This window comes from Labrenzia sp. ATLA3 (assembly GCF_057180185.1).
This window is the reverse complement of record NZ_JBXUKV010000008.1, coordinates 52991-279832: the sequence shown is the minus strand read 5'-3', so window position 1 is coordinate 279832 and position 226842 is coordinate 52991. Positions and strand designations below refer to the sequence as shown.

Annotated in this window: 213 protein-coding genes, 1 tRNA gene, 1 other RNA gene and 1 pseudogene (1 of these 216 running past the window's edge); 134 read left to right on the top strand and 82 right to left on the bottom strand. The window is 60.0% G+C overall.

From position 1 onward, the window contains the following. The 21 genes from tsaB to pnp all read left to right on the top strand — a co-directional run. Window positions 1–284: the 3' portion of a tRNA (adenosine(37)-N6)-threonylcarbamoyltransferase complex dimerization subunit type 1 TsaB gene (gene tsaB, locus AC2A6O_RS22900; protein WP_498930553.1), read on the top strand. Its footprint begins 427 nt before the window's first position; only the last 284 of its 711 coding nucleotides appear in the window; the start codon falls outside the window, past its left edge; its stop codon occupies window positions 282–284. After that, window positions 281–769, top strand: a complete 489-nt coding sequence (rimI, locus tag AC2A6O_RS22895; RefSeq protein ID WP_148582130.1) for a ribosomal protein S18-alanine N-acetyltransferase — start codon at window positions 281–283, stop codon at window positions 767–769. Before tsaB ends, rimI begins: the two co-directional genes overlap by 4 nt. Window positions 770–817: 48 nt before the next feature. Then, the gene (locus AC2A6O_RS22890; protein WP_498930551.1) at window positions 818–1267 is read left to right on the top strand and encodes a Fur family transcriptional regulator; all 450 of its coding nucleotides are present in this window, start codon (window positions 818–820) and stop codon (window positions 1265–1267) included. Further along, window positions 1260–2126, top strand: coding sequence for a lyso-ornithine lipid O-acyltransferase (gene olsA / locus AC2A6O_RS22885; protein WP_498930549.1), 867 nt, complete (start codon window positions 1260–1262; stop codon window positions 2124–2126). The genes AC2A6O_RS22890 and olsA overlap by 8 nt, the downstream gene beginning before the upstream one ends. 188 nt (window positions 2127–2314) lie before the next feature. After that, window positions 2315–3778: a tRNA (N6-isopentenyl adenosine(37)-C2)-methylthiotransferase MiaB gene (gene miaB, locus AC2A6O_RS22880; RefSeq protein WP_498930547.1), complete on the top strand. Its 1464-nt coding sequence runs from the start codon at window positions 2315–2317 to the stop codon at window positions 3776–3778. 84 nt (window positions 3779–3862) lie between these two features. Beyond that, entirely contained in the window at window positions 3863–4924 is a 1062-nt protein-coding gene (locus tag AC2A6O_RS22875) for a PhoH family protein (RefSeq protein WP_148582387.1), read from the top strand. Window positions 4925–4940: 16 nt separating this feature from the next. Further along, window positions 4941–5456 (top strand): rRNA maturation RNase YbeY, encoded by a 516-nt coding sequence (gene ybeY, locus AC2A6O_RS22870; RefSeq protein WP_148582133.1) that lies wholly within the window; start codon window positions 4941–4943, stop codon window positions 5454–5456. Window positions 5457–5491: 35 nt separating this feature from the next. Next, entirely contained in the window at window positions 5492–6688 is a 1197-nt protein-coding gene (locus tag AC2A6O_RS22865; protein WP_498930545.1) for a hemolysin family protein, read from the top strand. Window positions 6689–6844: 156 nt separating this feature from the next. Beyond that, window positions 6845–8461, top strand: coding sequence for an apolipoprotein N-acyltransferase (gene lnt / locus AC2A6O_RS22860; RefSeq protein ID WP_498930543.1), 1617 nt, complete (start codon window positions 6845–6847; stop codon window positions 8459–8461). Between the two features lie 191 nt (window positions 8462–8652). After that, window positions 8653–9057, top strand: coding sequence for a helix-turn-helix domain-containing protein (locus AC2A6O_RS22855; RefSeq protein ID WP_023014432.1), 405 nt, complete (start codon window positions 8653–8655; stop codon window positions 9055–9057). A gap of 112 nt (window positions 9058–9169) precedes the next feature. Further along, the gene (metK, locus tag AC2A6O_RS22850) at window positions 9170–10342 is read left to right on the top strand and encodes a methionine adenosyltransferase (protein ID WP_498930541.1); all 1173 of its coding nucleotides are present in this window, start codon (window positions 9170–9172) and stop codon (window positions 10340–10342) included. A gap of 82 nt (window positions 10343–10424) precedes the next feature. Beyond that, window positions 10425–11111, top strand: coding sequence for a tRNA (guanine(46)-N(7))-methyltransferase TrmB (trmB, locus tag AC2A6O_RS22845; RefSeq protein ID WP_148582136.1), 687 nt, complete (start codon window positions 10425–10427; stop codon window positions 11109–11111). 301 nt (window positions 11112–11412) lie between these two features. Next, a complete protein-coding gene (rimP, locus tag AC2A6O_RS22840; protein WP_498930539.1) occupies window positions 11413–12006 on the top strand; it encodes a ribosome maturation factor RimP in 594 nt (197 codons plus the stop codon). A gap of 67 nt (window positions 12007–12073) precedes the next feature. After that, a complete protein-coding gene (nusA, locus tag AC2A6O_RS22835) occupies window positions 12074–13735 on the top strand; it encodes a transcription termination factor NusA (protein ID WP_148582138.1) in 1662 nt (553 codons plus the stop codon). A gap of 140 nt (window positions 13736–13875) precedes the next feature. Beyond that, window positions 13876–14511 (top strand): RNA-binding protein, encoded by a 636-nt coding sequence (locus tag AC2A6O_RS22830; protein WP_148582139.1) that lies wholly within the window; start codon window positions 13876–13878, stop codon window positions 14509–14511. Window positions 14512–14540: 29 nt separating this feature from the next. Beyond that, complete coding sequence (gene infB, locus AC2A6O_RS22825; protein ID WP_498930536.1) at window positions 14541–17270, top strand: translation initiation factor IF-2; 2730 nt, start codon at window positions 14541–14543, stop codon at window positions 17268–17270. 244 nt (window positions 17271–17514) lie between these two features. Beyond that, on the top strand, window positions 17515–17931 hold the full coding sequence (gene rbfA, locus AC2A6O_RS22820; RefSeq protein ID WP_148582141.1) for a 30S ribosome-binding factor RbfA: 417 nt from the start codon (window positions 17515–17517) through the stop codon (window positions 17929–17931). Window positions 17932–18134: 203 nt separating this feature from the next. Further along, a complete protein-coding gene (locus AC2A6O_RS22815) occupies window positions 18135–18620 on the top strand; it encodes a hypothetical protein (protein ID WP_498930533.1) in 486 nt (161 codons plus the stop codon). A 98-nt stretch (window positions 18621–18718) separates the two neighbouring features. Further along, complete coding sequence (gene truB, locus AC2A6O_RS22810) at window positions 18719–19663, top strand: tRNA pseudouridine(55) synthase TruB (protein ID WP_498930531.1); 945 nt, start codon at window positions 18719–18721, stop codon at window positions 19661–19663. A gap of 209 nt (window positions 19664–19872) precedes the next feature. Continuing rightward, window positions 19873–20142, top strand: coding sequence for a 30S ribosomal protein S15 (gene rpsO, locus AC2A6O_RS22805; protein WP_148582144.1), 270 nt, complete (start codon window positions 19873–19875; stop codon window positions 20140–20142). Window positions 20143–20493: 351 nt separating this feature from the next. After that, window positions 20494–22623, top strand: coding sequence for a polyribonucleotide nucleotidyltransferase (gene pnp, locus AC2A6O_RS22800; protein WP_148582145.1), 2130 nt, complete (start codon window positions 20494–20496; stop codon window positions 22621–22623). A gap of 79 nt (window positions 22624–22702) precedes the next feature. Here pnp and AC2A6O_RS22795 read toward each other — a convergent pair whose 3' ends face one another. Beyond that, entirely contained in the window at window positions 22703–25459 is a 2757-nt protein-coding gene (locus AC2A6O_RS22795; RefSeq protein WP_498930529.1) for a putative bifunctional diguanylate cyclase/phosphodiesterase, read from the bottom strand. A gap of 500 nt (window positions 25460–25959) precedes the next feature. Here AC2A6O_RS22795 and dapB point away from each other — a divergent pair, with 500 nt between their 5' ends. Both dapB and AC2A6O_RS22785 read left to right on the top strand, forming a co-directional pair. After that, window positions 25960–26772: a 4-hydroxy-tetrahydrodipicolinate reductase gene (gene dapB / locus AC2A6O_RS22790; protein WP_498930527.1), complete on the top strand. Its 813-nt coding sequence runs from the start codon at window positions 25960–25962 to the stop codon at window positions 26770–26772. Window positions 26773–26801: 29 nt separating this feature from the next. Then, window positions 26802–27422: a 2,3-bisphosphoglycerate-dependent phosphoglycerate mutase gene (locus tag AC2A6O_RS22785; protein WP_498930525.1), complete on the top strand. Its 621-nt coding sequence runs from the start codon at window positions 26802–26804 to the stop codon at window positions 27420–27422. A gap of 209 nt (window positions 27423–27631) precedes the next feature. Here AC2A6O_RS22785 and AC2A6O_RS22780 read toward each other — a convergent pair whose 3' ends face one another. The 3 genes from AC2A6O_RS22780 to AC2A6O_RS22770 are packed head-to-tail and all read right to left on the bottom strand — an operon-like array spanning window position 27632 to window position 30331. After that, window positions 27632–28633, bottom strand: coding sequence for an adenosine kinase (locus AC2A6O_RS22780; protein ID WP_498930523.1), 1002 nt, complete (start codon window positions 28631–28633; stop codon window positions 27632–27634). Window positions 28634–28664: 31 nt separating this feature from the next. Then, window positions 28665–29555, bottom strand: coding sequence for a prephenate dehydratase (locus AC2A6O_RS22775; protein ID WP_148582149.1), 891 nt, complete (start codon window positions 29553–29555; stop codon window positions 28665–28667). Window positions 29556–29584: 29 nt separating this feature from the next. After that, window positions 29585–30331, bottom strand: coding sequence for a 3-deoxy-manno-octulosonate cytidylyltransferase (locus AC2A6O_RS22770; RefSeq protein ID WP_498930521.1), 747 nt, complete (start codon window positions 30329–30331; stop codon window positions 29585–29587). A gap of 185 nt (window positions 30332–30516) precedes the next feature. Here AC2A6O_RS22770 and AC2A6O_RS22765 point away from each other — a divergent pair, with 185 nt between their 5' ends. From AC2A6O_RS22765 to AC2A6O_RS22735, 7 genes are all read left to right on the top strand, one after another. Beyond that, a complete protein-coding gene (locus AC2A6O_RS22765; protein WP_148582151.1) occupies window positions 30517–31068 on the top strand; it encodes a c-type cytochrome in 552 nt (183 codons plus the stop codon). A 166-nt stretch (window positions 31069–31234) separates the two neighbouring features. Further along, entirely contained in the window at window positions 31235–32644 is a 1410-nt protein-coding gene (locus AC2A6O_RS22760) for a diguanylate cyclase domain-containing protein (RefSeq protein ID WP_209000873.1), read from the top strand. A gap of 108 nt (window positions 32645–32752) precedes the next feature. After that, entirely contained in the window at window positions 32753–34633 is a 1881-nt protein-coding gene (locus AC2A6O_RS22755; protein ID WP_498930518.1) for an extracellular solute-binding protein, read from the top strand. Next, window positions 34630–36525, top strand: a complete 1896-nt coding sequence (locus AC2A6O_RS22750; protein ID WP_498930516.1) for an extracellular solute-binding protein — start codon at window positions 34630–34632, stop codon at window positions 36523–36525. The genes AC2A6O_RS22755 and AC2A6O_RS22750 overlap by 4 nt, the downstream gene beginning before the upstream one ends. Window positions 36526–36588: 63 nt before the next feature. Beyond that, window positions 36589–37713 carry a microcin C ABC transporter permease YejB gene (locus tag AC2A6O_RS22745; RefSeq protein WP_148582155.1) on the top strand — a complete coding sequence of 375 codons (1125 nt, stop codon included), beginning with the start codon at window positions 36589–36591 and terminating at the stop codon, window positions 37711–37713. A gap of 60 nt (window positions 37714–37773) precedes the next feature. Continuing rightward, window positions 37774–38937 (top strand): ABC transporter permease, encoded by a 1164-nt coding sequence (locus AC2A6O_RS22740; protein WP_498930850.1) that lies wholly within the window; start codon window positions 37774–37776, stop codon window positions 38935–38937. A gap of 10 nt (window positions 38938–38947) precedes the next feature. Continuing rightward, window positions 38948–40579, top strand: a complete 1632-nt coding sequence (locus AC2A6O_RS22735) for an ABC transporter ATP-binding protein (RefSeq protein WP_498930514.1) — start codon at window positions 38948–38950, stop codon at window positions 40577–40579. Between the two features lie 208 nt (window positions 40580–40787). Here AC2A6O_RS22735 and AC2A6O_RS22730 read toward each other — a convergent pair whose 3' ends face one another. The 5 genes from AC2A6O_RS22730 to AC2A6O_RS22710 all read right to left on the bottom strand — a co-directional run bounded on the left by AC2A6O_RS22730 (window position 40788) and on the right by AC2A6O_RS22710 (window position 45638). Continuing rightward, entirely contained in the window at window positions 40788–42053 is a 1266-nt protein-coding gene (locus AC2A6O_RS22730; protein ID WP_498930512.1) for a SulP family inorganic anion transporter, read from the bottom strand. Between the two features lie 180 nt (window positions 42054–42233). Next, window positions 42234–43448, bottom strand: a complete 1215-nt coding sequence (locus AC2A6O_RS22725) for a lytic murein transglycosylase (RefSeq protein ID WP_498930510.1) — start codon at window positions 43446–43448, stop codon at window positions 42234–42236. A gap of 66 nt (window positions 43449–43514) precedes the next feature. Then, window positions 43515–44093, bottom strand: coding sequence for a histidine phosphatase family protein (locus AC2A6O_RS22720; protein WP_498930508.1), 579 nt, complete (start codon window positions 44091–44093; stop codon window positions 43515–43517). Then, entirely contained in the window at window positions 44093–45043 is a 951-nt protein-coding gene (gene nudC, locus AC2A6O_RS22715) for an NAD(+) diphosphatase (RefSeq protein WP_498930506.1), read from the bottom strand. Before nudC ends, AC2A6O_RS22720 begins: the two co-directional genes overlap by 1 nt. Before the next feature lie 175 nt (window positions 45044–45218). Then, window positions 45219–45638, bottom strand: coding sequence for an HIT domain-containing protein (locus tag AC2A6O_RS22710; RefSeq protein ID WP_498930504.1), 420 nt, complete (start codon window positions 45636–45638; stop codon window positions 45219–45221). A gap of 132 nt (window positions 45639–45770) precedes the next feature. On the opposite strand from AC2A6O_RS22710, the gene ffs reads away from it, so the two are divergent. From ffs to AC2A6O_RS22695, 3 genes are all read left to right on the top strand, one after another. Beyond that, window positions 45771–45868: signal recognition particle sRNA small type (ffs, locus tag AC2A6O_RS22705), an RNA gene on the top strand. A 135-nt stretch (window positions 45869–46003) separates the two neighbouring features. Next, window positions 46004–46264 (top strand): hypothetical protein, encoded by a 261-nt coding sequence (locus AC2A6O_RS22700; protein ID WP_498930502.1) that lies wholly within the window; start codon window positions 46004–46006, stop codon window positions 46262–46264. After that, the gene (locus tag AC2A6O_RS22695) at window positions 46251–46649 is read left to right on the top strand and encodes a hypothetical protein (protein WP_498930500.1); all 399 of its coding nucleotides are present in this window, start codon (window positions 46251–46253) and stop codon (window positions 46647–46649) included. Before AC2A6O_RS22700 ends, AC2A6O_RS22695 begins: the two co-directional genes overlap by 14 nt. Window positions 46650–46653: 4 nt before the next feature. Here the strand turns inward: AC2A6O_RS22695 and AC2A6O_RS22690 are convergent, their stop codons facing one another. After that, a complete protein-coding gene (locus AC2A6O_RS22690; RefSeq protein ID WP_148582163.1) occupies window positions 46654–47016 on the bottom strand; it encodes a hypothetical protein in 363 nt (120 codons plus the stop codon). A gap of 164 nt (window positions 47017–47180) precedes the next feature. Here AC2A6O_RS22690 and AC2A6O_RS22685 point away from each other — a divergent pair, with 164 nt between their 5' ends. From AC2A6O_RS22685 to recR, 3 genes are all read left to right on the top strand, one after another. Further along, complete coding sequence (locus AC2A6O_RS22685; protein ID WP_498930497.1) at window positions 47181–49091, top strand: DNA polymerase III subunit gamma/tau; 1911 nt, start codon at window positions 47181–47183, stop codon at window positions 49089–49091. Between the two features lie 87 nt (window positions 49092–49178). Continuing rightward, window positions 49179–49499 carry a YbaB/EbfC family nucleoid-associated protein gene (locus tag AC2A6O_RS22680; protein ID WP_148582165.1) on the top strand — a complete coding sequence of 107 codons (321 nt, stop codon included), beginning with the start codon at window positions 49179–49181 and terminating at the stop codon, window positions 49497–49499. 150 nt (window positions 49500–49649) lie between these two features. Next, on the top strand, window positions 49650–50258 hold the full coding sequence (gene recR / locus AC2A6O_RS22675) for a recombination mediator RecR (protein WP_148582166.1): 609 nt from the start codon (window positions 49650–49652) through the stop codon (window positions 50256–50258). Between the two features lie 48 nt (window positions 50259–50306). Here recR and AC2A6O_RS22670 read toward each other — a convergent pair whose 3' ends face one another. After that, window positions 50307–51053: a class I SAM-dependent methyltransferase gene (locus tag AC2A6O_RS22670; RefSeq protein ID WP_498930495.1), complete on the bottom strand. Its 747-nt coding sequence runs from the start codon at window positions 51051–51053 to the stop codon at window positions 50307–50309. A 182-nt stretch (window positions 51054–51235) separates the two neighbouring features. Here AC2A6O_RS22670 and AC2A6O_RS22665 point away from each other — a divergent pair, with 182 nt between their 5' ends. The 8 genes from AC2A6O_RS22665 to AC2A6O_RS22630 all read left to right on the top strand — a co-directional run bounded on the left by AC2A6O_RS22665 (window position 51236) and on the right by AC2A6O_RS22630 (window position 58441). Beyond that, window positions 51236–51934 (top strand): sulfate transporter family protein, encoded by a 699-nt coding sequence (locus tag AC2A6O_RS22665; protein ID WP_148582168.1) that lies wholly within the window; start codon window positions 51236–51238, stop codon window positions 51932–51934. 108 nt (window positions 51935–52042) lie between these two features. Continuing rightward, the gene (locus AC2A6O_RS22660; RefSeq protein ID WP_148582169.1) at window positions 52043–52978 is read left to right on the top strand and encodes a glutaminase; all 936 of its coding nucleotides are present in this window, start codon (window positions 52043–52045) and stop codon (window positions 52976–52978) included. 277 nt (window positions 52979–53255) lie between these two features. Beyond that, window positions 53256–53654 (top strand): succinate dehydrogenase, cytochrome b556 subunit, encoded by a 399-nt coding sequence (gene sdhC / locus AC2A6O_RS22655; protein ID WP_148582170.1) that lies wholly within the window; start codon window positions 53256–53258, stop codon window positions 53652–53654. Window positions 53655–53664: 10 nt separating this feature from the next. Then, window positions 53665–54048, top strand: coding sequence for a succinate dehydrogenase, hydrophobic membrane anchor protein (gene sdhD, locus AC2A6O_RS22650; RefSeq protein ID WP_148582171.1), 384 nt, complete (start codon window positions 53665–53667; stop codon window positions 54046–54048). 5 nt (window positions 54049–54053) lie between these two features. Next, complete coding sequence (sdhA, locus tag AC2A6O_RS22645) at window positions 54054–55880, top strand: succinate dehydrogenase flavoprotein subunit (RefSeq protein ID WP_148582172.1); 1827 nt, start codon at window positions 54054–54056, stop codon at window positions 55878–55880. Window positions 55881–55892: 12 nt separating this feature from the next. After that, window positions 55893–56738: an FkbM family methyltransferase gene (locus tag AC2A6O_RS22640; protein ID WP_209000875.1), complete on the top strand. Its 846-nt coding sequence runs from the start codon at window positions 55893–55895 to the stop codon at window positions 56736–56738. A 59-nt stretch (window positions 56739–56797) separates the two neighbouring features. Continuing rightward, window positions 56798–57580, top strand: coding sequence for a succinate dehydrogenase iron-sulfur subunit (locus tag AC2A6O_RS22635; RefSeq protein WP_148582173.1), 783 nt, complete (start codon window positions 56798–56800; stop codon window positions 57578–57580). A 69-nt stretch (window positions 57581–57649) separates the two neighbouring features. Further along, window positions 57650–58441: a nucleotidyltransferase domain-containing protein gene (locus AC2A6O_RS22630; RefSeq protein WP_498930491.1), complete on the top strand. Its 792-nt coding sequence runs from the start codon at window positions 57650–57652 to the stop codon at window positions 58439–58441. A gap of 27 nt (window positions 58442–58468) precedes the next feature. Here the strand turns inward: AC2A6O_RS22630 and AC2A6O_RS22625 are convergent, their stop codons facing one another. Continuing rightward, window positions 58469–59293 carry a class I SAM-dependent methyltransferase gene (locus tag AC2A6O_RS22625; protein WP_498930489.1) on the bottom strand — a complete coding sequence of 275 codons (825 nt, stop codon included), beginning with the start codon at window positions 59291–59293 and terminating at the stop codon, window positions 58469–58471. Further along, the gene (locus tag AC2A6O_RS22620; RefSeq protein WP_498930487.1) at window positions 59254–60444 is read right to left on the bottom strand and encodes a Rossmann-fold NAD(P)-binding domain-containing protein; all 1191 of its coding nucleotides are present in this window, start codon (window positions 60442–60444) and stop codon (window positions 59254–59256) included. Before AC2A6O_RS22620 ends, AC2A6O_RS22625 begins: the two co-directional genes overlap by 40 nt. A gap of 246 nt (window positions 60445–60690) precedes the next feature. On the opposite strand from AC2A6O_RS22620, the gene creD reads away from it, so the two are divergent. The 4 genes from creD (at window position 60691) to AC2A6O_RS22600 (ending at window position 64183) form a co-directional block, all read left to right on the top strand. Continuing rightward, window positions 60691–62157: a cell envelope integrity protein CreD gene (gene creD / locus AC2A6O_RS22615; RefSeq protein WP_498930485.1), complete on the top strand. Its 1467-nt coding sequence runs from the start codon at window positions 60691–60693 to the stop codon at window positions 62155–62157. A 115-nt stretch (window positions 62158–62272) separates the two neighbouring features. Further along, a complete protein-coding gene (locus tag AC2A6O_RS22610; RefSeq protein WP_498930484.1) occupies window positions 62273–62650 on the top strand; it encodes a VOC family protein in 378 nt (125 codons plus the stop codon). 229 nt (window positions 62651–62879) lie between these two features. Beyond that, window positions 62880–63524, top strand: coding sequence for a peptide-methionine (S)-S-oxide reductase MsrA (msrA, locus tag AC2A6O_RS22605; protein ID WP_498930482.1), 645 nt, complete (start codon window positions 62880–62882; stop codon window positions 63522–63524). Between the two features lie 137 nt (window positions 63525–63661). Next, on the top strand, window positions 63662–64183 hold the full coding sequence (locus AC2A6O_RS22600) for a hypothetical protein (protein WP_498930480.1): 522 nt from the start codon (window positions 63662–63664) through the stop codon (window positions 64181–64183). Between the two features lie 29 nt (window positions 64184–64212). Here AC2A6O_RS22600 and recQ read toward each other — a convergent pair whose 3' ends face one another. The 3 genes from recQ to AC2A6O_RS22585 all read right to left on the bottom strand — a co-directional run bounded on the left by recQ (window position 64213) and on the right by AC2A6O_RS22585 (window position 67641). After that, a complete protein-coding gene (gene recQ, locus AC2A6O_RS22595) occupies window positions 64213–66102 on the bottom strand; it encodes a DNA helicase RecQ (protein ID WP_148582179.1) in 1890 nt (629 codons plus the stop codon). A gap of 150 nt (window positions 66103–66252) precedes the next feature. Further along, the gene (locus AC2A6O_RS22590; RefSeq protein ID WP_148582180.1) at window positions 66253–67146 is read right to left on the bottom strand and encodes a GNAT family N-acetyltransferase; all 894 of its coding nucleotides are present in this window, start codon (window positions 67144–67146) and stop codon (window positions 66253–66255) included. Window positions 67147–67263: 117 nt separating this feature from the next. Beyond that, window positions 67264–67641, bottom strand: coding sequence for an MAPEG family protein (locus tag AC2A6O_RS22585; protein WP_498930477.1), 378 nt, complete (start codon window positions 67639–67641; stop codon window positions 67264–67266). Between the two features lie 248 nt (window positions 67642–67889). On the opposite strand from AC2A6O_RS22585, the gene AC2A6O_RS22580 reads away from it, so the two are divergent. The 15 genes from AC2A6O_RS22580 (at window position 67890) to AC2A6O_RS22510 (ending at window position 85933) form a co-directional block, all read left to right on the top strand. Further along, window positions 67890–68327: an arsenate-mycothiol transferase ArsC gene (locus AC2A6O_RS22580; protein WP_498930848.1), complete on the top strand. Its 438-nt coding sequence runs from the start codon at window positions 67890–67892 to the stop codon at window positions 68325–68327. 124 nt (window positions 68328–68451) lie between these two features. Further along, window positions 68452–68949 carry a protease inhibitor Inh/omp19 family protein gene (locus tag AC2A6O_RS22575; protein ID WP_498930475.1) on the top strand — a complete coding sequence of 166 codons (498 nt, stop codon included), beginning with the start codon at window positions 68452–68454 and terminating at the stop codon, window positions 68947–68949. A 74-nt stretch (window positions 68950–69023) separates the two neighbouring features. Beyond that, window positions 69024–69806, top strand: a complete 783-nt coding sequence (locus AC2A6O_RS22570) for a DUF7662 domain-containing protein (RefSeq protein ID WP_148582184.1) — start codon at window positions 69024–69026, stop codon at window positions 69804–69806. 296 nt (window positions 69807–70102) lie between these two features. Continuing rightward, window positions 70103–70279, top strand: a complete 177-nt coding sequence (locus AC2A6O_RS22565) for a hypothetical protein (protein ID WP_498930473.1) — start codon at window positions 70103–70105, stop codon at window positions 70277–70279. A 163-nt stretch (window positions 70280–70442) separates the two neighbouring features. Further along, window positions 70443–71600 carry a cell division protein ZapE gene (zapE, locus tag AC2A6O_RS22560; RefSeq protein WP_498930846.1) on the top strand — a complete coding sequence of 386 codons (1158 nt, stop codon included), beginning with the start codon at window positions 70443–70445 and terminating at the stop codon, window positions 71598–71600. 173 nt (window positions 71601–71773) lie between these two features. Further along, entirely contained in the window at window positions 71774–72736 is a 963-nt protein-coding gene (gene mdh, locus AC2A6O_RS22555) for a malate dehydrogenase (RefSeq protein ID WP_148582185.1), read from the top strand. Between the two features lie 75 nt (window positions 72737–72811). Beyond that, entirely contained in the window at window positions 72812–74011 is a 1200-nt protein-coding gene (gene sucC / locus AC2A6O_RS22550; protein WP_148582186.1) for an ADP-forming succinate--CoA ligase subunit beta, read from the top strand. Next, window positions 74012–74920: a succinate--CoA ligase subunit alpha gene (gene sucD / locus AC2A6O_RS22545; protein WP_148582187.1), complete on the top strand. Its 909-nt coding sequence runs from the start codon at window positions 74012–74014 to the stop codon at window positions 74918–74920. It begins immediately after the preceding gene. A gap of 206 nt (window positions 74921–75126) precedes the next feature. Next, entirely contained in the window at window positions 75127–78114 is a 2988-nt protein-coding gene (locus AC2A6O_RS22540) for a 2-oxoglutarate dehydrogenase E1 component (RefSeq protein WP_148582188.1), read from the top strand. A 64-nt stretch (window positions 78115–78178) separates the two neighbouring features. Then, complete coding sequence (gene odhB, locus AC2A6O_RS22535) at window positions 78179–79729, top strand: 2-oxoglutarate dehydrogenase complex dihydrolipoyllysine-residue succinyltransferase (RefSeq protein ID WP_498930470.1); 1551 nt, start codon at window positions 78179–78181, stop codon at window positions 79727–79729. A 133-nt stretch (window positions 79730–79862) separates the two neighbouring features. Beyond that, window positions 79863–80477 carry a LysE family translocator gene (locus AC2A6O_RS22530; protein WP_498930468.1) on the top strand — a complete coding sequence of 205 codons (615 nt, stop codon included), beginning with the start codon at window positions 79863–79865 and terminating at the stop codon, window positions 80475–80477. A 44-nt stretch (window positions 80478–80521) separates the two neighbouring features. Then, window positions 80522–81931, top strand: a complete 1410-nt coding sequence (gene lfb1, locus AC2A6O_RS22525; protein ID WP_498930466.1) for an LIC10280 family protein — start codon at window positions 80522–80524, stop codon at window positions 81929–81931. A gap of 31 nt (window positions 81932–81962) precedes the next feature. Further along, the gene (locus AC2A6O_RS22520; RefSeq protein ID WP_498930464.1) at window positions 81963–82721 is read left to right on the top strand and encodes an SDR family oxidoreductase; all 759 of its coding nucleotides are present in this window, start codon (window positions 81963–81965) and stop codon (window positions 82719–82721) included. Window positions 82722–82763: 42 nt separating this feature from the next. Next, window positions 82764–84167 carry a dihydrolipoyl dehydrogenase gene (lpdA, locus tag AC2A6O_RS22515; protein WP_498930462.1) on the top strand — a complete coding sequence of 468 codons (1404 nt, stop codon included), beginning with the start codon at window positions 82764–82766 and terminating at the stop codon, window positions 84165–84167. A gap of 227 nt (window positions 84168–84394) precedes the next feature. Beyond that, window positions 84395–85933 carry a hypothetical protein gene (locus tag AC2A6O_RS22510; RefSeq protein ID WP_498930460.1) on the top strand — a complete coding sequence of 513 codons (1539 nt, stop codon included), beginning with the start codon at window positions 84395–84397 and terminating at the stop codon, window positions 85931–85933. Window positions 85934–86032: 99 nt separating this feature from the next. On the opposite strand, the gene AC2A6O_RS22505 is transcribed toward AC2A6O_RS22510, so the two are convergent. Next, window positions 86033–86452 (bottom strand): MerR family transcriptional regulator, encoded by a 420-nt coding sequence (locus AC2A6O_RS22505; protein ID WP_148582195.1) that lies wholly within the window; start codon window positions 86450–86452, stop codon window positions 86033–86035. Window positions 86453–86578: 126 nt separating this feature from the next. Between AC2A6O_RS22505 and AC2A6O_RS22500 the strand changes: the two genes are divergently transcribed. Further along, entirely contained in the window at window positions 86579–87175 is a 597-nt protein-coding gene (locus AC2A6O_RS22500; RefSeq protein WP_286192513.1) for a cation efflux transmembrane domain-containing protein, read from the top strand. A 22-nt stretch (window positions 87176–87197) separates the two neighbouring features. Here AC2A6O_RS22500 and AC2A6O_RS22495 read toward each other — a convergent pair whose 3' ends face one another. From AC2A6O_RS22495 to AC2A6O_RS22485, 3 genes are all read right to left on the bottom strand, one after another. Further along, window positions 87198–88151, bottom strand: a complete 954-nt coding sequence (locus AC2A6O_RS22495) for a metallophosphoesterase (RefSeq protein ID WP_498930458.1) — start codon at window positions 88149–88151, stop codon at window positions 87198–87200. A gap of 173 nt (window positions 88152–88324) precedes the next feature. After that, on the bottom strand, window positions 88325–88558 hold the full coding sequence (locus tag AC2A6O_RS22490) for a hypothetical protein (RefSeq protein ID WP_148582198.1): 234 nt from the start codon (window positions 88556–88558) through the stop codon (window positions 88325–88327). A 119-nt stretch (window positions 88559–88677) separates the two neighbouring features. Continuing rightward, complete coding sequence (locus AC2A6O_RS22485; protein ID WP_148582199.1) at window positions 88678–89082, bottom strand: serine/threonine protein kinase; 405 nt, start codon at window positions 89080–89082, stop codon at window positions 88678–88680. Window positions 89083–89331: 249 nt separating this feature from the next. Here AC2A6O_RS22485 and AC2A6O_RS22480 point away from each other — a divergent pair, with 249 nt between their 5' ends. Next, a complete protein-coding gene (locus tag AC2A6O_RS22480; protein WP_498930455.1) occupies window positions 89332–89709 on the top strand; it encodes a GNAT family N-acetyltransferase in 378 nt (125 codons plus the stop codon). A gap of 3 nt (window positions 89710–89712) precedes the next feature. On the opposite strand, the gene AC2A6O_RS22475 is transcribed toward AC2A6O_RS22480, so the two are convergent. Beyond that, entirely contained in the window at window positions 89713–90672 is a 960-nt protein-coding gene (locus AC2A6O_RS22475; protein WP_148582201.1) for a tyrosine recombinase XerC, read from the bottom strand. A 293-nt stretch (window positions 90673–90965) separates the two neighbouring features. After that, window positions 90966–91619, bottom strand: coding sequence for a fructose-6-phosphate aldolase (fsa, locus tag AC2A6O_RS22470; protein WP_148582202.1), 654 nt, complete (start codon window positions 91617–91619; stop codon window positions 90966–90968). 277 nt (window positions 91620–91896) lie between these two features. On the opposite strand from fsa, the gene AC2A6O_RS22465 reads away from it, so the two are divergent. From AC2A6O_RS22465 to AC2A6O_RS22440, 6 genes are all read left to right on the top strand, one after another. After that, the gene (locus AC2A6O_RS22465) at window positions 91897–94092 is read left to right on the top strand and encodes a primosomal protein N' (RefSeq protein WP_498930453.1); all 2196 of its coding nucleotides are present in this window, start codon (window positions 91897–91899) and stop codon (window positions 94090–94092) included. A 465-nt stretch (window positions 94093–94557) separates the two neighbouring features. Then, entirely contained in the window at window positions 94558–95118 is a 561-nt protein-coding gene (locus AC2A6O_RS22460) for a F0F1 ATP synthase subunit delta (RefSeq protein WP_498930451.1), read from the top strand. After that, window positions 95118–96647 (top strand): F0F1 ATP synthase subunit alpha, encoded by a 1530-nt coding sequence (atpA, locus tag AC2A6O_RS22455; RefSeq protein WP_148582205.1) that lies wholly within the window; start codon window positions 95118–95120, stop codon window positions 96645–96647. Before AC2A6O_RS22460 ends, atpA begins: the two co-directional genes overlap by 1 nt. A 31-nt stretch (window positions 96648–96678) precedes the next feature. Beyond that, a complete protein-coding gene (locus AC2A6O_RS22450) occupies window positions 96679–97563 on the top strand; it encodes a F0F1 ATP synthase subunit gamma (protein WP_498930449.1) in 885 nt (294 codons plus the stop codon). Window positions 97564–97588: 25 nt separating this feature from the next. Further along, window positions 97589–99013, top strand: a complete 1425-nt coding sequence (gene atpD / locus AC2A6O_RS22445) for a F0F1 ATP synthase subunit beta (RefSeq protein WP_498930447.1) — start codon at window positions 97589–97591, stop codon at window positions 99011–99013. 92 nt (window positions 99014–99105) lie between these two features. Next, complete coding sequence (locus AC2A6O_RS22440) at window positions 99106–99513, top strand: F0F1 ATP synthase subunit epsilon (RefSeq protein WP_148582208.1); 408 nt, start codon at window positions 99106–99108, stop codon at window positions 99511–99513. A 147-nt stretch (window positions 99514–99660) separates the two neighbouring features. Here the strand turns inward: AC2A6O_RS22440 and AC2A6O_RS22435 are convergent, their stop codons facing one another. The 7 genes from AC2A6O_RS22435 to AC2A6O_RS22405 all read right to left on the bottom strand — a co-directional run bounded on the left by AC2A6O_RS22435 (window position 99661) and on the right by AC2A6O_RS22405 (window position 109047). Beyond that, window positions 99661–103080 (bottom strand): PAS-domain containing protein, encoded by a 3420-nt coding sequence (locus AC2A6O_RS22435; protein ID WP_498930445.1) that lies wholly within the window; start codon window positions 103078–103080, stop codon window positions 99661–99663. A gap of 324 nt (window positions 103081–103404) precedes the next feature. Then, window positions 103405–103611, bottom strand: a complete 207-nt coding sequence (locus tag AC2A6O_RS22430; RefSeq protein ID WP_148582210.1) for a hypothetical protein — start codon at window positions 103609–103611, stop codon at window positions 103405–103407. A 291-nt stretch (window positions 103612–103902) separates the two neighbouring features. Further along, window positions 103903–105519, bottom strand: a complete 1617-nt coding sequence (locus AC2A6O_RS22425; protein ID WP_498930442.1) for an NTP transferase domain-containing protein — start codon at window positions 105517–105519, stop codon at window positions 103903–103905. After that, window positions 105516–106211, bottom strand: a complete 696-nt coding sequence (locus AC2A6O_RS22420; RefSeq protein WP_498930440.1) for an XdhC family protein — start codon at window positions 106209–106211, stop codon at window positions 105516–105518. The genes AC2A6O_RS22425 and AC2A6O_RS22420 overlap by 4 nt, the downstream gene beginning before the upstream one ends. Before the next feature lie 3 nt (window positions 106212–106214). Continuing rightward, window positions 106215–106841, bottom strand: a complete 627-nt coding sequence (locus AC2A6O_RS22415; protein WP_498930438.1) for a LysE family translocator — start codon at window positions 106839–106841, stop codon at window positions 106215–106217. Between the two features lie 16 nt (window positions 106842–106857). After that, entirely contained in the window at window positions 106858–107193 is a 336-nt protein-coding gene (locus AC2A6O_RS22410; RefSeq protein WP_162529958.1) for an XdhC family protein, read from the bottom strand. A 243-nt stretch (window positions 107194–107436) separates the two neighbouring features. Then, a complete protein-coding gene (locus tag AC2A6O_RS22405) occupies window positions 107437–109047 on the bottom strand; it encodes a phosphoenolpyruvate carboxykinase (RefSeq protein ID WP_498930436.1) in 1611 nt (536 codons plus the stop codon). Between the two features lie 503 nt (window positions 109048–109550). On the opposite strand from AC2A6O_RS22405, the gene AC2A6O_RS22400 reads away from it, so the two are divergent. The 15 genes from AC2A6O_RS22400 to AC2A6O_RS22330 all read left to right on the top strand — a co-directional run bounded on the left by AC2A6O_RS22400 (window position 109551) and on the right by AC2A6O_RS22330 (window position 130230). Further along, a complete protein-coding gene (locus tag AC2A6O_RS22400; protein WP_148582215.1) occupies window positions 109551–110249 on the top strand; it encodes a response regulator transcription factor in 699 nt (232 codons plus the stop codon). A 102-nt stretch (window positions 110250–110351) separates the two neighbouring features. After that, entirely contained in the window at window positions 110352–112169 is a 1818-nt protein-coding gene (locus AC2A6O_RS22395; protein WP_148582216.1) for a sensor histidine kinase, read from the top strand. Further along, window positions 112166–112633 (top strand): HPr kinase/phosphorylase, encoded by a 468-nt coding sequence (locus tag AC2A6O_RS22390; RefSeq protein ID WP_498930434.1) that lies wholly within the window; start codon window positions 112166–112168, stop codon window positions 112631–112633. Before AC2A6O_RS22395 ends, AC2A6O_RS22390 begins: the two co-directional genes overlap by 4 nt. 136 nt (window positions 112634–112769) lie before the next feature. Beyond that, window positions 112770–113174, top strand: a complete 405-nt coding sequence (locus AC2A6O_RS22385) for a PTS sugar transporter subunit IIA (protein ID WP_148582218.1) — start codon at window positions 112770–112772, stop codon at window positions 113172–113174. 7 nt (window positions 113175–113181) lie between these two features. Continuing rightward, the gene (locus AC2A6O_RS22380; protein ID WP_498930432.1) at window positions 113182–113466 is read left to right on the top strand and encodes an HPr family phosphocarrier protein; all 285 of its coding nucleotides are present in this window, start codon (window positions 113182–113184) and stop codon (window positions 113464–113466) included. A 105-nt stretch (window positions 113467–113571) separates the two neighbouring features. After that, entirely contained in the window at window positions 113572–114882 is a 1311-nt protein-coding gene (locus tag AC2A6O_RS22375) for a class I SAM-dependent methyltransferase (RefSeq protein WP_498930430.1), read from the top strand. Window positions 114883–115088: 206 nt separating this feature from the next. Continuing rightward, entirely contained in the window at window positions 115089–116477 is a 1389-nt protein-coding gene (gene ahcY, locus AC2A6O_RS22370) for an adenosylhomocysteinase (RefSeq protein WP_148582221.1), read from the top strand. Between the two features lie 312 nt (window positions 116478–116789). Further along, the gene (locus tag AC2A6O_RS22365) at window positions 116790–119234 is read left to right on the top strand and encodes a PAS domain-containing sensor histidine kinase (protein WP_148582222.1); all 2445 of its coding nucleotides are present in this window, start codon (window positions 116790–116792) and stop codon (window positions 119232–119234) included. A gap of 8 nt (window positions 119235–119242) precedes the next feature. Continuing rightward, window positions 119243–120769 (top strand): tRNA (adenosine(37)-N6)-threonylcarbamoyltransferase complex ATPase subunit type 1 TsaE, encoded by a 1527-nt coding sequence (tsaE, locus tag AC2A6O_RS22360; protein ID WP_498930427.1) that lies wholly within the window; start codon window positions 119243–119245, stop codon window positions 120767–120769. A gap of 39 nt (window positions 120770–120808) precedes the next feature. Then, window positions 120809–121543, top strand: coding sequence for a nucleotidyltransferase family protein (locus tag AC2A6O_RS22355; RefSeq protein ID WP_148582224.1), 735 nt, complete (start codon window positions 120809–120811; stop codon window positions 121541–121543). Window positions 121544–121545: 2 nt separating this feature from the next. After that, window positions 121546–124692, top strand: coding sequence for a double-strand break repair protein AddB (gene addB / locus AC2A6O_RS22350; RefSeq protein WP_498930425.1), 3147 nt, complete (start codon window positions 121546–121548; stop codon window positions 124690–124692). Continuing rightward, on the top strand, window positions 124662–128195 hold the full coding sequence (gene addA / locus AC2A6O_RS22345) for a double-strand break repair helicase AddA (protein WP_498930423.1): 3534 nt from the start codon (window positions 124662–124664) through the stop codon (window positions 128193–128195). The genes addB and addA overlap by 31 nt, the downstream gene beginning before the upstream one ends. A gap of 85 nt (window positions 128196–128280) precedes the next feature. Next, window positions 128281–128601: a thioredoxin gene (gene trxA / locus AC2A6O_RS22340; protein ID WP_148582226.1), complete on the top strand. Its 321-nt coding sequence runs from the start codon at window positions 128281–128283 to the stop codon at window positions 128599–128601. A gap of 145 nt (window positions 128602–128746) precedes the next feature. After that, window positions 128747–129370, top strand: a complete 624-nt coding sequence (gene grpE, locus AC2A6O_RS22335; RefSeq protein ID WP_498930421.1) for a nucleotide exchange factor GrpE — start codon at window positions 128747–128749, stop codon at window positions 129368–129370. A gap of 242 nt (window positions 129371–129612) precedes the next feature. Next, complete coding sequence (locus AC2A6O_RS22330) at window positions 129613–130230, top strand: trimeric intracellular cation channel family protein (RefSeq protein ID WP_148582398.1); 618 nt, start codon at window positions 129613–129615, stop codon at window positions 130228–130230. A 398-nt stretch (window positions 130231–130628) separates the two neighbouring features. On the opposite strand, the gene AC2A6O_RS22325 is transcribed toward AC2A6O_RS22330, so the two are convergent. The 10 genes from AC2A6O_RS22325 to AC2A6O_RS22280 form a co-directional block, all read right to left on the bottom strand. Further along, on the bottom strand, window positions 130629–131537 hold the full coding sequence (locus AC2A6O_RS22325) for an ornithine cyclodeaminase (protein WP_498930419.1): 909 nt from the start codon (window positions 131535–131537) through the stop codon (window positions 130629–130631). Window positions 131538–131552: 15 nt separating this feature from the next. Further along, window positions 131553–131918, bottom strand: a complete 366-nt coding sequence (locus AC2A6O_RS22320) for a lipopolysaccharide assembly protein LapA domain-containing protein (RefSeq protein ID WP_148582229.1) — start codon at window positions 131916–131918, stop codon at window positions 131553–131555. 64 nt (window positions 131919–131982) lie between these two features. Next, on the bottom strand, window positions 131983–132282 hold the full coding sequence (gene ihfB / locus AC2A6O_RS22315) for an integration host factor subunit beta (protein ID WP_006940254.1): 300 nt from the start codon (window positions 132280–132282) through the stop codon (window positions 131983–131985). 15 nt (window positions 132283–132297) lie between these two features. Next, a complete protein-coding gene (sppA, locus tag AC2A6O_RS22310) occupies window positions 132298–133284 on the bottom strand; it encodes a signal peptide peptidase SppA (protein ID WP_498930416.1) in 987 nt (328 codons plus the stop codon). A gap of 416 nt (window positions 133285–133700) precedes the next feature. Further along, window positions 133701–134129 carry an FKBP-type peptidyl-prolyl cis-trans isomerase gene (locus AC2A6O_RS22305; RefSeq protein WP_148582231.1) on the bottom strand — a complete coding sequence of 143 codons (429 nt, stop codon included), beginning with the start codon at window positions 134127–134129 and terminating at the stop codon, window positions 133701–133703. A 235-nt stretch (window positions 134130–134364) separates the two neighbouring features. Further along, window positions 134365–135363, bottom strand: a complete 999-nt coding sequence (locus AC2A6O_RS22300; protein ID WP_148582232.1) for an isopenicillin N synthase family dioxygenase — start codon at window positions 135361–135363, stop codon at window positions 134365–134367. A gap of 110 nt (window positions 135364–135473) precedes the next feature. Beyond that, a complete protein-coding gene (locus tag AC2A6O_RS22295) occupies window positions 135474–136877 on the bottom strand; it encodes an amidohydrolase family protein (protein WP_498930413.1) in 1404 nt (467 codons plus the stop codon). Continuing rightward, the gene (locus AC2A6O_RS22290) at window positions 136874–137725 is read right to left on the bottom strand and encodes an ABC transporter permease (protein ID WP_498930411.1); all 852 of its coding nucleotides are present in this window, start codon (window positions 137723–137725) and stop codon (window positions 136874–136876) included. Before AC2A6O_RS22290 ends, AC2A6O_RS22295 begins: the two co-directional genes overlap by 4 nt. Continuing rightward, window positions 137725–138504 (bottom strand): ABC transporter ATP-binding protein, encoded by a 780-nt coding sequence (locus AC2A6O_RS22285; protein ID WP_498930409.1) that lies wholly within the window; start codon window positions 138502–138504, stop codon window positions 137725–137727. The genes AC2A6O_RS22290 and AC2A6O_RS22285 overlap by 1 nt, the downstream gene beginning before the upstream one ends. A 7-nt stretch (window positions 138505–138511) precedes the next feature. Further along, window positions 138512–139504 carry an ABC transporter substrate-binding protein gene (locus AC2A6O_RS22280; RefSeq protein ID WP_498930407.1) on the bottom strand — a complete coding sequence of 331 codons (993 nt, stop codon included), beginning with the start codon at window positions 139502–139504 and terminating at the stop codon, window positions 138512–138514. 64 nt (window positions 139505–139568) lie between these two features. On the opposite strand from AC2A6O_RS22280, the gene AC2A6O_RS22275 reads away from it, so the two are divergent. Both AC2A6O_RS22275 and AC2A6O_RS22270 read left to right on the top strand, forming a co-directional pair. Then, window positions 139569–139856, top strand: coding sequence for a hypothetical protein (locus tag AC2A6O_RS22275; RefSeq protein ID WP_498930405.1), 288 nt, complete (start codon window positions 139569–139571; stop codon window positions 139854–139856). Window positions 139857–139902: 46 nt separating this feature from the next. Then, window positions 139903–140397, top strand: a complete 495-nt coding sequence (locus AC2A6O_RS22270) for a nucleoside deaminase (RefSeq protein ID WP_148582236.1) — start codon at window positions 139903–139905, stop codon at window positions 140395–140397. 54 nt (window positions 140398–140451) lie between these two features. On the opposite strand, the gene AC2A6O_RS22265 is transcribed toward AC2A6O_RS22270, so the two are convergent. Next, complete coding sequence (locus AC2A6O_RS22265) at window positions 140452–140931, bottom strand: MarR family winged helix-turn-helix transcriptional regulator (RefSeq protein WP_498930403.1); 480 nt, start codon at window positions 140929–140931, stop codon at window positions 140452–140454. Window positions 140932–141201: 270 nt separating this feature from the next. On the opposite strand from AC2A6O_RS22265, the gene AC2A6O_RS22260 reads away from it, so the two are divergent. The 6 genes from AC2A6O_RS22260 to AC2A6O_RS22235 all read left to right on the top strand — a co-directional run bounded on the left by AC2A6O_RS22260 (window position 141202) and on the right by AC2A6O_RS22235 (window position 146240). Next, complete coding sequence (locus AC2A6O_RS22260; protein ID WP_498930401.1) at window positions 141202–143133, top strand: FAD-binding monooxygenase; 1932 nt, start codon at window positions 141202–141204, stop codon at window positions 143131–143133. Between the two features lie 167 nt (window positions 143134–143300). Beyond that, entirely contained in the window at window positions 143301–143651 is a 351-nt protein-coding gene (locus tag AC2A6O_RS22255) for a helix-turn-helix domain-containing protein (protein WP_498930399.1), read from the top strand. Window positions 143652–143859: 208 nt separating this feature from the next. Then, window positions 143860–144525 (top strand): hypothetical protein, encoded by a 666-nt coding sequence (locus AC2A6O_RS22250; protein WP_148582240.1) that lies wholly within the window; start codon window positions 143860–143862, stop codon window positions 144523–144525. A gap of 180 nt (window positions 144526–144705) precedes the next feature. Next, window positions 144706–145416, top strand: a complete 711-nt coding sequence (locus tag AC2A6O_RS22245; RefSeq protein ID WP_498930397.1) for a hypothetical protein — start codon at window positions 144706–144708, stop codon at window positions 145414–145416. Window positions 145417–145481: 65 nt separating this feature from the next. Further along, window positions 145482–145889, top strand: coding sequence for a hypothetical protein (locus tag AC2A6O_RS22240; protein WP_498930395.1), 408 nt, complete (start codon window positions 145482–145484; stop codon window positions 145887–145889). A 96-nt stretch (window positions 145890–145985) separates the two neighbouring features. After that, complete coding sequence (locus tag AC2A6O_RS22235) at window positions 145986–146240, top strand: hypothetical protein (RefSeq protein WP_498930393.1); 255 nt, start codon at window positions 145986–145988, stop codon at window positions 146238–146240. A gap of 261 nt (window positions 146241–146501) precedes the next feature. Here AC2A6O_RS22235 and rpsA read toward each other — a convergent pair whose 3' ends face one another. From rpsA to aroA, 3 genes are all read right to left on the bottom strand, one after another. Beyond that, a complete protein-coding gene (gene rpsA / locus AC2A6O_RS22230) occupies window positions 146502–148199 on the bottom strand; it encodes a 30S ribosomal protein S1 (protein ID WP_148582244.1) in 1698 nt (565 codons plus the stop codon). A gap of 273 nt (window positions 148200–148472) precedes the next feature. Beyond that, a complete protein-coding gene (cmk, locus tag AC2A6O_RS22225; RefSeq protein WP_498930390.1) occupies window positions 148473–149099 on the bottom strand; it encodes a (d)CMP kinase in 627 nt (208 codons plus the stop codon). Further along, the gene (gene aroA, locus AC2A6O_RS22220; RefSeq protein ID WP_498930388.1) at window positions 149096–150451 is read right to left on the bottom strand and encodes a 3-phosphoshikimate 1-carboxyvinyltransferase; all 1356 of its coding nucleotides are present in this window, start codon (window positions 150449–150451) and stop codon (window positions 149096–149098) included. The genes cmk and aroA overlap by 4 nt, the downstream gene beginning before the upstream one ends. A gap of 324 nt (window positions 150452–150775) precedes the next feature. Here aroA and AC2A6O_RS22215 point away from each other — a divergent pair, with 324 nt between their 5' ends. Together AC2A6O_RS22215 and AC2A6O_RS22210 are read left to right on the top strand one after the other, a co-directional pair. Further along, on the top strand, window positions 150776–151168 hold the full coding sequence (locus AC2A6O_RS22215) for a TIGR02300 family protein (RefSeq protein ID WP_148582246.1): 393 nt from the start codon (window positions 150776–150778) through the stop codon (window positions 151166–151168). A 152-nt stretch (window positions 151169–151320) separates the two neighbouring features. Continuing rightward, window positions 151321–151396 (top strand) — tRNA-Ala (locus tag AC2A6O_RS22210). Window positions 151397–151545: 149 nt separating this feature from the next. Here AC2A6O_RS22210 and AC2A6O_RS22205 read toward each other — a convergent pair. The 3 genes from AC2A6O_RS22205 to AC2A6O_RS22195 form a co-directional block, all read right to left on the bottom strand. Further along, window positions 151546–152115: a LysE family translocator gene (locus tag AC2A6O_RS22205; protein WP_498930386.1), complete on the bottom strand. Its 570-nt coding sequence runs from the start codon at window positions 152113–152115 to the stop codon at window positions 151546–151548. A 30-nt stretch (window positions 152116–152145) separates the two neighbouring features. Next, complete coding sequence (locus tag AC2A6O_RS22200; RefSeq protein ID WP_148582248.1) at window positions 152146–152547, bottom strand: DUF2000 domain-containing protein; 402 nt, start codon at window positions 152545–152547, stop codon at window positions 152146–152148. Window positions 152548–152614: 67 nt separating this feature from the next. Beyond that, window positions 152615–153421: a helix-turn-helix domain-containing protein gene (locus AC2A6O_RS22195; RefSeq protein WP_498930844.1), complete on the bottom strand. Its 807-nt coding sequence runs from the start codon at window positions 153419–153421 to the stop codon at window positions 152615–152617. Between the two features lie 342 nt (window positions 153422–153763). Between AC2A6O_RS22195 and AC2A6O_RS22190 the strand changes: the two genes are divergently transcribed. Genes AC2A6O_RS22190 through AC2A6O_RS22165 form a run of 6 tightly spaced genes read left to right on the top strand, consistent with a single transcriptional unit; the run spans window position 153764 to window position 159986 of the window. Further along, the gene (locus tag AC2A6O_RS22190; RefSeq protein ID WP_498930384.1) at window positions 153764–154348 is read left to right on the top strand and encodes a GtrA family protein; all 585 of its coding nucleotides are present in this window, start codon (window positions 153764–153766) and stop codon (window positions 154346–154348) included. Between the two features lie 9 nt (window positions 154349–154357). Further along, a complete protein-coding gene (locus tag AC2A6O_RS22185) occupies window positions 154358–155146 on the top strand; it encodes a glycosyltransferase family 2 protein (protein WP_148582251.1) in 789 nt (262 codons plus the stop codon). A gap of 10 nt (window positions 155147–155156) precedes the next feature. After that, on the top strand, window positions 155157–156095 hold the full coding sequence (locus AC2A6O_RS22180; RefSeq protein ID WP_162529960.1) for a lysylphosphatidylglycerol synthase domain-containing protein: 939 nt from the start codon (window positions 155157–155159) through the stop codon (window positions 156093–156095). Further along, a complete protein-coding gene (locus tag AC2A6O_RS22175; protein WP_498930381.1) occupies window positions 156092–157564 on the top strand; it encodes a hypothetical protein in 1473 nt (490 codons plus the stop codon). Before AC2A6O_RS22180 ends, AC2A6O_RS22175 begins: the two co-directional genes overlap by 4 nt. Beyond that, entirely contained in the window at window positions 157564–158322 is a 759-nt protein-coding gene (locus AC2A6O_RS22170) for a glycosyltransferase family 2 protein (RefSeq protein ID WP_498930380.1), read from the top strand. Before AC2A6O_RS22175 ends, AC2A6O_RS22170 begins: the two co-directional genes overlap by 1 nt. Next, the gene (locus AC2A6O_RS22165) at window positions 158319–159986 is read left to right on the top strand and encodes a hypothetical protein (protein ID WP_498930378.1); all 1668 of its coding nucleotides are present in this window, start codon (window positions 158319–158321) and stop codon (window positions 159984–159986) included. The genes AC2A6O_RS22170 and AC2A6O_RS22165 overlap by 4 nt, the downstream gene beginning before the upstream one ends. A gap of 66 nt (window positions 159987–160052) precedes the next feature. Here AC2A6O_RS22165 and AC2A6O_RS22160 read toward each other — a convergent pair whose 3' ends face one another. Next, on the bottom strand, window positions 160053–160430 hold the full coding sequence (locus AC2A6O_RS22160) for an HAD hydrolase family protein (RefSeq protein ID WP_148582256.1): 378 nt from the start codon (window positions 160428–160430) through the stop codon (window positions 160053–160055). A gap of 362 nt (window positions 160431–160792) precedes the next feature. On the opposite strand from AC2A6O_RS22160, the gene AC2A6O_RS22155 reads away from it, so the two are divergent. The 7 genes and pseudogenes from AC2A6O_RS22155 to AC2A6O_RS22125 all read left to right on the top strand — a co-directional run bounded on the left by AC2A6O_RS22155 (window position 160793) and on the right by AC2A6O_RS22125 (window position 168855). After that, entirely contained in the window at window positions 160793–162163 is a 1371-nt protein-coding gene (locus tag AC2A6O_RS22155) for an ABC transporter substrate-binding protein (RefSeq protein WP_498930376.1), read from the top strand. Window positions 162164–162228: 65 nt separating this feature from the next. After that, window positions 162229–163536 carry a carbohydrate ABC transporter permease gene (locus AC2A6O_RS22150; RefSeq protein ID WP_498930374.1) on the top strand — a complete coding sequence of 436 codons (1308 nt, stop codon included), beginning with the start codon at window positions 162229–162231 and terminating at the stop codon, window positions 163534–163536. A gap of 13 nt (window positions 163537–163549) precedes the next feature. Continuing rightward, window positions 163550–164377: an ABC transporter permease subunit gene (locus AC2A6O_RS22145; RefSeq protein WP_330562023.1), complete on the top strand. Its 828-nt coding sequence runs from the start codon at window positions 163550–163552 to the stop codon at window positions 164375–164377. Next, window positions 164377–165435 (top strand): ABC transporter ATP-binding protein, encoded by a 1059-nt coding sequence (locus AC2A6O_RS22140; protein ID WP_498930372.1) that lies wholly within the window; start codon window positions 164377–164379, stop codon window positions 165433–165435. Before AC2A6O_RS22145 ends, AC2A6O_RS22140 begins: the two co-directional genes overlap by 1 nt. Beyond that, window positions 165435–166916: a glycerophosphodiester phosphodiesterase gene (locus AC2A6O_RS22135; protein WP_498930370.1), complete on the top strand. Its 1482-nt coding sequence runs from the start codon at window positions 165435–165437 to the stop codon at window positions 166914–166916. Before AC2A6O_RS22140 ends, AC2A6O_RS22135 begins: the two co-directional genes overlap by 1 nt. Before the next feature lie 11 nt (window positions 166917–166927). Further along, window positions 166928–167956 carry a LacI family DNA-binding transcriptional regulator gene (locus AC2A6O_RS22130; protein ID WP_498930368.1) on the top strand — a complete coding sequence of 343 codons (1029 nt, stop codon included), beginning with the start codon at window positions 166928–166930 and terminating at the stop codon, window positions 167954–167956. 69 nt (window positions 167957–168025) lie between these two features. Next, window positions 168026–168855, top strand: a pseudogene (locus AC2A6O_RS22125) (TolB family protein). Window positions 168856–168874: 19 nt separating this feature from the next. On the opposite strand, the gene AC2A6O_RS22120 reads toward AC2A6O_RS22125, so the two are convergent. Next, window positions 168875–169795, bottom strand: coding sequence for a DMT family transporter (locus AC2A6O_RS22120; protein WP_498930366.1), 921 nt, complete (start codon window positions 169793–169795; stop codon window positions 168875–168877). 147 nt (window positions 169796–169942) lie between these two features. On the opposite strand from AC2A6O_RS22120, the gene AC2A6O_RS22115 reads away from it, so the two are divergent. Then, the gene (locus tag AC2A6O_RS22115) at window positions 169943–170785 is read left to right on the top strand and encodes a LysR substrate-binding domain-containing protein (RefSeq protein ID WP_498930364.1); all 843 of its coding nucleotides are present in this window, start codon (window positions 169943–169945) and stop codon (window positions 170783–170785) included. A 43-nt stretch (window positions 170786–170828) separates the two neighbouring features. Here the strand turns inward: AC2A6O_RS22115 and AC2A6O_RS22110 are convergent, their stop codons facing one another. The 7 genes from AC2A6O_RS22110 to AC2A6O_RS22080 form a co-directional block, all read right to left on the bottom strand. Further along, window positions 170829–171179 carry a carboxymuconolactone decarboxylase family protein gene (locus AC2A6O_RS22110; RefSeq protein WP_498930362.1) on the bottom strand — a complete coding sequence of 117 codons (351 nt, stop codon included), beginning with the start codon at window positions 171177–171179 and terminating at the stop codon, window positions 170829–170831. Between the two features lie 186 nt (window positions 171180–171365). Further along, the gene (locus AC2A6O_RS22105; protein WP_498930360.1) at window positions 171366–172040 is read right to left on the bottom strand and encodes a ZinT family metal-binding protein; all 675 of its coding nucleotides are present in this window, start codon (window positions 172038–172040) and stop codon (window positions 171366–171368) included. A gap of 302 nt (window positions 172041–172342) precedes the next feature. Next, a complete protein-coding gene (locus AC2A6O_RS22100) occupies window positions 172343–172921 on the bottom strand; it encodes a glutathione peroxidase (protein WP_498930358.1) in 579 nt (192 codons plus the stop codon). 93 nt (window positions 172922–173014) lie between these two features. Beyond that, window positions 173015–173581 carry a DUF1190 domain-containing protein gene (locus tag AC2A6O_RS22095; RefSeq protein WP_498930356.1) on the bottom strand — a complete coding sequence of 189 codons (567 nt, stop codon included), beginning with the start codon at window positions 173579–173581 and terminating at the stop codon, window positions 173015–173017. Window positions 173582–173673: 92 nt separating this feature from the next. After that, complete coding sequence (locus tag AC2A6O_RS22090) at window positions 173674–174084, bottom strand: DUF350 domain-containing protein (protein ID WP_148582265.1); 411 nt, start codon at window positions 174082–174084, stop codon at window positions 173674–173676. 20 nt (window positions 174085–174104) lie between these two features. Beyond that, window positions 174105–174752 carry a DUF2491 family protein gene (locus tag AC2A6O_RS22085; RefSeq protein WP_148582266.1) on the bottom strand — a complete coding sequence of 216 codons (648 nt, stop codon included), beginning with the start codon at window positions 174750–174752 and terminating at the stop codon, window positions 174105–174107. Next, a complete protein-coding gene (locus AC2A6O_RS22080; RefSeq protein ID WP_148582267.1) occupies window positions 174733–175788 on the bottom strand; it encodes a potassium channel family protein in 1056 nt (351 codons plus the stop codon). The genes AC2A6O_RS22085 and AC2A6O_RS22080 overlap by 20 nt, the downstream gene beginning before the upstream one ends. A 163-nt stretch (window positions 175789–175951) precedes the next feature. On the opposite strand from AC2A6O_RS22080, the gene AC2A6O_RS22075 reads away from it, so the two are divergent. From AC2A6O_RS22075 to AC2A6O_RS22065, 3 genes are read left to right on the top strand one after another with little or no spacing between them, the layout of a single operon-like run. Beyond that, window positions 175952–176392: a YjfI family protein gene (locus AC2A6O_RS22075; RefSeq protein WP_498930353.1), complete on the top strand. Its 441-nt coding sequence runs from the start codon at window positions 175952–175954 to the stop codon at window positions 176390–176392. A gap of 33 nt (window positions 176393–176425) precedes the next feature. After that, window positions 176426–177097: a PspA/IM30 family protein gene (locus AC2A6O_RS22070; RefSeq protein WP_148582269.1), complete on the top strand. Its 672-nt coding sequence runs from the start codon at window positions 176426–176428 to the stop codon at window positions 177095–177097. Window positions 177098–177112: 15 nt separating this feature from the next. Then, window positions 177113–178279: a glutathionylspermidine synthase family protein gene (locus AC2A6O_RS22065; RefSeq protein ID WP_498930351.1), complete on the top strand. Its 1167-nt coding sequence runs from the start codon at window positions 177113–177115 to the stop codon at window positions 178277–178279. Between the two features lie 143 nt (window positions 178280–178422). On the opposite strand, the gene AC2A6O_RS22060 is transcribed toward AC2A6O_RS22065, so the two are convergent. The 3 genes from AC2A6O_RS22060 to AC2A6O_RS22050 all read right to left on the bottom strand — a co-directional run bounded on the left by AC2A6O_RS22060 (window position 178423) and on the right by AC2A6O_RS22050 (window position 180453). Then, a complete protein-coding gene (locus tag AC2A6O_RS22060; RefSeq protein WP_148582271.1) occupies window positions 178423–178605 on the bottom strand; it encodes a hypothetical protein in 183 nt (60 codons plus the stop codon). 271 nt (window positions 178606–178876) lie between these two features. Then, window positions 178877–179362: a flavin reductase family protein gene (locus tag AC2A6O_RS22055; protein ID WP_148582272.1), complete on the bottom strand. Its 486-nt coding sequence runs from the start codon at window positions 179360–179362 to the stop codon at window positions 178877–178879. Beyond that, window positions 179362–180453: an LLM class flavin-dependent oxidoreductase gene (locus tag AC2A6O_RS22050; protein WP_162854973.1), complete on the bottom strand. Its 1092-nt coding sequence runs from the start codon at window positions 180451–180453 to the stop codon at window positions 179362–179364. Before AC2A6O_RS22050 ends, AC2A6O_RS22055 begins: the two co-directional genes overlap by 1 nt. Window positions 180454–180574: 121 nt before the next feature. On the opposite strand from AC2A6O_RS22050, the gene AC2A6O_RS22045 reads away from it, so the two are divergent. Further along, window positions 180575–181105, top strand: a complete 531-nt coding sequence (locus AC2A6O_RS22045; protein WP_498930349.1) for a winged helix DNA-binding protein — start codon at window positions 180575–180577, stop codon at window positions 181103–181105. A gap of 215 nt (window positions 181106–181320) precedes the next feature. Continuing rightward, window positions 181321–181836, top strand: a complete 516-nt coding sequence (locus AC2A6O_RS22040; protein WP_498930347.1) for a GNAT family N-acetyltransferase — start codon at window positions 181321–181323, stop codon at window positions 181834–181836. On the opposite strand, the gene AC2A6O_RS22035 is transcribed toward AC2A6O_RS22040, so the two are convergent. Together AC2A6O_RS22035 and AC2A6O_RS22030 are read right to left on the bottom strand one after the other, a co-directional pair. Further along, complete coding sequence (locus AC2A6O_RS22035) at window positions 181820–183100, bottom strand: CynX/NimT family MFS transporter (RefSeq protein ID WP_498930345.1); 1281 nt, start codon at window positions 183098–183100, stop codon at window positions 181820–181822. The two genes, AC2A6O_RS22040 and AC2A6O_RS22035, sit on opposite strands and share 17 nt — an antisense overlap. Beyond that, window positions 183097–183774, bottom strand: coding sequence for a FadR/GntR family transcriptional regulator (locus tag AC2A6O_RS22030; RefSeq protein WP_498930344.1), 678 nt, complete (start codon window positions 183772–183774; stop codon window positions 183097–183099). The genes AC2A6O_RS22035 and AC2A6O_RS22030 overlap by 4 nt, the downstream gene beginning before the upstream one ends. A 374-nt stretch (window positions 183775–184148) precedes the next feature. Between AC2A6O_RS22030 and AC2A6O_RS22025 the strand changes: the two genes are divergently transcribed. Then, entirely contained in the window at window positions 184149–184982 is an 834-nt protein-coding gene (locus tag AC2A6O_RS22025) for a hypothetical protein (RefSeq protein ID WP_498930342.1), read from the top strand. Window positions 184983–185046: 64 nt separating this feature from the next. Here the strand turns inward: AC2A6O_RS22025 and AC2A6O_RS22020 are convergent, their stop codons facing one another. After that, the gene (locus tag AC2A6O_RS22020; RefSeq protein WP_498930340.1) at window positions 185047–186081 is read right to left on the bottom strand and encodes an aldo/keto reductase; all 1035 of its coding nucleotides are present in this window, start codon (window positions 186079–186081) and stop codon (window positions 185047–185049) included. A 16-nt stretch (window positions 186082–186097) separates the two neighbouring features. Next, entirely contained in the window at window positions 186098–187285 is a 1188-nt protein-coding gene (locus AC2A6O_RS22015; protein WP_498930338.1) for an MFS transporter, read from the bottom strand. A gap of 100 nt (window positions 187286–187385) precedes the next feature. Here AC2A6O_RS22015 and AC2A6O_RS22010 point away from each other — a divergent pair, with 100 nt between their 5' ends. Then, entirely contained in the window at window positions 187386–188291 is a 906-nt protein-coding gene (locus AC2A6O_RS22010; RefSeq protein ID WP_498930337.1) for a LysR family transcriptional regulator, read from the top strand. A 161-nt stretch (window positions 188292–188452) separates the two neighbouring features. After that, complete coding sequence (locus AC2A6O_RS22005; RefSeq protein WP_498930335.1) at window positions 188453–189283, top strand: protein NO VEIN domain-containing protein; 831 nt, start codon at window positions 188453–188455, stop codon at window positions 189281–189283. A gap of 53 nt (window positions 189284–189336) precedes the next feature. On the opposite strand, the gene AC2A6O_RS22000 is transcribed toward AC2A6O_RS22005, so the two are convergent. Further along, the gene (locus AC2A6O_RS22000; RefSeq protein WP_498930333.1) at window positions 189337–189957 is read right to left on the bottom strand and encodes a ferric reductase-like transmembrane domain-containing protein; all 621 of its coding nucleotides are present in this window, start codon (window positions 189955–189957) and stop codon (window positions 189337–189339) included. Between the two features lie 19 nt (window positions 189958–189976). Next, complete coding sequence (locus AC2A6O_RS21995; protein ID WP_498930331.1) at window positions 189977–190465, bottom strand: twin-arginine translocation pathway signal; 489 nt, start codon at window positions 190463–190465, stop codon at window positions 189977–189979. Between the two features lie 329 nt (window positions 190466–190794). Between AC2A6O_RS21995 and AC2A6O_RS21990 the strand changes: the two genes are divergently transcribed. Next, a complete protein-coding gene (locus tag AC2A6O_RS21990) occupies window positions 190795–191514 on the top strand; it encodes a DUF2161 domain-containing phosphodiesterase (RefSeq protein ID WP_498930329.1) in 720 nt (239 codons plus the stop codon). A 159-nt stretch (window positions 191515–191673) separates the two neighbouring features. Here AC2A6O_RS21990 and AC2A6O_RS21985 read toward each other — a convergent pair whose 3' ends face one another. The 3 genes from AC2A6O_RS21985 to AC2A6O_RS21975 form a co-directional block, all read right to left on the bottom strand. Continuing rightward, a complete protein-coding gene (locus tag AC2A6O_RS21985; RefSeq protein ID WP_498930328.1) occupies window positions 191674–192393 on the bottom strand; it encodes a spermine/spermidine synthase domain-containing protein in 720 nt (239 codons plus the stop codon). Between the two features lie 128 nt (window positions 192394–192521). Further along, window positions 192522–193685 carry an MFS transporter gene (locus tag AC2A6O_RS21980; RefSeq protein WP_498930326.1) on the bottom strand — a complete coding sequence of 388 codons (1164 nt, stop codon included), beginning with the start codon at window positions 193683–193685 and terminating at the stop codon, window positions 192522–192524. Window positions 193686–193936: 251 nt separating this feature from the next. Further along, on the bottom strand, window positions 193937–194935 hold the full coding sequence (locus AC2A6O_RS21975; protein WP_498930325.1) for an aldo/keto reductase: 999 nt from the start codon (window positions 194933–194935) through the stop codon (window positions 193937–193939). A 329-nt stretch (window positions 194936–195264) separates the two neighbouring features. Here AC2A6O_RS21975 and AC2A6O_RS21970 point away from each other — a divergent pair, with 329 nt between their 5' ends. Further along, a complete protein-coding gene (locus tag AC2A6O_RS21970) occupies window positions 195265–195639 on the top strand; it encodes a hypothetical protein (protein WP_498930323.1) in 375 nt (124 codons plus the stop codon). Between the two features lie 437 nt (window positions 195640–196076). Here the strand turns inward: AC2A6O_RS21970 and AC2A6O_RS21965 are convergent, their stop codons facing one another. The 5 genes from AC2A6O_RS21965 to AC2A6O_RS21945 form a co-directional block, all read right to left on the bottom strand. Beyond that, the gene (locus tag AC2A6O_RS21965; RefSeq protein WP_498930321.1) at window positions 196077–196859 is read right to left on the bottom strand and encodes a restriction endonuclease; all 783 of its coding nucleotides are present in this window, start codon (window positions 196857–196859) and stop codon (window positions 196077–196079) included. A 76-nt stretch (window positions 196860–196935) separates the two neighbouring features. Further along, window positions 196936–197040, bottom strand: a complete 105-nt coding sequence (locus AC2A6O_RS21960) for a hypothetical protein (protein ID WP_498930842.1) — start codon at window positions 197038–197040, stop codon at window positions 196936–196938. A gap of 112 nt (window positions 197041–197152) precedes the next feature. Further along, the gene (locus tag AC2A6O_RS21955) at window positions 197153–198868 is read right to left on the bottom strand and encodes a hypothetical protein (protein ID WP_498930319.1); all 1716 of its coding nucleotides are present in this window, start codon (window positions 198866–198868) and stop codon (window positions 197153–197155) included. Between the two features lie 19 nt (window positions 198869–198887). Then, window positions 198888–199640 carry a hypothetical protein gene (locus tag AC2A6O_RS21950; protein WP_498930317.1) on the bottom strand — a complete coding sequence of 251 codons (753 nt, stop codon included), beginning with the start codon at window positions 199638–199640 and terminating at the stop codon, window positions 198888–198890. 282 nt (window positions 199641–199922) lie between these two features. Next, window positions 199923–200264, bottom strand: coding sequence for an OB-fold nucleic acid binding domain-containing protein (locus tag AC2A6O_RS21945; protein WP_498930316.1), 342 nt, complete (start codon window positions 200262–200264; stop codon window positions 199923–199925). A 207-nt stretch (window positions 200265–200471) separates the two neighbouring features. Here AC2A6O_RS21945 and AC2A6O_RS21940 point away from each other — a divergent pair, with 207 nt between their 5' ends. Continuing rightward, window positions 200472–201017: a hypothetical protein gene (locus tag AC2A6O_RS21940; protein ID WP_498930314.1), complete on the top strand. Its 546-nt coding sequence runs from the start codon at window positions 200472–200474 to the stop codon at window positions 201015–201017. Window positions 201018–201096: 79 nt separating this feature from the next. Here AC2A6O_RS21940 and AC2A6O_RS21935 read toward each other — a convergent pair whose 3' ends face one another. The 3 genes from AC2A6O_RS21935 to AC2A6O_RS21925 form a co-directional block, all read right to left on the bottom strand. Further along, entirely contained in the window at window positions 201097–204486 is a 3390-nt protein-coding gene (locus AC2A6O_RS21935) for an error-prone DNA polymerase (protein WP_498930312.1), read from the bottom strand. A 324-nt stretch (window positions 204487–204810) separates the two neighbouring features. Continuing rightward, entirely contained in the window at window positions 204811–206277 is a 1467-nt protein-coding gene (locus tag AC2A6O_RS21930) for a Y-family DNA polymerase (RefSeq protein WP_498930310.1), read from the bottom strand. After that, window positions 206231–206827, bottom strand: coding sequence for an ImuA family protein (locus AC2A6O_RS21925; RefSeq protein WP_498930308.1), 597 nt, complete (start codon window positions 206825–206827; stop codon window positions 206231–206233). Before AC2A6O_RS21925 ends, AC2A6O_RS21930 begins: the two co-directional genes overlap by 47 nt. Window positions 206828–206978: 151 nt before the next feature. Here AC2A6O_RS21925 and AC2A6O_RS21920 point away from each other — a divergent pair, with 151 nt between their 5' ends. From AC2A6O_RS21920 to AC2A6O_RS21895, 6 genes are all read left to right on the top strand, one after another. Beyond that, window positions 206979–207671 carry a glycosyltransferase family 29 protein gene (locus AC2A6O_RS21920; protein ID WP_498930306.1) on the top strand — a complete coding sequence of 231 codons (693 nt, stop codon included), beginning with the start codon at window positions 206979–206981 and terminating at the stop codon, window positions 207669–207671. Window positions 207672–208160: 489 nt separating this feature from the next. Further along, window positions 208161–209471, top strand: coding sequence for an extracellular solute-binding protein (locus AC2A6O_RS21915; protein ID WP_498930304.1), 1311 nt, complete (start codon window positions 208161–208163; stop codon window positions 209469–209471). A gap of 268 nt (window positions 209472–209739) precedes the next feature. Further along, window positions 209740–210621 carry an ABC transporter permease subunit gene (locus tag AC2A6O_RS21910; protein WP_148582294.1) on the top strand — a complete coding sequence of 294 codons (882 nt, stop codon included), beginning with the start codon at window positions 209740–209742 and terminating at the stop codon, window positions 210619–210621. Between the two features lie 11 nt (window positions 210622–210632). Continuing rightward, window positions 210633–211475: a sn-glycerol-3-phosphate ABC transporter permease UgpE gene (gene ugpE / locus AC2A6O_RS21905; protein ID WP_498930301.1), complete on the top strand. Its 843-nt coding sequence runs from the start codon at window positions 210633–210635 to the stop codon at window positions 211473–211475. Between the two features lie 13 nt (window positions 211476–211488). After that, a complete protein-coding gene (locus AC2A6O_RS21900; protein WP_148582296.1) occupies window positions 211489–212565 on the top strand; it encodes a sn-glycerol-3-phosphate import ATP-binding protein UgpC in 1077 nt (358 codons plus the stop codon). A gap of 198 nt (window positions 212566–212763) precedes the next feature. Further along, window positions 212764–213894, top strand: coding sequence for a DNA alkylation repair protein (locus AC2A6O_RS21895; protein WP_498930299.1), 1131 nt, complete (start codon window positions 212764–212766; stop codon window positions 213892–213894). A 23-nt stretch (window positions 213895–213917) separates the two neighbouring features. Here AC2A6O_RS21895 and AC2A6O_RS21890 read toward each other — a convergent pair whose 3' ends face one another. From AC2A6O_RS21890 to AC2A6O_RS21875, 4 genes are all read right to left on the bottom strand, one after another. After that, window positions 213918–214289, bottom strand: coding sequence for a hypothetical protein (locus tag AC2A6O_RS21890; RefSeq protein WP_498930297.1), 372 nt, complete (start codon window positions 214287–214289; stop codon window positions 213918–213920). A 13-nt stretch (window positions 214290–214302) separates the two neighbouring features. Continuing rightward, the gene (locus tag AC2A6O_RS21885) at window positions 214303–215487 is read right to left on the bottom strand and encodes an MFS transporter (protein ID WP_498930295.1); all 1185 of its coding nucleotides are present in this window, start codon (window positions 215485–215487) and stop codon (window positions 214303–214305) included. After that, window positions 215477–215836, bottom strand: coding sequence for an MmcQ/YjbR family DNA-binding protein (locus AC2A6O_RS21880; protein WP_498930293.1), 360 nt, complete (start codon window positions 215834–215836; stop codon window positions 215477–215479). Before AC2A6O_RS21880 ends, AC2A6O_RS21885 begins: the two co-directional genes overlap by 11 nt. Window positions 215837–216046: 210 nt before the next feature. Continuing rightward, complete coding sequence (locus AC2A6O_RS21875) at window positions 216047–216394, bottom strand: hypothetical protein (protein ID WP_498930291.1); 348 nt, start codon at window positions 216392–216394, stop codon at window positions 216047–216049. Window positions 216395–216497: 103 nt separating this feature from the next. Here AC2A6O_RS21875 and AC2A6O_RS21870 point away from each other — a divergent pair, with 103 nt between their 5' ends. From AC2A6O_RS21870 to AC2A6O_RS21860, 3 genes are all read left to right on the top strand, one after another. After that, a complete protein-coding gene (locus tag AC2A6O_RS21870; protein ID WP_498930290.1) occupies window positions 216498–217358 on the top strand; it encodes a LysR family transcriptional regulator in 861 nt (286 codons plus the stop codon). A 161-nt stretch (window positions 217359–217519) separates the two neighbouring features. Next, window positions 217520–217948, top strand: coding sequence for an Hsp20 family protein (locus tag AC2A6O_RS21865; protein ID WP_148582301.1), 429 nt, complete (start codon window positions 217520–217522; stop codon window positions 217946–217948). A gap of 32 nt (window positions 217949–217980) precedes the next feature. Beyond that, entirely contained in the window at window positions 217981–218265 is a 285-nt protein-coding gene (locus AC2A6O_RS21860) for a BQ00720 family protein (RefSeq protein ID WP_148582302.1), read from the top strand. Between the two features lie 234 nt (window positions 218266–218499). Here AC2A6O_RS21860 and AC2A6O_RS21855 read toward each other — a convergent pair whose 3' ends face one another. Together AC2A6O_RS21855 and AC2A6O_RS21850 are read right to left on the bottom strand one after the other, a co-directional pair. Beyond that, window positions 218500–219714: an OpgC family protein gene (locus AC2A6O_RS21855; RefSeq protein ID WP_498930841.1), complete on the bottom strand. Its 1215-nt coding sequence runs from the start codon at window positions 219712–219714 to the stop codon at window positions 218500–218502. Between the two features lie 109 nt (window positions 219715–219823). Continuing rightward, entirely contained in the window at window positions 219824–221209 is a 1386-nt protein-coding gene (locus AC2A6O_RS21850; RefSeq protein ID WP_498930287.1) for a tetratricopeptide repeat protein, read from the bottom strand. Between the two features lie 243 nt (window positions 221210–221452). On the opposite strand from AC2A6O_RS21850, the gene AC2A6O_RS21845 reads away from it, so the two are divergent. After that, a complete protein-coding gene (locus tag AC2A6O_RS21845) occupies window positions 221453–222604 on the top strand; it encodes a YeeE/YedE family protein (protein WP_148582305.1) in 1152 nt (383 codons plus the stop codon). 203 nt (window positions 222605–222807) lie between these two features. Then, on the top strand, window positions 222808–223287 hold the full coding sequence (locus AC2A6O_RS21840; protein WP_498930285.1) for a DUF302 domain-containing protein: 480 nt from the start codon (window positions 222808–222810) through the stop codon (window positions 223285–223287). A 375-nt stretch (window positions 223288–223662) separates the two neighbouring features. On the opposite strand, the gene AC2A6O_RS21835 is transcribed toward AC2A6O_RS21840, so the two are convergent. Then, a complete protein-coding gene (locus tag AC2A6O_RS21835) occupies window positions 223663–224424 on the bottom strand; it encodes an SDR family NAD(P)-dependent oxidoreductase (protein WP_498930283.1) in 762 nt (253 codons plus the stop codon). A gap of 271 nt (window positions 224425–224695) precedes the next feature. Between AC2A6O_RS21835 and AC2A6O_RS21830 the strand changes: the two genes are divergently transcribed. Together AC2A6O_RS21830 and AC2A6O_RS21825 are read left to right on the top strand one after the other, a co-directional pair. Beyond that, entirely contained in the window at window positions 224696–225481 is a 786-nt protein-coding gene (locus AC2A6O_RS21830; protein WP_148582308.1) for an ion channel, read from the top strand. A 150-nt stretch (window positions 225482–225631) separates the two neighbouring features. After that, entirely contained in the window at window positions 225632–226498 is an 867-nt protein-coding gene (locus AC2A6O_RS21825) for a CE1 family esterase (RefSeq protein ID WP_498930281.1), read from the top strand. The last annotated feature ends 344 nt before the right edge of the window (window positions 226499–226842 follow it).

Below are 226842 nucleotides of genomic sequence, written 5' to 3'. Positions count from 1 at the left end.
ACGCGACCGGCATAGCCAAAGATGAAGCTGGTGTACGAACCATCGCCGACCTTGCGGCGAACCTGCCCAAGGACGTAAGATTGGCAGGATCGGCATCGGAAAAAATCGCGAGGGAGCTCGGTCTTCCGGAAAGCGCGATATTGTCCCGCAGCACTTTCCCGGGTATTCGGGATGTTGCGGAACTGGGGATCTCCGCCGATCCGTCGAGGTCATCCCCTTCGCCACTCTATTTGCGGCCGCCCGATGCGACGCCGCAAACGAAGGGAAGGATAGAACGGCAATGAGCTTTTGGTGGTTCTGGACCCAGCCGCCGGTGATAGAAGAGGCGCTGGACGAAGATCTACCGAAGATTGCCGATATCCACGCGCTGTCATTTGATCACAAATGGAATACGGGCGAGCTTGCGCGGATGAAGGCGCACGAGGGAACCTTGTTTCTGGTCGCGCGCCGGGCGAGCCCCTATGGCACGCGCGCGCCGCTCGGTTTCCTGATCGTGCGTACCGCTGCCGACGAGGCCGAGGTCATCACCATTGCCGTCCACCCGCGCCAGCGCGGTCGTGGCGTCGGTAAGAAGCTGATGGAAGCCGCCCTGTTCCGTCTTTACGGCGAGCGCTGCAAGCACCTTTTTCTGGAGGTGGATGCAGCCAACGAAGCGGCCTTGCTGCTGTACAGGTCGCTCGGCTTCAAGGAGGTCGGCAGCCGCAAGGGCTATTACAGCGACAGTGGAGGAGACGGCACTGCGCTTGTCATGCGCGTCGATCTTGGTTAAGCGCTGTAGCAGATACGGTATCGGAAACAGACAGCGGACGGCATCGCAATGGCGGAAGAGCGGCAATCAACGCTAGCGGACTTGTGCATCGAAAAAGGCATGCGCATGACCGAGCAGCGCCGCGTCATTGCCTCCGTCATCGAAGCCGCCTCCGACGAACACCCGGATGTGGAGGAACTCTACCGCCGTTCCGTCGCTATCGATCCCGGCATTTCCATTTCCACGGTCTACCGGACGGTCAAACTGTTCGAGGACGCGGGCATGATCGAGCGGCATGATTTTCGCGACGGCCGCTCGCGCTACGAAACCGTGCCGGACGAACATCACGACCACCTGATCGATCTGCGGTCGGGCCAGGTCATCGAGTTCCGCAACGAGGAAATCGAAGCCTTGCAGGAATTCATTGCCAAGAAACTGGGGTATCGGCTGGTCGATCATCGGCTGGAACTTTACGGCGTTCCGCTGGAAGCCAAAAAGGACGATCAGGCTGATGGCTGAGGTCAAGGCCGGGCTCATCATCTTCCTTTTGACGCTGGTCTCGCTGGTGCTGATCCCGCTGCAGTGGCTGGCGGTGAAGCTCGGGCTTCCGATGCAAGGGAAATTGCCCCAGCTCTGGCACCGGATCGCGACGCGGCTCGTCGGCATCAAGATCGAGCAGATCGGTGCTCCATCCACGGACAGACCTCTGCTGATCGCCTCCAACCACGCCTCCTGGGTCGACATCACCGTTGTCGGTTCGCTGATGCCCCTTTCCTTCATTGCCAAATCCGAAGTTTCCGGCTGGCCCATTTTCGGCCTGTTCGCGAAGCTTCAGCGCACGGTGTTCGTCAATCGGACCCGGCGCACGGAAACCGGCCAGGTGGCCGATGCGATCGCCGAACGCATGGCAGCCGGTGATGCGATGGTGCTCTTTGCCGAAGGCACCTCCAACGATGGCAATTGCGTTCTGCCGTTTCGCTCGGCACTTCTGGGGGCCGCAACCCGCGCTGTCGGTGCGGACGAGACGTCAAAAGTCTGGGTGCAGCCGCTTTCGGTCGCCTATCGCGGCTTTTATGGTCTGCCCATGGGCCGTGCCCACCGTCCGCATGTCGCCTGGTACGGCGATATGGAGCTCGCAGGCCACCTGTGGGGCATCTTCTCGCACGGCGCGCTCGACGTCATGGTACGCTGGGGCGAGCCGGTTCTGGTCGACCGGACAACGGACCGGAAAGCCCTGAGCCGTCGTCTGGAAAGGGAAGTTCGGGCCATGACGATTGCCTCATTGCTGCAAAAGCCGGTCGACACCGAAGATTTCAGCGAAATCGAGCCAAGCGAGTTCTTCTCAAACGCGGAAAAAACCGCTAAAGCTGGCGCCTGAATTTGCAAGGTGCCGTCCGCCGCCGTTGAAAGGCGCGGGTCCCGGGCATGATGGACGGATCGATCCTGTGCCCGTGCCGGGGGAATACCCCATGAAGGCGCTGACATTCACGACATCCGGCGCCAGACAAAGGCACACTTTACAAAGGCCTGTTTGATGAAGGCCATGAGGAGCCCCACGAGGAGCGAATGACAAGCCGTCCTGAACAAGACCTGGAAACGCATTCCGCCACCGGTCCGGCAGACACCAGCAAAGGCGGGAACACCCGCAAGGTGTTCGTGCGCACCTATGGCTGCCAGATGAACGTCTACGACAGCGAGCGTATGACCGATGTCCTGGCGCCGGAAGGCTTCGAGGCGACGGACGATCTGGAAGACGCGGATCTGGTCATCCTGAACACCTGCCACATTCGTGAAAAGGCAGCCGAGAAGGTCTATTCGGAGCTTGGCCGTATCCGCAAGGTCAAGCAAGAGCGCGCCAAGTCTGGCAAGGACATGATGGTGGGTGTCGCAGGCTGCGTGGCGCAGGCGGAAGGCGAAGAAATTTCCCGCCGTGCGCCCATCGTCGATCTGGTCGTGGGGCCGCAGAGCTACCATCAACTGCCATCCCTTCTGGAAAAGGCCCGAGCAGGCGCGAAGGTTGTCGAAACCGAGTTCGATATCGACGCCAAGTTCAATCACTTGTCGGAACGTGCCGAAAAGCAGGTGCTGAAACGCCCTCCGTCCGCCTTCCTCACAGTGCAGGAGGGGTGCGACAAGTTCTGTACCTTCTGCGTTGTGCCCTATACGCGCGGGGCCGAGGTCTCCCGCTCCGTCGAGCAGATCGTGAGCGAAGCCGAGCGCATGGCGGCGGCCGGGGTGCGGGAAATCACCCTGCTGGGCCAGAACGTCAATGCCTATCACGGCACATCGCCGGATGGTTCCGTCTGGGGGCTGGGCCGGCTGTTGCGGCGCCTTTCGGAAATCGACGGCCTCGACCGGCTGCGCTACACCACCAGCCATCCGCGTGACATGGATGACGATCTGATCGATGCGCATCGGGACCTGAAGAGCCTCATGCCCTATCTGCACCTTCCGGTGCAGACCGGCTCCGACAAGATCCTGAAGGCGATGAACCGCCGGCACACGCGCGATGAGTATTTCCGTCTGATCGACCGCATCCGCGAGGCGTCTCCCGATATCGCGCTCTCCGGCGATTTCATCGTCGGGTTCCCGGGCGAGAGTGACCGGGATTTCGAGGACACGATGGATCTGATTCGACAGGTCGGATACGGCTCTGCCTTCTCGTTCAAATACAGTTCCAGACCCGGAACGCCTGGCGCAACCATGGACGGACAGGTGCCGGAAGACGTCAAATCCGCCAGGCTTGCCGAGCTTCAGGCGTTGGTCACCGAGCAGCAGAAGGCGTTCAACGCCTCACGGCTGGGCATGACCTGCGACGTGCTTCTGGAAAAGACCGGCCGCAATCCCGGCCAGCTGGTCGGCAAGTCACCTTGGCTACAACCGGTGCAACTGGATGCGCCTGAAGACCTCATCGGGTCGATACAAGCGGTGGAAATCGTTGACATCGGTTCCAATTCCCTGTTCGGGCGGCTGATTGCGGGGCAAGATGATCTTGGAAGGTCCGGACGCATCCCGGCTCCGGCGGCCTAAAGGAGACGTCATTTGACGCGCGACAGCCACTCTTCATCCCGCAAGTCCTCGGTACAAACCTCTGCGGCCGGTTCGGCCTCCGACATGACCCATATTGTTCTTGCCTTTGAAGACAACCGGCTGATCGGAGATCTTTTCGGGCAATTCGACCAGAACCTTGCGCTGATCGAGCAGCGCCTGGGTGTTGATGCCATTGCCCGGGGCAACCAGGTGACGCTCAAGGGCAGTCAGGCGGGATGTGCTCAGGCGCGCACCGCGCTGGAGGCCATGTATCAGCGTCTGCTGCAGGGCCAGGAAATCCATCCGGGCGATGTCGACGGTGCGTTGCGCATGGCGGCAGCTGCCGAAGCGCAATTGCCGTTGCCGACGCTGGAGCCGAAGTCCCGTCTGGCCTTCGCCCAGATCGCGACCCGCCGCAAGACAATCGTTGCCCGCACGCCGACTCAGGACGCCTACATCCGGTCGATGGACCGGGCCGACCTGATTTTCGGAACCGGCCCGGCCGGCACCGGCAAGACCTTTCTGGCGGTTGCCTATGCCGCTGCGCTTCTGGAGCGCGGCGATGTTGCCCGTCTGATCCTGTCCCGTCCCGCTGTCGAGGCGGGTGAACGTCTCGGCTTTCTGCCGGGCGAGATGAAGGACAAGGTCGATCCCTACCTGCGTCCGATCTACGACGCTCTCTATGAGATGATGCCGGCCGAGAAGGTCGACCGTGGTCTTCAATCCGGCATGATCGAGGTGGCGCCGCTTGCGTTCATGCGTGGCCGCACACTGTCCAATGCCGTGGTGCTGCTCGATGAGGCGCAGAACACGACCTCCATGCAGATGAAGATGTTTCTGACGCGTCTGGGGGAAGGCTCGAAGATGATCGTCACCGGCGATCCGAGCCAGATCGACTTGCCATCCGGGCAGGTGTCCGGTCTGCGCGAAGCGCTTGGGCTTTTGACCGATATTCCCGAGGTCGCTCATATCCGGTTCAACGAGAAGGACGTTGTTCGCCACGAGCTGGTTGGACGGATCGTGACCGCCTATGACAACGCCTCGCGTGAAGAATCGGAAGCGCGGGAACGCCGCTTTGCCGAACGAAAACGTGGTACGGACCGCGATGGTGCCCCTGTGCGCCCTCGTGAAGCCGTAAATTCCTGAAAAGCTCCTGCCGACGATGCCAGACCGATTGCCCGAAAGTTTTCAGATTGACCTGTCGATAGAGGCGGGCGATTGGCCGGCGGAAGACCAGTTGGAAGCGACAACCGCAAAGGCGGTTGCCGCTGCTTTTGCCGGGGCGGATCTGGAAGTGCTGGAGGGAACCGAAGTTTCTCTGCTGTTTACCGACGATATGTCGATCCGGCAGTTGAACGCAAAATGGCGTGGCAAGGACAAGGCGACAAACGTCCTGTCCTTTCCCGGCAGCGATCCGCAAGGCGATGTTTATGGCCCGCTTCTGGGCGATATCGTTTTCGGCTACGAAACCGTTGCGGCAGAAGCCGCAGACCTTGGAATTGAATTTTCCGATCACCTTACCCATTTGACTGTTCACGGTTTGCTTCACCTTTTCGATTATGATCATCAGGAAAGTGACGAAGCGGAACTTATGGAGAGCCTTGAGAAGGCCATTCTGGCATCTCTTGGCATCGATGACCCCTACGCGGACAGGCCACTTGTGGCCGACGGCGGGTAAGGGGCATCATGGGGCGTGATGTTCTTGATTGATGGATGATGAACTCAATTGAACCGCAAAGTCCGGCACATGGGCAGAAGCCTGCCAGCACCGGACAGGACCAGGGCGGGGAAGACCCGCAACAGCCGAAGCCGCAGAAACCTGCGGCCTTCTTCGACCTCCTCAAACGCTTTCTGCGCTTGGGCCGCCAGTCTTCGAGCTTGCGCGAGAACCTGGAGGATGAGCTTGCTCGCGAAGGTGGCGATGCCGCGTTTTCGCCAGAAGAGCGGATGCTGCTCGGCAACATCCTCCGACTGCGGGAGCTGCGCGTCGACGACGTCATGATCCCGCGCGCGGACATAGATGCAGTGGACGTGGAAACCAGCCTCAGCCGGGTCATGGAACTGTTCCAGACCAGCGGACATTCGCGCATGCCGGTTTACGAAGAGACGCTGGACGATCCGCGGGGCATGGTCCACATCAAGGACTTGATGGCCTATATCGCCGAACGCGGTGCGTCGAACCGTCCTGCAACTTCTGTGGACAAGGAAGCCGACACAACCGACTTTCAACCGTCCAACTCCAACGCGCCTGCGCGCAACGGGCACAACATGCCCGACCTGGACCTGTCCTGTGTCGACCTCTCGGTCTCGCTGAAGGACACGGATCTTCTGCGCAACGTCCTGTTCGTGCCGCCTTCGATGCCGGCGACCGATCTGATGGCGAAGATGCAGGCCGACCGCATTCAGATGGCCCTGGTGATCGATGAATATGGCGGGACCGACGGCCTGGTGTCGCTGGAAGATCTTGTCGAGGAAGTTGTCGGCGATATCGAAGACGAACACGATGAGGATGAGGAAGCCATGCTGGCCTCCGCCGGCGAGGGTGTTTGGATCGCTGATCCGCGTCTGACCCTTGAAGATCTCGACGAAGCGCTCGGCACGCAGCTGAACGACGGTGAAATTTCCGAAGATGTCGATACGCTTGGCGGCCTGCTCTATTTCTCGGTGGGCCGGGTTCCGGTTCGCGGCGAACTTCTGCTGGTGCCGGACGAAGTTCCGGGGTTCGAATTCGAGGTGATGGACGCCGATCCGCGCCGCATCAAGCGCCTGAAGATCCGTCGCCGCCGTACCGACGCCCGTCCGCCGGATCTGCGCCGCCGCTCCAAACGGACAGACACTGTCTCGGGCGAGGGCGGTCAGGATAGCGAAAGCAAAAAAAACAAGGTCGCCGCGTCCAGCGGAAAAGGGTGAGCGGATCGTCGCCAAATCCGGCTAAAAGCATCGTCGCCAACGGTGCGGGTTTCCGTCTTCGGGAAGCGACTTGTTTGCGCAGCATAGGTATTGATACTTGACCCCACTGCGGCGAGCCGACAAATCTCCTGACCGCAAGAATGGGAATGCTCTTTGATGCACTGGTTGTCACACCGCCTGTCGGTCCTGCCAAATACCTTTCTGCTGGCATGGGGGTGGCAGCGCCGGCTGTTGTGCGCAGCCTGCGGGGCCCTAACGGCCTTTGCGCTTCCCCCCTATGACTTCACCTTCGTGCTTCTCCTCACCTTTCCTTGCCTGGTCTGGCTGCTGGACGGGGCGGTCGATCCCGCACCCGGCAAGCGCCTTCAGCGGTTTCGCACGGGCTTCGCGCTCGGCTGGCTGTTCGGTTTCGGATACTTCCTGTCCGGCCTGTGGTGGATCGGCGCGGCGTTTCTTGTCGAAGCGGACCGCTTTGCCTGGCTGATGCCCTTCGCCGTGCTGGCGATGCCCATCGGCCTGGCGCTGTTCACGGGACTTGGCGTTGGCCTCGCAGCAATTTTCTGGAGCGATCAGTTTCGCCGTATTCTGTTGCTGGCGGCCAGTCTGACCCTTGTGGATTGGCTGCGCGGCCATGTCCTGACCGGGTTTCCCTGGAACGCCTTTGGCTACGGGGTGTCCGGATCGTTGAGCCTGTCGCAGGCGGCCAGTCTCGTCGGGCTCTACGGTCTTACCTTCTTCGTGATTGCGGTGTTTTCCGCCCCGGCTGTTCTGGCGGATTCACGGCCGCTGCGCCAGCGTGTGGCGGCCGTTGTTGCCGCCGCCGTTGTGCTGGCCGCGGTTGCAGGTTACGGCGCTGTCAGGCTCTGGCAGGCGGACCCCGCCGTTGCCGATCTCGACGTAAGAATCGTTCAGCCCTCGATCGACCAGAAAGACAAATGGCGGCCGGAACTGCGCGACGAGATCTTCCAGACTTTCCTCGACATGACCGAAGCCCCCCTTGGCGGCGCTGCGCGCGTCGGGCAGCAGCGCCTGGTGGTCTGGCCGGAATCGGCCGTACCCTTTCTGCTCACGCAGGAGCCGGGTGCCTTGTTCCGGATCGGCCAGTCGCTTGGCGACAAGACCGAACTGGTGACCGGAGCGATCAGGGCGGAGCCCGGGCTTCAGGGAGCTGACTACTTCAACAGCGTGTTTGTGATTGGCAGCGAGGGCACCGTTCAGGGCATCTACGACAAGGTGAGGCTTGTGCCCTTTGGCGAGTACGTGCCGTTTAAACCTCTGCTTGAAGCGCTGGGAATAACCAACCTGGCCGGGCCTCTGTCGGGCTTCGAGGCAGGGTATCAGCCGCGTGTATTGACCACGTCCGAGGGTTTTGGTTTTCTACCCATGATTTGCTATGAGGCGATTTTTCCAGGTGCTCTGGACGGCGTTTCCAGCAGACCGGATTTCTTGCTGAATGTGACCAACGACGCCTGGTTCGGCCGGACGCCAGGCCCTTATCAGCACTTCGCACAGGCCCGTTTGCGTGCCATCGAGACCGGTTTGCCGCTGATTCGGGCCGCCAATACAGGCATATCCGCGGTGATCGACCCCAAAGGCCGCGTTGTTGCAAAACTTGCGGTATTTGAAAAAGGCCTGATAGATACCAGGCTTCCGCAGAGGGTAAGCAACACTCTCTACGGCAGTATTGGCGATGCATTAGCCCTTATTGTATCCCTTTTCATCGTAGTATTTGCGGGTGCTGGTCAATACAACCGCAACTCGCGCATAAATTGATATTTTTTATTTGAGTTGAGTGAAGAAAATGTGATACAACCGTGAAATAGCCGATTGAAGGCTGCTTCATGTACAAGTGTAAGGTTGCGGGCAAACTTCGATCTCTTGGTCCTGTGGGGGGAATTCAGGAGAACTTGTGCAAACGAAAAACGAGCGGGCTACGTCCGCGAGAAAAAGAAAGAGCGACACAGATGCCCAGTAAGAAGTCTCCGAATCCAATCGATATTCATGTTGGCAGCCGCGTCCGGCTGCGCCGCATGATGCTAGGCATGAGTCAGGAAAAGCTCGGCGAAAGCCTGGGCATCACCTTCCAGCAGATCCAGAAATATGAAAAAGGCACCAACCGTATCGGTGCCAGCCGTTTGCAGCACATTGCAACAGTTCTCAAGGTCCCGGTTTCCTTCTTCTTCGAAGATGCGCCCGGAACACCTGAGGAGGCCGAAGGCTTCGGCGAAACGCAGCCGACGTCCTATGTGGTCGACTTCCTGTCGTCCTCTGAAGGCTTGTCCCTGAACAAGGCATTTGTCCGAATCGAAGACCCGAAAGTGCGCCGTCGGATCGTTGATCTCGTCCGGTCTCTTGCCGGTGACGACTGACAAAATTCACGCGCGCGCTTGACGCGGCGAAAAACTTCTAAGATTGATGCAGGCGAAGCGGCGATGACTATCGTCGCTTCAGTCATATTCATTCCCAGAAGGACGATCGCCAATGGCACGTCAGAATTACCTGTTCACCTCCGAGTCCGTTTCCGAAGGACATCCGGACAAAGTGTGCGATCGCATTTCCGATGCGGTTGTAGATGCCTACCTCAAGGAAATGCCGGAAGCGCGTGTTGCCTGTGAAACGCTGGCAACCACCAACCGCATCGTGATTGCCGGCGAAACCCGGGGTCCGGCCACCATCACCAACGATTACATCGCCCATCTTGCCCGCATGGCCGTCAAGGATATCGGCTACGAGCAGGACGGCTTCCATTGGGAAAACTGCGACATCGCCGTTCATCTGCATGCGCAGTCCGCGCATATCGCCCAGGGCGTCGACGCTGGCGACAACAAGGATGAAGGCGCGGGCGACCAGGGCATCATGTTCGGTTACGCCTGCCGCGAGACCGAAGAGCTGATGCCGGCTCCGATCCTGTTTTCGCACAAGATCCTGCGTCTGCTTGCAGATGTCCGCAAATCCGGCAAGGAACCGGCGCTCGGCCCGGACGCCAAGAGCCAGGTCACTATCCGCTACGAAGACGGCAAGCCTGTCGAGGCAACCTCGATCGTTCTGTCGACCCAGCATCTGGATCCGGCCCTGACGTCCGCCGAAGTGCGCGCCATCGTCGATCCATATATCCGCACTGCGCTGCCGGATGGTTTCATCACGGACAACACCGTCTGGCACGTCAACCCGACCGGCGCCTTCGTCATTGGCGGCCCCGATGGCGATGCAGGCCTCACCGGTCGCAAGATCATCGTCGACACCTATGGCGGCGCTGCGCCGCATGGTGGCGGTGCGTTTTCCGGCAAGGACCCGACCAAGGTTGACCGGTCCGCGGCTTACGCGGCTCGTTACCTTGCCAAGAACGTTGTCGCAGCCGATCTGGCCGATCGCTGCACCATCCAGCTGTCCTACGCCATTGGCGTGCCGGAGCCGCTGTCGGTCTATGTCGACCTGCATGGCACGGGCCGTTGCGACGAGGCCAAGCTGGAAAAGGCGCTGCGCGATGTCATGGGCCTCAGCCCGCGCGGCATCCGTCAGCACCTGAAGCTGAACAACCCGATCTACGAGCGCACCGCTGCCTATGGTCATTTTGGCCGTGAGCCGGACGCGGACGGCGGTTTCAGCTGGGAAAAGACAGACCTGGTTGACGAGCTTCGCCCGCTTGCGGGATAAGCTTGCCTTCCATCTGAACGAATGAAGACGTGGAACAGATCGCCGGTTCAGACCCGGCGATCTTTTGTTTTGAAGTGGCAGAATGACTGATCGTTACGAAGGTTCGTTTTACGGCCGCCGCAAGGGCAAGCCGCTCAGCCCGCGCCGCGAGGCTTTGATGGAAAAAGAGCTGCCGCATCTGGCGCTGGACCTGACGGCGCCCGCCCCGGAGGATCTGACGAGCCTCTTTGCGGCAGAGGTCGACGCGGTCTGTCTGGAAGTCGGCTTTGGTGGCGGCGAGCACCTGCTGCACCGGGCACGAACCAATCCGCGGATCGGTTTTATCGGTGTGGAGCCGTTCGTCGGCAGCATGGCCAAGGCGGTGACGGCCGTCGTGGAAGAAGGGCTGCGGAACATCCGTCTTTACGACGATGATGCTGTCGGGGTCCTGGACTGGCTGCCCGAGGCGAGCCTTGACCTGGCCTACCAGCTCTATCCGGACCCCTGGCCTAAGAAGCGCCACTGGAAGCGCCGGTTCATCAATGAGCAGAACCTCGATCGCTATGCCCGGGCGATCAAGCCTGGCCACGAATTCCGGTTTGCCAGCGACATCGACACCTATGTTGACTGGACGCTGCGCCATTGCCGCGACCATGACGCGTTTGAATGGACCGCCGAAACAGCGTCCGACTGGAAATCCCCCTGGGAAGGCTGGCCGGGCACGCGCTACGAGGCCAAGGCCATCCGCGAAGGCCGTGTCGGCCGGTACCTGACCTTCCGCAGGGTATAGCGGAGCGGCGAGGCAAACGGCGCTTTTGCTGCCGTTCGCCGGGAGATTCCGGACAGGAGCCAACTTCTTTGAGGAATTTGGCCCGGGCTCTTGCCTTTTTGCCCGCTTTGGCGTTATACAGCCCGTGTTTCACCTCAAACGGCTTATCTGAGCACTTTGAGAGTGGGCCCGCCGGGGACCCGCTCTTTTTTGCTTACATAACCGGAAACCAACGAGTTCGAGCAGGACTGCCCTATGTAAATCGACAATCAGGTGCATCTGATGCTCAAGAGCCGGTAACGGCCGCCAACAGGAGCCAAGTGTGAGCGCACACGAACCGAGAATTGTGACGGAGCAGGGACTTGATGCCCGTGTTGCCGCAATTGTGGAGCCGGTGATCGAGGATCTCGGCTACCGTCTGGTGCGTACGAAGATCAGTGCTCAGAACGGCTGCACCTTGCAGATCATGGCAGAGCGTCCGGACGGCACAATGACCGTCGAGGACTGCGAAACCGTCAGCCGGGCCGTGTCGCCCGCGCTCGATGTCGAAGACCCGATCAACCGGGCATATCATCTGGAAATTTCTTCTCCGGGTATCGACCGTCCGCTCGTACGCGCCGGCGATTTCAACCGCTGGGCAGGCCATGAGCTGAAGGTCGAGATGGCCGTCATGCTGGATGGCCGCAAGCGGTTCCGGGGAACGCTCATCGGCGCGGAGAACGGTGTGGCCACCATTCGTCTTCCCGATGCGCGCGAAGGCAAGGAAGACACCGTGGCGTTGCCGATGGAAAACATCGGCGAAGCCAAGCTGGTGCTGACCGACGAATTGATTACCGCAGCTCTTCAGGCCGAAAAGGCGGCATTGGCCGCCCGTGGTCAGGATGACGGGCTGACGCAGGACAACATGCCCAACTGAGCCTCAGGCTTTAAGGGAAAGAAGAAGAACGCGCCCGAACCGATCCTTGGCGCAAGAGGAGTGGAATATGGCAATCAGCGCGAACCGGCTGGAACTGCTGCAAATCGCTGACGCGGTCGCACGGGAGAAATCCATTGACCGGATGATCGTCATCAATGCAATGGAAGATGCGATCCAGAAGGCAGCCCGCTCCCGCTATGGTACGGAAACGGAAGTCCGCGCCGAAATCAATCCGAAGACCGGCGAGATCCGTCTGCAGCGTCTGCTTCAGGTCGTCGATGCCGTCGAGAACGTTTCCACCGACATCTCTCTTGATGACGCGCAGGCCCGCAATCCGGAAGCCAGCATCGGCGACTTCATCGCCGAGCCGCTGCCGCCGCTCGATTTCGGCCGTATTGCTGCCCAGTCCGCCAAGCAGGTCATCGTGCAGAAAGTGCGCGAAGCCGAGCGTGACCGCCAGTATGACGAATTCAAGGACCGTGTCGGCGAAGTCGTCAATGGTGTCGTCAAGCGTGCCGAATACGGCAACGTCATTGTGGATCTGGGCCGCGGCGAAGGTATTGTCCGCCGCGACGAACTGATCCCGCGCGAGATCTTCCGCACCGGCGACCGTATCCGCGCCATCATCTATGACGTGCGCCGCGAGCAGCGTGGCCCGCAGATCTTCCTGTCGCGCACCCATCCGCAGTTCATGGCGAAGCTGTTCGCTCAGGAAGTTCCGGAAATCTACGACGGCGTCATCGAGATCAAGTCCGTGGCCCGCGATCCGGGCTCGCGCGCGAAGATCGCCGTGATCTCCAAGGACAGCTCCATCGATCCGGTCGGCGCCTGCGTGGGTATGCGCGGCAGCCGTGTCCAGGCCGTTGTTGGCGAGCTCCAGGGCGAAAAGATCGACATCATTCCGTGGAACGACGAAGCAGCAACCTTCATCGTCAACGCCCTGCAGCCGGCCGAAGTGGCCAAGGTCGTTCTCGACGAAGATGCCGAGCGTATTGAAGTTGTCGTTCCCGATGACCAATTATCTCTTGCGATCGGCCGTCGTGGCCAGAACGTGCGTCTGGCCTCTCAGCTGACCGGCTGGGCCATCGACATCATGACCGAGCAGGAAGAAAGCGACCGCCGCCAGAAGGAATTCCTGGAGCGTTCACAGCTGTTCATGGAAGCCCTCAACGTGGACGAGATGGTCGGCCAGTTGCTGGCGACCGAAGGCTTCACCTCGGTTGAGGAAGTCGCCTATGTGGAGCTCGATGAGATCTCCATGATCGAAGGCTTCGATGACGACACCGCGGTTGAAATTCAGGCCCGTGCCCGGGACTACCTGGCCGAGCTGGAAACAAAACTCGACGAAGAGCGTATTTCGCTTGGCGTTGCCGACGACTTGAGGTCGATTGATGGCCTGACAACGGCTATGCTGGTTGCCTTGGGCAAGGACGGCGTCAAGACGATGGAAGACCTTGCCGGTTGCGCTGCTGACGATCTTGTGGGCTGGACCGAACGCAAGGACGGCGAGACCAAGCGCTTCGAAGGTGCCCTTTCGGAATTCGACATGTCCCGCGCAGAAGCGGAAAACGTCGTGATGGCGGCGCGTCTGGCCGCAGGCTGGATCACCGAGGAAGAACTCGCAGCTCAGGCCGAGGAAGACGAAGCCGAAGCTGGAGAAGAAGAAGAGGTCGAAATGACCGAGACCGTTGGAGAAGAGCCGCAGGGCGGCGCAATCCTCAACGGGTAACGAGAGAGGCAAAAGCCTCCTGTCTGAAGTTTCCGGCCCGGCTGTGGCCGTCCGGGAGCTTCCAATTCGCAAGTTCGATCAGCTTTTCTGCGCCGGAGGTGTTTCCACCGGAAAGCAGGTTGATCTAAAGGAGTGGCAGCGTGCCCAGGAAGAGTGAGCCAACCGAACGGCAGTGTGCCGTGACCCGGGAGGTTCAGCCCGTCAGTGCGCTGATCCGGTTCGTTCTCGACCCGCAGGGCGAGGTTGTTCCGGATCTGAAGCGGGTTCTTCCGGGACGCGGTGTTTGGGTGACCGCCACGAAAGAAAACGTGGCTGTTGCCGAAAAGGACCGGAAAAAGGTCTTTGGCCGAGGCTTTAAAGGGGAAGCCTCTGTCGAGCCGGGACTGGCGGATCGTGTCGATGCGCTCATGGAACGATCGGCGCTGCAAGCGCTCTCCATGACGCGCAAGGCGGGCGAGCTGGTGACAGGCTTCGCGAAAGTTGAAGCGGCCCTGCGGCAGGACGATGTCGCCGGGCTGGTCCATGCCTCGGACGCTGCAGAAGACGGGGTAAGGAAGCTGGCGGCGGTGGCTGCCGGCACTCAGGAACACGCAAACGGGTGCCAAATCGTCCGTTTGTTCGATTCGGACCAATTGGATTTGGCATTGGGCCGGTCAAATGTGATACATGCTGCACTGCTTGCGGGGCAGGCGAGCGAAAACTTCCTGTCGCGTGTGCGCGATCTGGAGCGGTTTCGCTACTCCTCCGCGGTAAGCAGCGATAATGGCAACGCTTGAGAAGGCGGTTGCGCAGGACTGAAGGCAATATGAGCGATACGAAAAATCCAGGCGACAAGACAATCAGCGTTGAGCGTGGAAAGACGCTCGGCCTAAAGCGCGGTGGTGGCGATCAGGGAACTGTTCGGCAGTCCTTCTCGCATGGCCGGACCAAAGCCGTCGTCGTGGAAAAGAAGAAGCGCCGTGTTGTGCTTCCCGGGCAAGAAGCCAAGGCAGATGCCCCTGCGCCGACAACGCAGCGCCTCGAGCGTCCGGCTGAAGCGCCGCGTACGCCGCCGCAGCAGGATCCGCAGGTCACCAAGCAGGCCCGCCGGTCTGCCTCTGGCCAGCGCCAGAAGGGCAACGGCAACGTTCTGCGTACCCTGACCAAGGAAGAAGCGGCAGCCCGTACGGCAGCCCTTCAGATGGCCAAGGTGCGTGACGAGGAAGACCGCAAGCGCCGCGAAGAAGAAGACAAGCGTCGGGCAATCGAAGCCGCGCAGCGTCAGGCTGAAGAAGAAGCCCGCGCCAAGGTGGAAGCGGAAGAGCGCGCCAAGCGCGAAGCCGAAGAAGCTCTGCAGGCAGCGGAACAGGCCAAGGCCGAACCGAAGAGTGAACCGGTTGCCGAAGCGGCTCCGGAAGCCGCAGCGCCTGCCCGCAAGGGTAGCACCGGCCGCACCGTGGTTCGCAAGCCCGCTCATGCCGACGGCGGCAAGCCGCCGAGCCTTGACGACATGGGCAAGCGCAAGGCGCCGGAAGCTCCGGCCGCACGTGCGAAGCCCGAGCGCGGGGAAACCGAAGAAGATCGCAACAACAAGAGCGTTCGTGCGGTCAAGCGCCCGAAACAGGCACCGGCTCCCGCTGCGCGTCCGCGCACCGGCGACGATCGCCGCCGCTCCAAGCTGACCATTTCCGCCGCCACGGGTGGCGACGACGGTCAGCGCGCACGGTCCCTGGCCTCCATGCGCCGCCGCCAGGAAAAGGCGAAGCGCGGGCAGCAGCAGGTCGTGCGTGAAAAGATCATGCGTGAAGTCGTTCTGCCGGAAGCCATCACCATTCAGGAGCTCGCCAACCGTATGGCAGAGCGCGCCGTGGATGTGATCAAGCTTCTGATGAAGCAGGGCCAGATGCTCAAGATCAACGACGTGATCGATGCTGATACCGCCGAACTGATCGCCGTGGAAATGGGTCACACTGTCAAGCGTGTGTCTGAAGCAGACGTTGAAGAAGGTCTCTTCACCACGGAAGACGAGCCGTCCACGATGCTGCCGCGTCCTCCGGTCGTGACCATCATGGGCCACGTCGACCACGGCAAGACCTCGCTGCTTGATGCGATCCGCAAGTCGAAGGTTGTCACCGGCGAAGCCGGCGGCATCACCCAGCATATCGGCGCCTATCAGGTCGATCAGGACGGCAACAAGATCACATTCATCGATACTCCGGGCCACGCTGCGTTCTCGCAGATGCGTGCTCGCGGTGCCAAGTCGACGGATATCGTGATCCTGGTTGTTGCCGCCGACGATGGCGTCATGCCGCAGACCAAGGAAGCCGTAGCGCACGCCAAGGCGGCCGACGTGCCGATCATCGTGGCCATCAACAAGATGGACAAGCCGGAAGCCGATCCGAACCGCGTCCGCACGGAACTCCTCAGCGAGGATCTCGTTGTGGAATCCATGGGCGGTGACGTGATCGACGTGGAAGTCTCGGCCAAGAGCGGCCTGGGGCTCGACAAGCTTCTGGAAATGATCCTGCTGCAGTCCGAGGTTCTGGAACTCCAGGCCAATCCGGAACGCAAGGCAGAAGGCATCGTCATCGAAGCGCAGCTCGACAAGGGCCGCGGTCCGGTTGCCACCGTTCTGGTGCAGAAGGGGACCCTCAAGCCGGGCGACATTCTTGTCGCCGGTGCCGAATGGGGCCGCGTCCGCGCCATGCTCGACGAGAATGGCAATCAGGTGAAGGAAGCCGGCCCGGCCAAACCGGTCGAGGTTCTGGGCTTCCAGGGCACGCCGGAAGCCGGTGACATGGTTGCGGTCGTCGATAACGAAGCCCGCGCTCGTGAAATTACCGACTACCGTCAGCGCCAGATCCGCGAGAAGGCCTCCGTGGTCGCCTCGGGAACGCGTGGTTCGCTCGAGCAGATGATGAACCGTCTGCAGGAAACCGGCAAAAAAGAGTTCCCGCTGGTGCTCAAGGCCGACGTGCAGGGCTCCGCGGAAGCGATTGCTCATGCGCTCAACGAACTCGGCAACGAGGAAGTCGGCGCGCGCATCCTGCTCTCCGGTGTCGGTGGCATCACCGAAAGCGACGTCACGCTGGCGCTCGCTTCCAAGGCTCCGATCATCGGCTTCAACGTACGTGCCAACAAGCAGGCCCGTGAAGCGGCAAGCCGCGAAGGCATCGAGATTCGTTACTACAACGTGATCTACGACCTGGTCGACGACATCAAGGCAGCCCTGTCGGGCATGCTGTCGCCGGAACGCCGCGAAACCTTCCTCGGCAATGCGGAGATCAAGGAAATCTTCCACATCTCCAAGGTCGGCAAGGTTGCAGGCTGTCTGGTTACCGAAGGTGTCGTGGAACGTGGCGCCAACGTTCGCCTCATCCGCGACGACGTGGTCATCCACGAAGGCGAACTGGGCACGCTCAAGCGCTTCAAGGACGAGGTCAAGTCTGTCGAATCCGGTCAGGAATGCGGCATGAACTTCGTCAAGTACCAGGACATGCGTCCGGGCGACGTCATCGAGTGCTTCCGCGTCGAGCAGATCGCACGGACACTCTGATCGAAGTCAGAAATTTACTTGAAACTGATGTCAGCGGCTTATTCAATTAAGCCGCTGACATCGTATCTGGTCGCAGGTAACTCCGTCATGCCACGGCTCGGCCGTGGCATCCGCGCCACCAGGTGATCCCGCCAGCGTCCGTGCTTCAAGCCCGGCAAAGGCGTGGATAGCCTGGCAAGGACCGGAAACGGCAACCCGAAACGTCGGGGTGGACTGCGCTGCCAGAGATGCAGGAACAACAACAATGGCAAGACAACACGGACAGGACAGCCGCGGCCCTTCCCAGCGCCAGTTGCGCGTCGGCGAAACGGTACGCAAGGAGCTGTCCGATATTCTGACCCGGGGACGGTTTTCCGACCCCGATCTCGACGGCGTGATCGTCACGATCCCCGAAGTGCGCATGACGCCGGACCTGCGCCTGGCGACCTGCCTCGTGATGCCGCTTGGCGGCGTCAATGCTGAGCAGGTCGAAAAGGCCCTGAACCGCAGCGCCAAATATCTGCGCGGTCAGGTGTCCCGGCGGCTGACGATGAAATACATGCCGGACCTGCGCTTTGTTCTCGACACGAGGTTCGACGACGACGACCGCATCGACACGCTGCTGCATTCTCCGGAAGTCTCCCGAGATCTCGACGCGGACGAAGAGAACGAAAAGAACTAGAGATCAACGGCTCACTGTTCCTGTTGAATTGTGGTCCCCGCGAAGGCGGCGACCCGGCAAACACAGGCGATTGGCTTGATTTCCGGAAGAGCGGGTTGCGCTTGGGTTACCGGACCCCGGTCTCTCGCACCACTCGGACCGGGATGACATGAAGAGCAGTGAGTTCTTGGTCGAGGCCAAGGCCTAACCCAAGCGGACCCGACATGGCACTCTCCAGAGCAATAGCAATTATCGCGCTTGGCGCGGCGGCGTCCGCGTGTGTCGTGTTTCCGGTTCCACGCGTCATTGCGCCGGAGGTCTCGGGCGTGCTGCTTAACGACGGTAAGCCGGTTGCGAATGCAGAGGTCGAGTTGGTGGCCGCATTGGCTCCTTCAGACGCATCATCGGAAATTCCGCCCGGCTCAAGTCATGCCGTTGCCAGAACAGATGCAAATGGCAAATTCAAAGTAGGACCGCTGACAGGGGTCAAAACAGTTCATACATACGGCGATGAACTCCTTGGATTTTACATTGTTATCAGGGCAGGGAACAAAGAGTTGATAGGGTTCACTTACAGTGAAATAGCGAGTGTACCCTCCAAATTAAGTGGGGTATGCGACTTGGCCAAGGCCCGCAGCGTTGGAAACCAAGTGACTTACTGTGATCATGACAGGCTGGAAAAACTGAAAATGGTCACTGACGACAGCTGATGTGTTGAGTGTCCCGTTGTCGAGCTTGACTAGCGAGACTGATCGTCAGCTTTTCGTTTAGCTGACCAAATCTATTGCAATCGTATTGAAACGTTCTCATGGCACGCCAAAAACAATTCAAAAGAAAAAAGAACGCAATCAACGGCTGGCTTGTCCTGGACAAGCCCTATGGCATCACCTCCAACGAGGCGCTCGGCAAGATCAAGCGGATCTTCTCGCCGGAAAAGGTGGGTCACGCCGGTACGCTCGATCCGCGCGCGTCCGGTCTCCTGCCGGTTGCCTTCGGCGAAGCCACAAAAACCGTGCCCTTTGTCATGGACGGCCGCAAGGTCTACCGTTTCGAGGTCACCTGGGGCGTCGAAACCAATACCGACGACACCGAAGGTGAGGCGGTCGCAACGTCCGACGTGAGGCCGAATGCGGATGAAATTTCCGCAGTGCTTGGCGAGTTCGTCGGCACGATCATGCAGGTTCCGCCGAAGTTTTCCGCCATCAAGGTCGCCGGTGAACGGGCATATGATCTGGCGCGCGACGGCGAAGAGGTCGAGCTGGAAGCCCGGCCCATCGACGTGCACCGGCTGGACCTGGTCGACTGTCCGGACGAGAACCGTGCGGTTTTCGAAGCGGAATGCGGCAAGGGCACCTATGTGCGCGCAATCGCCCGTGACCTTGGCCGCCGTCTTGGCACCTGCGGTCATGTCACCGAACTGCGCCGGCTCCTGGTCGGTCCGTTCGGCGAAGACGACCTGATCGGGCTGGACGAAATCCTGGAAGCATCCGAGGCGCTTGAGGAAGGTGCCGGCGTCGAGGCGCTGGTCGAGGAATTTGTCCTGCCGGTTCGCGAGGCAATGGACAACCTGATCGAGGTTCCCGTTTCGCTCGATGACGCTGTCAAGATTCGCAAGGGCATGGCCGTGTTGCTCCGTGGCCGCGATGCTCCGCTCAACACGGAAGTCGCCTTTGCCAGTCACGCCAGCGTGCCGGTCGCCATCGGCTCAATTGACAAGGGCCGGTTCCAGCCGAGCAGGGTGTTTCACCTGTAAATTCGGGTATGGCGAAAAAACCTGAGAAACCTCTGGATTTCCACATGGTTTTCCGCCATATTCCGCCGCCATTGGGCACTGATGTCCAATTCGTCCGGAAGGATCCTTTGCTGAACGACATCTCGGCTCTGGAAACATCCGGATCAGGCCGGTCTCCGGCATTTCAACGTGTCCGGTCAACGGACCCCACTCTTTGAAAGGAAAGAGCGATGTCGATTACTGCAGAGCGCAAAGCTGAGCTCATCAAGGAATACGCCATCAAAGAAGGCGACACCGGTTCCCCGGAAGTACAGGTTGCAATCCTCACCGAGCGGATCAACAACCTGACCCAACACTTCAAGGGTCATGGCAAGGATAACCACTCCCGCCGCGGTCTTCTGAAAATGGTTGCGCAGCGCCGGTCCCTTCTGGACTACACGCGCGGCAAGAGCGAAGAACGCTACAAGTCGCTGATCTCGCGTCTTGGCATTCGCCGCTAAGATCTCAGAACCTGGAAGCGCGGTGGGTGAGAACCCGCCGCGTTTTTGTATTGCGTGACGGCTTTTGCCGGACGCAGCTCTTGCCGGCAAAACACTGATCCGCTTCGGGTCTTTGTTTACGGAAAGAGCTTTGAGTGTTTCAAAATCAAGTGGAACGCTCTATAGAGACCTCGTGACATGTCATGGGGCAGGATTGCCGGCTTCTTTCCGTCTTGAGCGAAAGCAGCTCGTCGTCTTGCCCGTGACCTGTCCGCCGGTAACCGGCCCATACGGGGCCGACCGGGAATGTGTCTGCCATGACCGTGCTGTACCGAAAACAGCCAAAGGCAGGCAAAGCTGTAAGGACAGATGATGTTTGATGTTCATCGTGTAGAAGTCGAGTGGGGCGGACGCCCGCTCGTCCTCGAAACGGGCAAGGTTGCCCGTCAGGCCGATGGCGCCGTGATGGCGTCCTATGGTGAAACAAAGGTTCTGGCGACCGTCGTGTCCGCCAAGTCGCCGAAGCCGGGCCAGGATTTCTTCCCGCTCACCGTGAACTACCAGGAAAAGGCATTTGCCGCCGGTAAGATCCCGGGTGGCTACTTCAAGCGTGAAGGCCGTCCGTCCGAGCACGAGACGCTGACCTCCCGCCTGATCGACCGTCCGATCCGCCCGCTGTTCGCAGACGGCTACAAGAACGACACCCAGGTGGTCATCACCGTTCTGTCGCACGATCTTGAAAATGCTCCGGACATCCTGGCGATGGTGGCATCTTCCGCTGCCCTGACCCTGTCGGGCGTTCCCTTCATGGGCCCGATCGGCGGCGCGCGCGTTGGTTACATCAACGGCGAATACGTTCTGAACCCGCTGGTCGACGACATGCCGGAATCCACTCTGGATCTGGTTGTTGCCGGTACCAACGACGCCGTTCTGATGGTTGAATCCGAAGCCAAGGAACTGGACGAAGACATCATGCTCGGCGCAGTGATGTTCGGCCACAAGGGCTTCCAGCCGGTGATCGACGCGATCATCAAACTGGCTGAAACCGCTGCCAAGGAACCGCGCGAACTGGTCCTGCCGGATCATTCCGAGCTGTTCGGCAAGGTCAAGGCGATGGCTGAAAGCGACCTGGTTGCCGCTTACAAGATCACGTCCAAGACCGACCGCAAGAACGCAATCGACGCTGCCAAGGCGAAGGTCGTTGAAGCGCTGATCACCAACGCTGCCGAAGGCGAAGCCGTCGAAAGCACCGTTCTGGGCGAGCAGTTCAAGAAGCTGGAAGCGGAAATCGTTCGTGGCGCAATCCTCGACACCAGCACCCGTATCGACGGCCGTGACCTGTCGACCGTCCGTTCGATCTCTTCCGAAGTCGGCATTCTGTCGCGTGCGCACGGCTCCGCCCTGTTCACCCGCGGCGAAACCCAGGGCCTGGTCGTTGCCACCCTCGGGACCGGCGAAGACGAGCAGTACATCGACCTGCTGGAAGGCACCGTGAAGTCTCACTTCATGCTGCACTACAACTTCCCGCCCTACTCCGTCGGTGAAACCGGCCGCATGGGCTCCCCGGGACGCCGCGAAATCGGCCACGGCAAGCTGGCATGGCGTGCGATCAACCCGATGATGCCTGCGCATCATGAGTTCCCGTACACCGTCCGCGTTGTTTCCGAGATCACCGAATCCAACGGTTCGTCTTCCATGGCAACCGTCTGCGGCACCTCGCTGGCGCTGATGGATGCCGGCGTTCCGCTGAAGGCACCGGTTGCCGGTATCGCCATGGGCCTGATCAAGGACGGCGACCGTTTCGCGGTTCTGTCCGACATTCTGGGTGATGAAGATCACCTCGGCGACATGGACTTCAAGGTTGCCGGTACCCAGGACGGTATCACCTCGCTGCAGATGGACATCAAGATCGACGGTATCACCGAAGAGATCATGAAGGTCGCTCTGGGTCAGGCCAAGGACGGCCGTATCCACATCCTCGGCGAAATGTCCAAGGCCATCACCGAAGCTCGTGCCGAGCTCGGCGAACATGCTCCGCGCATCGAAGTGATGAAAATTCCGGTCGACAAGATCCGTGAAGTCATCGGTTCGGGCGGCAAGGTCATCCGCGAAATCGTGGAAAAGACCGGCGCGAAGGTCAACATCGAAGACGACGGCACCGTCAAGATCGCATCTGCCGACGGCAAGGCGATCAAGGCAGCCGTCAACTGGATCAACTCCATTGCCGCTGAGCCGGAAGTGGGCATGATCTATGAAGGCACCGTCGTCAAATGCGTTGATTTCGGCGCATTCGTGAACTTCTTCGGCGCCAAGGACGGCCTGGTCCACATCTCCCAGCTGGCTCCCAAGAAAGTTGCCAAGGTCACCGATGTGATCAAGGAAGGCGACAAGGTCTGGGTCAAGCTCATGGGCTTCGACGAGCGCGGCAAGGTCCGCCTGTCCATGAAGGTTGTCGATCAGGAGACCGGCAAGGAAATCGAAAAGAAGGAAGAAGCTGAGTAAGCTTCCTTCCGACTGACGTGAAAAAGGAAACGGGGGCCGAAAGGTCCCCGTTTTTTTGTCCGAAGGTGTGAAAGGTGCGTCAGCCTGCCTGGGCCGCAACCGAATTGACGCCGTTCATGTTGGCGAGATAGCGCTGGAAGTCGACGCCGGAGAGCGGCCGGGAAAAGCTGTAACCCTGGATCAGTGAGCAGCCGAAGGAATGGATCAGCTCGCACTGCTCACGCGTTTCCGCGCCCTCGCACACCACGTCGATGTGCAATGACGCGGCCATGGAAATGATGGCACGCACCAGGGCCTGGCCGTCCTGATCCCGTTCCAGGCCCATGATGAAGGTCCGGTCGATCTTGAGGGTGTCGATTGGCAGGCGTTTCAGGTGGCTGAGCGACGAATAGCCGGTGCCGAAATCATCGAGAGAGATCTTGATACCGAGCTTGCTGATGTCCTGAAGGATCTCGACCGGATTGATGCGCTGGTCCTCGAACATCACGCTTTCGGTGATTTCAAGCTGCAGGCGGGTCGGGTCCATGCCGGTTTCCCAGAGAATGTCCTGCAGCCGGGTCAGGAAGTCCGCATCCCGGCATTGACGCGGGGAAATGTTGACGCTGATACCGTCGAGCTGCAGGCCGTTGCGGTTACAGGACTGGAAAAACGCACAAGCTTCACGCAGCACCTGTTCGCCGAGCGGGACGATGAGCCCGCAATCCTCAGCAACCTTGATGAACTCCGCCGGCGGCACGGCACCCAGCTTGGGGTCGGTCCAGCGTGCAAGGGTTTCGCAGCTCACCACGCGGTTCTTTTCGCAGTCCACGATCGGCTGGAAATTCAGATGCAGCTCGCCCTTTTCCACGGCCTGGCGCAGGGCTATCTCGACCTGGCTCGCACGGGCGTTCTGTTCGTTCATGCGGCTTGCAAAGAAACGGTAGCTGGCACCGCTGTCTGCCTTTGCCTGCAACATGCTGGTGTCTGCTTCCATCAGCAGGGCTTCGTCGTCTGTGCCGTCATGCGGGCAAACGGCGATGCCGAGGCTGCCCGCAAGCACCGCCTGATCGCCATCTTCCAGATCGACGGGGTCTCCAACGGCCTCGAGAATATCGCGGGCGGTTTGCTCGATCTGCCAACGGTCTTCCGGGTTCGACAGAATGACGGCGAATTCGTCGCCGCCCATGCGCGCGACTGTCTGGTCCGGACCAAGGATTTTCGTCAGCCGCGTCGCGATGGTCTCGATCACCTTGTCACCCGCCTTGGGGCCGTAGGATTCGTTGACGGTCTTGAACCGGTCGAGGTCGAGGATCATCAACGCCGTCAGCTCACCCTGATGCTTGCCGCGCTGGATTGCCTGACGCAACCTGTCCATGAACAGGCGCCGGTTCGGGAGGCCGGTCAGAATATCGAAATTGGCGTTCTTGGTCGCAAGTTCCTCCTGGCGCTTGCGCTCACTGATATCGGTGACGGTGGCGTAATAGGCGCGTTCCCCGCGCCATTCCGTCAATCTGACATGCTGTTCCAGCCAGATTGTCTTGCCATCCTTCCGAACGCCCTTGACCTCATAGACGCGCGGGGCGCCGCTGCCGTTTTCGCGCATATTGTAATAGCTGCGCAGGCGGCTGTGCTCTTCTGGCGCATAGATCACCAGTGTGGGGGAATCCACCAGTTGCTTTGGCTGTCCGGGTTCGTACCCGCACATTTTCAACATGGCGTCGTTGACATACAGGATGCGATGATTGGCATGAACCAGCACACCGTGCATGGATCCGTCGATCATGTCCCTGAACTGGGCATCGCGGGCGCGCACGGATTCGAAAGCCGCCTGGAACATGGTCGCGAGTTTGTTGAATTCGAAGATCAGTCCGGGCGGCGGTGGTGTCACCGCCCTGTTTTGCCGCAGGCTCATTGCGTAGGTCAGCAAGCTGCCAAGCCCGGCGGAGGTAATGCGATTGACCAGAAGCGCAGCGCCTATGGCGAGAATGGCCGTATAGAGCAGAAAAGGTGCGAAGAGCTGCATATAGGTGTCCTCGGCCTTTTGCAGCGTGTCCACAGGTTGCTTGATCACCGCAGAGAGCATGTGGCGGTCCAGCGCCTGCATCAGAGGCGCAAAAACGAACAGATTTGCGCCGCTGAGGGCGTAGTTGACTTCATCCGGAGTGTCATAGAGCCGTTTGGGCGGGACCTCCGTGGTCAGGTCTCCCAGACCTGCGACAACATCTTTATCGTGATAAAAGGCGAGGTCCTCCACCTGTAGCGCCTTGGCAAGGCCCCCGGTCAGGGAGAAGGAATCGGTAATGGTGGTGCCGCCATAGATTTTGCCGAGTGCCTGGCCGGTATTGGGATCCAGAACTAGAACCGAGAGGGCCGCGGTGATTTGAACCGGGTCTGCAGCGTGATCCGCGTATGTCACCCAGATGTCGGGTGGCATGGCGTTGCGCACCTTCACCGGCAACTGGTTGCTCAGGTCAACGAGACCGAGGCTGCCGTTGACCCAGCCATCTTCCGCCGGGCGATCAATAAGAAGAATGTCCAGGACCGCGCTCGTCAGCCGTTCGGAAGCATGTTCAACGATGACCTTCGCGGTTTCCCGGTCATTTTCCAGCAGGGCTCGGCGAATGTCCGGGTTTGCTGCGACCGCCCGGATCTGGGTTTCAAGCTTGTCCAGATGCTGCGTGAAGACGAGCCTGGCGAGTGTCGCCTGGGATTTTGCGCTGCGGGCAATTTCATGTTCGGCGATCGACAGGCTGCCGAGATACGTAATCCAGAAGAGCGCAACCGCCGTTCCCACGAGCCCGAACGTAAACAGGGCCATGACAAGGCGGCTGAAAGGAATGGAATAGCGGGCCTTCAACGCAGCGCTCCTGGACTGGCGGATCTCATTCGAAAGGCAGATGGACGGATGCGGGAAGCAAGACGGGCAGAGGTTCTGCCGGATTGGAAGAACAACCTGCCGCGTATCTTGAAGGAACGGGGCAGCTCTCTAAGGTTGCAGAAAACCGTAAAGGTAAAAGAAAGGTTGTGACAAACCGATGAGCCCATAGCAACAGCATCATGACATCTTGTCTCCACTTCGCAATCGCAAGAAAAGGAATTTGCGAAATTTAATGTAACTGCTCCAAGTTTACCGATTGTGAATTGAAAAAGAGAATTTATTTACGGCATATTGTAAATTTAACTTGTAAATCATCGGTTTGATGAAGATTTATTATGGCAAATTTGACAATTGCCGGTCTCGGTAGACTGTCTCGGCTGCACCCGTGATCGGGCGTTTGCCTCCTCCGGTGAAACTGGTATATCCCCATCGGAACATGAAAAGGGCTGTTGGCCTATTGCGGAAGACGGAGCCACTTTATGGGGCAGATGCGCTTGGTAGTCGTTGGGGCCGGTGGCCGGATGGGCCGGGCATTGACGCGCGCGGTCACGGATACCCCTGGTGCCACCGTCGTCGCGGCAATAGAGCGCGAGGGGTCAGAGTTTCTGGGCAAGGACGTTGGAGAGCTGGCGGGAACCGGGCCTCTGGGCGTCCCCGTCACTGACGATCCTCTGACGGCCTTTGCCGCAGCTGACGGCGTTCTTGATTTTACGGCTCCAGCGGCGAGCCTCTGGTTCGCAGAGCTGGCCGCGCAGGCCCGCATCGTCCATGTCATCGGCACCACCGGATGGGCTGAAGGGCAGGATGAACCTCTGAAGGCGGCTGCCCGTCACGCCCGAATCGTCAAGTCCGGCAACATGAGCCTTGGGGTCAATCTGCTGGCGAGCCTTGTGCGCAAGGCGGCGGCTGCGCTCGATACGGATTTCGATATCGAAGTCCTGGAAATGCATCACAAGCACAAGGTCGACGCGCCTTCGGGAACCGCGCTGCTGCTTGGCGAAGCGGCGGCTGAAGGGCGGGGCATCGATCTGGCGGCCCATTCTGTTCGCTCGCGCGACGGCATCATGGATCCCCGCAAGACAGGTGACATCGGCTTTGCAACTCTGCGGGGCGGTTCTGTCATCGGCGAACATTCAGTGATTTTTGCCGGTGAGGGGGAGCGCATCGAACTCACCCACCGGTCGGAAGACCGGCAGCTCTTTGCTCGTGGTGCCGTCAAGGCGGCGCTGTGGGGATTTGACCAGAAGCCCGGATTTTATTCGATGGCCGATGTCCTCGGCCTGGATTCTTGAAGATACGCAATCAGCTTGAGGAGAATGGCATGGACCGCCTTCTTGTGCTTGTCCGTCACGGACAGAGCGAATGGAATTTGAAGAACCTGTTCACCGGCTGGAAAAATCCGGACCTGACCGAGCAGGGCGTGACGGAGGCTCACAAGGCCGGCGAACAGCTCAGGGACCTGAAGCTGTCCTTCGACATTGCCTTCACCTCGGATCTGATGCGGGCACAGAAGACGCTCGACATCATCCTGGAAGAACTCGGCCAGACCGGCCTTGAAACCTTCAAGGACCAGGCTCTCAACGAGCGCGATTATGGCGACATCACCGGCATGAACAAGGATGAAGCGCGCGAGAAATTCGGCGAAGAGCAGGTCCATATCTGGCGCCGCTCCTACGATATTCCGCCTCCGGGTGGCGAAAGCCTGAAGATGACTTCGGAGCGCGTTCTGCCGTACTACAAGGCGGAAATCCTGCCGCGCGTTCTCGCCGGCAGCCGGACGATCGTAGCCGCGCACGGCAACTCGCTGCGCTCGCTGATCATGGATCTTGAAAACCTGTCACCGGAAGAAATCCTGAAGCGGGAACTGGGCACCGGCACGCCGATCATCTATCGCCTTGATGAAAACGGCAGTGTGGTCAGCGTTCAGGATCTCGCCGACTAAGGCCAATTGAAAACCGGAGCCAACTGCCGGCAAGGCCTTGGAGGCATTGCTGAAAATGGCAGTCGTTTCACTTCGCTCTGGCAGACAAAACGTCCCGTTTCCTCCCTGAGGCAGCGGGACTTTCTTTTTGAAAAGCGTCTCGGCCTGAAGGCGCTAAGGCGCAAAAAAGGGCGGCCCGAAGGCCGCCCCGAAAGTCTCCTGAGGAAACGTCAGATCACAAAGCCGTTCTGGGTGGCAATGTCATTCAAGGCCCGTTCCGGTCGGGCTCCGACGTGGCTGATGACGCTTGCAGCGCACAGGCAGCCGAGTTCGGTTGCTTCCGTAAGCTTGTAGTTGCGGGCAAGACCGAACAGGAAGCCGGAAGCAAACAGATCTCCGGCTCCGGTCAGATCGACCACATTGTCGACGACCTGCGCAGGAACCTTCACGGTTTCCTCACGGCTGATGGCCATCGCGCCTTCCTTGCCAAGCGTCAGGGCTGTCAGCGCGCCGGACTCCCGTGCCGCGTTGACGGCGCTATCCAGATCCGACGTTTCGTAAAGGGCCTTCAGCTCATGTTCGTTGGCGAACATCAGATCGACGACGCCGTCGGTCAGAAGGCCCTGGAATTCGCTGCGGTAGCGGTCGACACAGAACGAGTCGGACAGGGTGATCGCCACCTGGCGTCCGTTGGCATGGGCGATTTCGGCAGCCTTCAGAAACGCCTTCTTGGCGTCTGCCGGGTCCCACAGATAACCTTCCATGTAGGTCACGGCGGCGGAGGCCACGACCTCCTCGTCGACGTCGGCCGTGCCGAATTCCGTGCAGGCGCCGAGGTAAGTGTTCATCGTGCGCTCGCCGTCCGGCGTAATCAGGATCATCGACCGGGCAGTCGGCTTGCCTTCCTTCAGGCGCGGCGTGTTGAAATAGACGCCGGTGCCGTTCATGTCGTGATAGTAGCTATCGCCCAGCTCATCTTCGGACACCTTGCCGAAATAGGCGGGGCGCCCGCCGAGCGAGGCAATGCCAGCGGCTGTGTTGCCGGCGCTGCCGCCCGAGACGCGGACAGTCTGCCCCATCTTGTCGAACAGGCGCACGGCCTCGTCCGTGTCGATCAGGCGCATGGAGCCTTTGACGAGATTTTCCTGAAGCAGGAAATCCTCCTCGACATGGGCGAAGACGTCGCAAATGGCATTGCCGATGCACAGGGCATCAAATCTTGTTTCAGTCATGAGTTCCTCTGGTTATGTCGGGCAGCCAGCGTTACGAGTAGGGATTGGGCCGCAAGGCACGGTTGGCTTCCGGTTCCCTGATCTTGTCCCTGAACGGACTTGCCCGGTAGACGCCGAGCATGTTCAGCTCGGCACAGAAGAAGGCCAATTCCTCGAGCGCCAGAGCCACCTTCGGATCATCCGGATGGCCTTCGACGTCCGCATAGAACATCGACGCGAAAAACTGCCCTTCAAGCTGATAGGATTCCAGCTTCGTCATGTTGACCCCGTTGGTCGCAAAACCGCCCAGGGCCTTGTAAAGCGCGGCCGGAACGTTGCGGACCCGGAAGATGAAGGTCGTGATGACTGGCTGGCCGTTATGCGCGGCCTCCATCTTGTCGCGCGAGAGAATAACGAAGCGGGTCGTGTTGTGCGCCTCATCCTCCACATCCCGGCGCAGGATGTCCAGACCATAGATTTCCGCCGCCATTTCGGGAGCGAGGGCCCCGACGCTCGGATCGCCCAGCTCGGCGATCTGCCGGGCGGAGCCCGCGGTGTCGCCACCGACGACCGCCGTCAGGCCGAGTTCGCGAATCACGTTACGGCATTGTCCCAGCGCGTGGACATGGCTTTGCACCTTTTTCAGGTCTTCCAGCTTTGTGCCCTTGACTGCCATGAGCTGAAACCGGATCGGCATGAAATACTCACCGATGATGTGCAGGTTCGATTTCGGCAAAAGGTGGTGAATATCTGCCACGCGTCCTGCAACGGAGTTTTCGATCGGGATCATGGCAAGATCGGCCGACCCGTCGGCCATGGCCGAGAAGCAATCCTCGAAAGTGGCACAGGGGATGGCTTCATAGTCTGGATAAACGCTCCGGCAGGCCATGTGAGAATTGGCGCCGGTTTCTCCCTGAAACACGATATTTTTTCTGTCGGTCATTTGTCTTTCTGCCTTCCGGCAGTCTTTCGTCAGTTGGTCTGATAGGCCGCCCGGGCTCGTTCCAGATCTTCGGGCGTGTTCACGTCCATCGGCGCGCTGTCGATGACGGAGGCATCAATCCGCATGCCCGCTTCAAGGGCCCGCAACTGTTCCAGCTTTTCACGCTGTTCCAGCGGGGAGGGCGGCATCTGGACGAATTTCGTCAGAGCTGCCCTGCGGTAGGCGTAGATGCCGATATGGTGGAAGTACGGGCCGTCACCGTGCGGGGCGACGGCCCTGGTAAAGTAAAGCGCGCGATGATGGCCGTGGCCGTTGGGTGTCGTGACTGCCTTGACGAAATTCGGATCGTCGCGGAAAGCCGTGTTGGTGAATTCCGTCATGATGGTGCCGAGGTCAACGTCGGCAATGGAAAGCGGTGCGAAGGCAGCACGGATCGCTTCCGGTGCGATCAAGGGTACATCGCCCTGCACGTTCAGGATGACATCGTGGTTGCCATCAGGGTCGATCAGCCCTGCAGCCTCGTGAATACGGTCGGAGCCGGAGGCGTGGTCGGCCCGGGTCATCACGGCCTTGCCGCCGTGATCCTGCACCGCTTCGAAAATGTCCTTGTCGTCACAGGCAACGGCGACCGGACCGATATCCGCGTTACGCGCCTGTTCCAGAACACGCACGATCATGGGTTTTCCGCAAATGTCGGCAAGCGGTTTGCGTGGCAGACGGGTGGCGGCGAGGCGGGCCGGGATAATTACAAGAGCAGCGGTCAATCGGGTCTCCATGGAGCCGGACAGGCGGAAAAAAATGCAAAAAAAGCGCGCCGCGTCCGTTTGTCGTATCAGATGCCCTTTTAAAGCTATGGACAGCAAGGTCAAAAAATTTGTAGGTTCCGGCAAAATTCGAAAAGCTGATAGGGGTCGCAGCGACGCTGCGGGCCCGGACGCGTATGAGCTTGGAGCCGGAGAGAATGGATTCCTTCACGCTGAACAAGGCCGCCGGTGCGGTACTGATGGTTCTGATTCTGACAATGGGTGTCGGCATTGTCTCCGACATCATCTTCCATCCGACGATTCCGGGTAAGCCGGGGTATGAAATCGTCGTCGCGTCCGCAGAGGATGGCACCTCTGAGGTGGAGGCTGTTCCGGAAGTGGTTCCGATCTCCGAGCGCCTGCTCGAAGCATCTGCTGAGGACGGGGCCAAAGTGGCGAAGAAATGCGCTGCCTGCCACGACTTCACACAAGGTGGACCCAACAAGGTCGGTCCGGGACTTTGGGATGTGGTCGGTCGTAAGCCTGGTTCCCACGAAGGCTTCAGCTATTCTTCCGCAATGACCGAGTTTGGCGCAGCCAATCCCGAGTGGACCTACGAAGAACTGGACCACTTCCTGGCGTCGCCGAAGAAGTTCATTTCCGGAACCACGATGGGGTTCGCCGGTCTGCGTAAGCCGGAAGACCGGGCAAACATCATTGCTTATCTTCGCGGACAAGCCGAATCGCCGGCACCTTTGCCGGATCAGTAAAAACGCGTCGAGCGTGTGATTCTCTTTTAGAGTATTGAAGAAGCCGGGTAATACCCGGCTTTTTTATTTGATTTATATAAAAAATTAACAAATCTTACGTTACGTAGTTCGACTGAGGATGATGAGATCAGGCAAGGAGCCTATGGGCATCAACTTGACGAGGGGTTTGTTTTCTAAGTCGAATGGAACGTGGGCCGCTTCCATTGTTGCTGCTGTCTGTTTTCTTGCCGGCATCGCCGTAACCGCCCATGTCGGCCAACTGGTCCGCAATGAACTGGTTTCCCATCACAAACGTCAGGCCGTCGGATTCTTGTCTGAAGTCCGCGCCCGTCTGGAAGGTGAAATCAACCGGACGGTGGCCCACGGGTTTGGAATCCGGGCCTATATCTCCCGGTTCGTGGACCAGCCCTTCGATATTGAGGACTACCGTGAAATCGCGGTCGAGTTGATCGAGGAAAATCCGTCTATCCGGTCTATCGGCCTGGCACCCAACAACATTTTGCGCGCGGTTTTCCCGCTGGAGCCCAATCGGGGGGCGCTCGGTCTGAATTATCGGCTGAACACTGCCCAGTGGCCCGCGATCCGGCAGGCCATGATGACCCGCGAGGTCGTGATTGCCGGTCCTTTGGAGCTGGTACAGGGCGGCAAGGCACTGTTGATCCGCGTCCCCATCTTTCCCGCAAGCTTTGCCGGTCAACCTCTCAGGGAGCGCAGCTACTGGGGTGTCGCCACGCTGGTGGTGGACGAGGAGGGCATGATGAGCGCGGCCGGCATCTCGGATGTCATGAACGGTCTGCACATCGGCCTTGTGAACAGAAGCGCCCTTGCCTCCAACAACATGATCTTCGGCAGCCCGGCCTTGCTGGAAAAGGATAACGTGTCGCTACCGCTTCATCTTCCCGGAGGTCTGGACTGGGAGCTTGTCGGCATGCCGGAATACGGCTGGTCGAGCGCCGCCAATCAGGTCTGGATCACCCAGCTCGTCGGCAGTCTCATATCGCTGGTTTTCAGCGCAATGGCGTTCCTGCTGATCAGCGAGGTCTACAAGGTGCGTTCCATGGCGCTGCACGATCCGCTGACAGGCTTGGCCAATCGGCGCCTCTTGGAAGATCGTATGCACCAGCTCGCCGCAATGTGTGAACGAAGCGGGTCGGGGTTCGAGATTTTTTACGTCGATCTGGATGCCTTCAAGCCGGTCAACGACAACTACGGCCACGCTGTTGGAGATCAGCTCTTGATCGAGGTGGGCCATCGTCTGCAGAACCAGACCCGGCAAACCGATACCGTGGCCCGGGTTGGGGGCGACGAGTTCATCGTTCTGACGCCTGGCAACATGCGGCGCCAGGAAAAGCTTACCTTTCTCAAGAGGCTTGTTGACCGGGTCACCCAGGCTTTCGAGTTTTCAGGCGCAAGCATCGATGTGAAGGCCAGCATTGGCACGGCGAGCTATCCCGGTGATGCGGCTACGGTGGAAGATCTGCTCAGGGTTGCCGACGGCAGAATGTACGCACAAAAGGCCAAGTCGCAGAGAAATTTGCAGGATGTTCCCGAAAAGGGCCTTCCCCAGACGGGTTAAATTTCTGTCATCTGGACCGCCAGCAGGTGACGCAGGGCTGTCAGGTCCCTACACTGATTCTCTGAACCGGCGATTTGGGTTCAGGAACCGGAAGGGACGGAGAAGCCGATGGTGTTCAAATGGCATGCAGGGAAACGCGCGGCCGCAGCGCTTGTCGTGACGAGTGTCGTGGTGATGTCGGGGATCGGTCCTGGACCGGCTGACGCGGCTGAACCGGAATGGCACCACGCGGCCGCCCTGAACGGGACACCCAAATACGGTCCCGATGCCACACATTTCGATTACGTCAATCCGGATGCGCCCAAGGGCGGCACGGTTCGACTGTCCGCCAGCGGCGGTTTCGACACCTTCAACATTCTGGCGCAGAAGGGCAACATCGCCCCGGGCATCCTGAACATCTACGAAAGCCTGATGGAGCCTTCTCTGGATGAAGAGGACATCAGCGCTCAATACGGGGTACTGGCCGACGCGGTCCGTTATCCGGATGACTACTCCTGGGTCGAATATCGGCTCAATCCCGAAGCGAAGTGGCATGACGGCGAGCCGGTGACGGCTGAAGACGTCATCTGGTCGTTCGAAAAGGCAATCGAGCTAGATCCGCAACGCAAGTACTACTTTCAAAATGTCGACAAGGCAGAGGTCGTGGGAGATGGGACTGTGCGTTTCACCTTCGACGTCAGCGGAAACCGCGAGCTGCCCAAGATCATGGGCCAGTTGACCGTTCTGCCCAAACACTGGTGGGAAGGCACAAATGAAAAGGGAGAAGCCCGGGACATTTCCCGGACGACACTCGAGCCCCCGCTTGGTTCCGGTGCCTACCGGATCAAGGAATTCTCTCCCAACCGGCAGGTGATCTACGAACGCGTGCCGGACTATTGGGGCAAGGATTTGCCCATCCGGGTCGGAACCAACAATTTCGATGAAATCCGCTACATTTCGTTCCTCGACGACTCCGTCCAGTTTGAAGCCTTCAAGGGTGACCAGTACGACTTCCACGTCGAGCGCAGTTCCAGCCAATGGGCCAAGCGCTACGACTTTCCGGCCGTCAGGGATGGCCGTGTGGTCAAGGAGATCTTTCCCGACAAGTCTCGGGGTGTCATGCAGGGCTTTTTCCTGAACCAGCGCCGGGAAAAGTTCCAGAACCCGGATGTCCGTCAGGCGTTGAACTATGCCTACGATTTCGAGACCACCAACGAGATCGTTTCCGCCAATCTCCTCAAACGCGTCAATTCCTATTTCGCCGGGACGGAACTGGCGTCCAGCGGCCTGCCGGAAGGCAAGGAGCTGGAGATATTGGAAGAGGTGCGGGACATGGTGCCGCCCGAGGTTTTTACACAGGAATACAAGAACCCTGTTGGCGGCAATCCGCAGAACGTCCGTGCCAACCTGCGAGAGGCGGTCAAGCTGCTGCGCAAGGCCGGGTACGAGCTGAAGGACCGCAAGATGGTCGATGCGAAGACCGGCGAACAGCTCAGCATCGAATTTCTCTATCGCGACAAGGCCAGCGAACGCACCCTTCTGCCTTATGCGCAGAACCTGGAAAACATCGGCATCAAGCCCGTCCTGCGGCTGGTCGACACGTCGCAATTCATCAACCGCGTCCGTAGCCGCGATTTCGATACCGTGGTGCTGGCCATCGGCCAGTCCCTGTCGCCCGGAAACGAGCAGCGGGAGTATTGGGGCTCTGAATCCGCCGACAATCAAAGTTCGGCCAATTATGCGGGCATCAAGAATCCTGCGATCGACAAGCTGATCGACAAGGTCATCTTCGCGAAGGACCGGGAAACCCTGGTGGCAGCCACTCGCGCGCTCGACCGTGTGTTGCTGTGGAACCACTATGTGGTGCCGCAGTTCTATTCCGACGAAACCCGCACGGCACGCTGGAACCGCTTTGGTCATCCGCAAAAGATGCCGGAGTACAGTACCGGGTTCCCGACCATCTGGTGGTATGACGAGGCCTTGGCCGCCAAGACGGGAGCCGCGCGATGAGCACAAGCCTGACGGCTTCCCGCCGGCGTTTCCTGCAAATGGGCAGCGCCGCGGCGCTGGTGTCTGCTGCGCCCTGGCAGGTCTCCAGGGCCTTCTCGGCGGAAATCGCCCATCCGGAGGGTCCCGTTCACGGACTGTCCGTCTTCGGCGATCTGAAATACGGGCCTGAGTTTACCCAGTTCGAGTATGTCAATCGCTTGGCGCCGCAAGGCGGTACTTTCTCGTTTCAGGCGCCTTATTGGGTCTTCAACCAGAACGTCCTGACCTATAACACCTTCAACTCCTTTGTCCTGAAAGGCGATGCACCGCCACGCATGGAGCTGTGTTTCGACACCCTGATGGTGCGGGCCTATGACGAACCGGACGCGGTCTATGGCCTTGTGGCTGAAACTGTCGAAGTGTCGGAGGATGGCAACGTCTTCACGTTCAATCTCCGGCCGGAAGCCAGGTTTCACGACGGCTCCAAACTGACCGCCGAGGATGTTGCCTTTTCGCTGCTGCTTCTGAAGGCCGACGGCCACCCCTTGCTCAGCCAGCCGCTGTCAGCACTGAAGGGGGCGGTCGTTCTGGAGGATCATAAGGTCCAGCTTGAGTTCGACGGCTCGCAGTCGCGCAATCTGCCTCTCGTCGTCGCGGCGGACTATCCCATCTTCTCCAAGCGCTACTATTCCGCCTACGATTTCAAACAGTCGACCCTGACGCCGCCGCTGTCGTCCGGCCCTTACAAGGTCGGCAAACATGCCGTCGGCCATTATGTCGAATATCACCAGGTCGAAAATTACTGGGCAAGGGAATTGCCGGTCAGGGTGGGGCAGGGCAATTTCGCGGTTATCCGGGTGGAGTTCTACCGCGAACGCCAGACAGCCTTCGAAGCCTTCAAGAAGGGCAATACGCTGTACCGTGAGGAGTTCACCTCAAAGAACTGGGCGACGGAATACAATTTCCCGGCGGTGGACGAGGGCAAGGTCGTGCGCCGCGAGTTTCCCGACGGCCGTCCCTCGGGGGCTCAGGGCTGGTTCATCAACACCCGGCTCGACAAGTTCAAGGACCCGCGTGTGCGCGAGGCGCTGGGCTATGCATTCGATTTCGAATGGTCGAACCAGAACCTGTTTTACGGGCTCTATACGAGAACCCAGTCCTTCTTCGAAAACTCCGACATGAAAGCGGAGGGAATGCCCTCGGCTGGGGAGCTGGCGCTGCTGGAGCCTTTCCGCAGCCAGGTGCCGGACGCTGTCTTCGGTGAAGCCGTGATACAGCCCGTCAGCGACGGCTCAGGGCATGACCGCAAGCTGCTGAAACGGGCAAATGAACTGCTGACAGAGGCCGGCTATACCCGAAAGGGGGCGGATCTGATCGGCCCGGACGGCGAACCGCTGACGATCGAGTTCCTGAACAACACCGCCGCGTATGAGCGTATCGTCAATCCGATGATCAAGAACCTGGGACGGCTCGGCATCAAGGCCAATTTGCGCATCGTCGATCCCGCGCAATACGAAGCCCGCCTCAACGATTACGACTTCGATATTGCCAGCCGCAGGTTGAGCCTGTCGCCCACGCTTTCCGACACCATTCGTGAAATGTGGGGATCGAAGGCCGCCTCGGTTCCAGGCACCTACAATACGTCCGGCATAGCCAGCCCTGTTGTGGACGCGCTGATCGACAAGGCCATCGCGGCAACAACGCGGGATGAAATGATCACCGCGGCGCGGGCTCTGGACCGGGTGTTGCGGGCCGGGCATTACTGGATTCCGCAATGGTTCAAGAATGTCCACACTGTTGCCATGTGGGATGTCTACGGCTTTCCCGAAGAACCCCCGCGCTACTTCTTCCCCGTTGAAGAACTGTGGTGGATAGACAAGGAAAAGTCGGAAAAGCTCGGCAAAGCCGGGTAATATTTCCGGCGAAACCTCCGGCTCGCTTCAGAAGGCCAAGACAAAAGGGACTGCACACACTCCATGGGCGCCTACATCCTTCGCCGTTTGCTGCTGATGATACCGACGCTGGTCGGCATCATGGCCATCAACTTCGTCATCATCCAGTTTGCGCCTGGCGGTCCGGTCGAGCGGGTCATTGCCCAGCTGCAGGGAACCGACGTTTCGGCAACGTCGCGGATCAGCGGCGGGGGCAGCGACATGCTGAGCGGCGGCAACGACGCTTCGGGAGGAAGCGGCTCAGCCTCCGCAGACGCTGGCAGCTCGAAATACCGCGGTGCGCAGGGACTGGACCCGGAGTTCATCAAGGAGCTGGAGCAGCAGTTCGGTTTCGACAAGCCGCCGCTGGAGCGGTTCCTGAAGATGCTGGGCAATTATGCGCTCTTCGATTTCGGCGAAAGCTATTTCCGGGACATCAAGATCCTCGACCTGATTGCCGAAAAGCTGCCGGTGTCGATTTCTCTCGGCCTCTGGATGACGCTGATTTCCTATGCAGTGTCCATACCGCTCGGAATCCGCAAGGCCGTTTCAGACGGGTCCCGGTTCGATGTCTGGACCTCCGGTGTCATTGTGGTGGCCTACGCCATTCCCGGCTTTCTGTTTGCGGTTCTGCTGATCGTGCTTTTTGCCGGTGGGTCCTTCTGGGATATCTTCCCCTTGCGGGGGCTTGTCTCGGACGACTGGGAGCAGCTTTCCTGGCCGGCCCGGATCGCCGACTACTTCTGGCACCTTGCCCTGCCTTTGACGGCCATGGCCCTGTCCGCCTTTGCGACCACCACGCTTTTGACCAAGAATTCGTTCCTGGATGAGATCCGCAAGCAATATGTCATCACGGCACGGGCAAAGGGCCTGACGGAAAGCCAGGTGCTTTACGGTCATGTGTTCCGCAATGCCATGCTGATCGTGGTGGCCGGTTTCCCGGGGGCCTTCATCTCGTCCTTCTTTGCCGGTTCACTGCTCATCGAGACGATCTTCTCGCTCGACGGGCTCGGACTGCTCAGCTTTGAATCGGTGATCAACCGCGACTACGCGGTCGTCTTTGCAACGCTCTACATTTTCTCGCTCATGGGCCTTCTGGTGAACCTCATTTCCGACCTGACCTACACCTGGATCGATCCGCGGATCGACTTCGAAAGCAGGGAGGTCTGATCGATGGCTACCGATTCAGGCAGTGACGCGGGAAGTGTGGAGTCCGATACCGGCGGGCGTGTGACTGGCGGCTATGAAGCCGAAACGGAAGACCGCGCGGGATTTGTCGTTTCGGCAGCTGCTCCCAGGGCCCGCCTGTCGCCGATCAACCAGCGGCGGCTGGCGAACTTCAAGGCCAACCGCCGAGGCTACTGGTCGCTCTGGATCTTCCTGGTGCTGTTCGTCGTGGCCATGCTGGCCGAATTCGTGACCAACGACCGGCCAATCCTTGTCTCCTACAAAGGCGAGCTGCTGGCACCGGTCTTTGTGGATTACCCGGAAGAAAAATTCGGCGGGTTCCTGGCTGTCACCGATTACCGCGATCCATTCATCCAGGAGGAAATCAACGCCAACGGCTGGATGCTGTGGCCGCCGGTGCGCTATTCCTACCGCTCGGTCAACAACGACATTCCGGTGCCTGCACCCGCGCCACCGTCCTGGACGATGGACAAGGAAAAGCGTTGCTCGCGTTATCCCCTCGGCGCGGAAGATCCCAATTGCGTCATGGGCAACTGGAACTGGCTCGGTACGGACGATCAGGGTCGGGACGTGCTTGCGCGTCTCGTCTACGGTTTCCGGATTTCCGTGCTTTTCGGCCTGGCGCTGACGCTGGCTTCTTCCGTCATCGGCATCGCGGCAGGTGCCGTGCAGGGCTACTACGGCGGTTGGACTGACCTTCTGTTCCAGCGCTTTATCGAGATCTGGACGGCGGTGCCGACGCTGTATCTCATCCTGATCGTGTCGTCGTTCCTGGTCCCCGGCTTCTGGACCCTGTTCACCATCCTGCTGGCATTCTCCTGGGTGGCGCTGGTCGGTGTCGTGCGGGCGGAATTCCTGCGGGGCCGGAACCTGGAATACATTTCCGCGGCCCGGGCCCTCGGCGTTTCCAATCCGGTGATCATGTGGCGGCACCTGCTGCCCAACGCCATGGTGGCGACGCTGACTTTCATGCCCTTCATTCTCAATGGCTCGATTTCCACTTTGACGGCGCTGGATTTCCTTGGCTTCGGCCTGCCTCCGGGGTCGGCATCGCTGGGTGAATTGCTGGCGCAGGGCAAGAACAACCTTCAGGCACCCTGGCTAGGGATCACCGGCTTCATCGTTATTTCCCTGATGCTGAGCCTCTTGATCTTCATCGGCGAGGCCGTGCGCGATGCGTTCGATCCACGCAAGAGCCTGGCGTGAGGACACCAACATGACAAAAGACACGCTCCTCTCCGTCGAAGACCTGTCCGTCGCCTTTTCGCAGGGCGGCCGGAAGAACCTTGCCGTCGACCGGGTCACCTTCGATATCAAGAAGGGAGAAACGGTCGCGCTGGTGGGCGAAAGCGGCTCCGGCAAGTCGGTGACCGCCCAGTCGGTCCTGCGCCTTCTGCCCTATCCTGCCGCCTCACACCCCTCCGGCCGCATCCTGATGAACGGTCAGGACCTTCTGGCGGTCAAGGAAGCCGAACTGCGCAAGGTGCGCGGCAACGGCATCTCCATGATTTTCCAGGAGCCCATGACCTCGCTCAATCCGCTGCATTCAGTGGAAAAGCAGGTTTCGGAAATCCTGAAGATCCACCGGGGCATGAGCGACACCAAAGCGCGTGGGCGCGTGCTTGAACTGCTCAACCAGGTGGGCATCCGCGAGCCGGAAAAACGCCTCAACTCCTATCCGCACCAGCTCTCCGGCGGTCAGCGCCAGCGCGTGATGATCGCCATGTCGCTGGCCAACGAGCCGGAGCTGTTGATTGCTGACGAGCCGACGACGGCCCTCGACGTCACGGTTCAGGCGCAGATTCTGGAACTCCTGAAGGATCTGCAAAGCCGGCACGGCATGGCGATGCTGTTCATCACCCATGATCTGGGCATCGTGCGCAAGTTCGCCGACCGGGTCTGCGTGATGACCAAGGGCAAGATCGTTGAACAGGGGCCTGTTGCCGATATCTTCGACCGGCCGCAGCACGCCTACACCAAACATCTTCTCACGGCGGAACCGAAGGGCGAGCCGCCGGCGACCGACAAGAGCAAGCCGATTGTGGTACAGGCCGACGACCTGAAGGTGTGGTTCCCGGTCAAGCGCGGCTTCCTGCGCAAGACCGTCGACCACATCAAGGCGGTCGACGGCATCGACGTGGAAGTGCGGCAGGGGCAGACCCTCGGGATCGTGGGAGAAAGCGGATCGGGCAAGACAACACTCGGCCTCGCGATCCTGCGCATGATTTCCTCCACCGGCCGGATTTCCTTCAATGGTTCGGAAATCCAGAAGAATTCCTGGAAGGAAATGCGGCCGCTGCGCCGGGACATGCAGATTGTCTTTCAGGACCCCTTCGGGGCGTTGAGCCCGCGCATGTCGGTGGCCGACATCGTCGGCGAAGGCCTGCAGGTGCATTTTCCCGGCATCTCCTCCGAGGAGCGCGACCGCAAGGTGGCCAAGGCGCTGGAGGAAGTCGGACTCGATGCGTCCACCCGTCATCGCTACCCGCATGAATTCTCCGGCGGTCAGCGTCAGCGCATCTCCATCGCCCGGGCCATGGTTCTGGAGCCGAAATTCGTGATGCTGGACGAACCGACGTCGGCCCTCGACATGAGCGTTCAGGCCCAGGTGGTCGATCTATTGCGGGATCTCCAGAAAGCGCATGGCCTTGCCTACCTCTTCATTTCCCACGACTTGAAGGTTGTTCGGGCGCTGGCCAACGAGGTCATCGTGATGCGTCAGGGCAAGGTGGTGGAGCAGGGTTCATCCGAACAGATCTTCGATGCGCCGAAAACGGATTATACCAAGGCCCTGATGGCTGCTGCCTTCCGCCTGGAAGCGGCACCGGAAGGCGTGGTGAGCGCCTGATGTGCCCCACCTGATTGACGGCGGTGGGCAATGCGCACCGCCCCTTCGAACGGCGCGACGAGGCCCGGAGCGTCCTCTCGGGCCGCCGTCGATACGACCTGTCTTTTGCCTTGCTGTTGTTCCCGTCCACTGTCCCGATCATCAGAAAACACGCAGGCAAGCCCTGCAAACAGGCGCATGCCATCCAGAAAATCAGGATTGAACCGGGTCAGCGCTCGGGCATCGACCAGTCGTCGGGCTGCTTCTTGCGTTCTCGCAGTTTGAGAGCAAGACCGATGGAAACACCGACGCCGATAGCAACGGTCAGATCGATCAGAACCGTGAGGATCAAGGTGGTCAGCAGCAGCAGCCGGTCCGCCATCGGCGCGCTCAGATAGGATTTCCACTTGTGCGGTTCGCTCATGCCCCAAGCGGTCAGAACCAGCAGGGCCGCCATGGCTGGCAAGGCCAGATACCCGGCCAGAGGCGCGGCAACCAGCATGACCAGCAAGATGGTGAATGCGTGCACCAGACCGGAAACGGGTGTTTTGCCGCCGGCCCGCACGTTGGTGGCCGTGCGCGCAATGGCGCCCGTGGCGGGCAGGCCGCCGAAGAGGGAAGAGGCGATGTTTGCCGTTCCCTGAGCCAGCATTTCGGCATTGGGGCGGTGGCTGCCCTCGATCATTCTGTCGGCAACCATCGCTGACAGAAGCGATTCCACCCCGGCCAGAAAGGCAATCACGATGGCGGAGGGAAACAGTTCCACCACTCGTGCGATCGTGACGCTCGGCAGCTCCGGAAATGGCAGCGTGTTGGGCAGGGCACCGAAGCGCGAGGCAATGGTTTCCACCGGCAGGGTGGCCAGGACCGCAACCAGCGACGCTGCGGACACGGCAACGATCAGTCCCGGAAAGGCGGGGGCCAGCCGGCGCAGGGCAACGATCAGGACAAGCGTGACCAGGGCAAGGACGCTGGCTGCAAGAGACGCGGTATCCCGCGCTTCCCACAGGACGGGAAGCTTTTCCAGAAAGTCCGCGGGAACCTCCGAGATCTGAAGGCCGAAAAAATCCTTGATCTGGCTGGAGGCAATGATGACTGCGATGCCGATGGTAAACCCGTTGACCACGGCCTCCGGCACATAGCGGATCAATCTGCCGATCCGGAAATATCCGCCGATCAGAAGCAGTATCCCGGCCATGAAGGTGGCCAGAACCAGCCCGTCATATCCGTGGTCGGCTATGACACCGTAGACCACCACGATGAACGCACCGGTCGGCCCACCGATCTGTACGCGGCTGCCGCCCAGAAGCGAGATGAAGAAACCGCCGACGATCGCTGTCACCAGGCCTTTGGCCGGATCGGCGCCTGACGCGATGGCGATTGCCAGGCTGAGCGGCAAGGCGACCATGGCAACGGTTATCCCGGCGACAAGGTCGGCACGGAAAAGCGGCAGGGAATATTCCTGCAAGGTGGTAACGATCTTGGGGAGCCGCATGAAGGCACCAGAGTAATACTGAGGAAGGATGTGCGCACAGTCTTTCGCAGTGCACGCATAAAATCAACTGTTTGTTGAAACCGATGCGCCGCGGCGCTTGGTCACGCCGGGTTCAAAGCGGAAAGGGCTGCGTTCACAGCGGGTTCCAAGCACAACCTTTAAGGGTGTAAGTCGCGCTTTCTATCCGACCCAGCATGTTGCGAAGAAGCCGTTCTTCTCCTGATCCTTGCCGATTGATCGGCGGGTCTTGAAGCCGATCAGGCCATCGGCGCCACCGACATCATGCCCAAGGCCTTCAAGTCTCTGCTGAAGGTTCCGCACAGCGCCCCGGGTGGTTTCCTTCATCGGTTTCCAGTTGCCGACGAAGCCGTTGTTGTTGCCATAGCGGTCTGCCAGGTGACCGACGAAGAGCGCGTAGGTGTCGCTCTCGTTGTAGTCCTTGATGACATAGAAATTTTCCGTGGCAATGAAGGCCGGGCCATACCGGCCCGCGGGCAACAGGATGTTGCCTGGCTGGTTGATTTCATTCGCCGGAAAGGGTTTGCCGCTGACACGTTTGATGCCCTCGCGCACGAAGTCGGAAATCTTCTGGCGGTTGTCCGGCCCCTCCCGCGTACATGAAACGTTGTCGGGCAGGAACACCTCATAGCCCCAGTCCCGGCCGGACACCCAGCCATGGGCCGAAAGGTAATGGGCGATGGAGGCCATGGTGTCGACGTCGGAGGTCCAGATGTTGCGCTTGCCGTCGCCGTCGAAATCGACAGCGTATTTCCAGAAGGAGGACGGCAGGAATTGCGGTTGCCCCATGGCGCCACCCCAGGAGCTTTTCATGCCTTTCCTGGATACGTCGCCATTTTGAAGGATCTTCAGTCCGGCGATCAGCTCTCCTTTGAAGAAGTCCGGCCTCTGCCCCATGAACGCCTGTGTCGCCAGGACGCGGATGGCGTCGTAAGGAATCTTTGCGCCGCCGTAGCCCGATTCCCTTGCCCAGATCGCCAGGATGATCCGGCTGGGCACGCCGTATTTCGCTTCGATCCGCGACAGAACGGCCGCATGTTTTTTCATCAGTGACCGCCCGCGCGGCACAAGGGCGTTGAACTGGCTGTCCCGGAAGTAGCGGCTGGGAGAACTGAATTCGGCCTGGAAGTTGATCTTGGGCGGCTTGCCCTTGCCCCCGGGCCCGACCAGACCGGGCAGGGAAGTGTCGGGGGTCAAGCCTTTCAGTTCCCGGTCCAGTGTCACCTGGGAAATGCCCTGTTGGCGTGCCGCCGGGATGATGTCAGACGACAGGAACTGACGGAACTGGGCGTCGTATTGACCGGCCCGTGCGGGCAGCATGGCAGCGGCAAGACAGGTCAGGGTCGCAAGAACAAGCTTCGGCAGGCGGCAGATCACATGAGGCTCCCGGATCAAGAATGGTCCGTGCAGCCTAACATGTTCCAGGTCTGCGTCCGACCGTGCTTAAAGGTCTGTCCAAGCCAAATTGCGCCCGGCCTGGGTCATGAGCCAGGACTTTTCGAACCGGTACCAGCTACCACCGCGTCTCTGGTCGTGATGCCGGGAAATCGGTGTGGCCATGAGATGGCACATCAGCAGCGTGCCGACAGCGCCATGACCGACGAACAGGACCGGGTCTTCTTCCCCAACGTGGCGCAGGGCGCTTCTGACGCCGTTGACGATCCGGTCCTGCGCATCGATCGCCCGCTCCCAGCCGCGCACCGATATGTATGGATCGGCAAAGAAAAGATCGGCGGTCTGCTCGAACTCTTCCGGAGGCAGAAAGCCTGTTGCGCTGCGATCGTTCTCATGCAGGAAAGGCAGCGCCCGCTGGAAGACGCCCATGCGGCCGGCAAAGACCTGAGCGGTTTCGAGCGCCTTCCTTTCCGTGCTGGAAATCACCTGGCGGATGTCTTTGGCAAAGGGCAGGAAGGCAGCTTTCGCCGCCCGCTCGCGTCCCGTCTCCGACAGGCCCCACTCCGGGACGGGGATATCCGGATCGATGAGAACCTCCGGATGGGTCAGATAGGCGCACCAGGTCATCAGAGCGTTCCGTCGAGCCAGCCCTTGATCAGTTCAAAGGCGATGGAGATCGAAGGCGGTATCTTGTGGCCTTCCGGATGCGTGCCGGCCACCATTTGCCGCACTTCCTCCCGGTCGCACCATTTGCAGGCTTCCAGCTCGTCGTCTTCGATGGCGATCTCGAAGGACGTCGCCTTGCCAATGCAGCCGAGCATCAGATTGGCCGGAAAGGGCCAGGGCTGGTTGGCAAGCAGACGAACATCGCCAACCACAATGCCGCTTTCTTCCAGCGTCTCGCGCCGCACGGCCTGTTCGATGGTTTCACCCGGCTCCATGAAGCCGGCAAGAGTGGTGTAAATGCCCTCCGCGAGCCGGGCCGGGCGGCCCAGCAGGGCCTTGTCGCCGCTCTCGTCGGTAATCAGCATGATCACACAGGGGTCCGTGCGCGGAAAATGCTGTCCGCCGCAGGACGGGCAATCACGCCGGTATCCGGCTTCGGCCAGCCGGCTCTTTTCGCCGCAGCGCGAACAGAACTGGTGGGTGCGGTGCCAGTGGATCAAGGCACGTGCCTGCGCAAGCGCACCCGTGTCCTGCGGGGCGAAGGCATTCTCCAGGGTAAGGGTTCGCAAGTCGATGAGTTGAAGGTCGGTGCGCTCCGCTAGGTCTTCGTCCGTTGCCGGCAGGGCAGCTGCAAACAGCGCCTCTCCGTTTTCCGGGCGCAGACCGAGGAAGATCAACTCTTCCCGTACGGCGCCAAGCGACAGGGCGTCCTCCAGTCGGTGTCCGACAGAAAGACTCTCACCTGCCTTGAAGACCAGCGTCCGATCCGTCGACAGCACGATCCGTGTGTCCGGCTTTTCCAGAAGTGCGGTCAGGTAAGCGGTGTCGCCACGCCGTGTCGATTGCCGGTCGAGTGTATTGCCGAGGAAGCTCATTTCCATGGCCAGGGAACCGGCAGATGTGGCGAGCATGTCAAAGTCCTTGGAAGAGAAGGGGAGCGAGTTCGAAAGACGGTGGATCTTCACCTAATGCATTTTGAGGCGCAGAGAAACCGCTTCCCGCGATTGCTGCCTGTTGCGTCTGCTGTCGGGTGCACCTGAAGTCAAACCAAACAGGAGGGGCAAGAGCGCGCGGTGGCAACGGAAATCAATCCTCGTCACCTGTAAGGGCATCCCGCAGCTTTTCGATCAGGGATTCCACCTTGTCGTGGGAATATGCCTGCGCTGGCGCGGCGCCCCAGACCGGGCCTGGCCAGGCGGCATCTTCCCGGTACCGGGCAATCACATGAACATGCAGTTGCGACACCTGGTTTCCGAGAGCGCCGACATTGAGCTTTTCGCAATCGGTGACCTCACGCAGCGCCTGGCTGGCCAGGGCGATTTCACGCATCAACTGCATCTGGTCCGCTTCTTCCAGGTCGATGATCTCGACGAGATCCGATTTGCGCGGAACAAGCATCAACCAGGGATAATTGGCATCTTTCAGCAGACGGACAGTGCACAGCGTCAGATCGGTGACGAAGTAACTGTCGCCTTCAAGACGCGGATTAAGGGAAAAGGATGACATGAAACGACTCCGGACAGAATTTCCCGAAGGCTACACGCTTCGTGCCGGGTTTGGGAGTGTGATTTCCCGGCGAACAAAAAACCGTGTTTCCCTCTTGCCAAACCCCATCATCCTTCTGATATAAGGCCCTCGGGAGGTTGGTGGTGGACGAGCCACTCGCCAACCGGGTCAGGTCCGGAAGGAAGCAGCCCTAACGAGCCTCGGCACGGGTCATCGTGCCAGCCTCCCACCCTATTCAAAGCTTCAAGCTTTGCCAAAAAGCACCGCCGGTTCGCCGCGGTGCTTTTTTTGTTTTTCGGGTTGGCTACGCTGCTTGTCGAACCTCGGCGTTGACAAGAGAGGTACATTGGTACCAACATAACATCATGCAAAAATCAATCGAACGCGTTCAGACCGGTGTGCGTCTGGAAAAGCGGCTGCTCAAGGTTCTCAAGGGCCTGGCCGAGCATCTGGATATCAGCCTCGGCGATCTGATCGAGGGCATGGCGCTGCATGCCTTCGAGAACAAGCCACCTTTTTCGGAAGAAACGCTGGACAAGATCCGCCAGCTCAAGAGCGTCTACGATCTGGATCTGAGCGCGGTCGACAGCCACAAACTGAAGGATGAAGGGGATGCCGGAGCTTAGGGACTACGCGGAACTTTCCGATCGCTTTGAGGCGGGGCACCTGGACCCGAAGGACTTCAGCCATGTGGACCACATCGGCGTTGCCTGCCGGATGCTGCAGCAGGACGCATTTCTCGATGCAGCCAGTCGATACGGCAAGGCGCTGCGCGGTCTCGTCGCGCGCGCTGGCGTTCCGGAGAAATTCAACACGACCATCACCTTGGCCTTCCTCGGCATCTTGTCGGAACGCATGGCCGAGACGCCGCATGAAACCTTTGAGGAGTTTCTGGCGAAGAACCCCGACCTCAGCTCGCGGGAGCTGATGGGGACATGGTATTCGGATGCACGGCTCGCATCAAAAGGCGCACGGGAAGGGTTTCTCTTGCCGGACAGATACCGGGACTAAACACTTAGCTTCGCTTTCTGCCAAGGCGCTTGGCGTTGGCACGCACGCGCTTGGCGTAGGGCCCCAGGCCCTCGGCCGCGGTCGATTGACCCAGACTTGCGGAAAACTGGCGTAGGGAAAATGGAAAATATGGGCCCAGCCAGAAGTGGCGAGCGGATGTCATTCCATGACGCATCATCGCCATGTTCAGCGCAAGCGTGCTTTCCGTGGCTGCGTCGAGTTTTTCACTCACCATCCGCAGCAACTCCGGATTGGAGTTTGACGTCCCGGACTGCAGGCTGGTCGCCCAGTCCTGGCAACGCAACGCGATGACGACAGGCGCTTGAAACCACAGGGTGAAGAGGTCGTTCGCGAGTTTTCCAGACATATCGGCTCCCGGGTGAAACCCGGCAGGAAATCACGGCCGGCAGGTACTCAACGCGAGGGTTGGGCAAAAGGTTCCCCACGGGCGGTGCGATCAGTTGCCGGACAACACACAAAAACTTTCAAAAGCCCGTCCCACTTTTTGAAAAAATGGTTATGGTGCGGCTCATGGACGAGACAGGCTTTTCAGAAAATGGCGGCGGACAGACGCCGGGACTGATGGCGGATCAGGGCGCGGTGAAACCGGCGGCCGACGATGGCGCCTACCGTGTTCTTGCGCGCAAGTACCGGCCGAAGACCTTTGAAGATCTGGTTGGCCAGGAGCCGATGGTGCAGACGCTGGAAAACGCGTTTGAAACCGGGCGGATCGCGCAGGCCTGGATGCTGACCGGTGTGCGTGGTGTCGGCAAGACCACCACCGCCCGTATTCTCGCCCGTGGCCTGAACTACGAAGTGCCGGGTGTCGCCGACAAGCCGACGGTGAAGCTGACCCAGGAAGGCACGCACTGCAAGGCCATCATGGAAGGCCGCCATGTCGACGTCATCGAGATGGACGCCGCCTCCCATACCGGCATCAACGATATTCGCGAGATCATCGATGCGGCCCGCTATCGCCCGGCAACGGCGCGCTACAAGGTCTACATCATCGACGAAGTGCACATGCTCTCGAACGCCGCTTTCAACGGGTTGCTGAAAACGCTGGAAGAGCCGCCGGAACATGTGAAATTCATCTTCGCGACGACGGAAATCCGCAAGGTGCCGATCACCGTCCTGTCGCGGTGCCAGCGGTTTGACCTGCGCCGGATCGACCAGTCCAAGCTGATCGGCCTGCTGCGCCGGATTTCCGATGCCGAGGGCATCCAGATTTCCGACGAAGCCCTGATGCTGATTGCCCGTGCGGGCGAGGGGTCTGCGCGTGATTCTCTGTCCCTGCTAGACCAGGCCATGGCCCATGGGGCCGGTGCCATCGAGGCGGAAGATCTGCGCCAGATGCTCGGTCTTGCGGATCGCGCCCGGGTGATCGACCTCTTCGGCTACATCATGGCCGGCCGTATCGAAGAGGCGCTGGGCGAGTTGCAGGCGCAATATGAAGTCGGCGCGGACCCGGCCATTGTACTGACCGACCTGGCGGACTTCACCCACCTTGTCACCCGTATGAAGGTTGCGCCGAAATCGGCGGACGAAGCGTCCGTTACCGAGGCCGAGCGGGCGCGTGGACGCGAGTTTGCCGAGCAGATCTCCGTGCGGCTTCTGTCCCGTGCCTGGCAGATCCTGCTGAAGGGTGTTCAGGAAGTCCAGGCTGCGTCCAAGCCTCTGGCGGCGGCGGATATGGTGCTGGTGCGCCTCGCCTACGCCGCGGACCTGCCGGACCCGGGCGACCTGATGGCGCAGATCAAGAACGGCCAGAACCCGTTTGGCGGCGCTGGGCCGTCCGGTGGTGGTGCTCACGCCGGTGGCGGCGGCGGCGGTCCGTCCGCAATGGCGGTCGGCATGAATTACACTTCCGGCAATACCGGCGGTGGCCCGACCATGCAGGCAAGCGCCCGCCCGCAGCTCTCGGCCATTCAGGGCGGCAAGCCGGCGCCTCAGGTAACGCCGCAAGCCGCGCCCGAACCGCAGGCTCAGCCCGCGTACAATCTGAAGACGCTTTACGATTGCGCCGCCCTTGCTTCCGAGAAGGGCGACATTCCGTTCAAGGTGAAAATCCAGCGTCTCATGCGGCTGGTGAAATTCGAGCCCGGCAAGATCGAGATCCAGCCGACAGACGATGCGCCGGCCGATATTGCCGGCGAATTCGGCCGCAAACTGACCGAATGGACCGGGCAGCGCTGGTTCGTCGTGGTGTCACGCAATCAGGGCCGGCCCACTATTCATGAGGAACAGGAGGCCAACCAGCAGCAGCTTCTGTCCGATGCGAAGTCGCACCCAACCGTTGCCGCCCTGCTGTCCCAGTTCCCGGGAGCTCGCGTGGTCGACGTCAAGGTTCAGGTGACCGAGGAAGACGACGCTGCTCTGGCCGATCCGATGGTCAGCGATCCGCTGCTAAGCGAAGCGCTCGGCGATGACGAAGACGATTGATCCGCGCTTCTTGTTCTTCTAAATGCAGTTCCCAGATAGGTAAGGTCGCGGAGATCCGCACCACGTGAGGGTTTGGAAGGAGAATCCATGGATTTCCTCAAGATGATGAAACAGGCCAAGCAAATGCAGGAGCAGATGGGCTCGCTGCAGGAGCAGATCGTTGAGATCGAGGCCGAAGGTTCGGCCGGCGGCGGTCTGGTTACCGTACGCCTGAACGGCAAGAGCGATCTGAAATCGCTGTCGATCGATCCGTCTCTTCTGAAGGAAGAGGAAAAGGAGATCCTTGAGGATCTGCTGATTGCCGCTCATACCGAAGCCCGTGCCAAGGTCGAGCAGGCCATTCAGGAAAAGACCCAGGAATTGATGGGTGGCCTCGGCCTGCCCCCCGGCATGAAATTGCCGTTCTGATACCGGCTGAAGGGCGCGGGACCGTGAAGGCCGTGCGCTGTGCCACGTAATCCAGCCCTTTGACCGCGTCTTGGAAACCAGGGGCGCGGGGTGGCCGGTTTGACGTGGCAGATCTTTCAGGTGGTCGGAACGTGCGGTGAAGAGAAAACCATGGCGCAGAAAAGTGTGGCAGGACCGGAAATCGAACGGCTGATCCAGCTCCTGGCAAAGTTGCCTGGGCTCGGGCCCCGGTCTGCGCGCCGCGCCGCATTGCACCTGATCAAGAAAAAGGATCAGCTGCTGGTGCCACTGGCCGAGGCCATGGGTATCGCGGTTCGGGAAATCGGCATCTGTTCCACCTGTGGCACGGTCGATACTTCCGACCCCTGCACGATCTGTTCAGATCCCAAGCGCGACCAGAGCGTTCTGGTGGTGGTCGAGGATGTTGCCGATCTGTGGGCCCTGGAACGCGCCGGCGCGGTCAATGCCCGCTACCACGTTCTTGGCGGCAACCTGTCGCCTCTCGATGGTATCGGTCCGGACGACCTCAATCTTGCATCGCTGATCGACCGCTGCGGATCGGAAGGCTTTACGGAAGTCATTCTGGCGATCAACGCCACTGTCGAAGGGCAGACCACGGCTCACTACATCATGGACCAGTTGTCTCACCTTGAGGTCAATGTCACACGGCTGGCCCATGGCGTGCCGGTCGGCGGCGAGCTTGACTATCTGGACGAGGGGACGCTGGCACAGGCACTGCGCGCCCGAACGCGGTTCTAGAAAGCCCCTTGAGGCCGGACGCCCGGCGCACCGAAGAAGCTGACGACCCTACTTCTCAAATAAAAACGCTGCGCAAAACAGATCGCCGGGGAACCGGTAGATCTCCCGGCTTGAGGAAAAGCCGGCCGCCTTGCCCATCGCCACCCAGTCCTCCGGGGCTTCGGGAAAATCGTGCGCGCTGATGTGCTGCCAGAGGTGGTCGTATTCGGCGTCGGTCAGGGAGCGGAGCCGGTGGCGCAGTTCTGTCTGCCAGCGATGTGTGTAGTTTGCCCGGTCTTCGCCGGCCAGACACACAAGTTCCGCGCAGACGAAGACGCCGCCCGGCTTGAGGGCGCCCCGGATCGCCGTCAGCATTTCCTGTTTCTGCGCGCGCTGAAGATGATGGATGGAATAGCCGCACCAGATGAAGTTGGCGCTGGCCGGGCGTCTCAGGATGCCTTCGACCATATCCTCTTCGGCAAGTTCCACGTCATAGGGCACATCTTTCATCACCTTGGCGGCAGCTTGCAGCGCCGGTCGTGACAGGTCGAGGCCCTCGTAATTGGCAACCTTGCTGCCCTCCAGAACCATATGCGCAAGGCTGGCGTCGCCGCACGCCAGATCCAGAAAGGCAAAGGGCCTGTCGAAACGCCTGCCGATCTCTTCGCGCAACAGCTGGCCGATTTCCCGGTGGTGCATCTCGTTGGCGCGAACGAGCTTTTGATAAATCTTCCACTCGAACTGGAACATGTCGAGGGCATCGGGTGCCAGAACCTTGCTGACATCGGTGTCGGGGTTGAAGTGAAGATGCAGCATCGAACTGTCCGGAGTGGTGGAGTGAGGGGCCGACGGAAAACGCCATTTCACAAATTCTAGTTTCAGATATACGAGTCCACAACATTAAGTTTAGTTTCTCGGCTGTACGCTCGCGCAGGCTTGCACATGGCGGGCACCGCACTTATGTCAGCGCAGTCGTTCACGAAAAATTTGAAGGTGTCATGTTCCAAGCTGCCTCCCGCGCCATGTCCGAGGTGTTCGAACCGCCGTTCCGGGCAATTTTCTGGAAGATGCTTGGCTTTACACTTGGCGTGCTGGTGGTCATCTGGATCGCCCTGCAGGGCGTCATCGCCGCCTTCGTTGCACTTCCCTATGCCTGGATGGACACGGCGTTATCCGTGTTGACGGGCATTGGTGCGATTTTTGTACTCGGTTTTCTGATCGCGCCGATTTCAGCGCTGTTCGCTGGCCTGTTTCAGGACGAGATCGCCGACATCGTCGACCGGAAAGACTACCCGGGCGACCGGCCCGGCAGAGCTCTGCCGCTGTCCCAGTCGATCATGCAGACCATCAAGTTCACCGGCGTTGTCATCCTGGGCAACCTGTTTGCGCTGGTCTTGCTGCTTGTTCCCGGCGTCAACCTGGTCGCCTTCTTCATTGTGAACGGTTATCTGCTTGGACGGGAATTCTTCGAGTTCGCGGCCATGCGCTTTCTTCCGGCGGCCGAGGCAAAGGCGTTCCGCAAGGCGCGCGGAGGAACCGTATTTCTGGGCGGACTGGTCATCGCGGGCCTGCTTGCGGTGCCGATCCTCAATTTGGTGACGCCGATCTTCGCTACCATCTTCATGCTGCATCTCTACAAGCTGCTGGCTGCCCGCGCGTCGATGCCCGCATCCGCACGGCGGAACGATACCCTCTAGGTTCACGTAAAGGCTTCCCACAGGCCGACGTTTCGTTGTCGCACGCACCCAGACACTTGCATTGCGCGGTCTGATCTGACCAAGTGCCCCTCCGAAGTGGAGGAGCCCATGCAGGAATTGCTGACGGAAATCGCGGAGGCGGCTGCGGCCAACCCCGAAAAGGGTAACGTTGCGACCTATATTCCCGAATTGGCGGGGATCGATCCCGCCCAGTTCGGCATGGCCATCGCGCTGACAGACGGCAGGGTGTTTACCGCCGGCGACGCCGATGTTCCGTTTTCCATCCAGTCGGTTTCCAAGATTTTTGCCCTGGCCCTGGCGCTTGGCCGCGTGGGGGACCAGCTTTGGCGCCGCGTTGGCCGCGAGCCGTCCGGGCTGTCCTTCGATTCGATCCTGCTTCTGGAGCGCGAGCAGGGGATTCCGCGCAACCCCTTCATCAATGCCGGCGCACTGGTAACGACGGATACCTATCTTGCCGGATCCACGCCGCGCGAAGCGTTGGGAGAGCTGCTGCGGTTCATCCGCGCGGCCTGCGACGACGACAGCATTCACATGAACGAGAAAGTCGCCAAATCGGAGCTTGCCACCGGTCACCGGAATTTCTCGCTCGCGCATTACCTGGCCTCCTGCGGCAACCTGCAGGCCTCCGTCGAAAAGGTGCTCGGTACTTACTGTCATCAGTGTGCCATCGAAATGTCCTGCCGGCAGCTTGCGCTTGCCGGCCGCTTTCTGGTGGATGCGCCTGGCGTGCCGAGCCTTGTTTCGATCGAGCGGCGCCGGCGGATCAACGCCCTCATGATGACCTGCGGCCATTATGACGGCTCGGGTGATTTTGCCTTTCGTGTCGGCATGCCGGGCAAAAGCGGTGTTGGCGGTGGCATCCTCGTGATTTCTCCCAGCCGGGCGTCCATCGCCGTCTGGTCACCGGGGCTCAACCCCTATGGCAATTCCAAGCTCGGCACAGAGGCGATGGAGCATTTCGCGCGAAAAACCGGCTGGTCGGTGTTCGGTGTTCCCCATGGCGGCGAAGGCGCTCACGGTTAGGTCACGTTCCGACACGGGATGGATTTAAACGATATAGAAGTAGTTTCGGGTCAATTAGGCCTATAGGATGTTTTGACCTTTTGAAGCGTTGGCGCTATTACGCATCTAGGCAACGCTTTGATTTGCTTACGTTTGCGTAAACGTAAACTGGGGTGAGGTGAGTTGAGGTTGGGTCGTTTGGCCATGCGGCCGCGCCGGTTCGTCCGGGGGCGGAAACAGGTTCGAACGGGTCATCTTAAGCGCATTTCGCTCTAGCGTCGTACGGGAGAGGAATTCCATGTCGAACGCCGATCTGCGGGGCAACCGCCCGCTGTCGCCCCATCTTCAGATTTACAAGCCCATTCTGACGATGGTCATGTCGATCGTGCACCGCATCACTGGCGCGGCGCTTTATTTCGGCACTGTCCTGCTGGCCTGGTGGCTCATCGCCGCTGCGGCGGGCCCCAGCTACTTCGATTTCGTCAACGGCATCTACGGCTCGATCATCGGCCGTCTGATCCTGTTCGGCTTCACCTGGGCGCTCGTGCATCACATGCTCGGCGGCCTGCGTCACTTCGTCTGGGACATGGGCGCGGGCTTCGGCAAGGAAGCGCGCGAGTGGTTCGCGAAAGCGACCATCATCGGTTCCGTTGCCCTGACGGTGATCCTCTGGATCATCGGCTACGCAGTTAGCTAAGGAGAGTGTCATGACGGATATGCGCACACCCCTGAACAAGGTTCGCGGCCTGGGTTCTGCCAAGGAGGGGACGGATCACTTCTGGAAACAGCGTCTCACCGCTGTCGCCAACGTGTTCCTGATCTCGTTCTTCGTGATCCTCGTGATCGCAATGCAAGGCTCGTCCCACGGCGATGTGGTCGACACCCTCAGGAACCCACTTATTTCAATCATCCTGCTCCTGGTTATCCTGTCCGGCGTCTATCACATGAAGCTCGGCATGCAGGTGATCATTGAAGACTATGTGCATGGCGAAGGTCTCAAGTTCCTCACGTTGATGGCGAACACCTTCTTCTGTGCCTTTATCGGTTTCGGCTGCGTCTTCGCAGTTCTCAAGATTGGCTTTGGAGGCTGACCCGAATGGCCAAGACGTATGAATTTGTCGACCACACCTATGATGTGGTTGTCGTCGGCGCCGGTGGCGCGGGCCTGCGGGCAACGCTCGGCATGGCCGAGCAGGGCCTGAGAACGGCCTGTATCACCAAGGTGTTCCCGACCCGCTCCCACACGGTTGCTGCCCAGGGCGGCATTGCCGCGTCGCTCAAGAACATGACGCCGGACTGCTGGGAATGGCACATGTACGACACGGTGAAGGGGTCCGACTGGCTCGGCGACACCGACGCCATGGAATATCTCGCCCGTGAAGCTCCGAAGGCGGTTTACGAACTGGAACACTACGGTGTGCCGTTCTCGCGTACGGAAGATGGCCGCATCTATCAGCGTCCGTTCGGCGGCCACATGCAGAACTACGGCGAAGGCCCCCCCGTGCAGCGCACCTGTGCGGCGGCCGACCGGACCGGTCACGCCATTCTGCACACGCTCTACGGCCAGTCCCTGCGCAACAATGCAGAATTCTACATCGAGTATTTCGCACTCGACCTGATCATGTCCGAAGACGGTGTCTGCCAGGGCGTGATCGCGTGGAACCTCGATGACGGCACCATGCATCGGTTCGCCGCCAAGATGGTGGTTCTGGCGACCGGCGGTTACGGCCGTGCCTTCTTCTCGGCAACCTCCGCCCACACCTGCACCGGTGACGGTGGCGGCATGGTGGCCCGTGCGGGCCTGCCGCTTCAGGACATGGAATTCGTTCAGTTCCACCCGACCGGCATCTACGGCTCCGGCTGTCTGATCACCGAAGGGGCCCGCGGCGAAGGCGGGTATCTGGTCAACTCCGAAGGCGAGCGCTTCATGGAGCGCTACGCACCGTCGGCCAAGGACCTTGCCTCCCGTGACGTGGTCTCGCGCTGCATGACCATGGAAATCCGTGAAGGCCGCGGCGTCGGCAAGAGCAAGGACCACATCTTCCTGCACCTGGATCACCTTGATCCTGCAATGCTGGCCGAACGCCTGCCGGGCATTTCCGAAAGTGCCCGCATCTTCGCCGGCGTCGATGTGACCAAGGATCCGATCCCGGTCCTGCCGACCGTTCACTACAACATGGGCGGCATTCCGACTAACTACTGGGGCGAAGTGCTGAATGCGGACGGCGACAATCCGAACCGCATCCAGGAAGGCCTGATGGCCGTTGGTGAAGCTGGCTGCGCATCGGTTCACGGTGCCAACCGTCTCGGCTCCAACTCCCTGATCGACCTTGTGGTCTTCGGCCGTGCGGCGGCGATCAAGGCGGCTGAGGTCGTTGACCCCAAGTCTGCCGTGCCAACACCGAACGAAGCGTCCTGCGAAAAGATCATGGACCGTTTCGACAAGCTGCGGAACGCCTCCGGCTCGATCCCGACCGCGGATCTGCGCGACAAGATGCAGCGCGCCATGCAGGAAGACGCAGCCGTTTTCCGCACCCAGGAAACCCTGGAGCAGGGCTGCAAGCGCCTCACCGATATCTGGGGCGAGTTGAAGGACATCAAGGTCTCCGATCATTCGCTGATCTGGAACTCCGACCTGGTGGAAACGCTGGAGCTGGAAAACCTGATGGCCAACGCCATCACCACGGTCTATGGCGCGGAAGCCCGCAAGGAAAGCCGCGGCGCCCATGCCCGCGAGGACTACAAGGACGGTCCGTTCTCCGGCCGCGACGACGAGAACTGGCGCAAGCACACGCTTGCCTGGGTCGACGAAGCCGGCAAGGTCAAGCTGGACTACCGTCCGGTGGTCGTCGATCCGCTGACCACCCTGGACGAGGGTGGTATCGATCCGAAGAAGATCGCGCCGAAAGCGCGCGTCTACTAAGGAGACGATGTGGTGAGCCAGGCGGCAACCCTTTTGGACACGAGAAGTCCGTTCGGCACCTATCCCGCCGAACGGATGGTTCGTGCTGCCTGGCGTCTTGCCGACCGGCATGACCTGTCCAAGGGCCTGCGCAGGCGTATCCGCTCCCTGGTGGCGCGGTTCTTCAAGGGTCCTTACGACATGGAAGCGGATGGTCTGAAGTTCCGGATCTATCCGGGCGAGAACTACGACGACCGCAAGATCCTGGCGAAGGGACGCCTGCCGGAACGGGAAGAGCACAAGCTGATCGAGCCGCATCTGGGCAAGGACAAGGTGTTTGTCGATATCGGTGCCAACATTGGCTCCTATTCGATTTTTGCCGCAGGTCTGGGCGCGCAGGTTGTCGCGATCGAGGCCAATCCGCAAACGGCGACGAAACTTGGTTTCAACGTGCGTGCGAACGACCTCGACACCGTCACGGTGGTCAACTCGGCCGTTGGGCCGCGCGACGATATGCTGCCGCTCTGGCAGGAACCGAGCAATTGCGGCTTCGCCACCTTTGTGAAGGACCTGACCACGGGCGAATGGGCCGGCGACTGGACACCGACCTTCGTCAAGGTTCGTCCGCTGACAGCCATCGCCGAGGAGCAGGCGCTCACCCGGATCGACGTCCTGAAAGTTGACGTGGAAGGCTTCGAGGACCGCGTGGTCCTGCCTTTCCTGAGGCACGCGGACCGGAGCCTCTGGCCCCGCGTGATCCTGCTTGAAACCAATTGCCGGCCCTACTGGACCGAGGATTGCCTGAGTGAACTGGCAAACCGCGGCTACGAGGTAACCGGCCAGACGAATGACAACATGGTCTTTGAGCTCTCTGCCTGAGCGAAAGACGATTTGGCCCTGGACGCGAACCCAAGGGCCCAACGCGGAGCAGTAACGAGATGGTTCAGCTGACGCTTCCCCGGAACTCCCAGGTGACGGAAGGCAAGGTTTGGGACAAGCCCGAAGGCGCCACCAACCTGCGTGAATACCGCATCTATCGCTGGAACCCGGACGATGGCCGCAACCCGCGCGTCGACACCTATTTCATCGATGCGGACGATTGCGGTCCGATGGTTCTCGACGGCCTGATCTACATCAAGAACAAGATCGACCCGACGCTGACCTTCCGCCGGTCCTGCCGCGAAGGTATCTGCGGGTCCTGCGCGATGAACATCGACGGCACCAACACCCTGGCCTGTACCAAGGGCATGGACGAGGTTGCCGGTGACGTCGTCAAGATCTACCCGCTGCCACATATGCCCGTGGTGAAGGACCTTGTGCCGGATCTCACGCGCTTCTACGCGCAGCATCGGTCCATCGAACCGTGGCTGAAGACCATTTCTCCGCCGCCGGAAAAAGAATGGCGCCAGTCGCATGAAGACCGTGTGAAGCTCGACGGGCTTTACGAGTGCATTCTCTGCGCCTGCTGCTCCACCTCCTGCCCGAGCTACTGGTGGAACGGCGACCGCTACCTCGGCCCGGCCGTTCTGCTGCAGGCCTATCGCTGGCTGATCGACAGCCGCGACGAAGCCACTGGCGAGCGTCTGGACAATCTGGAAGACCCCTTCCGCCTCTACCGCTGCCACACCATCATGAACTGCTCGCAAGCCTGCCCGAAGGGTCTGAACCCGGCGAAGGCGATTGCCGAGATCAAGAAGATGATGGTCGAACGCCGGGTCTGATGGACCGGTCAGATTTGTTATGCGATTTGGCCGCCCTCGGGCGGCCATTTCTTTGGGAAGACATGGACCATGGATCCGCAGATTGTCTCTGAAATTCAAGCTCGGCTGAAGGAGCTGGAAAGCCGGGAGCGGATCACCATTCCGCTGGCCATCGAAAGCGGCAGCAGAGCATGGGGGTTCCCTTCAGCCGACAGTGACTATGACTGCCGCTTTGTCTATGTCCGCACGATAGAAAAGACGGTGACACTGTTTCCGGTGCGCGACGTCATCGAGGAACCGCTGACACCGGTCTTCGACATAAACGGCTGGGACCTCGCGAAGGCCCTGCGGCTGATGTATGCGGGCAATGCGGTGATTGTGGAGTGGTTGAAGTCGGTCTTCGCCTATCAACTGCACGAACCTTTTCGCAACGCAGCGCTTGATCTGGCAGATGTCGTGTGTGACCGCAGACTGATCTGCAAGCACTACTATCATCTCGCCAAAGCTCAGATCCATAGGCAGAACTTTTTCCAGGGCGATGTATCCCTGAAGAAAACGCTCTATTGCCTGAGGCCACTCGCAGCGCTGATGTGGTTAAGTCACCATCCCGAGCGCGCGGTCGCACCGATGAATTTTCAGGATCTGCGTCAGGACGCCGGGTTCCCGGATGCCGTTTCCCGTGAGATCGACATCTTGCTGGAACGCAAGGCGTTGAGTTCCGAAATGGGCTCCGAAACGCTGAACCCTGTCTTGTCCGGGTTCATTCTCGATACTTTCGAAAGTTTCCAGTCCTTTGCCAACGCAGGCGAGCCCTCAGCGGAGCATCAGGGCCGGATAGATGATTTCTGGCGGCACTGGTCTGCCGACCTCAGTCCGTCCTAGAGTGCCAAACCGGCAGGCTCTGAAAACTCACCCCTTCGCCCGGCACACCAGAAGCGAGCTGTTGCACCAGCCCCGGAACCCGGGAACGCGTCCAAGCATGCGGGTGAGGGCGATTTCGGTGGGTTTCAGCGGTCCCCATTCGAAGGTCTTCCCGCGCAGGTGATGGAACAGCTTTCCGTGGCGGTTGGTTTCCTCGTACCAGGGGCTGAGCATCGGCAGATAGGGCAGGCAGGAGAGATAGCCGATGCCGTGAACCGATTCGATGGTGACGGCGCGGCCGATGATGTCCGACCATTCCTTCAAGGTCATTCGGACCTGGTGTTCGGCATAATGCAGGTGCTTCAGCTTCAGCCGGTCGAGACGGTAGAGCTGAGGCACGACGGCAAGGATCAGCCCGCCGGGTGAGACGACCTCGCCACACTGGCGCATCACCGATTCAATCGCCTCCTGGCGACCGGGCAGATGCTCCAGCACATCCAGCAGCGCGATGATATCCGGTTGCCAGGGAAGATCGTCGCGGTGTTCGGCAAGGCGTGTGGCATCCAGCACGATGTCCGGTTCGAAGGCCGCTTCGTAATCCGCGCCGCAATATTCGAAATCAAGACCCGTAGCGGCGAGATACTCTTTCGAAATCGATGTCGAGCAGCCAATGTCCAGAATACGCGGCGATCGCCCGAGGTCTTGTCCCCAGCTCGAAATAGTGCGGGAAACGATGTCGAATTTCACCGTCCCGTACAGGTTCCTCTGGGCGTTCGCGAGTTTCTTGACCAGATACTGCGAATGCACGGTGACTTCGGATTGCTCTCCGTCCGCTATGTCTGGTCTCTCTGTTCGATCCAGAGTTTGGTGCACACTGCCTCTCCTTCTGTCGCCAAGCGGTGTATGCCGGGTTCGTAGGTGTAGGTCGTCAGGTCTGTCATCAGGACGATCAGCTCGCCCAGGATCAACTCTACCACTTCATCGGCAACGCTGCCGGAGCCTGGAATGAAATTGGCCGGGTATCCGTCATTGACAAGGCAGATCTGCTTGTCCGCGCCCTGCGGGCCGGGAAGCTGGAAGGCCTTGATCGACGGATGAATGTCCGTGGACGGCGATTGTTCCAGAAAGTCGACGTCGATTTCGATACGCCGGGAACTGGCGCTGGCCACAAGACAACCGTTTCGGAGCTGTTTCAGCACGTCGCCGGTTATCGACAGGCGGCCCGATGCCCCGACGACGAGATCGCATGTTTCCAGATCGGTGGGATGAAGCGTCGCGGGATAGCCGGACAGACGGGCCTCGGCGATCTTCAGCGGGTCGACGTCGATCAGCGAGACGATAACATCGAGGCGGCGCAAGGCTTTGGCCAGACCGAAGCCGATCCAGCCAGCGCCGAAGACGGCGGCCCGCCGGCCGGCCAGCGTGTTGCCCATGTCGCGCATGAGGCCGTCGAGGCAACGGGCGATGGTTTCGCCGCAGCGCACCGCCTCCAGACGCTTCAACTCACTGTCAGCACAATGCAGCACGGGCACCTTCAAGTGTGTCTGGCCGGCCCGCCAGACACCTTGCTTGGTGATTTCAACCACCCCTTCCACCAGGTGCAACTGATCCTGAAACTGCTCGTGCAGCAATTCGACTGCGTAACCGCCGACTTCCTGAATGACGAGCTTCTGGTCGGAGGCCTTGCACGCGTCGAGGCTCTTTTGCAGCGTCTCTGCCAGCACCTGCTTGAAGACAGGTTCGGTCTTCGGGCAGTGAACCTTGTCGCCGTAGATCGCCTGCCATTTCAGCCGTGTCACATCGCTTCCCGAGGAATAGGGAATCCCGATGATGGCGTCGAAATCCATGACGCCCTCCAGCGCATCGATCATGCGCCGGGTGTCGTCAAAGAGATGGGCTACCAGCAGATACCGGTGCCCCTCGCTCTTGAACAGGTCGAGCCGCTTCACCAGCGCGGGCAGATAGTCCGCTCGCCGGGCAAAGGCAGGCACGTCAGAGCTGGGTAGGTTGCTTAATGAGTGCATTGTCAGTTATTCCGAGGGTCCCTTCATTCTGGCACCGTGCTGCCCGCACGCACAAGTGCGAGATTTGAAATAGGCCGGAAAAATGAAGTGGCGAATCCCTGTCTTCCGGCGGTCTGCACAGTCCCTGCACAAACACTCCTGAAAAGTCGCTCTTTCTTGCCCTCTTGTGTCCCGTTCGGCGGTCGATGGTTGCCGTGTTGATCGGGTGCCCTTATGCGGGCGCCCTCTGGCAGAGGGTAAATCTGTATGACTAGCGATACTCAAAATGACACCGTCGACCAACCGGAGGAACAGACGCAGTTTACGCAGCGCCGGTCCGAAAAGGCGCCGCCTTTGCGGCCGCCTTCATTTTTGGGCTCTCCAGCAGTCAAATTCGTGATCATCGGGGTGCTGACCGTGATGCTGCTCGTGCCGAGCCTGTTTGTCTGGGTTCTGGTGGAAGAACGTGCCGATAGGGCTCGTGACGTCGCCCAGGACATTGCCCGGTCCTGGGGCGGCGTCCAGCAAATCAACGGCCCCTATCTGGTCGTTCCCTTCAGCGAGACCTACACCGTTTCAACGGATGACAGCTCGAAAACAGAAATGCGGTGGCATACGGCCATCCTGTTTCCGGAAAAGCTGGATGTCGGTGGCGACATTTCCGTCCAGGAGCGCCGGAAATCGATCTACTCCCTGCCAGTCTACCATGGCAGCGTGAACCTGAAGGGCCGGTTTGCAGCCACGTCTCCCGAAACCTTCGAACCGCAATTTGGCGGGCAAATCGACATCGCAGCGGACAAGGCGGTGCTTGTGGTCGGTATCGGAGACATCGCGGCCTTGAAAAGCGAGGTCGGTCTGGTTCTGAACGGCAACGGTTCCGTTCCGTTCGAGCCGGGTCTCGGGCCCTTGACCATGGATCCGATGCGGCGCTCCGTTGCCAGCATGTCCCCGTCCGGCATCAATGCCCCGGTCGCGGCCGGCTTGTGGCGAAACGGGTTTTCCTTTGAAATTCCGATTCAGATGAATGGCTCCAAGGCTTTTTACGTCGCACCGGCCGGGCAAACGACAACCGTCTCCCTGCAATCCGACTGGCCGCATCCAGGCTTCACCGGCGCCTTTCTGCCAGAGACGAGAGATATCGGTGACACGGGGTTCACGGCGTCCTGGACCATCCCCTATCTTGCGCGTGGAATTCCAAGGTCGGTGCTTGGCGCGCATATGCCCTTGCAGGACAAGGCGCTTGGCGTCGAATTCGTCGAACCCATCAATTTCTACCACACCATCGCAAGGTCGCTGAAATACGCCGTCTGCTTCATCAGCTTGACCTTCCTGGCAGTGTTCATTCTGGAGATGCGCTCAAGGTCGCGGGTCCACTGGATCCAGTATGGTCTGGTCGGGCTGTCGCTGATTGTTTTCTATGTCATGCTGCTCGCCCTTGCGGAGCACGTGGGCTACGGACCGGCCTATCTCCTTGCCGCGGCGGCCGCGACGCTCCTGAACACGATCTATATCGGAACGGCGCTCAAGAGCCGTCTTGCGGGCGGCGTGATGCTCATGGTTCTCGCTGCGATATTCGGTGTGCTCTATGCGCTCATGCAAGAGCAGGACTACGCGCTGCTGATCGGCTCGCTGCTTGCCTTCCTGTCTCTCGCCGTCACCATGTTTGCGACCCAGAGGATCGACTGGTCCGGACGGCAGCAGACCGGCGCAAGAGGGCAAGCTGAACCAGCCTGACCGGCTGTCCGATCACGTGACCGGCGGTGCGGTGCTGCACCGCCGGACAAAACGAGGCTTGCATTTTCTATCTCAATGTTCCTATTTTGTTCTATAAATTGAATTGGAGGGAAAAATGCACAAGAGCCGTTTGGGAGACCTGGTGATCGACTGTGAAGGAGGCGATATCGACCGCCACGCGGAATTCTGGGCAGGGGCGCTTGGGCGAACTGTTGAGGCCGAGCCGAAAAACCCCCGCTATCGTCGTCTCATCGGCACGGAAGATGAAATCGGTATCCTGCTCCAGTCGGTCGAACACCCCTCCCGTGTCCATCTGGATATCGAAACCGACGACCCGGAAAAGGAAGTCGCCCGGCTTGAAAGTCTGGGGGCGACGATCGTTCAACAGCTAGATGGCTGGACAGTGATGCAGGCAACCAGCGGCCACCGGTTCTGCATCGTCAAACCGCAATTGGCCGGCTTTGAAGAAACTGCCAAGACGTGGGAGACCTAAGCGCTGCTGAAGCTGGCTTGAGTGCCCGATGCGGGGTTCATCACGGTAGGCTCACGTGCATGTGCTGGTTTGGGGAGTTGAGTTGAGTTTGTCTCCGCAGCGGAGCGCGTTACCTCTGTACGAGAAAACTCGAAATGGGCTTCACGGCGGCTGCCGCCAATGATGCATGTTTCAACGTCGAAACCCAAGCTCGCTGGTCACGCGCAAGCAGCTTTCTGGAGGACCTGACATGAAGCGACTGCTTCCACTCGCCCTTTTCGCCGCAGTCACGGCGTCGATGCCATTGGCAACCGCCCAGGCCGAAACCGCTGTTCTTGCCGGCGGATGCTTCTGGTGCGTTGAATCCGACCTTGAAAAGCTGCCGGGCGTGCGCGACGTCGTTTCCGGTTACGCGGGCGGCGAGACACAGAACCCGACCTACAAGAATTACGAACGGGGCGGACACCGCGAGGCCGTCAAGGTCGACTTCGACGAGACCAAGATCAGTTATGCCGACCTTATCGGGATTTTTCTGCGCACTGTCGATGTGACGGACGCTGGTGGTCAGTTCTGCGACCGGGGACATGCCTACTCGACGGCGATCTATCCTCTGGACGAGGCCCAGGCGAAACAGGCCAAGGCGGAAATCGCCAAGGCGGAAAAGGTGCTCGGCAGCAAGATCGTCACGCCGGTCGAGGCGCCGGCCGTCTTCTGGCCGGCTGAAGATTACCACCAGGGCTACCACGAGAGCCAGGTTCGCACGCTCACCCGCTTCGGCTATGTCACCCGCGCCGATGCCTACAAGGGCTATCGGAAAGGCTGCGGCAGGGATGCGCAGGTCAAGGCCGTGTGGGGGGGAGAAGCCTACAAGGGGGTGCACAAAGCAGGGTCCTAAGGCCCGAAAACGGGCCGTTTCCTGCGGAAACGGCCCAGGTGATCAGCATTTTCGACGAATTGCCAGGCATCAATTTGCCGTAGGGTAAGGTGCGCACTACATACTTCAGGTGGGCTTACGTCTGAAAGGGCGCTAACATGCTGAACCTGTTTGGAAGTCGTGTAGCAGCAGAGCCGGAATTTATTTCTGAATTGAGAGCCGTCGAGACAGAAGATCGCCTTCGAAGATCCACCGCCGCCATGCTGGAAGCAGCAGGGCTGGAAATCTGCGACACAAACACACCGACCGAATTCGCAGCCGCTGCCACCATCGCGATCATGCGGCTCGTGCTCAAGGTGGTCGAGCGCGACTTCGATGGTCTGGGTGTCGAAAATCGCTTCGTCACCGGCCTGTTCGGTTTCCTGATTGCCCACAACCTGACACGGCGCACAAACGCCGATCTGGGCGTCGTGCTCGGAATTGCCGGACTTGATCTCTTCTCGCATGAGGAGATCGAAGAGATCTACAAACTCGGTTCCTCCTACAGACGTCTGCGTCAGCACCGGACCATGCATCTGGCGCTCAAGGACATCATCGACAGTTTCCTGTCGCATCCTGATGAAGAAACCTTGTCGGATCTTGCCGGCGTCTATCAGCTTTGCCTGCAGAAGGACGGCTGACCGGTCAAACTCTGGAATTGGCAGCTCTGCTATACGCCGGCTTCAAAGGCCTCGACCAGTTCCAGGAACGCTTCGCCGTATTTTTCAAGTTTTGACTGGCCAACGCCGGAGACGGCCAGCAGGGCATCTTCGGTCACCGGCCGCGCGGCAGAAATGCCGGCCAGCGTCGCATCGGGAAACACCACATAGGGTGGCACACCCTGATCGCGGGCAATCTGAGTGCGAAGCCTGCGCAGACGCTCGAACAGCAGCTTGTCTTCATGGTCGAGTTCGTCGGCGATGGACGCCGTGCGTGATGAGCTTGTCCGCTTCAGGCCCGCAGCGCTACGGTCCTTGCGCAAGGCGAGCTTTTCATCACCGCGCAAGACGTTCCGTGCCTTTTCCGTCAGCACCAGCGCGCCGAACTGCGTGTGATCGACATCGACGTAACCTGCGGCAACAAGCTGCCGGGCGATCGACTGCCAGGTCTTTTGAGGCACATCCTGGCCGATTCCGAAGACTGACAGCTTCTCATGACCGAAGCGGGTGCTTTTTTCGTTGGTCTTGCCCAGAAGAACGTCGATGACATGTGCCGTGCCGAAGCGTTGTCCGGTGCGGTAGATCGCCGACATCAGTTTCTGGGCAGCTTCCGTGCCGTCCCAGGTTTCCACCGGAGACAGGCAGGTGTCGCAATTTCCGCAGGGCTTGGGATAGGTCTCGCCGAAATGGGCAAGCAGGGCCTGCCGCCGGCAACCGGCTGTCTCGCAGATGCCCAGAAGCGCATTCAGCTTGGCGTTTTCCGCGCGCTTGACTTCCTCCGGAGCATCGCCTTCGGCAATCATGCGCCGGCGCTGCACCAGATCGGCCATGCCATAGGCCATGAAGGCTTCGGAAGGTGCGCCGTCCCGGCCCGCACGACCGGTTTCCTGGTAATAGGCCTCAACGGAAGACGGCAGGTCCAGATGGGCGACATAGCGCACATCCGGCTTGTCGATGCCCATGCCGAAGGCAACCGTTGCCACAAGGCAAAGCCCTTCTTCCAGAAGGAAGGCATCCTGGTTGGCGGAGCGCTGTTCCGCCGGCAGACGGGCGTGATAGGGCAGCGCCTTGATGCCTTTGGAGGACAGCCATTCGGCGATGTCCTCGACTTTTGCACGCGACAGGCAATAGACGATACCGCTCTCGCCGGAATGCTTTTTCAGGAAATCCAGCAATTGCTGGCGCTGGTTGGTGCGCTCGACAATCTCGTAGCGGATATTGGGCCGGTCGAAGCTGGTGGAAAAGACGGCAGCGTCTTCCATCTGCAGGCGGGCCAGAATGTCCTTCTGGGTGTGCGGATCGGCCGTCGCGGTCAGCGCCACACGCGGCACGCCCGGATAACGGTCGCGCAGGCAGGAGAGCGACATGTATTCCGGGCGGAAGTCGTGACCCCATTGGCTGACGCAGTGCGCTTCATCGATGGCGAAAAGCGCGATCTGCAGCGTGTCCAGGAACTTGCGAAAGCTCTCGGTGCCCAGCCGTTCCGGCGTCACGTACAAAAGCTCGATTTCGCCGCGGCGCAGGGCGCTGCGGATGCCGTCCTGTTCTTCCGGTGACAGTGTGGAATTGAGGGCGGCGGCCTGAACACCCGCGGCGCGCAGCGCGCCGACCTGGTCCTTCATAAGCGCAATCAACGGCGAAACGACGATGCCGACCCCGGACCGGCAAAGCGACGGGATCTGATAACAGAGCGACTTGCCGGCCCCGGTGGGAAACAACACCACGGCATCCTTGCCGTCCACAAGCGTTTCGATGACCGCCTGCTGCTTGCCCCGGAAGCTGCTGTAGCCGAAAACCTTCTGCAGAACCGCAAGCGGCTTCGGCTCCGGACGCACGGTCGGAGCGGCAGCATGCTGCACTGGAATGACATCCTCCACGGCAACAGCGGGCGAAACGGGCATGGGTGAGACGGGTCCTTTGATTCCCCCGCACAATGTCTTATTCGCGAAAGAAGGGCAATGAAGGCGCAGCTGTGCCTGTGGATGACCGGGCAGGCCCGGTCCGGGCCGCGAGGAAGTCAGAGGAATGGTCGTTGGCCGGAAGGGCCGGTGCTAGAACTCTGCGTCCGGATCTTTTGCCAGTGTTTCAGCGCAATGAATGCGCATCTGCTCGGTCAGATCACCAAGGTCGCCCTCAAGTTTCTCCGGCCGGATCGGTTTGCCGAAATGCACGCTGAACTTGGCATTTTCCTTGTTCAGCAGTTCATTGAACACCGTCATGTCGCGCAATTCGGTGGACACCCTGGCCAGGAAATAGAACAGCCCGGAATTGCGCCCGCCCATGTGCATGGGAATGATCGGTGCTTTGTTCTTGCGCGCAAGTGCGAGGGCGGATGTCATCCAGGGCCGTTCGGTCAGCTTGCCGTCGTGCCAATAGGCCAGACGCCCGGAAGGAAACAGCACCACGACCCGCTCCTTGGCGAAGGCCGAAGAGGCGAGCTTGATCGTTTCCTTGGATTTTTCCCGGCTCTTGAAGTCCGCCCGCCATTCGACCGGAATGATCATGTCGGCAAGGCGCGGGTTGATGCGGATCGCATCGCGATTGGCAAAGATGGCCAGGTCGTTGCGCCGTGACTTGATGGCATCGTAAAGCACGATGCCATCGGCAATGCCGGTCGGGTGGTTGGAGACCAGCACGACAGGCCCTTCCTGCGGTACCCGTTCAAGGCCAAGCGTGGTGACGTCAAGCGACAGCAGATTGCTCAGATGAGCAAAAACGTCCAGCGCCTCCATATGCGCGATCGTGTCGGCCATTTCGACGGCAGACTTGTATCGCAGGATCTTGTGCGCGAAGGGTCTGATGAACGGCCACCACGGGCTCGCCATTACCAGCTTGCCCCGTTCGGCGATCAGAACATCGACAATATGCTGTTCTGAAACCTGCCTCTGGGACGCTGCCTGACGGCGCGCCGGCAAGGTGTCTGTCGTCTGATCGGTCGTCCGCACAATGCACCTCTGCCCACGAGATAACTACCTTACTCCGATGCATCGTTAACGAAATCAGCTTCTTGGTGCAAATGATCGTTGTACGATTTTCAGGATCGAAGCCCGCTCACAAGCGGCTCAACTCCACAGGGAACTGGTAAAAATTGCCAGCGATGTCAAGAAGGAGGCAGCCCAGGCGAGCGAGCGTGGCGTCGCCCGGTCCGCCCAGTAGCAGCCGATATAAATGATCCTCAGTAGCACAAAAAGCACAGCGAGCCTGTCGATCCAGTGCGGATCACCGCCCTGGTTGAGGCCGACGAAAACGGCAACTGCGAAAAGAGGGAAGGCTTCGAAGCCATTTGCCTGTGCTCCCTGCGCCCGGGCGCGGAACCCGTCTCGCCAATACTCCGGATCGCGCGGACGGGCATTGTCGAAGGACTTGTTCAGTTTGGCCGGAAAGACCGAAAGTATAGGCAGGATGGCGGCGGCAAGGATGCACCAGAAGACAGTCGGCATAGGGGGCTCCTCTTGGGCTTGTTTAAAGGTTCGGGGCAATCCCGCAATGAGGGACCTGCAGAACGCCGGCCTGTGCGCGAGCGCTTGAGCGCAGGTTTATCAGCCTCCGGAAAGATATCCTCATGATTTTCATGTCTCTACCGGCTTTGTCATAAAGTTTTCCCGCCGCAGCGGTAGGGGGAGGCCGCCCATGGCGTCCCTGTCATGGCCCGACCCGCGAAGGAAAGCCAAGTGCCAAAACAACCGTTCTGTTCGTCTGTCCGGACAACAGCCTGCTGTCGCCTCTGGCCGAAGCCTATCTGAATTTTCGGGCAGGCGGCCTGATGCGGGCCTTTTCCGCAGGCGTGGCGCCTTCGCAAAGCCTGAGCCGGCACGTGCGCCGGCTTCTGTCGGCGCGGGGCATTGATGCCGTTGGCCTCGCCCCCAAACCGGTGGGCGTTTTCCTGATGCCGCATGCGGAAATTCCCGACAGGGTGGTCTGTCTCGCCGATCAGGAACCTGTCGTCTTGCCGCCCCAATGGAAAACCACGACGTCCAGCCATTGGTGGCACATTGCGGCAAAGCCGCCTTTTCCGGAAGGTTTTGCTGCCTGCGCGGCCTATTTCGAGAGGATCGCAGGCGCAATAGACCGGCTTGTGGAGCCTCCGAAATCAGCTGGTGTCAACGTATCGAACCGCGTCGCCTGACAGATGTTGAGATGGTCGATTTTCAGGATTTTGGATTTTCGACAAATTGTGGGCTAAGAGTGGCTCCCATATTGGGACGAAGGTGAGGGATTGATTCGTCATGATGCGCGCGGGAAAGTTTTTTTTGATTGTTGGCCTGGTAGTTCTGGCTGCGGGTTGCCAGAGATTGTCCGGGGGGCGCAACTATGCCGCACCGCTGCCGGCGACCCCGACAACGCCAGTAGGCTCAGGACAGCTTGCCCCGCTCGATCCGAACGCACAAGGCACCGGTCTTGACGATCCATCCGCTCAGCCGACCGACTTGGCGAGCAACCCGGTTGCAGCCCCAGCCGATGCCAAGGAAGTTGGTCGGACAGACCTTCTGGGCGGCTGGAAACTTGCCTCCGGGAGCGACAACTGCATGGCCTTCATGACACTGACCTCGTGGTCCGGTGGCTACCGAGCAAATACCAGAGGTTGTACCTCTCCGGTACTGTCCGGGATCTCTGCCTGGGACCTGACCGGCAATCAGGTGGTTCTGAAAGACGGTAGCGGCCAGATCGTTGCACAGCTTTATTCCAGCGCTCCCGGTAAGTTTAACGGTCAAACCTCAACCGGATCGCCGATCTCGCTGTACCGTTAATACCCCTCCGTATTAATGCTAGACAGCTCGCGCTATAGGTGTATATTTGCATGGCTACCGGAAAGGCTGTGCAAATGTCAAAATATGAACCACTGCGGGAACACTTGGCGCGTCTGGAAGACGTTGTCTGGGCGGCCAAGCTGAACGAAGTTGAAGATATCATAGGTTCGTCTCTTCCCAAAAGCGCCCGGGAACACCGGACCTGGTGGGCCAATTCCGGCGGCAGCCTGGTTCACCAGAATGCATGGCTGGACGCCGGGTGGCGGGTGGAGCGCACCGACCTGATGCGCGACGTCATTGTTTTCCGGCGGTTGCGCATCGGTGGCACCATAGCCGGGTCGTCCACCCGCGCGGACAGGTCGACCAGGACACCGCAGAAGACGGCGGAAAAGCGTCTCTCCAAGGAAATGGCCGCGCTGCGTCAGCCTGCAACCGTAACGTTGCGGTCCGAATGGACCACGCTTGGCGACGTTCAGCGCACGCCCTGTTCCAATTCCATCGTTCCGCATGAAGGCGGCATTATGCGCTTTGCCACCATGCAGGGAGACGAGGTGGTGACTGCTATCGTCGCCACATTGTCAGTCCACAAGGCTTATCGCAGCATGCGCATGGCAATGAAGGGTCTTGACGACGATACCGGAAGCAGTGTCGGCGTGGATCTCTTCAAGAAGGCCGGTTTCGATGCCGCAACCCCGATCGAATGCGATGTGGTCAAGTCGGGCAACGCCTGGCTGCTGACCGACGGCCGCGGGCGCAAGGCCAATCTGGACGATCAATCCGAATGTTATCTTGTCGCTCAACTGCTCTATCTTCAGGAAGTGCAGAACGGTCGCAAGACGGCGCTTTATCTGCGCTAGACGTATCATGCTGTTATCGTCTGGAAGCTTCCGGTGCCCAGGCGATAACGGAAAAGAGGCAGCGGCGCTCTCCGGCGACGCCGCATCGTAAATGGGCACAAGTGCCTTATTGCGTTCCTCCCGCACAGGTCCCCTCCCTGTGCAAAGCGCTCGTAACCTACTTACCGGTTGCGGGCGCTTTTGTTTTGCCTGCTCCTCCAGACATTCAATCCAGCAGCGGCTCTCATCACATCTGCAATTTTCAGTTCGGATAACATCAGCCCAAAGGACAGTCTGTTGCTTCCTGGACGTGTCGGATGCCGAAGTCTTCTTCCGGACGCGGTGCCGTGATCAGGTTTGACGCCGAACATCTGCTGCATAATCCGGTTTACGAGATGGAGCGACGGACGGTGCCGCAGAACGTTCAACAGCACATCGGCCTGGCGAAGCCAGTCTGGATCGTGTGGCTGCAACGTTATCCTCTTGAGGCCTGAAATCCTGAAATTTCCAGCGGTTGAAATGCAAATTCGTAAGAGTGCGTGATCGGATTCAACCATATCATGACTTGCATCTGCGACGTTTTGACCTTATTTCGCCGTGCAAATAGATACGTCCAAGACCCCATGAATTCTCATGGAGGGAGCAGCACCTTTGAAAATGGAACTGCCGGTCAACCGCGCCCTCAGCGCTCGCTACGACGCGCTGATCGCTTCGGGTGAGATCAAGGAAGACCCCGTGCAACGGGAGGCTGTGCGCCAGCTCGATCTCCTGAACACCCGCCTCGCCGAAACCCGTCTGGCCTCCAAGAAAAGTTCTCTTGGTTGGCTTTTCGCCAGCAAGAAGAACCAGCTCTGGGCCTCCGTGCAGGGGCTTTACATGTGGGGGGGCGTCGGACGCGGCAAGACGATGCTGATGGACCTCTTTTACGAGGTCACGGTCATACGCCGCAAACGGCGGGTTCATTTCCACGAATTCATGAACGATGTGCACGATCGCATCCACGCCCATCGCCAGGCGCACAAGCGCGGCGAGGTCAAGGGGGACGATCCGATCCCGCCCGTGGCAAAGCAGATTGCGGAAGAAACGCGCCTGCTGCTGTTCGATGAGTTTTCCGTCACGGACATTGCCGATGCCATGATCCTCGGCCGTCTGTTCACCCAGTTGTTCGAACGCGGCGTCATCGTGGTCGCCACATCAAACGTCGAGCCGTCAAGTCTCTACAAGGACGGCCTCAACCGCCAGCTCTTCCTGCCGTTCATTCAGATGCTGACGACCAAGGTGGAAGTGCTGCATCTCGATTCTCCGACGGACTATCGCCTGGAGAAGCTCGGCGGTGCGCCGGTCTACGTCACCCCCCTGGGCGAAAGCGCGGATGCGCACATGGATAAACTCTTCGCCAAGCTTACCAATGGGTTAGCGCTCCATTCGGCAGAGCTTGAGAACAAGGGCCGCAAGATTGCCGTTCCCTGCGTGGCGGGCGGGGTCGCGCGGTTCTCCTTCAACGACCTGTGCTCGCAACCGCTGGGGGCGAGTGACTATCTGCGCGTCGCCCATGCGTACAGCACGGTGTTTCTGGACAATGTCCCCGTGCTGTCCAAGGCGCGGCGCAATGAAGCCAAGCGTTTCATCAATCTGATCGATACGCTTTACGATAACGGCACCAAGCTGGTTGTCTCCGCTGAGGCCGAACCACAGGATCTGTATGTTGGTGAGGACGGCACGGAAGCTTTCGAATTTGACCGCACATCGTCGCGGTTGATCGAAATGCGGTCCGAGGCGTACCTTGCGGGTGAAAGACGGAATATACACGCATAGGTCTGCATTCCCTATAGGTGAATTATGCAGACGGGAAGATATGGGAAAATTTGCCCGCCATCGCGCAATATTCTTTTGGCGAGGTTGCGCGGGCGGAGCAAAGGGAGTAGTGCCATCCTCAGTCATCAGAGGATGGCATAGAGTTCCATCTTACGTAAAGGGAAACTTTCGAAATGGCGCGGAACAAGATTGCCTTGATCGGCTCTGGTCAGATCGGCGGCACACTCGCACATCTGGCAGGTTTGAAGGAACTGGGAGACATCGTGCTCTTCGACATCGCGGAAGGTGTTCCGCAGGGTAAGGCGCTCGATCTGGCTGAGTCCTCCCCGGTCGACGGATTCGATGCCAAGCTGGCAGGTGCCAACAGCTACGAAGCCATCGAAGGCTCGGACGTTGTCATCGTCACCGCCGGTGTTCCGCGTAAACCTGGTATGAGCCGCGACGACCTTCTGGAAATCAACCTGAAGGTTATGGAGCAGGTTGGCGCCGGCATCGCAAAGTATGCCCCGAACGCATTCGTCATCTGCATCACCAACCCGCTCGACGCGATGGTCTGGGCCCTGCAGAAGTTCTCCGGCCTGCCGAAGAACAAGGTCGTCGGCATGGCCGGCGTTCTCGACAGCTCCCGTTTCCGGTACTTCCTGGCGGACGAATTCAACGTCTCCGTCGAAGACGTGACCGCATTCGTTCTTGGCGGCCACGGCGACACCATGGTGCCGCTCACCCGCTACTCCACCGTCGCCGGCATTCCGCTCACCGACCTCGTCAAGATGGGTTGGTGCACGGCCGAGCGTCTGGAAGAAATCGTCCAGCGCACCCGTGACGGCGGCGCAGAGATCGTTGGCCTGCTGAAGACCGGCTCCGCTTTCTACGCTCCGGCTGCTTCCGCCATCTCCATGGCTGAAAGCTACCTGAAGGACAAGAAGCGCGTCGTGCCGTGTGCGGCTGCCCTCGATGGCCAGTATGGCCTCAAGGACACCTACGTGGGCGTTCCGGTCGTGATCGGCGCTGATGGCGTCGAGCGCATCATCGAAATCGACCTGCAGGGCGAGGAAAAGGCAAACTTCGACAAGTCCGTCGCATCTGTCGACGGCCTGGTCGAGGCCTGCAAGAAAATTCAGCCGGCGCTCGCCTGAACCGGGCCCGCCTAACGGAATTTGCGGCCGTTCTTCCCTTAGGGAGGGACGGTCCTCCGACAACGGGGGAAACACATGAACATTCATGAATATCAGGCCAAGGCTGTCCTGAAAGAATACGGTGCACCGGTGGCAGAAGGTGTTGCCATCTTCTCCGCCGACGAAGCCGAAGCAGCCGCCAAGAGCCTTCCGGGCCCGCTCTGGGTCGTGAAGTCACAGATCCACGCAGGTGGACGCGGCAAGGGCAAGTTCAAGGAACTGTCCGCCGACTCCAAGGGCGGTGTTCGCCTGGCTTTCTCGCTGGACGAAGTCACGTCCAACGCCAAGGAAATGCTCGGCAACACGCTGGTCACCAAGCAGACCGGTGCAGCAGGCAAGGTCGTCAACCGTCTCTACATCGAAGACGGCGCCGACATCGAGCGGGAGCTTTACCTCTCCATTCTGGTCGACCGCACCGTCGGACGGCCGGCATTCGTTGTCTCCACCGAAGGTGGCATGGACATTGAAGCGGTTGCCGAAGAGACCCCCGAAAAGATCGTCACCCTGCCGATCGATCCGGAAGCCGGCGTCACGGAAGCCGATGCCGCCAAGCTGTGCGATGCACTGGAACTGACCGGCGCAGCGCGTGAAGACGGCATGAAGCTGTTTCCGATCCTGCACACGGCGTTCGTCGAGAAGGACATGAGCCTTCTGGAAGTGAACCCGCTGATCGTCATGAAGGACGGTCACCTGCGCGTTCTGGATGCCAAGGTCTCCTTCGACGGCAATGCCCTGTTCCGTCATCCGGACATCATGGAACTGCGCGACATCACCGAAGAAGACGAGAAAGAGATCGAGGCGTCCAAATACGACCTCGCCTACGTCGCTCTCGACGGTGATATCGGCTGCATGGTCAACGGTGCCGGTCTTGCCATGGCGACCATGGACATCATCAAGCTCTACGGCGCCGAGCCGGCCAACTTCCTCGATGTTGGCGGTGGTGCTTCCAAGGAGAAGGTGACGGCCGCGTTCAAGATCATCACGTCCGATCCGAACGTGAAGGGCATCCTGGTCAACATCTTCGGTGGCATCATGCGCTGCGACGTGATCGCGGAAGGCGTGGTTGCAGCCGTCAAGGAAGTCGGCCTGCAGGTTCCGCTCGTTGTCCGCCTGGAAGGCACCAACGTGGAACTCGGCAAGACGATCATCAACGAAAGCGGTCTGAACGTGATCGCCGCTGATGATCTCGACGACGCCGCCCAGAAAATCGTGAAAGCCGTGAAGGGGGGCGCGTAAATGTCCATCCTCGTCAATAAAGACACGAAAATCATCGTTCAGGGCCTGACCGGCAAGACCGGCACGTTCCACACGGAACAGGCACTTGAATACTACGGCACCAAGATGGTCGCCGGCGTGCACCCGAAAAAGGGTGGCGAGACCTGGTCTTCGGGTCTCGACAGCGCAGCGTCCCTGCCGATCTATGCGACCGTTGGCGAAGCCAGGGAAGCAACCGGTGCCGATGCGTCCGTGATCTACGTTCCGCCGGCAGGCGCGGGCGCTGCGATCATCGAAGCCATCGAAGCCGAAGTTCCGTTCATCGTCTGCATCACGGAGGGCATCCCGGTTGCCGACATGGTCAAGGTCAAGGCCAAGCTGGAGAAATCCAAGTCGCGCCTTCTCGGCCCGAACTGCCCGGGTATCCTGACCCCGGAAGAGTGCAAGATCGGCATCATGCCGGGTTCCATCTTCAAGAAAGGCTCCGTCGGTGTTGTTTCCCGCTCCGGCACCCTTACTTATGAAGCTGTCTTCCAGACCACCAATGCCGGCCTCGGCCAGACGACGGCTGTCGGCATCGGTGGCGACCCGGTCAAGGGCACCGAGTTCATCGACGTCCTGGAAATGTTCCTGGCCGACGACGAAACACAGTCGATCATCATGATCGGCGAAATCGGTGGTTCTGCGGAAGAAGACGCGGCGCAGTTCCTGAAGGACGAAGCCAAGCGCGGTCGGTCCAAGCCGATGGCTGGTTTCATCGCCGGACGGACAGCGCCTCCGGGCCGTACCATGGGCCACGCCGGTGCCGTTATTTCAGGCGGCAAGGGCGGTGCAGAAGACAAGATCGCTGCGATGGAAGCTGCTGGCATCAAGGTGTCACCGTCTCCCGCGAAGCTCGGCGAGACCCTTCTCGAAGTCTTGAAGGGCTGATTCTGCAAGAATCTTTCGCGATAGGGACGGAAACTGTTTACGTTTCCTGTCGCATGATGAAAGGATGGGTTCCGGCGCGGTTGACGTGCCGTAACCATTTTTCGAGGGGTCGGTGGAAACCATCGGCCGTTGTAGGGAAACCGGCCGCGGGTCAATTTTTCGGGCCCGCCTAAACAAAAGGGCGGAGGATACCTCCGCTAAAGGACATGGCACGGCAGGAAGCGAACAACGTATTCGCACTGACGTCGTTGCTTTACGGCGCCAACGCAGCCTATATCGAAGACCTCTACGCACAGTACAAGACAGATCCGAGCTCGGTTGATGCCGACTGGCAGGATTTCTTTGCTGCCTTCCAGGACGAGAAGGAAGCCGTGCTGAAAGAGGCTCGCGGGGCGACCTGGAAACGCAAGGACTGGCCGATCGAGGCCAACGGCGACCTCGTCAATGCATTCGACGGCAACTGGGGCCCGATTGAGCAGAAGCTCGGCGAAAAACTGAAAAAGAAGGCCGAAGCCAAGGGCGAACCGATCTCGGATCAGCAAGTTCATCAGGCGACACGCGATTCCGTTCGCGCCCTGATGATGATCCGCGCCTATCGCATGCGTGGCCATCTTCATGCGGACCTCGACCCCCTCGGCCTGGCTGGCAAGGGCGATCACGAGGAACTGCATCCCTCGTCCTACGGCTTCACCGAAGCCGACTGGGACCACAAGATCTTCATCGACCATGTTCTGGGTCTGGAATACGCCACCATCCGCGAGATGTTGGACATCCTGAAGCGGACCTATTGCTCGACCCTGGGTGTCGAGTTCATGCACATCTCCGATCCGGCGGCCAAGTCCTGGATTCAGGAGCGCATCGAAGGTCCGGACAAGCAGGTGGCCTTCACGACGGAAGGCAAGAAGGCGATCCTGAACAAACTGATCGAAGCCGAAGGGTTCGAAAAGTTTCTGGACGTCAAATACACGGGGACCAAGCGCTTCGGTCTGGATGGCGGTGAAGCGCTGATCCCGGCGCTGGAACAGATCATCAAGCGCGGCGGCTCCCTGGGCCTGAAGGAAATCGTGTTCGGCATGGCCCACCGCGGCCGTCTGAATGTGCTTTCCCAGGTGATGGCCAAGCCGCACCGTGCAATCTTCCACGAGTTCAAGGGCGGCTCCTACACGCCGGACGATGTGGAAGGCTCCGGCGACGTGAAGTATCACCTCGGCGCTTCGTCCGACCGCACCTTCGACGGCAACGACGTTCACCTGTCGCTGACGGCAAACCCGTCGCATCTGGAAATCGTCAACCCCGTGGTTCTCGGCAAGGCGCGCGCCAAGCAGGACCAGCTGGCTGCCGACGAGGATGGAAATTTCGTCGACACGACCGAGATCGACCGTGGCACGGTTCTGCCGCTGCTGCTTCACGGCGACGCTGCGTTCGCCGGCCAGGGTGTTGTTGCCGAGTGTTTCGGCCTGTCCGCTCTGCGCGGTCACCGCACCGGCGGTTCGGTCCATGTGATCATCAACAACCAGATCGGTTTCACCACCAATCCGCGCTTCTCACGGTCCTCGCCCTATCCGTCGGACATGGCGAAGGTGATCGAGGCGCCGATCTTCCACGTGAATGCGGATGACCCGGAAGCGGTTGTCTTCGCAGCCAAGATCGCGATCGAATATCGCCAGATGTTCCACCGCCCTGTGGTCATCGACATGATCTGCTATCGCCGCTTCGGCCACAACGAGGGCGACGAGCCGGCGTTCACGCAGCCAATCATGTACCGGAAAATCCGCAAGCATGCGACAACGCTGCAGCTCTACTCGGATCGCCTGATCAAGGAAGGCGTTCTGACGCAGGACGAAGTCGATCACATGAAAGCCGACTGGCGCAAGCATCTGGACGACGAGTTCGATGCCGGCCAGGCCTTCAAGCCGAACAAGGCCGACTGGCTGGACGGCAAGTGGGCGGGCATGAAGCGTGCTGCCGACGAGGACGACCCACGGCGTGGTGAAACCGGTCTGCCGATCGAGGATCTGAAGTCGCTCGGCCGGGCTCTGACCCACGTGCCGGATGGTTTCAACATTCACCGCACCATTGCGCGCTTCATGAACCATCGTGAGCGCATGATCGAGACCGGTGAAGGCATCGACTGGGCAACTGCCGAAGCGCTCGCCTTTGGTTCGCTGCTGAAGGAAGGCCACCCGGTGCGTCTGTCCGGTCAGGATTGCGAACGCGGCACATTCTCGCAGCGCCATTCGGTTCTGTACGATCAGGAAGACGAGAGCCGGTATATTCCGCTCAACAACGTCTCTCCCAACCAGCAGCGTTATGAGGTCATCAACTCGATGCTCTCGGAAGAGGCCGTCCTGGGCTTCGAATACGGCTACTCGCTGGCAGAGCCGCGCGGTTTGACCTTGTGGGAAGCGCAGTTCGGCGATTTTGCCAACGGTGCGCAGGTGTTGTTCGACCAGTTCATCTCTTCGGGTGAACGCAAGTGGCTGCGCATGTCCGGCCTTGTCTGCCTGTTGCCGCATGGCTACGAAGGCCAGGGTCCGGAACACTCCTCCGCCCGTCTGGAGCGTTTCCTCCAGCTTTGTGCGGAAGACAACATGCAGGTAGCGAACTGTTCGACCCCGTCGAACTACTTCCACATTCTGCGCCGTCAGCTTTGCCGCGATATCCGCAAGCCGCTGATCCTCATGACGCCGAAGTCCCTGCTGCGGCACAAGAAAGCCGTGTCGACGCTCAAGGAACTCGGACCGGATTCCACTTTCCACCGCCTGTTGTGGGACGACTGGGGCCCCAACCTGAACTCGGATGGCAAGCTGGTTTCGGACGACAAGATCCGCCGTGTCGTGATGTGCTCGGGCAAGGTCTATTACGATCTGTTCGAGGAACGCGAAAAGCGCGGCATCGACGACGTCTACCTGCTTCGCGTCGAACAGCTGTATCCGTTCCCGAAAAAGGCCCTGATGCTGGAACTGGCCCGCTTCCCGCAGGCGGAAATGGTCTGGTGTCAGGAAGAGCCCAAGAACATGGGCGGCTGGTTCTTCGTTGAGCCCTATATCGAATGGGTCCTGGAACAGATCGACGCCAAGCACAAGCGCCCGCGCTATGCAGGCCGCAATGCGATGGCATCGACCGCAACCGGCCTGATGTCTTCGCATCTGGCGCAGTTGCAGGCGTTCCTCGAAGAGGCTCTGGGAAGTTAGTCACAAGAGGGCCTTCGGGCCCTCTTTCAAAAATTTGGCCAGGTAATTTTAAGAGAAGGCGACCATGGCAATCGAAATTCGCGTCCCCACGCTGGGTGAATCTGTTTCCGAAGCGACTATTGCACAGTGGTTCAAGAAACCGGGCGACGCCGTCAGCCAGGACGAACCCCTTGTGGAACTGGAAACCGACAAGGTGACCGTCGAAGTTCCGGCACCGGCCGCAGGCACCCTGGAAAGCATTGTGGTCAAGGAAGGCGACACCGTTGAGGTCGGCGCCCTGCTTGGTCAGATTGCTGAAGGCGCCGGTGCTCCGGCCGCAAAGGCTGACGCGGCTCCCAAAAAGGCGGAAGCCGCTCCGGCAAAGGCCGGCAGCAAGGACGAAGCCAAATCCGAAAAGGCCGAACTGGTCGATGTCGTCACTCCGAGCGCGGGAGAATCCGTTACCGAGGCGGAAGTCGGCGAATGGAGCGTGAAGGTCGGCGATGTCGTCAAGGCCGACGATACACTGGTGGAACTGGAAACCGACAAGGCGGCGCAGGAAGTTCCGGCCCCGGTCGCAGGCACCATCGTCAAGATCGCTGTCGAAACCGGCACGACCGTGGAACCAGGTGTTCTGCTGTGTCAGATCGATCCGTCGGGCGCCGGCGCTGCTGCCAGCAAGGAAGCCTCTGCTTCTTCGGAACCGGCTGCATCCGCTCCCCAGGCAAGCGGTGGCTCCTCCATGCCGCCGGCACCGTCTGCTCAGAAGATGATGGCGGAAAACAATCTCTCGGCCGATCAGGTTTCAGGGTCCGGCAAGCGTGGTCAGGTGCTGAAGGAAGACGTCATCAACGCCATCGCCTCTGGCGCTACATCCTCCGGCTCGGCATCGTCGGCAGCTCCTGTTGCCCGTGGTCCGGTTGCCGCACAGGATGAAGTTCGCGAAGAACGCGTCCGCATGACCAAGCTGCGTCAGACCATTGCGCGCCGCCTGAAGGACGCGCAGAACACCGCGGCCATGCTGACCACCTACAATGAAGTCGACATGGGCCCTGTCATGGAACTGCGCAAGCAGTACAAGGACCTGTTCGAGAAGAAGCACGGTGTCAAACTCGGCTTCATGGGCTTCTTCACCAAGGCGGTGACCCATGCACTGAAAGAGATTCCGGCGGTCAATGCCGAAATCGATGGCACCGACATCATCTACAAGAACTTCTGCCACATCGGCGTCGCCGTCGGCACGGACAAGGGCCTCGTGGTTCCGGTTGTGCGCGATGCGGACCAGATGTCCATCGCCGAGATCGAACAGGAAATCGGCAATCTCGGTCGCAAGGCGCGGGACGGCAAGCTGGGCATGGGTGATATGTCCGGTGGTACCTTCACCATCTCCAATGGTGGCGTGTACGGTTCGCTAATGTCTTCGCCGATCCTGAACGCACCGCAGTCCGGTATCCTGGGCATGCACAAGATTCAGGAACGTCCGATGGCTGTGAACGGTCAGGTGGTGATCCGTCCGATGATGTATCTGGCGCTCTCCTACGATCACCGGATCGTCGACGGCAAGGAAGCCGTGACCTTCCTGGTTCGCGTCAAGGAAAGCCTGGAAGATCCGCAGCGTCTGGTTCTGGATCTCTGATCCGGTTCCGCTGCCGTGCGGGCGGCTTGCCAGACACAGGCAAGGCGCCCGGACATTTCAAGGATGCCTGGCCGGCGGCGTTTGATCGTCAACGCTTGAACGCCCGCCTGTCCGATCGAGGAGAAGCCGCATTATGAGCCTGGAATTTCTGATAACTGCTCTCGTCGTGGTGCTTGTTCCAGGCACAGGTGTTGTTTACACGGTCGCCGTCGGGCTTGGCAGGGGACGTCAGGCGTCCGTTGCCGCGGCCTTCGGCTGCACGCTCGGTATCATTCCGGCGATCCTGGCGTCCATCGTGGGCCTTGCGGCTCTGATGCACACCAGCGCCCTTGTGTTCCAGGGCGTGAAATACGCCGGGGTTGCCTATCTGCTCTACCTTGCCTGGCAGACGCTGAAGGACAGCGGGCCGATGGAACTGAAGGCTGACAAAAGCGCGCGCAAGAGCTTCGTCGCAACGGCGCGCACCGGCTTTCTGATCAACATTCTCAATCCCAAGCTGACGGTATTCTTCCTCGCTTTCCTGCCGCAATTCGTCAGTCATGATGCGCTCAATCCGACGCTCGACATGCTGCTGATGGGCGGTGTCTTCATGGCGATGACCTTCGTGGTCTTCGTCATCTACGGCGCGTTCGCCTCGCTGGTTGGCGAGAAAGTGCTGAAGAGCGACCGGGTCATGGTCTGGATGCGCCGGACAGTGGCGGCAACCTTCGCCGGGTTCGGCTTGCGGCTGGCTCTGGCGGAGCAATAATCGCGTAATCGCCAGGGGGTGAGACGGTCGGGAGGAACAGGAATATGAACGCCATAAAGCGTTGTGCCCTTTCGGCTGTTCTTGTGGTCTGGACTTTCCTTGGCCTCATCTGCGCGGCGCATGCCGGCGAGCAACGCACGGCACTGGTGATCGGCAACGCGCAATACGGCTACGGGCCACTGGCCAATCCGGTCAACGACGCGGTCGCCATCACTCGGGCCCTCGACAAGGCCGGGTTCGACGTCATTCTGCAGACAGATGCCGACCAAGATGCAATGCAGCAGGCGATCCAGGCTTTCGGCGACCGGCTGAAGGCGAAAGGTGGCGTCGGCCTGTTCTTTTACGCCGGGCATGGTGTCCAGATTAACGGCGAAAACTACCTGTTGCCTGTGGCCAGTGAAGCGCCCGCAAACGAGGCTCTGCGTCAGCAGTCGGTTGCGGTCAGCGAAGCCGTCGAGATGATGACGTCGTCTCATGACGGGCTCAATATCATCGTGCTCGACGCCTGCCGAAACAATCCGCTCGGCGGCGCAGCGTCCGGCCTGTCACGGATCGACAGCAGTGGGCGCCTGTTCGTGTCTTATTCGACGTCTCCCGGTGCCGTGGCTCTGGACGGGCAGGGCAGCAACAGCCCCTATACCAAGCATCTGGCCAGCGCCATCGCGACCCCGGCTCTCAATCTGGAAGAAACCTTCAAGCGCACCTTGAAAGGTGTGTTCCAGGAAACGGACGGTCAGCAAACGCCCTGGATCTCCTCGACTTTCTTCGGAGATTTCACCTTCGTTGACGACGGCAGTGGAAATCCGGCAGGATCGCTGCCCAAGATGACCGCTCTCGCGGCAATCGGAACCGCTCTCAGGGAGAGTGCCGCCCGCACCGGCCCCGCCCGGCAGATCTCCGGTGTCTACAGGGTCGACGGGACCAACCCGAACGGCTCCTCCTACGACGGCATGCTTGCGGTCACTCCGGAAGATCGCAATGTCCGGTTTACCTGGTGGATCGGGAACGACATATTCACCGGTGTCGGTGAGTTCGCGGGCCGTATGCTGGTGGTCAACTGGGGAGACAAGCATCCGGTGGTCTATTCCATCACCGGCACGGATACGCTGGACGGTGAATGGGCGGACGGCTCCGCGAGCGAGAAACTGATGCTTTTCGCACGGGCCGCCCCGGCCGCCGCCGAAGGTTTGGCGGGTACTTATTCCGTCGCAGGTCGCAATCCGAACGGCACGACCTATCAAGGGACGGTCGAGCTGGCGCAGCAGGGACGGAAATACACGCTGTTGTGGACGGTTGGTGCCAGCAGCTATCGCGGTGTGGGCACGCTGGAAGGCAATGTCCTGACGGTGGAATGGGGTGACAAGACACCCGTGGTCTATGCGGTTATGGAAGACGGGCGCCTGAGAGGCCTTTGGGCCGCAGGCCGCGGTGCAGAAGAACTGACACGCCTTTAATGGCAATTGGAACGCAAACCAGTGGGAATTCATGGCTGACACAGTTGTATTGGTGACGGGCGGAAGCCGGGGGATCGGCGCAGCCATCAGCCGGAAAGTCGCGGCAAGCGGCCACAAGGTGCTCGTCAACTACACGCACAACCAGGCCGCGGCCGATGCTCTTGTTGAGGAACTCAAGGCAGCCGGCGGCGAGGCGGTCGCAGTTCGGGCCGACGTCCAGAACGAAGCCGATGTGCTGCATCTTTTCGCCGAAGCCGACAGGCTCGGCACGCTCAAGGGCCTGGTCAACAATGCCGGTGTCGTCGACTTGTCCCAGCGTGTTGACGAAATGTCGCTGGAACGGCTGACGCGGATGTTCTCCATCAACGTCATTGGCGCGTTCCTATGCGCCCGCGAGGCGGTCAAGCGCATGTCCACCAGACATGGCGGCGACGGCGGTGTGATCGTCAACCTGGGCTCTGCCGCCTCTAAGCTGGGCGCGCCCGATCAATACGTCGACTATGCTGCCTCCAAGGGCGCGATCGATACCATGACGGTGGGGCTGGCGCTGGAAGTTGCCGACGAAGGCGTTCGCGTCAACGGCGTTCGCCCGGGCATCATCGATACAGAGATTCACGCCTCGGGTGGCCATCCCGACCGGGTGGCCCAGCTAAAGTCCAAACTGCCGATGAAACGTGCCGGAACCGCCGATGAGGTGGCCGAAGCGGTTCTGTGGCTTCTCTCCGACATGTCCAGCTATACGACCGGGGCCATCCTTGATGTGTCCGGCGGCCGGGCAATCCTTCCCTAACCCCCATTCGAACCAGAAATGAAAGAGGCAAAGGCGACCAAAATGTCCCAATATGATCTCGTCGTCATCGGAACCGGTCCTGGCGGCTATGTGTGCGCAATCAAGGCCGCGCAGCTCGGCCTGAAAACGGCCGTCGTCGAAAAACGCGCAACGCTTGGCGGCACCTGCCTCAACATCGGCTGCATTCCCTCCAAGGCGTTGTTGCATGCCTCGGAAATGTTCGAAGAAGCAGGACACGGTTTCGAGAAACTTGGCATCAAGGTGCCCAAGCCCAAGCTCGATCTGCCGGTGATGATGGAGCACAAGACCGGTGTGGTCGACGCCAACGTCAACGGCGTTTCCTTCCTGATGAAGAAGAACAAGATCGACGTTCACACCGGCACCGGCAAGATCCTTGAAAAGGGCAAGGTCGAAGTGACCGATGCCGACGGCAAGTCAAACGTCCTGGAAACGAAGAACATCGTCATCGCCACCGGATCGGACGTCATGCCTCTGCCGGGTGTCGAGATCGACGAGAAGCAGGTCGTCTCGTCCACCGGCGCGCTGGAACTGGACAAGGTTCCGGGCAAGCTGGTTGTCGTCGGCGGCGGTGTCATCGGTCTGGAACTCGGCTCCGTCTGGAACCGTCTCGGATCGGACGTGACCGTGGTCGAGTTCATGGACAAGATCCTCGGTCCGATGGACGGCGACGTGTCCAAGAACTTCCAGCGTATGCTGAAAAAGCAGGGCATGGAGTTCAAGCTCTCTTCCAAGGTCACCGGCGTCGAGAAAAAGGGCAAGGGCCTTGCCGTGACCGTTGAGCCGGCCAAGGGCGGCGATGCACAGGTGATCGAGGCGGACATCGTGCTGGTCGCCATCGGCCGTCGTCCCTACACCGAAGGGCTGGGCCTCGATAAAGCAGGCGTTGGTCTCGACGACCGCGGCCGTGTGCAGATCGATAACCACTACAAGACCAATGTCGACGGCATCTATGCCATCGGCGATGTGGTCGCCGGCCCGATGCTGGCCCACAAGGCCGAGGATGAGGGCGTCGCCCTGGCCGAGATCCTGGCCGGTCAGGCAGGGCATGTGAACTATGATGTGATCCCGGGCGTAGTCTACACCCAGCCGGAAGTCGCTTCCGTCGGCAAGACCGAGGAAGAACTGAAGGCCGCTGGTGTCGAGTACAAGACAGGCAAGTTCGCCTTCTCCGCCAACGGACGCGCGCGCGCCATGAACAAGACCGATGGCTTTGCCAAGGTTCTGGCGGATGCCAAGACCGACCGGGTGCTTGGTGTTCATATTGTCGGCTTCGGTGCTGGCGAGATGATCCACGAAGCTGCCGTGCTGATGGAATTCGGTGGTTCTTCCGAAGATCTTGCACGCACCTGCCACGCTCACCCGACCATGTCGGAAGCTGTGAAAGAGGCGGCTCTCGGCGCATTTGCAAAGTCGATCCACTCGTAAGCCACGTGTTTCGTATCATCACGATATCGCTCAGGGGCATCCGGTTACCGGGTGCCCCTTTGCATTTTCCAGGCGCTGACACGCGTTGCGATGGGTCGCTATCCGGACGTGGTTCTCAGATGTAAAATATTGCAACTATTCGTAAAGTGGGTGATGTATCCACAACCGATACAGTAGGGTAGGGTCCAATCAGAGGGTCTGCATTTCAATAAACGGCAGGTGATGCTTTGGTTGAAAGGCGATGGGGCAGTAACGGGGATCCGTATTCATCCGGCATCTGGCCGCTTGTGGTGGCGGGGCTGGTGCTGCCACTGGTCTGCGGTCTGGTGTTTTTCTGGCCAGACAGGACCATCCCCTATGTGGACGATCTTTTTTTCATCCCCTGGGCGTCTGAATTTGCCCAGACCGGTCATCACGTCAATCCGCTTCTGGCGGTTCAGTTTCCGGGGCTGGAAAACTACCACCTCCAGCCGAGACTGCATCTCATTCTGGCCGGCTGGTTTCTGGCGGTAACCGGCGTCAGCACAGCAACAATCGTGCTGTTCGAATTCCTGTGTTATGTCGCGACCAGCCTCGTCTTTGTCGTGTTCTGCCTTAGGTCGAACCTGCGAACGGCGGCGTTTTTCACACCGCTGGTCTTCGCGCCGATGTATGTCGTTTCCGGCTTTCGACTGGAACTCACGGGCGCTCTCATCTGGATGCTGGGCCTTCTTCTGCTTCTGCCGATAGCGGCCAAGGCTGCCAAGGGTGAGGCGCGGCGGACCGGCAGCGAGACCGCTGCAAGTATCGCCGGCACCGCGCTTATGGGAATAGCGCCGCTGACCGGTCTTTCCATGCTGGCCTGGAGTGTCGGCGTTATCGCCGTGCTGCAGATCTGGAGGCTCAGGACGCGTCAGGCAAGTGTCGCACGGGTGCTGAGCGAAGGCCTTGTGGCCTTTGCCATCGCTGCCGCACTCTTTGCAGTTTCGGTGAATTTCGAGTTTGCGGAGTTCTTTCGGCAGATCGCCTATCACGCGACGCGGTCCCATGGCTCCGGCCGGTTCAACGTCGAAGCGATCTTCCGGGCAGCCATGTTTGCGGGCGTGGCGTGGTTTGTTTTCCGCAAATCGCGCACCCTCGGGCTGATCTGTTTTTGCCTTGCAGCGGGACAATTCCTTGGCGCCGTCGTTCACGACCGCCCGCTCATCCGCAATCTTGCCGCTGCCATGCTGTTTCTGATAGCGGTCGACACGCTACTGGACACCCGTTGGCAAAGGGTCAAGCTGGGCCTTTGCGCCGCGCTGGTTCTGGTGCTGTCCGCCAATTTCATCGTTTTCTACGTAGTCTCGCAGCCTCTGTCCAACAGGCCCGCTGTGGTCGAGGCATACCGGCAGGATCTGGCGGACGGCAAGCGTGTCTTCATCGATGAAACAATGGCCCATCATTTTCTGGATCAGCAGACGTCCGGTGCCCTGTCCTGGACCTGGGGCGGCACGTTCCCGAAGGGACGCCCGACCAGCATGGCAGACCTGAAGGAAGGCGATGTCTGGTATGTCAGCGAATATACGCTGCTGGGGTATCTGAAAGGCAGGCACGACGTTGCCCAAAAGGTCTGGCCACAGAACGAGTATCACCATGTGCTGCAGTTCTCCTGCAGTCTGGGTCGTCATTCCTGCAATCTGCCCGCCAAACGCTGGACAATGATGCGTCTGGAAAGGCGTGAGGGAACCGTGATGGTGACAGAACTCGGTGCAGGCACGGCCCCAAGACCAATCGCCGAAAAATAGGAGTTCGCTCGCTGGCTGGCAGGGCTGACACGAGAGCGTCTGCCGCGTCCTCTCAAAGCGATGGACCCCGGCGTGCCTTTTGGCAGCTGTTCAACCCGGTCAGTGCTCCTGCAGGCAAAGTCCGTGGTCGCCGAAAGCCTTCAGAACGTTGCATTCGGTCACCGTGTGATCGCCTTCGCAGCTTGTGGCGATGCGTTTCAGTTCAGCTTCCAGCTTGCGCAGGTGGGCGATCCGCTGGCGCACCGCCTTCAGTTGATCTTCGGCGATGCGGTTCGCCGTTTCGCAGGGTTTGTCCGGATGCTGGCTGAGATCGATCAGATCCCGGATGGCCGGCATGGGCAGGCCGAGGTCGCGGCAGTGCTTGATGAAGCCGAGCCTTTCCAGATCGCTGGACCGGAAGCGCCTCTGGTTGCCTTCGCTGCGCAAAGGCGCCTCCAGCAGGCCTTCCTTTTCATAGTAGCGGATGGTCGGAACCTTCACGCCTGTCCGTCTCGACAGATCGCCAATTGAAAAATCCATAAAAAGCCTCTTGAAGCTCTAGTCGCTATAGTAATTAAAAGGGACAGGTACCGAAAATCAAGCGACTCGAACAAGGAGTGGATCATGGGTGCCTGTTGCGGACATTCCCAAGGAACATTTGACGGAATGTCGACGGACTATCGCCGCCGCCTCTGGCTGGTGATAGCGCTGAACGGCGGCATGTTCATCGTCGAGATGATCGCCGGTCAGGCGGCCGGCTCCAAGGCTCTGCAGGCCGATGCGCTCGATTTCTTTGGCGACGCCGTAACCTACGGCATATCGCTCGCGGTGATCGGCGCATCGCTGAAAACGCGGGCGCTGGCAGCGCTTGCGAAGGGCACCAGTCTGTTTCTGATGGGTGTGTGGGTGGCGGCAACCACGCTTTACCAGGTCTTCGTGCTCGGCGTGCCAGAGGCGGCAGTGATGGGCTCCATCGGCTTTCTGGCGCTCGCCGTGAACCTTTCAAGTGTCCTGCTACTGGTCCGCTACAAGGATGGGGACGCCAATGTGCGCTCCGTCTGGCTGTGCTCGCGCAACGATGCCATCGGCAACGTGGCCGTCATGCTGGCAGCCGCAGGCGTCTGGGGGACCGCAAGCGCCTGGCCGGATCTGATTGTCGCCGGTCTGATGGCGGCTCTGTTCGTCAGTTCCTCGGTCCAGATCCTGAGCCAGGCTATCCGCGAATATCGCCACAAGACGGAGCACGAAGTGGCGGCGGAATGACCGGCGCGGCAGAATGAGCCTCTCAAACGGTGGTGCCTCCCAGATGCACCACCGTTATTTCAGGCGGTACACCGAAGCGGACCGGAAGGATCGAGCATCCAAGACCGCCGGAAATGATCAGGTGACGGGGCTCTGTCAGAAGGTTCAGGTGCCTTGCAATCCGTGTTCCTTCCGTTTCAACAATGTGGCCGTAGACATAGCTTTTGGCGCCCTGCTTGGGAAAGGCCGGTTTGTAACCGAAACAATTGACCTGACCGCCGTGGGTGTGTCCGCTGAGCGTCAGGCTGACGCGGCCCGGCACTTCGCGGATGATGTCAGGCTCATGTGCCATCAGCAGCACGGGCGCATCGTCCGTCACCTGCGCAAGCGTTCCGCTCAGATCATCAAGGCCTTTCCAGTGGTACCGTTTGACCTTGCTGCGCGGTCTCAGTGCAAGCTGGTCGTCAAGGCCGGCAAGCCAGAAGGCATGGCCATCCTTCTCGATGCGCCGCGCCCTGTTCTGGTAAAGAGGAATGCCGGCATTCAGCAGCGCCTGGCCGTATTTGGTCGGCCCGCCGCCGCTTAGCTGGGCATCCGCATCGTCCCACCAGTCGTGATTGCCGAGAATGGCATGGGTTCCGAGTGGGGCCGAGAGGTCACCGAAGAGATCCGCCCAGGCCTGTGGCGGGATCGGGTCATATTGCCATTTGTGGTTGGCGACATAATCGCCCAGCATCAGGATGATGTCCGGCTTCAGCGCGTTCGTCTGCCGAACGATGGAGCGAACCCGCTCCAGCCCCATCCAGGGATCGCAGATATGCGGGTCGGCGATCACCGCGGCTGTCAGCTTCAGGCCCTCCGGCCATCGCGGGGGCGTCAGATGATAATGCTTCAGGTTGAGGCGGAAGGGCTCAATGCCGATGGCATAGGCAGGGGCCGAAACGGCGCCCAGCATGGCGATGCCACAGGTTTGCAGGAAGCGGCGTCTGGAAATCATGAGACTGTGTCGACCGGTTCTTCAGGATAATCGCAAGTGAACCGGGATGTTGGCGCGGGGATGCGGCCTGAGGGAGGCAGGTTTCAGCAGATTTCGTGCAGACGTCGTTTATGCAAAAACAAGCCCGCTGCGCGGCAGCGGGCCTTGGTCTGGATCTTGTCTGTCCGGAAGGATCAGTCCGATAGGGTTTCGCCCCCGGTTGGTTGAATGACGCTCTCGTTCACGATGGCATCGCTGAGATCGTTGGTGGCAATGGCCACATCCGAACCGGTTTCCGGCAGGACAGGCGTTTCCGCCACGGTCATCTGCTTGGCCTGTGCCGACTTGTTCCAGCTGCACGCTGCGGCTGGTGCAATTGCAAACGCAGTTACGGCAAGGGCCGCGATGCCGGTGCTCAATAAGCGCATGTTACCTCTCCTCGCATTGGCGCGCGCAAAAATCACGCAGTCTTCCGTAAGGTAAGGCAATTTGCGGGGCTGACAAGGATAAAGCGGAACAGGATTGTTGTCCTACGGCCCCTTGCCGGCTACTTGCGCTGGAGATTGTAGGTGTTTTCGGTGCGTGGTTCCGACAGATCGTTGACAACGTTGATCACGTGGACATCCAGAAGATCGCCAAAGGCGCGCAAGGTGAGCTGTTTGCTGCTCAGGAAGCCGATCAGCAACACCTGAATGGCACCATCGGAGCGCATCTCCGCTTTGGTCCAGCCCCATTTGCAATCGCGCGGGATACACGACGTGAAGGCGCGTACACGCACATGCACGGCCTCGTTCTCGCATCGGCTGTCCACTTCAATGCGCGAGATTTCCTTCGGCTTGGCATCCGGATAAACCCAGACGCCATCTTCAGGAAGCGGACAATAGACGCGCTGCGCCACCGAGGGCACGGCCGACATCAGAAGAAGACCGGCTGCGAGCAGGAACAGACGCATTCGTTATCTCCCGGTGAAAAAAAGCTCTTTCAGCAACCTAACCGTTTGTGGCGGCAGCGGCTACAACGGAGTTGGCGCATCCCGGGATTCGAACCAATTTCCCTTCACCAAACAGAGGCTTGCCATGCAAACACTTGAAACGCCCCGGTTTCGCCTGCGCCTGCCGGCAAAACCGGACTTTCCCGTCTACAGGGCCTTTTATGCGGATGGTGAGGCGTCACGCTTTTATGGCGGCCCCCGCGTGAGGACATGGCCTGGCGGGTGCTGGCAGGCCATCTCGGCCACTGGCAATTGCGCGGCTACGGCATTTGGGTGATCGAACCGAAAGCAGGAGGGAACATCATTGGCGGGTGCGGCTTTGTCTGGCCTGAAGGCTGGCCAAGGCGGGAACTGACCTGGTGGCTGATGCCGCAGGCCCGCGGCACCGGCACCGCAGTCGAAGTCTCCGAGGCGGCGATCCGCCACGCTTACCAGGTGTACGGCTGGCCCTTGGTCGAAACGCATATGAAGGATGACAACGAGGCAGCGAAGGGGCTGGTGCGCAAACTTGGCGGGGAACCGATTGCGCGCGACCTGTTTCCAGACGGCCTGGAGCGGACGGTCTACGGATTTCCGAAAGCTGACTGACCTTTACCGGCGCGGATGCGCCTTGTCGTAGGCGGCCAGCAGATGGGCGCTGTCGATTTCCGTATAGATCTGCGTTGAGGCAAGGCTGGCGTGGCCCAGCAGCTCCTGGATGGTTCTGAGGTCGCCGCCGCCGGCCAGCAGATGAGTGGCAAACGAGTGGCGCAGGGCATGCGGGGTTGCGCTGTCGGGCAGTCCGAGTGCGCCGCGCAGGCGCGCCATCGCCAACTGGATCATGCGCGGGTTGAGTGGTCCGCCGCGCGCGCCAAGAAACAGCGGCCCTTCGGGTGAGATCGCATAGGGGCATAGCTTCAGATAATGTTCCACTGCCTGAGAAACCGCAGGCAGGATAGGCACGATCCGTTCCTTGCCGCCCTTGCCGACGACACGAAGCGTCTTTGCGCCGGTCTTCGGGGCCATGGCACCAGTCAGCGACAGCGCTTCTGAAATCCGCAGGCCGCAACCGTAAAGCAGGGTCAGGACGGCGGCATTGCGGGCTTCCAGCCAGGGCTCGCTTTCCATCGCCAGCTCACCGCTGGTCACGTCGATGGCATCCTTGGAGGAGACAGGCTTCGGCAGGGAGCGTGCCTGGCGCGGCGGCCGCACGGCGGCGGAAGCTGCGGCGTTTACTTCTCCGCGCCGCTCCAGAAATCTCAGAAAGGAACGAATCCCGGCAAGGCCGCGGGCAAGAGACCGGCTCTGCACGCCATCCCGGCGGCGGCTTGCCAGAAAGCCCCGAAAATCGGCCGGCCTAAGCGTTGCAATCTCCTTGAGGTCCGGTGCCCCACCCAGATGATTGGTCAGGAACCGCAGGAACTGCCGAAGGTCGCGCTCATAGGCAAGCAGCGTCTTGTCGGAAAGGCGCCGCTCGTCGCAGAGGTGGTCCAGCCATTGGTCGACGCGCCGGTTAAGCTCCGGCTGGGCACAAACGAGAAGCGAATCGGACGTGGAAGATGCGGCGCACATGACATCACCTTGGCGCTTCATCCCCAACGGTTCGGTTAACGCGGTGCCGCTTTTGGGGTGTTTTTGGGCTCGGGCGGGCGTATTTCCGTACGTTGCCCCGACGTTCGCGTTGGCCGCGTTATGGAGACAAGCACCGCACATTCAGAAGATTGCCGATGGGTCGCCGGTTTGCACGGCTGTCGCGCGTTCTTTCCGATCGGCGTTTCACGGCAATCGAATCGTTCCGGAATTTGGAAAGACGGCAGTCTGGCGGCCCGGATATCCGGGCCGCGCCTGTTCTGGCAGGTATGGGGTCAGAGAATGCTCTGGCCGGTCTTCTTCCAGTCGGCCAGGAAGGTTTCCAGGCCCTTGTCGGTCAGCGGATGCTTGACCAGTGCCTTTAGCGTTGCCGGCGGTACGGTTGCAACGTCGGCGCCGATGATGGCGCAATCCTTGACGTGGTTCGGCGTGCGGATCGAAGCGGCCAGAATTTCCGTTTCGAAGCCGTAGTTGTCGTAGATCACGCGGATTTCGCGGATCAGCTCTAGCCCGTCGGCGTGAATATCGTCCAGACGGCCGATGAACGGCGAAATATAGGTTGCCCCCGCCTTCGCGGCGAGCAGGGCCTGGTTAGCCGAGAAGCACAGGGTGACGTTCGTCTTGGTGCCTTCCTCGGTCAGCTGCTTGCAGGCCTTCAGGCCGTCGAAAGTCAGCGGCAGCTTGATGACGACGTTGTTCGCGATCGCGCTCAAAACGTGCGCTTCCTTGATCATCGTGTCGAAATCGGTTGCAGCCACTTCAGCAGAGACGTCGCCTTCGGTGATGGCGCAGATCTCGGCGATGACTTCCTTGAAGTCCCGGCCGGATTTTGCGATCAGCGACGGGTTGGTGGTCACGCCATCGAGGAGACCGGTGGATTCCAGTTCCTTGATTTCAGCCGTGTCGGCCGTATCGACGAAGAATTTCATCTGTCTTTACTCCCTGTAGGGCTACCGGAGCGGCGCCGGAAACCTGGTCCCGCCGTGCGGGACAAAACGATTGCGTGGTCAGCTGAGCTCTCTTTACCTTAGGATGATGACAAGAAGAACCCCTGATTCTCCGGTGGACGAAATTTTTGCGGTACGTACCTCAGGAATTGGGAGGCTTGATCCAGGAGGCCGGACGGGCAATGTCTCGCCTGGGTCCGGACCATGCTCGGCACATGGTTGCGTGCCTTTTCCCGGAGCGATGAGGACCTGACGTCCAGTGCTGTTCGACGATCCAGAATTCCAGGAAACCATTGCCAGCGTGCTGGTGCCGGTCGCGGTTGCGGGGGCCTATACTTACAAGGTGCCTCCCGGAAAATCCGTGGTTCCGGGCACCATCGTGAAGGTGCCGCTTGGCCCGCGAGAAGTGATCGGGGCGGTCTGGGACATCGAACCGGACGCCGCCATCAATCCGAAGAAACTCAAGACCATTTCCCACGTCTACGACACCACGCCGCCGCTTGATGCTGATCTGCGCCGGTTCGTCGACTGGGTGGCGAACTGGACCCTTGGCGCGCCGGGCATGGTGCTTCGTATGGTACTGCGCTCTGAAGAAGCGCTGGAACCGGAAGCCCCCGTTCCCGGTGTCCGCCGTATTGAAGGCGCGGAACCGGAACGCCTGACGCCGGCGCGCGGACGTGTTCTGGCGACCATGGAAGATGGTTTTGCCTGGACGAAGAGCGGCCTTGCTCACGCAGCAGGTGTTTCCGCCTCCGTCATCGACGGACTGCTGCAGCAGGAGGTTCTCGAAACGGTTCTGATGCCGGCGGCGCCCCCGCCGCCGAAACCGCAACTGGACTATGCGCAAAAACCTTTGACCCCGGCACAACAGGTCGCGGTAGACGGGTTGACGGCCTGCTTTGGCAAGGGAAGTACCGTTGCCCTGATCGACGGTGTCACCGGTTCGGGCAAGACCGAAGTCTACTTCGAGGCGATTGCCGAAGCGCTGCGCCGGGGCAAGCAGACCCTGGTGCTGCTGCCGGAAATCGCGCTGACGGAGCAGTTCCTGCGCCGTTTTGAACAACGCTTCGGCGTCTATCCGGCCGAGTGGCACTCGCAGATTACGGTCAAGAACCGGTCCCGGGTCTGGCGCGGCGTTGCCTCCGGCGATGTCCAGGTCGTCATCGGCGCACGCTCCGCTCTGTTCCTGCCGTTCAAGGACCTGGGCCTGATCATCGTGGACGAAGAGCATGACGCGGCCTTCAAGCAGGACGACCGCGTGCCCTACAGTGCGCGCGACATGGCTGTGGTTCGCGGTCATCTCTCCGGCTTTCCGGTCATTCTGGCCTCGGCAACGCCATCGGTGGAAAGCATCGTCAATGCGGAGGTCGGCCGCTACAAGCTGTTCGAGCTGCCCGAGCGGGCCTCCGGTGCTGCCTTGCCGGAACTTACGGCCATCGATATGCGCCAGGACGGACCGGAGCGGGGCCGCTGGTTGGCCCCGGGGTTGGTGCAAGGCATCGCCAGCACCTATGCCGAAGGGGGACAGTCCCTTCTGTTTCTCAACCGGCGAGGCTATGCACCGCTGACGCTGTGTCGTACCTGCGGTCACCGGTTCCAGTGTGCCCATTGCAGCGCCTGGCTGGTGGAGCACCGCTTTCAGAAAAAGCTCGTTTGCCACCACTGCGGCCATCAGGAGCCGGTTCCCAAGGCTTGTCCGTCCTGCCAATCGGTAGACAGTCTCGTTGCCTGCGGTCCCGGCGTGGAAAGAATCGCCGAAGAAGTTTCGGAGCGTTTTCCGCAGGCGCGGGTTCTGGTGCTCTCGTCCGACATTGCCGGTGGTCCGGACCGCCTGAAGCGGGAAATGAAGATTGTCGAGGAAGGCGGGGCCGATATCGTCATCGGCACGCAGCTTGTCGCCAAGGGGCATAACTTCCCGCTGATGAAACTGGTTGGCGTGGTGGATGCGGACCTGGGCCTTGCCCATGGCGACCCGAGGGCCGCGGAAAAAACCTTTCAGCTGCTGGCCCAGGTGACAGGCCGTGCGGGCCGTGTGACCGGAGGCGGCAAGGGGTTCCTGCAGACCTACAATGCGGATCACCCTGTCATCAGGGCGTTGCTTTCCAGCGACAAGAAGGCGTTTTATCAGGCCGAAATCGAGGCGCGACGGGCCGCGGGCCTGCCGCCGTTCGGCCGCCTTGCCGCTGTTATCGTGTCGGGTCCCGACAGAACCTTTGCGGAAGGCTTTTCCCGTGCCCTTGCCCGCGCTGCACCGCCCGATCAGGCCGTCACGCTGCTGGGGCCGGCAGAAGCCGCCCTTGCCATGGTGCGCGGGCGTTATCGTTTCCGCCTCCTGGCAATGGCGCCTCGCCAATACGATCTGCAGGCCTATCTGCGCCATTGGTTGAGCACGGGCCCCAAACCCACGAAAGGCTTGCGTCTGCAGGTCGACATAGACCCGCAGCATTTTCTCTAGGGAGGGCGCAAGGCATTCGGAAAGGGCCGCCTGTCATGGCCTTCTTGCGGAAAGAATCGGTCGCAGCCCAGAGGCAATGGTTGGCGGCTGGAACGAAGCTGAAGGTGGCGATAAATGGGAAGTCTGTGCAGTTGCGGCAAAAATGCTCTCGGCAACCGGCCCGGAAGCCCTTCAGAAAAGGCGTTTCCGGCGGATCGGCGGAAAACCGTCTAAAGGTTTATGACGGTGCGGACACGTTGATCCAAAAGGCTTTTTATCGACCATTGGCAAAAAACACCTAGGAATCGGCAATAACAGTCTTTAGGCGAAGTTGCACACTGGGAAACCCTGTGCTAATTGAGGCGCGGCTTTGGGGGCAGCGGTTTAACCGTCATACCTTCTGACCTTGAAATCATTCATTTTTTCAATGCTTTGCAAGCGCTAGCCGTTTCGCGGGCATGAAAAACGTCAGAGAGCACGGACCTGGTGACTGACAACGTATCTCTCGTATCCGGCGTGGCACAGCGTTATGCGTCCGCCCTTCTCGACCTCGCCGAAGGCGAAGGCGTAACGGCTGACGTGGAGCGGGATCTGACAGCTTTTGAAGGCATGATTGCCGAAAGCGAAGATCTCGTCCGTCTCGTGAAAAGCCCGGTATTCAGTGTGGAGGAGCAGCTTGCAGCGCTTACCGCACTTCTCGACAAGGCAGGCATCAAAGGCCTGGCTGCTAATTTCGTGAAGCTGGCAGCCCGTAACCGGCGCCTCTTCGTTCTTCCCGACATGATCAAGGCATTCCGCTCCCTGCTTGCACAGCAACGGGGTGAGGAAACGGCTGAGGTAACCTCCGCAGCCGCTCTGTCCGACGAGCATGTCACCGCCCTGAAAGAAGCCCTTTCGGCTTCCACGGGCAAATCCGTAAACATCGTGGCAAAGGTTGATCCTGCCCTGATCGGTGGCCTCGTGGTCAAGGTCGGCTCCCGCATGATCGACACATCGCTGCGTACCAAGCTCAATTCACTCAAGTTCGCGATGAAAGAGGTCGGCTGATGGATATTCGGGCCGCGGAAATCTCCGCAATCCTCAAGGACCAGATCAAGAGCTTTGGCCAGGAAGCCGAAGTTTCTGAAGTCGGTCAGGTGCTCTCCGTCGGTGACGGTATCGCCCGTGTTTATGGTCTGGACAAGGTCCAGGCTGGTGAAATGGTCGAATTCCCGGGTGGTATCAAGGGCATGGCCCTGAACCTGGAAACCGACAACGTCGGTGTCGTTATCTTCGGCTCCGACCGTAGCATTAAAGAAGGCGACACCGTTAAGCGGACCGGCGCCATCGTGGAAGTGCCGGTCGGCAAGGGCCTTCTGGGCCGCGTCGTCGACCCGCTCGGCAACCCGATCGACGGCAAGGGCCCAATCGAGGCGACCGAAAAGCGTCGCGTGGACGTCAAGGCACCTGGCATTCTGCCGCGCAAGTCCGTGCATGAGCCGATGGCTACCGGCCTGAAAGCCATTGACGCCCTGATCCCGGTTGGCCGCGGTCAGCGCGAACTGGTTATCGGTGACCGTCAGACCGGTAAAACCGCGATCATTCTCGACACCTTCCTGAACCAGAAGCCGCTGCACGCTACCGACGACGAAGACGCAAAGCTGTACTGCATCTACGTTGCAATCGGCCAGAAGCGCTCCACCGTTGCTCAGTTCGTGAAGACCCTGGAAGACGCCGGCGCGCTGGAATATTCCATCGTTGTCGCTGCGACCGCTTCCGACGCTGCTCCGCTGCAGTACCTGGCACCGTTCGCCGGCTGCGCGATGGGCGAGTTCTTCCGTGACAACTCCATGCACGCCGTGATCGGCTATGACGATCTGACCAAGCAGGCCGTGGCCTACCGTCAGATGTCCCTGCTGCTCCGTCGTCCGCCGGGACGTGAAGCTTTCCCGGGCGACGTTTTCTACCTGCACTCCCGTCTGCTGGAGCGTGCGGCGAAGCTGAACGACGAACATGGCAAGGGCTCTCTGACCGCTCTGCCGGTCATCGAAACCCAGGGCAACGACGTGTCCGCGTTCATTCCGACCAACGTGATCTCGATCACCGACGGTCAGATCTTCCTGGAAACGGACCTGTTCTACCAGGGTATCCGCCCGGCTGTTAACGTCGGTCTGTCGGTGTCCCGCGTGGGCTCTTCCGCTCAGATCAAGGCGATGAAACAGGTTGCCGGCCCGATTAAGGGTGAACTGGCTCAGTACCGCGAAATGGCGGCCTTTGCCCAGTTCGGCTCTGACCTCGACGCCACGACCCAGCGCCTGCTGAACCGCGGTGCACGTCTGACCGAACTTCTGAAGCAGCCGCAGTTCTCGCCGCTGAAGACCGAAGAACAGGTCGCAGTCATTTATGCCGGCGTGAACGGCTATCTGGATGCGATCGCGGTCAACCGCGTGAGAGACTTCGAAGAAGGTCTGCTTCTGTTCCTCCGTGGCGACCACAAGGCTCTGCTTGACGCCATTTGGGAAAAGAAGGCACTCGACGACGAGCTGACCGGCAAGCTGAAAGCTGCCATCGACGCGTTCGCCAAGAACTTCGCTTAAGACCACGCCGGGATAAGGAGCAGGGGCGGCCATGCCGAGCCTGAAGGACTTACGAAACCGCATCGCTTCCGTTAAGGCGACGCAGAAAATCACCAAGGCCATGCAAATGGTGGCCGCGGCGAAGCTGCGTCGTGCTCAGGAAGCTGCGGAGGCCGCGCGCCCCTATGCGGAACGCATGGGTGCGGTGCTGGCCAACCTCGCGGTGGCCTTCGAGGGGCGCGACGACGCTCCGAAGCTCATGTCCGGCACCGGCAACGATCAGGTTCATCTCCTGCTCGTTGCGACTGCCGAACGCGGGCTTTGCGGGGGCTTCAACACCAACATTGCCAAGCTTGCGCGCGAAAAGGCGCGCAGCCTGTTGAAGCAGGGCAAGACGGTCAAGATCATCTGTGTTGGCAAGAAGGGTTACGACGCCCTGAAGCGCGAACTCGGCCAGCATATCATCAAGACCATCGACCTGCGCAGTGTTAAACACGTCGGTTTCAACAACGCGGACGAACTCGGCCGCGAAGTTCTCTCCATGTATGACGATGGTGAGTTCGACGTTTGCACGCTGTTCTATTCGACTTTCAAATCCGTGATCGCACAGGAACCGACCTCTCAGCAGCTGATCCCGGCCCACTTCGAGGCTGGCAGCTCTGACGAAGGCGCAGGCGCCAATGCGGTTTACGAATATGAACCGGAAGAGACAGAGATCCTTGCGGATCTGCTGCCGCGCAACATCTCCGTTCAGATTTTCCGGGCACTTCTGGAAAATGCTGCGTCTGAACAGGGTGCACGTATGTCCGCAATGGACAACGCGACCCGCAACGCCGGCGAAATGATCGACAAACTGACGATCAGCTACAACCGCCAGCGTCAGGCACAGATTACGACGGAACTGATTGAAATTATCTCGGGCGCGGAAGCGCTCTAACGGGATCGAGACGAGGATTAGGGATATGGCTGACAAAAAGGTCGGACGGATCACCCAGGTCATCGGCGCCGTTGTCGACGTCAAGTTCGATGACCACCTGCCGCTGATCCTGAACGCTCTTGAAGCTGACAACCAGGGCACACGTCTTGTGCTCGAAGTTGCTCAGCACCTTGGCGAAAATACGGTACGTACCATCGCGATGGACTCCACCGAGGGTCTGGTGCGCGGTCAGGAAGTGGTCGACACCGATGCACCGATCGTGGTGCCGGTTGGCGACGGCACCCTGGGCCGTATCATGAACGTGATCGGCGAGCCGGTCGATGAAGCCGGTGAGATCCCGCACGAAAGCAAGCGTGCTATCCACCAGGAAGCTCCGGAGTTCATCGAACAGTCCACCGAAGCTGAAATCCTTGTGACGGGCATCAAGGTCGTTGACCTTCTGGCTCCGTACGCAAAGGGTGGTAAGATCGGCCTGTTCGGTGGTGCCGGCGTGGGCAAGACCGTTCTCATCATGGAACTGATCAACAACGTCGCCAAGGCGCACGGCGGTTACTCCGTGTTTGCCGGTGTTGGCGAGCGTACCCGTGAAGGTAATGACCTTTACTGGGAAATGATCGAATCCGGCGTGAACAAGGAAGGCGGCGGAGAAGGCTCCAAGGCTGCTCTGGTTTACGGCCAGATGAACGAGCCCCCGGGAGCCCGTGCACGTGTTGCTCTGACCGGTCTGACCGTTGCAGAACACTTCCGTGACCAGGGCCAGGACGTGCTGTTCTTCGTGGACAACATCTTCCGCTTCACCCAGGCAGGTTCCGAAGTGTCCGCACTTCTCGGCCGTATCCCGTCCGCTGTGGGCTACCAGCCGACGCTGGCCACCGACATGGGCGGCATGCAGGAGCGCATCACGACCACCAACAAGGGCTCGATCACGTCCGTGCAGGCCGTGTACGTTCCGGCCGATGACTTGACCGACCCGGCACCGGCATCGACCTTTGCTCACTTGGACGCTACGACGGTTCTTAACCGCTCGATCGCTGAAAAAGGCATCTACCCGGCTGTGGATCCGTTGGACTCCACGTCCCGCATGCTGGATGCCCGCATCATCGGTGAAGAGCACTACGAAACGGCTCGTGCGGTTCAGGTGACACTGCAGCGCTACAAGGCTCTGCAGGACATCATCGCCATCCTGGGCATGGACGAACTGTCTGAAGAAGACAAGCTCACCGTTGCCCGCGCCCGTAAGATCGAGCGCTTCCTGTCCCAGCCGTTCTTCGTGGCTGAAGTCTTCACCGGTTCTCCGGGCAAGCTGGTTGCTCTCGAAGACACCATCAAGGGCTTCAAGGGTCTGGTCGAAGGCGAATACGACCACCTGCCGGAAGCAGCTTTCTACATGGTCGGCTCCATTGATGAAGCCATCGAGAAAGCACAGCGCCTGGCAGCAGAAGCCGCCTGATCGGCGAATTGACCGGACGCCCGTCTCGGGCGTCCGTCTTCTTCATGTTTGATGGCTTGCCATCAGAGTTAGACTGACAAGGAAGACGCCAAATGGCTGAACTTTTCCAGTTTGAGTTGGTCTCGCCGGAGCGCCAGCTCCTCTCCGAACAGGTTGCCGAGGTTGTTGTACCGGGCTCCGAAGGCGAGTTTGGCGTTCTGAAGAACCATGCCCCGTTCATTTCCACCATTCTGCCGGGCATCCTGAAGGTGCGCAGCGAAGCTGGTGGCTGGGACGAATACTTCGTGCGCGGCGGCTTTGCCGACGTTGCCGCAGGCGGTCTCACCGTTCTGGCCGAACAGGCTGTACCGGTTGGCGAGATCAGCCGCGAGCAGCTCGATGAAGCTATCGCGAATGCGCAGGAAGATGTGGCCGACGCCAAGGACGATGCCTCGCGTCAGAAGGCCGAAATGACACTGGGTCAGCTGAAGGACGTTGTCGAGGCTCTCAAAAAGGCCTGATCCGACATTTCAAGCTCAAGTCAATTGCGCGGTCCGGAAACGGGCCGCGTTTTTGTTTTGGGGAAGGGGGAACGCGGGCCTGACAGGGTTCAATTTCCACCAGCCAGCTGGCACACGAACTGGTTTGCGGGCAAGGACGCGAATGGCTCAGGCCCGGGCGAATTGTACGGAGCCATCCTCTTCGAAAAACTTGAAGCCGTTCCGGCCGTTTCTCTTCACCTCGTAAAGTGCGAGGTCCGCGCGCTTCAAGACCGGGCTTGGATCGAGTTCGGCGCCGGTGATAGGCGAAATGCCCACACTCACCCCGACTGTGATGATGTTGTCGTGAACGACGAACGGTGCGCCGAGCTTGCGGACAATACGGTCGGCAATCTCTGCTGTTCCGGCATTGCCGGAGCCGGTTCCCGTGAGGATGATCCCGAATTCGTCGCCGCCAAGCCGGGCGACAAGATCTGAAGAGCGCACGCATTCGCGCAGTCGCTGTGCAACTGATTTCAGCAACGCGTCGCCGACATCATGGCCGAAGCGGTCGTTGACAGGTTTGAATTTATCCAGGTCAAGCATCATCAGATCACCGGCAATCCCGTTGTAGGCGGCGGCCGTGAGGGCTTCGTCTAGCTTGGCATTGAAAAGCGTGCGGTTGGCCAGGCCGGTGAGAGTGTCGTGATGCGCCGCGAACCTGATCTTCTCCGCAGCCTCCTCGCGCAAGGTGACGTCTTCATGGGTGCCGATCCATCCCCCGTCGGGAAGGGGGGCATGCACAGCGCTGATGATCCTGCCGTCGGGATGCTGGAATTTGGACCGGACGACTTCACCTGCGGAAAGGCGGATCATCAGATCCATCACGTGTTCCTGAACATCTCCGTCGAATTCACCGCGTTCTTTTTCTGCCTGAAGCAGGGCGATCAAGCTGACGCCTTCCTGCACCTCGCTCTCAGGTTTCCTGAAGATTTCAATGTACTGCCGGTTCCACAGCGTCAGCTGGCCACGCACGTCGAAGACACTGACCCCCTGTCGCATGTTGGCGAGAATGGCTTCGAGTTCCTGGGTTCGGTGCCTGGCCAGCCGTTCGTTCGAGGCCAGTTGCTCTTCCATGTTCTTTCGGTCGGTGATGTCATAGAAATTATGGATCACGCCGCCGGAGGGCAGGGGCGTACTGCGGGTTTCGATGTAGGATCCGTTGGCGGCACGTCGCTCAAAAACCTGCGGCTTTTTCAAATCATATTGTTTGTACCGCTCCATGGCGAGCGTCTCTGGATCACCAGGACCGTAGTCACCTCTTTCGGCATTATAGTGGAAGAAGTCGTAGAGGCTCGGCTTGCGGTCAATCAGGTCCTGGGGATAATCCAGAAGGGTTAGGAACTGCTCGTTACTTGAGGCCAGCCGGTACGCTTCGTCATAGTGAACGATCCCTCCTGGAAAGTTGTCGAAGATGCTTTGCAGCGTATCGGCCTGTTGCTTGGCCTCCGTGATATCGGTCAGCGAGACGACGACACCATCAAGATCGAAGTCCTGATCCACGTTGACGGGCCTGGCACTCAGGCGCAGCCATCGCCGTGGTTGCCCATTGGCTGGTATCAAGCGGGCAACGACGTCTCGCACTATCCCGGGGTCACGGGACGCCAACTCCAGGGGGGCGTGACATTCACGCTTGCCCTTGAGGCTGCACCGGAGCCCGAAATCGATGTCGGACACATTCAGGCCGACCAGGTCCGTGCCTGCAAAGCCAAGCAAATCGACAGCAGCGGGATTGGCCGACTGGATATCGCCGGTATGGGTTAGCAGAAGGATGCCTTCGCTGAGCGTTTCGAGTGTCGTCCGATGTACAGCCTCGGAATGACGGAGAACGTGCTCTGCCTGTTTGCGTTCCGAAATATCGAAGAAACTGCTGATAAGTCCCCCACTGGGCAGGGGAATGCCGCGCGCCTCCAGATGGGTCCCATCGGGGCTGACATGTTCGTAGATATGCGGTTTGGGATTGTCGAAATGCCTGAGCCTTTCTTCGAGAAGTTTACCGGGATCTCCCGGACCATAATCTCCTCGTTCGGCCAGGTAGGTCGCCACCTCAACAAGATGCGCCTTGCGATCAATGAACTCCTGCGGCAGTTGCAGAAGCCTCTGAAAGTCCTTGTTGCAAACTGCCAGCCGTCTTTCCGGATCATAGTAGACAAGGCCGCCGGGCAGATTGTCGAAGATGGCCTGAAGGGCGATAACCTGTCGCTTGACGGCGCTAACGTCGGTCAGGGAAAGAACGACGCCATCAAGGCCAAAGGCATTCTGGTCGCCGATCGGCTTTGCATTCAGGCTCAGCCAGGTGGACCGGTCGACGCCGCGCCGGCTCACATTTGCGACCACATTGCGCACCCTCTCCGGATCTTCCGCCACCATTTGCAAAAGTGTGCCGCCGGAAACGTCGGTTTCTTTTTCGCAAAGGATGTCCAGCTCGAGATCCTGCAGCTTCCTGCCTTGCATGTCCGCGCCGCAATAGCCGAGCAGTGCGGCGGCTGCAGGGTTGGACGACTGGATCTTGCCGTCTTTGTTCAGGAGAAGAATGCCCTCGCTCAAGGTTTCCAGAGTGGTCCGGTGAACGGCCTCGGATTGCAAGATAGCCTCTTCGGACCGTTTGCGCTCGGTAATGTCCTGGAACGCGCCAACCAGACGAGTCGTGCGACCGTTTTCAACAATGGGCCTTCCTGCGGTCCGAACCCATCTCTTGCGCCCTTTAGCGGTGATGAAGGGAAGTTCCAGGTCCCAAGGGACACCATCCCGAATGCACTTGACGACGGCATCGGAGATCTGGTGGCGGCAATTCGGTGCATAAAAGGAAAGTGCCATTTCGACGGTTGGCATGAAGTCGCTGCCGACTTCATGAATTTCCCGCGTTTTGTCTGTCCAGGTCAACGTGTCTGTGTCGAGATCGACCTCCCAGCCTCCGACACCGGAAACCGTCGTGATCTCCTCCAGGAGGTCCCTTTTCCGTAGGGCCCGCCGTTGCTGTTCCTCGGCTTCTGCAAGGGCAGCTTGCGTGTCCTTTTGGGCGCTATGGGATTTCATCAGGCCAAGCACGATGGTTCCCATCCGCCGCAATTGACGGAGCTGCTGTTCGCTTGGCTGCCGAGGTCTGGTATCGACAACGCAGAGGACCCCGAGAATATGCGTGCCGTCCAGTGAAAGCGGATAGCCGGCGTAAAAGCGTATGTGAGGTGGACCGTTTACGAGGCGGCTGTTCCGGAAACGGTCGTCTTCCAGAGCATCCGGCACAACCATCACGTCGCGCGAGAGGATCGCCTGATCGCAAAAGGTTCCGCTTCTGGGTGTGTCATCGAGAGTGATGCCGGTCCTGGCCTTGAACCAGAGATCGTCCTTTCCAACGATGGAAATGAAGGCGGACGGCGCCTCAAAGATCGTGGCAAGGGTCTCGACCAGGTCGTCATATTCCGGGAGGCGATCAGAATTTAGAATTGCGAGTGACGCAAGTGAATCCAGTCGGTCCTGTTCGTTATGTCCCTGCACAGGGTTCATGATGCTCTGTGCCTCTCCGACGACCGCGTCAATAGACAGTTTCAAACCCGATAACTCTACGGCACAGAAACAAAACAAAGCATTAATGTTCGAAATAGACTAAAATTGTCTACGTATGAACTATGGTATAAAATGACAGGAGAGTTCATGTCTCTTTCTGAGAAATTTATATATGGTATTTATATCAATAGTTAAGTCGAAATACTTTGTTCTTTTATTCGGAAGTTGCTTTCTATCAGGAGGCTGAAGCTTCCAAGGCGCAGCGGTCGGGAATTCCAGACAACAAAAAACCCGGCCTGATGACCGGGTTTTGAAGGTACGTGGTGTTCCACGAAATGACTGCTATTCGGTGAAAGCAGCTTGTATGCGTTACGCCGCGCGGCGGAAAGACAGGCTCATGCCACCACCGGAACGGTTACGGCGGCGCTCTTCCGGCGGGATGTAGACGATGGCACTGTGTTCGGTGCAATAAGAAACACCGGGCTCAACGCGCGTGGTGCACGGAAAGATGTAGTTACCAGCATCGCCTTCTGCCCATTTGCAGCAGCCCGGACGCGGGAGAGAGAAGTCAGCCATGACGTTTTCCTTCGTTCTTCTTTTAATCAAGTGACAAAAGCGCTCGAGCATCCTCGGGAGGGAGGATCCGAACAGCTTTCGACAGAAATCGGATGTAAGCGGCGCCCGGGACGTCATCCGTAGTCCAACCCTGTTGGGTGCCCTTCAGCAAGCGCAGGCATTACATAAGCGGCGTGTCACAAAATTGCAATAGAATAGCTGGCAATTCCGGCCTGCACTGAGTGCATACCGGGTTAATGTAGTGTTATCGCTTGGCTTTATTGCTTCAGCTTACTTCGAAAGGCCAAAGTTTTAGCCTTCCGTACCAGGTAACTTGCCTCCGGCCTGTTGCAGCGCGTCGGGCGTATCGAGATCCAGTCTTGCCGCCGCGCCAATCTCGACCTCGGCCACGAATCCCGGATTGTCGCCAATGATATGGCGCGCACCGACGTCGCCGCTCAGCGATTTGAGGGCATCGAAGAACCGCCGGTCCCACAGGACAGGATTGCCCCGTTTGCCGTCCGCCGTGGCCGTGACGATCAGACTGTTGTCGTTTTCCTGGTAGGCGTCGATCAGCCTTTTCAGAACATCGCTGCCGATGCGCGGCATGTCTCCGAGCAGGATGATCACCGCATCGGTGTCTGCTGCAAGGGCATTCATGCCGGTGCGGATGGACCCGGCCATGCCATCGGCAAAATCGGGATTATGCACCAGTGTAATGCCCAGATCGTCTACCTGGGCCCCAATCTCCTCCGCCAGATGGCCGGTGACCAAGACGGTCTGTGCCAGACCGGCATCGGTTGCAGCTTCTGCCGCGTGCCGGATCAGCGTCTTTCCGTCCAGCGTCGCCAGAAGCTTGTTCGGCCCACCCATGCGGGACGATTTACCGGCTCCAAGGATTAGCGCGGCGATCTTGGCGGCCTTGCCCTTGCGTTTGCCCTCGCGCGGCTGTGGCCGTGTTCCGATCTCCATCAGCAGGCCTCCAACCCCCATGGCGGTAATATCGTCCGGGCGAACCCCCAGTCCGGCCAGCAAACGATCGAGAACCCAGTCGAAACCGTTTTCCTTCGGACTGCGGGCACAGCCCGGTGCCCCCAGCACGGGAGTGTCACCCAGACTGCCAAGCATCAGCAGATTGCCCGGATCGACCGGCATGCCCAGGTGATGGACGGTGCCTCCGGCAAGGTCCAGACCCGCAGGCAGAACGTCCTGCCGGTCGACGACGGCAGAGGCTCCGAACAGGATCAGAAGATCGGCACCTTCTTCCTTCAGCGCCAGCAGGGCATCGGCGACGGCGTTTTGGGTGTGGGCAACCCGGTGCTCGCTCAGCACGGTCGATCCGCTCGGCAAGAGCCGTTCCTCCAGCACACGGCGGGTCTTGTCCATGGTCGACGGCTTCAGATGCGGTAACTGCGTCGCCACAAGGCCGATCTTGCGTGGACGGAAGCCGGCAACATGGACAGCGCCCTTGAGAGCGCGTTCGGCTGCCTGCAGCTGCGTCTGCGCCACGGCAAACGAGATGATCTTTGCGGTCGCAACCATGCGACCGGCAACAACCCTTGTATAGTTTGGCAGCGTCGCGAAGGTGATGGCCGGGTCGATCCGGTTGGTCTTGGTCACGGCTTCCGCATCTACCACCAGAACACCGTTGGTGGCGGCATAAAGGTTCATGCGACCGGTAAAGGCGGTGTCGGTTTCAAGGCCCGTTCCTGCGGCGGCAGTGGCAAGCCGTTCGGCAGCCGCGTCCTCGCCGGTGTCACCGGCCTCTATTCGGGCGACCATCAGACTGTCGATCCCGGCGGCGGTCATGTCGGCACAGTCCTGTCCGCTCAGGCGGTGGCCTTTTTTCAGCACACGGTTCGGCAGGGCCGTTCTATGCGCGAGAATACAGCCTTCAGCTTCTTCCGGCGGACAGGGGCCGAATTTCATGCGGCAGCTCCCGGGGCCGTTCGCAGCGCCTTGATGATGGCTCCCAGAACGGCGACCGCGATCTCCTCCGGCGACGCTGCACCGATATCGAGGCCGATTGGTGCGTCGATCCTGTCGAACAGCTCGGGTGCAAGACCGGCGTCTGTAAAGCGTTCCAGCCGCTTGCCGTGGGTCTTGCGGCTGCCAAGCGCCCCGACATAGAAACAGCCGGTCTTCAGCGCTTCCATCAAGGGGAAATCATCGATCTTCGGATCGTGCGTGACGGCTGCCACGGCCGTAAAGGCGTCGAGCGGCGTGTCCTTCAACACGTCCTCCGGCCATTCCGCCTTGAGCGTGCTACCGGGAAACCGGTCGTCGGTGGCAAAGGCAGTGCGCGGATCGATTACGGTCACATCAAGCCCGGCAATCTCGGCCATAGGCACAAGCGCCTGACTGATATGGACGGCACCGATCACGACCAGCCGCGGGGCTGGCAGGGAGACGTTCAGAAAGACCTCGCCGTTCTCACCGGTGATCATGCCGGATTTTCCGGAGCGGAACCGCTTTGCAAGTTCCTCCGCCAGGGGATCGGCGGAAAAATCGTCGGATTTGCGGACAAGGCGTTGCCGCCCGTCCGTCATCTCCGTCACCAGGATTGCCGCACGGCGTGCGGCGCGGTCCTTGTTCAGCTCGCTGAGCAGAGAAATATCCATGGTCTATGCGCGGTCCGTTGCCAGTTTCAGTCCAAGCCCCACCAGAAGCGATCCACCGAGCCAGCGTGTGAGACTCTGAAACCTGGAAGCCTTGGTCAGGCGTTTTTTCACCTCGCTGGCGAACAGCACGGTGATGATATCCGCCGAGGTGAAGGCGCAGTTGACGATTGTGCCCAGGATCAGGAACTGCGCCCAGATCGGCAGTCCGGCGTCGGGGGTGACGAACTGCGGCAGAAAGGCGATGAAGAAAACGGCGACCTTGGGATTGAGAATTTCCACCAGGATGCTGTCGACAAAGGCCCGCTTTGCGGATTTTTGAGGCAGGTTGGGGACCGGGGCTGCGGCCACGCGGGTGCGGATCATCTGGACGCCGAGAAAGACCAGATAGACACCGCCAACCAGCTTCAGCGCAAGATAGAGCGTCGGCACGGCGCTAAAGACGGCCGACAAGCCGAAGGCGGCCGCAAAAACGTGGGCGTAGCAACCAAGGTGAATGCCGGCGGCCGCCATGAAGCCGGCGTGCTGTCCGCGGGCGATGGTCTGCGCGGCGGTGTAGAGCAGGGCCGGGCCGGGCATATAGGCAAACAGCGCTGTTGCGGCGATGAAGGCGAGCAGTGTTTCCGTGGTCATCAATTCGGATCCGGGGTCAACTGACAGGCTCGACGTAAACGCGAATGCGTCCGCCACAGGACAGGCCGACACGCCAGGCGGTCTCGTCGGCAACGCCAAACTCCAGCGTTGTCGGTTTGCCGGTCTCAATCACATCGATTGCCTCGGACACCACCGCCCCCTCGACACAGCCTCCGGAGACGGAGCCTTCGAAGTTGCCTTCCGCATCGATGACCAGATGGGAGCCGACCGGACGCGGTGCGGAGCCCCAGGTCTCAACCACCGTCGCCAGCGCAACGGAACGCCCGGAACCGCGCCAATTTTCGGCGGTTTTCAGAACATCTGGAATGGAAATCGTTTCTGTGGCCGTCATGACGTCGCCCCTTGAAGGTAGGTCCTTCAATATAGATCTTTCTGAATTTGATGAAAGGGAGCAACCGCGGGAAAGCAAAGGCCACATCTGCTTTTCGCGGCGAATGGCGAGCATTGGATGTTCTCAGCGTCCAGCCTGATGGCAGGCGGTCTCGCATTCACGCAGGCAGCATCGGTCGGACAAGAAAAAACGGCCCCTCACAGGGAGGGGCCGTCAAGTTTGTGTGGGATATTTTTTTCGGGCTTATTCGGCTGCCATGTGCACGGCGGGCGCTGCATTGAGCACCGCACCATCGACATGGTCTTCAAAGGTTTCGAAGTTTTTGACGAACATTTCCACCAGCTTGGCGGCCTGTACGTCGTAGGCATCCTTGTCTGCCCAGGTTTCGCGCGGGGTCAGGATCTTATCGTCCACGCCTTCGACGGAAACCGGTACATCGAAACCGAAATTCGCATCCGTGCGGAACTGGGCTTCTTTCAGGCTGCCGTTGAGCGCAGCGGTCAGCAATGTGCGGGTCGCCTTGATCGGCATGCGGTGGCCGGTGCCGTATGCGCCGCCGGTCCAACCGGTGTTGACCAGCCAGCAATCAACGTTGTGCTTGGCAATGAGGTCCTTCAGCAGGTTGCCGTACTCGGACGGATGCCGCGGCAGGAACGGGGCACCGAAGCAGGTGGAGAAGGTTGCCTGTGGCTCGGTCACACCTTTTTCCGTGCCGGCCACCTTCGCGGTGTAGCCGGACAGGAAGTGATACATTGCCTGGGCCGGTGTCATACGCGCGATCGGAGGCATGACGCCGAAGGCATCGGCCGTCAGCATGATGATCGTCTTCGGCATCGGCGCGCAGCCGGTGTCGCTGGCATTGGAAATGAAGTGGATCGGGTAGGCGGCGCGGGTGTTTTCCGTCTTTGAACTGTCGTCGAAATCCGGCACCCGGTTTTCGTCCAGTACCACGTTTTCAAGAACGGTGCCGAAGCGCTGGGTGGTGGAGAAGATCTCCGGCTCGGCTTCAGCGGAAAGCTTGATGGTCTTGGCATAGCAACCGCCTTCGAAATTGAAGACGCCGCTTTCGCTCCAGCCGTGCTCGTCGTCGCCGATCAGCGTGCGGGACGGGTCAGCGGAGAGGGTGGTCTTGCCGGTGCCGGACAGGCCGAAGAAAACGGCGGTATCACCGTCGTCGCCGACATTTGCCGAGCAATGCATGGACATGACGCCCTTGGCGGGCAGCAGGTGGTTGAGCATGGTGAAGACGGATTTCTTCATTTCACCCGCATAGGAGGTGCCGCCGATCAGGACGATCTTGCGCGTCAGATCACAGGCGATCACCGTTTCCGAGCGGCAGCCGTGCCGTGCCGGATCCGCCTTGAAGCTCGGCAGATCGATGATGGTCATGTCCGGAGTGAAGCCTTCCAGCTCGGCGCTTTCAGGCCGTAGCAGAAGGTTGCGGATGAAGAGCGAATGCCAGGCATACTCTGTAAAGACGCGCACCGGCAGACTGTGGGTCGCGTCGGCACCGCCGTAAAGATCCTGCGCAAACAGCTCCATGCCTTCTGCGTGGGCCAGGAAATCGGCCAGGAGCACGTCGAAATTGGCTTGCGACATCTGCGCGTTGTTGTCCCACCAGACCGTGTCGCGGGTTTCATCGTCGAGAACAACAAACTTGTCCTTCGGCGAGCGGCCCGTGTGGATGCCTGTTTCCGCGACAATGGCGCCACCGGCAGCCAGCTGCGTCTCGCCGCGCGATAGGGAAAATTCATAAAGAGCAGGCTCATTCTGGTTCCAATAGAGCGCTTTCAGGCCCTTGAAGCCGAAGGTTTCGCAACCGATTGAAGGATTCCTGACGCCTACTTCTTGCATGTTCCCGCAGTCCTCGTGATGGGGGCTAGTTACTGGTCACGGCCAGAGAAAGTTAAGAAAAGCTAAATCTGGCTGTGAGGGCTGCGAACGTAGTGGAATGACCAAACGGCAGCAAGACTACAAAAGGGGCTATGTAATTGTTTAATCGATTGAAAATGACCAATAAATTGCCAATGATTAATTTGGACACCGAACTAAAATCCGAAACTTTCGGAATGTTCGAATTGTTGGTCGAGACGAAAGAAAATGCGTCCAATTCGCGCCTGATGTGCAGACTCGCCTGAACCAGACCGATGATATCGGAGACTTGACGTCCAATTGGTCTCTTGAAATCTTTTGCGCAGATCCCCACCAATGCAGCCGGCAGGGCGGTCTTTGCGTCCTGCAAGCTTACCTGCGGGCGGACTGCCTTAATTTATGCGCATTTAGCAGGCCAAAGGCTGTGTGTTACATTAATGCCGATGCGCGCCATCGGTGCGTTGCCGGAAATGGAAAAATAAAGCATGCCGACAATTGCCCTGGTCGATGACGACCGCAACATTTTGACTTCGGTCTCTATAGCATTGGAAGCGGAAGGCTATCGCGTTCAAACCTACACCGACGGTACATCGGCGCTCGACGGCCTGCAGAGCGACCCGCCGGAACTTGCAATTTTCGATATCAAGATGCCGCGTATGGACGGCATGGAGCTGCTGCGCCGCCTGCGCCAGAACTCCGATCTGCCGGTGATCTTCCTGACGTCCAAGGACGACGAGATCGACGAACTGTTCGGCCTGAAGATGGGCGCCGACGATTTCATACGCAAACCCTTCTCCCAGCGGCTTCTGGTCGAGCGTGTGCGCGCGGTGCTGCGCCGGGCGCAGCCGCGCGATGCATCCGCACCGCGCGACGATGCCGACAAGCTGCTGGAACGGGGCCAGCTGGTGATGGACCAGGAGCGCCATACCTGCACCTGGAACGGCAAACCCGTCACACTGACCGTAACCGAATTCCTGATCCTGTCCGCGCTCGCGCAGCGCCCGGGCGTCGTCAAGAGCCGCAACGCGCTCATGGATGCCGCCTATGACGATCAGGTCTATGTGGACGACCGCACCATCGACAGTCACATCAAACGGCTGCGCAAGAAGTTCAAGGTTGTGGACGACGACTTCGACATGATCGAAACCCTCTACGGCGTCGGCTACCGTTTCCGGGAAGTCTGAAGCGGGCTGCCCAAGTGTCAGTCCCGGTGAAGTCTGGAAACGATCGCTTCTGGCTGTTCAATCTGTTTGGATTGAGCAGCCTTTGATCTAATGTGAGTCCGAATGGCGGTGGAAAGCGAGAGCGCGGAAGAGATTGGTGCCTCTGAACCTCAGAACGGTTCGGAACGTTCCCGTCTGCGCCGTCTCGGCAACAAGCGCATCCGCCGCCGCCTGCTTAACCAGTTGGGCCGTATCTTCGGGACCTATGTGCTGTCGTCGCTGACGCGGCGGATCATTGCCATCAACCTCGTGGGTCTGCTGGCACTGGTGATCGGCATTCTCTATCTCAACCAGTTTCGCGCCGGTCTGATTGACGCCCGGGTGCAAAGCCTTCTGACCCAGGGCGAGATCATTGCCGGGGCCATTGCCGCTTCGGCCACCGTCGACACGGGCACGATCACCGTCGACCCGGAGCGCCTGTTGCAGTTGCAGGCGGGCGAAAGCATCACCCCGACCCAGGAAGATCTCGACAGCCTCGATTTTCCGATCAATCCGGAACGGGTTGGTCCCGTGCTGCGCCGTCTGATCTCGCCGACCAAGACGCGGGCCCGGATCTATGATCCGGAAGGCATCCTTATTCTCGACAGCCGTCACCTTTATACCAGCGCCCAGATCCTGCGTTTCGATCTGCCGCCGCCCACGGCGGAGGAGGAAGGCTTCTGGGATTCTGCCTGGCAATGGGTCAAGCGCTGGCTACGCCAGGGTGACTTGCCGATCTACCAGGACGTCGGCGGCGGTGACGGCCGCGCCTATCCCGAAGTGGAGGCGGCGCTTGCCGGGTCGCCGGCCAGTGTGACGCGGATCTCGCAGCGGGGCGAACTGATCGTCTCCGTTGCCGTGCCGATCCAGCGGTTCCGGGCGGTGCTTGGGTCCCTGCTGTTGTCGACCCAGGGCGGCGACATCGACGCCATCGTGCGAGCCGAACGCATCGCCATCATCCGAGTATTTCTGTTTGCCGCCACCGTGACGATTCTTCTGTCGATCCTTCTGGCCGGGACCATTGCCGGCCCGGTCAGACGCCTTGCGGCCGCGGCGGACCGTGTGCGGCGGGGCTCGACCTCCCGTGAAGAGATACCCGACTTCTCGGATCGCCAGGACGAGATCGGCCATCTGGCCCGCTCGTTCCGGGAAATGACCCATGCCCTCTACAACAAGATCGATGCCATCGAGCAGTTTGCCGCAGACGTCGCACACGAATTGAAGAACCCGCTGACATCGCTGCGCAGCGCGGTGGAAACCTTGCCGCTGGCCAAGTCGAAGAATTCGCAGGACCGGCTGATGGAGGTGATCCAGCACGACGTCCGCCGCCTCGACCGGCTGATCAGCGACATTTCGGACGCGTCCCGTCTCGATGCGGAACTGGCCCGGATCCAGGCTGAACCGATCGACCTTGCCGAACTGCTGCGCAACATGGCGGATGCGGCAAACCAGCGATCGGGGGCGGATGAGGCGAGCGTCAAGCTGGCCGTCGCCGACGCTCAGGGCCCCAAACCCTATCAGATGCAGGGTCACGATATTCGCCTTGGCCAGGTGGTCAGCAATCTTCTCGACAATGCCAGGTCCTTTTCGCCTGCCACGGGCACGGTTCGGGTGGACCTCAGCCGGGACGGCCGGATGATCAAGATCATTGTCGATGATGACGGCCCCGGCATCCGCGCGGAAAACACCGAGCGCATTTTCGAACGCTTCTATACCGACCGGCCGGATGGCGAGGGCTTCGGCAACAATTCCGGCCTCGGCCTGTCGATCACCCGGCAGATCATCGAGGCCCACGGCGGCACCATCGATGCAACAAATCGGTTGGTGCCCGGCAAGGACGGCAAACAGAAGATTGCAGGGGCCCGTTTCACGATCTATCTGCCGGCGGGACGGAGCAAGTGACCCCTCCGGCCGTTCACGCCAATTGCGTGATCGTGGGAACAGCCGGCCTCTTGATCCGGGGCGGTGCGGGAAGCGGCAAGTCCTCCCTTGCAGACTATCTGGTCGAAGCGGCGCGTGCCAAAGGCAATCTCGGGCAACTGGTGGCCGACGACTACACCCATATTGCTGCGGTTGACGGACGTCTTCAGGCGCATGCGCCGCAGGCTATTGAAGGCCGGATGGAAGTGCGGGGCTTCGGTGTCGTTGAAGCGCCTTTTGCGCCGGGCGCGCAAATTCACCTGGCCATCGACCTGACCTCTGCCGAAACCATCGAGCGGATGCCGGAACAGCCTCTGGGGCATGTCGTCCTTGATGGCGTGCAGCTGCCGGTGATTGTGTGCCCGCAAAACGATCCGGCGCATAGTCTGCGCCTGATCCGCTGGGCGTTGCGTACACTTTTCCCCAAAGGACCGGATTATATTTGAGGTGGCAGGGGCGTTTTTTGCTTGCAACTGACGAAGCTGTTGAAGAGAGTGCATCAGACTGATAAACGCCCGGCTCTTCCCGGATCTCTTTTGAGGTCTTGAGCTTAACGCACTCGATAATCAGGCTAACTGACGCATGATCGGACTTGTACTTGTTACGCACGGGCGCCTTGCCGAGGAATTCAAAGCAGCGCTCGAACATGTTGTCGGTCCACAGGAACAGGTTGAAACCATCTCCATTGGTCCGGATGACGACATGGAGCAGCGGCGCCAGGACATTCTGGCCGCTGTGGAAGCTGCCAATTCCGGCAAGGGCGTCGTACTTCTGACGGACATGTTCGGTGGCACGCCTTCCAATCTCGCGATTTCCGTGATGGACAGCAAATCCGTTGAAGTGGTGGCTGGTGTCAACCTGCCGATGCTGATCAAGCTCGCCAGTGTACGCGGCGACCGCGAATTGGCCGATGCCGTCGACGAAGCCCGCCAGGCTGGCCAGAAATACATCTCGGTCGCCAGCCAGGTCTTGTCGGGGCAGAACTAAAAAAATAATGACAGCGCCGACCGTGTTGGAAAAAGACCTGACGATCGTCAACCGGCGTGGCCTCCACGCCAGAGCTTCCGCCAAGCTTGTAAAGCTGGTGGAAACATTCCAAGCCGACGTCCTGGTGTCCAAGGACGGTCAGACCGTTGGCGGGACGTCCATCATGGGTCTGATGATGCTTGCCGCCAGCCCGGGGTGCTATATCACGGTCAGTGTTACCGGCGCTGATGCAGACGAAGCGATGGCGGCGATTGCCGAGCTCGTCGAAAGCGGGTTTGGCGAAGAAGACTGATCATGACGTTTCGCGCGGCAGCCAGGTAGCGCATATTTCCGCTGCGGTCGATCGAGTGAATTCCGGGCATCGGCCACACCTTTCCAAACCGAACGGGGAGCCGATATGGCGAGCCACACTCAGGACCGATTGATTTCCGCTGCGCGCACTGCTCTGACGCACGTCCATGAGGCGTTGGAACTTCAATTCGCTTTTGAACTCTGGGACGGATCCCGGGTGCCGGCCGATGCGCCCGCAGACGGGCTGCGGCTTGCTTTTTCGGAGACGGCCCTGACGCGTCTTCTGCGCCGTCCCGGCCTCAAGACACTGATCGATCTTTATGCCAATGGCGACGTTGATCCGCGTGGAGGCAGTATTTTCGACTTCGCGGAAAAGCGGCCAGCACTCAAGAGCCGGGAGATCCGCAAGCGTCTCAACAAGATGCTGCTGTTGAAATCGGGTTTCTCCCTGTTGCGCGGATCGGGCCGCAAAGCTGATGCCAATCCCGACGGGCTGGATGCGGGCCAGGCGGCAGATCGGAGCTCCGGTAGCCGCAAGGGCGATATCGCGTTCCATTACGACGTTTCCAACGACTTCTATCGGCTCTTTCTCGATCCGGAGATGCTCTATACCTGCGCCTATTTCTCTAACTGGTCGAACGATCTGGCAACAGCGCAGAAGGACAAGCTCGACATGATCTGCCGCAAGCTGCGGCTGCAACCGGGCGACCGCATGCTGGATGTCGGTTGCGGCTGGGGGGCTCTGATCTGCCATGCGGCGGAGCATTACGGCGTTAGCGCGCTCGGGGTTACGCTCGCCGAGGAGCAGCTTAAACTGGCTGAGGAGCGCATCCGTGAGCGCGGCCTCGAGGACAGGGTCTCGGTTCAGCTCATTGATTATCGCGACCTGAAAAGCGGGCAATTCGACAAGATTTCGTCGATCGGCATGTTCGAGCACGTCGGCATCGACAATCACGACGACTATTACCGTCATGTCCGCCGCCTGCTGAAACCGCGCGGGATCTACCTGCATCACGCGATCACGCGGCGGGGCAAGAAGGATCTGAAAAAGTTTCGCCGCAAGAAGGCGGAATACCAGACGCTCGTGCGCTACATCTTTCCCGGAGGTGAGGTCGATCATATCGGCTGGACGCTGACCAATCTGGAAGCCCACGGCTTTGAGGTTCACGATGTGGAAGCCTGGCGCGAGCACTATGCCCGCACGACGCGCCTGTGGGCTGAAAACCTGATGAAGGCAAAGGATGCGGCCGTCGCCGAGGTCGGTGAGCACAAGTATCGCCTTTGGGTGGCCTATCTCGTCGGCGTGTCGCTTGGCTTCGAACGCGGCACCATCGGCATCTTCCAGACGGTCGCGACACGCCGCACCAAGGGGCCTTCGGGCATGCCACCGTCGCGTGCGGATCTCTATCGGTCTTGACCTGGGCAGGTGATATAAAGAATTCTTTATATCTTTATTGCGTGATAACCCTGCTGACGCTATAACCCCATCCAACGATTTCTGGAGCTTTCCGGATTTCGGTTGCCGCTCGCCCCTGGCGCCACTATCGGCACCGGTTCACGAGAAGGCGGCGGCACTCAAGGGGCCTTGCGCCTGAAGCTGGCTCAAAACAGCAGGACATATTCATGACCGACTACATCGTTAAAGACATCGCGCTCGCAGACTGGGGCCGCACCGAAATCGAGATCGCCGAGCACGAAATGCCGGGCCTGATGGCCTGCCGCGCCGAATTCGGTGACTCCAAGCCGCTCAAGGGGGCCCGCATCGCCGGTTCCCTGCACATGACCATTCAGACCGCCGTTCTGATCGAGACCCTGGTCGCGCTGGGTGCGGAAGTTCGCTGGGCTTCCTGCAACATCTATTCCACGCAGGACCAGGCCGCCGCTGCCATCGCAGCCGCCGGCATTCCGGTTTTCGCCACCAAGGGCGAGACCCTGGAAGAATACTGGGATTATGCCGACAAGATCTTCGACTTCCCCGAAGGCGCGAACATGATCCTCGACGATGGCGGCGACGCCACGCTGTATATCCTGCTCGGTGCACGGGTCGAAGCGGGCGAAACCGGTCTGATCGAGAACCCGAAGTCCGATGAGGAAGTGTGCCTGTTTGCGCAGATCAAGAAGCGCATGGCCGCGAACCCGGGCTGGTTCACCAAGCAGAAAGAGCTGATCCAGGGCGTTTCGGAAGAAACCACCACCGGCGTGCTGCGTCTTTATGAGATGCAGAAAAAGGGCGAACTGCCGTTCCCGGCGATCAACGTCAACGACAGCGTCACCAAGTCCAAGTTCGACAACCGTTATGGCTGCCGCGAGTCCCTGGTGGACGGCATCCGCCGCGGTACCGATGTGATGATGTCGGGCAAGGTTGCCGTTGTCTGCGGTTACGGCGACGTCGGCAAGGGCTCCGCCCAGTCTCTGGCCGGTGCCGGTGCCCGCGTGATCGTCACTGAAATCGATCCGATCTGCGCACTGCAGGCATCCATGGACGGTTTCGAGGTCAAGACCATCGAACAGGCGCTTCCGGAAGGCGATATCTACGTTACCGCGACCGGCAACAAGGACATCATCACCTTCGACCACATGCGTGGCATGAAGGACATGGCGATTGTCTGTAACATCGGCCACTTCGACAATGAGATCCAGGTTGCCGCACTGAAGAACACCCAGTGCCGCCCGGTCAAGGATCAGGTCGACATGTATGTGTTCCCGGACGGCAAGCGCATGATCCTGCTCTCGCAGGGCCGCCTCGTGAACCTCGGCAACGCCACCGGCCACCCGAGCTTCGTCATGTCCGCCAGCTTCACCAACCAGGTTCTGGCGCAGATCGAACTCTTCACCAAGGGTGATCAGTACCAGAACGAAGTTTACGTGCTGCCGAAGCATCTGGACGAAAAGGTTGCCCGTCTGCACCTCGAAAAACTGGGTGTCACGTTAACCGAATTGTCCGACGAGCAATCTCAATATCTGGGGATTAATAAGGCTGGTCCGTTCAAGTCGGAGCACTACAAATACTGATTTCGGTCAGGCGGCCCACTAGATGTGGTGATCGCTGCGATTCGCATCTGTGAACAAAAAAATGCAGGACCCTTTAATTTTAAGGGTCCTGTTAACTTTTCAATAACGGACTCTTCTGCGCGATTCTCAAAAAGGTTATGGTTTAGGCGAATCAAAGGCCACGAGGCGGATGTCTTTGATTTGCTCCCAGAAACCGGGAGCTGCGGCCCGCAAGAACAGGGCAAAGCGGCACAAGGGGATCACAATATGCCGACAAGCGGCAGGGACGGCGCGCGGAAACGCGCGGCGTGGCGAGATTGGAGTCTGAAATCGGTGAAGCTCAGCGGAACGGCGCTGGCAGGCTGGAGCCTGTCCTGCGGTTCGGCGGCAGCCGACATGCTCGCCGACACGACTGCTGCCATTTCTCCCGATAACATGATTCTTTTCGGTGCGTTAGGCGGAATGTGCGCCTTTGCGGTCACCGCATCGGTCGCTCTCGTACGCCATCGCAAACAGTCCGCTCAGCTGACGAACACGCTGGAAAAGGAAAAGAGCGATCTGAAATTCCGGGTCGATCGCCTGGAGGCAATGCTCAATACTGACGAGCAGCGAGTGATCGTGTGGACCGGCAACGGTGCCATGCCGCAAATCTGGGGCATTCTTCCCGAAAAATCCGGCGTGCCGCGCCCACCGGCACAGTTGCTGGCCTTCGGCAGTTGGCTGACGGCAAAATGCGCAGGTGATCTGGAACGACATCTGGACATGCTGTTCCGCACCGGCGAAGCCTTCATCGCCACCTTGAAGACCCGCACAGGCACCTATGTGGAAGCGCTCGGCCGCACCACCGGCGGTGCTGTCGTGCTGCGTCTGCGTGATCTGACCGGCGAGCGGCAGATGCAGGCGGAACTTGCTGCCCGCAACGCCAAGATCTCGGGCGAACTGCATATGCTGCACGCGCTTCTGGATGCCATGCCGGCGCCTGCGTGGCAGCGTGATGCGGAAGGAAATCTGATCTGGGCCAACCAGGCCTATGCCGAAGCGGTCGAGATGACCGACGCCGATCTGGCGATCAAGGAGGGCGCGACCTTCCTCGATGCTGCCGCGCGCACCGCAATGGCCGTGCAGCGCACAGAAGATGGCTGTTTCAACGCGCGTATTCCGATTGTCGCCTCCGGCGAGCGCCGGGTGTTCGAGGTGACCGATGTCAACGCGAATGTCGGTGGAGCCGGCATTGCCGTAGATATCAGCGAACTGGAACAGGCGCAGAAGGAACTCGGCCGTGCGGAGGAATTCCACGGCCGTACGCTTGACCAACTGGCCGCGGCCGTTGCGATCTACAGCGCCGACCGCAAGCTACAGTTCTACAATGCCGCCTTCCGTCAGCTCTGGGATCTCGATCCCGCTTTCCTGGAAAGCCGGCCGGAAGACAGCGCGGTTCTGGATGCCCTGCGTGCGGCGCGCAAGATCCCGGAACAGGCCGATTATCGCGTCTGGCGCAACAAGATGATGGAGAGCTACCAGTCGCTGGAAGCGCGCGAAAGCTGGTGGCATCTTCCCGATGGCCGCACCTTGCGCGTCATCGCCAACCCGCACCCGCAAGGCGGCGTTACCTATATTTATGAAAACGTCACCGAGCAGCTCGATCTGGAAAGCCGCTACAATGCGCTGACCCGTGTTCAGGGCGAAACCCTCGACAATCTTTCGGAAGCCGTCGCCGTGTTCGGGTCCGATGGCCGCCTGCGGCTGTGGAACCCCGCGTTCGGCCGTATCTGGGGTCTGGAAGAGGAACAGCTTTCCGAACTTCCGCACGTCAAGGAAGTCGTCTCCGCCTGCACGCTCAGCGAAACCGAGCGCGATGCCTGGGAACAGCTTGCCGGCAACGTGACGGGACTTCTCGACAATCGCACCCAGAAGGTCAGCCGTCTGGAACGCCACAACGGCGATGTCGTCGACTATGCCACCGTTCCGTTGCCCGATGGCGGCACGCTGGTGACCTTTGTAGACGTCACCGACAGCGTCAATGTCGAGCGGGCGCTTCTGGAAAAGAACGAGGCGCTGGAACAGGCCGACCAGATCAAGAACGCCTTCATCCAGCATGTTTCCTATGAGCTGCGCTCACCGCTGACCAACATCATCGGCTTTGCCCAGCTGCTGGCCGATCCGAAATTCGGCGAGCTCTCCGACAAGCAGAGCGAATACGCGGACTACATCCAGTCCTCCTCCTCGGCGCTGCTGGCAATCATCAACGACATTCTGGATCTGGCAACTCTGGATGCCGGCATCATGGAGCTGGACCTGGGCGAAGTCGATGTCGCGCCGACGGTTGCGGCAGCCGTTGAAGGGCTGAAGGACCGGATCGCCGAAGCGCGCATCAACCTGCGCACCCATGTGCCGGACGATATCGGCATGATGGTTGCCGATGAAAAACGCCTGCGTCAGGTTCTGTTCAACCTCATCTCCAATGCCGTGCGCTATTCCGAGCCAGACGGTGTGGTCGACGTTTCCTGCAGCCGCGAAGACGACAAGGTGACTTTTGTCGTTCAGGATCACGGTTACGGCATTCCCGCTGAAATCCTAACCCAGGTCTTCAACCGCTTTGTCGGGCATGACACCGGATCCCGCCGCCAGGGTGCGGGCCTCGGCCTTGCCATCGTCAAGAGCTTCGTCGAACTGCACGGCGGCACGGTCGACATTCAGTCCGCCGAAGGCAAGGGCACGACCGTGACCTGCGTCTTCCCCGCGCGGCCCGAATTGGCGGACCAGGCGGCTGCCGAGTAGGGCGCCGAATGGCAGACCACCAGTTGCAGGCCCTGTCGGACGCCTTTCAGACAATCGACATCGCTGACGAACACGGCACGCGTCGCCTTGCCAACGACATCGCAATGGTCCTGAAGCCCGGTGATGTCATTTGTCTTTCGGGCGATCTGGGCGCCGGCAAGTCCACCTTTACCCGGGCCCTGATCCGCGCCTTTGCCGGCGAGCCCGAACTGGAAGTGCCGAGCCCGACCTTCACGCTCGTGCAGACCTATGAATTTGACCGTTTCGATCTCTCCCACTTCGATCTCTACCGCCTTGAAGAGCCGGAAGAACTGGAAGAACTCGGACTAGAGGATCTTCTGGAAACGGGCGCCGCGCTGATCGAGTGGCCTGAGAAGGCGGATGATCTGCTGCCCGGCAATGCCCTCTGGATCCAGATCACCCAGCCGACAGAAGCCGAAGACCAGCGCCGGTTCAGCCTCTATTCGGACGATCCGCTCTGGCGGAGCCGCATCGGGCAAAGTCTTGCAACGCGGTCCTTTCTGGGCACGGCAGGCCTGCCGGAGGCCGAGCGGCGTTTTCTGGCGGGTGATGCGTCCCTGCGCACGTTTGAAACAGTCACGACAGGAACTTCGACGGCTGTCTTGATGCGCTGGCCGTTCAACGGAGACGCAGTGCCGGAAGCGGTCCGCGCCTACATGGAAAAAGTCCATCTGGCGCGGGACTGCCGGTCAATTGTCGCCGTGGGAACGGAACTCCGCAACCATGGCCTGCGCGCGCCGGACCTTCTGGCAAGTGATCTGGACAACGGGTTGATCCTGTCGTCCGACCTAGGCCGGGAAACCATCGTGGTAGATGGCAAACCGGTGCGCGAAAGATACCTTGCCGCCGTCGACGTTCTGGCGAAGATGCATGGTGAGGTCTGGCCGAAAACGGTCTCGCTCGCCGATGGTGGGCAGTATCAGGTGCCGGACTATTCATCCGACGCGCTTGCGGCCGAAGCAGCCCTGTTTCTGGACTGGTATGTTCCGAAGGTGACCGGAAAGCCCGCGGACGAGACCACGCGCTCGGAATTCGAACGGCTTTGGCGCGATGCGCTGGAAGGCATAAGGGATGCCCAGACGGGGTGGCTTTTGCGTGATTTCCATTCGCCGAACCTGCTGTGGCAGGAAGGGGCGCAAGGGACTGACAGGGTTGGCCTGATCGATTTCCAGGACACGGTCTATGGACCGGTTGCCTATGATGTTGCCTCCCTGCTGCTGGACGCCCGCACGGACATCGACATCGCTCTGGAAACCGAGCTTTACGATGCCTATGTGTCGGCAAGAAAAATGCAGTCTGCAGAGTTCGACGAAGCAGGCTTCTCGAGGGCCTATGCGGTCATGGCAGCGCAGCGGGTTTCCAAGATCCTCGGCATCTTTGTTCGCCTGGCCGAGCGCGATGGCAAGCCGGCTTACTTGAGCCATTTGCCGCGCATGTTAGGCTATCTCGACCGGGCGCTTGACAGGCCGTTCCTGTCGGATTTGAAAGACTGGTACGCACGCTACCGGCACTGAACGCGCCGCGTTCAACCGGCTGCACATTTGAGATTGAATATGACAGACAAGCGGTTTCGCCCTTCCAAAGCCATGATCCTGGCCGCCGGCCTCGGCAAGCGTATGCGCCCCTTGACGGCGACGACGCCGAAGCCGCTGATCGAGGTCAACGGCCAGGCGCTGATCGACCACGGCATGGACCGGCTCGCCGCTGCGGGTGTGGAGTCCTGTGTCGTCAACGTGCATTACCTTGCAGATCTGGTCGAGGTTCACGTCCGTCGCCGCCCCGATATGGAAATCCTGATTTCCGACGAGCGCGAACAGCTTCTGGAAACCGGCGGCGGCATCAAGAAGGCCCTGCCGCTGCTGGGTGGGGAGCCTTTCTTCCAGCTCAATGCCGATACCTGCTACTGGATCGAAGGCGTCAAGCCGAACCTCGAACATATGATCGAAGCCTGGGACGAGAGCCGCATGGACGCACTGCTTCTGGTCGCTGAAACGGTGAAGGCGGTAGGCTATTCCGGCCGTGGCGATTTCGACATGGCCAAGGATGGGGCCCTGACGCGGCGGTTGGAAAAGGGTGTCACGCCCTTTGCCTATGCAGGCGCCACCATCTTGCATCCGCGCCTGTTCGAAGATGCCCCGGAAGGGCCGTTCTCCATGAACAGTCTTTTTGACAAGGCCATTGAAGCCGGGCGTCTTTACGGCGTTCAGATGGAAGGCCTGTGGCTGCATATCGGGACGCCGGACGCGATCCGCGATGCCGAATACGCCGTGCGCGAGAGTGCCGCCTGAGGATGGCCCGCAGCGCGCGCCTCTGGTCTGTCCCGCCGTCCGTCCCATTTCTGAAAACGCTGGTCGACACCCTGCTCGACGGCACCTTGATCCCCGGCTTTCGTCCGCTGGATGATCCGCTGCTGCTGCCGTCGGTCACGCTGTATCTGCCGACACGCCGTGCAGCGCGCCTGCTGCCTGAACTTTTCCAGCAGCGGTTCGATGGCCGGCCGGTTCTGCTACCTGCCATCCGCCCGGTGGGCGATGCCGATGAGGACGCCCAGAGCCTGACCGCCAACGCGGATCTGGAACCCTTGCCGCCAGCGATGCCCCTTCTGGAACGCCATCTGGCGATGACGCGGCTGGTGAAGGCCTGGAAGGGCATGCTGCGCCGGGAAGCCCTCAGCCTCAGGTCCGATGAGCCTCTCGGCCTTCCGGCCTCGACGGCCGACGCCGCCTGGCTGGCGGCGGATTTGCTGACGTTGATGGACGAGGTCGAGACGGAAGAAGCCGACTGGTCGGAGCTGTCCGGTCTGGTGCCGGAGGATCATGCCCGGTACTGGCAGATCACGCTCGATTTCCTCCAGATCGTGCGCGAGGCCTGGCCGGCGCATCTCGCCGAACTGAAGATGATGGACCCGAAGGCTCGCCGGTCCGCGCTGATCCGGCGGGAGGCCGAGCGCCTGGAAAGGACACCTCCGCACGGCCCGGTTATTGTCGCGGGCGTCACCGGCTCCGTTCCGGCCACTGCGGAACTGCTGAAAGTGGTGTCGAGGCTGGAAGCCGGTGTCGTTGTTCTGCCGGGGTTGGACCGGCATCTGGACAACCGCTCCTGGGCAGTTCTCGGACAGAGGACCGGCAAGGCGTCCACGCGCAAGGGTGTGGCGCCAGCGGGCACGGCAACCTTGCCGTCCCATCCGCAATATTCGCTGAAGCAGTTGCTTGACCGTTTGGGAGCTGCGCGGGAAGAGGTCGCAACGCTTGGGCCAGACCCGGACCAGGGCCTCCTGTTGCGCGAGGAACTTGTCTCCGAAGCGCTCCGCCCGGCCGACACCTCCGATGGCTGGACAGCTTATCTGGACAGCCGTTCGGAAACGGACAGGGCGAAGGCTCTCGAAGGCGTCTCGATCATGACCGCCCGCAACGAGGCAGACGAAGCCTTGAGCGTGGCGATTGCCTTGCGTGAAGCCATCGAGCGTCAGGAAAGCGCAGCGCTGATTTCGCCGGACCGCATGCTGACGCGCCGGGTCGCAGCCGAGCTTGCCCGCTGGAACATCCAGGTCGACGACAGTGCCGGCCGCCCGCTCGATCAGACCGCACCGGCGATCCTTGCGATCCTGGCCGCGAAACTCGCGCTCGGTGGCTGCGAGCCGATCGATCTTCTGGCGCTGCTGAAACATCCGCTGACACGGCTTGGCCTGCCGGTGAAGGACATTCGGTCTGCCGCCCGTGCGCTGGAGCGTGGTGTCGTCCGCGGGCCGCGCGCCCGGCCGGGTACCGCAGGCTTGCGTCTGGCTGTCGAGGCAAGCCGGGAAGAGGTGGGCAAGGCCCACACGCCGCGCTGGAAGAAGATCCACGACGAAGACTGGGACGTCATCGGGAACCTGGTCGACCGGCTGTCGCTTGCGGTGAAGCCACTGGAAGAGCTCGCCGAGGAAAGCGGAACGATCCTGTTGACCGATCTCGCCCGGTGCCATGTCGAGGTGATCGAAGCGATCTCGATTGACCACGAAGGCTCGGTGGCGGAACTCTATTCCGGCGAGGCGGGTGAGGCCTTGGCCCAGTTCCTGACCGGGCTTCTGGAAGCAAGCTCAAGCGGTCTGGAAATTCCTCCCGGCGAATGGCCATCCGTTCTGCCCGCGCTGATGTCCGGTCAGGCTGTGCGGCGCAGGCTGCCGGGCGACCAGCGGGTACAGATCCTCGGCCCCATGGAAGCACGGCTCCAGGCCTTCGATTTCGCCATCCTGGGCGGCCTCAACGAAGGTATCTGGCCGCAGCGTACCCGGAACGACCCGTGGCTGAACCGGCCAATGAAACGCGACATGGGGCTGGAGCCGCCAGAACGCAGGCTAGGTTCGGCTGCACATGATTTCGCGCAAGGCATGGGCGCGCGGCGTGTCCTTCTTTCGCGTGCCGCCCGCTCCGACGGCGCGCCCACTGTTGCGTCCCGCTGGCTGCAACGTCTGACGACGCTTGCCGGGCCGGATCTGACGAAGAAGCTGGAAGCGCAAGGTCGGGTCTATTCCGCCCTGGCTGCCCAGCTTGACCGGCCGGAAGGCGCGGTACGGCCTGCATCCCGTCCCCATCCGCGTCCTCCTCTGGCTGCGCGCCCGAAATCGCTCTCGATCACGGAAATCGAGCGCCTCATCCGTGATCCCTATGCAATTTTCGCCCGTCATGTCCTTGAGTTGCAGCTGGTGGATCCGATTGGAGGGGAACCGGGGGCGGCCGACAAGGGCAATCTCGTTCACGACGCGCTCGCCGACTTCCTACTGACCTGGACCGGCCCTTTTGACGACAGCGCCGTCAAGGCCCTGACGGAAATCGGTGAAGAGCTGTTCGAGCCGCTCGATGCCTTTCCGGCGATCCGGGCCCTCTGGTGGCCGCGCTTCCAGAAGATTGCGGCTGGCTTCGTTGCCTATGAAGCAAGACGTTCGCAGCACGTCAGTCAGCGGTTTCTGGAAATCGGCGGCGGTGTGGAGATGAAGCTGCCGGGCTTCGATTTCCGCCTGCGTGGCCGGGCGGACCGGATCGACCTTCTGACTGGTGGTGGGCTTTCGGTGGTCGATTACAAGACAGGCCAAGTGCCTTCGCAAAAGCAGGTCGACGCATTGCTGTCGCCGCAATTGCCTCTGGAAGCTGCGATGATCCGGCGGTTCGGGTTCAAGGATGTGCCAGCGGATGCACCGATTTCCGAGCTTTTGTATCTGCAGCTCAAGGGCGGCAGCGAACCGGTGATCGAAGCGCCGCGAAACCCCAAGGACACGTCGCTGGAAGATCTGGTGGAAGATGCCTGGAAACGGCTGGAACAGTTGATCGCCCACTATGTCAGGGAAGACATCGGCTACCTCTCCCGTGCCCGTGTCATGCGCGAGCGGCAGATGGGCGGTGATTACGATCATCTTGCCAGAACGCAGGAATGGGCACTTGGATCGGAGGAGCCGTCATGAGCTTTCAGATCCCCGAGGTGACCAGACAGCGGCAGGACCTTGCCTCCCGTCCGCGAGCCTCTGCCTGGGTGAGCGCCAATGCCGGATCGGGCAAGACCTTCGTGCTGTCCCGCCGTGTGGTGCGGCTGCTGCTCGACGGTACCGATCCCTCCCGCATTCTGGCTCTGACCTTCACCAAGGCGGCAGCCGCCGAAATGGCAACCCGTGTCTTCAAGATCCTCGGTGAATGGGTCACCAAGGATGATGAAGCACTCGCAGGCGAATTGCAGGACATTGAAGGCCGCAAGCCCGATGCCGCGCGTCTGGCCATGGCGCGCCGCCTGTTTGCCCGCGCGCTGGAAACGCCGGGCGGGCTGAAGATCCAGACCATCCACGGCTTCTGCGAATCTCTTTTGCACCAGTTTCCGCTGGAGGCGAATGTCGCCGGCCATTTTGCCGTGCTCGACGACCGGGTGGCGGCGGAACTCATGGCAGCTTCGCGCGCCACCGTTCTGCATGTTGCCGAGACCGAGCCGGACAGCGCTTTCGGCAGGGCGCTTGCGTCTGTCATCGATCTGATGAGCGACGGCGGCGCCCAGAAGGCGCTGGACGAATTGATTCAGAGCCGCGATGCCTTCCGCCGCTGGACGGTCGATGCCGGCGATCTGGAAACCGCTCTTGCGGAACTGGCCGAGCTTCTGGAAACGGATCCCAAGCTGCGGCTGGCGGACTTCGACAAACAATTCCGAAGCGCTTGCCCCCTCGATCTGAACACCTGTCTTGCCTATGCCGAAGCCCTGCGCACCGGCACCAAGACCGATCAGGCGCGCGCGGACGATCTCGTTGCTGCCGCCAAGCTCACCGGCAGTGCCGCTTTCCGCGAAGCCTGGCAGGCGATCTTTCTGACCGCCAAGCTTGAGCCGCGCAAGTCGCTCGCCACCAAGAAGGTCGCCGAGGCGTTCCCCCAGATGCTTGAAGCGCTGGAAGCCGAACAACAGCGCCTGATGGAGCTGCTGGACCAGCGCCGCAAGGTGGCAACCTATGAGGGGACCTCCTCGCTGCTGCGACTGGCCGATGCCGTGATCGGTCACTACGAACGTGCCAAGATTGCCCGCGGCTATCTCGACTTCGAGGATCTGGTGGTCAAGACGGCAACGCTGTTGCAGAAGTCGGACGCAGCGCTCTGGGTGCACTACAAGCTTGACCAGGGGCTCGATCATATCCTCGTCGACGAAGCCCAGGACACCAGCCCGCGCCAGTGGGAGGTGGTGACCTCGCTGGCCTCGGAATTCTTCGCCGGGACCGGCGCGAGAGACAGGGTGCGCACGTTGTTTGCGGTAGGCGACGAAAAACAGTCGATCTACTCGTTCCAGGGGGCCGTCCCGGCCTATTTCGATGCCATGCGCCGGTCTTTCTCCGGCAAGGCGAAGGCGGCCGAACTGGAGTTCCATTCGGTCAATCTGCAACTTTCCTTCCGCTCCACACCGGATGTGCTGGGGGCGGTCGACAAGGTGTTCCACGACGAGAGTGCCCACAGAGGCCTTTCACAGGACGTGAAAGCACCGGTTCATGAAGCCATCCGGCGGGACCCGGGGATCGTCGATCTGTGGCCTCTGGAGGCCGAAGCCGAGATCGAGGAGCCGGACGACTGGCGCCAGCCGATTGACCATGTCGGCTCGGGTAGCCCGATGCTGAAGGTGGCAAGGCGTATCGCGGCCGAGATCGCCCAGTGGATGCGTGACGGCACGGCAGATCCCGGTGATGTGATGATCCTCGTCCGCAAGCGCGGGCCTTTTGTCGAAGCGCTCAACCGGGAACTGAAGGAGCTGGACATTCCGGCTGCCGGCAGTGACCGCCTTGTGCTGACGGACCATATCGCGGTTCAGGATCTCGCTGCCCTCGGCCGGTTCCTGCTGCTGCCGGAAGACGACCTGTCGCTTGCCTGCGTGTTGAAGAGCCCCCTGTTCGACCTGACAGACGACGACCTGCTGGAGGTTGCCCGGGAAACGCCGGAAAAGGTGCGGCCTGGAACGCTGTGGCAGATGCTGGTGAAGCGGTCCGACACGTCTGACAAGTGGAAGGCTGTCCGCGCAAAGCTGGAAGACTGGCGCGCACGAGCCGACTTCGTGCCGCCTTACGAATTCTATGCCCGCCTTCTGGGGGCTGATGGCGGCCGCAAGGCTTTCCGCGCCCGGCTCGGGGTGGAGGTCGATGACGTTCTGGACGAGTTCCTGGCGCTCACCATCGCCTATGAGCAATCCGGCACGCCGGGCCTGGAAGGCTTTCTTGCCTGGATGGCAGCGGCACCGACCGAGATCAAGCGCGAGCTGACCAACACCAAGGGCATGGTCCGCATCATGACCGTGCATGGATCCAAGGGGCTGGAAGCACGCATCGTCGTCCTGGTCGATCCGGGTGCGCCCCCGGTCAGTGCAATCCACGATCCGGCCTTTCTGCCGCGCAAGCGCCTGGAAAACGATCTGCTGCCACCGGCCCTGGTCTGGCTGCCGCCCAAGGCAGATCGGACACCCTGGCACGATGCGGCGGTGGAAGCCCTGCGGGATGCGCAGGAGGAAGAATACCGGCGCCTCTTGTATGTGGCGCTGACCCGCGCCGAAGACAGGCTGATCGTCTGCGGCTGGGAACCGAAACGCGGTGCCCACGAAAACTGCTGGTACTCCATGGTCTCGCGGGCGCTGAAACCCGAGGCACGTGAGCTGACCGAAAGGGATGGGTCCGTTTCTGCCTGGCGCTGGCAGAAGGAAGGAGCCACTGCCGAGCCGGAGGCAGGTGGCGCCGTGCACAGGTCTGAAGAGCCGCCCAGCGAGGAACCGCCGCTGCCGGACTGGCTCTCCACCCCTGTCCGCCCACTTCCCAAGAAGAAGCGCCTTCAACCCTCGAGGGCTTTTGAGGCGATGGAGGAAAAGGAAGGCATCGAGCCGGTGCCTGCGGTCTCCCGTCTGCAGGCGGGCAGGGACCTCGCGTCCTGGCCTCTGGAGCGTGGTCGTTTGATTCACCGCCTTCTGGAACTGTTGCCGGACATTGCCGAAGACGAACGCATGGCCGCATCGGAGGCCTATCTGAAACAGGCCCTCAAACCGGAATTCGCGGACCGAAGTCCCCACCTTCTGCGCGAGGTGGCGGCGATTCTGGACATGCCGGAATTCGAGACCCTGTTTTGCGGTCATGCCCGCGCCGAAGTTCCGCTGGTCGGGACGATTCGGGCAAGCGATGGCACGGAAGTCGAGATCTCCGGCCAGATCGACCGGCTCGTGGTTGAGGATAACCGGGTGGTGATTGTGGATTACAAGACCAATTTCCATCCGCCGGCGTCAGTTGCCGAAATCCCGCTCGAGTACCGCGCACAGCTTTGTGTTTACAGGGAAATGCTGAAGAAGATTTATCCGGGCAGGGAGATTTCCGCCCAGCTTCTGTGGACCGCGGTGCCGAGCCTGATGGAAATCCCCGAAAAGGTGCTGGAAGAAACCTTCGCCGGACTGCGTCCTGACGGCACATCGGGTTGACGGCAGGCCTTCGGCTTCCTACGTTCTTGCCAACTGACGCGCTTACATCGGGTAGGCGCGCTCCTGAGACCTACGAGATCTAGTTATGGCTACCACACAAGTTACCGACTCTTCCTTCGAAGCCGAAGTTCTGAAATCCGACGCACCGGTCGTGGTCGACTTCTGGGCCGAATGGTGCGGTCCGTGTAAGATGATTGCCCCGGCTCTTGAAGAAATCTCCGAGGAGATGGACGGCCAGGTGAAGATCACCAAGCTCAACATCGACGAGAACCAGGACATGGCCATGAAATACGGCGTCCGGTCCATTCCGATGCTGATCCTGTTCAAGGATGGTGAGCCGATGGCAACCCAGATCGGTGCCGCGCCGAAAGGCAAGCTCTCCGATTGGATCAAGAGCGCCCTTTAACAGCGACAAGAGTCTGCGGCTGACCGGCTGCGGTTCATATGAGCGCATCCGGCGGGTAAGCGAAAGCCTATCCGCCGATCCTCTTTGAAAAATCCTCAACCGGTCGTATAAGCACCCGCAAACAGTCTGAGCAAACGGATCATTCATGAGCGACGAAAACAAAACCCCGGAAGAGCAGTCGGCAGAAGCAACGCCGGAAACTGCAGCAGCGGAACAGCCGGAAGCTGTCGAGGCAGCCGGTGTAGATCCGATCGAAGTTCTGCAAGCTGAAAACGCGGAACTGAAGGACCGTGCGCTTCGTGTCATGGCGGAAATGGAAAACCTGCGCCGCCGCACGGAAAAGGAAGTCAAGGATGCCCGCCAGTACGCAGTGTCCGGCTTCGCCCGTGACATGCTGACGGTCTCCGACAACCTGCGCCGCGCGCTTGAAGCATTGCCGGAAGACGACCGCAAGAACGCCGACGCGGGTGTTGCTTCGCTGATTGAAGGCGTTGAGATGATCGAGCGCGATCTGCTCAACCAGCTTGAAAAGAACGGCGTCAAGAAGCTGGACCCGGAAGGCCAGAAGTTCGATCCGAATTTCCACCAGGCGATGTTCGAAGTGCCGAACACCGAAGTGCCGAACAACACCGTGGTACAGGTGATGCAAGCCGGCTACGTCATTGGCGAGCGCGTGCTGCGCCCGGCCATGGTCGGCGTTTCCAAGGGCGGTCCGAAGGATGTCGCAGCAACGGCGGAAGCCGGGCAGACAGTCGACAAGAACGCCTGAGGTCAACCGGCCTTATAGCTTTTGAAGGGGCTGCTTTCGCATCGTGCGGAGCAGCCCCTTTTCTTTGGGCGCACCATATCAGGCGGATCTCAAAGCCGGGCCAGTCAGACCCCTTCCATGTTTCCAGTGTGATTTCTTTGTCTTCAAGGGGGGGGGCGATCACCGGTGCGACACGCCACGGGATGACAAAGATCCGGACCTCAGGTAATGCCTTCGAGAAGACCGTGGGGCGGGGGGACGGAATGCTGCTGCAATTGCTGGATTATCTCGGAGTGGCGGTGTTCGCCATTACCGGCGGCATCGTCGCCTCGCGCAAGCAACTGGATATCGTTGCCCTGTTGTTCTTTGCCACGCTGACAGGGATCGGTGGTGGAACCCTGCGTGACCTCCTGTTGGGCCTGCCGGTTTTCTGGGTGGAGAACGAAGCGTACCTGCTGGTGTGCTTCGTCGTCAGCGCGCTCGTCTGGTATTTCGCTGAATGGATCGAAAAGCTCAGCAAACCTTTGAGGTGGGCCGATGCTGTGGGGATCGCAGCCTATTCGGTCATGGGGGCGGCCAAAGCCTTGACGGTGGGGGACACGATCCTGGTAGCAATCCTCATGGGCGTCTCCACCGCAACCTTCGGCGGTATCCTGCGGGATACCATCGCTGATGAGCCCTCTTCCATCGTGAAGCCTGAGATCTATGTGGGCGCGGCCTTTGCAGGGGCGGGCGGCTTCGTGGTGCTGATGCAACTGGGGGCACCGCAATTGCTTGCAGCGATCATTGCCGCAAGCTTTGCGCTGATCCTGCGCGGAGGCGCTATCCTGCGTGGCTGGACCTTGCCGGGCCATCGCTCGGGAACGGGCCCGACCAACTGATAGCCTTGGCGGAGGTGAGCGCCCTGAAACGACAAAAGCCGGTCCACGAGGAACCGGCTTTACGTTTTTTCGGATTGTGTTTGGCGTCGTCAAAAGAACGCGCCAGCCCTTTCCAGCGGGCCGTACCTGCGTGCTGGCGCAAGCCGCCAGCATGGCTTCAAGGCTTAATAAACAAGCCCGGAGCAGGCTGACACGTAGTAAATCAGCCCAAGTGCGATTGCCGGAAGGCTCGCCGAATAGGCAAGCGTCGTCAGCATGTTAAACTCCTTCAAATTCAAATTGGGAAGCGACCTCATAGTGGCCAGACCATCGTCCGGGCAACCCTCACGGGCACACTCTTTGGTGGTTTCCCACGACTGATCGTCGATATGGGTGCTTCTTGGCGCAACTTCCAGTGATCAGGTTCTCAAAAAAACGTGTGCTGCCAGCGCGTAATCGGCAAGGCCTGTGCGCTGGGCGGGCAGAAACAGCGTGCGCTGTCCATAGTAGCGCCGCCCGGCCTTGCTGCCCTGGGTGAGGTCCTTCAGATCGGCGGCCCATTCCAGGTCCGGTCGCGGCGGCTCGCTCAGGTCGGTGGTGAACAGCCGGGCTTCCTGCAACAGCTCTGTTGGCAACTGCGCATCGGGATCAAGCACATCGATATGACACCCGGCGGGAGGATCGAGATAGGTAAGGGCGTGGTAGGTGCCAGTATCGCTTTCCGGCCCGGCGATGCAGATCATGTCCGCGCCTTCCTGCGCGGCGTAGATTTCGCTGGTGACACCGACATTCACCCCCTTCAGGGCAGGCAGGGCGGCCACCCGCTTCTGGATTTCCGGTGAGACGCCTGCCAGCAGGATTGATGTCAGATTGCGCACGGCGGCGTAGCTGCTCACCAGCCGGGGTAGTCTCGGGTCGTTGCCGATGATCAGCAGCCGTGTTGTATCCTCACGGGAGAGATAGCTTGCGCCGAGCGCATGAAGACCGGAGGTACGCCACACGGTGAGGCGTATCCCGTCCAGAAGGGCAATCGGTTGTCCGCCAGAGCCGGAAAACAGCAGATAGAGACTGGAGGAGAGTCCGGCCTGTTCCGGAAGATCCAGCGCCAGGGAACAGCCGATGTAACCGCGCTTGACGTCACCCTGTGCGGTGAAGTCGGTCCACGCCGGCTGTACGGTGAGCGCGCCTTGCTGCTGGTTCAGCCGGCCGATGGCCAAGGGGGATGCCTGAGGCGCGACGGTGCTGGAGCGATAGGCTCGGCGCAGCGTTTCCAGGACGGCCCTGTCTTCCAGGCAAGCATCAATCTCGTCGCTGGAGATAATACGCATGTGAGTGTCGGCCGGTCAGGCGGCGTTGCGATTGCCCGGTCCTGCCAGACCTTTGATGCCGGACGCTGGTTGGGACGAGGTGTTCAATTCCCGCAGCTGGTCGGCTTCCTTGTGCCACTTCGCGGCTTCCCGGCGCTTCACGCGGGCTTCCTTGCGCCAGCGGCCCTGCTTGGCCCATGCGCCAAGTCCGCCGATGATGATGCCGACACCCAGACTTGCGAAGATGATCCAGAACAGTGGAATGTCCGGGATCGTCAGGCGCGGGTCCTGCGGGTCGAGGGGGTTGAGCGACAGGGAAACCGTATGGCGGTTTGCCACTGACAATGGGATCAGGACCACCGCGATTGCGAACAAGATCACGTTTTTAAGGAAACGGGTCACTGGGTTCTCCCGGTTTTGGCCAGATCAGACGTCGATTTTAAATGGCGTGTCGTGGCGAGCGCAATCAGTCGTCGCCGTGATCCACACCATCGTTCAACCGTATACGCATTTCCTTGCCGGTTTTGAAGAAGGGTACGAATTTTTCATCCACTTCCACCTTCTGGCCGGTGCGTGGATTGCGGCCGACACGAGCGGGGCGGTTCTTGACGGAAAACGCGCCGAAGCCGCGCAATTCCACGCGGTCGCCACGCATAAGCGCCTCGGTGACCTCATCCAAGATGGCGTTGACGATGTTCTCAACGTCCCGTTGATAGAGATGCGGATTTTGTTCGGCAATATGCTGAACCAGCTCAGATTTGATCATGACGTGCCCCCTCGTTTACGGATTTTTGTCTGCCCCGCCAGAAGCCTGCCAAACGGATACGAGCCCGTCAAGCGTAAGCCCCCGTGGAATCAGCCCCTTAGCTTCACTAACCGGCTCCAGAAGAGCCGATCCGATGCCTTTTCCGAACTCTCGCGAGACTCGCGAGGAAAACGGCAGTTCTTCCAGATTATCGTTGGTGGTCCAGGTGACGACCGGAAGATCCTTCGCAACACCCTTTTCAGTTACCAGCCAGTCGATTGCTGCATCTTCGCCGCCAATGGCATCGACCAGCTTTTCCGTTTGGGCATCGTGGCCCGTCAAAATGCGTCCATCGGCCAGTTCCTTGGCTCTGGGCAGGTCCATGGACCGCCGCTCGGCGACCAGGGACACGAACCAGTCGTAGGAGTTGTTGACCAGCTTCTGCAGCATGGCGCGCGCCTCCGGGGTTGTCTCTGAATAGAAGTCAGGCTCCGCCTTCAATGGGGCGCTCTTGACCGCATCCATCTCGACACCGACCGTTTCCATGAGTTTGCTGATATTGCCAAACTGGAACAGAACGCCGATGGAGCCGGTGATGGAATTGTATCTTGCCACGATATGATCGGATGCAAGAGCGATCATGTAGCCTGCGGAGGTGCCGATGGTCCGGATTTCGGCAACCACCGGTTTCTTCTCGGAAAGCTTGCGCAGAGCCTCGTAGAGCGCTTCGCCGCCGGTCGTGCTGCCGCCGGGGGAATTGATCGAGATCACCACACCCTTGACCGCGTCGGACTTGCCGATCTTGTCGATCATCTGCAAGGTCTTGCGGCTTTCGAGGATGACGCCTTCGATCGGAATGCGCGCGATATGTGCTGACCGTTTGGATAATTCCGAGCCGCCAGAGAGGTATAGCATCCCTCCGATCAGGGCGGCGGCGATGACCACAAAGGTCGCGATCCGCCAGAAGGTAACTTTACGTCTGAGGCGCCGTCTGTCCACCAGCGCGTCAACATCTACCGACATGAATACGAAGTCCCCGACAAGAGCTTATGAAAACCAATAACATACATAGGGTGACCGTTGTAGGAAATGCAATCGTCTTAGCCCACTTTGACATCACAATAAGGCAGATTCTGGCAAGCCGGCGCAGTTTCATGTTTTCTTCAACTTCAATCGACCGCTTGTCGGGGTTCGGTGCGGCCATGAAATGCGGTCGGCGAAGAGCGGACCCGGCGTAGGTTTTGGCCGGTCTTCGCCCTCTTGGAGCGTTTGTCTACCGAACGCTGATGTTGCCGCGCTCTGCCACATGTTTGTGCGCACCACGCGCTTTACAGCCAGCCGTAGCCGCAAAAAAAAGCCCCGCGGCAAACCGCGGGGCTCTTGTTCGATTTAGCGTGCAGGTGCCGTAACGGCCGTAACGTCCTGCACTCTGCAGGGTCTCAGTTGATCGACGTCAGCTGGATTTCGAACGTCAGTGCCTGGCCGGCCAGCGGGTGGTTGGCATCCAGAATGACTTCGTTTTCGGAAATCTCCACAACGGTCACGGTCATCATCTGGCCGTTCTCTGTCTGCGCCTGAAGCTGCAGACCAACTTCCAGCGGGATGTTGTCCGGAATGTTGCTGCGCGGAACAGCCTGGCGAGCCCCCGGATTGTGGGCGCCATAGGCGTTGTCCGGTTCGATGCGGACCGTCTTCTCGTCTCCGACCTTCATGCCCGGGATAGCCTGATCGAGGCCCGGGATGATCTGGCCGGATCCCACGGTGAATTCCAGCGGGTCGCGCCCCTCGGAGCTGTCAAAGACGGAGCCGTCGTCCAGTGTGCCTTTATAGTGAAGACGAACCGTGTCGCCGCTTTTGGCTTCGGTCATGATGCCTATCGCAATTCTGTCTATTGGGTGAGTTTTGAGGCCGCGTTTCTGTGGCGGGTGCTCGTCGTGTCCCCAAGCCTAAAGGACGGGCCGCAAAAGTAAAGGCTGGCGGTTCGATAGCTTCTGGATAGTCTTGCGTACAATTCACGCCGGAAATGGTGCAACCACGGCAGCGACCGCTTCACACGGTGGGTCTGGTGCCGTGGTTCTACTTCGTTAGATGGTGCGGCCGCGCTTATTTCTTGCCGAAATTGGCGCCGAGCCGCATCTGGATGTAGTCATGTGCGGTCATCGGCTCATATTTGCCTTCCGGACCGCTGAGGAGGGTGTCCATATTCGCCTGGGCGAAATAGGCCATCGAGTAGCGGGGGCCAAGATATTCGTCCGGCTTGGGCATGCGCACGCGGTGCAGGTTGGACAACAGCTTGTCGTCCGACCAGCGCATCAACATGTCGCCGATGTTGCAGGTGATCACGCCTTCCAGCGGCGGCACGTCGGTCCAGGCAATCGCCCGGCCCTGGCTGTCCTTGCCCGGGCAAAGCTGCAGGCCGCCCTGTCCCGCCTTCTGATGCAGCAGGGTCAGACAATCGAAATCGGTATGGGCACCGGCCCGCCAGAACTTGAAATCCTCGGGCTTGGCATCTTCCATGCCCAGATAGTGGATCAGCCGCAGGGTCGACTGATATTCCGGCGTCAGCGGATCGTGCCCCTCTGTGAAGAAATCCGCCGGAAACGTCAGCTTGTCGGCAAAGCAGGACAGAACCTTCATCGCCAGCGCCCAGTTGTGCCGCTCGAACGCCAGCATGGTCGCCTTGAAGCCGGAGAGCTCTTCTCCGGTCGGCCAGAGGCCCTTCATGCGCGGCAGGGTGATCTGGTAGCTTTCCTTCTGGTCGGCCGTGCCGGTGGAGGGGCGAACCTGCGCCTTGAACTCCCAGCCGGCGTTTGTGCCGGGCCGAAGGGGGTATTTTTCCTTTGTTTCGGCAGGCAAGTCGAAGAAACCGGCGGACAGCCGGAAAGCTTCGTCGATCAGGTCCTGCGGAATGCCGTGGTTGCTGAGCTGGAAAAAGCCGATCTCGGTCGCCGCGGCCCACAGATCCTCGGTGATCTCGGCCTTGCGGGAAAAAAAGTCCGACATGTCGACCTGTGGAATGGCACGGTCGACCGTTTCGCCGACGCCGCCAAAGCCTTTTTCCTTTTCCAGTTCGACGAGCCCATAGGATGCAGAGGTGCTCATATTTCCGTTCTCCTTGACAAAGAGGTCCGGGAGCAATGACCCGTGCCGAACGGCACTGACAGCTTCTACTCCACACAAGATTGCGCCTGCAGGAGGCAGGCGGTGTGCCATCAGGCCAGGGCGGCGCGGGCCCGGTCAGGCGCCATCATGTCCTTTCTGCGTTCCATCAGTTTCCGGGTGACACGCCTGGCGTCCGCGCCGAGCCCGGCCAGATCCAATCCGGGGATCAAGCCGTCCCGGACGATCTGCCGTCCGCCAACGAAGCTGTGGCGCAGGTGTGCGGCGCCTGTCAGCATCGGCGCCAGAGCCGGGTCGTGAAGGCCCATATTGCGGGGTGCCGAAATGTCGAAAATGGCAATGTCGGCGATCATTCCAGGGCGCAGCACGCCCGTCTCTTCAAGGCCGAGCACCTTTGCGCCGCCTTCGGTTGCCCAGTTCAGCAGGGTTTCGGCGCGCACGGCCTCCACGCCCTTCGTGGCCCGGTGCAGGGCGAAGGCGCTGTAAAGTGCGGCCCCCATGTCGGCCGCCTCGTTTGCGCCTGCGCCATCAACGGCCAGGGATACATGGCCGCCGGCCTCATGAAGGGCGTCAGCCGGGGCAATACCCGAGCCGAGCCTCGCATTTGCCTGCGGGCAATGCGCCATGCCGGTGCCGGTTTCCGCAAGAAGCTGCACTTCGTCGCGGTCGCATTCCACCAGATGGGCGAACCAGACATCCGGCCCGAGCCACTCCTGCCCGGCAAGCCAGTCGACCGGCCGCTTGCCGTATTTCGCCAGGGTGAAGTCGACATAGGTCCGGTTTTCCGAAAGATGCGAATGCAGGCGCAGGCCCTTGCCGCGGGCAAAGCGGGCGATGTCGGCAAGCTCACCGGCATCGACGTTGAAGGTCGGTGTGGTCGGTGCGACGGCAACCCGCCGGACGGAAGCCGGAGACGGATCATGCCAACGGTTTGCCGTTCTCTCGATGCTTGCCAGAAAGGCGTCCAGTGTCTCGCTGGGGGAGGGCGGCAGGCTTGGGTCGGGAAAGGACCGGCCCTTGGTACCGCCGCCGCGCGCCAGAACGAAACGGATGCCGAGGGCTTCGGCTTCTTCAAAAAGCACGTCCGCCGGATCGTAGTCGTAACGGTCTGAAAAGACGTAGTGATGATCGCAGACTGTCGTCGTTCCGGTCAGCAGCAATTCCGCCAGCCCGATCCGGGCCGATACACGAAGGGTCTCCTCGTCGATCAGCGGCCAATAGCTGTAGGGAACGGTCATGAGCCAGTCGTCGAGCGGCGCATTCATGCCTTCCGGCACAGCCTTCAGCACCGACTGGAACAGGTGGTGATGGGTGTTCACCAGACCGGGTGTGACGACACATCCGCTCGCATCGACGAGCCGTTCGCCTTCCTGCGGCTGAAGGTGGCCGATGTCCGTAATCCGGCCGTCCTGAACTCTGACGGCACCGCTGAGGCGGTCTCCATCCCGGTTTCCGGTCAGGCCATAATCTATGTTGGTGATCAGGAAGTCGGTCATTTCTGCCCTTTCGGCAGCGACCAGGGAAAGAAGATCCGCTGCGCGACGCTGACCAGCTGGAACAGGACGAGCGATATGATCACCAGGATGACCAGCCCGGCCCAGGCCTGCGGCAGTTTGAACATCGACGTGGAAAACTGGATGAAGTAGCCGATGCCCTTATCGGCCGCGACGAATTCGGAGACGACAGCGCCGATGACCGACAGCGTGATCGAAATCTTCATGCCGGAGAAGATGTAGGGCGTCGCGAAGGGTAGACGGATCTGGGTGATTTCCCGGAAGGAGGGCGCGCGCAGCGACCTGGACAGTTCGATCAGTTCCGGCGGCGTGGCAGCCAGACCCGTCGTCATTGAGACGACCAGCGGGAAGAACGAGATCATGAAGGTGATCACGACACGCGGCGCATCGCCGGTGCCCAGCACCACGATGATGATCGGTGCGACGGCGACCACCGGAACAGACTGGATGACAACCAGCAACGGATAGAACGCACCGGAAAGAAGTCTGGATTTGGCAAGGCCGACGGCAATCGGAAGCGAGATGACAAACGAAACCGCATAGCCGATGAGGGCGACCCGCAGCGTGGCCCAGACATGCTCCATCCAGCGCCCCGCCGAAACGCTTTCAAAGCCACCCAGAATGCGGGACGGGGCCGGCAGCACGAAGGAGGGAACGGCAAACAGCCGTGTTCCGGCCTCCCAGACAATCAGGATCAGGAGAAAGGTGATCAGCGGAAGCACGGCCGGCATGCGGAGCAGCTTTTCGGAGATCGGCACTCGCTGCACCTGACGGTCCTGCGTTGAGGTGGTCTTGGCCATGGCGGGGTCTTGCGTCTCGCTGGCAGTCATCAGGCGGCTTCCTTCCGGATGAGGAGCGAACGGAGTTCAGCCGAAAAATCCTGCATCTCTGGTGTCCTCAACGCGCTTTCGTCCCGTGGGCGGGCGGTCGGCACCTGAAGGTCCGCGATGATCTGCCCGGGACGCTCGCTCAGCACCAGGATCCTGTCTGCCAGCAGCGCGGCCTCCGGAATCGAGTGGGTGATAAAGAGCACGGTCTTCGGGCTTGCCTGCCACAGCCGCAGAAGCTCTATGCCCATGGCATCGCGGGTCAGGGCATCAAGCGCTGAAAACGGCTCATCCATCAGCAGAATGTCCGGATTGAGAAACAGCGCCCGGGCAATGCCGACCCGCTGCTGCATGCCGCCGGAAAGTTCCGACGGCAGGCGCTTTTCGAAGCCATTCAGGCCGACAGTTTCAATGATCGCGCGCGCCTGGGCGCGGTCTTCGTTCGTCACCCGGCCGTATTTGTGGCGCACCGGGAAGACGACGTTGTCCTCGATGTTGGCCCAGGGCAGCAATGTCGGTTTCTGGAACACGATGCCGACATCGTCCCTTGGCATCGTCACTTCCTTGCCGAAGACGCTCACCGTTCCCTTGGAAGGTTTCATCAGACCGGCGGTCAGCCTCAGCAAGGTCGATTTTCCGCATCCGGATGGGCCGAGCACCGCAACAAACTCATGCTGTGCGATGGTGACGGTAACCCCGTCCAGGGCGGTAACGGACCCCGAGCCGGTCAGAAAAGTCTGACCGACCGAGGAAAAGCTGATCGCGTTGCTGGTGAGCGCCACTTGAGGGTTACTCCGCAGCCGGCAGGAACGAGCGGTTGACGGCGTCTTCAGGCTTCAGGGACGCCGGGTCCAGGTCCTGCGCTGCGGCCACGCGGGACCATGTTGCCGCCAGCCGGTCAGCGTCGATGGTGCCGAGCGGGAATTTCTCCGTGACCTCGTTGAAGGCGAGCTTGGACGCATCCAGCCAGGACCCTTTGACGTCTTCCGCCGAAAGCTCGGGCACCTGAGCGGCAACAGCCGCTGCTGCCTTGTCCGGGTTTGCGTAGGCAAATTCGAGAGACTTCTTGAAGGCCGCCACGAAGCGCTTGGCAACGTCCGGGCGTTCTTCAAGGAACTTGTCACTGGCAACAAGCGATGCGGAATAAAGCTCAAGCCCTGCATCTGCCCAGGGCAGCACAACCAGTTCCTTGCCGGCGTCCGCCGCCTGGCCGGAATAGCGCGACACATCGGTCAACCAGGCGATGATTGCATCCGATTGGCCGGTCATCAGCAACGGCCCCAGCGCGCCGGGGTCGGATTTGGTCAGGGTGATATCTTCTTCCGTCAATCCGTTGTCGGCCAGAACCAGCGGCAGGAAGACGTTGGAGGATGTAAAGGGCGAGGTCGCGATCTTCTTGCCTTTGACATCCTTGATCGACGTGATGCCGGTGTCCTTGGTCGTGTAGAAAGCGTGCGGCCCCATGTTGAAGATGCTCATGACAGCCGTCACCGGCACACCTTCGGTGGCCTTGGCTGCCATCAGGGCGCCCATGCCGGCGGACCCGATGTCCGATGCGCCCGTGGCGATCTTCGTGATGGCCTCCGAGGACCCGCGCCCAGGCTCGATCTTGACCTCAAGCCCGGCGTCTTCGCAGAAGCCTTCCTCAATGCAGACATAGATCGGTGCCTTGTCGCCGCCGGGCAACCAGTCGAGCTGATAGGTCACGAGATCGGCCGCAGCCGCCGGAAACGACCCAACCATTGCCGCCATGGCAACAACCAACGACTTACCGTCAAACATGCGCATCGGCACACCCTTTCGCTGTATTTTCTCTGGAAGGTTTTTGAGTGGCGGGAGCGTTTTGTTGTCTCTGGCCGGCATCGTCATCTCCTGCTTCTGGATGCAGGGCGTCTTTGCCCTGAGCATCGTCGAAAACCTGAAAGATGAGCAATGTCGGAGCCGCTGGGCTCCACCGCTTCTACTCGTCACTTACGGGAAACCCGCGCGCGATTTTTGTCAAGAAAGCTCCAAGATGAAACGACAAGAAACGTGCCGGCCAGTACAATATTTCAGCAACTGCCTTTTAAATCGCCAGTCTTTTGATCGTTTGCTACTCAATCCGATTGGCTGTTTTCAAGGTCTTGCAGCGTGAACGGGATCGTGCTCCCTTCGGCTGGAAGAAATCAAAGGAGCCATGCGTGACCGATACTCCAGACGACAAAGATATCGCGCTTTTGCGCCGGGCTTTCGAAATCGCGCGTCAGGCGCGGGAAACGGGCGATCATCCCTTTGGATGTCTGCTGGCGGGACCTGACGGCGAGGTTCTGATGGAGCAGGGAAACGGCTATTCGGCCGAAGGGCAGGATATGACGGCGCACGCCGAAAGGCTGCTGGCAACACGGGCCAGCAAGCGCTGGCGGCCGGACTTCCTGGCAGGTTGCACCATGTACACTTCGGCGGAGCCCTGTGCCATGTGCTCGGGTGCTGTCTACTGGGCGGGCATCGGCCGGGTCGTCTTCGGCCAGACGGAAAAGGCTCTCAAGGAACAGACCGGCGACCACGAGGAAAACCCGACGCTTGATCTGCCTTGCAGGACGGTGTTTGCCGCAGGCCAGCGCAATGTGGAGGTTGTCGGGCCGCTTCTGGAAGAGGAAGCTGCGAGCCTGCAGGCAGATTTCTGGGCAGAGAAATAGGCTCTGCCGTTTTCCGGCCTTTTGCCGGCCGGAGAGGGGAGGGTTACAGGCCGCTCAAGTGTTTTCAGCGGCCTTTGATGCGGAGCGCAGAGGTGCACGGCTGAGGCCATTGACTGCTTCTGTTGCCTTGTGCAGCAACCGCATGAAGTCTTCGGCCTCTTGCCGGTCAAGCCCGCTCAGCATCACGTCCTGTGCCTTGTCCACCGCGGGTCTGAGCCGGGCCAGCACTTCGGCGCCCGTGTCAGTCATGTGCAGCACCTTTGCCCGTCTGTCCTTTTCGCTCACCGCGCGTGACAGAAACCCTTTTTGAACCAAACGGTCGACCACGCCGGCAATGGTGGTTCGGTCATAGGCGATCAGCCCCGCCAGCGTGATCTGGTCGATGCCTGGATTTTCAGACACCCGCACCAGCGCCGCAAATTGCACCGGCGTCATGTCGAACCCGACAGCTTCCACCTCCGTGTGAAAGACCGCCACTGCGATCTGCTGCAGGCGGCGGATCAGGTGTCCTGGCATCTGGTCAAGGTCGTGCATCGCTGTCTCCGGGCAATCAGAGAAAAAGGGAGTATGCTGATTAAATTTGACAGCATGCTGATTATCAGTATGCTTGCTAATTAATCGGTTGTCGATGTTTGTTTGGGCATCGCAGCGGGATTGTCAAATGCGAAAGACCCGCATGTCCCGCAATGAAGGTCGAGCCTGAACACGGACGTTCTTGCATGGCCCCAAAAGACCCTAGCAGGGGCGGATCAGCAGGCGGGTAGCGATAGCCGGACAGGCAGATACGGCGGAGGAGACGGTTTCATGCAATTTCATCTCGAAGGGTTCAAAACCGGCGACCCGGTCATTCAACAGCCGAATCCGGACGCCTCTGCCCTCGCTGATAGCGACAGCCTGCCCGAAGAGGTTGATGTGCTGATCGTCGGCTGTGGCCCTGCAGGGCTGACGCTTGCCGCTCAACTGGCAGCTTTCCCGGAGATCCGGACCCGGATCGTGGAACAGAAATCCGGCCCGTTGCAGCTCGGCCAGGCGGATGGCGTTGCCTGTCGGACAATGGAAATGTTCGAGGCCTTCGGTTTCGCCGAGCGGCTGGAAAAGGAAGCTTACTGGGTCAACGAGACGACCTTCTGGAAACCGGACCCGGTCACACCGGGCAAGATTGCCCGCAGCGGCAGGGTTCAGGATGTCGAGGACGGGCTGTCCGAATTTCCGCATGTCATTCTGAACCAGGCGCGGGTGCATGATTTTTATCTTGAGATCATGCGAAATTCTCCCAATCGGCTGGAGCCCAATTATTCCCGAAGGCTTGTCCATCTTGAGGTGTCAAATGAGGCGGGCCAGGAGCGGCCGGTGACGGTCCATCTGGAACGGACAGACGGCGGGCATGAAGGCGAGACCGAAACAGTGCGCGCCAAATATGTGGTTGGCTGCGATGGGGCCCGCAGTTCCGTGCGCAAGGCACTCGGCCGTGAGTTGAAGGGCGACAGCGCCAATCAGGCGTGGGGTGTCATGGATGTTCTGGCGGTCACGGACTTTCCCGACATCCGCTTCAAGTCATTGGTGCAGTCGGCCGGCGAAGGCAGCATCCTGATCATTCCTCGCGAAGGTGGATATCTGGTCCGCATCTATGTGGAACTCGACAAGCTGCGTCCGGACGAGCGGATCGCGAACCGGAACATCACGGTCGAGCATCTGATTGCCGCAGCCGGACGCATTCTTCAGCCATATTCCCTTGATGTGAAAGAGGTTGCCTGGTGGTCGGTCTACGAGATCGGCCAGCGGCTTTGCGACAAGTTCGACGATGTTCCGGCAGACGACGCGTCGGGCCGCCTGCCTCGCGTTTTCATTGCAGGCGATGCCTGTCACACGCACAGCCCCAAAGCGGGACAGGGCATGAATGTCTCCATGCAGGATACGTTCAACCTCGGCTGGAAACTCGCGCATGTGCTGAAAGGGTTGAGCGAACCGGACCTGCTTGCCAGCTATTCGGCCGAACGCCAGGCGATCGCTCAGAACCTGATCGACTTCGACCGGGAATGGGCAAAGCTCGTCAGCGCGCCGGTAAAGTCGGACAGCAATCCGGATGGTGTGGATCCGGCGGCAGTGCAGAAATACTTCGTGCAGCATGGGCGCTACACCGCTGGAACAGCCTCACGCTACGTGCCCTCCGTCCTCACCGGCGACGGCACGCATCAGCACCTGGCTGAAGGCTTTCAGATCGGCATGCGGTTTCATTCTGCCCCTGTCATCCGTCTCGCCGATGCCAGGCCGTTGCAGCTGGGGCATGTGAACAAGGCTGATGGCCGTTGGCGCATCTTCGCCTTTGCCGACAGAAGCGACCCGGCGGCGAAAACCTCGGCCATCCGCCGTCTGTGCGATTTCCTGCAAAATGACCCGTCCTCGCCAGTGTTGCGACACACACCTGAAGGCGAGGATATCGACGCGATCATCGATCTGCGCGCGGTCTTTCAGCAAGACCACCGCGACCTGAGCCTCACGGCCATGCCTTCAATGCTTCTGCCTGCAAAAGGGCGCTACGGATTGAGGGACTACGAGAAGATGTTCTGCCCGGATCTCAAAAGCGGCAGCGATATTTTCGATATGCGGGGCGTCGACCGGGACAAAGGCTGTGTGGTGATCGTCCGGCCGGATCAAGCGGTTGCCGAGGTGTTGCCTCTGGAGGCCTGCGAAGCTCTGTCCAGCTACTTCAGTCGCATTCTCAAACGCAGAGCGTGAGGTCGAGCTTCGATAAGTCTTGTTTAAAAATAACTCTGCGTTAAATATCGAATAAAACGTAGAAAAATTTTATCACAATCAAAAGTACAACTAAAAAATGTAAAAGCTAATAAAATCTCTTATTGAGAGAATCGCGCGTCTACTCCCCTTTTTGGGGAGGCGCGGGAATGGGGTCCCAGGACATCGACAAAGACCGGGGAGATCGGCTGACGCAGGCAATGCGCAGCCGCGGTCACCGGAAAGCCATGGCTCTGGCAGCGGAGCTGAACATTTCTCCTGCAGCCATTACCAAATGGAAGCAGGGGCATGCAATGTCGATAGAGAACGCGTGCAATGTGGCAAATTCGCTCGATATTTCATTGGATTGGCTTTTGCTTGGCCGCAACGGACCTGATTGGCTGTTGCCGAACACCATGAGCAAGCAAGAGCTGGAGCTGATTGAAAAGCTGCGAGCCCGGCCAACCCGGGTCGTGAAAGTTCTGCTCAGTCTTGTCACCGAGATCCCTGAGCGAATTTAGCGGGAACAGTGGCCAAAAAGCAACCACAGGTAAATATCAAGAAGATTGTATAAACCATCAGTAAACAACTAAAGATAGAAAATTTTTGAAATTCGCGGAAGATGGTCTTCGAGGGCGATGCATATGAACAAAGTGTTCCTGAAAAATAATTCTGAGTACGGAAAGTCATTTGCGGCCCTTTTTAAGATAAAATATGGAGACCGAGAAAATGTCTACGCTTTTGACAATCAATGTAAAGAACCTGGAAAACGCCACCCAGGGATTTTATTTTTTCCAGCAGCCGGCGATCTATACCGGGGGTGGTCAGGTTTACAGCAACAGCCTGTATTCCCAGAGCCTTGGCAACTACGCTCAAACCGGGTCGATCCTGACGTTCCAGGTCAACATGCAATATTACGCCGGTATTCAGGAGGCGCACAGCACACCGAAGGTCGGTCAGTCGTCCGGGTTTTCTTCTGCCAGCCGGGCAATCGACCTTGCTCCCGCGTCTGGGACGGCAAACGACTGGGTCACGGCGTCCGTGAACCCGCTCGGTCTCACCCAGCCGACCTCCGGCAACGGTGTGCAGCCCGGGGCCTTCCGCATCACCACGCCGACCTATTCGCCGCCGGCGATCTACAACGTCGGCTCCGCGGTGGAAGTGAACGGTGGCATCACGCTTTCCAACTTCGTGGTTGCCAACCCGAACAACAACACGGACTGTCAGCCGATCCTGAAATACTACGTTCAGACCGGCGACTACACGCCGGGCACCGTGATGAATTTCACGGCTTCGAGCGTGGATGCAGCCGTCTGCGATTTCACCGGTGGTCATTCGATCATTGATGTCACGCTGAATGCCGACGGCACCTGGAATACATCCATCGTCAAGTAACGACGGATCCTTTCAAGGTCCCTCAGCCTGTGAGCAGGTCTTTCGCCATCCGGCCTGCTCACACCCCGCCATGGCTGGCAGCACGGGACTTTCCTTGTGCGATTGCCTCACCATGGTTCCGGCCTTCCCGTCACGGCGGTCGAGACCTGTCGGCGTGGAAGCAAGCGAAGGCGCTGACCCATGACCTCTCAGCACCAGATCATTATTAAGAACCTGTCGAAACAGACAATCAGTTTCTATGCGTTTCAGCAGCAGGCCGGTTTCACCAATTCCGGTGCGAAGCTGACGGTGCAATCGAGCAGTCTGGCGACGGGGGCACTGGCATCGTATGCCACTTCCGGGTCGCAGCTCACCTTCGGATTCGATACCCAGGTTTATGCGGGGGCGATTGAGCCGAACACCCAGGCCGCTGTGGCCAATTTCAGTGTGCGACTTTCGTTTTCAACCAACGAGATGGTGGTCAGCCAAACCTCGGCCATTCAACCGGTCGACCTGACGCCGGCATCCGGCCAGAGCAACAACCATACGGGCCTGTCGCTCAACCCGCTTGGGCTGTCGGCGGCCACCTATCAGACCGGGCCGCTGCCCGGAAGCTTCGGTATCCAGGTGCCGGCCTTTACTCCGGCGCCAACGCCGAACCTTTACTGTGGCAGCGCAGCCATCAATCAGAACGGCGGTGTCACCCTGTCGAGTTTCGTTGCGCCGCAGCCGAACAGCGATCTCGAGTGCGCTCCGCTCCCGGTCTACTTCGTCAAGGTCGGGTCCCATGCCGTGGGCGAGATCATCACCTACGACACGTCGCAAGCTGCCAAATGCGATTTCTCGCAAGGCTATTCGGTCTTCAGCGTTGCCTACAACGCAGACGGAACCTTCACGACAAAAGGGAGGTAGACATCAAGCAGCACCGGAAACTTGAAATATCTCTGTCTTTCAATGTGTTACTGAAAGGAAATGCCATGTTTTCCATTCCCTTGGCCGATGCACCCCGTCCGGTTCACAAGACACGCAGGTCTCTCCTGGCCTTTGCAGCCGTAGCCTTCTGCAGCCTTGCTGCCGCGCAAACGGCGCAGGCGCAACTGGCCTTCTCGCCGGATTGCCGGAACCACCAGCAAATCCAGGTGAACCCGCCCAAAAATGCAATCCTGTTTTCCAAACATCCGGTGCCGCATCCCGCTGGAACCGCCACCGTGTTCGCGATCAATGGTCTGAACAACTATGTCGTCCCCGCGGGCGTGAACTCCTGCGTAGTCGCCGCACCCGATCCTGACGACAACTATTGCTTCCAGGCCCGCAGCGACGGGACCATCCTTCAGGTCGGTTTCCAGGCCATCACCAACCCGGGCGGGCTGCCAGCCTGTCAGTAATGCCCGCCTGATATCCAGCGCGGTCACGCGCCAATTGCCCTTTGGTATCCGTCACAAGGAGCAGCTTTTCCTGAAACAGCAGAGGAAAGAAGAGCCATGCCTTATATTTTGAAATCCTATGAAACCGGGGCATCCCTGTCCCAGACCACTGACGCACCTCAGGCAACAGGGGCGTTCGAGGAATATGCGCAGGCTGGATGGGTGCCTGCCGCGGCAGGTCTCGGGCTCACACGGGGCGGTGTCTACCGGTTGGATGATCCGATGCCGGGCGGCGTCAAGCGCAAGATAAAGGTCGTCGCGATTGGGGCCGGTTTGAACGCGTTCACCTATGTCCGTGACGGTGTCGCCTGATTGCAGATGGCTGGCCGGGCGATAATGCAGATGACACGATTGTCTTCCAACACATTGTGCAGCTCATGCCGGTCGAACATGCTTTGGCGCCGGACAGCTGAAGAACCGGAAGCGATTGAACCGCTGTAATTACTGCATTCCCCAAATGGGGGTATCGCGACGGCACGTTGATCGTACTGAGCCTGAGGCAGTGCAAAAACAAAAGGCCCGGCATTGCTGCCGGGCCTTTCGCTTTCAGTTCTCGTGAGAGAAACGGAAATTTTAGTCGTCTGACTGCTGCTTCAGAGCCGCGCCCAGGATGTCGCCGAGAGACGCACCGCTGTCGGAAGAGCCGTACTGAGCGACAGCTTCCTTCTCTTCTGCGATCTCGAGAGCCTTGATCGACACGGTGACCCGGCGGGTCTTCTTGTCGAACTGGGTGATGCGGGCATCGAACTTGTCGCCAACGGAATAACGCTCCGGACGCTGTTCTTCGCGGTCGCGGGACAGGTCGGCGCGACGGATGAAGGCGGTCAGGTCGCTGTCTGCGATCTTGACGTCCAGGCCACCGTCCTTGATTTCGACGACTTCACAGGTCACGACGGAGTTCTTGCGCAGTTCGCCAGCTGCACCCGATTCCATCGGATCGCCGGAAAGCTGCTTGATGCCGAGGGAGATACGCTCCTTGTCGACGTCCACATCCAGAACGACGGCCTTGACCATGTCGCCCTTCTTGAACTCTTCGATGACCTGTTCGCCCGGACGGTTCCAGTCTAGGTCGGACAGGTGGACCATGCCGTCCACGTCGCCGTCGAGGCCGATGAACAGGCCGAATTCGGTCTTGTTCTTGACTTCGCCTTCGACTTCGGTGCCGATCGGGAACTGTTCAGCAAATGCATCCCACGGGTTCTGCAGGGTCTGCTTGAGGCCCAGGGAGATGCGGCGCTTGACCGGATCGACTTCCAGGATCATCACTTCGACTTCCTGAGAAGTGGAAACGATCTTGCCCGGATGGACGTTCTTCTTGGTCCAGGACATTTCGGAAACGTGGATCAGGCCTTCGATGCCCGGCTCCAGTTCCACGAATGCACCGTAGTCGGTGATGTTGGTCACGCGGCCGGTGAACTTGGCTTCGATCGGGTACTTGGCTTCGATGCCATCCCACGGATCGGTTTCAAGCTGCTTCATGCCGAGGCTGATGCGGTGCGTTTCCTGGTTGACGCGGATGATCTGCACCTTGACGGTCTGGCCGATGGTGAGAACTTCCGACGGATGGTTGATGCGGCGCCACGCAATGTCGGTGACGTGCAGCAGGCCATCGATACCGCCGAGGTCGACGAACGCACCGTAATCGGTGATGTTCTTGACCACACCTTCCACGGTATGACCTTCTTCCAGGCTCTGGACCAGTTCCGAACGCTGTTCGGCGCGGGTTTCTTCCAGAACGACACGGCGGGACACGACGATGTTGCCGCGACGCTTGTCCATCTTCAGGATCTGGAACGGCTGCGGAGTGTGCATCAGCGGGGTCACGTCGCGAACCGGACGGATATCGACCTGCGAACGCGGCAGGAAGGCAACGGCGCCATCCAGATCGACGGTGAAGCCACCCTTGACCTGGTTGAAGATCTGGCCGGTGACCTTTTCGTTGGCTTCGAAAGCAACTTCCAGGCGGACCCAGCTTTCTTCGCGGCGAGCTTTTTCGCGCGACAGAACAGCTTCGCCAAGAGCGTTTTCAACGCGCTCCAGGTAAACCTCGACTTCGTCGCCGACCTTCATTTCGCCGTCACGGCCTTTTGCGCCGAATTCCTTCAGCGGCACGCGGCCTTCGACCTTCAGACCGACGTCGATGACAGCCAGGTCTTTTTCGATCGCAACGACGGTGCCCTTTACGACGGCACCTTCATACAGGTCGTTCTGAACGAAAGACTCTTCGAGAAGAGCGGAGAAATCCTCCATGGAGGGATTGTAATCAGACATATATGCTCCTGGCGCCTTTAGGCGCGCCGCCGGCGGGTTGGTGTTGCACTCCGGATCTGTCCTTCTCCCGGGATCGCGGTTTCCGCTGATCCTGCCGCTTTTTAAAGCGGGCCGGCGGGGCGAGAGGCGGAAAATCCGGTCTCGTCACAGGTCGCCGCAACGGGCGCCCTGCCGAAATTCTCTGGTCGTTCCATAAAAGAACTGATGGCCTGGGGCCACATGTGTTCCGGATGCACAAACAGGGGCGCACCGGTGGTGAACCCCTTGTCCTTATCAGGCATCCCTGGCGCGAGACACGATATCCACAGCCGCCTGGAACGCGGTCTCTATATCCATTTCTGTCGTATCAAGCAAGACCGCATCGTCCGCCTGGCGCATCGGAGCCACAGTTCGCTTGGAATCGCGCTCGTCCCGGCGCTTGAGATCTTCCAGAACGGCGGCATATTGCGCGTCCTGCCCCTTGGAGACCATCTCGTCGGTCCGGCGCTTCGCGCGGGCCTCGGGAGAGGCGGTCACGAACAGCTTCACCGTTGCATCGGGGCACACCACGGTGCCGATGTCGCGCCCGTCGAGAACAGCTCCTGGAGGTGTCTGCGCGAAACGGCGCTGAAGCTGCACCAGCTCGTCGCGAAGGCCGCCCAGCACCGCGATGCGCGATGCCGCCTCGCCGATTTCATGTGCCGACAGGACAGACTTGTCCATCTGGGCGAGATCGAGATTATGGGCAATCTCGATTGCAACGCCCTCGTCGCCAAGTGGCAGGCCATTGGCCAGAAGCGCAGCCGCGACGGCGCGATAGGTCAGCCCGGTGTCCAGATGGCGCAGTCCGAAATGGTCGGCCAGCCGGCGGGAAAGCGTGCCCTTGCCGGATGCGGCCGGCCCGTCGATTGCGATGATCATGCGGCCTCGCTGGTGTTTGCGGTAATCTGAGCGCCAAGGCCGTCGAAGAGGCTCGTGAACGTCGGAAAGCTTGTTGCGATCACGGCTCCGTCGTCCACCGTCACCGGCTTGTGGGCGGCCATGCCCAGCACCAGGAAGGACATGGCGATGCGGTGGTCGAGGTGGGTCACCACTGTGCCGCCGCCGATGGCATTGGCTCCGCCGGTCACCGTAAGCGTGTCTTCGGTTTCAACACACGGAATGCCGTTGGCTTCCAGTCCGCGGGCGACGGCGGCCAGACGGTCGGATTCCTTCACGCGCAGTTCCTCCAGCCCGGGCATGAAGGTTTCGCCCTCGGCAAAGGCAGCGGCCACGGCCAGCACCGGATACTCGTCGATCATCGACGGCGCGCGGTCGGCCGGCACGGTGATGCCTTTCAGTTTGCTGGCCTTGACGTGGAGGTCGCCCACTTCCTCGCCGCCTGTTTCGCGCCGGTTGACGATCGAAATATCGCCGCCCATTTCGATCAGGGTGGTGATCAGGCCGGTGCGGTGCTCGTTCAGAAGAACGTTTTCGATGATGACGTCCGAACCCGGCACGATCAGCGCTGCAACCAGCGGGAAGCCTGCGGAGGAGGGGTCGCCGGGCACGTCGATGTCCTGCGGCTTCAGCTCCGGTTGGCCCTGAAGCTTGATCACGCGCTCGCCGGCCTCGTTCAAGGTTACGGAGATGTCGGCGCCAAACCCCTTCAGCATCTTTTCCGTGTGATCGCGGGTCGGGATCGGCTCGATCACCGTGGTTTCTCCCGCGGCATTGAGGCCCGCCAGCAGAACCGCGGATTTGACCTGTGCCGACGGCATCGGCACCCGATAGGTGATCGGCAGTGCCTGTTCCGCGCCGCGGATGGAGGCCGGCAGGCGGTCGCCGTCGCGGGCAATCACGTTGGTACCCATGTCGCGCAGCGGGTTGAGCACGCGGCCCATCGGCCGTTTGGACAGGGACGCATCGCCCACAAACGTGGCGGCGATGTTGTGGCTGCCGAAAATACCCATGGTCAGGCGCACGCCTGTGCCGGCATTGCCGAAATCGATGACATGTTCCGGCTCCAGCAGGCTGCCGAGGCCGATACCGTCCACGGTATAGCTGCCGTCTTCGAGTTTGGTGATGGTCGCGCCGACGGCGCGCATGGCATCGGCCGTCGCCAGTACATCTTCCGATTCAAGCAGACCCTTCACGGTGGTCCGGCCAACGGCAAGCGCGCCGAACATCAGGGATCTGTGCGAGATGGACTTGTCGCCAGGCACGCGGATTGTGCCGGTCAAGGGGCTACCCAGGCTGGATGTCAGTGGCTTGGGCGCAGAATCGTGTGACATTTTCAATGTCCGCAAATTGGATCGGTTGTCAAAAGGTGACACGTCCTATCATGTGGATGCGCCTGCGTCATCCGTTCAGACCGCCCTATTCTCAACTTCGCGGAATTTCCCGGTAATGGCCGAATGGCAACGGATTCAACCCGGTGTCGGTCCGCAGCTCGTGTGGGTAACGCAGTCAGGCGCTTGAAATTTGAGTCACAACGTGCAGAACAATAATCCGAAGAATGTTTTTTCGATTGATTTGCCTTTGACACCGGAACGGCTTGACGCTATGGGGCGGCCCACGAATTCAAGTCGATTACATAACGAAGAAGGGTGAGCACTGTGGCAAAACCTGAACTTGGCACAAAGCGGCTTTGCCCGAGCTGCGGCGCCAAATACTACGATCTCAACCGTTCCCCGATCTCCTGCCCCAAATGCGGCACGGTGTTCGAGGCGGTCATGACCTCCCGTGCTGCGAAAGCTGCGAAGGTCGAAGAGACGCCGGAAGACGATGACGATGAGGAAGACGTCGCTGCTCCGGAAATCGTGACCTTGGAAGAGGCCGATGCGGAAGCAGAAGGCGGCGACGATGATGTGCCGGATCTGGAAGATGCGGACGTCGATATCGAGGATGAAGAAAGTAGCGACGACGACGTCTTCATCGACGATGAGGACGAAGACGAAGAATCCGTTCCGGGTATCCGCGTCGAAATCGACGAAGATACGGATCGCTAAGTTATTGCCCGGACAGGCTTTTCTGCTCGTCCGGGCTTTTCCACAAGCGGCGGAAAAGATCCTCGTATTTTCTGCTTGATCTTGTGTGGAGGTGTGACTATAACCCGCCTCCATCGACGCCGGACACCCAAGCCGGTGCGCATATGGAACATGGGGCCATAGCTCAGTTGGGAGAGCGCTACAATGGCATTGTAGAGGTCAGGGGTTCGATTCCCCTTGGCTCCACCATTCCTCTTTCAGACAGCTCCAGATAAATCTGCCTTATCCGCCAGAAGCATTGCCTCTGAGCTATTAGCCTATGCTGAACCGGCCTTTCTCCGCGACAGGGGCGAGCAACGGCAGAGCGGGGCGAATCTGCCTCGGAACCGTAAGAAACTTCATCCGAAAGTCTTGCCCAGCATCCACGTCACCGCGATCACGAGTGCGAGGGCCATCGCACGGTTGAACAAACGCATCCGGTTGGGCGTGATTTGAGCGCCGCCCCAGGCCCACATGGCCAGAGATGCCCAACAGATTGCGCCGAAGAGCGCGGCGAACACTGCCAGTCCCGTGACGGGGTCGGTCAGCGGCAGCACAAAAGCCGAAAGCGACGAGACCACCGCAAGCCACGCTTTCGGGTTTAACCCCTGAACCAGCACCCCCGACCAGAAGCCTGGCGTACGGAGGAAGTTCGGGCGGTCTGTTACCCCGTCGTCGCGGAGGAGGCCCACTGCCATCCAGATCAGATAGGTGCTGCCGATCACGGTCATCGGAACTTGCAAAGCCGTGATCGACTCCGCGCCGCCCAGGAGGCCTGCGCCTAAGGCAAGGAGAATGAAGAGAAAACTCGCAGTGGCGCCAGTGACAAAGATCAGAGCCTGCCCCATCCCATAGCGCGCGCCGGTCATCGCTCCGATGATGTTGACCGGTCCGGGCGTTGCCGATGCAGCGACGGCAAAGCCTGACATGGCCACAATTGTTTCCAACGTAGGCATGGGTCAGCGCAACAGGGGCAGGCGGCCGCAAATGCGATCGACCTTCTTTCTGGGTCCTCCAAGCAGGATCGCTTGCGGCGCATGGTCGGAGATTGGCCTGGACGCGATCCGGGCCGTGTAATCGGCATAGTCCTTCGCCTCGAAAGCGTCGCGCATGTAAGCCAACCGGATCGGTAGGTCCTCTGCGGCGAAGAACAGCGCAGGCAGATCGTCGGCAGGCGCACCCAGGACCGGAAGCGCTGTGTTGGTGATACCGGGAAGGCAAACGCCGTCGTGGGTTGGCGTCTCGGCTCCGATGAGGTCCGGGCGAAGATGCCCAAGGCTCATCCCCAGAACAGCTGCGAAATTGGCTTTCACTCCGAGGGGGAGTTCCTGGGACAAAATGATAACAGGTTTGAATGACATGAACGCGCTCCTTTCGGAACGCTATTGGCATGGACGGATCCGGGAACGATTGGACAAAAGTGAACCGTCAGTGCCGTTTCAGCGCGCCGGGTGTCACGCCATAATGGCGGCGAAACTGCCGGATCAAATGGGCCTGATCACAGAACCCCGCTTCGTGGGCAGCCTCAGCGGCAGGAACGCCATTCAGTAGCAACCGCTGCGCATGATCCACACGGGCCTGGACGATCAGGGCGTGCGGCGTCATGCCGGTGGCGCGTCGGACACTTCGGATCAGATACGACACGCTGAGATTGGCTTCGGCCGCCAGATCATCAAGGGTCAGAGGCGCGCCGGACTCGACCGCCGCCATCACTCGCGCCCGCACCAGACCGACTGCCGCAGGTTCGCGGCCGGCGGGACGCAGGTCCGCTCTGCCATAGCGAGTGAACGCGACGGAGAGAACATCGTGAACAGCCTCTTCCACTGCCAGGGTCCGGTCAGCCGACGCGGGCATGTTCAGAAAACGGGCAAGGCCACCGAGCGCTCGTGCCAGCCGAAGGCCGTGATCCCGGGGAGCGACCTGGTTGAAGCCGCGCAGTTCTTTCAGGTCGAGGATGGCGCGCACCGCCTCTTCGGACGCATAGAGCATATTGTAACGCACGTGGTTGGTCGCGGCATGCCCGGTATGGGGCTCCTCGGGATTCATGAGCGAAAGCGACCCGGCAGGAAGCGTCATGCTCTCACCGCGGCAAATGTAACCGCCGGCGCCGGCGGCGATGGCGCCTATGGCAAATCCTTCGTGCGCGTGCCGGGTGAAGGTCTGCCGACTGAACGAAGCCTCGAAGAGCTGAATCCCGTGATGCCAGCCGAGATGGTGATAGCGATTGCCCTGCATCACCGGAAAATAGCATCGTGGAATTGTCTTGGTAAGGCCTTGGAAGGGCTCTTTCCACCCGTTTGCTGCGCGCCGTTTGAACGGCAGCTTCGGGTGCTGCCGAAACCCATGAAAGACAAATCTCACTGACAATAAGACGACATCACAGCTCGGCCTTGCACGCGTGCTGGCACCGGCCCGATGGGTCGACCCATTGTCAGATTCACCGATTAACGGCATCGAAATAATTCGTCCCTAGGGTCTCGTTACGTGAGGGTGGGTCGTTTCGGTCGCGAGGGTCGGCGAATACGGCTCGCTTGTTTTCAGGATTTGAACAGGTTTTTCCGATGCCGGCCGAAGGCAATGTCAGCACATGGATCGACTGTCATTCCCGTGCGTGCTGACGGTGGCAGCATGAAGCACGTCGGAAGCGCATCGATCGTTGCGGAACGTGACGGCAAACAGAAGTCAGGGTTGTCTTCCTTGAACCGTTACAACGCAATCGCAAAACGCTTTTCTGGATTTGCCCTGATCTCCGGGATCGGCTGGTGCCTGGATTTCCTGACGATGGCAACGCTCACGCAGAGTGGCCTGCCCGTGTTCTGGGCAAATTTCATCGGTGCCTTCTGCGGCGTGACCTTCGTCTTCTTTGTTGCCGGAAAGCACATTTTCGAAAAGGCCGGCAACAGATCGACGGCAACCCTCCTGGTGCTTTACTGGATCTGGCAGGTCGTTGCGGTGACGGCCGCCTCGGCTCTGACAGCCGCCTTGAGCTGGGCCCTGATGTCGCTGCTGGAGGCCGTGGGCGGAATGGCCGTTGTTGCCGGTTACGGTCTGAAACCGGTGACCTTGTGTGGCATCAGCGCCAAGATGCTGGTCACGCCCTTCACTCTTGTCGCGAATTTCTTTTTCATGCGGTTTCTACTCGAATACCGCAAGTCAGATTGAGGGGCCACCATGACCGGCCGCGTTCTTGTTTTCATTCCCTGCTACAACTGCGAAGCGCAGATCCCGCGTGTGCTGAAACAGCTTGAAGCGCCGGAGGTGCGGGCCGTTGTCGATGGTGTGCTGTGCGTCGACAACCGCTCGACAGACGGCACGCGAGAAGCGGCGCAGGCCGGATTGGCGAACCTCGGCTATGCCGAAACGGCCCTGCTGCACAACGACGACAACTACGGCCTTGGCGGGTCGCACAAGGTTGCGATCAATTTCGCGATGGTGAACGGCTACGACTATCTGGTCGTGCTGCACGGCGATGATCAGGGCTCGATTGCCGACCTGGTGCCGCATATTGCGGCTGGCCGCCACAAGGACCTCGATTTCCTGATGGGCGCGCGCTTCATGAAGGGCTCGAAGCTGGAGGGCTATTCGCTGGTGCGCACGGCAGCCAATCATGCCTTCAACCTGATCTTCTCGGCAATCAGCGGCCAACGTCTCTTCGACCTCGGCTCCGGGCTGAACCTGTTCCGGGTGGAGGCCTTCAAGTCCGGTTTTCACCTGAAATATGCCGACGACCTGACGTTCAATTATTACCTGATCCTGGGTGTTGTCCGAAACCGGTTCCGGTTAGCGTTCTTTCCGTTGACCTGGCGTGAAGACGACCAGATCTCCAATGCCAAGCTCAGCAAGATGGGGGTCCAGCTGCTGCGTATCGTCGGCTTCCGTCTGTTCAGTCCTGCGGCCTTCTTTGCCGCCGATCACCGGCAGACAACGCGCGCCGCCTATCCTTCGACGAGGATCGCCTGAGGTGCGGACCTTGCGGATATTTGCCCGGTCTCGGCACGCCAGGCAGCCAGCAGGCCTTGCCCTGCATTATGCGGTCTTGTTCGTGCCGTTCGGCCTTGCCGTCTGGTGGCTGGTTGAGCAGGGCCTGGGCGAGCTCACCGGCAAACCCTGGCAGGCTCTTGTGCTGGCAGGGGGCATCTATCTCGGCTCTCATTGCGTGCGTGCCGTTCGTCTCGCCATCATGGCCTCGCGGCTGCTTGGCATTTCCGGGCGTTCCAGCGCGCTCTTGCATATTGTGACCAGCCCGGGCGCCCTTGTCATTCCGTTCAAGCTTGGCGAGATCCTGAGGCTGCATCAGCTCTGGTATCTGGGCAAAAGCTTTCCCGGCGCGCTGATCATCATCCTGCTGGAGCGGTTTTTCGATGGGCTGATGATCCTGGTTCTGCTTGGCGTCGTCTACGCCTATCACGGACCGCTGGCCACCGGCCCGATGGTTCTTCTGGCCGTAACCAGCATTGCCGTGCTGGCAGGCCTTGTCGTCTTCGTGCTTGGGCCGGGCATCTTGCAGGCCCTGCAGCACTACGTGGTTCTGAACCACCGCAACCCGAACTCACTGCGGCACCTCGGCCAGCTTGATGGCCTGCGCCAGATCACGACACGCGGGGCCGACCTTTTCCGCGTGCAGGGGCCTGTGCTGCTGGTCATGTCCATGGTCATCTGGGGGCTGGAGGCGCTGGCCGCGACAGTCCTGGCCTTCACCTCGGCCGACTTTGTTGGAACCAGCGGGATCGTGCTCCTGGCGGAACGGGTGTTCGAAGGGCCTGTTGGCAGCTTCCAGGGGGCCGTCGGCACATGGAGCAGCCTGTGTCTTCTGTCCCTTGCCCTGGTCTGGCCGCTTGCCATGTGGATCTACCTGCCGCGCGTGCGCAATGAACCGCTGCGCGCCCAGAACAGGACCGGTGTCTTATGACAAAAGCACTTTCCGTAATTCTAGACGACCGGGATCCGCAGGCCGAAAGCGTGCGTGCCGCGCTTGGCGAAGTCCGGTTTTCCGACATCATGCGCCGTCGCCAGACCCTGGCGAAGGAACTGACAGCCATGTCCCTGGAGGCCGGAGCGGAAGCGGTCGAGCATCTGACGTCGCCGGAAAGCGGCGTGGAACTTGCCGACCGTATCCGCGACCGGGGCGATGCGGCGATCTATCTGCGCGTACCGCTCTGCCTGCCACCGCTTGATCCGGAGGGCTTTTCGGTGCTTGTCCGCAAGGCCGGATACGCCTTGACGACGATGCTGGCCACTCCGGTCATCAACGACGAGGCTGTTGCTGTCCTGTTCCACACCGAGGCCGCATCGCTTTTGTGTGCGGAAACGCCTGAGGCCCGCCGCCTGCTGCTGCTGTCGCTGCGCGACCGCTCCGAGATCATCACGGATCACGCCCGGTTCATCGATATTCGCGAACCGCGCAATCTGATGCTGTTTCTGTCCGGCGCGACCGAGCTGCGTCATTTCAATTCCGCCCGCGCGGAAGACAACGTCTTTCACAAACAATCCAGCGACATCGCGAAAATGCGCGCCGAATACGGCTTCTTCCATGCCGCACCACCGGAACTGCAGCGGTTTCTGTTGCCGACCTTTGGTTTCTGGGAGGACGGCAAGCAGGCGGGCTATCGCATGGAGCATCTGGCAATCCCCGATGCAGCGCTGCAATGGGTGCATCACTCCTTCACCGAAGGTGATTTCAAGGTCCTGCTCGATCAGGCCTTCAATTATCTGAACGCCAGAACACCGGGAAAGAAAGACCGGGTTCGTGCTGAAAAACAGATACTGGAAAAAATGGACAAGAGGATCGCGGCGTTCCTGGAAACCGAGCCTGGCAGGCAGACCAACCAGATCCTGGAACGGGCGGGGCCGCGCGGCGGTTTGCCCGACATGCTGGAGCAGGCACGTCCGTTCGTCCGCAAGGCGGTGGCCACCACGGATCAACTGGTGTTTTCCCACGGTGATCCGTGCTTTTCCAACATCCTGTTCGATCGGCGGATCGGCCTGATGCGGTTGATCGATCCACGTGGCGCCTTGTCCGCGGACGATGCGATGATGCATCCGCTCTATGATGTGGCCAAGATCAGTCACTCCATTCTGGGCAGCTACGACTATGTCAACAACGGCCTGTTCCGCGTCTATCTGAACAAGGACCTGAAGTTGGAACTCGACTGGACGATTGCGCCTCCGGCAGATTGGGCCGAACGGCACTTCTGCGACAGGCTGGAGGCGGAAGGCCTCGACATTGCCCACGTGCGTGCGGTCGAACTGTCACTGTTCCTGTCGATGCTGCCGCTTCACACCGACCACCCGGACAAGCTTGTCGGCTTTGCGCTGATCGCGGCGTCGATCCTCGATCAGCTTGAAAGCGGACAGAAACGGCAGAGAAAGGCCAGCTGATGAGCGGCATCGTGGCAATTACCATGGCAGGTCTCGGCAGCCGCTTCACCAAGGCGGGATACGAGCGGCCGAAATACGAGATCGAGGCGCTCGGCCGGCCGTTGTTCGACTGGTCCATGCTCTCGCTGGAAGCCTATCGGGAAGCCGGCTGGTCGTTCCGGTTTGCGGTGCGCAGCGGATTGAACGCGCCGGACTTCCTGACTGGCCGCTGCAAGGCGCTTGGTATCAAGGTCGACGGCATCGTCCAGCTTGACGAACTCACCGACGGACAGGCGACGACGGCTCTGGAACTGGTGGCCACAGCCTCTGAAAACCAGCCGCTCGCCATCTTCAACATCGATACCTATGTGGCCCCGGGTGCGATGGCGCCTGCGGATCCGGCGGTTTGTGCCGGACATGTGCCGTGTTTCCCCGGGCCGGGCGATGGCTGGTCCTTCGCGCGGACCGACCAGAACGGCCGCGTGGTGGAACTGCGCGAGAAGGAGCGCATTTCCGATCATGCGACCGTCGGTCTCTACTGGTTCGACAGCGTCGCACGCTACCGGGACGTCTATGCCCGTTTCTTCCGTGCAAGCGGAGAGGAAAAGGGCGAGCGGTATATTGCGCCCATGTACAACCAGATCATTTCGGACGGAGCGGATGTCACCATCAGCCAGCTTGCGTTCGAAGATGTCGGCATGCTCGGCACGCCGGAACAGCTGGAATCCTTCATCATCTCCCCGCCACCTTCGGCAGCAAAGTGGACGATTGCCAAATGATTGCCCTTTCCACCTATGCCTTTGCCATTCTGCTGTTTCCGGCGCTTGTTGCGGTCTGGTACCTGCGCGAGGACTATGCTTCCGGCTTCGTCGGGCTGCTCTGTCTGTCGGGCGCCGTGGGACTGATCTTCGTCAGCGCCACGCTGCCGCACCTGTTCTATGATCATGAGCGCTATCTGCACGACCTCTGGACGGCTTTTGACGCGGCAAACAAGTCCGCAAACGGGCTGGCCTCGAGCGTCGACTATTTCAGCCTGATCGGTCCGGTGTACGACTGGGTCTTCCGGATCGCGGCCGGTCTGCGCCAGGTGGATGCAACGTCTATTCCCCTGGCAAACGCCATTTTCGCCTTGGCCACGCTGGTGCTGGCGGTTCTCGCACTGACGCGGCAGCTCAATTTCGGCACCCTTGGCCTCGTTGTTCTGATTGCTGTTGCCACAGCCGTGACGCCGCGCGAACCGGATACGATCTTCGCCCATACCAGCATGAGCTGGCTTGCCCCCTACAATCGCTGGGCGGCGGCTCTTGCGGCTGTTGTTACGGCGGCCTTTTGCTGTCCTCCCGGACGCAGGGGCGTGCCGGAAGCTTTTCTGCTCGGCGTTTCGATTGCCGTCGTCTGCCTGATCAAGGTCACTTTCGGCGCTGCGCTGGTCGGTCTGCTGGTTGCGGCAACGGTCTTCCGGAATGTTTCGCTAAAACATGCCGTCGTGGTTCTGATCGGCCTCGCGGCGTCCCTGGTGGCGGCTGAGCTGATCACCGGACAGGTCAGCGCGAACCTTGCGGACCTCAAGACCGTTTCCGCGTTTGCGAAGGAAACCTGGCGCATCATCAAGCTGATCACCCAGCTTGGGGAAGCGGCCATCTGGGCTATCGGCAGTGCCGCGCTCTATCTGCTGCTGTGTGAAAACAGCTCTGAGCCCAGGCGCTTTACTCCTGTCATTCTGATCCTGGTCGCGGCCGCCATGGCCTGCGTCATTCTCATGCAGAATCACTGGCTGTCGCAAAGCCCGATCTACGCGGTGCTTCCGGTCATCGCCGTGCAGTGGGCCGGCCTGTTCCGAAAGGATAAGGTTGTTGCGCAGCCGGGGGAAGTGGCATCGCAGGCTCTGACGCTGAACATTCTCTCGGTGGCGGCCATCGCAATAGCCTTGCTCTATCCTGTGCGTGATGGCGGGGCCATGGTCGCGCAGTTTCTGCAAAGCCGGCAATATCCTGCGGACGAACGGCTGGCTGGCACCGGACAGGCGGGCTTTGTCGTGAATCCGCGCAGGCAAGAGCAGCCCGAAGCGGAAGTGAACGTCGACTACAATCGGATGCTGGACGGTTTCAACCTGCTACGGGAAGCCGGAGCCGAAGAGCCGGATGCCGGACCCGTACTGGCGCTCAACTTCTCCAATCCGTTTCCATCCCTTCTGAACAAGCCTTCACCCGCCAGGGCACCGATCTGGTTTCACGACGGCAGAACGTTCTCCAAGGATATTCATCAGCCGGAAGACGAGTTCTTCTCGGATGCGGAATTTGTGATCGTTGGGCACGGAGACCAATCTGGAGAAGCGCTTTGGGAAATCTACCAGCCCTACGTTCTGGAGCACTACCGGGAGGTTGCCCGCAGCCCGTCCTGGACCGTCTACCGAAAGAAGGGGCAGGACAGCCAGGACCTTTAGGGGTCACGCCCTAGCCCGGGAAGGCGTCCGGTTCCGCAGGTGTCTGGCCGCGGAACCTATGTGGCGTCAGCTCTTGGGAGCGTTGTCGAGCAAGTCGTCGATTTCCGCTTTTGACAGACGGACAAATTCGTCCGGCCGGATGGCGCGGTCGTCGATATAGAAGCCCTCGTGACCGCACCAGGGTTTGCCGACGAAGATCTCGTCATAGGGAATGTCGTGTTTCTGCAGCCATTCGATGATGATCGGCACGGTGTGCGCCGTAATCTTGCCGACGTTGTTTTCGTGTGTCCGCATGTTGCGTGCGGTCTGGATCACGATCTCGAATCCCTGTTCCTTGTACTCCCGCAGCTTTTCAACAAGGGGCAGGTTCGGTGAAACGTTCCGGTAGTCGGAGGTATCCGCAAGGGTCAGGGTACCGTCCAGATCGATAACAAGGCGCTTGATGGGTTCAACTCCCCGCTGGTCCGGTTCCGCAGAGACCGGAAGATCATGAAATTACTGTTCGGGGTGTTGCTATACCCACAAATCATCAAGGCCGGGTAAAGCTCGCCGTCCGGTTTTATGTTGCCCGGCTGTCTCTTCAGGTATCGCCGGCTCTGCCGTCGTCCTGCCGTCGTGATCCGCTTTTATACTCTGGCTGAAACAGGACCTGCCGCATGTCCCGGTCCGGAATTTCCGCAAGGCTGTCACATGCCCGTAATACCCGCCCGCTAGAACGCCGATTGCACACGTGTGCAAGCGCATTTGTTCTTCCCAAGGCACTTCCGGGAGTGAGGTGCCCCAACACAGACAGCAGGCGAAATACGATGAGCATTCTTGTTTCCAAACTGCGCCAGTCCACAGCGGCTGCCGTTCTGGCACTCACAACCGCGGCTTTTTCCGGAAACGCCCTGGCAAAAGACCTCACCATCACCGTCTGGGCAGGTGGTTCCAACGACAGCGACGTCTACCGTCTGGATGCCATCGAGATGGCGGCCGACATCTTGTCCCGCGAATATGCGATCCGCGGCGAAGAGCTGAACATCAACGTTGAAAAGAAGCGCGACTTTGCCGGCTGGGACGAATTCAGGCAGGCCGTGACCCTGGCCGCCGAAGCAGGCAGCGCCCCGAACATCGTCGTGACCAGCCACCTGGACATTGCACCCTGGAGCCAGTCGGGCCTGATCGTTCCGGTCGAGGATTATGTCGACATGGACACCTGGCCGATCAACAACATCTACGAAAACCTGCTCGATATCACGACCTATAACGGCATCGTTTATGGTCTGCCGCAGGATGCGGAAAGCCGTCCGTTCTTCTTCTGGCGCGATACCATGAAGAAGATCGGCTACACCGACGAAGAGATCGACGCGCTCCCGGCCAAGGTGGAAGCTGGTGAATACACGCTCCAGAACGTGCTGGAAGATGCCAAGAAAGCCGTCGACATGGAAATCGTCGAGGAAGGTTATGGCTTCTATCCGCGCGTTTCCAACGGTCCGGACTATGCCCAGTTCTACCAGTCGTTTGGCGGTGAACTGATGGACAAGGAAACCGGTAAGCTGGTTCTGGACAAGCAGGCGATGACCGATTTCTACCAGTTCTTCGTGGACGCGGTGGAAGCAAAGGTGACCCGTAAGAACCACATCGGCACCGAGTGGGACCAGTGGTACGCGGAAGTGGCGTCCGGCAAGGCGGCCCTGTGGCACGGCGGCACCTGGCACTATGCCCGCTACACCGGCAAGGAAGGTCTGGACGATTTCTTCGGCAACATCCAGTTCACGCTCATCCCGGCAGGCAATGAAAACGGCCAGGCCAACACCATCACGCACCCGCTGGCCTACCTGCTCACCAAGCAGGACAACGAAGACGATATCGAGATCGCCGCACAGCTGATCAAGATTGCGTCAGAACCGCGCATCAACACGCTGCATGCCATCAAGTCTGCACACCTGGGCATTGCCAGGGAGCAGTCCAACATCGAGCTTTACGCCAACGACCGTTGGGCAGCCGAAGCAACCCGTCGCCTGCTGCCGTATGCCAATTCCCAGCCGAACAACCCGAACTACGGCAAGTTCTCCGAGATCATGTTCAAGGGTCTGGAAACGGCCTGGACCGGCACGAAATCTCCGGCTGACGCGGTTGCCGAAGTGGAAGCGGAAATGACGGCCGTGCTCGGTGACGACCTGATCGTCCGCTAAGCCATCCATCTTCCATCTGCCTTGCCGGGCGGTCCGCCGCCCGGCTCACCTTTCAAGAGGATAAGATGAAACGCGCGCACCTGCTCGGGCTGGGATTCATGACCCCTGCGCTCTTCATCATTGTGTTTCTGTTCCTGGCGCCGGTGGTGCTGACAATGATGTTCTCCTTCACCAACATGAGTTCCGGAACCGGCATTTCCTCCGGCGGTGCTTACGAGGTGACGGAACGCACGATCCGGTTGCTCAAGGATCAGGGCTTTCCGGAAACGACGGCCGACCGTCTGGCCCTGGATACGTACAAGATCGACGCTGCCGGTCTCGCTGCTGTCCAGGCCGACTTCGGCAAGGCCTTCGCGCAGGAGATCGAGGCTGAATTGTCCGGCAAGACATTTGCCGGCCGGCGTGACCTGGAGCGTGAGCTGAAGCGGCTGAAGGAACGTCCGCGCTCGACTCGGGATCTGAAAAAAGCGGCTGACCTCTTCAAGCGCTCAATCCTCAATACGCGATTTGAAACCGAACAAGCCTTTCTGGCATCCGTGGATGAACTGGATCTCGGCCTTGGAAAAACAGAAACGGCGGAGCTGACCAGAACCGCCTATACCGGTTGGGTCTGGACGACGGAAAACTACAGTCTGATCGCCTCGCTGCCGTCTACCATGCGGGCCGCCGGCAACACGTTGATCTATGTGTCCTTCACCCTGGCGTTCAGCATCGGGTTCGGCCTGTTTCTGGCTGTCACAACCTTCTATCTGCCGTCCGGCGTTGCAACCACCTTTCGCACGATCTGGTTTCTGCCGCGCATCCTGCCGCCGGTCATCTACGTGATGATGTGGAAATGGATGGCCTGGGATACCGGGTTCCTCTCCAGCTTTCTGGCTCATTTCGGCGTGCCTCCGCGAAACTGGATGCTGCATTCCGACATCAATGCCTGGGTGGTCGTGGTGCTCATCAACGGTTTCGTTGGCGCTTCGCTCGGCATGATCCTTTTCTCAAGCGCCATCAAGGCAATCCCGGAAACCATGCTGCATGCCAGTGAGGTGGATGGCGCCAACCGTCTCCAGCAAATTCGCTACATCATCATGCCGCAACTCAGATGGCCGATCCTGTTCACCACCGCCTATCAGACGCTCTCGCTGCTGACGTCCTTCGACTACATCTACCTGTCGACGGATGGCGGGCCGGGCAAGGCCACGGAAGTCTGGGCGCTCTACACCTTCCACACCGCGCTGAACAACTACGGCGGCGTCTTGCAATACGGCCTTGGGGCCGCGCTGGCGATGGTCCTGGTGGTCATCGGCATTGCCGCAGCGCTGATCTATCTGCGCCTCTTCAATTTCGACGACCTCGTGGCCAAGCCGCGTATCGAGCAATAGGGGAGAGACGGACATGAGACCCAACTTCCGTATCTGGCCGATCCTGGTGCTGCTCAGCATCCTGTCGTTGCCGCTGGTGCTGATGTATTTCTACCTGGTCGTGGACACAGTCACGGATACCACGGCAGGCTCGCTGCTGCCGGACAGGTTTACCCTCGAACACTGGAAATTCCTGTTCGAAAAGCCGGAAAGCGGCCGCGCAAGCATCTGGCCGGTTACGGCCAACACTTTCCTCTTTGCCTCCGCCACCAGCCTGATCGTCGTGATGGTATCGCTGACCGCAGGCTACGCCCTGTCCAGGTTGAACATGCCGTTCCGCAAGTTCTTTCTGGGCGGCATCTTGACCCTTCATGCCTTTCCGACGGTCACCCTCATCATCGCCATCTTCCTGATGCTGCAGATGAGCGGTCTCTACAACACGCTGATCGGCGTGATCCTGGTGAAGACAGCCTTGGAGCTGCCGCTCGGTATCTGGATCATGAAGGGGTTTTACGACACCGTGCCCTGGGAAATCGAGATGGCCGGGATCACCGATGGCGCCAGCCGCTTCACGGTGTGGTGGAAACTGGTCCTGCCGCAGGTCCAGCCCGGGATCGCGGCTCTGGCGCTGTTCTCGTTCCTGGAAGCCTGGAAGGAGTTCATCCTGCCCCAGGTGCTGGCCCCCAGCGGCGCGTCGCAGGTTCTGGCGACCTATCTTCAGAACACCATCATGGACGACCGCAAGCCGGACTTTAACCTCTTCAAGTCCATCGGGCTGTTCTACGCCCTGCCGGTCATTCTGATCTACGTGGTCTTCAACCGCAAACTCATGAACATCTATGGCGGAGGCACGAAAGGCTGATGCGTATCGCACTTGAAAATTTCACCAAGACGTTTGGTGAAACCACCGTCATCGACAACATGTCACTGACGATCGACAGCGGCGAGATGCTGGCTCTGCTCGGGCCCTCCGGCTGCGGCAAATCCACCACACTGTTTGCCGTCTGCGGCATTCACCGCATGGATGGTGGCCGGCTTCTGTTCGGCGAGCGGGACGTTACGACGCTCCCGTCGCAGCAACGCAATGTCGGCGTCGTTTTCCAGAACTACGCACTTTATCCGCATATGACCGCGCATGAAAACATTGCCTTCCCGCTGAAAGTGCGCCGGGAAAACAGGGCCGATATCGACCGCAAGGTCGAGAAGATTGCAGGTCTTGTCCAGATCGGCGAGTTGATGGCTCGCCGGCCCGCACAACTGTCCGGCGGACAGCAGCAGCGTGTCGCGCTGGCACGGGCGCTGGTGCGGGAACCGGACATCCTGCTGCTTGATGAGCCGCTGGCCAACCTGGATGCGAAACTGCGTCTGGAAATGCGCTCGGAGATCCGCCGCATCCAGCAGGAAACCGGCATCACCGCTGTGCTTGTCACCCACGATCAGGTGGAAGCCATGTCCATGTGCGACCGCATTGCGATCATGAAAAAGGGTGAGATCGTGCAACTGTCCAGCCCGTCCGAAATGTATGACAACCCGTCATCGGATTTCGTCGCGGGCTTTCTTGGCAATCCGCCGATCGCGTTTCTGGACGGGACAACGGAAGAGGGCGGTTTCCGCCTGGCAAATTCCAGAGTCACCCTGCCGATCCCGTCCAATCTTGCCATTGCCGGCTCAGGCGTGCCGATGCGCCTCGGTGTCCGGCCGGAGTTCTTCCAGCCGGGTAATCCGCTGAAGGTGACCGGCAAGGTCAGCTTCGTCGAGATCCAGGGCCGGGAAGAACTTTACGACGTCACTCTGGAGAACGGCGCCGTGCTGCGCTCGATCCAGCCGCATGGCGGCAATCACAAGCTGGGCGACGAAGTGACCTGGGGTATCGCGCAAGACCGCATCCTCGCCTTCGGTCCGGACGGAAGCAGGCTCTGATGGCACCGGTCCCGCAAACCTTCCAGCCCGGCCGGGCATGGCTCAGCGAGCCGCGCTCCTGTCCGCTTTCCATCGCCCATCGCGGCGCGAGCGCCTATGCCTTCGACAACACGTTGCGGGCTTATGAAATTGCCCATGAGCTTGGCGCCGATATGTGGGAGGTCGATGTCCGACTGACCGCTGACCGGGTCCCGGTTGCCTTTCACGATGAGGATCTGAAAGCGGTCTGCGGCCTTGACCTCAAGGTGGCAGATCTGACGGCAACCCGGCTGCAGGCCCTGACCGCCGAAGCCGGACGCGAGGCGCCCCTGTTCTCGCAGATCGCAGCCCTTGCAGCCCGTCTTGGCGCCGGCATCTATCTGGATGCAAAGGAGGGAGAGGCAGCCTCGCTGGCCATCGCGGAGCTTCTGGCATACCGGATCGAGCGTGTCATCGCCGGCGCGAACACACCGGACTATGCAGCGGCGCTGATCGCAAACGGCTGTCCCTATCCCGTTTCCATCCTGGTCGGCCTTGGCAAGGATCCCTTTCCGATTGCAGACCGCTGCGGTGCGGAAATCATCCACCCCTGTTGGGAGCGGGCAGGCCAAAGGCCGGACCACTTGCTGGATGAAGCCTTTTTTGCCAAGGCAAGGGACCGTGGCTTGCCGGTCGTGACCTGGCATGAGGAGCGCGCCGAAGTCATCGAAACGCTTGTGAAGAGGCCGATCCTCGGCATCTGCTCCGATCAGCCGGAAATGGTGGCACGGTTCGCCCGCTCCGCAGGTCCGGGGCCGGAGATTGTCTGCCATCGCGGCGCCTGCAAGATCGCACCTGAAAACACGCTGGCGTCAGCAAAGGCCGCCTGGGCAGCCGGCTTCGCTTACGTTGAGATCGACGTGCAGCAAACGGCGGACGGGCAACTCGTGGTCCATCACGACGCCACGCTCGACCGCACCACAAACGGTTCCGGCGCGATTGCGGAAAAGTCAGGCGCTGAACTGGCGATGCTGGACGCGGGGGGAAAGTTTGCTCCGTTTTTCAAAGGCGAAGGCATCCCGCTCCTGGGTGCAGTTCTGGAAACGGCCTCGCAGATGGGCGGCAAACTCTATGTCGAGCTGAAGGAGGCAGATCCGCATCACACGGTGAGAAGTGTTCTGGGAACACTGGCGACGGAAGACGTCTTCTTCTGGGCGCAGGATCCCGTGAGGCTTCGGACCATTGAAGAGGCCTTTCCGCAGGCGCGGCTGATGGCGCGGGCTGAGGATTTTGATAGTCTTGAAACCTGTCTGTCTTCGCTCCAGGCAGTCATCATCGAATTCAATGCGTCGAATGCCAGTCTTGAGGCCTTTGAAACGGTCAGGGCTGCCGGGCGAAGGCCGATGATCGCTTACATGGGCAAGGACCCCGCCGAGATCGAACGCCTGCTGGCCTTGAAGCCGGATCTCTTCAACGTGAATGAGCCCTTTCTCGTCGCCCGGATGCTCGGTAAAAGCGAATAAACGGAAGAAACATGTCGGACGCACCAGGTTTCAAGAAAACGGTCAATTCCTTCGACGTCGCCCGCCTTGCCGGCGTGTCGCGTTCGGCTGTTTCCAGAACCTTCACGGACGGCGCGAGCGTCTCCAAGGAAACCCGGGACAAGGTCATCGCGGCGGCGCGTCAACTCGGGTACCGGGTCAATGTGCTGGCCCGTTCGCTGCACAAGCAGAAGTCCGATCTGGTCGGCGTCGTCGCGGCCGATTTCGACAATCCCTTCCGCTCCGAGCAGATAGACCTTCTGTCGAAGGGGCTGTTGGAATGCGGCTTCAGGCCGATCCTGCTGCGAGGAGAAAAATCGACGGATGTTGCCGATCTGATCGGATCTCTGCTGCAATACAGCGTTGCCGGTGTCATCGTCACCTCCGACACCCCGCCGGAAGAAATCTGCATCGAATGTCTGGAAAACGGTGTGCCGCTGGTGGTCGTCAACAAGCGCGACCCCGGAGCGCCGGTCGACCGGGTCGTGACCGCCTTCGAGGACGGCGGCCGGATGGCGTGTGAACACCTGATCGCAAGCGGCTGCCGCAAGCTGGCGGTGGTCACGCCGGAACGCTCGTCCTTTTCCATTAATGGACGCGCACTTGCGTTCGAGCAGGCCGCCAATGACAGAGGCGTGCCGGTCCTCCGGATCGCACAGGGCGCACAGACTTACGATGGCGGACTGGTGGCCGCCGAATTCCTTAACCGGGTAAGGGCCGAGGTCGACGGCGTCTTTTGCGCGGCAGATTATCTGGCGCTGGGGGTTCTTGACGGCTTGCGCCACATCCACGGACTGCGAGTGCCGCAGGATATCCAACTGGTTGGCTACGACGACATTCCCCAGGCTGCCTGGAAAGCCTACGACCTGACCACCTTTTCCCAAAGCCGTCAGGACCTTTGTGAGGCAACGCTGGACCTCTTGATGCAGCGTCTGGAAAACCCGGATTTGCCACAACAGGTCAGGGTCTGCGACGTACATCTGGTGCAACGGACGACCACCCTGGGGATGGCCGGAGACTGAGCGTGCCATATCCGCCCTTTCTCAAAAGCGCAGTCCCGTGCCAAGCTCCGGAGAAATCAGGAGCCGCCGATGAAGAGCATTCTTGCAACGATCGATGTTGAAACCGACACGGAAACCGTTCTCTACGAGACGGAGCGCCATCTGGAAGCGCCGAACTGGACGCCGGACGGGGCGGCTCTGATCGTGAATGGCGGTGGTCGGCTTTACCGGTTTTCGCTCGATGATCCGGGGCTTCTTGAGATCGATACCGGCTTTGCCACAGCCCTCAACAATGATCACGGTCTGTCGCCGGATGGCTCCATGCTGGCGATAAGCGACGGAACGGAGACCGGGGAAAGCTGCATCTACACGCTCCCCGTGACGGGGGTGCGCCCCGGCGGGTCACATTGCAAACACCGTCCTATTGGCACGGCTGGTCGCCGGATGGCGAGACACTTGCCTATGTCGGCAAAAGGCCGGAAACCGGGGGCACCTTTCAGGTTTTCACGATTGGTCTCGACGGCGGTGAAGAACGGCAGATTACCCGCGAGTTCGATCATTGTGACGGGCCGGACTATACGCCCGATGGCGAATGGATCTGGTTCAACGGAGAACGGGCAGGGGCTGTCCAGCTCTGGCGGGTCCGGCCGGACGGCAGCGGCTTGCAGCAGATGACAAGGGACGAGCGGGTCAACTGGTTTCCGCATCCTTCTCCCAACGGCAGGACCGTTGCCTATCTCGCCTATGAGGCAGGTACGACTGGCCATCCGGCCAACCGGACAGTCGAGTTGCGTGTTATGCCCGCTGAAGGCGGTTCACCGCGCATCCTGCGGTCGCTGTTCGGCGGCCAGGGAACGATCAATGTTCCGTCCTGGGCGCCGGACAGCAGGCGTTTTGCCTATATGCGCTACGAAGTGTGACGGCAGGAGGTTGCGAGAGCTAGCGGGAGGCCGGAGGGATGATCTGCGGACCTTCGGCTGGGGTCACTGTCCGTACGCCCCACCGCAAGGTGACGGCAAGACTGGCCAGAATGATCAGTCCGAGGCCTGCAAGCTGCAGAAGGCTGATCAGATGGCCATAGGCAACGGCATCCACCAGCACGGCGCTGGCCGGATAGAGAAACAAGAGCACGGCGATCACGGGTGTTGTCAGTTTCGGCAGTGCCTTGTAGAGCACGACGTAAACACCGCCGGTGTGCACGAGCCCGATAACCGCGAGCCACCCCCACTGGCTGGCGGCCAAGCTCAGGGGGCTTGCCGGATAAAAGGCCGCGAGCATCACGGAACCGGTCGCGAATTGAACGGTGGCAAGCTGCGGTGCGGATATGCCGGTCAGTCCCTTGGCGATGATTGTCACGCCTGAATAAAGAAACGCCGCGGCCAGCGTTGACGCGAGCCCGATGAGATAGGGCCGGTCAGCCGCCAGTTCCATGCCGGTCAATCCCGTGGCCAGCGCAAGACCGGCCAGGGCAACGCCGATCCAGAGCATCGTGACGGCGTGAAGCTTTTCCCGGAACACGAAAGCGCCCAGAAGCACCATGAGAAACGGCTGGATGTGGAAGGTGATGGTGGCAACGGCAATGCCCGTCCGCTGTATACCCTCGAAGAACAGCACCCAGTTCCCTGCCATCAGAACACCGCTGGCAACAGCCATGGCCAGAATGCGCGGTGACAGCCTGGCAAGCCGTGCCAGGTCTCCGCGATACTGGCAGTAGAACGCCAGGGCCAGGCCCCCGATTGCACAGCGATAGAACGCGACGGTGACCGGGTCCGCACCGCTTTCCAGAACACACAGGCCGATCGTGCCAAGCAGTGTCTGTGCCGTGATGACGCCGAACATGCCTTCCATCTGTCTGGTCATGGGACGGGTCCTGACTGGCGGCGCTCAGCCGCTGCACATAGATGCAACATCGGCGTGTTCTCGCCGTCTGCTGCTAAAATGAGGCCACTTTTATTGTTCGGTCAAACGATATAATTTGAAGATACTTATTGGATTTATTGAAGAATAATGCAGCTTGATCACGCCCTTCTGCGCACCTTCCTCGCCTGTGTCGATGCCATGAGCTTTTCGCGCGCGGCAACCCGCGTGCACAAGTCGCCGGCGACGGTGTCCATGCAGATTCAGCGCCTGGAAGACCGCATCGGCAAGCCGCTGTTTATGCGCGACACGCGCAATCTGGCCCTCACGCGGACGGGAGAGGAACTGGAAGGTTACGCCAGGAGAATCCTGCGCCTGCACGATGAGGCCGTCGAAGCCTTTCGCCAGCCCGAGATGGAAGGGGCAGTCACCATCGGAGCGCCGGACGACTACATCGCCGCCATGCTGCCAGATGTTCTCAGGCGGTTCGCCAGTCTGTTTCCGCGTGTCGAGTTGAACGTCGTTTGTGCCCAGTCGACGGCCCTGCTGCCGCAGGTCGACGATGGCCAGATCGACCTTGCCATTGTCACGCGTACAGGCGGAACGGACGGGCGGCTCATCCGCCGGGAACCCATGGTCTGGATCAGCTCCCGCGATGGTCAGGCATTGGAACGGGATCCGCTTCCCGTCGCACTTTATGAGGCTGGCAGCCAGGCCCGCGCGGTTACGCTGGAGGCGCTGGGGCGCAGCGGTCTGCGCTACCGGTCCGCCTATTCAAGCTTCAGTCATTCGGCGCTGGTCACGCTTGTCGAGGCGGGTCTTGCGGTTGCCGCCGTCGTACAGATGGCCGTTCCTCCAACGGTCGAGCGTGTCGATCACGACCGCAGCCTGCCGCCCCTGGAGCCGCTGGACATCATCCTCGTGCGCAGCAAAGGCGCACAATCCAGTGCCTGCGAAGCTCTGGCAACCGCTCTGCTGGAAGGGGAGACGTGAGCGCGCTGGTCAGTCGTCCGGCACGCAAAGGCCCGAGCTGTGTTCAGCCGTCGTCTTTCAGCCCGTCAAAGGCTGCCAGCGCCTCGGCCCCGTAGATCATCGAGGGGCCGCCGCCCATGTAGACGGAGACGCCGATGACTTCGAGGATCTCGTCCCTGTTCGCCCCCAGGCGTGCCGCGGCGCGGGCGTGATAGGCAAGACAACCGTCGCAGCGGGCGGTGATGCCGATGGCCAGCGCGATCAGTTCCTTGGTTTTTGCGTCAAGCGCACCGGGTGCAGTCGCGGCTTTCGCCAGGGATCCGAAGCCCTTGGCGACCTCCGGAATGCCTTTGCGCACGGCGGCCATGCGTTCATCGGTTTGGGCCACAAACTCGTCCCAGTCGGAAACAGCCATGCTACTTCTCCATGTTGCCGGAAATTATGTCAGGCAACCTAGGCGGGGACCGCGATGCAGGCGTTGATGTGGCTCAAGCCTGCTGGCGAGGTCGCTCTGTCGTCGCCCTCGCGAGACGATGCGCGCTCTGCCTGCCTTGTGGGGAAGCGGCCAGCGCGCATCATCGGTTTCAGCCGGTATGCGGCCTTAATGCGCCGTCATTTCATGGACGATTTCGTCACCGTTCAACGACGCCGGATAGTAGGTTGGCCAGTTGGTCAGTTCCTTCAGGATCTCCGCCCGGTCCTCACCCCAGTAAAGGTGATAGTGATCGGCTTTCGAAGGGGCGATCCGGTGGTCGCTGAACTGGATGAAGGCCGGAGCGTTGTCATCGCCCGCGGTTTTCTTGAAGATGAAGCGGACGCCGCGGTTGCCTTTCTTGTAGGTCAGGACTTCCAGGCCGTCGGCAACATACTGCCCTTTGAAGGCGCCGTTTTCCGTCTGAAAGGTTACGCTGTCCGCATCAATCACGATCCGGTCCACATCGGTGCGATAGCCCGCCTCGTAGTAGGCTTTGTACTCTTCTGCCGATTTGCTGCCGTGTTCGGCCTTATGTGCCATCACCGGGTCCAGTGTCCCGTCCTGCAGGTACGGATAAACGGATTGCCACTCGCCTTGCCAATCGGTCAGCGGGCGCGGCTTGATCTGGCTATCCTCGAAATAGCCCTTGGAAATCTGCCGCTCTGCATCGCTTGCATGATCGTGCGAATGGTTGTGTTTTGTCGCTGTGTCCTTGACGCTCTGCGCCAGTGCGGGGCCGGCCACGAAAAGCGTCGTTATGACCGCAAAGGCGCCTGCCAGCCTGCCAAAACGTGATTGCATGGATGTGATCCTCTGATGAAAAGGGGAGGGGAAGTGGGAATTGATTCGTAACGTTATTACATTACTTGGAGCTACCTAACGCACCGCACGTGGTGAGGCAACGTCAAAGACATAATTTCCACACGGGGCAGAAAGCCGGAGCCAAGGAGGAGGAGGGGAGCCACTGGGTAAAGGAATACAGTGAATGGTCCTCTTTCAAAACCAAGTCCTCTCGCACCCGGTCGCTCGGAGGAAATCTCCGGCAGTGACGGGCGAGAGGTTCGATAGTTTAGAATTAGTGAGGTGGGGAGCTGCGGGGGCGATCAGGACCCAGGCAAGACTTTTTCGATCGCGGTTGTTACATCCGGCGCGGTCGGGGGCACCGGTGTCGGAAACCAGGCAACGATGCTGCCGTCAGGCCCAACCAGATACTTGTGGAAGTTCCAGTAGGGCCGTGCCATGGGGCCGAGTTCGCGGGCAGCCCAGAGGTAAAACGGATGGGCCTGATCACCCTTCACCACCGTTTTGGCGGTCAGCGGAAATTCCGCACCGTATTTGGCCTCACAGAACTTGGCGATGTCACCATCGGCCCGGGGTTCCTGGCCGCCGAAATCGTTGGAAGGGACACCGAGCACCAGCAAGCCACGGTCTGAATAGGTTTCATGAAGTTTCTGCAGGCCGGCCAATTGACCACTGAAGCCGCATTCCGTTGCCGTGTTGACGACCAGCACCGCCTTGCCGGCGTAGTCCTTCAGCTCAAGCGGTTCGCCATAGGGCATTTCAAAGGTGAAGGCATGGGCCGTTTGACCCGCCCCACTCTGCTCATCGAGGTCCTGGGCCTGAACGGCAGTAGAGACCAACACTGCCGCCACGTACAAAACGAAAGAGTACAGCCGGAACATTTCAACATCCTTGCGGTTTGAAAATGCTACGCGCAGGGTTTGGCGTCAGATCACTGACCCTGGACACGGCGGCGCCAACGCCAGTGGGGGCGGTTATCCGCCCCGGAAACCGGAACTCGACCGGCTGCCGAACCCACCGCGCGAGGCGATGGAGGTCCGTGTCTGGACCTTTGCCGGCTTGGGCGGCGTCTTGACGGCGTCGTCATAGGTACGCCAGCTGCCACCGCCATAGCTACCGACGTAATAACCGCCGGATGTGTAGTACCGTGAGCTGCCGCGTTCCGAATAGATCGGACGGACATTGCTCTGGATCAGCTGGTTGGTCACGGCACCGGTCAGCGCCCCTGCCAGGAAGTATCCTGCCGGAAACGGCGTGTAGTAGGACGACCCGTTGCTGGCAGTGTCATAGGCGCAGGCATTGTTGCCGTGTTGCTCGTTGCACAGCTGGACAGTTGCGTAGCGCGGACCCGAAGCCCTGTGGATTGCCTTGCCAGCTGTAATTGCCTCGGCACAAACCTCGTCCGGAACATAGTTGTCAGCGACACATTCCGCCTCGGTCTTGTAGACCTTGCCATCCAGTGTCGGTTCGTCCGAACAGCCCGCAATGGTCACGGTTGTCGTCGCCATGACCATCAGCTTGATCGACTTGGAGCGTTTCATGAATTTTCTCCCGACCTTCTAACGGTCTGATGAAATGCTTTGCATGATAAGGCCTGGAGCACCGGCGCACGACCGTGCCCGAACCGGCCCGGTCAGTAGGTGATGCAGGCGGCGTTCAGCAGACCGACCGTGAGTGAAATGGCAGCAAGATTGGTGCTGATCGCCATCTCGCCACCCTTGATACGCTCCGTGACTTTCGGAAAGAACCGGCGGAAGACCTGATAGACGACAAGCTGCGCGGCGCAGGCGATGATGCCCCAGACGATGAAGTCGAAGATGCTCACCGAGTTGGCCGCGGCGCTGGCCAGCGGCAACGAAAAGCCGAGAAACGCCCCGCTGAAGACCACTGAAGCGGCAACGTTGTTTTCCTTGATCAGGGCCATCTCGTCATGTGGCGTCATCACAGTATAGATTTTCATGAAAACCAGCAGCATGACGATGGCTGTAATGAAATAGGCAATAAACGGAACGATGCCTGAAAGGGATGCCTGAAGGTCTGCCATATGGGTCTCCACTATTCAGTTCAGACAGAAAAATTATGACGTTCGAGCGGGAACCCTAGCATGAACGCGACACTGCGTTCCGCATTTTCCGGCTCTTCCATGTTGACGAGCAGCATTTCGTCCCGCCCGTCCTGCAGGGTTCGGGCAAAGAGCATGGCTGTCTGGAAAATCTTCCGCCTGCCGCCGCCTTCGCGGTCGTCGCAGACTTCCTCCCAGTAGGTCATGGGGTCTTCGGGAACGGTTGAGGTGTCGAACCAGGCGCGCTCGAAGCGGTAATCCTGGCCGTCGCCCGGCAGCGAAAAACTGGTCTGGCGGATCGCGGTTTTCACCCGGTTCCATTCGGCATCGCCGGACGGGTACTGCACGTCATAGAAATACCAGAGCATGATCTCGTCGACACGCTCGTCCTCCGCGCCGTCGCCGCCCTGAAACTGGATCAGAAAACGGTCGTCATCGGGATAGAAACGATGCATGTGCGATTGCTCGCCGAGGTCGCAATGGCCCTGGGCGGTGATCATCAGCGTTGTGTCCGGCCGCTCGATCAAGCTGTCGGTCGGCAGAAGGCGCAGCGCGATGGGGTCAAAGGAGATGCCCCGCCCAATGGTCAGACCGAGAATTTCCGGCGGCTGCCAGCCTTTGGCTTTCCTGTTAAACAGTGATCCGAACATCAGCTCCCCCAAGGCCCTTCTCGATCTCGCCCGCCGCGAGACGTTTGTTCGCGAGATAATAGATCGAGCCGCCTGTTTTCAATGTCTTGGGGAAAGGCCTGAACAGGAAATCCGGATCGTCCGGCTGGGAAACCGCGATCAGCGTGCCCTCGGCACTTGAAAGCGCCTGTTCCAGTTTGTCGGTTTCCGTACCGGCGCCGCTCTCGACCACGGCCGAATAGATGGTCGCGCCGAGCCCGGCCGTCGACAGCGCCATCAGGATCTGGCCTGCGCCTGGATCCTGCGCCGCCCGCACCAGCGCCTCACAGGCGCTCGAGACGACCGGTTCGATATGGGCGAGCTTGCCTGCGCGGCGCGCGGTGTCCCGGTCCTCGAAATAGGCTGCCACGTGCACGGTGTCGTTCAGTTCGCGGATGGCAAGGCAGGTGTTGAAGGTTTCCGCATCCGAGCTGGCATAGACCAGCACTTTCTGCGCACCGGGAATGGCCGCGCGCCGCAGCGACTGCAGCGCATCCATGCGTTCGGCCCGGATCAGCCGCACCCCTTCGGGCACTTCCACGTTCTTGGAATCCGCAAGCAGGATGATCTTGTCGTCGCCGTCCTGGCCGGCGACCAGGTTCTCCACCATCAGTGGCGTCTTGTCCCGGTGGTAGCCGACAATCACCGTGGCGTTCTGCACCCGCTCATAGTTTCCGTTGCCGTCAGCCATACGCCTCACTCCTTCCACAAGGACACCCGTCAACCGGCCCAGGACGGCGGAGAAAATCAGCAGCGCGCCCGGAAAGAACCAGAAGGCTGCGACCATCCGGCCCGCTTCCGTTGCCGGCGACAGATCGCCGTAACCGACCGTCGAGGCGGTCGTCGCCGCAAAATAGATGAAGGTCAGCGGATTGCCTGTCAGGCCTGTTTCTCCGGCCAGGAAAAACAGGATCCAGGAAATCACCATATAGGCGCAGATCATCGTCGCAAGCAGCCAGAGCTTGAGCTCGAGGACGTGCTGGTAGAGCCGGGATATGATGAGTTGCAGGATTGGCACCGCTGAAATCTGCCCCCTGTTTCGGTCGCGGGCTACCTTGACCAGCCGTCGCCGCCTTGTCAATTCGCCATAGCTTTCCGAATAATCGCTTGAAACGGGTAGACGGGGCTTCTACTTGTTCGGTGCCGGATTTCGGCACGAAATTATAAATGGAGGGCTTTGGATGAGTACGCGGCAATCTCCCTGGACACTTGCGGAGCTCAAGGAAGCTCTGGAGCAGTCGGACTCCTTTGGAGAAGGTGAAATCGGCTGCATTATCAGCCCGGACCAGCCCGGCGTGCTGGAAGTCCAGCTTCAGTCGGCCGGCGGGATCACGCTGTTCATGGTTGTCAGCGAAACCCAGATCCTGACATCCACCGTCCTTTGGCCGTGCGATGCCCAGGACGATCCGGCGTCCTTCGAAGCGATGATGCTGCGCAACCACAAGAAGCTGCTGCCGCTCTGTGCCCTGTCCATCGATAAGATCGACGGACGCGAATATTATGAGCTCTTCGGCGCCATGTCCGTGAGATCCACCCTCGATTCCGTCGAGACGGAACTGCGCACCATCGCAAACAGCGCCCTGGAGCTGGCCTCCGACGTCGGCCCGAAGGCCGTTGCCTGATCCCGTTGCCAATTTGAAGAAGGACATTTGAAGATGAGTGTTTGGGGCAAATTGATTACGGCGTTCAAGGGCCACGCCCACAATGCCGCGGAGTCCGTTCAGGACGCCAACCTGATGACGATCCTGGAACAGGAAGTCCGCGAAGCCAAGCAGGCGATCGGAGCGGCCAAGGACGAAAAGGCGCGCATGGCGGCCAACCGCAAGCTGAAGGAAAAATCCGTCGCCGAGCTGATGACCGAGATCGAACGCCGTACGGAAGCCGCCCGCAACGCCAAGGCACAGGGGGACGAGCCTCTGGCCATCGAGATTATCGAGAGCGTTTTGAAGTTGCGCGACAAGGCGGAAGCAGACCAGGCTCTGTTCGACCAGTACAAGTCCACCGAAGAGCGGATGGACAGCACCATTCGCCAGTCGATGAACAAGATCGAAACACTTCAGCGCAAGATGGAAAGCGCCAGGGCCAACGAAGCGTTGATCAAGGCGCAGAAGGCAGCGTCCACCAACACGACTGCCTCCGATGGCCGGCTGGCCAGCGCGGTCGACAGCCTGGCCCGCCTGGAACAGCGCCAGGCTGAACAGCAGGCCATGCTGGAAGCGGCCGAAGAAGATGCGCGTCAGGAAAGTGGTGCCGATCTGGAAGCCAAGATCAAGGCTTTGGAAAATCCGGCCCGCAACGACGTGCAGGCTCTTCTGGCCAAGCTCTGACGCTCTGCTTGCAGCATGAAGCGGATCGAAGTTCCTGAAAGACCTGGGTGGAAGGAAGAAGCCGAGAAGCTCGGCTTCGGCTTTCACACCATGTATGGCGCGCCGTACTGGGACGAAACCCACGCCTATCAGTTCAGCCTGCGCGAGATCGAGGACGACCTGGAAGATCCCTCCCAGGAGCTTTACGGCATGTGTCTTGATCTGGTCGACCGGGCCGTACGTGACGACGCGCTTCTGGATAAAATGGCGATCCCGGAAAAATACCGTTCCTGGATCCGCAATTCCTGGGAACAGCAGCAACCGTCGCTCTATGGCCGTTTCGACTTCTTCTACGACGGCAGCGGCCCGGCCAAACTTCTCGAATTCAACGCCGATACACCGACAGCGCTATACGAGACCGGCTTCTTTCAGTGGATCTGGCTGGAACAGCAGATGGCGGCTGGCGTTTTGCCAACCAACAGCGATCAGTTCAATTCCGTGCAGGATCGCCTGATCGAGCGGTTCGCCGCCATGTTCGCGCCCGGCTATCACATACACTTTGCCTCGTCGAAGGATCACGATGAGGATCGTGCCACGGTGCGCTATCTCGAGGACTGCGCCAGGCAGGCAGGACTGATACCGCATTTTGTTGCCGTGGAAGAAATCGGCCTTGATACGGAAGGCCGCTTCGCCGACGCCGACAGTTTCGTGATCGACGCGTTGTTCAAGCTCTATCCGTACGAGGATATGCTGCGCGAGGACTACGGCCCTTACCTGCCGGATGCGCCGATCCAGTTGCTGGAGCCGCCCTGGAAAGCTCTCCTGTCAAACAAGGCCATCCTGCCGGTTCTGTGGGAAATGTTTCCGGACCATCCGAACCTTTTGCCGTCTTACTTCGAGGGCGAGGCAGATGAGACGTTCTTGAAAAATGCTCATGTGCGCAAACCCTTTTTCAGCCGGGAAGGCGCGAATATCACGGTACGCGGGGCCGGGGGCGAAGACATCAGCACGCCGGGAAAATATGGCGCTGAAGGGCACATATTGCAGGCATATGCCGAGCCGCCGAAATTCGGCGACGATTATGTCATGATTGGGTCGTGGATCATCGGCGGTCAGGCATCGGGCATCTGCTTGCGTGAGGATAAAGCACCCGTCACACAGGACCTATCCCGCTTCGTACCGCACTTGATTCTGGAAGGGTGATCGTCCGCTGGGACGCGAACTGACGTGAAACCGACCCGGCGGCCGGGCCGCCATGATGGGTCGTTCTTATTATTCTGGGCCTCACGGCCACCGGTCGGTTCACCGGCAGGCTAACTCAGCCTGCCGTAAGCTCCGGGCCTGCGTCAGCTGCGGCCGGCTGCGACCGATTTCGGCGGCGCCATGCCGTCGTCCGGCTCCTGTCCGAAGAAGGTTCCGCCGAGCTGTCCGCCGGCGTTGGCTTTGTCGGCGACCCGCTTGATCTTGTCCGCCTCCACTTCAGCTTCCTTGCGAAGTTTCGGGCTGAGGTCGTTCATGGAAAGGTCCATCTGGTCCTCCTATATCTGTTATGGGTCCACTGAAATAACGGACAGCAGCCAGAATGGTTCCCTGACTGGCGCACAGGGAGCTGGGCAAACGGACTTTCAGAAGGAAGACATGCTCTGAAAACCGCAAGAATGAGGGACCTTCGGACACCTTGCAGCCGCGGAGAAACGTTTCAGATATTTCCGGAACGCTGGGCGGAGAGACGCTCTTGGGTAAAAGGTCCGGTCTTCTCCGCCCGCAGGCTTTCTCTACAGCGGCCTGGTGCCAAAACCCCTACAAGGGGTGGAAGGCCCCGTTCCAGTAAACCAGTGCGCCCTGTGAGCGGCCTTGCCGGATCGCGCGCACCTTGCCGATGACAATCGAGTGGGTGCCCCGGTCGATCATCTCCTCGACTTCGCAATCAAAAGCCGCCGGTGCATCTTCCAGAAGAAGAGCTCCCGTTTCCGCCGTGCGCCAATCGGCTCCGGCATATCGGTCTGCACCGTTGACCCCGCCGAACCCGGAAAAGTTCTCTGCAACCGTCCGGTGTTCCGGTCCGAGCGAAGACCACCCGAACTTTGGGTATTTCTTCAGCAGGGGCCAGCTGGAGGAGGCCTTGTTGACACAGGCCAGCACCATTGGTGGATCGGCACTGAGGGACATGGCCGACGTGACGAGGAGCCCGGAAATTTCCTCTCCCTCGCCAACGGTGATCACGGAACAATTGCCCACCAACGCCCGCATGGCGTTGGTGAAATCTTTGGCCGGTACGGGATCCATCACCGGATACCGGCTTCCGCAAGCAGAGGCAGAACGTTGTCGCGGAAATAGGGGAACTCCTCGACATAGTCGACAAAGGAAAGCGTCGTTCCGGCAAAGCCGGTTTCGTGCAGTTTGAGGATGCCGTCGGCAACCTGCCGCGGTGTCCCAACCAGGGGAAAGCCGCCGTGGCCCATGGCGAACAGGTTCTTGATCTGGGCCAGCAGGTCATGCGGAAACGACTGCGCGTGCGCGAACTGAAGGTTGACCAGATTGTCCACCGCTTCCCAGTCGGCCAGATCGCCCATCAGCCGGTCCCGAAGGGCGGTTGCCTCTTCCTCGGTCTCGCGGCAGATGACGTGGCTGAAGGTCAGAACACCAACATCACGCCCTTTCTCGGCCGCTTGCGCTTTCAGTTCCTTGATTTCGTCAACCGAGCGGGTGAGGTCGATGGCCGGGGTGAACAGGTAGTCCGCATTGTCGGTGGCAAAGGTGCGTCCGGTTGTCGAGCCTGCCGCGTTCAGAATGGGCGGGCGACCGCTGACGGGTTTGGGCTCTCCGGCGACATGCTTCAGGTTGAAGTACTTGCCCTCCCAGTCGAAATACTCCTTCGAGGTCCAGAGCTTTTCAACCACATCGAACCACTCCTGGGCGTAGCCGTAGCGGGTTTCATGATCGTCGGGCAGGGTCAGGCCCAGGGCTTCGTATTCCGGCTTGTTCCAGCCCGCGACAATGTTCAGCCCCGCGCGGCCATTCCCCACCTGATCCATCGTTGCGATCTGCTTGGCCACGACCACCGGATTGTTTGCTGCCGTATGCACCGTGGCAAACACCGTGATGTTCTTCGTCGAGGCCAGCAGCGCGGTGGCCCAGGTGATCGTTTCCAGAACGCTGCCGTGAAAGTCCGTCTCGCCGCCGTAACCGATCCAGCGGGCAATCGGCAGCATGAAGTCGATGCCGGCATCGTCCAGCATCTGGCCGAGTTTCAGGTTGTTTTCCCAGCTGTTGACCCATCGCGACGGGGATTTGGTGACCGTCATTCCGGACGAGCAGTTGGACGAAAACGTCCCGAGTTTAAAGCCGTTCTTGTCTTTCATCATATTGGTAGTCATGGATCCCCTCCATTTAGAATAGATTTTCAATTGTATTTTTTATTTAAAGCTATGTGGAAAATCGCCCTTCCGTCAAACGGAATCGCAGCTATATTCGATTTGTAAGACTGAAGAGGGATCGATGACCGGCAAGTCGGACGACCAGAAACTCAACTATCACTGGCACCTGTCGGAGAACGATGCGGAGGTCATTTGCACCGAGCTGGAATTCGCGTTGATGCGCTGCTTTGAAGCCTTTGGGCGCTGGCAGACAGAGTGTCTGGCCTCTGTTAGTGACGTCGGGGCGACCGGCCCGGAAAACGCGCTGCTGCATATCGTGCGCATGAACGACAGAGCGAAAAGCATCAAGGAACTGGCTCGTCTCACAAACCGGGACGATATTCCGAACATTCAGTATTCGATGCGAAAGCTTGTGGCTGCGGGCTTGATTGAAAAACAGGGCTCTGGCCGTTCGGGCGTCACATATCAGGCGACAGCGGAAGGCAAGAAGATCACCGATGACTACGGTGCTGTCCGCAAGCGGCTGTTGATTGAGCAGATCTCAAGCCTGCCCGAGTTCGAGACCCGCCTGAAAGAGGCGGGCCAGAGCCTGAACATCCTGGCGGGCATATATGAAGAGATTTCCCGTATCGCCGCGACATACCGCCGGTGATGCCGGTTGCTGCACACTTCGGCACCTGTCTTCCGGACCGGTAAGCGCCTTGTGCGCACAGCCTTGATCGCAACAAGCTGACCGGCTGCGCCAGCGTCGGAACCGGCCCGACCCCTTGGACACGCAGTGTTGATCGTCCGGCAAATGAGTTGTCTTGATCGAAGCCGCAATTTTGGGGCCAAGAGGCGCTGGCAAGTTTCAGGAGACGCCAGCCCATGCCCAGTCCAAGTCAGCCGATAATCGAGTTTGTGCGCCTGCCGGACATCGCGCTGGAGGAGTTGGTCGCGCATATGTCCGATCCGCGTGTCGGCACGCATATGCCGCTTCTGACGGTCGCCTGGGATCAGGACGTCGCTGCAAAATTCGTCTCGGCCAAGGAAGCCTGCTGGCAGCGCGACGGGCTTGGTCACTGGGCTTTTCTGGCAGATGGCCGCTATGTCGGCTGGGGCGGATTTCAGAAGGAAGGCGAGGAGTGGGATTTCGGCCTGGTGCTGCATCCGTCAGCCTTCGGCCTCGGCATGCCGATCACCAGAAAAGCGCTGGCCTTTGCCAACGAAGACCCACGCATTCCTTTCGTCACCTTCCTGCTGCCGCCCTCCCGCCGGAACCTCAGTGCTCTGCGACGCATGGGGGCGCGTTTCATCGGAGAGACCGATTATGACGGCAATCGTTTCCTGAAATACCGGCTGGAAACATCAGGCTCTGCTGGCAAGGTCAGCCAGACAGCTTGACCGTCTCCACGTTGACATGGCTTGCCTTTCCGGCAAACCAGCCGTTGATGGCAGCGCCAAGGCCAAGCGCCACGAACAGCACCGCGCTCCAGGCAAAGCTTCCCGTCCAGCTTCGGATAAGACCGACGATCAGCGGACCGACGGCCGCAAGCGTATAGCCCACACATTGGGCCATGCCCGAAAGCTGTGCGGCGGAATGGGAATCCTGCGTTCGCAGAACAATGACGGTAAGCGCCACCGCAATCAGTCCGCCCTGACCAACGCCCTGCAACACCGCCCAAATCCAGACGGTGGACAGCGGCGCGAATTGCAGGCCGAGCAGCGCCGTTACCGCTATGACGCAAAGAGCCACGTTGATCACGCGCTGGTCTTTACCGCGAACGGCAAGATGCGGTGCGATCAGACAGGCGGCAGCCTGCACCATCACCGACACGGACACGATGGCCCCGGCGGTGACGCCGTCGAGCCCACGGGCGCGCAGGATCGGCACCATCCAGCCGAAGACGCAGTAGGCAAGGGCGGATTGCAGCCCCATGAACAAGGTGACATGCCAGGCCAGTCTGTCGCCCCACATGCCTTTCACGGCATACGTTGGGCCTCTGGCCCGCTTGCGTGTTGCCAGAACCTGCGGAAACCACAACACCGCCACCACGAGCGCCGGCACCGCCCAGACCGCAAGCGCGGCGTCGACGGAGCCGCCAAGGGCTGCTTCGAGCGGAATGGTCAAACCCGCGCCCGCGGCAGCGCCCGCGCACAGCGCCATGGTGTACCAGCCGGTCACAAGGGCGGCCTTGTCAGGAAAGTCCCGCTTGACGAGGCCGGGCAGCAGCACATTGCCTACGGCAATGCATGCGCCTGCCAGTGCGGTTCCGAGAAACAGCAACGGCACGGACGACGCACCGCGCGCCGCCGTGCCAAGGGCCAGCAGAAGCACGACCGCTAGCAAGGTGCGTTCGGTGCCGATCCGGCGGGCAAGGCGTGGGGCCAGCGGCGAGAACAGGCCGAGACAGACAACGGGCAGCGTCGTCAGAAGGCTTGCGCCGGTGGGTGACAGACCAAGGCTCTCGCGGATTTCCGGCAGCAGCGCCGAAGCGCTGGAAAAGACCGGGCGCAGATTGAAGGCAATCATCACCAGGCTGGCACCCAGCAGAAAGCGCACCAGTCCGCTCTGCGCGGCGTGCTGTGGTTGTTCAGTGGAAACGTCGATGTCTTCGGCATCGATCAGTTCGATGGAGCCCGGATCGATTTCAGAAGCCTTGCTCATGAGCCGAGCAGTCGTTCGAGGTCTCTCAGTACCGGGGCCATGAACCGGCGGACGGCGGCTTCGGCCTGCTCCGGATCGCCTGTCTCGATGGCATCGATGATGGCGGCATGGGCGGCCATGTCCGGTTCCTGCAAGTCTTTTCCGAGCGTCGCTTCGATTGTTTCGCTGATCAGGCAGGAAAAGAACTCGTACATGTTGACCAGCACGGTGTTTTGCGAGGCGGCGACGACAGCCCGGTGAAAGGCGAAGTCGCGCTTGATGAAGCCGGCCTTGTCTTGGCCATCAAAGTTGCCCCGCTCCGCCAGCAAGCGGCGCAGGTCCGAAATCACTTCCGGCGTCTGGCGATGGGCTGCCAGCCGGGCAGCTTCCGCATCCAGCGCCAGTCTTGCCTCGAACTGGTCGCGCAAGGTGGCCCGCCGTGCCATGGTCAGCGGCCCGACGGTATCCACGACTGACAGAACATAGGTTCCCGAGCCCTGCCGGGTTTCCAGATAGCCTTGTGATACAAGCACGCGAACAGCCTCGCGCACGGTACCGCGGCTGATGGAAAGCTGCGCCGAAAGCTGGGCCTCATTGGGCAGCTTTTCCCCCACAGACCAGCGATTGCCCACGATTTCCGCCCGGATTGCCTCGGCCGCGCTGTCGACGAGGCTGGTTTTTGCCAGAGATTGCATCACAAGTTACCAAATCATCAGATGACTTGATCATACGGCTGGTGGTGAAGCTTGTCTATTGGCGAAATTGCATGGGGTGGACACGTCTTGTGCCGGAGCCTGCCTAACTGAACGAAACATGCGCCGGGATCGAATGCCGCTGGATCATCGGTTGTTTCGCGCTGGGCTCAGAGCCCTGGTTCAATCTTATCAGTCGAGCTCTATCAAAAGGTGTGACGCCGCGCACTGGAACAATGATAAATTGTGTGACGTGGAAGACAGACGCATTCGCCGGCACCGTGGCTATTTGGCTGCACCGGCAAGTCAACGAGAGACGCCGAATACGCATGCAGCTTCAGGGGCCATTGAGGGGGCCTAACCATGGGAGAGTGAATGTGGCCGAGTCTTTTTTTCTGCCTTACGAATACGTCGATGTTCTGACCAACCCGGGCCTGCAGACCAGCGCTGGCCGGGTCAAGCTCACGCAGTATCTTTGCAAAGACCGCGGTAACGGCGGCAATGACAGCGCAACCAGTTTTTTCAAGAATTTCCGCTGGATCAAGGATGCCCACGGCATCACGCTGAACCAGCATGTCGGCGGCCGCGAGATCGATCTGGCACTGAAAGGTCAGGGAAACGACAAGACATTCGTCAAGATCTGGAACTTCATGCTGAAGAACAAGGATCTACTGGACAAATACAAGGTCGAGGTCTGTGGCCGTGCCAACAAGGACGGCTCCAAGGACGTCGATCAGACCGGAAAGATCAAGAAGCTCTATTTCGACAAGATGTCAGACCAGGCAGCGTTGCAGCAGATGGTGCAGGACCGCTTTTTCGGCATGGACTGCATTGGGTTTATCGCCAATTTCCTGATTTTCACTGGAGAATGGGACAAATACTACGGCGTCTCACCCAAGCGGTACCCGGATCATGTAGCCAAGATCAACATTGATGACATCAACGAGGTCAAGCCACTCGATTTCATGGTCTGGAACGGACATGTGGCAATGGTCGACTGGGTCTGGGATGTGATGGACGACAAGCGCGCCCGGATCGACATGTGCCAGAGCTCCAGCGGCGGTCCGCAGTGCAACGAATATGTCACCCTGCGCCGAACCGGGGGCAAGGGCCTCAAGGGCGGGTGCGAATTCACGATCGACGGCGGCACCCCGCACCCGCCGGTGCGTGGTCATTTCACCATCTGGCGGCGGGAAGGGTTCTGGTATTGAGCAGGAAGGTCCACTGGCGCGACAGGTTCACGCATTCACCTGCCGCGCCGCTCTTTCGTGCTCTTCAGACCAGGGATGGATTGAGCTGTGCGAAAGCGTCCTGCCGCTGATAGGGAAAATGCGGATAGGGCGCCGTTCGCGGACTTGAGGCATCCAGACGGGCAATCTGCTCGTCCGTCAGAGCCCAGCCGGTCGCCCCCAGATTGTCGCGAAGTTGCGCCTCGTTGCGCGCCCCGACGATGACCGACGCGACAGTGGGGCGCTGAAGCAGCCAGTTGATCGCCACTTGCGGCACTGTCTTGCCGGTTTCTTCCGCAATCGCATCGAGGCTATCGACCACCGAGTAGAGCAGATCGTCCTCGACGGGTGGTCCGAAACTTGCGGTCTCATGCAATCGGCTGCCTTCGGGGATAGGGTTGTTCCTGCGGATCTTGCCTGTAAGCCGGCCCCAGCCAAGCGGGCTCCACACCATGGCGCCAAGGCCCTGGTCCGCGCCGAGCGGCATCAGATCCCACTCATAGTCCCGGCCGACAAGCGAATAATAGACCTGATTGGCGACATAGCGCGGCCAGCCGTATTTTTCTGCAACGGCGAGCGACTTCATGATCTGCCATCCGGAGAAATTGGAAACCCCGACATAGCGGATCTTCCCGTCGCGGACGAGCTGGTCGAGCGTCGACAGCACCTCCTCCACCGGGGTGAAGGCGTCGAAGGCATGCAGTTGCAGAAGGTCGATATAGTCCGTTCCAAGGCGCTTGAGAGCGGCCTCGACACTCCTGATCAACCTGAAGCGTGAAGACCCTGCCTCATTGGGTCCATCCCCCAGTGGAAGGCTCATTTTCGTTGACAGCAGCACCGCGTCGCGGCGGCCCTTGATCGCTTCACCGAGCACGTCTTCCGAAGCGCCTTCGGAGTAATTGTCGGCGGTGTCGAACAGGTTGACGCCGGCCTCAAGGCAGATATCGACGAGACGTCGCGCCTCTGCGATGTCCGTTGTACCCCAATGACTGAAGAGCGGGCCGGAGCCGCCGAATGTGCCGGCACCGAAGCTGAGGGCGGGAACCTTGAGCCCGGAGTTTCCCAGATAACGATAGTCCATGTCGATGGTGTCCTTTCTAGCTGGCAGTCTGGTGAGTGGAGATCGGGGAGCGGACGTGCCGCCGCTCAATCGCGAAGGAGGCAAGCGCGATCACGATGGCAAGGAAAGGAAAGCCCGCGGCGACGAGAGGCAGGTTTTCCAGTCCGGGCCCATGGGAGATGGCGATGCCACCAGCCCAGGCCCCAAGCGCATTGCCGAGATTGAAGGCGGCGATGTTCAGGCTGGAGGCAAGGCTTTCTCCGGCGCCAACGGCCTTCGACAGAACCCAGGACTGCAGCGGCGGAACCGTCGCGAACCCCGCCACGCCGAACAGCGCCGTCAGCACCACAGCCGCGATCTGGTTTTCAAAGGCGGCGGACATGATCGCCAGCACAAGCGCCAGGGCCGCCATGCTGCCGATAAGCGCAGCCTTCAGTCTGATGTCGGCAAGTTTTCCACCCAGCAGGTTCCCGGCGACCAGGCCGCCGCCAAAGACCAACAGGATGGGAGAGACTGCCGTGTCGGAAAATCCGCTGACCTGCGTCAGCAACGGGGCGATGTAGGTGAACAGGGTGAAGACACCTGCAAACCCGAGAACCGTGGTTAGGAATCCGAGCAGGACGGTTGCGCGCGTCACGGCCTTCAGATCGGCCCGCCAGCCGGATGGAACGGGACGCGAGCGATCGGTCGGGACGAGCAGAAGGAGCACGGCCAGCGCGGCCAGGCCGATTAGCGTCACGGCCCAGAAGGTCATGCGCCAGCCGAACTGCTGGCCAAGCCAGGTTCCAGCTGGCACGCCAAGGATGTTGGCAAGCGTCAGGCCCGTGAACATCAGAGCAATTGCGGACGCCTGTTTGTCCTTGCAGACCATGGAGGCGGCGAAGACGGAGCCGACACCGAAATAGGTTCCGTGGGCGAGGGCAGTAAGGATACGGGCTGCCATCAGCGGGCCGTAACTGGGCGCGAGTGCGCAGGCAGCGTTCCCGACGATGAAGATCACCATCAGGCCGACCAGCACGCGCTTCCTGTTCCAGGTCGCGGTAAAGACGGTCAGGATGGGGGCGCCGACTACCACCCCGAGGGCGTAGCCGGAAATGAGCATTCCCGCCGAAGCGACCGAGACACCAAGATCGCGGCTGACCTCAAGCAGAAGGCCCATGATGACGAATTCTGTGACGCCGATGCCGAAGGCTCCGGCAGCCAGTGCATAAAGGGCAATAGGCATTGTGGGTTCCGTCCAAGACATTTCGATGGACGGAACCTAGGCAGCAATCATATCATGAACTATACGCCCGAAATGAATAAGATAAGTGAATTGAAATCATATGTCGCGTGCCAGCATTAACCGCAGCGGTGAGATGGAGGTCTTTGTCCAGGCCGTCGAACTGGGTGGGTTTTCCCACGCGGCCAGGCAACTGGGGATGACCCAGTCCGCTGTCAGCAAGCTGATTTCCCGGCTGGAGGCTCGGCTCGGCGCAAGGCTTTTCAACCGGTCTACCCGACGTCTGGATCTGACGGCCGAAGGCTGCGTCTTTTACGAGCGTGCGAGAGAAATTCTCTCAAGCATCAATGACGCGGAACGGCAGGCAGGAATGGGCGAGCAGCCGGTCGGCCGCATCCGGCTGAACACAAGCGCTTCCTATGCGACCCACGTCCTTGAGCCGGTCCTGCCTCTGTTCCTTGAGCAATATCCCGATATCTCCCTTGAGATCGTTCTGACCGACGCCCTGATCGACCTTCTCGCGGAGCGGACGGATGTTGTGGTGCGGGCGGGGCCGCTCAAGGATTCCAGTCTGGTTGCGCGCAAGCTCGGCGAAACGCCAATGCTGATCGTCGCTTCACCTGACTATCTTCGGCGTGCCGGAGAACCGGCCAGCGTCGCGGATCTGGAAGGACACAGGAAAATCGGCTTCAACTATCCACGGGAGGTCGACACCTGGCGCTTTCTGCGGGACGACGAACCGATAGTGGTTTGCCCGCCCGGCCGCGTTCAGGCCAGCGACGGCGAGGCCATCCGCCGGCTGGCGATCCATGGTCTGGGCCTTGCCCGTCTCGCCGGCTTTACCGTCCGCGATGACATCGCCGCCGGACGCCTGAAGCCGGTTCTTGAAAAATGCTACGCAGACGACAACGAGTCCTTCCACGCCGTCTACACTGGTCAGGGCGGCCCTCTGCCCGCGCGCGTTCGAGTGCTGCTGAACTTCCTCGCCGAACATGGCACCGTGGCTTGAGGACTGCAGGATGCGCTTATGCGGCAACGATTGGGGAAACCTCGGCATTTGAGAGGGGCACTTTCGTGATGCTCAGCAAGATGGAATTTGACCTGAAAAGAAGCATAAGTCTTTGAAGTTTCATGAATGACACAACTATCGCGCTAGACTAATCTGCCTTCATGAGTTCCGATGATTGGTCAGATACGGAAAATGACGCCGTTGTGGCGTCTTACTTCGCGATGCTCAGCGACGAGCTCGCAGGCCGGTCGTATGTCAAATCCAACCACAACCGGCTGCTTCAGGAGCAAATCGGTCGTACACGTGGTTCGATAGAGTTCAAGTATTGCAACGTTTCAGCCGCTGCCAAGGGATTTGGGCTTCCGATTATCAAGGGATACCAACCTCGTTTCAATTTTCAGATGGCACTGGCCGAAGCGATTTCGCGATGGTTGGCAAGACAACCAGAGTGGGAAACAGGGCTGCACAATCCTCTCAGCTCTGAAATGGCCGAACCGCCCACACTCTTCGTCGGTGTGGCCCCCACGCTCAGAAACACGCCACCGCCGGAAGAAACGGAAAAATTGCAAGCTGTCGCGCGACGCTTCGATATCGCTGGGCGTGATGAGCGGAACCGGAAACTAGGTCGTGCCGGTGAAGAAGTTGTGTTTCATCGAGAGCGTGCTCAACTAAAGGAACTGGGTCTCAATGATTTGGCGAGACGAGTTCGTTGGACCTCGCAAGAAGACGGGGATGGCGCAGGATACGACATCCTCAGTTTTACGCCTGACGGAAGAGAGCGGCTTATCGAGGTAAAAACGACAAACGGCTGGGAACGCACGCCGTTTCATATATCTCGGAATGAATTGGAAGTTGCCAATGCACGTCGCAATGACTGGTACCTCTTCCGCCTCTACGAATTCGCGAGGAGCCCAAAGGCGTTTGAAATTCGGCCGCCATTGGAGGCGCACGTGGCGCTTACGGCTACAAGCTTTCAAGCCAGCTTTGGGTGATGGGTGTGCGTTGAAGTGCCGTGTTGCCTAATCATCCTGGCATAGCTGGGCCATCATGAACCAGGCCCCGACCCGCGTGGTCTTCTCGCCCAGATCCTCAGGTCAATGATCACCTTCACCGTCGCGGCCACGGCCAGCGCGCAAAGGGCAGCTTTGGAGAATGTCTCCATCGTACCCTCGATCAGCAGCGCATGAACCACGCTGCCGGTGACGATCACCATCGCCAGCAGGGTGTGCAGCCGGCGCCAGAGGCGGGGAGACAAGGCAAGGCTCCGCCGGAACGCGGCAAGAAAGGCTGCGGCGAAGACGGTCCACATGGCGATGACACCCCAGACGGAAAACGGTGTCGGCGATCTGAAGAGAAGGGCGTCGATCACGTCCGGCGGGCTGGTGATCCAGAGTCCGCCGACATGAAGGACAATGGCCGACACAAGCAAAAAACCTGTCCAGCGGTGAAAGCGCCGTCCGCGCAGGCCGGTCGCGCCCGGTAGATAGCCACCGGCCAGCAAGGGCTGCAGCAAAAGCAGCACCATCGCGGCGATACCGGCAAAGCCCGCCGCGATATAGACCGGCTGTCGCCATTGCAGCAGCGGGCTTGCCGCAGCTGCGAGGATCGGCGCAAGAACGATCATTGCCAGGGCGGCCCAGATCAGGGGTGCGCGAAGGCGGCTCATGCCGTCGGGCAGCTCCGGATCAAGCAGGCTGCAGCACGAAATGTGCTTCCAGACTGGTATCGGCGGAGCTTTTCATTACCGGCCGCAGAAAAACGGTTTCAAACGCGCCGCTGTCATAGGCGAGATGTCCGTGAGGCTGTCCGAAAGCCGGAACGATCTGCGGCATTTCCAGGCGGAAGACACCATTGGCATCGGTAAGCGTAGCGCCATGGCTGCGCTGGTCGCGCTCATGGCCCTCGGTCGTATGCGCCCAGATCTGTATGCGCTGGCCTGCCAGCGGGGCACCGTCGCCCGCGCGCCGCACAGTGCCGGTCATCCAGAAACCGCCACCGCCGATCCTGTCGACAATTGGTGCGCCGGGCCGATAATTGTTGGATCCACCCCGCATGGTAGGGGTTGGTGCCAGTCCTTTTGCACGGGCCGGGACACTCCAGCCAGATGCGCCCGTCACCAGAAAAGCGCTTCCGGTGAGGAGCAGGGTGCGGCGGGTCATGAGGCCGGTTGTCATCATCGATCTCCTGTCGGGCGTTTGGGCCTTGGTCCTTTTGGAAGACCAGGCGCGTCCGATACATCAGTATAGGGCGCTTCCGGGCATTTCCGAGGCCTGCGAGAGCACTCATTCCCTGCGTCGTGCTCACAGCTGCGTGAGCGGCGGGCCTTCCGGTTTCCGACGATCGTGCAAATGAAATGGCCAAAGAGAGATCAGGTCCCGGCAGAAAGTGGAACAGATCAACGCCCCTGCGTTTGTGAAAAATGAGAGCATCTAACCCTTGGATTTCGCCCGGTGACCCCGGCCGGATGATTGCCCGCCCATAGCTTCGCACGTAGGATGCCGGCATGGGGCGTATTCTGGAAACCGAGCTCTACCCGCCGGTCAAAGCTTTTCTTGTTGAACAGGGATATGAGGTAAAGGCCGAGGTCGGTTCGGCCGATATCGTCGCCTGCCGCGATGGTGCGGACCCGGTGATTGTCGAACTCAAGACCGGGTTCACCTTGAGCCTGTTTCATCAGGCGGTCGTGCGTCAGTCGGTGACAGATGCGGTCTATGTTGCAGTTGCCCGGGGCAAGGGCCGGCAGTTTGTCCAGTCGCTCAAGAAAAACCTGCAGCTTGCCCGAAGGCTTGGCCTCGGTGTCATCACCGTCAGGTTGCCCGATGGCGTTGTCGAGGTGCATCTGGACCCGGCGCCTTTCACCCCGCGCAAGTCCAAGCCGCGCAAGGATCGTCTGCTGCGGGAGTTCGCCCGCCGGGTGGGCGACCCGAACACCGGCGGTTCGACGCGCACAACGCTCGTGACAGCTTACCGCCAGGACGCGATCCGCTGCGCCGAACATCTTTCCACCAACGGCCCCAGCCGCGGCGCGGATGTTGCCAAGGCAACCGGCGTCGCCACCGCAACACGCCTGATGGCTGACGATCACTACGGCTGGTTCGAACGGGTGGAAAGAGGCATCTACGCCCTGACGCCCAAGGGGATGGCATCTTTGCCAGAGCCTGACGAGGCGAGAGAGGAGGGGCCTTCGAAGGACGCCCCTAAAGCCCGTCGATCAGCGCGGTGAGCGAATAATATTCGATGATGTTGCCGTCCGGCGCGAAGGTCGGCTTCGAAATGACCGCAAAGCCTGCCCGCCTCTTCAAAACCGTTGAATATGTGCGTCTCGATTGTGGGGCGGCGCTTTTGCGTCAGATGGGACCGGACAGCCGCCCTTCGCGGCAACTCACCCCTTGCGCCCCAGATAGACCGCCTGGGTCACCTCGCGCCCGTCCTGCAGGGGATTTGCGAACACCACCGGTTCGGCCCAGGCCTTGTCAAATGCCTGGCCAAGCAAGGCGGTGATGGCCTCGTCCGGGGCCTCGTCGGACCACAGCCCGACGATCCCGCCCGGTTTCACGAACCGCTGCACGGCACGCAGGCCCTCGGGCGTGTAAAAGCCTTTGGAGCCGCCATGCAGCAGACGTTCTGGTGTGTGGTCGATGTCGATCAGAAGCGCGTCATACTGGCGGCCGTGTCTGTCGGCATCGAAGCCGTCTTCCGAGGCTGCCATGGCGAAAAAATCGCCCTGCACCAGCCGGCAGCGCGGGTTGTCGGCAAGTTCGGTTTTCATGGGCACGAGGCCTTCCTCATGCCAGCGGATCACCGGCTCCAGCAGGTCGACCACGGTAAGGTCGGCAACGCTCTCGTGAGCCAGAACGGCCCTTGCGGTGTAGCCAAGCCCAAGTCCGCCCACCAGCACGTCCAGCTTGTCACCGCTGAGGGCTGCAAGCCCCTTGTCCGCCAGCGCGATTTCCGACGCAGTAAAAAGGCTCGACATCAGGTGTTCCTCACCAAGGAGGATTTCGAAGACGTCGGTCTTCAGGGCCAGGATATGCCGGCGGCGCAGGGATATCGCGCCGATCGGTGTCGGGGCGTAGTCCAGTTCTTCAAACATAGCACTCATCCGGGCACCGTGACCGGTCAGCACCGTTTTGGAAAGGGATGATTTCAGCTGAACCGGCGAAATATCCCGCGCGCGCACAAGGGCAAGGCGGCAGCGCCTCCGGCCGGTGGAAAATTCGCCGTCTTCCGTCAGGCCGGTGCCAGCTTGCGCCGGGCCTTGGCGAACAGGAACAGGACGAGAATGCAGAAGGCCGCCATGCCGGCTCCGGTGATCAAGGCGATACCGGCGTTTCCGGTCCAGTCCGCCAGTTCCCCGGCAACCCGCGGGGCAACCATCATCACCACATAATAGATCGAGAAAAAGACACCCATCCCGAAGGTTCGGCTCGCCGGCGGCAGAATGGACGACGGCAGGGTCATGATCGGTCCGGCCGCAAGCGCGAACAGTCCGCCGACGATCAGAAAGACCACGGCAACGGCGAAGTGCGGCAGCACCGGCACCAGGGGCATCAACACGGCAAAGGCGGCGAGGCTGACGGTGATGATCGCGTTCGCCCGGCCGGTCTTGTCGGCAAGGATGCCACCAAGCGGCACAGCGACGGAAAAGACGACCATGAAGGCACTGATCACCGAGCCGGCCGCCGCCAGCGTCCAGCCCTGGTCCTTGAGCAGCGCGGGGCCGAAGCTGAACACCATGGCCAGTGCCGCGTTGTAGAGGGCCCAGATCGTGCTGGCCAGCACCAGGGCGTAGACGGGAAGCTGGGCGATCCGCAGGCTTGGTGCCGTCGTGGCGCCCATCGGCGAACGGTAGAACAGCAGAAGCAGAACCAGCCCCGCCAGAATGACCGCGGTAACGGCCCACCAGGCCAGAGTGAGATCGCCGGACGCGGCGATCAGGGGCAGCGTGAGCAAGGCGGCGGCAATCCCCACGGGCCAGGAGTTGATGAAGATAGCCATCGCGGTGGATATCTCCTTTCCGGCAAACCAGTCGACCAGCATCTTCGTCATGACGACGTTGAGGATGACCCCGCCGGCACCGGCCAGAAGCCGGGACCCCACAAGCACGTTCCAGTCCGTCACAAGGGTCGTCAGCCCGCCGCCGGCAAGCATCATGACCATGCCGAGCGCAACCACGCGCTTGTCGCCGAAGCGCACGGCGATGGCGCTGCCGGGAATGGCAATGACGACACCCGGAGCCAGATAGAGGCCGACCAGCAGCCCGATGTCGGAAAAGTCCGCCGAGTAAGTGTCGATGATGAGCGGCGACAGGGCGCCGATCGACTGGAACTGGAAGGCCATCGTGAAGCGGGCAAAGAAAAGGACGGCCAGTATCAGCCAGCGGTTCGATAGCATGGACGTCCTCCCTTGCCCGCCAGGGGCGGACCCTAGCAGTACACGGCTGTCCTTCAAGCGCAAGCTGCGCATTTGTGCGGACGCCGGCAAGGATGCGGGATTTCCGGTGACGCTATGTGCTCACCGAAAATCCCGGCTCGGGAGCGGCCGCCTGGCCTGCTCGTGCGGACGCACGGCCCTGCATTGCTGCACGGCTCTGCTGTGCGTCCGGTTTCAGATGCACCGGCACGTCGGCGGTTCAGGCGGTCAGATCAGCAAAACCGCTCCGGGCCGATCCCTTGTGCTTCCGAGTAGCGGTCGCCGTGGGCCCAGCCAACGGGCAGCGCGGCCTCGATACGCTCCAGATCCGTTGCCGTCAGGGTCAGCGCCGCGCCCGAGACGCATTCACGCAGGTGGTCCACGGAGCGCGTTCCCGGGATCGGGATCACATGCGGTCCGCGGGTCAGCAGCCAGGCATTCGCCAGCCCCGCCGCCGTCGTGCCCATCTCCGCCGCAAGCTTGCGGAAGCCCTCCATGATGCGCAGGTTCTCCGTCAGGTTCGGCTCCATGAACCGCGGGTTGGTGCTGAGGAACGGCAGCTCGGCGATCCGCTCGCGCGGGATCGGATGGTCCGTCAGCAGCGAGCGGCCGACGGGCGAGAAAGCCACCATGGCAACACCAAGCTCGGCGCAGGCCTGCACCAGCCCAAGGTCGGGCGCACGTGTGGAAAGCGAATATTCCGATTGAACGGCCGCGACAGGAAACACCTTCATGGCACGCCGCAGGGTAGACGGCGCGATTTCCGAAAGGCCGATGGCGCGGGTCTTGCCCTTTTCAACCAGCCGGCCGAGATTGGCCGCCGTTTCTTCCGGCGTGAAGCGCGGGTCGCGGCGATGGGCGTAGAACAGGTCCACGCACTCTACGCCAAGCCGCTGCAGAGACTTGTCCAGCTCGGCTTCAAGGTGCTCCGCCGAATTGTCGAAGCTGCGGTTGCCGTCCGCATCGGTGGTGATCGTGGCCTTGGTCGCGATCACGAATTCGTCCCGCGCTCCCGGATTGGCTTTCAGATAGGTGCCGAGGGCGCTTTCCGATTTGCCCATGCCATAGACATTGGCCGTGTCCAGATGCGTGACACCCAGATCGCGGCAGGCATTCAGAATGGCGTGGCTTTCCGTTTCGTTCGTCGGTCCGTACATGTCGGAGAAGGACATCGCCCCATAGCCGATGGCACCCACTTCCGGCCCGTTGGCGCCCAATCTGCGTTGTTCCATGTGTCCCCTCTATGCGCTGGAAAAGCTGAAGAGTTCTTTTCTTAAGCCATTGTCCCGGGCGCTGAAAGGGCGGAAGTGGCAGCTGAGTGGGGGGTGATTTTCTGGACAGGCGCGGCGAGGTCTTTTGGGGCAGTCTCCTGCTTTTGGTGCGGAGCGAACTTCCGGACCAACCTGAAAAGCGCCTGTTTCGCACAGCTTTCACCGAAGCGGCCAATTATGCAGGATGCAGAATTATAGACGGTTGAGTGACTGCAACGCGCGACAGGCCTGCCGTAAACATCTCCAGTGGAGATAATGCGTTTGAGTTCGAAGACGAAGGATAATGATTGATGCGTGCACTCGGACTGGTGTTGGCGGGCGTGCTGCTTGGTGGGGGAGTAACGTATGTTGTCACGGAAGGGGCGGAGCAATTGGACAAAGGCATTTCGCACACCTACCGGTGCGACCAACTGGCTCGAGAGGCTGATGCTCTGAAAAGTTCCGAGAAGCTTTTACAGCAATTCCTGCGTGATAAGTCTTTGTCGGAATTGGAAACCATGATTTCAGCTTCCGGACTGCACAGGAGCAACTTCGAAAAAGGTGACCACACTGTCGTCGTCGTCGGCAGCAGCCTTCAGACATCGGCATTGGAATTCGAAGTGTCCCAGACAGGAGAAATTGAACTCCGCCCAATCCCCGGAAGCGAGCCATGTGCTTCATTATGAGCTTGGTGGCCTGCTCACCACTCCGGTTTCCAGGTGGCGATGCAGCGCTCCATTTCTGACTTTAGCTGGTGCTTGGTGGACACAAACCGCCCTGAGCTGTCGTTCGGTAGTCAAGCAAAGAATGCTGCTTCGTGTTCCCAAGCCGGTCTTACAGTGAGCGTTCGCTGAACCCCACCTCCCGCTTTTCGATTTTGCGCTTTAAGTGTCCGCTTATGTAATTGGACACTTATTAGCCCTTACTGAGCAAGCGAACGAGCCTGGATGGGGCTTCGTCCAAAAGGACCAGAAATTGGCTACTTTCGCTCTCAGAAAGACCATTTCCCTTTTGAACCTCATGTGCCTGCAGCCGGTTCCCAGCTAGCACGAGTAATGTTGATTGAAAAAATGCGAGTAAGCAACCGCAACGAAAATGACAGTGTCTACAATAGAGCTAACGTTCAGTCGTCGCGCTCAATCTCTGATGGATCCCTTCCTCTTGTAATCGGATTCATCCTTCGAAGCTCGATAAGACCTTCTATTGCAATAGTCTCGAGCTCCTTAAGCAACTCACGATAACCCAACACCTCTTTAATGTCGTCAGGGACAAAGAGGCCCATCTCTTCTATTTTATCGAAAGACAAAGGAAGTTCGGGAGCTTCTAGTTCCCCATAAATGCTCGCATATGGTGAAATTTTCCACATAATCAGCCCCGCATAAGCATACCTCTCCCATACAGCATCGTATGCAGCACGTTCCTCGTCCGTTTCTAAGTGACCGTACCCAGGTCGCCCAAGAGGTTCGTAGTAGACATTGAAGTTGCTGATATTGTGCTCAATCTGCCAAACGCGCGTCTTATACCATTTTGTAAAATAGCGCTCTTGAAACTCTTGAAATGTTACGAGGCTGATGTTCGTCGCTTCGGCAGCTTCATACGCCCCTCTTTGAAAGCCGACACGAGAAATGATGTAACCCCTATTCGCGCCGATCTCGTTCATCACTGTTCTAAATGCATGTACGATTTCTCTTGGAACATTGGTCCGCCAGTTCTTACACTCGCAAATTATTAGGTTCTGGATACCGTCATTCGTTTCCTTAGCGACCACGTCGACGTCGACCGAACCACGAGGAAGTTTCAGGTTAACGGCTCTCGTTGATTCCATTCCACATTCAAGCAAGATCGCGGCAACCATCTCCTCTAGTTCTTGCCAAGTTTCTGGCATCTTGCTCGTAATAAGTGGCATTCGTCCCTCCGTTGTGCAGCCATGAGCTAGAACACTTATTGGCGAGAAGTACAACTGACTGCTATGAGCATCGATCCTAATTTCGTTGGGAAGATAGATCTCTGTACATGGTGGCTTTTGACAGACCTGTTGTCTCCATAATCTGCGACACCGTTACTCCTTGTGCCCGCATGTTTTGGATTGTTGTAACTGTCTCGTCTTACAAGCCGCCTCGTAGCGTTCCTAAAAACTGCCATGGCCAACCGGCAATCGGAAAATAAGCCTTCGACAAAATGCCATGCCGGAACTGATAGTTAGTTGGCCAACTCCTCGAACGCTCGTTCAATCACTCGGAGTTCGGCAGCGATAAGAGAAGCCAGATAGGAAAAATGTGCGGCGAAAGATCCGTGCTCAGAAATGGCATTGTCAGCGAGGCTCTTGCCCTCCGTGCTCCCAGCGTGTCCCTTAACCTTCGACCTAATCCGCTGAACTGTTCGGAGACCAGTAAGAGGTTCGGTCAAATTTGGTCCAAGCGTGTGTGCAACAAGCTTCTCCAGCAAAGAAATGCTCTGCAACTGCTTGTCGTAGATGATCTTCGTTTTTTCCAAGGAGCTCCTAATCGCCTTTATTTCGAAGCCCTCGACAACGAGCTTGGCGAGATCCATGATCGCCTCACCCCACTCATCGCGGCTAGTAGTTAGGGGTGGATTGGCTCTATCCAAAAGGTCTTCATCCTTCAGCGACCACCAAAGCACTCGCTCTTTTCGCCACCGCAGCAGCATGGAGAGAATGTCGCCGCGAGGATTAGTAGAGGTGAAAAAATCGCCTTTGAAGTCATTAGTGTACGCACGCTCGGAAATGCCAGACTTGGGCGCCTCATTGTAAGACAGCCAATGCAGCTGCTCTGAATAAGGGAGCGCCCGTAGATCGCAGATGTAAGCGTGGATCTGGCCCGCCTCATTCAAGTCGTAGCCGCGGAGATGCCAAGCCGACCGGCAAGATATCTCACGTTCCCCAATAGTATATTTCTCACGATCTGTCTTGTACTTGGATAAGACCTCAGGCCTAAAAAAGGCCGGCGAAAGCTCGAATGGTAGGCTATTTCCTTCGACCTCAAAATAGTTAGTTGTGGCCTTGGGGTCAGTTGATATGCGCGCAATACGATCGTTTCGCCAGTCCTGGGCGATAAATTCGACATATTGTTTGTTTCGACGTCCGCTCCACCCGGCCTTGATATCCTCGACAATCTCATCGACTGAACGTCGTGGGCGCATAACCTGAACGCCTCTCGTGTAAGCGGCCCTTCCGGCGATTTTCTGTCGGTAGAAAATATCGTCTGGAAGCGATATCTGCTCCTCGGGGCCGTCTCCCCATCCGTTGAAGGCTTCTCGGCTCAGAAGTGTGAAGTCAAACATACGGACAAGGGAGAAGTTACCCACAGCAAGGTAGTTTTCCAGATCCGGCCAAGTGAATGACACTAGAGACACTCCGTCTACTTCGCCTTGGATGGTGACTGATACGACTCGGTCAAGATCACCGTTGTCATCGAATTTGCAATAAGAGCTGTACTCAGCTCGCCAATGGAGTCCTGCTAGGTGAGAATACTCTTGGTTCAGTTCGAAATAGGCTCTGCCAGCACCGCTCCATCCCTCGAAAGTACGACGGAAAATAAGATCTCTGCCAGCATTTAGTGGCTCCGATCCGCGTCTCGCTTTCTCGTTCCGCTCGATCCACATAGGTTGAGAACCGCCGTAAACGTAACTCGCGATGCTGGTGAATGGATTGCAGCTCCACTGTAAAAGCTCGTCACGCGGCATCGGGCTGAGTTCGCTGTTTGGGACAACGATTGAGTGAATGAATGCATAGGGACCAGAAGCATAGATCGCCACCTCGTTGGCCCCAGCATTCCGTTGCAGGAAACGCAGATGCTTGCCGGCTTTTATCCATTCAGAAAAATCTTCAGCTCCCGGAGGAACTTTGTCGATCTCCGCAATCTCCTCAAGCAGCTTTTTGTGGAAGAAGCTCGTCATGCCAACTCCATCACAGCAATTATTTATGTCGTAGTGCGAGCCGCAACCTTTCGAGCGCAGATTGGCGCGCAGCCATCAGACTGAGTAGCTTGTCGTCGGCTATGAACATCCCGCCGCCGGGATGTACTGCATCAACGTAGGCTTCGTGCTCAGCACAGGCATGGATCAAATGGTCGATGAGTCGCGGCAATGGGTCGTCAGGAATCTTCCGCAAGAGCCATTCGCACAGTGGGACACCGGCTTTTGCAGCCCTTTTTTCTTCATACGCGCGTTGCGTTGGCCGTAAGGATGATTCCAAAGACTCAACGATTGCGGCATAGTCATGTTCTGGTCGAATCCGTTTTCTTCGATTGGTTGGCCGACGATCAAAATCAAAGTCCGCTGGCACCGAAAAGTCCGCTGCAAAAAGAATACGCTTTTCTCTTTGGGGCTTCGGAGTAATGTCGATGAGCTCACCCAAAGGGCTTTGCCAAACACAGTGGTACTCTGCTGTCCACATGACGGTGGGCCATTCCCAGATGGCCCAGCCAAAAATGGGTCGTCCTCCTGCGACCTCGACCTTCTGAATGACGCCATCGCTACACCAGCCGTAAAGGCCTAGTGGTTCCTCAATAACTCGAACGTAGTCAGGTGGCGAGCCTACAAGCTCCCGGCCAAATGCGATGAGCCTATCGTCAAGATCATGAGGCGTGGTCTCCTGCACTACGTGGGCTTGCATGCGTTGCTGAGCCAGCAATTCCTCGGACGCCCTTCTAATCTCGTGTCTGTTCATTTGACCTCTATGCAGTCTGATGCAAAAGCCTATCAGTTCTGTCTTTGTTCCTCAATAGGAGCAATGAAAAACGGCTAAATGTGGTTGAACAGCGCAACCTCAAGACAGCGTTTCTTGTTCAGCGTCTGAAAGTACTTTTTATATCTCGTCCACTCGATCACTAGGCAGTGAAAGGCCGCACTACAAATGTGGACGATGTAATCTTACAGTCCACAAGTGGTCCTCATTCCCCTCATTCGAACCGCAGCGAATTCACACTCCCCCCATCCTAGACACCACCCCTCAATGAAAATCCCGGCTCGGGAACAGGCGCTTGGCCTGTTCGCGCGGGTGCATGGCGCGGGTGCGTTGTGCGTCGGATTTCAGATGCACCGGCACGTCGTCGGTCTTGGTGGTCGTCTGGCCCAGAACGTCGTCGTTGGGGTGGCCGAGAAGCGACAGGTCGCGGGAGCGGTCCTCGATGTGGTCGGCGATCAGGTGAACGACCATGCCTTCGCGCTCCAGCCGCCCGGTGACCTTGAGGAGCCGCCCGCCGAGAACGGCGGGCCGGAATTTCTCGTACATCTTCGGCCAGACGACCACGTTGGAAACGCCGGTCTCGTCCTCCAGCCTCAGAAAGATCACGCCCGAGGCCGTGCTGGAAGTGGCAGCTCAGTCGGCTTTGATTTCCTGGCCAAGAGTGGCCAGCCCTTTCAAGGCAGTCTCGTGCATTCGGCCCGAAGCTGCTACTCGTTCTTCATGCGGGGAAGGACTGCAACAAGGCCAAATTGACCTTTCCAGCCCCATGAGGATTATTGGCTCAACTGTGTAAACACGCTTGGAATACGCAAGATGAATTCAATCAAGCTCGGGGAATGGGAAATGTGGATCGAGGATGGAAGCCTACCATCCATCTTTGGTTCATACCTCGATCATGCAGAATTTGTGGATCAGATCGACCTCAATAATTCTGAAGGCCGGTTTCTCTTCTTGGGCTTCTCAAAAGGCAATAACGCAAACGGATGGCCATCCGTCATCGTTGCCCAAAAGTATCAGGGTTCACAGCGAACTTTCAGCCCCGGAGTTCTATTGATTTCAGATACTTCCTTAGCGTTTGTCGGCGCTGGTGAACGCCTGCTATGTTATAATATTGAAGAACAGAGGAGGCTTTGGGAAGACGAAACCGACTACGGTTTTTTCGCCTGGTGCCAATCCGGCCCCTATGTGTTGATGTCCGCCGAATTGGAGTTTGGCGTTTGGGATCAATTCGGAAAAAAGCTGTGGTCTACTTTTGTAGAGCCGCCCTGGGACTTTAAGGTTCGTGGCCAATTTGTCGAACTAACCGTGATGGGCGATTGCAGCATTTATAGATTGTCAGATGGCTTGAGGCAGGTTTGAGAAATGGCAGTTTCCTCCGCTCTGCACTGCCAGTTCAAAGCGCAGAAAACGCCCGCTCCCCCATCTTACACATCACCCCTCAATGAAAATCCCGGCTCGGGAACAGCCGTTTGGCCTGTTCGCGCGGGTGCATGGCACGGGTGCGTTGTGCGTCTGATTTCAGATGCACCGGCACGTCGTCGGTCTTGGTGGTCGTCTGGCCCAGAACGTCGTCGTTCGGGTGGCCCAGAAGGGACAGGTCGCGGGAGCGGTCTTCTATGTGGTCGGCGATCAGGTGAACGACCATGCCTTCGCGCTCCAGCCGCCCGGTGACCTTGAGGAGCCTTCCGCCGAGAACGGCGGGCCGGAATTTTTCGTACATTTTCGGCCAGACGACCACGTTGGAAACGCCGGTCTCATCCTCCAGCGTCAGGAAGATCACGCCCGAGGCCGTGCCCGGGCGCTGGCGGGTGATCACCAGCCCGCAGACGGAAACGCGGCGCGCCTCGCGCGGGGTCAGCGCCGCCAGCCGGTCATGCGGGGTCAGATGCGGGATATGCGGGCGCAGCAGCTCCATCGGGTGGGCGCGCAAGGTCAGCCGGGTGGACAGGTAATCCTCCACCACTTCCTGCCCCAGATGCATGGTGGGCAGGAGGACATCCGGCTCGAAGATCGCCTCGCCGTCGATGGGGTCGTTGAAAAGCGGCAGCGGTTTGGGGCTGCGGATGGTCTTCACCTGCCAGAGCGCGGCCCGGCGGCTGAGCCCCATGCCGGCAAAGGCATCGGCTTCGGCCAGCCGTTCCAGCGTGGCCGGCATGACGCCGGTGCGCAGCCACAGGGTTTCCGTGTCCGGATAGCCGTTGCCGCGGGCCGCGACGATCCAGGCCGCGTCCTCCTCGCGCAGGCCCTTGATCTGGCGAAACCCCAGGCGCAGGGCCAGTGCGCCGTCGCTGCGCCGTTCCAGGGTGTTGTCCCACAGGCTGGTATTGACGCACACCGGGCGCACCTCCACCTGGTGCTCGCGGGCATCGCGCACGATCTGCGCCGGGGCATAAAAGCCCATCGGCTGGGCATTCAGCAGCGCGCAGGCGAACTCGGCCGGGAAGTGGCATTTCAGATAGGCCGAGACATAGGCCAGCATGGCAAAGGCGGCGGCATGGCTTTCCGGAAAGCCGTATTCGCCGAACCCCTCGATCTGGCCGAAGCAGTTCTGGGCGAATTCCAGCTCGTAGCCGCGCTCCAGCATGCCGGAGATGAACTTGTCCTTCAGCTGCCCGATGGTGCCCATGCGCCGGAAGGTGGCCATGGAGCGGCGCAGCTTGTCGGCTTCCGACGGCGTGAATCCGGCGGCGACCACGGCGATCTGCATCGCCTGTTCCTGGAACAGCGGCACGCCAAGCGTCTTGCCCAACACCTCCTCCAGCGCCTTGGAGGGGAAGGTGACCTTCTCCCGGCCCTGGCGGCGGTTGATGTAAGGGTGCACCATGCCGCCCTGGATCGGGCCGGGGCGCACGATCGCCACCTCGATGACGAGGTCGTAGAATTCGCGCGGGCGCATGCGCGGCAGGAAGTTCATCTGCGCCCGGCTTTCCACCTGAAAGACGCCGATGGCATCGGCCACGCACAGCATGTCATAGGTCTTCCTGTCGGCCTGGGGCACGGTGGCGAGTGTCAGTTCCTGGCCGTGATGGCTGTCGATCAGCTCGAAGCACTTGCGGATGCAGGTCAGCATGCCGAGGCTGAGCAGATCCACCTTCAGGATGCCGAGCGCGTCGATATCGTCCTTGTCCCATTCGATCACCGTGCGGTTTTCCATGGCCGCGTTCTCGATCGGGCAGAGGGCGTCGAGCCGCCCCTGCGTGATCACGAAACCGCCGACATGCTGGCTGAGATGGCGCGGAAAGCCGATGATTTCGCGGATCAGCTCGATGGTCTGGCGGACGCGCGGATTGTCGAGATCAAGCCCGATCTCCTTCATCCGCGTTTCTTCCGGCCCCTTGCTGGAACTGCCCCAGATCTGCCCCGCCAGCGCGGCGGTGACATCCGCATTCAGGCCCATCACCTTGCCGACCTCGCGGATCGCCGCGCGGGTGCGGAAGTGGATCACCGTGGCGCAGAGCCCGGCGCGGTGGCGGCCGTATTTTTCATAGACATACTGGATCACCTCCTCGCGGCGCTCATGCTCGAAGTCGACGTCGATGTCCGGCGGCTCGCCCCGATGTTCGGAGATGAAGCGCTCCGAAACCATGGTGATGGTTTCCGGCCCCACATCGGTGATGCCAAGCGCATAGCAGATGATGGAGTTGGCCGCCGAGCCGCGCCCCTGGCAGAGGATGTTCTGGCTGCGGGCAAAGCGGATGATGTCATGCACGGTCAGGAAATAGGCGGCGAAGGCAAGTTTGCGGATCAGCTTCAGTTCCTTTTCCGCCAGCGCCAGCGCATGGTCCGGCACGCCCGCGGGATACCGCCTCTCCAGCCCCTCGTAGGTCAGCCGCTCCAGCCGCTCCTGGGGCGGTTCGTTGCCCGTGATCTCGTCCGGATATTGGTAGGAAAGTTCGGACAGATCGAAGCTGCAGCGGGTGGCGATCTCAAGCGTCCGGCGCAGGGCTGCCGGATGGTGGCGGAACAGCCTTGCCATGTCTGCCGGCGGCTTAAGCCGGCGTTCGCCATTGGGCAGGGCCCGTGTGCCGATGTCATCGATGGTGCAGCCTTCGCGCAGGCACGTCAGCACATCGGCCAGCCGCCGACGGCCGGCTTGATGCATCATCACATCGCCGACGGCGACCATCGGCGCGGCAAGCGAATGGGCCGCGCGGGCGCAGGTGCGGAACCAGGCCTGATCGGTGCCGTCATAGCGGGGCGCTGCGCCCAGAAACACATGTCCCGGCGCTTCCTGGCGCAGGCGGCGAATGTGATCCTTAGCCGTCTCACAAATGGTTTCGCGGGCCATCTCCGGCTGCGGCAGGGCAATCAGGATCATGCCCTTGCAGGCATTCATCAGGTCGGCAAAGTTCAGGTGACACTCGCCCTTTTCCGCGCGCCGCTTGCCAAGGGTAAGCAACTGGCTCAGCCGCTCATAGGCGGGGCGGTCGGTCGGCAGCGCCACCCAGTGCAGCGGACTGTCCTGCAGGCAAAGCCGCGCACCGACGATCAGCCGCGGCAGCTTCAGCATCTGCGGCGCAGGCAGGGGCGGGCTCGTGTTCGTCTCCTTGCGGGAGGAGGTGTCGATCTGCGAATGCGAGCGGATCTGAACGCCTTCCTCGGCCGCCGCCCGCTTGATCTCCTTCAGCGCCGAATAGGCGCGGACAACCCCGGCCAGCGAGTTGCGGTCGGTAATGGCAATCGCATCGAGATTGAGCATGGCGGCCCGGGTCACCAGCTCTTCCGGATGGGAGGCCCCCCGCAGGAACGAAAAATTCGACGTCACGGCCAGCTCCGCATAGCGGACCGGCTCTGGCCGGAAGTCGTCAGGAGACGGAAGCACGCTCACCGAAGGGCCTCCCTGTTCTTTCCGATGATGTCCTTGCAAAGCGGCCGGGCCTCAACCGCCGGTCCAGTTGTCCTGCCGGAACCGGAAGACCGTAACGGCACCGCTCTGGCAACGAGTAGGCCCCGGATCTCGCGATGCTCGTCCGGGGTGACACCGAGCAAGGGGCGGGGAGTGCCGGAACAACAACCGTCCTCTCCGCCGTCATCCCGGACGCAGCGCAGCGGAGATCCGGGACCGGGGAGTCCGGACTTGCCGGTTTGACGGTGCGCGTGCCGCGCCTGGCCGGGAAGGCGATAGAGGCAAGGCATAAACTGCGGAACCCCATCAGCCGAACTCCCCTTGCACGAACCAGCCTGGATGCTGGGGTGTGTGGAACAGCCACAGACGCTGGCCCTGGTGGGTGGCGATGCGCCAGTAGTCGCGCAGGCCCTTGGCCCAGCTGTCGTCCAGGTCCCACCAGGCAGGGGTGATCCGCTCCGGCCCCTCGGCCTCGAACACGGTCAGCGCCCGGCCGCGCCAGCGGAAGCGCCGGGGCGGTTCAAAGCCGGTGCCGGAAATCGGCTCGGGCGCGAACAGGCGGATCGGCCGCGGGCGGTTGGCGGGCCAGGCTTGCGCCGGGCGGCTGTAGGCGGCCGGAACCAGCTTGAAGCTGCGCTCGGGAATGTGGCTGTCGACCGGCTGGAACCGCAGGATATTGTCGAGGCCCACCCGGTTGCCGAGCTGGGTGATGAGATCATCTAACCCGTCTTTCTCCAGGCCTTCGGTGCGGTCCAGCTGGCGCATGCCGAGCGGTTCCACCTCTGTTGCCTCCAGGCGGATCATGTCGATGCCATAGCCGGCATCCACCGAGCTGACCCCGCGCTCGAACAGGGCAAGGATCCGTTCCGGGTCGCGCATCGGCCGGGCGAGCTTCAGTTCCACCGCCTGGTTTTCCTGGTCGACCCGGCGAAAGGTCAGCTTCAGGCTGCGCGCGCCTTTCTGCGCGGTGTCGAGCCGCTGGCACAGATGCGCGGTCAGCTGGCGGGCGGCGGCCATGACATCGTCCAGAAGGCCGATCGGGTCGGGCAGGGTCATGCGCACAGCAAAGCCCGGCTCCTCGCCAAGGGGGGAAATCTGCTCGGGCAGCGCCCCAAGCGCCTGGTCGAGGCGGCGCAGGACATCGGGCTCGTATCGCCGGGCAACGGTGGCGCGCGGTAGATTGTAGAGCTGCGAGACCGTGGCGATGCCGAGCCGTTCCAGACTGGTGCAGGTCTGGTCGGACAGCCGCAGGGCCGACAAGGGCAGCGGGCCGATGCGGGCAAGGGTCTCGCCGGTCTCGGCAATGCCTTCGGCAAACCGGGACAGCGCCCAGGCCGTTCCCGGGGTATCGGCAAGGCCGAGCCGGGCGGTCAGCCCCGCCCGGGCCAGCCGGGCGCGGATGTCGTCCAGCAGAGGCTCCTCGCCGCCAAGCAGATGGGCCGAGCCGGTGATGTCGAGAAACAGGCCGTTGCGCCCGTCAAGGCCCACCCAGGGGCAGTAGCGGGTCGCCCACCGGGCCAGCAGCCGCAGGAAGCGCTGGTCGGCGGCCGGGTCCGCCGGGCGGGTCAGCAGGCCGGGGCAGAAGCTGCGGGCGTGAACCAGCGTCATGCCGCGGTTGAGGCCGAAGCTTTCGGCACGTGGGCACAGGTCGTAAAGGCGTTCGGAATTGCGATCGAAAAGGCTCAGCGCAAAGGGCGCGTCGACCGGCCGGGCACGCAGGGAGCGCTCAGCCGCCAGCCTCGGAAACCACAATGACACGATGCGCCGCTGCATCCCAACGTACTACCCATTCCGACAATGTTCCTATTTTGTTCTTTATAAGCGACCAGCGCCAATGAGTCGAGTCATGACCATTTTGACGAGGCACCGGCGCAGGCCCGGAAGTGGGATCGGACGGGGCCGGAATGCCGGTGCTGCGCCAGCGGGTTTCGGCCGCATTGCTGCCGGCGCCTTCCGGGATCAGCAGGATGGCCGTGGTGCGCCCGGCTTCGGCCGCCAGCTGCAGTCGGCGTCCCTCCGTCAGTCCGACAGTGCCGGAAAGTTCGGCCACCACCAGCCCGGCAGCGCCGGACCTGAGCGCGGTTTCCGCACTTGCCAGAGCGGTCAGCTGGTTGGCGGCGCGGGTCAGAAGCAGCCGGCCCGGATCGCAATAGGTGGCAAGACCTTCCGGGTTCACCGGCGGCCGCCAGTCTTCCGAAATCCACACGACGGCCCCCTTGGTCATCCCGGCGGCGATCGCGGCAAAGCTCAACGCGCTGTCGCCGCACACTTCGTGGGCGCGGGCGTGTTTCAACGGAAAGACGGATGAGAAGTTCAAGGACATGCAAGGATCGTCTGTAGCAATCGGTTGGACAGAGCCTAACCCATGCAGACGGGTTGCGGAACCGGATAGAGGCTGTATCCATTCCAAACAGCCGTTGCCGGGCAGGAGCCGGGTTGCTATACGCCCCGGCACAACAGGCAGGAAAGCACCAATGACCAGCAGCCTTCTGGACGGCCGGAAGATCAGGACGATTTCCATCGTCGGCAACGGACCGATCTCCGAGGCCGATGCGCCGGAAATCGACAAGGCGGACCTGGTGCTGCGCTTCAACAGTGCGCCAGCGCTTGGGGCCGCGGGCCAGCGGGTCGACGTTCTGATGCTCAACCGGGCCCGGGTCTATATGTCGAAGCGGATCAACCCTGTTGCCCTGGAGCGCGCGCAGGAAGTCTGGGTGAACGACATAAAGGAGTATGGTGAGGTCGACTGGCTGTTCGTGCGCGAATGCAAGCCGCGTTATTTGGGGCTCGGCCCCACGAACAAGGCGCGGGAACACCTGAAGAGATTCGACCCGTTCGACCGCAGCAAACCGACATCGGGCGCGTCCATCATCGCCGAATTCCTGGATGTTCTGCCGGATGCCGAAATTCACCTGTTCGGCTTCACCCATCAGGGCAAACAGCACACCCATGACTGGGATGCGGAAAAGCTGTGGGTCCAGCAGCTCTGCGACGAGGGACGCATTCACAAACATCTGACACCGGGGCCGAAGCCCCGGCGGAGCGTCATGGGCTGGCTGGAATACGCGTTCCGTTTTCTGGAAAAGCGGGCCAAGCATTATCTTTACAACAAGATACTGCATTCCTCCGAAAGCACGAAGCGCCGGATCTTCGGACAGGACGCCTGAGGCGCGGCGAAAGCATGCGCAAGCGTTCTGCCGGGACCGGAGCTTCTGTCCCGCTCCGATAAGCGGTTGAAAAAATCCGAACTTTCCACAGGCCGGCGAAAGTGACCAAGAGTTCATATGAACGGCTGACCGGTTTCATTTGAGTCACCTGGAGTCTGCGAAAACTCCAGCATTCGCCCGGATTGCGGCGCGGGCGGAGCCGCGTCCTCAGGCAAGCTGTTGCAGCCGGACGAGACCGCGGGTTCCCCCGCAGGGCCAGCCTTGCATCCACCGAATGGCCAGGATTCATTAAATTTAATCCGTTCCCTCTTGCGGACGCGGTCAAGGCGTCTTTTAATGTTCATATGAGCGTCATATAACGTTCATATGAAAACAATACGAAACGCAGGCGTTATCGTTTCTGGTGCCGATGAAGCCATTTTGGCACCGAGAGAGAACCAACTGCTGACCGGGGCGAAAAAACGCCCTGCTAGATGGGAGCAAATGAACATGGCTTATCGCAAGACAGTCGCCAGCCTCGTTGCTGCGGCCGCCCTGTTGGGCACGTCCTCCGCCTCTTTCGCGGCAACCGACATCTCCTGGTGGCACGCCATGGGCGGCAAGCTCGGCGAAGTCGTTGTCGACATTTCCAACGGCTATAACGAGTCCCAGGACGCCTGCAAGATCACGCCGGTCTTCAAGGGCACCTATGAAGAAACCCTGACCTCCGGTATCGCAGCATTCCGCGCTGGCGAACAGCCGAACATCCTGCAGGTGTTCGACGCTGGTGCCGCCACCATCATCGGTGCGAAGGGCGCAGTGATTCCGGTTGAAGATCTGCTCAAGGACAACGGCCTCGATTTCGACATCGAAGACTACATCGCCGGTGTTCGCTATTTCTACGCCGACAGCGATGGCAAGATGATCGGCATGCCGTTCAACTCCTCCGCTCCGATCCTCTACATCAACGAAGATGCGATGAAGAAGGCCGGTGTCGAAGCTCCGAAGACCTACGAAGAGTTCGAAGCCATTGCTCCGAAGCTGAAGGAAGCCGGTTACGTGCCGCTCGTTCAGTCGCACCTGCCGTGGGAATTCGTCGAGAACTTCAAGTCCCGTCATAACCTGCAGTTCGCAACCAACAACAACGGTTACGACGGCGCGGAAGGCACCGAGCTGGTTTTCGGCGAGCCGATCAAGAACCACTTCAAGGCTGCCAAGAAGTGGCTCGACGAAGGTCTCTTCGGTTACTACGGCACCGGCTGGGGTGACAACCAGACACCGTTCAACGAAGGCAAGGTTGCCCTCTGGATCGGCTCTTCCGGTTCCTTCGGCGGCATCGCCGACACGGTCGACTTCCCGTTCTCCGCAACCTTCCTGCCTTACTGGGAAGCTGTTGAAGGCGCCAACAAGGCTTCCTTCATCGGTGGTGCGGCTCTGTTTGCAATGTCCGGCAAGCCGGCTGAAGAGAACAAGTGCGTTGCGTCCTTCTTCGAGTATCTGACTTCTCCGGAAGTCCAGTACATGTGGCACAAGGAAACCGGTTACGTGCCGATCACCGAAGCTGCCTATGAGCTGGCCAAGAAGGACGGCCACTACGAGCGCACCCCGGCTGCCGAAGTCGGCATCAAGCAGCTGTCCCTGGACGGCGGCGAGTGGACCAAGGGCTATCGCATGGGCTTCTACGTCCAGATCCGCGACGTCATGAACCGTGAACTCGGCAAGGTCTTCTCCGGCGAAACCAGCGTCGACGACGCATTCGCAACGATCAAGGCCGACGGCGACAAGCTTCTTGAGCGTTTCGCCAAGACCACCAGCAACTAAGCTTGACCTGGTTGTTAGACCGATAGGGGCGCCCTGCGCCCCTATCGACCTTTGAGCGTGGCTGTATAGGCGTACCAATTCTGCCGAATATGTGCGCTTATGGCCCGGGTCGGTCGACATTCAGCCGGAGGCGGCGGAGTGGTCGATGTCGATCCGCAGCGAAATGAATGAAATCTCGGGCATTCAAACCAATGCCTGATGTTTCGGGCAGGCCGTCCCACAAGGGGTGGCCGGCACCAGTCGTTCCCGGTGGTCGAGAAACGAAATAATGAAAAAAGTCCAGTTTCAGTCTCCGTGGCTGCCGTATCTGCTGCTTCTGCCGCAGCTCGGCATCGTGACGGTTTTCTTCCTGTGGCCAGCCGCGCAAGCGATCCAGTCCTCCTTTTATCTCGAGGACCCGTTCGGTTTCGGCTCGACCTATGTCGGCCTCGATAATTTCAAGGACATGATCACGTCCACCGACTACGGTCGTGTGGCGCGCTTCACGGCGGTCTTTACCTTCTTCGTGACGGTCCTGTCGCTCGGGATTGCCCTTCTGCTGGCCGTCAAGGCAGACAAGGTCTTGCGCGGGGCTTCCGCCTACAAGACCCTGCTGATGTGGGTCTATGCGGTTGCTCCGCCCGTCGCCGGCCTGATCGGCGTGCTCCTGTTCGACCAGCATGTCGGCCCCATCGTCGATTTGTTCGCCATGTTCGGCTGGAAGATGCAGATCGGCGTCAACTATTTCGACACCAGCTTCGCGATGATCGTCACCGCCGTCTGGAAGCAGATCCCGGTGAACTTCATCTTCTTCCTGTCCGGTCTGCAGGGCATTTCCAAATCCGTTCAGGAGGCTGCCAGCATCGACTGCCGGTCCGGCTTCCGCCGGTTCTGGACAGTCACATTCCCGCTGCTGGCCCCCACCGGCTTCTTCCTGCTGATCATCAACATCACCTACGCCTTCTTCGACACCTTCGGCATCGTGGATGTCATCGTGAAGAACGAGCCTGGCAACAACCCGGTGACCCTGGTCTACAAGGTCTATCTGGACGGTTTCCGCGGCAACGACCTTGGCGGATCCTCGGCCCAGTCCGTGATCCTGATGGCGATGGTGTTCATCCTGACAATCATCCAGTTCCGCCTCATCGAGCGGCGCGTGCACTACACGTAAGGGAGGCGGCGATGAAAAAACTGCAGATCTCGGACCACATCATTCTTCTTCTCGGCGTCTTCTTCATGGTCACTCCGGTGGTGCTGGCGTTTCTGACCAGCACGCACGATGCGATCACCATCTACAAGGAAGGCATTCAGTTCACCCCGGGCGGCAAGTTCCTGGAGAACTACGAGACGGTCCTGTTCGAGGCCGGTGGCTTTACGAAGGAAGTCAACGGTTTCGTCATGCTCAAGAACTCGATGATCCTCGGCCTTGGCTTTGCCGTCGGCAAGATCGTCATTTCCATGCTGGCGGCCTACGCCATCGTCTATTTCCGCTTTCCGATGGCAACCCTTTGCTTTTGGGTGATCTTTTCAACGCTCCTGCTGCCGCTGGAAGTGCGCATCTTGCCGTCTTACGAAATCGTCCAGTCCCTCGGCATGGTGAACACCTATTCCGGCCTGATCGTGCCGCTCATCGCTTCGGCGACAGGCACCTTCTTCTTCCGCCAGTTCTTCATGTCGGTTCCGGACGAGCTTCTGGAAGCCGCCCGCATCGACGGTGCCGGTCCCTGGAAATTCTTCAAGGACATCCTGGTGCCGCTGTCGCAGACGATGATCGCGGCAATCTTCATCATCATGTTCGTCTATGGCTGGAACCAGTACCTCTGGCCGACGCTGATCACCACCGACGAAAGCATGTTCACCCTGGTTCGCGGCATCAAGCAGATCCTGCAGGTCTGGGTCGGGGCGCAAATCCCGGACTTCAACGAGGCCATGGCGCTGGCGATCCTCGCCATCGTGCCGCCGGTGCTCATCGTGGTGATTTTCCAGAGCTGGTTCGTCAAAGGGCTCGTCGAGAGCGACAAGTGAGGTTTTTAGATAAATGGCAACGATAACTCTCGACAAGGTCCGCAAGGTCTATGGCGGCAGTGTGGAAGCGGTCAAAGGCGTTTCCATCGATATCGCGGACGGCGAATTCATCGTCCTGGTCGGCCCGTCGGGCTGTGGCAAGTCCACGCTGCTGCGCATGATGGCCGGCCTTGAGGAAATCACCACAGGCGAGATCAAGATCGGTGACCGGGTGGTCAACAACGTCGACCCGGCCGACCGTGACATCGCGATGGTGTTCCAGAACTATGCGCTTTATCCGCATATGTCGGTCTACAACAACCTTGCCTACGGTCTGAAGAACCGCGGCATGGCCAAGGACGAGATCGACCGGCGGGTGAAAGAAGCCGCGCGCATTCTGGAAATCGGTGATTACCTGGAACGCAAGCCGCGGGCCCTGTCCGGTGGTCAGCGTCAGCGCGTCGCCATGGGCCGTGCCATCGTGCGCGAACCGGCAGCCTTCCTCTTCGATGAACCGCTGTCCAACCTTGATGCCAAGCTGCGCGTGCAGATGCGCGTTGAAATCAAGCGCCTGCAGCACTCGCTCGGCACCACCAGCGTCTACGTCACCCACGATCAGCTGGAAGCCATGACGCTGGCCGACCGCCTGGTGGTTCTGAGCGGCGGCAACATCGAGCAGATCGGCGCACCGATCGAGGTCTACGACAAGCCGGCCTCCACCTTCGTCGCCAGCTTCATCGGTTCCCCGGCCATGAACCTGCTGAAGGTCAAGGCGGACGGCAACGGCCTTGCACTTGCAACCGGCACCGGCCTCAAGGGCGCAAACGTAAAGGGCCGCGATGCCTGCACCATCGGCATCCGCCCGGAGCACCTGGAAGTGGTGAGCGGACCCGGCGAAGGCGAGGGCATCCATCTGGAAGCGAGCGTCAACGTGCTCGAACCGGTCGGCGCGGAAAGCTATCTCTACTCGAGCTTTGCCGACGGCGGGGACGAGATCCTGGTGCGCGTGTCGAGTCATGCCCGTCATGAACCCGGCGAGAAGCTGTATCTGCGCGCCGCTCCGGAAAACATCCATTATTTCGACGCCGACACCGGCCGGCGGATCGACTGATCCGGAAAGGTCAGGCAAGGCGGTTTAACGAGGGCCGCCGACCCCGGACAAGCCACCCCGGTCACCCCCGGGGTGGCTTTTTGTTTTTGACTTCCGGACACCCTCCTGACGGTGCTTGTCAGGAGAACGGCAGGAGCTGTCTGGAACTCCTGACGCCGCTCTGGCAAACACCCTGAAGACCGTGTCAGGGAGAGACTTTTGGAACCCTTCAAGAACAACATTTCGCCGGATCTGGTGCGCTGCATCGGCAGCCATGTGGCGCAGCATCACGCCGGTTTCGACCGGTTGGGCTTTGAAACAGACATCCTGGCGGAGCTGGAGGATCTTGAGCTCAAGCAGAGGGCAGGCCTGATCGCAAGGCATCTGGACCGGCATCTGCCAAAGGATCTGTCGTCCCGCTTTGCCATCCTTCAGGCCATGCTGCACCCGATGACGGAGATTGCCTTCGACCGGGGCAGTGACGAACGCGGTATCCGCGGTTGGGGCATGATGCCGCTTGGCATGGTTGTCGCGGCCAGCGGCCTGGATGATTTTGATGCTTCGTTCGCGCTCTTGAAGGAAATGACCAAACGGGCGACGGCCGAATTCGACGTGCGCCCGTTTCTGGCACAGGATCAGGAACGGGCGCTCGCCATCATGGCCCCTTGGGTGAAGGACGAAAGCGTACACGTGCGCCGTCTGGTCTCTGAAGGGACCCGCCCGCGCCTGCCTTGGGGCATGCGGCTTCAGGCTCTGGTGGTCGACCCCACACCTACCTTGCCGCTTCTGGAAGCCTTGAAAGACGACCCGGAAGACTATGTCCGACGGTCCGTTGCCAATCATCTCAACGACATCGCCAAGGACCATCCTGATCTGGTGGCCGATATCGCCAAAAGCTGGTTGAAGGATGCGGACAGAAACCGTGAAAAGCTCGTGCGACACGCCTGCCGGTCGCTGATCAAGCAGGGCCACACGGCAACACTGGAGGCCTTCGGGCTCAATCCGCCGGAGATCCGGGTCGAAGACCCGCAGATCCTGACGTCAGACGTCACCTACGGAGAGTCAGTCGGCTTCGACGTCGAATTGGTCTCGACCAGCAGCCACCCGCAGGATCTTGTGCTCGACTATCTGATCCATTTCAGGAAGGCCAACGGAACGCTGGCACCCAAGGTTTTCAAATGGACCAAGCTGACACTGGCCCCGGGCGAAAGGCTGACACTTTCCCGCAGCCACGCAATCCGGCCGATCACTACACGGGTCTATTACGGCGGCACGCAGGCGGTCAGCCTCAGGATCAACGGTCAGGATTTCGGATTTTCGGAGTTCGAGCTGGTGATGGAAAAAGAATAAGTCTTTTGAGGAAATGTGCATTCCTAATATAGATTGTCCTTATTTTCGATTTTTCGCATCCAAATAGCCAGAGCAAGAACGGCTGTGTACATCGAAAAAAGAAAAAGTCCGTAAAATAAGTGGCTCAAAAATACTAAGTTGCTATTCAGTTGTGTCACTAAATAGTAAGAAGTCCATCCGACGAAACAAATTACAAATTCGATGAAGAATGATGGATCCTCCTGCTTTCTTTTTCTGTTGATGAGCTGCCCGAACAAAACGATTGTAAGAAATGACAGGACCCAAAAAAACTTATCGGCACTCCTCGATTTTGCTTCAGCCATCAGCAATAAAAAGTATGCTGGCCAACCCACCGCTAACGCAATTGCCGCAATCTTGAAGTCTCTGTCGCTCACTGATCTTGCCTTATCAAAGCCGTTTGAGCCTTAACATCCCCATAATCCCGAATGCCGGGCCAATGGCCATCACAGCAAACACGCCGGGCCAGCCGATCAGATCCGACCCGAGCGGCGTCAATTGCACCGTGAAAAAGGTCAGCGCGAAGCCGAGGGCAGTCTGGAAGCTCATCAGGCTGCCGGCCTGGTCAGGGGGCGCATAGTCGGCGACAAGGGCCGAGAACTGGGCTGAATCCGGCAGGATGGCGGCGCCCCAGACGAGGACGCAGAGGATCGTCAGCCAGACAGGACCGCCGAAGGTGAGGGCCGAGGCAAGTGCGGCGGTGCCGCTGATAACCATGGCGGCAATCGCGATATTCGCCTTGCCGACACGATCCGCCATGATCCCTGCGAGAACGCAGGCAGCACCACCGGCCGCTATGGTCAGGAACGCGATCAGGCGGGACAAGGGGAGGGCGGTCTCCGCCGGCATTTGCGCGGAAAAGGAAACGGTAAGGGCAACGCCGATCCACGCCCACATGGCATAAAGCTCCCACATGTGGCCGAGATAGCCTGCATAGGCGTAACGGATCTTCGGATTGGTCCAGGCAGTGAAGATGGCCTTTATCTTCATGCGGGGCGCCTTGGCATGGAACGGCCCGAGACCGGCAAAAAGGCACAGCACGCCGCCTATGGCAGAGGCGAGCGAAGCAACGCTCAGGCTCCAGCGCCAGTCGGTGCCACCGAGCAAGGCGAGGAGATGGGGGGCGGCAGAACCGAAGGTAAGTGCGCCGACAAGCGTGCCGACCAGAAAGCCTCGATCCTTCTGGCCCCAGCCGACGGCGATTTTCATGCCGACTGGATAAACCCCGGCGAGCAGCACGCCGGTCGCGAACCGCGCCAGGATCGAAACCGCCCCGCCCGGTTCGACCACCAGCAGGCTGGCATTGAACAGCGCGGCGGTGATCGCGCTGAAAGCGAAGAACCGGCGAGGGTCGATCCGGTCAGCCAGGCCCAGAAAGGCCGAGGCGACGGCGCCGAACACGAAGCCGATCTGGACGGCACTGGAAAGCGCAGCCTGGGCGAAATCGGATATGGCAAATTCCCGCGTCAGATCGGGCAGGATCGCGGCGGACATGAACCACAGGCTCATGGCGGCGATCTCAGCCAGCATCAGCAGGCCGAGTGAACGCCACTTGCCTGCCATCTCACCCGGCAAGACCCAGCTCCTTCTGCTGTTTCCGGGTCAGCTTGGCCGCGATGATCTTGTGGGCAGCTTCGATATAGGCTTTCAGATCCGCGTCGGTCAGCGCGCCTTCCTCTTCCATCTGCACCCATTTCGCGCGGGCGAGATAGGGCGCGGGGATCATCCCTTCCTGCTGGGTGAGCAGGGAGTAGGAGATATCGGAACACTTGAAGCTGAAACGTGGAAAATCGCCCTGGCCCCAACCCGAGCAAATGGCAAAGATCTTGCCGCCGACCTTCCAGACCGATGCGTTGCCCCATTGCACCACATGCGTGGTTACCGGAAGCTGTTTGCAGAAGGCGTCAAACTCGTCGCGGGTCATCTGTAGGCTCGTCAAGTCGCGGGATCGGAGGCGGGTCCGTCGGCAGGAGCGGCAGATTGGCTGTTCCGGCCGGTTCGCGCAAGCGGCACAGCGATGAAAAAAACGTGTCTCACAGCCTCCTCCGGCGCCGCTGAAACACGAGCCGCGCCAGAGCATCGCGTTCGAGACCTCCTATGGCAGTCATCTGAACCCAGGCGAAACTGTCCCTTGTCAGGCGGTCGGCGTTTCAGGAAACAGGGTACTAACGCCTGGGGCGGAAGAGCCGCCGTCTGCCGTGCGCCCGCCAGATGTCACATCGCAAGAGGCCTTGGAGAAACGCCGGGGCTTTTTCCCTCTGGGCGGACGACCAAGGCACATTTTCAAAAGTTTCAGCAGAAAAAGCCGCCGGCGTTTACGCGCCAGCCTTCTGCTGAGTTCTAGCAGCCGGATATGCTCGGGGATCTGCTGCGGCCAGAATTCCGCATGATCCGGATAGAGCGATCTGAGGGGATCGTTCCATCCTGGCACGCGGTTGTCGCCGAACTTCTTTTGCAAAGGCAGGGAATAGGGAATGAGCATTTGCTGCTCCCTTCAAATTTGAGTTTGTTGAAAGGGAATTTGCAGATAGTCTCATGGGGCGTGCCTATTCCCATGTTTTCTAATTGAAAACGAGATTTCAAAAATGAAACGAAACGTCGATTGGGAAGATCTTCGATTGTTTCTGGCAGTCGCCAAAGCGGGTGGCCTTGCCGGTGCGGCAGACAAGACCGGCGTCAGTTCCGCAACGCTCGGCCGCCGGGTTGCCGCGCTGGAGAAAAGCCTTGATGTCCGCCTGGTGGAACGTGAAGCGCGAGGCTATCAGCTCACCACTGCCGCGCATGATCTCCTGCGATACCTGGAAGACATGGATCAGACCGCCCGCAGCATCGTTGCCTGGAAAGAAGGAGAAGGCCTGCGCCGGAGGATCCGGATTTCTGCTGGAGACTGGACCGCGCGGCTTCTGATCGACAACCTTTCGTCCTTCTGGACCCCTGACGCCGGTTGGCTGCCGGAAATTCTCGCAGATCTCAGGAATCGGGATATTGCCCGCCGGCAGATCGACATCGGCGTCCGCAACACCCGGCCGAAACAGGCCTGGCTGGCGGGGCAGAAGGTCGGAAGGGTGCACTATGCGGCGTATCAGGCCGAAAGCGTTCCAAAGGGTGCGGAGCCTGGCTGGGTCGGTCTTGTGGAAGACGATGCCCATTCGCCGACCGGCCTCTGGCTGAAAGAAAACCATGGCGCGGATGCGGTGATCACCGTCAACAAGGCTTCGCTTGCCCTGTCACTCGTTCGCAAGGGCAATGCGCGGATGCTTTTGCCGACCTTCGTTGGCGATGCCTTTCCCGATCTCGTGCGCATTGGCGGCCCGTTCGACAGCATGGAAACCGAGCGGTGGCTTGTCATGCATCAGGACGAACGTCATGAACCAACAGTTCGCCAGGCGGTTTCTGCTCTGACGAAGTTCTTGAAACAGAACCCGATTTTGGCTTCTTCCCGCTGAATAATTCACAGAGAAGCAAAAGCGAAAATCAGGCGAATTTCTGGCTCCTTGAATCAATTTTAACGAAGCTCCATATTTAATCATGAATGGAACCGGTTGGTTCCGGTCCGGATGCCTTGAAAGGGTCCGGGCGCAAGGTCGCTTCAACAAGGACTTTGAGGATGTCACGCATGTCAGCGTTTTCTAGCCCGTTCATGCTCGGGTTCGACGATATCGAGCGCGTGCTCGATCGCGTCTCCAAGGCCGCCAACGACGGTTATCCGCCCTATAACATCGAAAGACTTCCGAAAACGGAGGATCAGGGCGATGTCATTCGGATCACCTTGGCGGTGGCAGGGTTCACAAGAGAGCAGCTTGAAGTCTCGGTAGAAGAGAGTCAGCTGGTCATCCGGGGGCGTCAGGTGGATGACAAGACCCGGCAGTATCTGCATCGAGGCATTGCCGCCCGTCAGTTCCAGCGGGCCTTTGTCATGGCCGAGGGGATCGAGATCCTCGGAGCCGACCTGAAAGATGGGCTTCTGTCCATCGACTTGGCACGTCCTGAACCGGAGCGTGTCATCAGAAAAATAGAAATCTCCAGCGGCGAATGAACGTGCGCCGGCCAACATATGGAGAATGACTGATGCAAAACCCCGATAGCCCCTCCTGGGCAGACCGCGCGCTTTTTTCCGAGTTCATGTCGGTTGATGAGTTGACCGAACTGGGCACCGGAGATGTAGCCTACATCAAGCAGATCAAGGCCCGGGATCTGAAGGAAATGTTTCCCGATGTCCCGCCGCTGCACGACAACATGACGCTTTACGCGCTTCTCAATGCGGACGGTACGCCGATCCTGCTGGCAGACAGCCGGGAAGCAGCCGTTGCCAATGCTTTTGAAGCGGATCTGGAGATGGCGTCCCTGCACTGACGCCTCCCGCATAACCTGTAAAACCGTTACGACACCGGCCGCCTGGCCGGTGTTTGTGTTTTCAGGGCAAGGAACCGCCGAGGGACTTCTTCGGTGTTTGAACGATGCCTCCAACCAAGCGGACGGTTCAGGCAATACCTGCTTCGAAAGAGGCGGCGGCTCCCGAAAAACAAAACGCCCGCAGAAGACTTGCTTCTGCGGGCGTTCAGATAGGGGGCAAGCCTTGCCCCGTCCTCAGGTGAGGGCGTGTTCCCGGGTGTCGGCTTTTGACCTGGTCGCCGGTTGGCCGCCATCGGCAGGGGGGCTTTTCGGCCGCTCGGAGGGGCCGGAGCTGGATGTTGCGGGCGGTTTGCGCCAGGGCTGGCTCTTGTACCAGCCAGCCACATAGGCAACGGCAATCAGCGCCAGGAACCCGATAAGGTTGGACAGGACCTGCGGCAACAGCTCACCACGGCCCCACACCATGTCGCGCAGGATGCCGGCTGCTTGGGCTATGACCAGGCTGGCCATGAACACCGGTAGCGACTGCTGGCCCACTTTCTGCACGACGCGCACGAACCGGCCCCAGGTCTCACCGTGACCCAGCAAGCGCCTGCCGTGTTCGCCGGCGGCGACCCAGGCCAGATAGGCCAGCGCCAGAAAATGCAGATAGCGGAAGAGGCCGAATTCCGTCTTGATCCAGAGCGGCTTGATCACTTCGCGGATTTCACGAGCCCAGACCAGGTTCAGGTGCGCTTCCTGGTAGGCGCGGAAGTAGGCGAAGGGAACCGTGACGATCAGGACAACCGCGCACAGCACCATCAAGGGCTTGCTGACCGGTGGCGCCGGAATCCAGCCGCGCATGAAGGCGAAGCCGGTGAAGAACAGCATCTGCCAGGCGAAGGGGTTGAAGAACCACTCCCGGTCGGACCAGGGTTCGGCCGGCAGGCTCAGAAGATCGAACTGGGCGGCAAGCCACAGGCCGATCGACAAGGCGAAAGCTCCCGGCACCGAATAGCGGGCGACCAGCATGATCATCGGGATCAGTGACAGGATCACCACATACATGGGCAGAATGTCGAAGTAATTCGGCACCCAGGTCATTGTCAGCAATCCGGGCAGGGCAGCCTCTGTGTTGTCAAAGAGATGCAGCAAATTGAGGGAGGCAAGATAGTTTTCCTTCAGATTGCAGCATTCAGCCAGATAGCCGCTGTACTGCAGCATGGCGATGCCGACAGCGACGACCAGGAACTGGCCGATGTGCGCCCAGTAAACCTGCCACATGCGATGCAGGATCCGGGCTGCCCCCATCCCCCAGCCATGAACATCAAAGATCTTGCCGAAGGCGAGCGCGGACGCCATGCCGGAACAGAAGACGAAGATTTCCGTTGCATCGGAAAACCCGAAACGGGCGGGGATCCAGAGCGTCCACCAGTTCCAGGGCAGGTGGGCAACGTAGATGATGAACATTCCAAGGCCGCGGAAAAAATCGAGCCGCGGATCGCGTGGGCGTTTCGTTTGTGTGTGAGCGTTCACGTTGGGTCCAGAGATAATTGATCAATCGAGTGCCGGCTGAGGATCAGACCGAGCCGGTAGCCCTGAGTTTTTGGTCTTCCATAACTCGGTGGGCGCGTTGCATTTTATCGCAGAGTTCAAGACGTTGTTCGGCAAATCGATCCAGCGCACCGCGTTTGTGAGTCCGGCTGTTGAGCAGTCGTTCCGCATCCTCTGGCATGCCTGCCCGCAGGGCTGCATCGATCGTGATTCGCTCGAAAACATCGCGCTGAGCGTGCGAGCCGCCGACCATGTATAGATTGTCTCTTGCAGAGTCCAGCAGCGCAAAGGCCGAGGCAAAATTGCCCTTCCGGTATTGTTCCAGACCGAGGCCAGTCGGCAGTCCGGCTTCAGCTGTGACGCGGCCAATATCCGTTTCGCCTTGCGCGCGTTCCCTCAGCCCGTTCAACAGCCGGTCGGCGCCCATCCGGCGGCCGCCGTTCAACAGGGCCAGCAGGTAATGCAGGTCGGCAAACACGTTGCTGCCGTCCTCGGCGCGTTTATCGGACAAAAGCGCCAGTTCATCCCATCGCGCGCCGGTATCGACGCCTTCAATTTCCAGACGGATAAGAAGAGACGCCGCGTTGGAAATGTCGCGGTAGTCGTCGGTCTTGTCTTTTCGGACGTCGTTGTCGTAAAGCGCCAGCGCCTTGTCGGCCTGGCCCCGGTCCAGATACATCAACGCCAGGTGCCACCACACGTGATAGCCGAAGTTGTTGCAATGAGCCCAGCCTTCGGGATTGGACTCCAGCCAGCGTGCGCCTTCTTCCGACCGACCGGTCATGTCATGCACATGGGCGACGGCGTGCAGGCCCCAGGCATCGTCGCGGGCAAACTCCAGCCCCCTGCGGCCGGTAGCTTCCGCCAGACGATAGTCGCCCGTTTCTTCCAGAGAAAACGCGCGGCAGCCGAGCATGTAGCCATAGGCCGGGTGCGTTTCCTCATAGGCCGTATGCACCCGTTCGATCGACGTCCGCATGCCGGTGGAGTCACCCAGAACGAAGCGAATGGCGTGAACAAGCTTCAAGATCAACGTGTCTTCGGGAACTGACACCAGCATGGCATCGAGAAGATCGGCGGAGCGTGTCGGAAAGCCCTGTAACCAGGTCCCAAGCGCATCAATGACGGCCTGTTCGCGGGCTGTCACCGGCGTGTTCCGGGCTGAGGTTCTGGCTATCGACAGGCATTCCTGCGCCGTTGCGGTCATCTCGCGGCGTCCCAGCAGCAGGCAGAAAATCCCGCGGGTCGCATGCGCCAGCGCAAACTCCGGTTCCAGGCCGAGACAGGTCTCCAGATATTGCGGAGTGGTCCTGCCATGCGACAGAAAGGCTTTCACGGTTTCGTTCCAGGCGGTCAGGGCTTCCTTGCTGGACAGGGTAAGCTCATATCCGAATTGATCAGTTAGACGCATAACAGGCCTTTTTGTTTCTCACCCAGGCCCTCTGAACCCGGGGCCCGCCAACCGCGGCGGCAGAGCTCGGGGCGGCTGAATATTCCTACCCAAAATCCGCAGGCAACACTTGAACTGCAAAACACAAAAAGGTGTTGGCAATGTGTAGGTGAAGAAAAGACACTTTCGTTGCGAAATTAAGGCCGGAAGTGCAAGTCTTCGTATGAGGCTTTTAAAGCCGGATCTGCGCGGGAGCAGCTACACATGGCCTTGGCGGTCGGGAAATCTCAAGCAGCCGTTGTCGCCATCGCGGGCGGCCTTCTGGCCATGGTCGCGCTGGGCGCCTATGGAGAAGCCGGACCGCGCCAGGCAGTGGCCGCCCTGATCGGCGGTCTCGCCGGGCTGTCGCTCTATCATGCAAGTTTCGGCTTCACGGCCGCCTGGCGGCGGATCGTCACGGAAAAACGGGGCGGAGGCCTCAGAGCGCAGTTCGTGCTCATTCTTCTGACCAGCGCCGTTTCCTTTCCCCTGATTGCCTGGGGGCATGTGCTGGGCTGGCCGACCGGTGGCTTCGTGTTTCCCTTCGGTCTGGCTGCCGCGTTCGGGGCCTTCCTCTTCGGCATCGGCATGCAATTGGGCGGTGGCTGCGGGTCCGGCACGCTGTTTACCGCCGGCGGCGGCTCCACCCGCATGATGATCACCCTGACGGGTTTCATCCTCGGGTCGGTGGCGGCGACGGCGCATCTGCATCTGTGGGGCCGCCTGCCCAAATTGCCGCCAGTGTCCCTCATCCGGGAATTCGGACCTCACGGGGCCTTTCTTCTGACCGCATTTGTGCTTGGCCTTCTGGCGATTGCGACCGTTGTCATCGAACGGCGCGCTCATGGCTCGATTGCCGAAGCAAGGCCAACGAAGTCTTTTCTCTCCGGTCCCTGGTCGCCCATGATGGGGGCGGTGATGCTGGCAATCGTCGGCATTGCCACATTCGTGGTGGTCGGCCGGCCCTGGGGCATCACCTCTGCGTTCGCGCTCTGGGGCGGCAAGCTGTTTCATGCCGCGGGTGTGCCGGTGGACAGTTGGCCTTACTGGACCTGGCAGCGCGGCGCGCTGGAAAACCCGGTGCTGCGCGACACCACTTCCGTCATGGATTTCGGCGTCATTCTGGGGGCGATGGTGGCCGCGGGCCTTGCCGGCCGCTTTGCGCCCGTCTGGCGTTTGAACCGACGCGATGTGCTGACAGCAATCGCGGGCGGCCTGATGATGGGCTATGGCGCCCGGCTCGCCTACGGCTGCAACATCGGCGCTTATCTGGGCGGCCTGGTGTCGGGGTCACTGCACGGCTGGCTCTGGCTGGTCTTTGGCTTCCTAGGAAGCCTCGCAGGAACCCGCCTGCGCCTGCGTCTCGGTATGCCTTAGGCACCGAATTCAAAAAGGTAGTTCATTCCATCAATCCCGAAACGGATTATGTCTGGTCGCCAACGGGTCTCAGATCTTCAATGCGAATGAACACTCTTTCAGCATTCCACATCTTGCCCGCCGTACACCACATTGTGAGGCGTCCGTGACACAGGTCCCGCTAGGGTGAGCAGCATTGCAACATCGCTCGCGGGAGAAAAAAGATGCGTCTGTTTGCCCTGGTTTTTGTCACCTGTTTGTTCGCCGCCGGACTGGCGAGGGCGGACAGTCTGTCCGAGCGTGAGGGCTGGCAGGTCCTGCCCACGACCAAGAGCTACACGGCGCTGGTCGATGATCTGAAAAGCGCAATCAAGGACGAAGGCATGCTGGTCGTGACCCAGGCCAGCGCGTCCGATGGCGCCAAGAGCAGGGGACTGACCATTCCCGGCAACAGGGTCGTCGGCGTTTACCGCAATGACTACGCCGTCCGGATGCTGGAAGCTTCCGTTGCTGCGGGCATAGAGGCGCCGATTCGGTTCTATGTGACTGAGAATGCAGACGGAACGGCGACCCTGTCCTGGAAAACGCCCGGTTTTGTCTTTGCGCCCTACATGGAAGAAGGCGGCCAAGCCTTGCAAGAATTGGCAGGGGAACTCGATACCGTTTTCCTTGCGATCGCCGACAAGGCTGTGACCTCTCGGTGACAGACCTGTGAATTGCGTAACGGATTGGCAACCGCGCCTTGATTTTAGGCTTGTGAAACGGAGTTTGCGACCCCACACTCTTAGTGTGTTCAACAGCTGAAAGGAGGTGTGCCCATGTCTAATGAGTATCGGTGCGTGGCCCAAGTATCTGGGCGGAATCGAACGGTGCTGGAGCAGCCTCTGGTAGTGCGAGATTTCGCTGGGATCTGATCCGGGACTTGTGTCACGTCGATCTCATGGGAGGGCCGCTAACGCGGCCCTCTTTTGGTTTTGAAGCCTTATTCCCTGAAGAGCGGTCTGCCATAAGAAGGCTTCCCTGACACCAGAAAGGCCTTTACATCGCTGATCCCGGAGCGCGCAGCGCTTGGCCAGGGGTCAGATCAGGCCGACAGACTTGCGCACGTCCTCGTCGCGCAGCGAGCAGTCCACACCGCGATAGGCATCGCCCGCAGGCGTGCACAGCCAGCAGATGGCTTCTCCTACCCAACTGGGCGGAATATGCACCGAAGGGTCGAGCTGACTGACCGGGTTCAGTCCGGAAGACTTGATGTCGACCTGCATCTGGGTTGCCACCGTGCCCGGGCTGAGGCCGACGATGCGCAGGCCCTTGTCGCCGAATTCCTTGTCTGCACACCGGGTAAGGGAGAGCGCGGCCGCCTTCGAAGCGCAATAATGACTCCAGCCCTCCAGCGCGCTGACGGCAGCTCCGGAGCTGATGTTGACCACGGTGCCTGCACCCTTTTTCAGCATATGCGCGGCCGCAGCGTGCAGGCCGTAGTAGACGCCCTTCACATTGATATCGATGACCTTGCCCCACTCCGCCGGATCGCTGTCCTCGATGCGGGCGATGGGGTCGATCACTCCGGCATTGTTGACCAGAATGTCGAGGCTGCCGTAGGTGTCGATTGCGGTCTGCACCGCCTTGACCACGTCGTCATAATCGGCAACGTCGCAAGTCACGGCAGTCGCATCGCGGCCTTCCGCACGGATCTCGCCGGCAATACGTTCGATATCCTTGCCGGAGCGCGCCGCCAGAACCACCTTGGCACCGTATTTCGCAAGGCTCCGCGCGGCGGCTTCTCCAATACCGCGGCTCGCGCCCGTTACCAGGGCAACTTGTCCCGTCAAATCAAACATGTAACGCTTCCATTCTGGCTGGGCCTTTCCGGCCTCTGAACCTGCCGGCATTCGCGGGCGGTCGCCGGAACGCTGGCTGGTTCTGAAAAGTTTCGGGCCTCCTGCATTCGGCGGAATTCAAGGGGGCCGGTTGATTGACCGCGGACATTAGTGCGGTCGGACGTGAGAATAAACAGCTTGTTTGCAGCAGCATCGTGCGCCATCTGCACGAATGATCTATCTAGCGCACAAAGCGTATGCCGGTTAGGCCGGTAAGAAACAGGGGAAGTCGATGGCGGACACGAAGCGAAGTTTGCGGACAATCCTGCGGCAACTCTATTTTGGCGATACGGTCGCGTCGCAGGCTTTCCGGTATTCGCTTCTTTTGTTCGATCTGGTGACCATCGGCTATTTCATCGTCTCGTCGATGATCGACAAGGGTCGCATTCATCATGAACTGGACTATGCGATCGCCGTTGTTCTGGCGCTCGACTATACAGCGCGCCTGATCGCCGACAGCCGGCGGCTAAAATATGTTTTCAGCTTCACCTCGCTGGCCGACATTGTGGTGGTCGTCTCACTGATCGCTCCGGCATTCTTCGACAATTTCGCCTTCCTGCGCGTTGTGCGGATGTTGCGGTTGATGCGCTCCTATCACCTGTTGAAAGAGCTGCGCCAAGCATCGAAGTGGTTCCGCCAAAACGAGGAAATCTTCCAGTCGGGCATCAACCTGATCGTCTTCATCTTTGTCGTCACGGCGCTGGTCTTCGTGGTCGAGAACGACCGCAATGCCAACATCAACAACTATCTCGACGCGCTCTATTTTACCGTTACCACACTGACGACGACCGGCTTCGGCGACATCACCATGAGCGACAGCGTCGGCCGGCTGATGACAGTGGTGATCATGATCTTCGGCGTTGCCCTGTTCCTGCGGCTGGTACAGACGATTTTCCGCCCGACCAAGGTCAATCTGCCGTGCCCCGATTGCGGCCTCAACCGGCACGACCCGGACGCGGTCCACTGCAAACACTGCGGCCGTCTTCTCAATATCCCGACAGAAGGCACATGGGACTAGGCTCCACACCCAGGGTGTGGACCCTGGCTGCTTTGCGGTCCCGAGGCCCTCTCGCCGATTTGTGAAGACGATCCGCTGGACAAAAGCCATGCGGGGGTCATCTTTACCGGCGAAGCGGGGCAATGGTTTCCACCGTGTAAGGAGCACTTCATGTCATTGGCGACAGTTACCGATCTTTCCAGACGCCTCAGCCTGTTGGCGGGGACCGTGGTTCTGGCCCTTGGCGCATTCGGCGCACCGTCACAAGCGGCAGGCACATCCACCTGCGGCGAGGAAATACCCTGTGAGATCGGGAACGGCGAGTATTACATCCATCTGCCGGCCAACCGGCCGGCGGACAAGCCTCTGGGCGCGATTTTCTTTCTCCATGGCTATAAGGGCAAAGCGATCAACGAGATCCGTAACCAGAGCTTCCTTCAGATGGCGGATGACCTGGGTGTTGCCTTTGTTGCCGTGCAGGGCGTGAACGGCACCTGGTCTTTCCCGACCTCGCCGCGCGACCTGCGCAACGAACCGGCCTTTTTCGACAGTGTCCTTCAGGATCTGTCCGACCGCTTCGGCGTCGACCGCAGCCGCACGATGCTGTCCGGCTTTTCGGAAGGCGCTTTCATGACCTGGTACACGGCCTGCGAGAAATCGGATCTTTTCGCCGGTTACGCGCCCATTGCCGGTGCCTTCTGGGAACCGCTGCCGGAATCCTGCGTGGCGGAAACGCCGTATCTCTTCCACGTCCATGGAACGTCGGACACCGTTGTGCCTCTGGAAGGGCGCTGGCTTGGTCAAGGCAAGTGGAAACAGGGCGATGTCTTCAAGAGCTTCGACGTCTGGCGCCGCCAGACCGGTCTCGAGGATACCGAGCCGAAGACCTACACCGAAGGCAATCTCACCTGCGAGGACTGGCAGCCGGAACAAGGCTTCCTGGAACTCTGTCTCCACGACGGCGGCCATAGCGTCAGGGCAAGCTGGATCAAACGCGCCTGGAACAAGCTTACCGAGATGAAGGACTGGTCGACGTAGGCAAGATTTGTTGTCAGGGACGTTTCACTCAATGAGAAAAAGGGAGCGGGCTGCAAGTCTCCTGCTCCTCTCCCTCCACCGTCATTGCCGGATTTGATCCGACAATCCATGCCGCATCCTCACATCACGCAAGGCCGTGGCAAGAGGGCGGGGCACGGCATGGATGCCATGGCATGACGCAGGTAGGGGGAGGCAAACAAGCTCCTGCTTTCTCTCTTGTTGGTGGGGAAATGGAGGCCGCCATTCCTCTTCCGACCAGCCAGGTGTCCTTGTTCGCACGAGCCCGTGTCTCCCCGCGAAGGAGCGCATACGTCTTCCCGGTTCTAACGAGAAAGTGAGGGGGC

What these genes read in the sequence shown, in the direction of transcription:
- rimI (WP_148582130.1), top strand. Translation starts at nt 281, where the DNA reads ATGAGCTTTTGGTGGTTCTGGACCCAGCCGCCGGTGATAGAAGAGGCG.
- AC2A6O_RS22890 (WP_498930551.1), top strand. Translation starts at nt 818, where the DNA reads ATGGCGGAAGAGCGGCAATCAACGCTAGCGGACTTGTGCATCGAAAAA.
- olsA (WP_498930549.1), top strand. Translation starts at nt 1,260, where the DNA reads ATGGCTGAGGTCAAGGCCGGGCTCATCATCTTCCTTTTGACGCTGGTC.
- miaB (WP_498930547.1), top strand. Translation starts at nt 2,315, where the DNA reads ATGACAAGCCGTCCTGAACAAGACCTGGAAACGCATTCCGCCACCGGT.
- AC2A6O_RS22875 (WP_148582387.1), top strand. Translation starts at nt 3,863, where the DNA reads ATGACCCATATTGTTCTTGCCTTTGAAGACAACCGGCTGATCGGAGAT.
- ybeY (WP_148582133.1), top strand. Translation starts at nt 4,941, where the DNA reads ATGCCAGACCGATTGCCCGAAAGTTTTCAGATTGACCTGTCGATAGAG.
- AC2A6O_RS22865 (WP_498930545.1), top strand. Translation starts at nt 5,492, where the DNA reads ATGATGAACTCAATTGAACCGCAAAGTCCGGCACATGGGCAGAAGCCT.
- lnt (WP_498930543.1), top strand. Translation starts at nt 6,845, where the DNA reads ATGCACTGGTTGTCACACCGCCTGTCGGTCCTGCCAAATACCTTTCTG.
- AC2A6O_RS22855 (WP_023014432.1), top strand. Translation starts at nt 8,653, where the DNA reads ATGCCCAGTAAGAAGTCTCCGAATCCAATCGATATTCATGTTGGCAGC.
- metK (WP_498930541.1), top strand. Translation starts at nt 9,170, where the DNA reads ATGGCACGTCAGAATTACCTGTTCACCTCCGAGTCCGTTTCCGAAGGA.
- trmB (WP_148582136.1), top strand. Translation starts at nt 10,425, where the DNA reads ATGACTGATCGTTACGAAGGTTCGTTTTACGGCCGCCGCAAGGGCAAG.
- nusA (WP_148582138.1), top strand. Translation starts at nt 12,074, where the DNA reads ATGGCAATCAGCGCGAACCGGCTGGAACTGCTGCAAATCGCTGACGCG.
- infB (WP_498930536.1), top strand. Translation starts at nt 14,541, where the DNA reads ATGAGCGATACGAAAAATCCAGGCGACAAGACAATCAGCGTTGAGCGT.
- rbfA (WP_148582141.1), top strand. Translation starts at nt 17,515, where the DNA reads ATGGCAAGACAACACGGACAGGACAGCCGCGGCCCTTCCCAGCGCCAG.
- AC2A6O_RS22815 (WP_498930533.1), top strand. Translation starts at nt 18,135, where the DNA reads ATGGCACTCTCCAGAGCAATAGCAATTATCGCGCTTGGCGCGGCGGCG.
- truB (WP_498930531.1), top strand. Translation starts at nt 18,719, where the DNA reads ATGGCACGCCAAAAACAATTCAAAAGAAAAAAGAACGCAATCAACGGC.
- rpsO (WP_148582144.1), top strand. Translation starts at nt 19,873, where the DNA reads ATGTCGATTACTGCAGAGCGCAAAGCTGAGCTCATCAAGGAATACGCC.
- pnp (WP_148582145.1), top strand. Translation starts at nt 20,494, where the DNA reads ATGTTTGATGTTCATCGTGTAGAAGTCGAGTGGGGCGGACGCCCGCTC.
- dapB (WP_498930527.1), top strand. Translation starts at nt 25,960, where the DNA reads ATGGGGCAGATGCGCTTGGTAGTCGTTGGGGCCGGTGGCCGGATGGGC.
- AC2A6O_RS22785 (WP_498930525.1), top strand. Translation starts at nt 26,802, where the DNA reads ATGGACCGCCTTCTTGTGCTTGTCCGTCACGGACAGAGCGAATGGAAT.
- AC2A6O_RS22780 (WP_498930523.1), bottom strand. Translation starts at nt 28,633, where the DNA reads ATGACTGAAACAAGATTTGATGCCCTGTGCATCGGCAATGCCATTTGC.
- AC2A6O_RS22775 (WP_148582149.1), bottom strand. Translation starts at nt 29,555, where the DNA reads ATGACCGACAGAAAAAATATCGTGTTTCAGGGAGAAACCGGCGCCAAT.
- AC2A6O_RS22770 (WP_498930521.1), bottom strand. Translation starts at nt 30,331, where the DNA reads ATGGAGACCCGATTGACCGCTGCTCTTGTAATTATCCCGGCCCGCCTC.
- AC2A6O_RS22765 (WP_148582151.1), top strand. Translation starts at nt 30,517, where the DNA reads ATGGATTCCTTCACGCTGAACAAGGCCGCCGGTGCGGTACTGATGGTT.
- AC2A6O_RS22755 (WP_498930518.1), top strand. Translation starts at nt 32,753, where the DNA reads ATGGTGTTCAAATGGCATGCAGGGAAACGCGCGGCCGCAGCGCTTGTC.
- AC2A6O_RS22750 (WP_498930516.1), top strand. Translation starts at nt 34,630, where the DNA reads ATGAGCACAAGCCTGACGGCTTCCCGCCGGCGTTTCCTGCAAATGGGC.
- AC2A6O_RS22745 (WP_148582155.1), top strand. Translation starts at nt 36,589, where the DNA reads ATGGGCGCCTACATCCTTCGCCGTTTGCTGCTGATGATACCGACGCTG.
- AC2A6O_RS22735 (WP_498930514.1), top strand. Translation starts at nt 38,948, where the DNA reads ATGACAAAAGACACGCTCCTCTCCGTCGAAGACCTGTCCGTCGCCTTT.
- AC2A6O_RS22730 (WP_498930512.1), bottom strand. Translation starts at nt 42,053, where the DNA reads ATGCGGCTCCCCAAGATCGTTACCACCTTGCAGGAATATTCCCTGCCG.
- AC2A6O_RS22720 (WP_498930508.1), bottom strand. Translation starts at nt 44,093, where the DNA reads ATGACCTGGTGCGCCTATCTGACCCATCCGGAGGTTCTCATCGATCCG.
- nudC (WP_498930506.1), bottom strand. Translation starts at nt 45,043, where the DNA reads ATGCTCGCCACATCTGCCGGTTCCCTGGCCATGGAAATGAGCTTCCTC.
- AC2A6O_RS22710 (WP_498930504.1), bottom strand. Translation starts at nt 45,638, where the DNA reads ATGTCATCCTTTTCCCTTAATCCGCGTCTTGAAGGCGACAGTTACTTC.
- AC2A6O_RS22700 (WP_498930502.1), top strand. Translation starts at nt 46,004, where the DNA reads ATGCAAAAATCAATCGAACGCGTTCAGACCGGTGTGCGTCTGGAAAAG.
- AC2A6O_RS22695 (WP_498930500.1), top strand. Translation starts at nt 46,251, where the DNA reads ATGCCGGAGCTTAGGGACTACGCGGAACTTTCCGATCGCTTTGAGGCG.
- AC2A6O_RS22690 (WP_148582163.1), bottom strand. Translation starts at nt 47,016, where the DNA reads ATGTCTGGAAAACTCGCGAACGACCTCTTCACCCTGTGGTTTCAAGCG.
- AC2A6O_RS22685 (WP_498930497.1), top strand. Translation starts at nt 47,181, where the DNA reads ATGGACGAGACAGGCTTTTCAGAAAATGGCGGCGGACAGACGCCGGGA.
- AC2A6O_RS22680 (WP_148582165.1), top strand. Translation starts at nt 49,179, where the DNA reads ATGGATTTCCTCAAGATGATGAAACAGGCCAAGCAAATGCAGGAGCAG.
- recR (WP_148582166.1), top strand. Translation starts at nt 49,650, where the DNA reads ATGGCGCAGAAAAGTGTGGCAGGACCGGAAATCGAACGGCTGATCCAG.
- AC2A6O_RS22670 (WP_498930495.1), bottom strand. Translation starts at nt 51,053, where the DNA reads ATGCTGCATCTTCACTTCAACCCCGACACCGATGTCAGCAAGGTTCTG.
- AC2A6O_RS22665 (WP_148582168.1), top strand. Translation starts at nt 51,236, where the DNA reads ATGTTCCAAGCTGCCTCCCGCGCCATGTCCGAGGTGTTCGAACCGCCG.
- AC2A6O_RS22660 (WP_148582169.1), top strand. Translation starts at nt 52,043, where the DNA reads ATGCAGGAATTGCTGACGGAAATCGCGGAGGCGGCTGCGGCCAACCCC.
- sdhC (WP_148582170.1), top strand. Translation starts at nt 53,256, where the DNA reads ATGTCGAACGCCGATCTGCGGGGCAACCGCCCGCTGTCGCCCCATCTT.
- sdhD (WP_148582171.1), top strand. Translation starts at nt 53,665, where the DNA reads ATGACGGATATGCGCACACCCCTGAACAAGGTTCGCGGCCTGGGTTCT.
- sdhA (WP_148582172.1), top strand. Translation starts at nt 54,054, where the DNA reads ATGGCCAAGACGTATGAATTTGTCGACCACACCTATGATGTGGTTGTC.
- AC2A6O_RS22635 (WP_148582173.1), top strand. Translation starts at nt 56,798, where the DNA reads ATGGTTCAGCTGACGCTTCCCCGGAACTCCCAGGTGACGGAAGGCAAG.
- AC2A6O_RS22630 (WP_498930491.1), top strand. Translation starts at nt 57,650, where the DNA reads ATGGATCCGCAGATTGTCTCTGAAATTCAAGCTCGGCTGAAGGAGCTG.
- AC2A6O_RS22620 (WP_498930487.1), bottom strand. Translation starts at nt 60,444, where the DNA reads ATGCACTCATTAAGCAACCTACCCAGCTCTGACGTGCCTGCCTTTGCC.
- creD (WP_498930485.1), top strand. Translation starts at nt 60,691, where the DNA reads ATGACTAGCGATACTCAAAATGACACCGTCGACCAACCGGAGGAACAG.
- AC2A6O_RS22610 (WP_498930484.1), top strand. Translation starts at nt 62,273, where the DNA reads ATGCACAAGAGCCGTTTGGGAGACCTGGTGATCGACTGTGAAGGAGGC.
- msrA (WP_498930482.1), top strand. Translation starts at nt 62,880, where the DNA reads ATGAAGCGACTGCTTCCACTCGCCCTTTTCGCCGCAGTCACGGCGTCG.
- AC2A6O_RS22600 (WP_498930480.1), top strand. Translation starts at nt 63,662, where the DNA reads ATGCTGAACCTGTTTGGAAGTCGTGTAGCAGCAGAGCCGGAATTTATT.
- recQ (WP_148582179.1), bottom strand. Translation starts at nt 66,102, where the DNA reads ATGCCCGTTTCGCCCGCTGTTGCCGTGGAGGATGTCATTCCAGTGCAG.
- AC2A6O_RS22585 (WP_498930477.1), bottom strand. Translation starts at nt 67,641, where the DNA reads ATGCCGACTGTCTTCTGGTGCATCCTTGCCGCCGCCATCCTGCCTATA.
- AC2A6O_RS22570 (WP_148582184.1), top strand. Translation starts at nt 69,024, where the DNA reads ATGTCAAAATATGAACCACTGCGGGAACACTTGGCGCGTCTGGAAGAC.
- AC2A6O_RS22565 (WP_498930473.1), top strand. Translation starts at nt 70,103, where the DNA reads ATGCCGAAGTCTTCTTCCGGACGCGGTGCCGTGATCAGGTTTGACGCC.
- zapE (WP_498930846.1), top strand. Translation starts at nt 70,443, where the DNA reads ATGGAACTGCCGGTCAACCGCGCCCTCAGCGCTCGCTACGACGCGCTG.
- mdh (WP_148582185.1), top strand. Translation starts at nt 71,774, where the DNA reads ATGGCGCGGAACAAGATTGCCTTGATCGGCTCTGGTCAGATCGGCGGC.
- sucC (WP_148582186.1), top strand. Translation starts at nt 72,812, where the DNA reads ATGAACATTCATGAATATCAGGCCAAGGCTGTCCTGAAAGAATACGGT.
- sucD (WP_148582187.1), top strand. Translation starts at nt 74,012, where the DNA reads ATGTCCATCCTCGTCAATAAAGACACGAAAATCATCGTTCAGGGCCTG.
- AC2A6O_RS22540 (WP_148582188.1), top strand. Translation starts at nt 75,127, where the DNA reads ATGGCACGGCAGGAAGCGAACAACGTATTCGCACTGACGTCGTTGCTT.
- odhB (WP_498930470.1), top strand. Translation starts at nt 78,179, where the DNA reads ATGGCAATCGAAATTCGCGTCCCCACGCTGGGTGAATCTGTTTCCGAA.
- AC2A6O_RS22530 (WP_498930468.1), top strand. Translation starts at nt 79,863, where the DNA reads ATGAGCCTGGAATTTCTGATAACTGCTCTCGTCGTGGTGCTTGTTCCA.
- lfb1 (WP_498930466.1), top strand. Translation starts at nt 80,522, where the DNA reads ATGAACGCCATAAAGCGTTGTGCCCTTTCGGCTGTTCTTGTGGTCTGG.
- AC2A6O_RS22520 (WP_498930464.1), top strand. Translation starts at nt 81,963, where the DNA reads ATGGCTGACACAGTTGTATTGGTGACGGGCGGAAGCCGGGGGATCGGC.
- lpdA (WP_498930462.1), top strand. Translation starts at nt 82,764, where the DNA reads ATGTCCCAATATGATCTCGTCGTCATCGGAACCGGTCCTGGCGGCTAT.
- AC2A6O_RS22505 (WP_148582195.1), bottom strand. Translation starts at nt 86,452, where the DNA reads ATGGATTTTTCAATTGGCGATCTGTCGAGACGGACAGGCGTGAAGGTT.
- AC2A6O_RS22500 (WP_286192513.1), top strand. Translation starts at nt 86,579, where the DNA reads ATGTCGACGGACTATCGCCGCCGCCTCTGGCTGGTGATAGCGCTGAAC.
- AC2A6O_RS22495 (WP_498930458.1), bottom strand. Translation starts at nt 88,151, where the DNA reads ATGATTTCCAGACGCCGCTTCCTGCAAACCTGTGGCATCGCCATGCTG.
- AC2A6O_RS22490 (WP_148582198.1), bottom strand. Translation starts at nt 88,558, where the DNA reads ATGCGCTTATTGAGCACCGGCATCGCGGCCCTTGCCGTAACTGCGTTT.
- AC2A6O_RS22485 (WP_148582199.1), bottom strand. Translation starts at nt 89,082, where the DNA reads ATGCGTCTGTTCCTGCTCGCAGCCGGTCTTCTTCTGATGTCGGCCGTG.
- AC2A6O_RS22480 (WP_498930455.1), top strand. Translation starts at nt 89,332, where the DNA reads ATGGCCTGGCGGGTGCTGGCAGGCCATCTCGGCCACTGGCAATTGCGC.
- AC2A6O_RS22475 (WP_148582201.1), bottom strand. Translation starts at nt 90,672, where the DNA reads ATGTGCGCCGCATCTTCCACGTCCGATTCGCTTCTCGTTTGTGCCCAG.
- fsa (WP_148582202.1), bottom strand. Translation starts at nt 91,619, where the DNA reads ATGAAATTCTTCGTCGATACGGCCGACACGGCTGAAATCAAGGAACTG.
- atpA (WP_148582205.1), top strand. Translation starts at nt 95,118, where the DNA reads ATGGATATTCGGGCCGCGGAAATCTCCGCAATCCTCAAGGACCAGATC.
- AC2A6O_RS22450 (WP_498930449.1), top strand. Translation starts at nt 96,679, where the DNA reads ATGCCGAGCCTGAAGGACTTACGAAACCGCATCGCTTCCGTTAAGGCG.
- atpD (WP_498930447.1), top strand. Translation starts at nt 97,589, where the DNA reads ATGGCTGACAAAAAGGTCGGACGGATCACCCAGGTCATCGGCGCCGTT.
- AC2A6O_RS22440 (WP_148582208.1), top strand. Translation starts at nt 99,106, where the DNA reads ATGGCTGAACTTTTCCAGTTTGAGTTGGTCTCGCCGGAGCGCCAGCTC.
- AC2A6O_RS22430 (WP_148582210.1), bottom strand. Translation starts at nt 103,611, where the DNA reads ATGGCTGACTTCTCTCTCCCGCGTCCGGGCTGCTGCAAATGGGCAGAA.
- AC2A6O_RS22425 (WP_498930442.1), bottom strand. Translation starts at nt 105,519, where the DNA reads ATGAAATTCGGCCCCTGTCCGCCGGAAGAAGCTGAAGGCTGTATTCTC.
- AC2A6O_RS22420 (WP_498930440.1), bottom strand. Translation starts at nt 106,211, where the DNA reads ATGGATATTTCTCTGCTCAGCGAGCTGAACAAGGACCGCGCCGCACGC.
- AC2A6O_RS22415 (WP_498930438.1), bottom strand. Translation starts at nt 106,841, where the DNA reads ATGACCACGGAAACACTGCTCGCCTTCATCGCCGCAACAGCGCTGTTT.
- AC2A6O_RS22410 (WP_162529958.1), bottom strand. Translation starts at nt 107,193, where the DNA reads ATGACGGCCACAGAAACGATTTCCATTCCAGATGTTCTGAAAACCGCC.
- AC2A6O_RS22405 (WP_498930436.1), bottom strand. Translation starts at nt 109,047, where the DNA reads ATGCAAGAAGTAGGCGTCAGGAATCCTTCAATCGGTTGCGAAACCTTC.
- AC2A6O_RS22400 (WP_148582215.1), top strand. Translation starts at nt 109,551, where the DNA reads ATGCCGACAATTGCCCTGGTCGATGACGACCGCAACATTTTGACTTCG.
- AC2A6O_RS22395 (WP_148582216.1), top strand. Translation starts at nt 110,352, where the DNA reads ATGGCGGTGGAAAGCGAGAGCGCGGAAGAGATTGGTGCCTCTGAACCT.
- AC2A6O_RS22385 (WP_148582218.1), top strand. Translation starts at nt 112,770, where the DNA reads ATGATCGGACTTGTACTTGTTACGCACGGGCGCCTTGCCGAGGAATTC.
- AC2A6O_RS22380 (WP_498930432.1), top strand. Translation starts at nt 113,182, where the DNA reads ATGACAGCGCCGACCGTGTTGGAAAAAGACCTGACGATCGTCAACCGG.
- AC2A6O_RS22375 (WP_498930430.1), top strand. Translation starts at nt 113,572, where the DNA reads ATGGCGAGCCACACTCAGGACCGATTGATTTCCGCTGCGCGCACTGCT.
- ahcY (WP_148582221.1), top strand. Translation starts at nt 115,089, where the DNA reads ATGACCGACTACATCGTTAAAGACATCGCGCTCGCAGACTGGGGCCGC.
- tsaE (WP_498930427.1), top strand. Translation starts at nt 119,243, where the DNA reads ATGGCAGACCACCAGTTGCAGGCCCTGTCGGACGCCTTTCAGACAATC.
- AC2A6O_RS22355 (WP_148582224.1), top strand. Translation starts at nt 120,809, where the DNA reads ATGACAGACAAGCGGTTTCGCCCTTCCAAAGCCATGATCCTGGCCGCC.
- addB (WP_498930425.1), top strand. Translation starts at nt 121,546, where the DNA reads ATGGCCCGCAGCGCGCGCCTCTGGTCTGTCCCGCCGTCCGTCCCATTT.
- addA (WP_498930423.1), top strand. Translation starts at nt 124,662, where the DNA reads ATGGGCACTTGGATCGGAGGAGCCGTCATGAGCTTTCAGATCCCCGAG.
- trxA (WP_148582226.1), top strand. Translation starts at nt 128,281, where the DNA reads ATGGCTACCACACAAGTTACCGACTCTTCCTTCGAAGCCGAAGTTCTG.
- grpE (WP_498930421.1), top strand. Translation starts at nt 128,747, where the DNA reads ATGAGCGACGAAAACAAAACCCCGGAAGAGCAGTCGGCAGAAGCAACG.
- AC2A6O_RS22330 (WP_148582398.1), top strand. Translation starts at nt 129,613, where the DNA reads ATGCTGCTGCAATTGCTGGATTATCTCGGAGTGGCGGTGTTCGCCATT.
- AC2A6O_RS22325 (WP_498930419.1), bottom strand. Translation starts at nt 131,537, where the DNA reads ATGCGTATTATCTCCAGCGACGAGATTGATGCTTGCCTGGAAGACAGG.
- ihfB (WP_006940254.1), bottom strand. Translation starts at nt 132,282, where the DNA reads ATGATCAAATCTGAGCTGGTTCAGCATATTGCCGAACAAAATCCGCAT.
- sppA (WP_498930416.1), bottom strand. Translation starts at nt 133,284, where the DNA reads ATGTCGGTAGATGTTGACGCGCTGGTGGACAGACGGCGCCTCAGACGT.
- AC2A6O_RS22305 (WP_148582231.1), bottom strand. Translation starts at nt 134,129, where the DNA reads ATGACCGAAGCCAAAAGCGGCGACACGGTTCGTCTTCACTATAAAGGC.
- AC2A6O_RS22300 (WP_148582232.1), bottom strand. Translation starts at nt 135,363, where the DNA reads ATGAGCACCTCTGCATCCTATGGGCTCGTCGAACTGGAAAAGGAAAAA.
- AC2A6O_RS22295 (WP_498930413.1), bottom strand. Translation starts at nt 136,877, where the DNA reads ATGACCGACTTCCTGATCACCAACATAGATTATGGCCTGACCGGAAAC.
- AC2A6O_RS22290 (WP_498930411.1), bottom strand. Translation starts at nt 137,725, where the DNA reads ATGACTGCCAGCGAGACGCAAGACCCCGCCATGGCCAAGACCACCTCA.
- AC2A6O_RS22280 (WP_498930407.1), bottom strand. Translation starts at nt 139,504, where the DNA reads ATGTTTGACGGTAAGTCGTTGGTTGTTGCCATGGCGGCAATGGTTGGG.
- AC2A6O_RS22265 (WP_498930403.1), bottom strand. Translation starts at nt 140,931, where the DNA reads ATGCACGACCTTGACCAGATGCCAGGACACCTGATCCGCCGCCTGCAG.
- AC2A6O_RS22260 (WP_498930401.1), top strand. Translation starts at nt 141,202, where the DNA reads ATGCAATTTCATCTCGAAGGGTTCAAAACCGGCGACCCGGTCATTCAA.
- AC2A6O_RS22255 (WP_498930399.1), top strand. Translation starts at nt 143,301, where the DNA reads ATGGGGTCCCAGGACATCGACAAAGACCGGGGAGATCGGCTGACGCAG.
- AC2A6O_RS22250 (WP_148582240.1), top strand. Translation starts at nt 143,860, where the DNA reads ATGTCTACGCTTTTGACAATCAATGTAAAGAACCTGGAAAACGCCACC.
- AC2A6O_RS22245 (WP_498930397.1), top strand. Translation starts at nt 144,706, where the DNA reads ATGACCTCTCAGCACCAGATCATTATTAAGAACCTGTCGAAACAGACA.
- AC2A6O_RS22240 (WP_498930395.1), top strand. Translation starts at nt 145,482, where the DNA reads ATGTTTTCCATTCCCTTGGCCGATGCACCCCGTCCGGTTCACAAGACA.
- AC2A6O_RS22235 (WP_498930393.1), top strand. Translation starts at nt 145,986, where the DNA reads ATGCCTTATATTTTGAAATCCTATGAAACCGGGGCATCCCTGTCCCAG.
- rpsA (WP_148582244.1), bottom strand. Translation starts at nt 148,199, where the DNA reads ATGTCTGATTACAATCCCTCCATGGAGGATTTCTCCGCTCTTCTCGAA.
- cmk (WP_498930390.1), bottom strand. Translation starts at nt 149,099, where the DNA reads ATGATCATCGCAATCGACGGGCCGGCCGCATCCGGCAAGGGCACGCTT.
- aroA (WP_498930388.1), bottom strand. Translation starts at nt 150,451, where the DNA reads ATGTCACACGATTCTGCGCCCAAGCCACTGACATCCAGCCTGGGTAGC.
- AC2A6O_RS22205 (WP_498930386.1), bottom strand. Translation starts at nt 152,115, where the DNA reads ATGTCAGGCTTTGCCGTCGCTGCATCGGCAACGCCCGGACCGGTCAAC.
- AC2A6O_RS22200 (WP_148582248.1), bottom strand. Translation starts at nt 152,547, where the DNA reads ATGTCATTCAAACCTGTTATCATTTTGTCCCAGGAACTCCCCCTCGGA.
- AC2A6O_RS22195 (WP_498930844.1), bottom strand. Translation starts at nt 153,421, where the DNA reads ATGCAGGGCAATCGCTATCACCATCTCGGCTGGCATCACGGGATTCAG.
- AC2A6O_RS22190 (WP_498930384.1), top strand. Translation starts at nt 153,764, where the DNA reads ATGTCAGCACATGGATCGACTGTCATTCCCGTGCGTGCTGACGGTGGC.
- AC2A6O_RS22185 (WP_148582251.1), top strand. Translation starts at nt 154,358, where the DNA reads ATGACCGGCCGCGTTCTTGTTTTCATTCCCTGCTACAACTGCGAAGCG.
- AC2A6O_RS22175 (WP_498930381.1), top strand. Translation starts at nt 156,092, where the DNA reads ATGACAAAAGCACTTTCCGTAATTCTAGACGACCGGGATCCGCAGGCC.
- AC2A6O_RS22170 (WP_498930380.1), top strand. Translation starts at nt 157,564, where the DNA reads ATGAGCGGCATCGTGGCAATTACCATGGCAGGTCTCGGCAGCCGCTTC.
- AC2A6O_RS22165 (WP_498930378.1), top strand. Translation starts at nt 158,319, where the DNA reads ATGATTGCCCTTTCCACCTATGCCTTTGCCATTCTGCTGTTTCCGGCG.
- AC2A6O_RS22155 (WP_498930376.1), top strand. Translation starts at nt 160,793, where the DNA reads ATGAGCATTCTTGTTTCCAAACTGCGCCAGTCCACAGCGGCTGCCGTT.
- AC2A6O_RS22150 (WP_498930374.1), top strand. Translation starts at nt 162,229, where the DNA reads ATGAAACGCGCGCACCTGCTCGGGCTGGGATTCATGACCCCTGCGCTC.
- AC2A6O_RS22145 (WP_330562023.1), top strand. Translation starts at nt 163,550, where the DNA reads ATGAGACCCAACTTCCGTATCTGGCCGATCCTGGTGCTGCTCAGCATC.
- AC2A6O_RS22140 (WP_498930372.1), top strand. Translation starts at nt 164,377, where the DNA reads ATGCGTATCGCACTTGAAAATTTCACCAAGACGTTTGGTGAAACCACC.
- AC2A6O_RS22135 (WP_498930370.1), top strand. Translation starts at nt 165,435, where the DNA reads ATGGCACCGGTCCCGCAAACCTTCCAGCCCGGCCGGGCATGGCTCAGC.
- AC2A6O_RS22130 (WP_498930368.1), top strand. Translation starts at nt 166,928, where the DNA reads ATGTCGGACGCACCAGGTTTCAAGAAAACGGTCAATTCCTTCGACGTC.
- AC2A6O_RS22120 (WP_498930366.1), bottom strand. Translation starts at nt 169,795, where the DNA reads ATGACCAGACAGATGGAAGGCATGTTCGGCGTCATCACGGCACAGACA.
- AC2A6O_RS22115 (WP_498930364.1), top strand. Translation starts at nt 169,943, where the DNA reads ATGCAGCTTGATCACGCCCTTCTGCGCACCTTCCTCGCCTGTGTCGAT.
- AC2A6O_RS22110 (WP_498930362.1), bottom strand. Translation starts at nt 171,179, where the DNA reads ATGGCTGTTTCCGACTGGGACGAGTTTGTGGCCCAAACCGATGAACGC.
- AC2A6O_RS22105 (WP_498930360.1), bottom strand. Translation starts at nt 172,040, where the DNA reads ATGCAATCACGTTTTGGCAGGCTGGCAGGCGCCTTTGCGGTCATAACG.
- AC2A6O_RS22100 (WP_498930358.1), bottom strand. Translation starts at nt 172,921, where the DNA reads ATGTTCCGGCTGTACTCTTTCGTTTTGTACGTGGCGGCAGTGTTGGTC.
- AC2A6O_RS22095 (WP_498930356.1), bottom strand. Translation starts at nt 173,581, where the DNA reads ATGAAACGCTCCAAGTCGATCAAGCTGATGGTCATGGCGACGACAACC.
- AC2A6O_RS22090 (WP_148582265.1), bottom strand. Translation starts at nt 174,084, where the DNA reads ATGGCAGACCTTCAGGCATCCCTTTCAGGCATCGTTCCGTTTATTGCC.
- AC2A6O_RS22085 (WP_148582266.1), bottom strand. Translation starts at nt 174,752, where the DNA reads ATGTTCGGATCACTGTTTAACAGGAAAGCCAAAGGCTGGCAGCCGCCG.
- AC2A6O_RS22075 (WP_498930353.1), top strand. Translation starts at nt 175,952, where the DNA reads ATGAGTACGCGGCAATCTCCCTGGACACTTGCGGAGCTCAAGGAAGCT.
- AC2A6O_RS22070 (WP_148582269.1), top strand. Translation starts at nt 176,426, where the DNA reads ATGAGTGTTTGGGGCAAATTGATTACGGCGTTCAAGGGCCACGCCCAC.
- AC2A6O_RS22065 (WP_498930351.1), top strand. Translation starts at nt 177,113, where the DNA reads ATGAAGCGGATCGAAGTTCCTGAAAGACCTGGGTGGAAGGAAGAAGCC.
- AC2A6O_RS22060 (WP_148582271.1), bottom strand. Translation starts at nt 178,605, where the DNA reads ATGGACCTTTCCATGAACGACCTCAGCCCGAAACTTCGCAAGGAAGCT.
- AC2A6O_RS22055 (WP_148582272.1), bottom strand. Translation starts at nt 179,362, where the DNA reads ATGGATCCCGTACCGGCCAAAGATTTCACCAACGCCATGCGGGCGTTG.
- AC2A6O_RS22050 (WP_162854973.1), bottom strand. Translation starts at nt 180,453, where the DNA reads ATGACTACCAATATGATGAAAGACAAGAACGGCTTTAAACTCGGGACG.
- AC2A6O_RS22045 (WP_498930349.1), top strand. Translation starts at nt 180,575, where the DNA reads ATGACCGGCAAGTCGGACGACCAGAAACTCAACTATCACTGGCACCTG.
- AC2A6O_RS22040 (WP_498930347.1), top strand. Translation starts at nt 181,321, where the DNA reads ATGCCCAGTCCAAGTCAGCCGATAATCGAGTTTGTGCGCCTGCCGGAC.
- AC2A6O_RS22035 (WP_498930345.1), bottom strand. Translation starts at nt 183,100, where the DNA reads ATGAGCAAGGCTTCTGAAATCGATCCGGGCTCCATCGAACTGATCGAT.
- AC2A6O_RS22030 (WP_498930344.1), bottom strand. Translation starts at nt 183,774, where the DNA reads ATGCAATCTCTGGCAAAAACCAGCCTCGTCGACAGCGCGGCCGAGGCA.
- AC2A6O_RS22020 (WP_498930340.1), bottom strand. Translation starts at nt 186,081, where the DNA reads ATGGACTATCGTTATCTGGGAAACTCCGGGCTCAAGGTTCCCGCCCTC.
- AC2A6O_RS22015 (WP_498930338.1), bottom strand. Translation starts at nt 187,285, where the DNA reads ATGCCTATTGCCCTTTATGCACTGGCTGCCGGAGCCTTCGGCATCGGC.
- AC2A6O_RS22010 (WP_498930337.1), top strand. Translation starts at nt 187,386, where the DNA reads ATGTCGCGTGCCAGCATTAACCGCAGCGGTGAGATGGAGGTCTTTGTC.
- AC2A6O_RS22005 (WP_498930335.1), top strand. Translation starts at nt 188,453, where the DNA reads ATGAGTTCCGATGATTGGTCAGATACGGAAAATGACGCCGTTGTGGCG.
- AC2A6O_RS22000 (WP_498930333.1), bottom strand. Translation starts at nt 189,957, where the DNA reads ATGAGCCGCCTTCGCGCACCCCTGATCTGGGCCGCCCTGGCAATGATC.
- AC2A6O_RS21995 (WP_498930331.1), bottom strand. Translation starts at nt 190,465, where the DNA reads ATGACAACCGGCCTCATGACCCGCCGCACCCTGCTCCTCACCGGAAGC.
- AC2A6O_RS21990 (WP_498930329.1), top strand. Translation starts at nt 190,795, where the DNA reads ATGGGGCGTATTCTGGAAACCGAGCTCTACCCGCCGGTCAAAGCTTTT.
- AC2A6O_RS21985 (WP_498930328.1), bottom strand. Translation starts at nt 192,393, where the DNA reads ATGAGTGCTATGTTTGAAGAACTGGACTACGCCCCGACACCGATCGGC.
- AC2A6O_RS21980 (WP_498930326.1), bottom strand. Translation starts at nt 193,685, where the DNA reads ATGCTATCGAACCGCTGGCTGATACTGGCCGTCCTTTTCTTTGCCCGC.
- AC2A6O_RS21975 (WP_498930325.1), bottom strand. Translation starts at nt 194,935, where the DNA reads ATGGAACAACGCAGATTGGGCGCCAACGGGCCGGAAGTGGGTGCCATC.
- AC2A6O_RS21970 (WP_498930323.1), top strand. Translation starts at nt 195,265, where the DNA reads ATGCGTGCACTCGGACTGGTGTTGGCGGGCGTGCTGCTTGGTGGGGGA.
- AC2A6O_RS21965 (WP_498930321.1), bottom strand. Translation starts at nt 196,859, where the DNA reads ATGCCACTTATTACGAGCAAGATGCCAGAAACTTGGCAAGAACTAGAG.
- AC2A6O_RS21955 (WP_498930319.1), bottom strand. Translation starts at nt 198,868, where the DNA reads ATGACGAGCTTCTTCCACAAAAAGCTGCTTGAGGAGATTGCGGAGATC.
- AC2A6O_RS21950 (WP_498930317.1), bottom strand. Translation starts at nt 199,640, where the DNA reads ATGAACAGACACGAGATTAGAAGGGCGTCCGAGGAATTGCTGGCTCAG.
- AC2A6O_RS21940 (WP_498930314.1), top strand. Translation starts at nt 200,472, where the DNA reads ATGAATTCAATCAAGCTCGGGGAATGGGAAATGTGGATCGAGGATGGA.
- AC2A6O_RS21930 (WP_498930310.1), bottom strand. Translation starts at nt 206,277, where the DNA reads ATGCAGCGGCGCATCGTGTCATTGTGGTTTCCGAGGCTGGCGGCTGAG.
- AC2A6O_RS21925 (WP_498930308.1), bottom strand. Translation starts at nt 206,827, where the DNA reads ATGTCCTTGAACTTCTCATCCGTCTTTCCGTTGAAACACGCCCGCGCC.
- AC2A6O_RS21920 (WP_498930306.1), top strand. Translation starts at nt 206,979, where the DNA reads ATGACCAGCAGCCTTCTGGACGGCCGGAAGATCAGGACGATTTCCATC.
- AC2A6O_RS21915 (WP_498930304.1), top strand. Translation starts at nt 208,161, where the DNA reads ATGGCTTATCGCAAGACAGTCGCCAGCCTCGTTGCTGCGGCCGCCCTG.
- AC2A6O_RS21910 (WP_148582294.1), top strand. Translation starts at nt 209,740, where the DNA reads ATGAAAAAAGTCCAGTTTCAGTCTCCGTGGCTGCCGTATCTGCTGCTT.
- ugpE (WP_498930301.1), top strand. Translation starts at nt 210,633, where the DNA reads ATGAAAAAACTGCAGATCTCGGACCACATCATTCTTCTTCTCGGCGTC.
- AC2A6O_RS21900 (WP_148582296.1), top strand. Translation starts at nt 211,489, where the DNA reads ATGGCAACGATAACTCTCGACAAGGTCCGCAAGGTCTATGGCGGCAGT.
- AC2A6O_RS21880 (WP_498930293.1), bottom strand. Translation starts at nt 215,836, where the DNA reads ATGACCCGCGACGAGTTTGACGCCTTCTGCAAACAGCTTCCGGTAACC.
- AC2A6O_RS21875 (WP_498930291.1), bottom strand. Translation starts at nt 216,394, where the DNA reads ATGCTCATTCCCTATTCCCTGCCTTTGCAAAAGAAGTTCGGCGACAAC.
- AC2A6O_RS21870 (WP_498930290.1), top strand. Translation starts at nt 216,498, where the DNA reads ATGAAACGAAACGTCGATTGGGAAGATCTTCGATTGTTTCTGGCAGTC.
- AC2A6O_RS21865 (WP_148582301.1), top strand. Translation starts at nt 217,520, where the DNA reads ATGTCACGCATGTCAGCGTTTTCTAGCCCGTTCATGCTCGGGTTCGAC.
- AC2A6O_RS21860 (WP_148582302.1), top strand. Translation starts at nt 217,981, where the DNA reads ATGCAAAACCCCGATAGCCCCTCCTGGGCAGACCGCGCGCTTTTTTCC.
- AC2A6O_RS21855 (WP_498930841.1), bottom strand. Translation starts at nt 219,714, where the DNA reads ATGTTCATCATCTACGTTGCCCACCTGCCCTGGAACTGGTGGACGCTC.
- AC2A6O_RS21850 (WP_498930287.1), bottom strand. Translation starts at nt 221,209, where the DNA reads ATGCGTCTAACTGATCAATTCGGATATGAGCTTACCCTGTCCAGCAAG.
- AC2A6O_RS21845 (WP_148582305.1), top strand. Translation starts at nt 221,453, where the DNA reads ATGGCCTTGGCGGTCGGGAAATCTCAAGCAGCCGTTGTCGCCATCGCG.
- AC2A6O_RS21840 (WP_498930285.1), top strand. Translation starts at nt 222,808, where the DNA reads ATGCGTCTGTTTGCCCTGGTTTTTGTCACCTGTTTGTTCGCCGCCGGA.
- AC2A6O_RS21835 (WP_498930283.1), bottom strand. Translation starts at nt 224,424, where the DNA reads ATGTTTGATTTGACGGGACAAGTTGCCCTGGTAACGGGCGCGAGCCGC.
- AC2A6O_RS21830 (WP_148582308.1), top strand. Translation starts at nt 224,696, where the DNA reads ATGGCGGACACGAAGCGAAGTTTGCGGACAATCCTGCGGCAACTCTAT.
- AC2A6O_RS21825 (WP_498930281.1), top strand. Translation starts at nt 225,632, where the DNA reads ATGTCATTGGCGACAGTTACCGATCTTTCCAGACGCCTCAGCCTGTTG.